This is a genomic window from Pseudomonas bijieensis, assembly GCF_013347965.1.
In the GTDB taxonomy this organism is placed as follows: domain Bacteria; phylum Pseudomonadota; class Gammaproteobacteria; order Pseudomonadales; family Pseudomonadaceae; genus Aquipseudomonas; species Aquipseudomonas bijieensis.
The window spans coordinates 2,241,387-2,472,072 of the sequence record NZ_CP048810.1; the positions used below are offsets into that span (position 1 = coordinate 2,241,387).

Below are 230,686 nucleotides of genomic sequence, written 5' to 3' on the forward strand. Positions count from 1 at the left end.
CTGGAGGTGGCCCGGCGCACCGCCCTGGACATGGCCGAAGCCCGCTCCGTGTTCCTCGCTAACATGAGCCACGAGATCCGCACACCGCTCAACGGCCTGCTGGGAATGATCGCCCTGTCCCTGGACGGCCCCCTGACGGCCGAACAACAGCAGCAGCTATCGATTGCCCATGACTCGGGCAAGGTATTGGTCGAACTGCTCAACGACATCCTCGACCTGTCGAAATTCGACGCCGGCCAACTGGAGCTCGAACGCATTCCGTTCGACCTCGGCTCCCTGGTGGAGGACACCGCCAACCTGCTTTCCCAGAACGCGGCCCCCAGTGTCGAACTGGCCTGCCTGATCGACCCGCAGTTCCCGGCGCAGGTATTGGGCGACCCGACCCGGGTGCGCCAGATCGTCAGCAACCTGCTGTCCAACGCACTGAAATTCACGCGCTTCGGCCGGGTCGACGTGAAGTTGAGCCATTACGAAGGCGGCGTGCGAATCGAGGTCTGCGACACGGGCATCGGCATCCCCCAGGAAGCCCAGGCAAGAATCCTGCAGCCGTTCACTCAGGCTGGCGCCGGGATTACCCGCCAATTCGGTGGCACCGGGCTGGGCCTGGCACTGACCTACAACCTCTGCGAAGCCATGCAGGGCCGGTTGACGATCAGTTCCGAAGCCGGCTTTGGCAGTCAGTTCTGTGCCGACCTGCCCCTGCCTTGCCATCTCCCTGCGCCGCCGGTCGAACCGTTGCACGGCAACGTCGTCGCCATCACCGCCAGCAGCAGCGGGCTGGCCGAGTTGCTGGGCATGCTGTTGCCGGGATGGGGACTGGATTATGTACAACGCTCCATCGACGACGGGTTGCTGGGGCTCACGCCCGACGTGCTGATTACCGACTGCCCGGAATGCCTGTTCAACCTGCGGCCCACCTTTGACGCACCGATCCTGCTGGTGACCGCCTATGGCAGTTTCATGCCCGGCGAAGAAGCCGCCGCCCTCGCGCCGCTGATCCAACAGGCCCGGCCACTGGCGCGCCATGCGCTGTACCAGATTCTGCGGCGTGCCATGCAGAGCGAGGCGACCATCATCAATGACGCACAGATCGAAGCCCTGGCGCCGTCCTTGCGTGGGCGGGTGCTGCTGGTGGAAGACAACCCGGTCAATCAACTGGTGGCCAAGGGGATGCTGGTGAAACTGGGCTGCGAAGTCACCGTCGCGGCCCACGGCGCCGAAGCCCTGGCTCAATTGGAACAGCGGGTTTTCGACCTGGTATTGATGGACTGCAACATGCCGGTGATGGATGGCTACGAAGCCAGCCGGCAAATCCGCCACAGCGGGCGCTGGTCGGACCTGCCGATTGTCGCCCTGACAGCCAATGCGATGCCCGAGGAACGCGAGCGCTGCCGTGCGGCTGGCATGAACGACTACCTGTCCAAGCCGTTCCGCCGCGAAGAACTGGCAGCGGTGCTGGACCAGTGGGTGCCCACTACGTCAGCGCTTTGATCTGGCCCAACAGGTGATCCAGGCCGTCTCGCAACGTCCCCAGGCGGTCCAGGTCGATACCGCTGTCGCACAACAACCGGGCCTTGAGCGGGCCAACCTGTTCACGCAGGGCTCGCCCGGCAGTCGACAGGCTCAAGTGCACCTCCCGCTCGTCCAGGGCCGAACGCTGGCGCTGGACCAGATCCAGCTGTTCCAGGCGCTTGAGCAGCGGCGTCAGCGTGCCGGAATCCAACAGCAAACGCTCCCCCAGGGCCTTGACCGTTGGTTGTTGCGGGGCGGTGTCCTGCCATTCCCACAACACCAGCATCGCCAGGTATTGCGGATAGGTCAGACCGAGTTGATCGAGCATGGGTTTGTAGCCACGGATCACCGCGCGCGAAGCGGCGTACAGCTTGAAGCACAACTGGCTGTCGAGCTTCAGCGAATCGACTGACAGGTCATTCATTTGAGCAGCGCTTCGATCTCACCGGTCAAATCCTCGGGCTTGGTGGTCGGGGCAAAACGCTTGACCACCTGACCGTCCTTGCCGATCAGGAACTTGGTGAAATTCCACTTGATGCCTTTGGACCCCAGCACGCCGGGCGCCCGCTGTTTAAGCTGGACGAACAGAGGATGAGCGTTGGCACCGTTGACTTCTATTTTCTTGAACAGCGGAAAACTCACGCCGAAGTTCAGTTCGCAGAACTCGGTGATCGCCCCCTCGTTGCCTGGCTCCTGCTTGCCGAACTGATTGCAGGGAAAGCCCAACACCACCAGGCCCTGGTCCTTGTAGGTCTGCCACAACGCCTCGAGGCCCTTGTATTGCGGAGTGAATCCGCACTGGCTGGCGGTGTTGACGACAAGCACAGCCTTGCCGGCGAAATCGGCGAGGGTCTTTTGCTCACCCTTGATGGTGGTACAGGGGATGCTCAGCAGGTTGTCGCTCATGGCAAGGCTCCGAAAATGTATGGGATAGGCGGCGAAGATAGCGAACGATTCAATTGTGTGCAATTTAATTGTCCGAAACCATGACTTCAGCCCTCCGGGCTTTTGTGGCGAGGGAGCTTGCTCCCGCTCGGCGGCGCAGCCGTCGTAAAACCGGCCGACGCGGTCTGCCAGGAGAATTATGCCAGGCCGTTTTGGGGCGGCTGTGCCGCCCAGCGGGAGCAAGCTCCCTCGCCACAGGAGGATTGTGGTGAACAGTCCCTACCGAGGCACGAGATCCAGGCACACCGAGTTGATGCAGTACCGCAGCCCCGTCGGCGGCGGACCGTCGGGGAAGACGTGGCCCAAGTGGGCATCACATTTGGCACAGACCACCTCGGTACGGATCATGCCGTGGCTGACGTCCCGCACCTCGACCACCGCGCTGCCTTCGATCGGCGCGTAGAAACTCGGCCAGCCGCAGCCAGAGTCAAATTTGGTCCGCGAATCGAACAACGGTTCATTGCAGCAGATGCAGTGGTACACACCGTCGGTCTTGGTGGCGTTGTACTTACCGGAGAACGGTCGTTCGGTGCCCTTCAACCGACAGACGTTGTACTGCTCCGGGTCGAGCATGGCGCGCCATTCTTCAAGGGTTTTCTGCAACTTTTCCATCGTCCTACCTCGGCAATTGAAAAAGCCCGATCCGATGCTTTTCCGCAGATCGGGCGGCACGTATGATTGCGCCTCGTCAGACGCCAGTCTGGCAGTCACGTCATGCGCATTCAAACGGATTGTGGCGCCTATTACCGCGTCAGGCCTGGGCACAGACGCAGGATCCCCAGTACGGTAGTTCATACGCCGCCTGGATCGTTCATTTTCGGGAACACATCGCCATGCAGGTCAGCAAATCGAACAAGCTCGCCAACGTCTGCTACGACATTCGCGGCCCGGTGCTCAAGCACGCCAAACGCCTGGAAGAGGAAGGCCATCGCATCCTCAAGCTGAACATCGGCAACCCGGCGCCCTTTGGTTTCGAAGCGCCCGATGAAATTCTCCAGGACGTCATCCGCAACCTGCCGACGGCCCAGGGCTACAGCGACTCCAAGGGCCTGTTCAGTGCCCGTAAGGCCGTGATGCAGTACTACCAGCAGAAGCAGGTCGAAGGGATCGGCATCGAGGACATCTACCTGGGCAACGGCGTGTCCGAGCTGATCGTGATGTCCATGCAGGCGCTGCTCAACAACGGCGACGAAGTGCTGGTGCCGGCGCCGGACTATCCGCTGTGGACCGCTGCCGTGAGCCTGTCCGGTGGCAACCCGGTGCATTACCTGTGCGACGAACAGGCCAACTGGTTCCCCGACCTGGCGGACATCAAGGCCAAGATCACGCCCAATACCAAGGCACTGGTGATCATCAACCCGAACAACCCAACCGGCGCCGTGTATTCCAGGGAAGTGCTGCTGGGCATGCTGGAACTGGCCCGCCAGCACAACCTGGTGGTGTTCTCCGACGAGATCTACGACAAGATCCTCTACGACGATGCCGTGCATGTCTGCACCGCGTCCCTGGCGCCAGACCTGCTGTGCCTGACTTTCAACGGCCTGTCCAAATCCTATCGGGTCGCCGGTTTCCGCTCCGGCTGGATCGCTATCTCCGGGCCCAAGCACCACGCCCAGAGCTACATCGAAGGCATCGACATGCTGGCCAACATGCGCCTGTGCGCCAACGTGCCGAGCCAGCATGCGATCCAGACGGCGCTGGGCGGCTACCAGAGCATCAACGACCTGGTCCTGCCCCAGGGCCGGCTGCTGGAACAGCGCAATCGCACCTGGGAATTGCTCAACGACATTCCTGGCGTCAGTTGCGTCAAGCCGATGGGCGCGCTGTATGCCTTCCCACGGATCGACCCGAAGGTCTGCCCGATCCACAACGATGAAAAATTCGTCCTCGACCTGCTGCTGTCCGAAAAGCTGCTGGTGGTCCAGGGAACGGCGTTCAACTGGCCGTGGCCGGACCACTTCCGCGTCGTGACCCTGCCGCGGGTCGATGACCTCGACCAGGCCATTGGCCGGATCGGCAACTTCCTCAAGTCCTACCGTCAATAAGCCAGGCAGCGTGCGGGGAGTCCTCGCCTCGCACGCTGTTTGATTCAGCAACATATCCGTTCTGCCGACTCCGCCAGGCCTTCTACACTAGGGACTGGAGAGCCAACGGGCACCCCGGCTCAATGTTCACGGGGTGCAGGCGCCGTATTTCTTTTCCCCAGTCACTTTCAGAAAAGTCTTTCAAACATTTAGGACAGCTGTAGGACACAGTTTGAAATAGTCGGTGAGTTGAATAGCCTGCGGCAGCACCTTATATACCCCGCATAACGCTACATCTTTAGCACGAGGAGATTTCCACAACCATGATGCGCATCCTGCTGTTCTTGGCCACTAACCTGGCGGTCGTGCTGATTGCCAGCATCACCCTGAGCCTCTTCGGCTTCAACGGGTTCATGGCGGCCAACGGGGTTGACCTCAACCTCAATCAGCTGCTGATTTTCTGTGCGGTGTTCGGTTTCGCCGGTTCCCTGTTCTCGCTGTTCATCTCCAAGTGGATGGCGAAGATGAGCACCAGCACCCAGATCATCAGCCAGCCGCGCACTCGCCACGAGCAATGGCTGCTGCAAACCGTCGAGCAGTTGTCCCGCGAAGCCGGCATCAAGATGCCGGAAGTCGGTATCTTCCCGGCCTACGAGGCCAACGCCTTCGCCACCGGCTGGAACAAGAACGACGCCCTGGTCGCCGTCAGCCAGGGTTTGCTCGAGCGGTTCTCGCCCGATGAAGTCAAGGCCGTGCTGGCCCACGAGATCGGCCACGTCGCCAACGGCGACATGGTGACTCTGGCGCTGATCCAGGGCGTGGTGAACACCTTCGTGATGTTCTTCGCCCGCATCATCGGCAACTTCGTCGACAAGGTGATCTTCAAGAACGAAGAGGGCCAAGGCATCGCCTACTACGTGGCGACCATCTTCGCCGAGTTGGTACTGGGCATCCTCGCCAGCGCCATCGTCATGTGGTTCTCGCGCAAGCGCGAGTTCCGCGCCGACGACGCCGGTGCACGCCTGGCTGGTACCAGCGCCATGATCGGTGCCCTGCAACGCCTGCGCGCCGAGCAAGGCTTGCCGGTGCACATGCCCGACACCCTGAATGCCTTTGGCATCAACGGTGGCATCAAGCAGGGCCTGGCGCGCATGTTCATGAGCCACCCGCCGCTGGAAGAGCGTATCGACGCACTGCGTCGTCGCGGCTGACTGAAGCCTCAAGAGAAAGCCCGCAGCGATGCGGGCTTTTTTTGTCTGCTGGTTTAGGCACGCCAGCACAAACACTCACTTCAACGACTGGAAATCCGATACACCCGCTCATCCAGCCGCTTCACTCCAGCCTGCAAGAACTTCCAGCTTTCCCCCAGCACATCCTGTTCCTGCAAGACCTCCAGCCGCCAGACATTTCCCAGCAGCCGCAGCACCTCATCATTTCCTACGGAGAAAGGTGGGCCAGGCATTTCATCCTGGTTGTAATCCAGGGTAATCAGCAATCCCACGCACGCGGGCATGATTTTCTGCAAATGAACCGCATACCGCTCTCGCATCGCCATTGGCAAGGCAATCAACGCAGCACGGTCGTACAACGCCGCGCAATCGGCCACATCTGCAGCACTCAAGGCAAAGAAATCACCACAGCGGATTTCGACACCCTCGGCACGGAAGACCTTGAACGCGCCCTCCTCACTTACGCTCGGCTCAAGCTGACGTTCAAGAAAAAAATCAGTGGCGGCTTTTTCCGACAATTCCACGCCCAACACCGAATACCCCTGATGGGCAAGCCACAGCAGATCCAGGCTTTTTCCGCACAACGGCACCAGCACCCGACTGCCCTGCGCCAGGCCCAGTTGCGGCCAGAAATGTTGCAGGTAGGGGTTCACTTCCGGCAGGTGAAAACCAATCTGGTTCGATGACCAGCGCTTGTGCCAAAACTCGGGCTCCATGATTCACTCCAAAAAACTCGATCAAAACGGGCTAAAACTTATATTAGATTTAGATCATTGACCTGACGGAAGATGATCACATCTTAACGCTCAGGAGCCCCTTCATGCTGCCCAGCCTGTTTATCTCCCATGGCTCACCCATGCTCGCTCTGGAACCCGGCGACAGCGGTCCGGCATTGGCTCGCCTGGCCGCTCAATTGCCCAAGCCCAAGGCCATCGTCATCGTATCCGCCCACTGGGAAAGCAATGAACTGTTGGTCAGTGCCAATCCGCAGCCGCGCACCTGGCACGACTTCGGCGGCTTTCCACCGGCGCTGTATGAGGTGCAGTACCCCGCGCCTGGTGATCCTCAACTGGCGACGCAAGTGGCAGACATGCTCAATGCCGCGCACCTGCCAGCACGCCTCGACCCTCAACGGTCCTCCGACCATGGCGTCTGGGTGCCATTGTCGTTGATGTACCCGGAGGGCGACATTCCGGTGGTGCAGGTTTCCCTGCCCAGCCGCCAAGGGCCGGCGTTGCAGACACAGGTCGGCCAAGCCCTGGCGGGCCTGCGCCAGCAAGACATCCTGTTGATCGGCTCCGGCAGCATCACCCATAACCTGCGCGACCTGGACTGGAACGCTGGCCCCGACAGCATCGAGCCTTGGGCCAAGGCCTTTCGTGATTGGATAGTCGAGCGACTGGCGGCCGACGACGAGGCCGCGCTGCACGATTACCGGCGTCAGGCGCCCAATGCCGTGCGCAGCCACCCCAGCGACGAGCATTTGTTGCCGCTGTATTTCGCCCGGGGTGCGGGTGGGAAGTTCAGCGTTGCCCACCAAGGCTTCACGATGGGGACGTTGGGGATGGATATCTATCGGTTTGACTGACAGATAGACCGGGTCGCTCCAATCGCGAGCAGGCTCGCTCCCACATTGGATTTTCGGCGTTCACAAAACCCCTGTGGGAGCGAGCCTGCTCGCGATTGGCGTCCACACCACTCTCCTGAAGGCACGCCAAACAACAGACAAAAAAATCCCCGAACCAGTCGGGGATTTTTCATGTTCGATCAATCAGCCCAAGAGCCGATCAATCTTCGCGATAGCGGCGCAGCTTGAGCTGCTTGCCGGCCACGCGGGTGTCTTTCAGCTTGGTCAGCAACTTCTCCAGACCATCTTCCGGCAGCTCGACCAGGCTGAAGCTGTCACGCACCTGGATGCGGCCGATGGCTTCGCGGGCCAGGCCGCCTTCGTTGAGGATGGCACCCAGCAGGTTCTTGGCCGCGATGCCGTCACGGGCACCCAGCGCGGTACGGCAGCGAGCACGACCTTCGGCCAGCGGGATCGGGGCACGACGCTCGCGATCACCACGGTCCGGACGATCACCGGTGCGCTCAGGACGATCGCCACGCGGGGCGCTGTTCGGCACCAGGGGACGTTCCTTCTCGATTGCAGCCAGGTTCAGCGCTTGGCCGTTGGTGGCCTTGCGCAGCAGTGCGGCGGCCAGTGCGCGCGGGGTGCAACCGATGTCGGCGGTCAGGCGATCGAGCAGATCACCGTGGGTCGATTCGGCGTCAGCCACCAGTGGCGACAGGCTGTTGGTCAGTTTCTTGATGCGGGCATCGAGAACAGCCTGAGCGTCCGGCAGGCGAACTTCAGCGACTTTCTGACCAGTCACACGCTCGATCACTTGCAGCATGCGGCGCTCGCGCGGGGTAACCAGCAGCAGCGCGCGGCCTTCGCGACCGGCACGGCCGGTACGACCGATACGGTGAACGTAGGATTCCGGGTCGTACGGCATGTCCACGTTGAACACGTGGGTGATGCGCGGAACGTCCAGGCCACGGGCCGCGACGTCGGTCGCGACCACGATGTCCAGGCGGCCATCCTTGAGGGAGTCGATCACGCGCTCACGCTGGTTCTGGGCAATGTCACCATTCAGCGCAGCGGCTTTGTAGCCTTTGGCTTCCAGGGCGCTGGCCAGGTCCAGGGTCGCTTGCTTGGTGCGCACGAACATGATCAGGGCGTCGAAGTCTTCCACTTCCAGCAAGCTGAGAACAGCGGAAGTCTTCTGGTCAGCGTGAACCAGCAGGTGAGCTTGTTCGATCGCGGTAACGGTCTGGGTCTTGGTCTGGATCTTCACGTGCTGCGGATCGCGCAGGTGGCGCTCGGCAATGGCACGGATCGATTGCGGCAGGGTGGCCGAGAACAATACGGTCTGACGGGTTGCTGGCAGGGCCTTGAAGATGACTTCCAGGTCGTCCATGAAACCCAGCTTGAGCATTTCGTCGGCTTCGTCCAGAACCAGGTGGTTCACGGTGGCCAGGACTTTTTCGTCACGACGCAGGTGATCGCACAGACGACCCGGAGTGGCGACAACGATCTGCGCACCATTACGGATGGCTTTCAGTTGTGGGCCCATCGGCGCACCGCCGTAGACGGCCACAACGGTAACGCCAGGCATCTGCTTGGAATAGGTTTCGAAAGCGGTTGCTACTTGCAGCGCCAACTCACGAGTTGGCGCCAGGATCAGGGCTTGCGGTTCGCGCTTTGCAGGATCGATGCGATGCAGGATCGGCAGGGCGAACGCAGCGGTTTTACCCGTACCGGTTTGCGCCTGGCCAATCATGTCGTGGCCGGCCATGATGATCGGGATCGATTGCTGCTGAATAGCCGAAGGTTCTTCGTAGCCGGTCGCAGTGACGGCGGCAAGAATGTTCGGGTTGAGATTAAAAGCGGCGAAGCCGCCGGTTTCCTGGGTCATGGGTCTGCCTCTAAGTGCATCCGCAAAGACCCATGCTCCAAAGCTGCGCGTGCCGTGTTGAGACTCAAGAGTCGCCCTGGCTGCTTTGTCGGCGGGGATTTGCGAAAACGAATGAATGGAAAAAGAACGTCGTGGAAGCATCCGTTGTGCGGACATGCAACCGAAGCTGACTTCGGGGAATTGCGCTACCTTGACGCGGCCCGGCTAAAGGCCGGCGCGCACTATACCGGAATTCGCCCGAAAAGGGAGCTTTTTTTATCGCCAGACCCCGTTATAGGGCTCTCTGCCACGGGCCCTGGGATTAACGGTACAACCGTTTGTTTTGCGAAGGCTCGGCGTTGCGGGGGTGGGGTGCTAAAACGGTTCATCTTTCCCCTGTGGGAGCAAAGCTCGCTCGCGATGAACACAACTCAGCACTTGCGGGAATTGCAGTGCCTGTATCGCGAGCAAGCTTTGCTCCCACAGGGTTTATCACACCTGGCATGTATCACGTTGCCGGACGGATGGCCTTGATCAACGACTGCAACGAATAACCCAGCCTCGGCGCCAGCCCTTCGGCCCTGGCGACCAGTCCTTGCATGTCCAGCTCCTGGTCCAGGTCCGCCGGCACGATCAGGATCACATTGCCCTCCTTCACCGGCAGTTCCCAGTAATGCCGGTGGTACAAACCGCGCAACAGCGCCGCACCCAATGGCTTGCCGTCATCGGTGGCCCACTGGTTGATCACCAGCCAGCCGCCCGGATTGAGGCGCTTCTGGCAGTTTTCCAGGAACCCCCAGGCCAGATGCCCGACGCCTGGGCCGACATCGGTATAGAGGTCGACGAAAATCAGATCCGCCGGCTCCGCCGTTTCAAGCAATTCCAAGGCATCGCCAACGCGGATGTACAGTCGCGGGTCGTCGTCCAACCCCAGGTATTCGATGGCCAGGCGCGGCACGTCGGGGCGCAGTTCGATGGCTTCGACATCTTCCAGCGGCAGGAACTTGAGGCAGGCCTGGGTCAGCGTACCGGCGCCCAACCCCAGGAACAGCGCGCTTTCCGGCTGCTCGTGACACAACGCACCGATGAGCATGGCGCGGGTGTAGTCGTATTCGAGCCAGCTCGGATCAGCCGTGAACACGCAGCTCTGCTCAATGGCATCGCCGAACTCAAGAAACCGGTAGTCGGCCACTTCGAAGACCCGGATCATGCCGAACTCGTCGTGCACTTCGGCGAGCAGATGCTCGACGCGCTCCTCTGTCATTTCATCTCCTGATGGTCGCCGGACGGACTGCGGCAACGCGCTGGACTGTACGCAAGTTGTACAAAGGGGCAATTGTCCGCGAAGCGACGCAAACAGGTCACGCACTAATTTGCTGATAACATGGCCGTCCGAGCGTAAATCACCTAGAGATCATGATGAGCCAACCCTGGAGCCCTGACAGCTGGCGCGCCCTGCCGATCCAGCAACAACCCCGCTACCCCGACGCCGCGCACCTGTTGCAGGTAGAGCAGACCTTGGCCAGTTATCCGCCACTGGTGTTTGCCGGTGAAGCCCGGGAGTTGCGCCGTCAGTTCGCCGAAGTGACCCAGGGCCGGGCGTTCCTGCTGCAAGGCGGTGATTGCGCCGAGAGCTTTGCCGAGTTCTCGGCGGCCAAGATCCGCGACACCTTCAAGGTGCTCTTGCAGATGGCAATCGTCATGACCTTTGCCGCCGGTTGCCCGGTGGTCAAGGTCGGCCGCATGGCCGGGCAGTTCGCCAAGCCACGTTCGGCCAACGACGAAACCATCGATGGCGTGACCCTGCCGGCCTACCGGGGCGACATCGTCAATGGCATCGGTTTCGACGAGAAAAGCCGCGTGCCGGACCCGGAGCGGTTGCTGCAGTCCTACCACCAGTCCACCGCCACCTTGAACCTGCTGCGCGCCTTCGCCCAGGGCGGGTTCGCCGACCTGCACCAGGTACACAAGTGGAACCTGGACTTCATCGCCAATTCGGCCCTGGCGGAAAAATACAGCCACCTGGCCGACCGCATCGACGAAACCCTGGCGTTCATGCGCGCCTGCGGCATGGACAGCTCGCCACAACTGCGCGAAACCAGTTTCTTCACTGCCCACGAAGCGTTGCTGCTCAATTACGAAGAAGCCTTCGTGCGCCGTGACAGCCTGACCAACGACTATTACGACTGCTCGGCCCACATGCTGTGGATCGGCGACCGCACCCGTCAACTGGACGGCGCCCATGTCGAATTCCTGCGCGGGGTGAACAACCCGATCGGGGTCAAGGTTGGCCCGAGCATGGACCCGGACGACCTGATCCGCCTGATCGACGTGCTCAACCCGGACAACGACCCCGGCCGACTGAACCTGATCGCCCGGATGGGCGCCAACAAGGTCGGCGAACACTTGCCACCCCTGTTGCGCGCCGTACAGCGTGAAGGCAAGCAGGTGCTGTGGAGCAGCGACCCGATGCACGGCAACACCATCAAGGCCAGCAGCGGCTACAAGACCCGGGACTTCGCGCAGATCCTCGGCGAGGTGAAGCAGTTCTTCCAGGCCCACGAAGCCGAGGGCACCTATGCTGGCGGGATTCACATCGAAATGACCGGGCAGAACGTCACCGAATGCATCGGCGGTGCACGGCCGATTACCGAGGATGGGCTGTCGGACCGCTACCACACCCATTGCGATCCGCGGATGAATGCCGACCAGTCGCTGGAGTTGGCGTTTTTGATTGCCGAGACGTTGAAGCAGGTTCGGCGGTGAGTCAGTAAGCTCTTCTTCGCCGGTTAAATTGTTATCGCGAGCAGGCTCGCTCCCACATTGGATCTGCTGTGAACATAAAAGCTGTGGTCACCCGAGATCCCTTGTGGGAGCGAGCCTGCTCGCGATAGCGTCGGGTCAGCCATCACTTGACTGAGCCAATGCCCGGGCCAACCGAACCCCACTCTCTCGCTGGCAATTAAGCTGAACCCGCTCCAACCCCAGCCACTGGGCCATGCGCCGCAGGTTCAGCGCCAGGGCCTGCATCCCCTCCTCGTCCAGCCCCGACGCATCTTCGTGCACGGCATGCACCGCCAGGCGCCCCAAAGCCCGCTCCGCTCGCAGATCGACCCGCGCCGCAATGCGCTCGTGATGCAGGAACGGCAGCACGTAGTAGCCGTACACCCGCTTGTGAGCAGGCGTGTAGATTTCCAACCGGTAGCGAAAGTCGAACAGCCGCTCGGTACGGCCTCGCTCCCAGACCAGCGAATCGAACGGCGACAACAAAGCACTGGCGGCTACCTTGCGCGGGATTTTCGCCCCGGGTCGGCACCAGCCCGGTTGTTTCCATCCCTGCACTTCGCAGCGCAGCAGGTCCCCGGCCTCCTCCAGCTCGGCCAGTCGCGCCCGGCTGTCGGCCGGGTCGAGGCGAAAGTAGTCGCGCAGGTCTTTCTCGGTCGCAATGCCCAAGGCCTCGGCAGCATGTACCAGCAAAGCGCGTTGTGCCTGGGCTTCGTCCGGCAACGGTTGTTGCAGGATCGATTCCGGTAGCACCCGTTCCGGCAAGTCGTAGAGCCTCTCGAAACCGCGTCGCCCCGCCACCGTGACTTCGCCTGCGGCGAACAACCATTCCAGCGCATGCTTCTCCGCACTCCAGTCCCACCACGGCCCGGCCTTGTCCTGGCGCGTGGACAAGCTGCCCGCACCAATGGCGCCCTGCTCCTGCACCGAAGCCAAAACGCGGCGAATAACATCCTGGCGCTCATGACCGAACCGCGCCAACTGCTGATAAATACCTTCGCCACGAGATGCACGACTCATGCGCCAGCGCATCAGCGGATACATCGACATCGGCAGCAACGACGCTTCATGCCCCCAGTATTCGAACAGCGTGCGACGTCGGCCCTGGCTCCAGGCTGCCTGGTCGAGCAAATCGCGATTGTAGTGACCGAGGCGGGAAAACAGCGGGAGGTAATGCGAGCGCACCAGCGCATTGACGGAGTCGATCTGCAGGACGCCGAGGCGTTCGATCAGGCGGTTGAGGCGCGAGGGTTGCACCGAAGCTGGCGGCGACCGCCCATCGAATCCTTGGGCGGCCAACGCCAGACGCCGGGCCTGTTTGAGGGTAAAGGACAGAGTCGCGGGCATGGAGATCTCCTTGTCTGCTCGCAACCTACCTCACCAATAAGGGGTTTGTGTAGGAAAGGATGGCTCATTTGTGCATTGGGTCATCCCAGAATGGTCGGACCACTTCCTGTTCCACGTCGGCCCGACTCACGCCGATGTCCTTGAGCGCCTCGTCGCTCATTCCGGCCAGCAGTTCGCGCTCGTGGTGCAATTCGTACCAGCGGCTAAACTTGTGCAGCAAGGCGCTGATGGAAAAGCTGTGGGAGAGTTTGTCTATCAGTAGATAACCTTTTTGACCTTTCATCGTGATGTCCTCCGTTGGGGATGGTTCAAGTCTCGCGCTAACGCTAAGATCAATCCAACGAATGTTTCTTATGCAATACATCTCGGAGATTGATCAATTGTCGAGTTACCCGAGCATCGATACGGAAGTGCTGCGTACCTTTGTCGCCATCGCCGACCAGGGCGGTTTCACCCGGGCCGGGGAATTGGTCAATCGCACCCAGTCTGCCGTCAGCATGCAGATGAAGCGGCTGGAAGAGGACGTGTTGCAACGGCGGTTGTTCGAGCGTGACGGGCGCCAGGTCAAGCTCACCGCCGAAGGCCAGGTGCTGCTGGGCTACGCCCGGCGGATCCTCAAGCTGCACAGCGAGGTGTTCAATACCCTGCGTGAACCGCACATGGTCGGCACGGTGCGCATCGGCACGCCGGACGATTACGTGATGCGCTTCCTGCCAGGCATCCTGCAACGCTTCGCCCAGTTCTACCCCTTGATCGAAATCGAAGTGCACTGCGAGTCGTCCAAGCAGTTGCTGCTGCGCCAGGACCTGGACCTGTCCATCGTCACCCGCAAACCGGGGGACGAAATCGGCCAGCTGCTACGCAAGGAGCGCTTTGTCTGGGCCGAAGCCGCCTGCTTCAACGTCCACGAACAAACACCGCTGCCGCTGGCGATGTTCAACAGTGACTGTTTCTGCCGGCAATGGGCCTGCAATGCGCTGGATGCCATGGGCCGCGATTATCGCGTGGCGTACAACAGCTCGAGCCTGTCGGCGCTCATGGCGGTGGTGGGCGCCGGCCTGGCAATCACGGCGCAACTGGAAAGCCTGCTGACCCCGGACATGCGCGTACTGGGCGAGGCCGAAGACCTGCCGGAACTGCCCGAGGCCAGCATCATGCTGATCCGCAACCTGCATAATCCATCGCCGATCACCGAGTGCCTGGCCGAGCACATCATTGAGGGCTTCAAACTTTAAAGGCGAGCAGCACCGCGCACAGCACCAGGAAACCGCAGAACAGCCCGCGCAACAGTCGCTCCGGCAAGGCGTGGGCGACTTTCACTCCCCAACTGATGCTCAGCAGGCCACCGACGGCCAGCGGCAGGCCGATGCTCCAATCCACCTCATGGTGAAACGCATAGGTGGCGAGGGTCACGCCGGTACTGGGCAAGGCCAGCGCCAGGGACAGCCCTTGGGCTACCACCTGGCTGGTGCCAAAAATGCTGGTCAGGATCGGGGTCGCGACAACGGCCCCGCCAACACCGAAAAGACCACCCATGGTGCCTGATGCGGCCCCCAGTACCCCGAGCCACGGCCAGCCATAACGCATCTGCCCCGAAGCCGGTGCGGTAGCGACGAACATCCGCGCCAGGTTGTAGAGTGTCAACGCGATCAGGAACGCTACGAAGCCGATCCGCATGCTGTCCGCATCGATCCCCACCGCCCAGATCGAGCCGAGCCAGGCAAAGCAGAAACCCATGGGAGCCAACGGCAGGACATGGCGCAACTCGATGCGATTGCGCTGGTGATAGCGCCACAACGCGAGCATCACGTTGGGGACTACCATGACCAATGCCGTACCTTGGGCCAATTGCTGGTCGAGACCGAACCAGACGCCTAGCACTGGAATGGCAATCAGGCCGCCACCAATCCCGAACAATCCCCCCAAGGTGCCCAATGCGGCACCAAACACCAAAAACAGCACAAATTCGAACAAGACGATTCCCCTTTCCTCAAGGCGCTTATCCTACGCAGTCGGCACCAGCGGGGAAACGTAACATCTGATCAGAACGTCAGAATTATCTGGCGCATTAAAGATTCGCCCGCTAGATTCATCACGATCATTGATTGAAGGTTTTTGCCATGAGCACCCTGCGCGATACCCCCGAAGCCTGCGAAGCCCTGTTGCTCGACAACCAGGTCTGTTTCGCCCTGCACTCCACGTCGCTACTGATGACCAAGGTCTATAAGCCGCTGCTACAAGCCCTGGGCCTGACGTATCCGCAATACCTGGCGATGATGGTGTTGTGGGAAAAGGATGGTTTGACCGTCGGTGAAATCAGCACGCGCCTGCTGACAGACCCCGGCTCGTTGACACCCCTGCTCAAGCGCCTGGAGGCCGAAGGCCTGCTGAGCCGCACCCGCAGCCGGGAAGACGAGCGCGTGGTGATTGTCGAACTCACCGAACAGGGCCGTGCCCTGCGGGGAAAAAGCCCTCGGCATCCCCCAATGCATCCTCGCCGCCAGCGGCCAGACCCTGGAGCAGTTGAAGAAACTGCAGCTTGATCTGCAGGCACTGCGCGGGCATTTGCAAGACAGTCTCTGACTTTCCCTGTAGAGCGAGGCTGACCCACCGCTATCGCGAGCAGGCTCGCTCCCACAGGTACTGAGTCAAACCCAAACGCTGTGAACACCACAAATCCAATGTGGGAGCGGGCTTGCTCGCGAAGACGGCGGCACATCCTGAATCATCTCTGACTGACCCACCGCTTTCGCGAGCAAGCCCGCTCCCACAGGAGAATCGTGGCGAGCCTGAATTGCGTTCAGCCTGGCGTCACTAAAAAAATTCAACCCTCTGAAACAGCTCTATCTCAAGGGTTACACGCCCTTTCAGCGTTTAAAACCGAACTCGTCTCGAAAATTTAACTTGCGCACTAAATATTAGCGCTATACATTCTCTTCACACCTACTTAGCGCGCAAACATTTAGCGCAAAAAAAAACCAACCCAGAAACGAGGCTCTCACCATGCAAACTCTCTACACCGCAATCGCAACCTCCACTGGCGGCCGTGATGGTCGTGCCATTTCCAGCGACAACGTTCTCGACGTGAAACTCGCCACGCCCAAGGAACTCGGCGGTGCCGGCGGTGCGGCGACCAACCCTGAGCAACTGTTCGCCGCCGGCTATTCGGCCTGCTTCATCGGCGCGCTGAAATTCGTGGCCAGCCAGAGCAAACGCAAGATCCCGGACGACGCCTCGATTACCGCCCATGTCGGCATCGGCCAGATTCCCGGCGGTTTCGGCCTCGACATCGATCTGCACATCAGCCTGCCAGGCCTGGACCAGGCCGACGCGCAAAGCCTGGTGGAGGCGGCTCACCAAGTCTGCCCGTACTCCAACGCCACCCGCGGCAACGTCGATGTGCGCCTGCACGTGACCGTCTGACCCGACCCTGGACCCGAACTTAAGGAGATGCACATGAACACGCTCAGCAAAGCCCTTACCGGCACCCTTCTCGCCCTCAGCGTCAGCAGCGCCTTCGCCGATGGCATCGTCGAACACAACACTCAGGCGTTTCTCGACGCGCTCAATGCCGGCACCGGCAAGCCCCTGGAGCAACTGTCACCCAAGGACGCCCGCGTCGTATTGGTTGGCGCCCAGGCCGGTGTGAAGCTGACACTGCCCAAGGCCGACGTCAGTGAGAAGACCATTCAGGTCGATGGTCAGCCGATCAGCCTGACCATTGTTCGTCCGGCCGGAGTCAAGGGTGAGTTGCCCGTGTTCATGTTCTTCCACGGCGGTGGCTGGGTCTTGGGCGACTTCCCGACCCACGAACGACTGGTTCGGGATCTGGTGGCCGGTTCGGGCGCTGTCGCGGTGTTCGTCAACTACACGCCTTCACCCGAGGCGCATTACCCGGTGGCGATCAACCAGGCCTACGCCGCGACGAAATGGGTGGCCGAACACGGCAAGCAAATCAACGTCGATGGCAAGCGCCTGGCCGTGGTGGGCAACAGCGTCGGCGGCAATATGGCAGCAGTCGTGGCACTGATGGCCAAGGACAAGGGCACGCCGGCGATCCGTTTCCAGGCATTGCTGTGGCCGGTGACCGATGCCAGCTTCGAGACGGCGTCCTACAACCAGTTCGCCGAAGGACACTTCCTCAGCAGAAACATGATGAAGTGGTTCTGGGACAACTACACCACCGATGCCGGGCAACGCAGCGAGATCTATGCCTCGCCGCTGCGCGCCAGCACCGCGCAACTCAAGGGCCTGCCGCCCGCGCTGGTACAGACCGCCGAGGCCGACGTCTTGCGCGATGAGGGTGAAGCTTATGCCCGCAAGCTGGACGCAGCCGGGGTGCCCGTCACTGCCGTACGCTACAACGGTATGATCCACGACTACGGTTTGCTCAACGTGGTGAGCCAGGTGCCAGCGGTGCGTTCGGCGATGTTGCAGGTGTCCGAAGAGCTCAAGCAGCACTTGAAGTAACTACGCGTCGAAACCTTTGTGGCGAGGGCTGTGGGAGCAAGGCTTGCCCGCGATGAAAGCGGCGCGGTGCCTCTGGAATCGAGGTGTCTGTATCGCGAGCAAGCTTTGCTCCCACACAAGCTCCCGCCGTCCCCCGGTCTAACAGAAGACAGCGCAAATAAAAAAGCCCGACTCAATGGTCGGGCTTTTTCATACACAAGGCTTCGCTTATTTAGCGCGGCCTTTGTAGGAACCGCCTTCGCGGGTATCGATCTCGATCATGTCGCCGATTTCGATGAAGTCAGCAACCGACAGCTCGGTACCGTTCTTCAGTTTGGCAGGCTTCATGACCTTGCCGGAAGTGTCGCCGCGAGCGGAACCTTCGGTGTAGTCAACCTGACGCACGATGGTGGTCGGCAGTTCTACGGAAACCAGGCGCTCTTCGAAGAACACGGCTTCGCAGACGTCGGTCATGCCTTCTTCGATGAACGGCAGAACGCTTTCGATGTCTTCGGCGTTCAGCTCGTACATGGTGTAGTCAGTGGTGTCCATGAACGTGTAAGTGTCGCCGCTGATGAAGGACAGGGTCGCTTCTTTGCGGTCGAGGATCACGTCGTCCAGTTTGTCGTCAGCGCTGTAGACGATCTCGGTCTTGTAACCGGTCAGCAGGTTCTTCAGCTTGGTCTTCATGATCGCGCTGTTACGACCCGACTTGGTGAACTCAGCTTTCTGAACCAGCCAAGGATCGTTTTCGAGACGGATCACGGTCCCGGGTTTCAGTTCTTTACCAGTTTTCATTGCGAATATCCGAATTTGGATGGGATTTACAAAAATCTAGGCCGCGTATCATATCCAATTTCCATAAAACTTCACCAGCGCTGCGGCAAGATCGGCTCGCGAGGCCTGTTCCAGACACCATGCCTGGGCATGTTCGGCCAGTTCCTGCTGCTGTTCACGGGTAGCTTTCCAGTGTTCGGCCATGTCCTGGCCGGCATTCCAGGCCCGCCAAAGACCGCTGATCGCTTTTTGCGCCGCTTGCGAAAGCCCCTGGGTGTAGAGCCTGAGAAACGCCTCGAGTTTTTCCAGGTGGACGTCTTCTTCCTGCTGGTAGATGTGCCAGAGCAGCGGCCGGCCAGCCCACTGGGCACGGACGAAAGAGTCTTCGCCACGCACGGCATTGAAATCGCAGCACCATAACAGTTGATCGTACTGATCCTGGCGGACGAACGGCAGCACCTGCACCGTCAACGCCCCGCGTCGATGCAACGCTCCGACCTTCAGGCCGTCGATCCCGAGCCAACGCTCGACATCGCCCAGTACCCGTCCTTCGGGAACCAGCACATGAAACGCCTGGGTATCGCTTGCCATTGCGTCAAACCAACTCGCCACCCCGGCGTTCTCGTAGGCAAACAGCGAGATCAGGCAAGTATCCGGCGCCCGTTCGACACCCAATTCCTGCAGGAAAATTCGTTGCGCCCCGGCATCCTGTTGAAATTGCCGACGACGCTCCAGAAGACCGGCCTCACGCAGCAGGCCACCGGTTCCCGCCTGGAAGCCTGGGAAAAAGAAATATTTCTGCACATGTTTATATTTGACCGACGGCAAGCCGTGGCAACCGATCACCCAGTCCTCGGCGCTCAAATAATCGAGGTTCATCCACAATGGCGTTGTCTGACGCTCGGCCATCGCATCCATGTAGGCACTCGGCAACTGGCAGGCGAATGCGGCAATCACCACATCGGCGGCTTCGGTGGGCACCCACTCCCCGGGCCAGTGACGCACTTGCACGCCCTGCTGCCATTGCTCGGACAGGGTGACGTCGATTTCTGGACACAACCGCTCGAAGGCACGCAGGTCATCGACCCACAGTCGCACCGCGCATCGATGCTCGGCCACCAACTGCCGAGCCAGGCGCCAAGTGACACCAATGTCGCCATAGTTATCGACGACGGTGCAAAAAATATCCCAGCGCACGGCCATTCCCGACTCCCTGTGACAAAGGCCCGATTGTCCCGAATAAAGCGATGATGCAGAAGAGCCGACGGCGATTAATCTTCATGCGACAATCACCACCTCCCATGCCCCTGCCAGGAAGCAGCCATGCCCGATCACTCGACCCCCTCGCGCCTTACGGCTTTGCAATTGACCCTCAGCATTGCCCTGGGCCTGTGGCTGGGGTTCCTCGCCATCGTATTGACGGGCTGGCTGCTGTCCAGATTCCTGTTCAACGAACAACTGGCCCCGGTGGCCGCCGCCGTCCATCAACTGGCGCAACCACCGGCAGTGCAGCCAGCCCCAGAGCCGCCCACGCCAATGTTCGAGCAGTATCAGCAGAACCTGCAAAGGAACGAGCAGCGCCAGGCCCTCGATCAGGCCCGCAACAACCCGCGCAACCTGTCCAACCCCAAGTGCCAGTTCTGGTTGCAACAGGACCAGAACGCGCCCAGCGAAAAAAGCCGCGCCAACGTTTTGCAGTTCTGTGAATAACCATGAACAAACAGACCGTCCACCAGTTGATTCTCGACAAGCTCAGGATTGATCTCGACATCGCCGAACGCGCCGCCCAGACCGCCTACGAAACCGCGACCCACGAAGAAAACATCGCCGAGAACAAGTACGACACCCTGGGCCTGGAAGCTTCTTACCTCGCCGCCGGGCAAGCCAGGCGCGTGGAAGAAATCCGCCAGGCCCTGGCCCTCTGCCAAAACCTGACGCTAAGGCCATACGACGATCAACGCGGCATTCAGGTTGGCACATTGATCGGGCTGGAGGATGAGGACGGCCGCCAGCAATGGCTGTTCCTGGGGCCGGATGCGGCGGGCTTGAAGGTCTCGCTGGTAGGCCAGCCAATCACGGTCATCACCCCTCGCTCACCGCTGGGCCGAGGCCTGCTGGGCAAGTTCGAAGGGGATGAAGTGGAGATCGTGGTAGCGGGCGCCCGGCAACAGTTCGCTGTCACCGAGGCGATCTAGGAGGGCTTTAGTGCACCGGTAGTTCGACGCCGTCGAACAGCTCTTCGAGCTCCTGCTTGTTGTGGCACTGGATGGCCTTGGCCATGACTTCCCGAGTCAGGTGCGGTGCGAATTTCTCGATGAAATCGCACATGAAACCCCGCAGGAAGGTGCCACGACGGAAGCCGATCTTGGTCACGCTGGATTCGAACAACTCGCTGGCATCCAGCACCACCAGATCACTGTCGAGCTTGGTATCGACGGCCATCTTCGCGACGATGCCCACGCCCAGGCCCAGGCGAACGTAAGTCTTGATCACGTCGGCGTCGGCGGCGGTGAACACCACTTTCGGCGTCAGGCCACGATGGCTGAAGGCTTCGTCGAGCTTGGAACGACCGGTGAAACCAAACACGTAGGTCACGATCGGGTATTCGGCCAGGGCTTCGAGGGTCAGCTTTGGCAGCTTGGTCAACGGATGTCCCTGGGGCACGACCACGCAGCGGTTCCAGCGATAGCACGGCATCATCACCAAGTCCCCGAACAACTCCAGGGCCTCGGTGGCAATGGCGAAATCCACCGTGCCGTCGGCCGCCATCTCGGCGATCTGCATCGGCGATCCCTGGTGCATGTGCAGCGCCACGTCGGGGTATTGCTTGATGAAATTGCTGATCACCGGTGGCAGCGCATAGCGGGCCTGGGTGTGAGTGGTGGCGATCGACAGGGTGCCTTTTTTCTCGTTGGAGAATTCCTGGGCGATCTGCTTGATGCTTTCGACCTTGCGCAAAATCTCGCCAGCCGTGGTGATGATGCGCTCGCCGGCCGGTGTCACGCGGGTCAGGTGTTTGCCGCTACGGGCGAAGACTTCGACGCCCAGTTCATCTTCCAACAGGCGGATCTGCTTGCTGATGCCGGGTTGCGACGTGTAGAGGCTTTGGGCAGTAGCGGAAACGTTGAGGTCGTGGTGCGCCACTTCCCAGATGTAGCGCAGTTGTTGAAGCTTCATATGTATCCCTCAAAGCAATTGGACGCCACGGGCATCAGCGACGGTATATAACTATATGAAAGGTTTCGACAATAAATCTAGAACTTTTTATAAAAAGCCATCATTTAGCCTCAAGCCTCTCCCTGGCGTCGGCGCTGTACCAGCGGTACCAGGTAGACCGGCACCCGGGATAGCTGCAATACCCGCGCAGCCGTCCTGCCCAAGGGGGTTTCACCGCTTGCCCCTTGGCAATGACTGCCTACGATCAGCAAATCGACAGAGAGTTTCGCAGCCTGCTCCAGAATGACCTGGGAAGGATCACCCTGGTACACCCTGACCGATTTGATCAGTTTCAAATCCTGCTGCCCTTCTCCCAACTCCTCGCGGAAACTGTCGAGCACTCGCTGTTCGATATTGGCCATCACCGTATTCAGACCCTGACGGTGAAATTCGTTCAGCGCCTGCTCGTCGAGATAGCTTTGCAACACCGACTCGGCGAACAGCCCCATCGGTTCTACCGCATGCACCACATACAACTCGGCTTCAAACGTCCGTGCCAGCGCCAAGGCATGCTGCATCACATAAGGGGCATAGAGACCCAGGTCTGTGGCGTACAGCATCGAACGAATCATGTGACCTCCTCGCGTGCCAAGATGGCGGAGATTGATTCAGCTTAGCAGCGCCTTGGGGACTGCGACGTGCGGCTTGACGTCCTAGACCTGAGGCACTCAGGGCTTAATTTCGTTACTGATACCGTGGGGCACGTGGCCGGTGGCGACGACCTCTCTGGCCAGTTCGCAGTGGCCGGTCTGGTCATCGAAAAACACATCGGCGGCGAAGGCTTCGAGGAAGGCCGATTTGGTCAGGCCGCCGAGAAACAATGACTCATCCAGACGAATATCCCATTCACGCAAGGTCCTGATGACCCGCTCGTGGGCCGGTGCAGAACGGGCCGTCACCAACGCCGTGCGGATTGGGCAGGCGTCTTCGGGAAACTCGCGCTGCAGTGCATTGAGCGCGGCCAGGAACCCCTTGAACGGCCCGCCTCGCAGCGGCTCGCGGGCAGCCTGTCGCTCGCGGGCCTGGAAGGCTTCCAGACCGGCGGCCTGATAGACGCGCTCCGATTCATCGGAAAACAGCACCGCATCGCCGTCGAAGGCGATGCGCAGTTCTTCGCTGGCGGCGCGGCTGGCACCGCCCGACAGAATGGTTGCTGCGGCAAACCCGGCGTCCAGGGCGCTGCGTACGTCTTCAGCGTGGGTGGACAAAAACAGATCGCAACCGAATGCCTTGAGATACGGGTAAGGGCTGCGCCCGCCAACGAAGGCCGCGCGTGAGATCGCCAGCCCATAATGATGAATCGAGTTGAACACGCGAAGGCCGGTGTCGGCACTGTTGCGCGAGACCAGGACCACCTCTACCCGGGCCCGGCCCAGGTGCTCGTTGAGGTTCAGCAGTTTTTGCACCAGAGCGAAGGCGTCCCCTGGCGCGAGGACTTCGTCTTCATGCTCGATCTGGTATTGCCGGTAGGCCTCGACACCACTCGACAGGTACACCTTATGGCTTTCGCTCAGGTCGAACAGCGCTCGCGACGAAATCGCCAGCACCAGTTTGTCGTCGATGTTACTTGCCATGCCGCTCCCCCTTACGCCCGTTCAACGGTTATACCGGTCCACGAACGCCAACGCCTGGTACAAGGCTTCGATTTTCGGCAGTCCACACCCGGCCGCTTTCGCCGCCGCCAGTGGCCGGCCGTAGATCGCGTCCAGTTCCAGCGCACGCTTGTGAGAATAATCGTGGTACATGCTCGGCCAGTAGTCGGGCATCTTCTCGGTCATCGTGAACAGATACTCGGCATAGCCCGGCGTGATGTGATGCCCGCAGGCTTGCGCACCGCGGACCACCTCTCCCATCAGTGCCTGGATCAATTCGCGGCTATGATCGTTGGCCATCAACGGTGTGGTACTGGCGCCCAACAGAACCGAAAGACCGTTATACGGTACATTCCACACCAGCTTTTGCCAGCGGGCCAACTGCAGGCACGGCATGGCCTGGGCGTCGATACCGGCGTTGCGAAACAACGTCGCCGCCTCTTCGACGATCACCATGCGTTGCGCCTGATCGGCGCAGGGACCACTGTGGTAACCGACGTTGACCGCGCCGAGCGCCTGGTGGGCGATGACGCCAGGGCCGACACGGTGCACGCAGATCAGGCACAGGCCGCCCAACAGGTGCAACGAATCGGGCAGCAAGGGTCGGAGGTCGTCTTCGACATCCAGGCCGTTCTGCAGCAACAGGACTTTTGCACCATCAGCGGCAGCCTGGGTAATGGCCGGGGCCAGTTCGGCATTGCTGGTGGTCTTGGCGCCTACCAGCAGCCAGTCGCAGGGCGGCATTTCGACGGCCGAGCGATAGGCCTGGGCTGGGTTGAGGCTCAGCGCGCCATGCACCGCGCTGTCGATCTGCAAACCGTTTTCGGCCACGGCACCGAACTCGCTGCGCAGTAAAAAGTGCACGTCATAACCGGCACGCGCCAGCATCACCCCATAGAATCCGCCGATCGCCCCGGTGCCGATCATCCCGATCCGCGGCTTAACGCCTGACTGCATCTTTGCAACTCCTCTGGTAAACGGCCCTGCACACTATCAGCGGGAGCGGCATGGCATGCAATCTCCATTACATCTGCTCACGATTCTGTTGCTGCCCCCTCTTCAAGGCTTTTCCCCAGCCTGTAGGGCATTAAACCGCCCCCAGCCCATTGTCGAGCCACCTCGGAACGCGATAAGGTTCGGCTCCCCGACGCGCTTAACATTCGCTGTGCACCGCCGCGCGGGGATCGCTGGCGGCCGGCACCCGTGACCTGACGAGTAACACGATGGCTGATTTACCGATCAATGACCTTAACGTCGCCTCCAACGAGACCCTCATCACGCCTGACCAGCTCAAGCGCGATATCCCCCTGAGCGACGCTGCCCTGCGCACCGTGACCAAGGGCCGGGAAGTCATTCGCAACATTCTCGACGGCACCGACCATCGCCTGTTCGTGGTCATCGGGCCCTGCTCGATCCATGACATCAAGGCCGCCCACGAATATGCCGAGCGCCTGAAGGTGCTGGCGGCGGAAGTCTCCGACACCTTGTACCTGGTGATGCGGGTGTATTTCGAAAAGCCGCGGACCACCGTCGGCTGGAAAGGCCTGATCAACGACCCGTACCTGGACGACTCCTTCAAGATCCAGGACGGCCTGCACATCGGTCGCCAACTGCTGCTGGACTTGGCGGAAATGGGCCTGCCCACGGCCACCGAAGCCCTGGATCCGATTTCGCCGCAATACTTGCAGGACCTGATCAGTTGGTCGGCCATCGGCGCACGCACCACCGAATCCCAGACTCACCGCGAAATGGCCTCCGGCCTGTCCTCGGCGGTAGGCTTCAAGAATGGTACCGACGGCGGCCTCACCGTAGCGATCAACGCCTTGCAGTCGGTTTCCAGCCCGCACCGTTTCCTGGGCATCAACCAGGAAGGTGGCGTGTCGATCGTCACCACCAAGGGCAACGCCTACGGTCACGTGGTGCTGCGCGGTGGCAACGGCAAGCCGAACTACGACTCGGTCAGCGTCGCGCTGTGTGAACAGGCGCTGAACAAAGCCAAGATCAAGCCGAATATCATGGTCGACTGCAGCCACGCCAACTCCAACAAGGACCCGGCGCTGCAACCGCTGGTGATGGAGAACGTGGCCAACCAGATCCTGGAAGGCAACCAGTCGATTATCGGCCTGATGGTCGAAAGCCACTTGAACTGGGGCTGCCAGGCGATTCCGAAAGACCTCGCCGACTTGCAGTACGGCGTATCCATCACCGATGCCTGCATCGACTGGAGCGCGACCGAGAACACCCTGCGCAGCATGCACGCCAAACTCAAGGACGTGCTGCCAAAGCGTCAACGCAGTTGATCGACCTGCTTCAACGCATAAAAAGCAACGCATAAAAAAACGCCGGGCTTCTCAGTCCGGCGTTTTTATTGGGAATCCGTTTTCTCAGAGCTTCGCCGCGTGCCGCTGGTGACGCTCCATGTAGCGCTCCACGTAGGAGCAGGACGGGATCACCGTGTAGCCCATTTCTTCGGCGTACTGCAGCGCTCTTTCGGTCAACGCCGCCGCGATGCCACGGCCGCGCAAGGCATTGGGCACGAAGGTGCGATAGATATCCAGGGTCTGCTTGCCCAGGTCCATGTAGGTCAGATAGGCACGATGACCGTCCACATTGGTCTCGAACTGATGACCAGCCTGGTCATGGTGGATGGTAACCGCCTCGCTCATCACTACTCCTCGCGGGTCTGAATGCTGACCCCTACCTTACCGATGTTTTTCCGGCGAAGGAACATCTACGCCACCCCGTGCCTTCCTGGTCACCGAGCGCCAAAACCGAACCGCTCAAACCCGAGCACGTCGTGAATAGTAGGCACCAATGACGCAAATGCTCAAGGCACGCCTGTCATCGAAGGGGTAAACCTCGTCGGGTTTATCGATTGAGCGCCATCGTCGCGCTGTAGTCGGTCACGGTGCAATAGCTGAACATCGCCAGTTGTTGAGTCTTGAGACGAGCGCGCGTAGTTAAAGTCACCGCCAATACCAATAAAGATGCCTGGGGCATTTGCACAAAAAATGTACAAAAGTGTAGGTGAATCAATAAACAACGACGTTAGCGAGGGCCGTAAGAGTTCTCCCCCACTGCGGAACTTTTTTTCGTCGACGCGCTCCAGCCAAGGGCTTGGAGCTGTATATTTTTTAAACAGCCCTAAGAAAAGTTGCTCGAAAAAGAATCACCGCCTACAATTTTTTTGCTTCTTGCGCTACGTCAGTTTACTTACTACAAGTAATGGGTAGTATGTACGCCGGCTAACTCCTCAGTCTGGGGAGACAGTCACTAATAGAAAGTCCTTGAAGGGGAAACCGATGAACAACGTTCTGAAATTCTCTGCTCTGGCCCTGGCCGCAGTTCTGGCTACCGGTTGCAGCAGCGCATCGAAAGAAACCGAAGCACGTCTGACTGCTACCGAAGACGCAGCAGCTCGCGCCCAGGCTCGTGCAGACGAAGCCTACCGTAAAGCTGATGAAGCTCTGGCTGCTGCTCAAAAAGCACAACAGACTGCTGACGAAGCTAACGAGCGTGCTCTGCGCATGCTGGAAAAAGCTAGCCGCAAGTAATAGTCCTTCGGGATTGTTACCGAGCCGACCCATTTTTTGGGTCGGCTTTTTAATGCCCGGTGTTTTCCCAGGCAATAAAAAACCCGCCGACATCGCGAAACGTCGGCGGGTTGTTTTGGAGCTTTTTACTGCTGCAAGTCGATCGGCGCACTCGTGACCATCGGTGCCGAAGTATTCGGAACAGCGATTTCCACCGGCAGACCATCTTCAGCCGCCACCACGTCCCGTACCACGTCCCAGTTCATGCGCAGGTTGCTGGTGATGTCTTCGCGCTTGAGCATCGCATTGATCACTGCGGTGTGCTTGTCCACCACCGATGGGTTGCCTTTGTCGTCCAACGGTGTGTGAGCTTCCAGGTACACCTTGCCGCCGCTCAAACCCAGCTTGTAGGGGTCGTTGATGATCCGTACCGACGTGCCCACCGGCACCATGCTGGCCATTTCCAGTACGTTGTTGTTGAACATCCGGAAGCAGCCGTGACTGGTACGCATGCCAATGCCGAACTTCTTGTTCGAACCATGGATCAGGTAGCCCGGGGTGCCCAGGGTGAATTTGAAGGGGCCCAGCGGGTTATCGGGACCAGCCGGCACTACATTGGGCAAGGGGTCGCCGTCGGCGGCGTGTTCGGCCTTGATCGATGCAGGCGGAGTCCAGGTCGGGTTCGGCGTCTTGGCGATGATGCTGGTGTGAGCGATCGGCGATCCCCAGCCCTCACGTCCAATCCCCAGCGGGAAGGTGTAGACCACGTTCCGCCCCTTGGGGAAATAGTAGAGACGGTACTCGGCCAGGTTGATCACGATGCCCTCGCGCGGGCCCGGCGGCAGGATGAAACGAGTCGGCAGCACGATCTCGGTGCCAGCACCCGGCAACCAGGGATCGACCCCCGGGTTGGCGGCGACCATCTCACTGTAGCCCAGGTCATAGGTAGTGCCCAGGTCGGCGAAGGTATCTTCGTACTTGGCCTTGATGACCTGTACCTGGCCAATGATGTCTTCACCCGGCGGTGGCAGTGGCAGCTCCAGGGCGGCAACGGGGCCCGCCATACACAGGGCGGCAAGAGACAGGCAGCGGGCGACGGCAGGCAAGCGCGGCAACATCCGGGAAATCCTTCGCAGATCGAACAGGAGGTATGAAAGCGGCGATTGTACACTGCCACCTGTTATTTCGGGGAGAGCGGTACAGAGGCGTCCGATGCGCAGCATGTCTGGAACTGAAATGAGACCTGTGGGAGCGATTACAACTCGAACCGCAGCTCCGGCCAGATCGGCGAAGTACCGCGCTTTTGCGACTCCAGGATCGCCCGGCACAGCGAGCACAGGCGATGGTCCTGGAAAATCTTGCGATCGACGCTCGACCAGCGCGGTTGGGCCGGCAGCAGGCTGCCACAGAGGGTCCGGTCGGCCGAACCACCGAGCTCCAGCTGCCGGGTCACCAGGTGCACCCGTACTTCCTGGCAGGCGAACAGATCCAGCTGCTCGTCAGGCTCGATCAGTTGGTAGGCAAACAGGGACCAGGCGGGACGCGGCATCGGGGGCTCCAAATCGGGGGCGCCACATTAGCCGAAAGCCCGCCTGTAGAAAAGCGTCAAAGCAGCGGTTTGAGCGTCGGCCAGACATTTTCCAGCAACTTGCCCTGGGCCGCGACGGACGGGTGCAATCCGTCGCCCTGCATCATTGTTGGAATGCCACCGACGTCCTTGAGGAAAAACGGCACCAACGGCACTTTTTTCTCCTCGGCCAGGGTGCTGTAGACCCGGGCAAAGGCATCGGTGTAGCGCCGCCCATAGTTAGGGGGCAGCTGCATGCCCAGCAAAAGCACCTTGGCACCACTCGCGCGGGCACTGTCGATCATCGCTGCAAGGTTTTGTTGCAATTGTGTTGGCGGCTGTCCGCGCAAGCCATCGTTGCCGCCCAGTTCCAGGATCACCACGTCCGGCTTATGGGCTGCAAGCAGCGCCGGCAGCCGCGCCTGGCCTCCCGCGCTGGTGTCGCCACTGATGGAAGCATTGACCACTTTATCGTCAAAACCCTCGGCCTTGAGCCGTTGTTCGAGCAACGACACCCACCCTTGCCGGGTATCCAGGCCGAAAGCCGCGCTGATACTATCGCCAACGATCAGGACTGTACCCGCCGCTGCGCTCTGGGCCATGCACATCAGGGCCAGGCCGGCACTCAAAAACCACACACGCATCGGATTCTCCATGGGCTCAAGCATTCTCACCGCGACGGACCTTAGCAAAGTGGTCTCCAGCGCGGAAGGTGAACTGACCATCCTGCACGAACTCAGCCTGGAACTGAACAAAGGCGACAGCCTGGCCATCGTCGGCGCGTCCGGTTCCGGCAAATCCACCCTCCTGGGCCTGCTGGCCGGCCTTGACCTGCCCAGCGGCGGCGAAGTGACCCTCGCCGGTCAGGCCCTCAGCGCACTGGATGAAGACCAGCGTGCACGGATCCGCGCCGAACATGTCGGTTTCGTCTTCCAGTCGTTCCAGCTGCTCGACAGCCTCAATGCCTTGGAAAACGTCATGCTGCCGCTGGAACTGGACGGCCGCAAGGATGCCCGCGAGCGCGCCACGCAACTGTTGCAGCGCGTTGGCCTGGGGCAGCGCCTGACCCACTCGCCGCGCCAGCTCTCCGGCGGCGAACAGCAACGCGTGGCGATTGCCCGCGCCTTTGCCGCCGAACCCGACGTGCTGTTTGCCGACGAACCCACCGGCAACCTCGACAGCCACACCGGCGAGCGTATCAGCGACCTGCTGTTCGAACTGAACAAGGAACGCGGCACGACCCTGGTACTGGTGACCCATGATGAACGCCTGGCCCACCGCTGCCGGCGCCTGATCCGACTTGAAGCCGGCCAGATGGTCGCCCCCCTGGAGCCTTGATGGCACGCTTGCCGCTGTTGCGCCTGTTCAGTCTCGCTATCCGTCAATTGCTTCGCGATGCCCGCGCCGGGGAATTGCGGGTATTGTTCTTCGCCCTGCTGGTGGCGGTGGCAGCCAGTACCGCCATCGGTTACTTCGGTGCCCGCCTCAACGGCGCGATGATGATGCGCGCCACCGAGTTCCTCGGTGCCGACCTGCTGCTCGAAGGCAGCTCCCCCGCCCGTCCGGAGCAGATCCGCAGCGGCACCGAGCTGGGGCTGGACCACGCTCGGGTGGTGGAGTTTTCCAGTGTCGTGGCCACCGACAATGGCATCCAGCTGTCCAGCGTCAAGGCGGCCGATGACAGCTACCCATTGCGCGGTGAGCTCAAGAGCGCGCCGGCGCCGTTCGCCCCGGAAGAAACCGGCGGACGGCCGAACCCTGGCGAGGCCTGGGTCGAAGCACGGCTGCTGACGGCACTGGACCTGAAGATCGGTGACAGCATCGACGTCGGCAACCAGACCCTGCGCCTGAGCCGCGTGCTGACTTATGAGCCGGATCGCGCCGGCAATTTCTACAGCCTCACCCCGCGGGTGCTGATCAACCTCAAGGACCTGGAGGCCACTGGCGTGGTCCAACCGGGCAGCCGTGTCAGCTATCGCGACCTGTGGCGGGGCCCGGCACCGGCGCTGCAAACCTACCGCGACCTGCTCAAGCCTGGCCTTGAAGCCAATCAGCGCCTGCAGGATGCCCGCGACGGCAACCGGCAGATCGGTGGCGCCCTGGGCAAGGCCGAACGCTACCTGAACATGGCCAGCCTGGTGGCGGTGCTGCTGTCCGGTGTCGCCGTCGCGCTCTCGGCCAACCGTTTTGCCACCCGACGTTTCGATGCCAGCGCGCTGCTGCGTTGCCTGGGCCTGTCACGCCGGGAAACCATGGTGCTGTTCAGCCTGCAATTGACCGTGCTGGGCCTGCTCGCCAGCCTCAGTGGCGCCCTGCTCGGCTGGATTGCCCAACTGGGCCTGTTCGCCCTGCTGCATGACCTGCTGCCCACCGCGGTGCCACCGGGCGGGCTGTTGCCGGCAATCGCCGGGATCGGTACTGGGTTGGTGGCGCTGGCGGGGTTCGCCCTGCCGCCACTGGCGGCGCTGGGCCGGGTACCGCCGTTGCGCGTGCTGCGCCGGGACATGCTGCCGATCCCCTCCAGCTCCTGGGTGATCTACGGTGCCGCCTTGGGTGCCCTGGGCCTGATCATGTGGCGCCTGAGCCTGGACCTGGTCCTCACCTTCGCCTTGCTGGGCGGTGGTGTCGTTGCCGCACTGGTACTCGGCGGCTTGTTGTTGCTGCTGCTTCAGAGCCTGCGGCGCCTGCTGGCCCGCGCCTCCCTGCCCTGGCGGTTGGGTCTGGGCCAATTGCTGCGCCATCCCTTGGCGGCGGCCGGCCAGGCCCTGGCGTTCGGCCTGATCCTGCTGTCCATGGCGTTGATCGCGCTGCTGCGCGGCGAGTTGCTGGACACCTGGCAAAACCAGCTGCCCAAAAACGCGCCGAACTATTTCGCCCTGAACATCCTGCCCAACGACAAGCAGGCCTTCACCGACAAGCTGCTGGAATTGTCCGCGCAATCGGCCCCGCTCTACCCCGTGGTGCCCGGGCGCCTGATCAGCATCAATGGCGAGCCGGCCACGGAGTTCGTCACCAAGGACTCTGCGGGTGACCGGGCGCTGCAACGCGACCTGAGCCTGACCTGGGCCGCGGACCTGCCGCAGGGCAACGTCGTCACCGCAGGGACCTGGTGGCCGCAGCAACCTCCAGACGATGTCCCAGGGGTTTCGGTGGAAGGCAAAGTGGCCGAGAACCTCAAGATCAAGTTGGGCGACCGCCTGGTCTTCAGCGTGGGCGGCGTCAATCGTGAAGCGAAGGTCACCAGCCTGCGGGAAATCAACTGGGACAACTTCCAGCCCAATTTCTTCATGATCTTCCAGCCCGGCACCTTGAAGGATCTGCCGGCCACTTATCTCACCAGCTTCTACCTGGCGCCGGGCCACGACCAACAGATCGTCGACCTGTCCCGAGCCTTTCCGGCGGTGACGATCCTGCAGGTCGAGGCCCTGCTCGAACAGCTGCGCAGCATCCTGGCCCAGGTGACCCTGGCGGTGGAGTATGTGTTGCTGTTTGTGCTGGCGGCGGGAATGGCAGTGCTGTTTTCCGGCCTGCAGGCGACCCTCGACGAACGGATTCGCCAAGGCGCGCTGTTGCGTGCACTGGGTGCCGAACGCCCCTTGCTGGTCAAGGCTCGGCGCATCGAGTTCGGCCTGCTGGGCGCGGTCAGTGGCCTGCTCGCGGCCCTGGGTTCGGAGCTGGTGAGCCTGGTGCTTTATCGGTACGCCTTCGACCTGCCCTGGCATCCACATCCATGGCTGTTGGTATTGCCACTGCTGGGAGCCTTGTTGATCGGCGCGGCCGGGGTGTTTGGCACCCGTCGAGCGCTCAACGCCAGCCCGCTGACAGTATTGCGCGAGGGTTGATAGACTCCCGACTTCGCTCCTACAAGAAGTTGCCATGAGCCGTTATCGCCCACCCCGCACCGCCGGCACCGCGCTGATCACCCCCGAAGGTGAAGCGCGGATGCGCGCCGAATTCCATGAGCTGTGGCATGTGCGCCGCCCCCAGGTGACCCAGGCGGTCAGCGAGGCGGCGGCCCAGGGTGATCGTTCGGAAAATGCCGAATACACCTACGGCAAGAAAATGCTGCGGGAAATCGACAGTCGCGTGCGCTTCCTCACCAAGCGCCTCGAGGCGCTCAAAGTGGTCAGTGAAAAACCCAGCGATCCGAACAAGGTGTACTTCGGCGCCTGGGTGACGGTGGAAGATGAGGATGGCAAGGAATCACGCTATCGCATCGTCGGCCCGGACGAGCTGGACCTGAAACAGAACCTGATCAGCATCGACTCACCGTTGGCACGGGCACTGATTGGCAAGGCCCTGGACGCCGAGGTCAGCGTCCAGACGCCTACGGGAGAGAAGAGGGTCTACATCGTGAACATCGCTTATCCATAGCCTTCAGGCCGGATATCTCAGCGGCGAGTGATCAAGCCCTGCCGCGCGATACGAGTCAGTTGTCGGATCATTTCAGGAGCGTCCGCCACGCTGGGGGACTGGATGACGGCGAGGTCAAAACTGTCATTGGCGAAGCGCGCCAGTGACTCGCCGTCTTCGACAAACTGGATCAGGAAAGCGGCGGGCCCATGGTTACGGCGCGGCCAACCGTCGAGATAGCGCAAGAGCGTTGGCTGGTGAGTACCGCCCAGGAGAATTTTCGGGTTGCGCTGCACAAGGTTCGCCGTGATCGGCGCAAGACGTACAAGGGGACTGGGTGCGTTCATCGTGTCGTGTCTCTGCCTCAAAAGTCTGCATGGCAGGTGAGAGGCAACACCGAACCAGCGCTTTAGCGGTATTTCGAAGCCTTGTCTCCGGCTTCTATCGGCAACTGGATGAGTCACCTGGCGCCCCGCAAGTAGCTGTTTAAATCGGCGCATGAGCGGCATCCTAGAGAAGCTGACCGGCCAGTGTCAAGAATCACCGCCCACAAAAAAGGCCCGTACAAGACGGGCCTCGAATTCAAATCGTGCAATCAATCCGCGATGGCACGATCGACCGACAGCTTCCCCGCGCCCTCGATCAGCACGGCAATACTGCCCGCCAGCAACGTCAGGGCAAACTCATAACCGTTGTTGGCCATGAACAAGCCGTTACCGATGTGCACGGAGAAAATCGCTACCAGCGACAGGAAGGCCAGGCCCAATGCCGCGGGACGCGCGAGCAAACCGATGATCAGCGCCAGCCCGGCGAAAAACTCGGTACCGCCGGCCAGTGTCGCCATCACGTAGCCCGGGGTCAGGCCGATGCTTTCCATCCACTGCGCCGTGCCCGCCAAGCCGTAGCCACCGAACAGGCCGAAGAGTTTCTGCGAGCCGTGGGCGGCGAAAACGATGCCGACAACGATGCGCAAGACCGTCAGGCCGTAGCCGGCGCGGGTAAACAAGACTTTGTTGATCAATGAGCTCATGCGGGTTCATCCCTAGATGTGTGGTTGTTGGTCGCCATATTAATCAAAAAAACTTGTACTAAAAGCGCAAAAAATGCGAGATACCAATCGAATTAATAGATCACTTTCGCAGGGCGACTTTTTGATCTCCAGGCTCCAGCGACTCTCGTTCACGATCGAATGCCAAATAGTACTTATTGACACTATTAACGTAGCTGACGGCGCCCATTCCCACCTGCTCCATGGCAATGCGCTCGACCTGGAAGAACCACTGGTTGGGATTCAGCCCCCGCCGCCGGGCCTCGGCTCGCATGCCTTGGACGCGCTCGGGCCCCATGTTGTAGGCAGCCAGGACGAAGGCCATGCGCTCGCGCTCGTTGAGCTTGGGGCTGGCAAAAAACTTTCGGCGGATGAGGGCCAGGTACTTGGCGCCTGCCAGCACATTGGCATCCAGGTTCTGGATGTTATCGACCCCGACTCGCTGGGCCGCCGCCGGGGTGATCTGCATCAGGCCGGTGGGGCCGCTGCCGCTGCGGGCATTGGGTTGCAGGGCTGATTCCTTGAAGGCCAGGGCCGCCAGGTTGAGCCAGTCCATGCCTTGGGTCTCGGCATGTTTTTGCAGCACCGGGCGCAGTTTTTCCAAGCGCTGGCGATCGGCCCGGGCCAACGGATAGTGGACCTGGTACAAACGACGGTAGATCCGCAGGAATGCCGCATCCTGGTTGGAAGGTACCTTGTAGGTCGCCAGGAATCGATCGATGCTCGCCCGTAGCATGGCGGCGTCACGGCGCACGAACCAATACTCGTCAGCCGGCTCGCCGATCAGTACCTGACGGTCCAGGCGCAGCTTGGGCAGGATCTTGCCCCAACGCTCGGCGATGGGTTGCTCGACGATGGTCAAATGGAAAATCCCGCCCTGGACCATTTCCAGGACATCCTCTACAGCCAGGGTGGGATCGACCCATTCGATCTTCACTGGCGGCAGCTTGAGCAGCGCCAGCTTCTGGTTGATCTGGCTCACCGCATCCCCTGCCGCACTGCCGTTGGGCAGCGCCAGGGTCTTGCCGGAGAGTTGCTCCACCCGCGTGTAGCGTTTCTCGCCCTTGATACCCACGAGCAGCAAAGGCACGTCGGTACGGATCGGATCGCTGGCGCTGACCGCATGACCGGCCTGGGGTTCGAGTAACTCCCCAGGCGCCACGAGGTCGCCCTCCCCGCGTTGCAAGGCGCCGAGCAGTTGGTCCTTGGCCTTGGGAATGATCTTGAGGGTGATTTGCTGGCCATCCCGGGCGTGGCCATTGAGGTACTGTTCGAAGGCACGCAGCCGATGATATTCGACGCCAATGGGTTGCCCCTGGACTTCACCGGAGCTGTTGCGACTCTGGTTGACCAGGACCTTCAACTCCCGACTGCTGCGGATCTGCGCCAGGTCGCGCACCGCACCCGGAGCCACCGCTTGCACCGGGCCGGGCAGCCGCGCTTCGGCCAGCATTGGCAACAACAGCGAACAACACAACAGTAGCAACACCAGGGGACGTGTCATCCACTCTCCGGAAGGAATACTGCGGACCGCCTCCGTGAAAAAACGAGGCTGAGTCGACAGAAACAGAGCGCCTGGGGCGCTGAAAAAGTGCGAAAGACTGGCACAGTGATGGCTTTTATACCAACCCGACGTGTCTCGCGGCCTTAACAGACAGCCTCAACTCTTTGTAGTTCTTGGCTTTTCTTATAAATCTACAGCTCTGATATGCTTTCCGGCCTTTGGGCCGAGGTAGCACCATGCAACTCATCGATATCGGCGTCAACCTGACCAACCCCAGTTTCGCCGACAAACATCAGGTGGTGCTTGAGCGCGCCTATGAATCCGGGGTCTGCCAACTGGTCTTGACCGGTACCAGCATCGAGGGCAGCGAGCAGGCCCTGGAACTGTGCGATCACCTCGACGACACTGGCGAGCGACTGTTTTCCACCGCCGGCATTCACCCCCATAGCGCCAGTGAGTGGACTGCCGACAGCGCCCGGCACCTCAAGGATCTGCTGATGCACAGCCGCGTGCGCGCGGTGGGTGAATGCGGGCTGGATTTCAACCGGGACTTCTCTCCCCGACCGCAACAGGAAAAGGTTCTGGAAGAACACCTCGCGTTGGCCGTCCAGCTGCAATTACCGGTTTTTCTGCACGAACGTGACGCCGACCAACGCTTGCTGGACATCCTCCGGGATTTTCGCGATCAGTTGCCGGCAGCGGTGGTGCACTGCTTTACCGGTGAAAAAAAGGCGCTGTTCAGTTATCTCGACCTGGACCTGCACATCGGCATCACCGGCTGGATCTGCGATGAACGCCGGGGTACGCACCTGCACCCGTTGGTGCGCGAGATACCCCGTGGCCGGCTGATGCTCGAAAGCGACGCGCCGTACCTGCTGCCCCGCACGCTGCGGCCAAAACCCAAGAACGGTCGCAACGAGCCGGCCTACCTGACAGAGGTCCTGCGCGAAGTGGCCTTGCACCGGGGCGAAACCCAGGAAGACCTGGCAGCCCACAGCACCGCGTGCGCCCGGGCGTTTTTCGGATTGCCCATCCTTTCCGAATGAACCCACATCCCCCTGTGGGAGCGGGCTTGCTCGCTCCCACAGGGAGTTTGGTTATCTGTTGGTCCCTATTAAAATCCCCGACACCTATATCGTCTGTTGACCCATATCAAAATCCCGTCACCTGAGTAGCGGCAGAATAATGGCACCTTGCCAATGCTGTTTCCGCTATCAGAGAAGACCTTCCATGGGTGCCTGGCTTAGCAATATCTCGTTGAAATACAAATTCTGGGCGGTCAATGCGGTCGCCTTTGTCACTACCCTGCTGCTGGTGCTCTACGCGGTGCACCTTGAACAGCAGGCGCGCAACCATGCGGCCCAGGCGAACGCCCAGGCCCAGGCCCACATGCTCGCTGCCTGGCCTGCCGGGCAGCCCCTGCCCAAGGCCGAAGGCCTCTTGGCATTGCAGCGCGACCAGGTGCCGGTGTTCAACGAACAACCGTTGCCTTCGCTGGCGCAGGCCGATGGCTGGGTAGACCTCGATGCCGGGTCGCTGCTTGATAACGATCCGCTGCTGGGCGCCCAAGTGATCCGTCGAGGGGACGGTCAACAGCTCGCCGTGCTGGCCCAGGGTGTAAGCCTGGGTCAAGTGTTCGGTGAACGCTTCAGCCAATACGCTGTGGCAGTGTTCGTGCTGATGCTGGCGATGCTGGGCGCATCACAACTGTTGATCCGCTTTTTGCTCAGCCAGCTCAACACGCTCAAAGACGTGATGCTGCACGTGGAGAAAACCGGTGACCTGTCCGCCCGCGTTCCCCTGGCGTGCAGGGACGAAGTGGGTCAGATGGCGGCCGCGTTCAACGCCATGCAGGCCGGTTATCAACGGGTGGTAGACACTGTTGCCAGCACCGCCCGGCAGTTGGACAGTGGTGCGGCGCGCCTGGCATCGAGCATGAACGATGTGCGCCACGGCATGCTGGGCCAGCAAAGCGAAACCGATCAGGCAGCCACGGCGATCAACGAAATGTCCGCCACGGTTTATCACATCGCCCAGCATGCCGGCGCCACCCGCGACCTGTCGAAAACCGCCGACACCCTGGCCGGCAACGGTCACGAAGTGGTTGGCCGGGTGCAACAGTCAATCACCGGGCTGTCTTCGGGTGTGCAGCAGACCGCCGAAATGATCCAGCGCCTGGCCGAAGACAGCCAGAAGATCAACGGCGTGGTCAGCGTGATCCACAGCATTGCCGAACAAACCAATCTGCTGGCCCTGAACGCGGCGATCGAAGCGGCGCGGGCCGGGGAAATGGGCCGAGGATTTGCCGTGGTGGCCGACGAGGTGCGCAACCTGGCCAAGCGGGTACAGACCTCCACGGATGAAATCACCACCATGGTTTCGGCCCTGCAAGCAGGGACCCGGGACGCGGTGGACTTCATGCAGGAGAGTTCGCTCAAGGCCGACGATTGCGTGCAACAGGCCCGCGAGGCCGGCGACGCCCTGGCACAGATCACCGCAGCGGTGGCGCAAATGCGTGAGAGCAACACTCAGATCGCTGTCGCGGCCGAGCAGCAAAGCCACGTCGCCGAGGAAATGAACCGGGCGGTGGTGAGCATTCGCGACGTGACCGAGAACACCGTACGCCAGACCGTGGATTCAGCCACCACCAGCGATGAATTGGCAACGTTGGCGGGCGAGTTGAGCAAGGCGATCGGGCAGTTGAAACTGTAGAGCGCTGGCTTGCCCGACTCCCTGCTGAGGGAATTCCCTCTGTGGGAGCAAGGCTTGCCCGCGATGGAGGCAGCTCGGTTCACCAAAGAACGTATCGCGTCCATCGCGGGCAAGCCTTGCTCCCACAGCCGTGCTCCCACAAACAAGTCCCCTCGCCACAACAGCAAAACTGTATGGCCATCTATCGCTTCGATAGCCAACCGCCATTCGCCGCCCCGCCCGCCCGGACCTATCCTTGGGTCATTCGGTTTCGTTCAAGGAATAGCATCATGGGCAAACGTCACCCCAATCTTCCGGCCTGGCAATGGCGCGCCTACCCTGACAATCATCGCCACCCCACCAACCTGGTGTTGCACCTGATTGCCGTGCCGCTGTTCATCGTCGCGTTTCTGCTGATTGTGTCGGGGGTGTTCAGCTTGAGCCTGGGCGATGTCGCCATCGGCATCATCGGCCTGCTCGCGGCACTCGGCTTGCAGCGTCACGGCCACAGCCTGGAGGCCCAAGCCAGCGAACCGTTCAGCGATCGCAAGGATGCCGTCTCGCGCCTGTTGGTGGAACAGTTCCTGACTTTCCCGCGGTTCTTCCTCAGCGGTGGCTGGTGGCGCGCCTGGCGGGATCGCCACCGTCACAACCACAAGCCTTAGCCGAAGCAAGCCATGCCCGCAGCGGCCTTACCCGAAGATGGTTACCGTCTGCCGGCTCATGGCGATCAAGCGACCATCGGCGCTCCAGAACTTCGCGGCGACATGGCCGTAACCGTCCTGGGCATGCTCGATCTCAGCCAGGTACTTGCACCAGTCCAGTGTCGTGAGTTCCAGCAGCGGCTGGACGAACTCGATGGTCCAGGTGAGCGTACTGCCCGGGGCCATTTGCGAAAGGTGAGGCAACAAGGCCGGCGGCCAGGCATCCACCAAGGCCAGGATATGGCTTTCGTTCAGTGGCTCCTCCTGCACATCGCCGCGCAAACGCACCCAGCCGCCCATGCTCCGGGACTTATTGCCGCTGAACGGCAAGCCTCCAACGCTCCAGCGCATCGCCAGATGCCGCATGAACTCCGGCGTAGCGCCCTTGACGTAGGGCAGTTCCTGGCATTGCTCCACACTTTTGAATTCCGGCGCGGGGTCGGCCTGCACCGCCACCACCGATGAGCGCGATGCGCCGAAACTGCCTTGCACCACGGTCACCACTTGGCCGTTCTGCACTGCGCGTCCGAGCACCTGGCTGACGGCCTTGCCTTCACGCAACACGTCGACTTCGAAGCTGACAGGCACATCGGGTTCGACCGGGCCGACAAAGGTAATCGCCAGCGAGCGCACCGGGCGATCCGCCGGCACCTTGGCACGCATCGCCTCATATTGCAGCGCCGCCACCAGCCCACCAAAACTGGCCCGCCCCTGGCCCCATTCAGGCGCGATGCTCACCGCACCGGGCTGCCGGCGCACGGCATCGATCAAATCGGAAAAGCGCATGACGACCTCGAAAACAGGGAAAAGGATGAAGGGATCTTAACCAGCCTGGGCTGGCGGCACAGGGCTCATTCCGGCCAAAGAGGCTGACAGAAAAGCCGAGGATCTTGAATTGCTCCCCTGTGGGAGCGAGCCTGCTCGCGATGACGGTGGGTCAACTTGCCTATCTATCGACTGATACACCGCTATCGCGGGCAGGCTCGCTCCCACAGGGGGTAAGTGCAAGGTTCAGGATTTTTCGAAGCAACTGGCAATCAACTTGTCGAGCACCTTGTCGGACTTGGCCTCGGCCTTTTCCATCGTGGCGTGCCAGGTAGGCACACAAGATTGCAGATCGGTTTCCTCCCTGGCCCGGACCAGCCATTGCCAGCAATCGTGCCAGTCGCCCAGCGCAGCCTGGGCTGACTTGAGCCGTGGCATGGCGGCTTCAGGCAGGCGGTCGAGTTCAGGGTAGGCTTCGAGGGCGTAGCGAACGCGCTTGATCAGCAGGCGCAACCGGTGACGGTCATGGGCTGGATCGCGCAGGGCTTCGCCGAGTTTCTTCCACTGTTTGTCCAGGCGCTTTTCGATGCGTTTGCGCAAGCCCTTCAGCAGGCCCTCACGCTGGGCGGCGCGAATGAAGCGCGGGAAGGCATCGAGGATCATCAGCAACTGCGCCAATTCAACACTCGCGGCCACGGCGGGATAGGCATCGGCCATTTGCACCTGGCGTCGCCGCGCCGCCTCGGCCTGGCCATGCTGCTCAAGGTAAGCGGCCAGGACTTCCCGGTCGCGCAAGGGCGTGGTCAGGGTGCCCACCGCCGAAGCAGCCGTTTCCAGTTGTTGGACGCCGGGCAACCCGCGCAACGGGCGAAGCAGGCTGCGCAAACGACGTACCGTGGTCCGCAGGTCATGCAGCGCTTCGCTGTCGGTATGGGCATTCAAGCGGGCCTGACAGGCCAACAGGCGGACTTCCAGGCCCAGTATCCGGGCCACCAGCCGATCGATCATGGACGTACTCCGTACGCAGCTTCAAGCGACAAGCCTCAAGCTGCAAGGGAGGATCGCGTCGCCCGCTCCTTCCTTGTAGCTCGCAGCTTAAAGCTTGTCGCTGTTCTTATCGTCCCGCGCGGGATTCGCGGATGTAGAAACGCGCTTTCTCGGCTTTTTTGGTACAGCCTTCGAATGCTTCGAATTGCTGCTGGGTCTTGGCGCCCGTCAGCAGGGACAGGGCCTTGGAGTAGCTGACGGTGCCGGCAAAACCTTCGGCCTTGGCCAGGTCCAGTTCACGCCAGGCGCTGTCGAGTTGGCTGCCACAGCTGTCACGGTAAGCGGTTTTGCCTGCGCAACCGGCCAGGGCCAGAACCATCAGGGATGCCACCAGGGGCAGGCAGATCCGGGCTTTCATCGATTACACCTCAAGTCAGGAAAACAGTCGTGCTGGTAAGACGGTCGCGCCTGGAAAAAGTGCCAAGGCCCGACCGTGTAAATTCAGTGTGGATGAGAATACGCAAATGCCACGCCGGCGTGTCAAAAAACGACGCTTGCGCCACAACGATTGAGCCAAGCTGTCGATAAGTGCATTGTTGAAACCTGTTCGACAAGAGGCCGGGTCATGACAAAACGTGTCGCATTGGTATTGGGCTCCGGTGGTGCCCGGGGCTATGCCCATATCGGGGTGATCGAAGAAATCGAACGACGTGGCTACGACATCGCCTGCGTCGCCGGGTGTTCCATGGGTGCTGTCGTGGGCGGGATCTATGCCGCGGGCAAGCTCAAGGATTATCGCAACTGGATCGAAAGCCTCGATTACCTGGACGTCCTGCGCCTGGTGGACGTCAGCTTCCGCCTCGGAGCGATTCGTGGCGAGAAGGTCTTCGGGCAGATTCGCAAGATCGTCGGTGAACTCAACATCGAAGATTTGCGCATCCCCTATACCGCCGTGGCCACCGACCTGACCAACCAACAGGAAATCTGGTTCCAGGAAGGTTGCCTGCATCAGGCAATGCGCGCTTCGGCGGCGATTCCCAGCCTGTTCACGCCCGTGATGCAAGGCAACCGCATGCTGGTGGATGGCGGCCTGCTCAACCCGTTGCCGATCGTGCCGGTGGTGTCGAGCCACTGCGACCTGATCATCGCGGTCAACCTCAACGCCACCAACCAGAAACAGTATCGATTACCGGTGATCCCACGCCCCGCCGCTTTCAGGCGCCGCTTCGACACCTTGGTCAGCTCCCTGGGTTCGCGCCTGCCGTTTCGCCGCCAGCAGGCCGAACAGTTGTTGCTGCTGGAACAGGAAGCCTTGAAGGCCGAAGCCGCCGACATCAACCCGTGGATCGACTCGGCCGAGCCCGAAGGCCAACAACCGGCTGCCGCGCCAGAAAACGAAGGCGCACCAAAATCCGCCACCGGCTCGTTCATCATCGACAACGTCGGCCCGGCCTCGTTGCTGGACTTGATCAACCAGAGCTTCGAAGTGATGCAGACCTCGCTGGCCCAGTACAAGATCGCCGGTTATCCGCCGGATGTGCTGATCAACGTGCCGAAGCGGGTGTGCCGGTTCTTCGAGTTCTACAAGGCGCCGGAGTTGATCGCATTGGGGCGGGAGATTGCCAGCGATACGCTGGATCGGTATGAGAGTGACCAGAACTGAATCTGTGGTGAGGGGATTTATCCCCGTTGGGCTGCGAAGCAGCCCTAAAACCTGAACCCGCGGTGTGTCAGGTCCAAATCATGTCTGAAGCTTTTTGGGGCCGCTTCGCAGCCCAACGGGGATAAATCCCCTCGCCACAAAAGCGCTTGGCTTAAACCTTGTGATTAAACACCACCCTCCCCCAACAACCGATACCCCACCCCCGCCTCGGTCGCAATGAACCGCGGCCGGGTCGGGTCGTCGGCCAGTTTCTGGCGCAGGTGACCGACCACGATCCGCAGGTAGTGACTGTCTTCGGTGTGGGTCGGGCCCCAGATGTCCTTGAGCAGTTGCTGCTGGGTGATGACCCGCCCCGGATGCCGCGCCAGTTGCGCCAGCACGGCGTACTCCTTGCGGGTCAGGGCCACTTCGGTGCCGTCCAGCAGCACCCGCCGATACGCCAGGTCCACCGTCAGCGGGCCGAACTTCAGCGCAGCTTCCTGTGGCTCGCCCGCCGGAGCCTGGCGCAACAAGGCACGGATGCGGGCAAGGAATTCCTGGATGCCGAACGGCTTGGTCACGTAATCGTTGGCGCCGTTGTCCAGTGCCTCGACCTTCTGTGCTTCGCTGGCCCGCACCGAGAGCACCAGTACCGGCACCGTCGACCATTGGCGAAACTCGCGCAACACCTGTTGGCCATCCATATCCGGCAGGCCCAGGTCGAGTACCAGCAGATCAGGCTTGTTCAACGCCGCTTGGGCAAGCCCTTCAGCGCCGGTACCGGCTTCCAGCACCTTGTAGCCTTGGGAGCTCAGGCTGATGCGCAGGAATTTGCGAATCTGCGGTTCGTCATCGATGACCAAAAGGGTCGCGGTCTGGCTCATGAGGCTCGTTCGTTGCAGTCAGGTGGAAAGGTAAGCAGGTCACAAGCTGCCGGTCACAAAAGAGTATCGCAACCCGGCTCAAGCTTCATCGTCCATGCCCGGTTGTGCCAGCAGGGGCAGGTGCAACGTGATGCAGGTGCCGCGCCCGTCGAGGCCATCGGCCACACTGATGCGCCCGCCATGGGCACCGACCATGCCCTGGCAGATCGCCAAGCCCAGCCCCGTGCCCTGCCCGCCTCGATCACCGCGCGCGGCGGTATAGAACATGTCGAAGATTTTCTCCCGTTCTTGTTCAGGGATCCCTGGCCCCTCGTCGGCCACGGCAAAAAACACTTCGCTGTCGGACGCCCCGGCGCTCAAAAGCAACCGCCCCTGGGTCGGCGAGAATCGCGCGGCGTTCTCCAGCACGTTCACCAGGGCCTGTTCGATCAACGCCGCATGGACATACAGCAGGGGCAATTCAGCGGGCACCTCGACACTGAGCGCCAGCGGCGCCAGCACCGCCCGAAGGCGGTTCAGCGCGCTGCCGACGATGTCGGCCGGGGCCACCCAGTCCCGCGCCAGCTTCAGCGCACCGTGGCCCAGGCGGGTCATGTCCAGGAGATTCTGGATGTAACGATCCAACCGCTCGGCTTCATCGCGGGTGCCTTCGAGCAGTTCGCGACGATCGGCCAGCGGGATGGCCTCCCCCAATGCCAGCAGGCTGTCGATGCTGCCGCGCATGGCCGTCAGCGGCGTGCGCAGATCGTGGGACACTGAAGCCAGCAAAGCACTGCGCAGTTGCTCGGTTTCACCGTGCAGACGCGCGGCTTCCAGATCCTGAGCCAACTGCGCCCGAGCCAACGCCTGGGCCAATGGTTGGCTGAGGGCCGTCAATAAACGCCGACGCTGGCCACTCAGCGGCTTGCCTTCTTTCGGGCAAACGCCCAACAAGGCCAGCGGCCCGCCCTCCGCCGACAACGGCCACCACCACCAACGCCCGGACGGCAGCGTTCCGGTGCCGGCACCGGCCGGTTGATCGTGCTGCCAGGACCAGTCCGCCGCCGCGCGCTCGGCCTCGGTGAACGTCAATGGCTCACCGCTCTCGAGTTTCCAGCCGCCCTGGCTGTCGCGGTTGAGCAGGCACAGTTGCAGGTCGTGCCAACCGTTGAGGTGCTGCGCGGCGGCGCTGATCACCGCCTGGCGGTCGGTGGCGGCGGTGAGTTTGCGCGACAGGTCGAGCAGTTCGCCGGTTTCCTGCTGGGTATCGCGCAGGGCCTGCAACTGGCGACGCTGGCGCGCGGCAAGGTTGCCGGTCAGGGCTGCCATAAGCAGGAAAAACACCAGCGTCAGCACGTCCTCTTCGCGCTGGATGGTGAAAGAAAAATTCGGCGGAATGAACAGGAAGTCATAAGCCAGGAACGACAGCGCTGCGCAGGCCAGCGCCGGGCCGAGGCTGCTGCGTACCGCCACCAGCAACACCGCCATCAGGAACACCAGGGAGATATTGGGCAATGCCAGCAGCCCCGAGATCCCCCAGGCCAATGCGCTGGCCGCCACAGTCGCCAGCAACGCCAGCACATAATCGAACCCGGTCTGGACAGCTGTTGAGTGCACGCGGGCGGGACGCGGTTGCTCATCGCTGTCCAACACGTTGATTTCCAGGCCCCGGGCATCGCGCAGCAGACGCGACGCGAGGCCGCCGCCAAACAGCCGTCGGCGCAGGCGTGGCCGAGACTGGCCTACCAGCACCAGCGTGGCGCGCCGTTCGCTGGCATGCTGGATCAGCGTCCTGGCCACTTCACCGGCCCGCAGCAGCACCACTTCACCACCGAGGCGTTCGGCCAGTTGCTGGGCATTCTGCAAGCGCTGGCGCGAGGCCTCGTCACGGGCGCTACCGTTGTCCACATGCACCAGGCTCCACGGCAGATGTCGACGCTGGGCGACGCGGCTGGCATGACGCACCAGCCGTTCAGCCTGCACGTCGCCGTCCACCCCCACCAGCAAGCGTCCGCGCACCGCCGGCGCCGCCTGCCCCAGTTGTCGGTAGCCCAGGGCCAGGTCGTTGTCGACCTGGGCGGCGGCGGTCTGCATGGCCAGCTCACGCAACGCGGTCAGGTTGGTCTGGGTGAAGAACGCATCGATTGCCGCCCGGGCCTGCTCCGGCACGTAGACCTTGCCATCACGCAGGCGCTCCAGCAGCTCGCGCGGTGGCAGGTCGATCAGCAGCAGCTCATCGGCTTCCTGCAGGACCCAATCCGGCAACGTCTCGCGCACCTGCACGCCGGTGATGCCACGCACTTGGTCGTTGAGGCTTTCCAGATGCTGGACATTGACCGTGGTATAGACATCGATGCCCGCCGCGAGCAGTTCCTGAATGTCCTGCCAGCGTTTGGCATGGCGACTGCCGGGCGCGTTGCTGTGGGCCAGTTCGTCCACCAGGACCAACGTCGGGCGGGCGGCGAGCAAACCGTCGAGGTCCATTTCCTCGAGCATCACGCCGCGATATTCCGAGCGCACCAAAGGCTGCTGCGCCAGGCCGCCGAGCAGCGCTTCGGTTTCACTTCGGCCGTGCGTCTCCACCACCCCGGCGATGACCTTCACGCCTTGACGCAATTGGCTGTGGGCCGCTTGCAACATGGCGTAGGTCTTGCCCACGCCTGGGGCCGCGCCCAGAAAGACCTTGAGCCGGCCACGGTCGTTGCGAGGCAGATTGGCTAACAGTGCGTCGGCGCGGCCGGAATCGCTCATGGCGTGGAAATCTCTTTCAAATATTGATCAAACACCCTGTGGGGAGCCGGACCGGTGGGAGCAAAGCTTGCTCGCGACCAAGGCGATACGGTTCAACTGATGAACGCGTTATCGTTCATCGCGAGCAAGCTTTGCTCCCACAGGCTTTGCTCTCACAGGCGCCACTCCCACAGGTTCTTACAGCTTTTCCAGGGCCAGGTTCAGCGCCAGCACATTCACTACCGGTGGCCCCACCAAGGGTTGCTCGATGTTGTCGTCGAGCAATTGCTGCAAGGTCGAGGACGGCAGGTTGCGTGCGGCGGCGACACGCGCCAGTTGATAGGCAATCGCCGCTGGAGGCAAGTGCGGATCCAGCCCGCTGGCGGAGGTGGTCAGCAATGCCAGCGGCACCGGGCCCTGAGCGGGCACCTGGAGTTTGCGGGCGTCATCGATCACCCGTGTGGCCAGGGCCGGATTGCTCGGGGAAAGATTGCTGGCGCCGCTGGCGACCGTGGCAAAGACACCGGCCGATGGCCGTGGATGAAACCAGGCATCGCCAGTGAAATCCTGGGCGATCAGCGTCGAGCCACGAACCTTGCCGGCGGCATCGACGATCAGGCTGCCGTTGGCCTGGACGGGAAAGGCGACTTGCGCCACGCCGGTGACCACCAATGGATACGCGACACCGGTGATCAGGGTCATCAGCAATAGCAGGCTCAAGGCCGGGCGAATCAGAGTGGACATTTCAAAATCCTCGAATTGAAGTAAATCCTGGGAATCGCCTTGTGGGAGCAAAGCTTGCTCGCGATGCAGACACTTCGATCCCAGGCAAGACCGCGTCATCGTTCATCGCGGGCAAGCCTTGCTCCCACAAATGGTGAACTCAAACCAGGTGCAACGCCGTCAGCAACATATCGATCGCCTTGATCCCCACGAACGGCACCACGATCCCGCCCAGGCCATAGATCAACAGATTGCGCCGCAACAACGCCGCCGCGCTTGCCGCTTGCACTCGCACGCCGCGCAGGGCCAGGGGGATCAGCACGACGATGATCAAGGCATTGAAGACAATGGCCGACACGATCGCGCTCTGCGGGCTGCTCAGGTGCATCACGTTCAACACGCCGAGCTGTGGATAAATCGAGGCGAACAGCGCCGGCAGGATCGCGAAGTACTTGGCGATGTCATTGGCGATGGAAAAGGTGGTCAGCGCCCCACGGGTCACCAGCAATTCCTTGCCGATCTGCACCACATCCAGCAGTTTGGTCGGGTCGCTGTCGAGATCGACCATGTTGGCCGCTTCCCGCGCGGCCTGGGTGCCGTCGTTCATCGCCATGCCGACATCGGCCTGGGCCAGGGCCGGGGCGTCGTTGGCACCATCGCCGCACATCGCCACCAGCCGACCGTCATTTTGCTCATGACGGATGCGCGCCAGTTTTTTCTCCGGCGTGGCTTCTGCCAGTACGTCGTCGACACCCGCCTCGGCGGCAATCGCCGCGGCGGTCAACGGGTTGTCACCGGTGACCATCACCGTGCGAATCCCCAGCTTGCGCAGCTCGGCGAAACGCTCGCGGATGCCGGGCTTGACCACGTCCTTGAGGTGAATGGCCCCCAGCAGCCTGCCGTCTACGCACACCAGCAACGGGGTACCGCCGCTCTGGGCGATCTTGTCGACCTCCCGCGCCAGGGCCGACGGCAACTCATTGCGGGCGTGGCCGATGAAATCCAGCAACGAGTCCACGGCGCCCTTGCGGTAGATGCGACCCTGATAGTCGACCCCGGACAAACGGGTTTCGGCACTGAACGGCACGGCCACCAACGCTTCGACGCCGGGCTCAGGCTGTGGATGCAAACCACGCAGGTATTCGACGATGGACTTGCCCTCGGCCGTGTCGTCAGCCAGCGAGGCGAACAACGCGCCTTCGGCCAGTTCCTTGGCACTCACACCGGGGGCGGCATAGACCGCCGTACAACGACGGTTGCCAAAGGTGATGGTGCCGGTCTTGTCCAGCATCAGCACATGCACATCCCCCGCCGCCTCGACCGCACGGCCGGATTTGGCGATTACGTTCAGGCGCACCAACCGGTCCATCCCGGCGATGCCGATGGCCGACAGCAGCCCGCCGATGGTAGTGGGAATCAAGGTGACCAGCAGCGCCACCAGAAACACCAGCGGCAGGCTGGCGTTGGCGAAATGGGCGAACGGTTGCAGCGTCACCACCACCAACAGGAAGATCAGCGTCAGGCCGATCAGCAGGATATCCAGCGCCACCTCGTTCGGGGTTTTCTGGCGCTTGGCGCCTTCGACCAAGGCGATCATGCGGTCCAGGGTGGACTCGCCGGGATTGCTGGTGATGCGCACCAGCAGCCAGTCGGAGACCAGCCGTGTATTACCGGTGACGGCCGAACGATCACCGCCAGACTCGCGGATGACCGGCGCCGATTCGCCAGTGATCGCCGCCTCGTTGACCGCGGCGATGCCTTCGATCACTTCGCCGTCGCCGGGGATCATGTCGCCGGCCTCGACGCGCACCACATCGCCCTTGCGCAGACGGGTGGCGGGAATCATTTCAAACCCACTGGCGGTCTGGCGACGTGCCTGGAGGCCTTCGCTGCCGGCCTTGAGACTGTCGGCCCGGGCTTTGCCGCGGCCTTCGGCCAACGCTTCGGCGAAGTTGGCAAACAGCACGGTGAACCATAGCCACAGGGCAATTTGCGCAGCAACGAACGTCGGCACGGCGCTGTCGGGGATGAAGCACAACACGGTGGTGAGGATCGCGGTCAGCTCCACCACCAGCATCACCGGCGCGCGGTGCAACTGACGTGGATCGAGCTTGACGAAGGCTTGTACCAACGCTGGCCGCCAAAGGGCCGACAGGTGGGTCTTCGGTTGTTCCGGCGCCTTGACAGCGACGGCTTTGCTCATCGGCATATTCATCATCAGGTCCTCAGAAGCCCATGCTCAGGTGTTCGGCAATCGGCCCCAGCGCCAGGGTCGGCAGGAAGGTCAAGCCACCCACCAGCACAATGGTCACGGTCAACAGGGTCACGAACAGCGGGCCGTGGGTTGGAAAGCTGTTCTGACCAATCGGCGCGGTCTTCTTCAAGGCCAGGCTGCCGGCCAACGCCAGCACCGGCAGGATGTAACCGAACCGACCAATCAACATGCCCAGGCCCAGCACCAGGTTGTGGAAGGGTGTGTTGGCGCCGAAACCACCGAATGCCGAACCGTTGTTCGCCCCCGCCGAGGTGTAGGCGTACAACAACTGGCTGAAACCGTGAGCACCCGGATTACTCACGGCAGCGGCCGGCCCGGGCAGGCTCGCGGCGACGGCACCCAGCACCAGCACACTCACGGGCATCACCAGCAGGGTTGCCACCAGCAGTTGCACCTCCCGGGCGCCGAGCTTCTTGCCCAGGTATTCAGGGGTGCGACCGATCATCAGGCCGGCCAGGAACACCGCGATCAGCACGTTCAGCAACATGCCGTAGAGCCCGGTGCCGACACCGCCAAAGATCACTTCGCCGACCATCATATTCACCAGTGACACCATGCCACTGAGCGGGTTGAGGCTGTCGTGCATGGCGTTGACCGAGCCATTGGACGCTGCCGTGGTGGTCACCGACCAGAGCACCGTGGCGGTGGTGCCGAAGCGCGTTTCCTTGCCTTCCAGCGGTGCGGTTTGCTCGACGGCCGCGTCATTCAGGGCCGGGTTGGGTTGGTATTCGGCCCACAGTGACGTGGCGCCGCCGATCAGGAACAGGGCAAGCATGCAAGCGATGATCGCCCGGCTCTGGCGCAGGTCCTTGACGTAATGGCCGAAGGTGAACACCAGCGCGACGGGAATCAGGATGATCGAGGCGAGTTCAAACAGATTGCTCCAGGCCGTCGGGTTCTCGAACGGGTGCGCCGAGTTGACGCCGAAGAAACCGCCGCCGTTGGTGCCCAACTGCTTGATCGCGATCTGGCTGGCGGCCGGGCCCAGTGGGATGACCTGGTCGGCGCCCTGCATCGTGACGCTGTGCACGTAGTGCGCAAAGGTCTGCGGTACGCCCTGCCAGACCAGGAACAACGCCAGCAGCAGGCACAGCGGCAGCAGCCCGTAGAGGGTGGCGCGGGTCATGTCGACCCAGAAGTTACCCAGCGTCGCGGCGGACTTGCGTCCGATTCCGCGACAAAGCGCCACGAGCACCGCCAGGCCGGTGGCGGCGCTGACAAAGTTCTGCACGGTCAGGCCGACCATCTGGCTCAGGTAGCTCAGGGACGCTTCACCGCTGTAGGACTGCCAGTTGGTGTTGGTCATGAAACTCACGGCCGTGTTGAAGGCCTGGGTCCATTCCATGCCGGGCAGTTGCTCGGTATTGAGGGGCAGATATCCTTGCAGCAGGAGAATCGCAAACAGCAATACAAAACCCGCCAGGTTGAACGCGAGCAAGGCCAGGGTGTATTTCTGCCAGCTCTGCTCAGCAGTGGGATCGACTCCCGCCAGGCGATAGCAACCGCGCTCCACCGGGCCGAGGATCGGTGAAAGCCAAGTGCGCTGGCCTTCCATCACCCAATAGTAAAAACGCCCCAGGAACGGTGCCGGAATCAGCACCAGGGCGAAAAAGGCGAGGATCAGCCCGTAGTCATAACCGTGCATAGCCGCTCCTAGTTCCGATCTGCGCGCAACAGCGCAACCAGCAGATAAATGAACAGCGCCACTGCCAGCAGCAGCGACACCCCGTCCAGAACATTCATGGGATTTCTCCGTGGTACGGCGTCGTGCCGTGTGTGGAGTGATTGTCGGCAGGGAGGCTGTAAAGGAACGAGATCGAGAGAGGGGGTTGGGGATAAAGAATCTGTAAAAAATGAACTTATGGCGTTGTTATGGCGGCGATCGGAAGGGCCTCTTCGCGAGCAAGCCCGCTCCCACGCTGGACTTGCGGTGAGCAGTCGATTTCATGCACACCACAAATCCAGTGTGAGAGCGGGCTTGCTCGCGAAGGCGGCATCATCAGCGCCAACGCCCTCAACTGGCGCACAACAGGGGCACATCAAGCAAGGAACATCCCCGATACGACACGATTTCACCCATTACGACCGCCCTCGCCACACTGGCACGCCCACTGCACTGCCCTCTTCCAGCGCTTTTGCTATGGATCGAGGGGAGCCACCGATGAACACACAACTCAAACCCACCCTGGGCACCCTGCATTTATGGGGCATTGCCGTCGGCCTGGTGATTTCCGGCGAATATTTCGGCTGGAGCTACGGCTGGGGCGTGGCCGGGACACTGGGGTTCCTGGTGACGTCCTTCATGGTGGCGGCCATGTACACCTGTTTCATCTTCAGCTTCACCGAACTGACCACCGCCATTCCCCATGCCGGCGGACCGTTTGCCTACAGCCGACGGGCCTTTGGTGAAAAAGGCGGGTTGATCGCCGGGCTGGCGACGCTGATCGAATTCGTCTTCGCCCCGCCGGCCATTGCCCTGGCCATCGGCGCCTACCTGAACGTGCAGTTCCCGGCCCTGGACCCGAAACACGCGGCGGTCGGAGCCTATATCGTGTTCATGGGCCTGAACATCCTCGGGGTCAAATTGGCCGCGACGTTCGAGTTGATTGTCTGCGTACTGGCGGTGGCCGAGCTGCTGGTGTTCATGGGCGTCGTGGCCCCGGCGTTCAGCTTCAGCAGCTTCGCCCTGAACGGCTGGGCCGGTTCCGATACGTTCGGCGCGCCGGCCATCGCCGGAATGTTCGCCGCGATCCCCTTCGCGATCTGGTTCTTCCTGGCCATCGAAGGCGCGGCCATGGCCGCCGAAGAAGCCAAGGACCCGAAACGCACGATTCCCAAGGCCTACATCAGCGGCATCCTGACCCTGGTGGTCCTGGCCATGGGCGTGATGTTCTTCGCTGGCGGCGTTGGCGACTGGCGCACCCTGTCGAACATCAACGATCCGCTGCCCCAAGCCATGAAAACCGTAGTCGGCGAAAGCTCCGGCTGGTTGCACATGCTGGTGTGGATCGGCCTGTTCGGCCTGGTGGCGAGTTTCCACGGCATTATTCTTGGCTATTCGCGGCAATTTTTCGCCCTGGCCCGCGCCGGCTACCTGCCCGCCTCCCTCGCCAAACTGTCCCGTTTCCAGACCCCACACCGGGCCATCATCGCCGGTGGGCTGATCGGCATCGCAGCGATCTACAGCGACGGCCTGATCAACCTCGGCGGCATGACCCTGACCGCGGCGATGATCACCATGGCCGTGTTCGGCGCCATCGTCATGTACATCATGAGCATGCTCAGCCTGTTCAAACTGCGTAAAACCGAACCCAACCTGGAACGCACTTTCCGCGCACCGGGTTATCCGCTTGTACCCGGCGTCGCCCTGGTATTGGCCGTGGTTTGCCTGGTGGCGATGGCCTGGTTCAACGCCTTGATCGGGCTGATCTTCCTCGGCTTCATGGTGGTGGGTTTCGTCTACTTCATCCTCACCGCACAACTGCGTGCAGACGCTCCCGCCGACGCGATGCTGACCGGGCTTTGAGGTGAACCCGGCCGAACGGGCGTAGTATTGAACCACTGCGAACAACCTTCGCTCATAAGTGGTAGGTGCGATGGATCGGCGAAATGTTCGTCCGTCCATCGCCCCCTCAAGGAGAGCCCTATGCCCTGGTATGCCTGGTTGATTCTGATTGTTGCAATCGGCTCGATCGTTGGTGGTCTGATGATGCTGCGCGACACCGCCACCAAGGTCGAACTGACGGATGAACAGCGCAAGCGTGTTGCCGAGCGCAACGCGGAAATGGATGCGAAGGAGGCCAAGGATCGTTGAGCTATTACCTGTCCCGGCTACATAGTGCTTTTGTGGCGAGGGAGCTTGCTCCCGCTGGGGCGCGAAGCGGCCCTAAACCTGCTGGCGCGGAGTGTCAGGCTAATCGGGTTTTAGCCGTTGGGGCTGCTACGCAGCCCAGCGGGAGCAAGCTCCCTCGCCACAAAAAGCCCGCGCCTTCGGCTTCACTTTTCCCAATCCGCCTTAGCGATATGCAAGCCATGCAACCCCTTGTACGTCGCCCGCTCAGGCTGGCTCCAGCCTTGCAGCAATGATTCCTCCAGCCGATAGATCTCCACTCCCAGCGGACGACAGACGCTGAGTGGATCCTGTGCATCCGGCCCCCCACATCGCCAACGACAGGTCACCACCCGGGCAGGTGGACAGGGCACACAACAGATCAATCTCGGCAAAGAATTCCAGGTAATCACCCTTCTGCGCCGGACAGGCCTTCATGAAGTACATGTCGTCATGATTGAGCCCCGTGCACTGGAAAATATTCAGTACGTCGTGCACATCGAACTCCGTCAGGCCGTGGGGCAGCACCGCGCGGGTCAGGTTCGAGTGGCAATGATGGTGGAAATCCTCCCCGGTGAGCATCCGGTTCACATACGGATCACAGCGCGTGCCCAGCAGATCGTGCAATCGTCCGCCATGCTCATCGATGCCGTAGCCGGCCAGACTGTCATCGGTGATGGTCACTAATGGCCGCAGGAATGGCAGGTTCGACCACAACCGATCATGGGTGCTGACATGGGCACCCTGAAGTTGGCGCGTACGCGCCGCCCACAGACGTTCCCGCGGGTCATGGGCGTTCCAGACGTTGAAGTCTCCCACCTGCGGGCCCACCGGTGTGGTGACGCGGAATACATGCCCGGCCGGTACGTGCCAGGCGCGGCCGGTACGGATCGGCACTTCGAACTGCTCAATCAGCGTGCGCTTGTCCTGCTGGGTGCGGATGCGGTCGTAGAAGGGTTTGTCCACGTGTAGGGCTGAGCCTTTGCTGACCTGGTAGGCGGCTGGGTAGTCTTTGTACATGGCGCGGATCCTTGATCAGTGGTGAGGGGTGGGCGTCAGCAACTGCAAAAGCAGTTGCTCGGAATCGTCGAGGTAAAGGCTCATGGCTTCGTGAGCCGCAAGCTTGTCGCCTTCGGCCAGCCAATCATGGATACGTCGATCACGGGCCAGCCACGGTGCCTGGAAACGCGCCTCATCAGGCGCAGAGCTAAATACCAGACGTAGTTGTGCGACCACATTGGTGAAAAACTCATCCAGCAGCGGGCTGCGCATCAATCCAACGATGTGCTGATGAAAGGCCAGGCCATGGGTACCGACCGAACGCCAGTCCTCACGCTCGCGAGCCAAATCCGCAGCCTCGAGGGCTTCGAGCATCCGGTCGGATTGATACTCACGCAATGGTTGGCTGCCCAGGATGGCTTGCAGTTCCAGGGTGCGACGGACCTTGAACAGATCTCGCACGTCATCGACACCTAACCTGCGGACCATCACTCCTTTGTTGCGCACGTAACGGGTCAACCCTTCCTGGCCCAGGCGGTGTAACGCTTCGCGGATGGTGTTGCGCGAGGCGTTGTAGGCCGAGACCAGGTTGTTCTCCACCAATGCCATGCCTGGCAGCAGGCGACCGTTGATGATGTCGGCGCGCAGCTCCAAGGTAATGTGGTCAGCGAGGGAGAGTGTGTTGATCATGAAAGGGAAACCTCAGATTGTTGAACAATCGATTGGCTGTAGATAATCATTATTTGTGCCAAAGGGAGACGCTCGCAGAATTCGTCCAGGATTTGCATCCACCAGAAAGCAAAAAGGCCAGTCAATTCGACCGGCCTCCTTCAATCACAAACTCAATTCACTTCCAGCTTGTCACGGTTCCTGTCGAGAATCGCCTTGCCGATTCCCTTGACCTCCAATAATTCTTCTACCGAAGAGAACGGCCCATTACTCTCCCGATACGCAACAATCGCTTCGGCCTTGCCCTTGCCTATCCCTGACAGCTCGCGCTGCAGAGTTGCAGCATCCGCCCCGTTCAAATCGACCTTGGTACTCTGCGTTTTGGCTGGCTGCTCCACGGCCTGGGGCGTAACGACCGACTCGGGTTTGACCGCAGGGGCAGCGATAGCAGCAATCGAGGCGCTGGTGAGGAAGGCAAAAACCAGAGAATAGAAATAGCCTGTACGCATAAATGACGCTCCATGACATCGTTAAGAGAGAAGCAGCTTTTCCGAAGCTGCTTCTCAAACTTAGGCGATGAAGTGTCGCTGTCAAAAATGTGTACGTTACAGCATATGTAACAATCAGGGTTCGAGGCGGCGTTGCTGGTAGATCCAGTCGACAATCTCGCCGTCCGGGGCGTAACCACTGACCGTGTCCCGAAGCAGCTGGCGGACCCTGGTGTAGTCATCGTGCTCAATGGCGGCCAGTAACTCGGCCAGCTTGATCTTAAGCGCATCCCAAGACAGATGGTCCTCGTTGGCACTCATGATCATTGGGTGCTGCGTGGCGACGACGTTGTCGCCAATCAGCAACTCCTCGTAAAGCTTCTCGCCTGGGCGCAGGCCGGTGAACTCGATTGAAATGTCTCCGTGGGGGTTCTTATCCGAACGGACACTCAAGCCAGACAGATGAATCATCTTTTCCGCCAGCTCGACAATCTTTACCGGTTCGCCCATATCCAGCACAAAAACGTCTCCGCCCAACCCCATAGAACCCGCCTGAATCACCAACTGAGCGGCCTCGGGGATGGTCATGAAGTAACGCGTGATTTTTGGATGCGTGACGGTCAACGGCCCGCCGGATTTGATCTGTTTGTGGAACAGTGGAATAACCGAACCGGATGAACCCAACACATTGCCGAACCGGACCATGGTGAAGCGGGTTTTATTGACCCTTGAGACGTTGGCCTTATCGCCAAATAACACGGGGGCCAGCTCGCGACTAAGGGCCTGCAAGGTCAGTTCTGCAAGCCGCTTGGTACTACCCATTACATTGGTCGGGCGCACCGCTTTATCCGTGGAGATCAGCACGAAGTTCGACACACCAGACTGCAACGCAGCCTGTGCCGTATTCAACGTACCGATCACATTGTTCAGGACGCCTTCGGCGATATTGTGCTCGACCATCGGCACATGTTTGTAGGCCGCGGCGTGATAGACCGTGTCGACATTCCAGGTCTTCATCACGTCCAGCAGTTTGTCCTGGTCTCGTACCGATCCAAGGATAGGCAGCAACCGAACCGACAACGACTCCCGATTAACTCGAGGTTCAAGTTCAGACAGAATGCTATAGAGATTGAATTCACTATGCTCATACAGCAGCAAGGTAGTCGGTTTCAGTGCCAGGATTTGTCGACAAAGCTCGGAGCCAATCGAACCACCGGCTCCAGTGACCAGAACCGACTGGCCAGTAATGCAATGCTCCAACAGATCAGGTTGCGCGGGAACCGGATCGCGCCCGAGAAGGTCCGCGATGTCCACTTCCTGGATGTCGTCGACCTTGACTCTGCCGCTGGCCAGGTCCATGAACCCGGGAACGCTGCGGACATGCAGCGGAAAGCCTTCAAGCAACGTCAATATCTCCCGACGGCGCCCACGTGAAGAGGAAGGCACCGCCAGCAGAATTTCCTGCGCACCGGTTGTATCGATCATTTTCTGGATATGCTTGGGCGCGTAGACGTGTAGCCCAGCGATCACGCGGTCCGCGATGCTGTTGTCATCATCAATGAATGCCACCGGCCGCATCACCCGCCCCATGCGTAGCGCAGCCACGAGCTGGTTACCTGCGGCCCCGGCACCATAAATAGCAACCTTGGGCAGTCCGTCATCCCGGTTGGTAAACGGTACATGCTGGGCTGCGGTAAACCAGTCCCCCAGGAAGTACTGCCGCATCATCAGGCGCAAGCCGCCAATCATGATCAGGCTCAACCACCAATAATTGAAAATAATGGAGCGTGGCACCACGGTTTTATGGTTGCTGTACCAATACACCAAAAGCGCCAACAACAAAGCTGAAAGACTGACCGCCTTGCAAATAGTAATCAGCGCATCGTTGCCAAAATAACGCATGACAGCGCGGTACATCCCAAAGCGAATGAAAATTGGAATAGCGATCAGCGGAGCGGATACGAAAAGCCACAGATGTGTTTCGATTGGGCTGGCTAACGCCTCGACACCCAGTCGAACGACAAATGCCAGCCACAAGGCGAACCAAACCAAAACCACATCGGTGGCTACTTGGATTGCTCGCTTGTGGCGTCTTGGCAGCCCCAACAGAGCCGATCTTATTTTATCCATAACCTCTTCACGCACCTTGGTCAGCTCCTAAAACAATGCATCCCTATACAGCACGCAATTATATTTCCGTCTCTTAGACAACCGATAAGGAAAAACCGCGAACCTTACCCTGAAATCAGGGCTTCTCCAGCTCACCAGCATGAAACCTGACGGCAAGCAGCACCAACGGAACATAAGCCACTATCAAAGCCAACACGCCATCCATGTGCCACAAAACGACACATGCCGCCAGAGGCAGAAGCCAGAACAGGTTAATCACCGCCACCGCCACGGTTACCGGCAAATGACGGCCATACTGACGCGAAGCGAATTGGTACGCATGACTGCGGTGGGCTTCATACACCTTATCGCCTCGTAACAAGCGTCGTATCAAGGTGACGGTTGCATCGACGATGAACACACCCAACAAAACTAGCCAGACCCAAAGCAGCTTGGGTGAAGTCCAAGCTGCCTGCAACGAAAACAGACCAAGGATGATGCCGAGGAATCCGCTTCCTGCGTCCCCCATAAAAATTCGTGCGGGAGGGAAATTCCAGTAAAGAAACCCTCCCACTGCCATTGCGAGTACCAGTGGCGCCGCAATCAAGCTATCAAAGCCCCCCAACCAGTAAAGCAGACAAGCCCCGAGGCAAGCGCAAATTGCCTCGACGCTGGCGATACCGTCGATACCGTCCATGAAGTTGTAGAGGTTGAGCATCCAGACCAGGTAGAAGACTGCCAGGGCGTGCCCAAACCAAGCTAATTCAAGTTCAAGACCAAACAAGCTGATTGCCGGCAGACCGCCCAACCAATACAACGCCCAAATCGACGCCGCGAAATGACCGAGCAACCGCCAGCGGGCAGCGATGTGACCATGATCGTCCAAGAATCCCAGCACAGCGATCCCAGAGCCCGCTCCAAGCATTGCCCACATGGCTGACCAAGGCAGAACGCCGGTAGTTGCTAGTATGGGCAAGGCCAACAGGAAGCTTAGGACGATCGCCACGCCGCCACCACGAGGGGTGGGGACTGTATGTGAGCTACGGGCGTTGGGGATGTCGATGATACTTCGGACGAGGGCATATCTACGCAATGCACCGGTCAAGAGGAGTGACAGCGCAGCCGCGAGAGGAATTATTAACCAAGGAGACATAGAATAAACAGTTTCCATTATAGAAAGAGGAAGCTTAACGAGCGCGAGAAAAATAATCTTTCCCAGCCCTGAATAACGCTTCGTCTGGAGCTATCGAGGGTGTCCATCCCAAAAGGCTACGGGCTTTATTCGAGTCAACCACAAGGGAGCCATAAAGCTGATCGTATGTCGTTTCACGCCCGATTAATCGAGCAACCTTACTAATCAACCCATCAGGCACAGGAAACAATCTCGCCTCATGCCCCATTCCCTTTGCGAGACAGCGAATAATTTGAGGAGTCGACACATCAACCCCATCAGACGCGAGAAAGGTTTGATTGGCAGCCGCCGGATGCTCAACGCATAGAGACACCAGATCAACCAGATTGTCCAAAGCAATAATGCTACGCCTATTTTCTACCCCCCGAAAAGGAAGTGGCAACCCACTGGCCACTAACTTCAACAAGGCCTGAAAATTTCCTGGCGCATGCCCGGCATAAATCAATGGTGGACGAATAACAACCAGCTCCATACCATTTTTTATCGAAATACTCTTTAGCCCGTTTTCTGCTTCCAATTTTGAAAGTGCATAATCGGCATGGGGCATTAATGGAGAGAGCTCATCCAAAGGCGTCCCTGTCGTATTCGCTCCATGAACGCCGATTGAACTGATAAAAACGAATCGCTTCACACCTGCGTCGTGGGCTTGTCGCGCCAAATTGAGACTCGCCTCAACGTTTACCTTCCTAAACTCCAACAAAGGATTTTCACATTTGTCATTTAATTTATGAGCTCGACCAGCAACATGCACAACGCAATCAACACCCTGTAAAACATCGGCCCACGCAGTATCACCCGAAAGATCACCGACACCGATCGTCTGGGAACCGTCCGAAGCAAGTTGCGGCAAACGGGATACCGCTACAACGGAATAGGTAGAGCCGAGAACCGCATGTAACCTGCTCCCGACAAAACCCGTACTACCTGTAAGTAGAATCCGTTTAGTTGGTCTCATTTTTTTAGATAGCTCGCCAATTTGAACGGAACCTTCATAGCAACCAGTAAAATATTGGTATAAATGCCATTTTCCCGGCAAGCCCTGACAATTTCGAGATTTTGGTGAATTCGCCACCAAAAACCCGTTGTACTTATTCCGCCGTCCCGCATCTTAACCATGACCGCATCGTGCCTTACCATTCTTACATTTTTTGGAAAAAACCGTGCCATCAGTTCGAAATCAGCGGAAACGCGATAGCCCAACTTATAATCACCGAACCGCTGAAAAAGCTCGCGCCGCGCATAAAAAGTCGGATGAGGAATCATAAAACCAAAACGAATTTTCCACGGAGAAAAACCTGCTGAAGAATATTTTCGGATAACAACCTCAGTCTGCTTACGCTGTACAAAAACGAGATCTGCGTAAGTAGCATCCGCGCCAGGGTTATTTTGCAAGTGCGTAACCAGATCTTGGATGACGTGATCCCCAGCAAAAAAGTCATCCGAGTTCAAGATACCAACATAATCACCTGTTGCGGCCCTGACACCCTTATTCATGGCATCATATATGCCCTTATCCGGCTCACTTATCACCTTGGCAATCCGACCATCATACTCGGATATTACATCCAGAGTTCCATCTTTCGAGGCGCCATCCACGATAATGTATTCGATATTTTTATATTGCTGCGCAAGAACAGACTCAATGGTATCTCTAATTGTGTCAACACCATTATAACAAACAGTAATTATCGAGATTTTCAACGCAACCTAACTCCGACCATATATATCTTCAAACCGGACAATATCATCCTCGCCCAAATAAGTACCTGATTGAACCTCAATCAACTCTAACGGTATCACGCCTGGGTTTTCCAACGCGTGGACCTGGCCCACAGGGATATAAGTAGACTGGTTTTCCGTTACGAGATAGCTCTTATCACCATTGGTTACACGTGCAGTGCCGCTCACAACTATCCAATGTTCTGCACGATGGTGGTGCATTTGTACCGATAGCTTCGCGCCGGGATTAACTGTAATGCGTTTAACTTGATAACGCGGGCCATTATCTATGCAGTCATAAACGCCCCATGGACGATAAACTTCACGATGATTTGCATATTCAGTGCGTTTACAATTTTTCAGTTGGTCGACTATTTTTTTTACGTCTTGGACGTCACCCTTATGCGCAACGAGCACCGCGTCCTTGGTTTCAACAATCACAAGATCATCAACGCCGATGGTTGCGACAAGTCGATGAGTGGCATGTACATAGCTACTACTTGTACGTTCAGTCAGCACATCGCCTTTGAGCACATTACCATCGGCATCCTTGTCAGCAGTGTCCCATAGCGCCGTCCACGACCCCACGTCACTCCATCCAGCATCAAGCGGTACCATTACCGCATCGGACGTACGTTCCATCACCGCGTAGTCAACTGAGTTCTCCGGGCAAGCCCCGAACGTCTGGGCGTCGACACGGGTGAAATGCATATCCTGCCGGGCACTTGCAAAAGAGGCACGGCAAGCATGGAGAATATTCGGCGCAAAACGCCCCAACTCCTCCAGATAACGGCTTGCTCGAAACATGAACATGCCGCTATTCCAAAAGTATTGGCCGCTGTCCAAGTATCTTTGGGCAGTAGCTGAGTCGGGCTTTTCCACGAACCGGCTGACAACGTAACCGCCAAGAGCCAGTTCCTTTCCCCTTTCCAGATAGCCAAAACCGGTTTCTGGATGAGTAGGCAACACCGCGAACGTCACCAATTTACCCGATTCAGCCAGTGTCAAAGCATGGCCAATACTGGCGTGGAACGCTTCAATATCTTGAATGAGATGATCGGCAGCAAGAACCAGCAGAATCGGATCATCTCCGCCAGCAGTCGCTTGCAATGCTGCGAGCGCAATAGCCGGTGCAGTATTGCGCCCTACCGGTTCAAGCAAAATCCGGGCTTCCTCCATGTCAAGCTGTCGCAATTGCTCTGCCGCAAGGAATCTCTGCTGTTCATTGCAGATCAGTATCGGCAGATGATGATCAAGCCCCTCCAGCCGCTTGATTGTCGACTGAAGCAGCGATTGCTCGGCATCAATCAACGGCAGAAATTGCTTGGGATTGAGCTGGCGAGACAATGGCCAGAGGCGAGACCCCGAGCCGCCAGCCATGATTACTGGAAGAAACATACAAAATCGTCCTTTGCAGCTATCGAGTTGCCATTAAATTCTTTTTATTCATAGGCTTATTTACATCAATAGCCTGATAAATCCAGTCTGCAGTGCATTAATCCCTGGCTTCCAACCGATGCTCTACAAACCAGCGATAAGCATCGCCCAGCCCGTCTTCCAGATCTATGGTGGCCTGCCAGCCCAGTGCACGGAGCCGCGAGACATCCATCAACTTGCGCGGGGAACCATCAGGTTTGCTTGCATCGAAAGATAGCTGCCCCTTGAAACCGGTGACCTTGGCGATGGTTTCTGCAAGCTCGCGAATCGTACAGTCTTTACCAGTCCCCACGTTGATATGCGACAACATTGGTTGGGTATTGGCCTGATAAGTAGCACCATCAAGCTGCATAACATGGACGCTGGCCGCTGCCATGTCATCGACATGCAGGAACTCACGCATCGGATTGCCGCTACCCCAGATGACCACTTCGGCCTGATCCGCCTGCACGGCCTCGTGGAAGCGGCGAAGCAATGCCGGAATCACGTGGCTGTTTTGTGGATGATAATTATCATGAGGTCCATAAAGATTGGTTGGCATGACACTGCGGTAGTCACGACCATATTGGCGATTATAGCTCTCACACAACTTGATCCCGGCAATCTTGGCGATCGCATAAGGCTCGTTGGTCGGTTCCAGAACTCCGGTCAGCAACGCGTCTTCCTTCATAGGTTGAATCGCATGCTTGGGGTAGATGCAGGAAGATCCAAGAAACAACAACCGTTGGACGTCCGACGCGTGAGCCGCTTGAATCACATTCGACTGAATCATCAAGTTGTCGTAAATGAAGTCCGCGGGGAACGTATTGTTAGCATGAATTCCTCCGACTTTGGCCGCCGCAAGATACACCTGATCAATTCGGTGCTCGGCGAAGTAGGCGCGTACCGCTCGCTGATCCAGCAAATCCAGTTCGTCCCGTCCGGCGCAAAGAACGGAGCGATAACCCAGGGCTTGAAGGCGGCGCACGATGGCCGAGCCGACCATACCTCGATGGCCCGCGACAAAAATGTTCTGGTTCAATTCACGGGACATCATCAGTTCTCCACAGCGACCGGAACATCATGACCGTGTTGCTTGAGCAAGGCATGGCGCTGAGCGACCTTGAGGTCTTCGCGGACCATTTCGGCACACATCTCCTGCACGGTGATTTCCGGCACCCAGCCCAGGTTCTTCTTGGCTTTGCTAGGATCCCCCAACAAGGTTTCAACCTCGGCGGGCCGGAAATAACGCGGATCAACACGTACTATTACGTCCCCGACATTCAACGCCAGTGCCAACTCGCCGTCAATGCGCTCGACCACAGCGCGCTCTTCTACACCCTCGCCCTCAAAGCGCAAGGTAATCCCCAGCTCAGCTGCGGACCAGCGCACGAACTCACGTACCGAATATTGCACACCGGTGGCGATCACGTAGTCTTCCGGTTGGTCCTGCTGCAGCATCATCCACTGCATGCGTACGTAATCCTTTGCATGCCCCCAATCGCGCAACGCATCCATATTGCCTAGAAACAGACACTGCTCCAGCCCTTGAGAAATGTTCGCCAAGGCCCGGGTAATCTTGCGCGTCACGAAAGTCTCGCCACGACGTGGGGACTCATGGTTGAACAAGATGCCATTGCAGGCATACATACCATAGGCTTCGCGGTAGTTCACTGTGATCCAGTAGGCGTAGAGTTTTGCCACGGCATACGGAGAACGCGGATAGAAAGGAGTCGTTTCCCGTTGCGGAGTTTCCTGCACCAGGCCATACAGTTCAGAAGTCGATGCTTGATAAAAACGGGTTTTTTTCTCCAACCCCAACAAACGAATCGCTTCAAGGATCCGCAAGGTGCCCATCGCATCGACATCAGCGGTGTATTCAGGAGACTCGAAACTCACGGCAACGTGAGACTGGGCCCCTAGGTTGTAGACTTCATCCGGCTGAACTTCCTTGATGATCCGGGTGAGGTTCGAGGAGTCGCTCAGGTCGCCATAATGAAGGACAAAATTACGGTTATCGACATGTGGATCCTGATAGATATGATCGACACGCTGAGTATTAAAGGAGGAAGCTCGACGTTTGATGCCGTGGACTTCGTAACCTTTCTCAAGTAACAGTTCAGCCAGATAGGACCCATCTTGCCCTGTAACCCCGGTAATTAAAGCTCTTTTCATGCTCCCATTCTCCCAGTCATTTTTAAGTTCTGGCAACGACAGACGAATCCGCCTCGCCATGCGAAGGAAGCAATATCACTTCTCTTCTAAAATTGGGTGTAAACCGCCTGAAATACCAATAGAAAACCAGCGGAAAAACCAAAAAATCCATTAAGTTAAACAAATAAAATATATCAAACGCAGCTCGAAACAGGTACAAAAAAAGCACAACCATCAACAAATACTGCTTGTCAAGAATTAATCTGACAAATGAAGCACCAACGATAAAGAGGAAGAAAAATATTGAAACACCGAAAAAAGAATGCAGTCGCAAGAAAGCACTATGAGGATTACCACCAAAGGCTTCGACCATCGGTACGCTTGTTAAATTTACTCCAGCAAAAAAACCAACCAGATCCAAATGTGCAAAATAATCTTGAGCAATATAATATCGATCACTTTCCAACCCCGCAGCCAAATTTGTACGAGACTGCACAAGATCATAAAAATACTCCCACCCCACAACCAAAACAACAAAACCCATAACAGCCATTACCGAAAACGCGAGAATACTTTTCCTCCATAAGACACATAACAAAAGCACAAAAGAAACAAAAACCCCATTACGACTATACAAAGGAATACTTATCAAGAACACCAAAACAAACAAGATCACCGATATAGACTTACCTGCATACTCTCGGGAAAAAATATACCCACTTGCAAGCGCCAACAATATTCCAGAATATACATTTCGACTCGACCCGACAAGCACCTTGTTAAACTCTGCCGCCCCATACCCCTTCACCAGAATCAGCCAGATCGTAACAGTCAAGAACATAAAGAAGGGAAGCTCAAAGAATACCCACGTCTTCCGAAACTCCACTGCATACCAGGCAATACCAAGTCCTGAAACGAAAACAAAGACCGTGAAGACACTTCTGTATTCTGACCAATCATAGTTAAACAACGAAAAAATAAACAAACAGAAAAACAAAAGCACTAGACCGAAAAAAGATAAGCCACTTCGTCCTCGAGAAACCGAAAGCATGACAGCGAATACAACGACTCCAACGGCCACTGCCCCCGTACGATAACTAATTTCTCCGTAATAAAAAGCCAACGCAGAAAGAACAATATAAATACACGCATAAAAAAATGCGCTACCTCGAAGGACAGCGGCCATTTAAATCTTCCTCACGAAATTAATGCCTGCCATCATTCCAACTCAGCCCACCCCAGAATTTCGGCCGATGGAGACAACTTACTTGCCGCCAATATTTCTACACCGTATTTTTTTAGCTCGTGCTTTAGCGCTTTTATTACCGCCACCACTCCGACACCGTTCTCGCCGATCGCGGTTTTATGCAACTCGAAGCCACCCTCATCTGGATTTATCGGTTGCGGCAACGCCCCATTATTGAAAATAATCTCAGAAGCGTCACGTCCATAAAAGTGCGGCCCCTGAAAATCCAGACCGTGAACGATAATCTTCTTAAAACCCATCATTTTGGCCAAAACAGCCAAACCAACGACACTGGATACTGCTTGGGGCAAGCCTTGGGTTTCCGCACACATCTGCGCCACTATGGGAGCAACGCCTTTGTTGCCAAAAATCCTGAAATGTCGATCCTTTATAAAGAATGCTTTATCCGAATACAGCGTACCGATAAGACCCATCGAATTTTTTAATTCAGATAAGTTCTTGAAAATAACTTTTGCATTCGCATAAACATTAAGTTTCTCCAAAGCAAAAAATGTTTGATAGGTATTCACAAAAAAACGCAAATCCTTAACTGACGCATTCTCAATGAAATGCAAGTCGGGATCATTACATTTCAAAAATGAAAAATTGAAACCTATAACAAACGATTTTGCACGATCGATAGTTTCATAGGAGTGATTCAGACTCCAACCTGACGCCAGGATATGACATTCAAGCGAAGAGTCGAACTTATTAGCAGAAGCAACAAACTCCTGCATCCCCAGCCGCTTCAGCTTGGAAGCTCGCACCTCTTGCAAAATGGATTCAAGCCAAAGTATTAGCCGTGCACACAAGAGCTGAAGTGGCAGCGGTAACTTTCCGAGAGCCACTCTGATATTTTTTTTACTTAACATAAAAATCTTTTATCTTGACAGGAGTATTCTTATCAATATCTCGAGTCGTCACGCTACCCACCACGGAGTCCATTAGCTTTGGATGCAAGCCAAATCCTGGCCTGACGCTCCTCACCGAATCAGCAGTGATGACGTCGCCTGCTTTCAAAGTTCTCACAAAATACAATGACCGCCGAAACTGCACGTTCCCTTGCTCACTAGATTTCCGGCCATAATCAACCCTTCCCAACGCAGCCCATGCAGTCTTACTGTCCCGACACAAAGCTACGAGTTCTGCAGGCTCAAGAGAGAAACTGTCATCAGGGCCACCACCACTCCGATCAAGAGTAAAGTGCTTTTCAATGATTGAAGCACCCAGTGCAACACTGGTTATTGCAGTAGTATTATCTAATGTGTGATCGGACAAACCAGTCACCAGCCCGTGACGCTGGATCATGTCAGGTATTGTACGCAGGTTATAGTCATGCGCCGGGGCAGGATAACCACTTACACAGTGCAATACTGCCAGCTCTTTACAACCTCCCTCACGAGCAGCCTCAATAGCTTCTGCTATCTCCTCGGCGTCAGCCATCCCAGTGGAAATAATCATGGGTTTACCGGTGCTGGCAACATATTTGATGAGTGGTAAGTCAATAGCCTCAAAAGATGCAATTTTATAGGCTGGAGCATTTAACCCTTCCAGCAGATCGACCGCCGTATTATCGAACGGAGAACTGAAGATTGTAATGTCTAATTTACGCGCATAATCAAAAAGCGGCGCGTGCCACTCCCAAGGCATATGAGCTTCTTGATAAAGCTCATAAAGTGTCCGCCCATCCCAAAGTCCACCGTTGATCTTGAAATCTGGAGAGTCGCAATCCAGCGTAATGGTATCGGCCGTGTAGGTTTGCAACTTGACCGCATCAGCACCAGTTTTTTTGGCTTCTTCGATAATTCTCTTTGCGGTTTCAAAGTTACCGTTATGGTTAGCAGACAACTCAGCTATTATATACGGCGGCTCATCAACACCGATCGTTCGACCTGCAATTGTAATAGTAGGATTTGTCATATTATTGATTCCTATTGCCTGACTGCCACTCATCGCTCAATAAACCGAAGCAGATGACCGCATGATAATTTTCGCCATCATAGTGCTGATCGCGCAGAACGCCTTCCTGCTGAAATCCCAAACCATGATGAAATTGAATTGACCGTTCATTGAATGCAAGTGCCTGACCACAAACCTTATGCAGATTGAGGTGATTAAAAGCATAATCCAGAGCAGCTTTCCCTAGCTGGCGGCCAGTACCCTTAACAGCGTCCGGTGCAATGTAGAATCCCCAGTCCGCCACTGCGGACGAGCTAAGTTCCGTTATATTCACAAAGCCTTGAGGTTTTTCGCCTACCTCAAAAACCAATAGGTGTTTTTTTGAATCCTGGGAGGCTCGCTCAAACCACGCGCGATGCTCTTCGATTGAGATTTCATGCTGGGTGTACATATAACGACGAATCTCTGGATGATTACGCCAAGCCCGGACGACATTCAGATCATTCGCTGTCATCTTACGTATCGCTAAACGCATTGCCTGCGAACTATCCATTCATATCACTCATTTGCTTGAGAACTTGCTGAACCCCCAAGCCGTCGCAGATTCTACGTGCGTTTTCGCTCAGCGCCGACAATGTACTTTCGTTCGCCAAGGCACGTATAGCTGCTGGCAATTGCACGGGAATATCCCGAACCTTTTCGATCAGTTCAACACATCCAGAACTTAACAGCGCCTCGGCACCTGACTTTTGATTATCCGCCAATACCACCATTATTGTGGGGACACCCAGACAGCATCGCTCCCAGGAGGTACCTCCTGCTGCACCGATAACGATGTCCGACGAGGCCATTCTCTCCCCCATGTCGGTAACATTTACCAGCACTTCGGTCGGCCATGGCATATTAGTCGCCGCGTCAGCTACTTCCGCCAAGTTAGGTGCATTGAGTCCCATCACAACGCTGATCCGGCAGCTCACTGGCAAAGGACACATTTTCAAGGCTTGCAACGTCAGTCCAGTAGCATTCGCCTGGTCAATTCCTCCCATCGTAACCAAAATATGTTGAAGGCTTGGAGAGGCTCGCCGTTCCAGACTTTGCTTGCGAAGTCTGGCAAATTCAGGTCGCAGGAGCGCATATTGCGGACCGACCATCAACCGGCAGCCGTTGGGCACCAATGCCGCATAGTCCAGCTCTGTGTGCCCCAGATTCTGGTCAAGCAATAAATCACAGATGTGCTTGCGATCAGCGAGATCGTCAATTACCAAAAGACGGAGGGCGAACGCTTGAAGCGCCGTTTCCCATTGCGTGTCCAAGGCGTAATGATCGACGACTAGCCAGTCAGGTTTCACATCCTCAAGGATCTTTCGGCAGACTTCCGCATCCTTTGATTGAGCGACACCTAACCAATGAGCATGAGCCGGCTCAACGCGTTGTAAAGCTGGCCTGCCTGAGGAGACGGCGCTGTCAACCGTGCTCAAACGATGAATATTGAACCCCTTGCTACAAATCAAATCCAGCAAGTGCCCTGGATGCTCACGGCAAATGAAGTGACATTTCGCCCCCCCATCCCGAAGAGCTTCGGCCAACGTCAGACAACGCATGACGTGTCCGCTACCTATTTGCAGCGAGGCGTCCACCCGAAAAGCTACGGTGGTCTTGTTCACCATGCCGTCCAACCACCGTCCACGACTACGTTGGTACCGTTTACAAAAGACGCTGCCGAGGAGGCAAGAAAGAGTATCGGCCCCATTATTTCTTTGGCTTGGCCAATACGCCCCATAGGAACCTTCTGTGCGAGTTTGGCAATAAACTCAGGAGCGGCCTGTTGTACTTGGATCGACGGAAATGGACCAGGCGAAATTGAATTGATACGAATACCTTCCTTGCCAAACTCACATGCCGCGTATTTGCTCCAGTGGATCATCGCGGCCTTGGCTGCACCGTAAAAAGGAGGATTGGTTCCGGCCGCAGAGTCATAGATTCGAGCATCCGGGCTGACCATGCCATACATCGACCCGACATTGATGACCGATGCCTCGCCCGAAGAGCGCACAGCTCGGCGCATCGCCGGCAGGGCGCATTTTAAAACGTTATGAGCGGCCACCAATGACACTTCATAAGCATCGAGATAATGCTCACCGCTGCTGGTTTCCACCGTTCCACCGCCCCCGGCGTAGGCATTATTGATCAATACATGCAGTTCACGCGGAGCAAACCCGTCCATAAAATCCCGCACCTGTATTTCGTCGCTCACATCGAATACAGCCAGCTCGGCGGAAAAGCCTTGGTTCGACAATTCCTCAACTAGCAAAGTAGCACGCTCAAAGGAACGGGAATTGACCAGTACATGCGCGCCTGCAGCAGCCACAGCATTGCTCATCGCAATGCCTAGGTACCCTGTAGCGCCAGTTATCAGTACGGTTTTGCCAGCCAATGAAAACAACTCGGTTCCGTTGTTCAATCTCACCCCCTCAACCAGCATGCAGGGTTCAATGCCTGCTCCGTCAACCGAGGACGGGAGGCTTGTAGAGCTGCTATTTGCCCGGGCTCTAACGAGGGTTTACAGAACAGCTTCAGGTTTTCCGAAAGCTGTTCGATATTTTCCATTCCTACTGCGACCCCATCGACCCAGGTCAATGCTCGCAAGTAGGCGAAACAGAGATCTACAATACTGGCGCGCCCTAAGGTCGAAACCTGATTACTCAACCATTCACGCACCGTCGCCGAATCATCCACATGAGCGGAACGCCAGCTCACCTCATTTTCATTAACCAACAGTCCTTGTAACAAGGCGCTGCGCACATGGATTATGAGCGAGCGGTCTTGTTTGGCCTCCTCAATAAGCGGTATCGAGTCGTCCCAACGCCAGTCCAGAAGGTTACATGGCAATTGGATATAACTGACCAGCGGTTCTGCCAACGCCCATTGCAGCTCTACTGGGTTCTGCACAGAAACACCCAGTGCAGCGATGACGCCTTGCTGTCGTAACTCAGAGAGTCTTTCCCAAGCAGCCCCTTGCCATTGAACAAGCTGGGCAGCACGGTGCAGCATGACTACATCTAGCGTTTTTGATTCCAAATGGTGGCATGATTCGAAAATACTGGCATCTATAGCCGCTCGCACCCACAAGGAGTCAGCATCTACTGGGCAATCAGCCAGAGGGCTGAGTTTGGTAATGACAGTTGCCCGTCCTTCCCATCCACCCTTGAAAGCTGCCCCAACAACAGCCTCACTAGTACCGTAGGCACGCGCAGTATCGATATACTTGACGCCGTTGATCACAGCGGTGCGAAGCATAATACAAGCAAGGGCAAGATCAGGACGACCGGTTTTATTACTGACTCCATAGTTCAGTCCCAATTGCACAGTGCCAAATACCAGCTTATCGGGCGCTTGAGCCACGACTGGCCCGTCCGGTGAGACTTCCAGCCTTCGCATTAACTCCTGGCAAGGTACGTTTACAGCATCTGTAACCGAGCTGAATACCCTTTGGACCACAAGATAATCGTCAAGATTGTCGACTGTGCAGCGCAACAATCCCAGCTCGCGAAATTTATAACGCTCAAAATAACAACGACCAAAGCGTCTGATGATTAAAGGCGTTACGTGCTCAGTATCAAAAGCGTCGACAGCATTGTCCAACGCCCAGCGTAGATGCTCGAGTCGGGTAACTTCAGCGCTGACCCCGTAGGGCAAACCGGACTCTATACCATTGCAACAAAGATATTCGTACTCGCCCTGAACGAAGGCTTCTTCGATTTCATCCAGCAAGTGACCATCTGGAAAAACATTGTCCGCAGTCAAACGAAAAACAATGGTGTTGTCAGGGTACGCGTCCAACGCTAGGACTATACGTTCCAGAGGGCTTTCCAGACTTCCCCGAAAGCAATTCAAACCATGCATATCGAGCACATCGGCGAGCGCATCGTCACTGGCCTGGCTAGAGGTAGCTACGATCACTTCTCGACCGGTGTTAGCCGCACGCTTCGCCGCCAATACCGCCAGCGGAATACCATTGATGGGTAATAGCACCTTGCCGGGAAGGCGAGACGAAGAAGTCCTCGCCTGCAGTACTGCAACGCTTGTCATAAAACAGCCTTTCGCAACGAGGCAATCACCTGATCCTGCTGCTCGTCACTCATCGTCTGGAACATCGGGATGCTAATGGCCTCGCGGTAGTACGCTTGCGCCGCCGGGAAGTCCTCAGGCTTGAAGCCCATCTGCGCATAGTAAGGCTGGGTATGAACCGGGATGTAATGCAGGTTCACGCCAATTCCTTGCTCACGCAGCGATTCAAACACCTGACGATGAGTCTTGCTGATTCTATCCAGCTGTAAACGAATCACATAAAGATGCAGACCCGAGTAGCTGTCAGCGTGTTGCCAAGGAACAGTGACGGGTAAAGTCGCCAACAGATCGTTGTAACGTGCAGCCAATTGATGGCGACGGCCGACGTATTCGTCCAGACGCTCCATCTGACTGACGCCCAAGGCTGCCTGCAGTTCGGTCATTCGGTAATTGAATCCCAAATCAATCTGCTGGTAGTACCAGGGACCATCCGATTCATGAGTCATCTGTTGCGCATCGCGGGTAATACCGTGGCTACGCAGCAGAGCCATTTTATTGGCCAGCGCTGCATTGTTGGTCAAAACCATGCCGCCTTCGGCAGTAGTAATGATTTTTACAGGGTGAAAACTGAATACAGTAATGTCGCTGTACTTTCCGTTTCCGATAAATTCGCCTTGGTATTTGCCACCAATGGCATGGGAGGCATCTTCGATTACTTTGAACCCATAGTGCTTGGCCAACCCGTGAATTGCTTTCATGTCGCAGGGCTGCCCGCAGAGATGAACCACCACGACAACTTTGGGCAGCGCATTCTCTCGCTCGGCCTGCTCCAGCTTGCGCTCCAACGCCAGTGGGCAGAGGTTGTAGGTGCGAGGATCGATATCAACGAAATCAACCTGCGCGCCGCAATAAAGACCGCAATTGGCAGAGGCCACGAAGGTTATAGGGCTCGTCCACAAACGATCACCAGGACCCAATCCCAGTGCAAGACAAGCGATATGCAACGCGGACGTCGCGCTGTTCACCGCCAGCGCATGGCTGGCTCCCACATGCTGGGCAACCTGCTGCTCGAAGCGGGGCACCATAGGCCCTTGGGTGAGGAAATCGGATTGCAACACCCCTATCACCGCATCGATATCAGCTTGGGTTATGTCCTGGCGACCGTAGGGGATCATGTATCAGATACTCCCGATCTTGGCTTCGTTGAGGGTGATCCAGTTTTTCAGATCCTCATCGCTCATCCACTCAGTGTTGTTATCACTGGCGTAAACGAAGCCTTCAGCGACCTTTTTGCCGTCTTTGATTCGTTTGGGGCAGGTCGCCCATTCGTTGATAACCGGCAGAATCTTAAAGTGCTCAGGGTACTCGTACGTGTAGTAGGAATCTTCGGCGCTGATCATCTGCTCATGCAGTTTTTCGCCAGGACGAATGCCAACGATCTTTTGGGTAGCTTCAGGTGCAACGACACGAGCGAGATCTGTCACCTTCATCGATGGGATCTTCTTCACATAGATCTCACCACCTTCCATGTCTTCGAAGGCATGCCAAACCAGCTCGACACCCTCCTCCAGGGAGATCATGAAACGGGTCATACGTTCATCGGTGATTGGTAATTCACCTTTGTCCTTGATCGACATGAAGAACGGGATCACCGATCCGCGCGACCCCATCACGTTGCCATAACGCACAACCGCCATGCGGGTTTCGTGACCACCGGCGTAGGAGTTACCGGCAACAAACAGCTTATCGGACGCCAACTTGGTGGCGCCGTACAGGTTTATCGGGCTGCTGGCCTTGTCGGTGGACAATGCGACAACGCGTTTGACGCCTTTGTCGATGCAGGCATCGATCAGATTCATCGCGCCATTGATGTTGGTCTTGATGCACTCGAAAGGGTTGTATTCTGCGGTTGGCACGATCTTGGTCGCCGCTGCGTGAACCACATAATCAACACCGTCCAGGGCGCGGTACAAGCGCTCCTTGTCGCGGACGTCGCCGATGAAGAATCGAACGCGGGAATCACCCTCGAATTTCTTCGCCATGTCCCATTGCTTCATTTCATCTCGGGAAAAGATGATGATCTTTTTCGGGTTGTATTTGGCCAGGGTCATTGGCACAAACGTGTTACCAAAAGAGCCGGTACCACCGGTGATGAGAATGGTTTTATTGGTGAACATTGACGCGTCCCTTGGTTGCTTCCTGCACGAAGTCAGGATTGAAATAAACGGTAAGGTGCTGGCGTGAGGCGATAGAAGCTCCACGACTTCCAGCACAAAACGACAAAGAAACTGGTACACAGCCCTAGCGGCACCGCAAGATGAGGCCAGATTTGCACAAAACTCCAGGTCGCCAGAACAAAAATGATCAGACTGGCCAGGTGGCTATGAATGATCGGTCGATCACGACCTTGGGCATATAACCCATAGTGGGGAATCATGCCCAGCGCGTAGAGCACCGTAGCCAAAAGTATCCAGACGAAAAGTCCCTGCTGCTCACTGTAAAGCGGCTTGCCTAGCCAAGCCAGCAATGGGCCTATCATAACCAGTGCGATTACCGAAAAAGCGCCGCAAAGACCAACGGTCTGCAGCAATAATCTGCGTATACCTTGATGAAAACCGACTGGATCGCGCTGCTGGTAGGCGCTGATCAGCCCTGGATAAATGAAGGCAAATACGCCCGAATCCAGAAATGACATCAACGCCATACTGACGCCCATGAACAAGACATAGGCACCGAGCACGTCCAATCCCGCCAAATCTTGGAACCAATAACGGTCCAGGGTGAAAACCCCCCGAATGGCCAAGGTCGCAATCAGCAATGCGGACGCTACCTTTAATCCCTTGACGATCCAGGACCAGTCAACACCTTGCCGCCAACCAGATAGCTCCATGCGCTTGACGCGATATATACCCAAAAAAAGCGCTGCCGCCGATCCCAGCGTCCAAGCTCCAAATACCATGTCCAGATTTCTCGTCTCGGGTTCAACAAACATCAATCCCGTGATCAGGACGGCCCAGACCCCCGACCGAAAAAACAGTATCAGACTCGCAAAGAGTTGATCAGAAATCGCGATCAGCAAGCGACCCAATTCCTGAGTCAGATGCTCAAGTATCAGTAAAACGAAGAACCAGCCAATAACCTTCATTGGAAGCAAGCCTTTGATAAAAACCAAGCTCAGCAACGGCAAAAAAATGACGTACAGCATCAGGGTCAAAGCCCCTTGCGCTTTGAGTAGCCCACCCCACTCGTGACGCTCGCGCTTGAGCAGCTCACGAGTGCTATAGGTATAAAAATCGAACCCGAGAAAATACAGCGAATAACCAACGGTCGCGGCCAACAAGCCATAGATTCCTAGCTCGGCCGGCTCTAGAAAACGGGCAAGAAAAAAAATCAGCAAAAATTTGCTGACAAGCGTCAAGCCACGAATTGCAACATTGGAAATCTGTAAAAAATTTCGAGCAGGCATTAGATTGGTCTATTCACGTTCGCACCTGATAGCAGTCGCATAAAAAGCACTTTTTATCCCTGTGTTTGACCCTTGGCACGCTGCCGTCCCAAGGATTACCGTCGTTTTCCTGAGAAAACGATCACTTAACTATATCGCCTCCCCCCATGACTGCTTATTAGGCTGCAATAACAGCCGCCAACGGTACGCTGGTTTGCTGTTGGCAACTGAGCATACTGACCAGCAAAATGACTCGTTCATCCCCCGTCATGGCCAGATACACAGCGCCTATCCCAGCGTGATCGCAGTGGAGGACACGGACGTTTCCACCCAGACAGAAGGGTGTTCCTACATCGGATTTTGATCTTTGTAGCAGTTGAAAAATCAGCTCATCGGCTGCGTGAAGCGGCCGCCACCAAACGCGATTATTCGAGCAGCGCCGCGGCGCGGACCGTACTTTTCCCCAATCATGGCCCCCATCTGAATGAACAGATAAACAGGAAACAACGACTCGGTGTTAGTCCGCAGTTGTCGACACACGATGCGCTCACGCCTGCATGTCGAACACACGCACTGGTAGCCTTGCCGGCCAAGGTTGTCTTACACATTCTCATCTTGACGAGGCTTGCACTGTAGGAGAGCCCCACGTTGGCCTGGATCATCAGGGACTTGGGTAGCGTGGTCTAGCTTGCATTTCCCTTCCTTTCTCATACCAGGTGATCAACCTGCTCCACAGTCCATTCTGGTTAAGCGACGGCAACCATCAGCATGTCACCCTGCTCGGTGTAATGACCTAGTTGGGCCTGGCCAGCAACCACTCAGGAGGCACAATCAGCCTGCGCGTATTATGCCTGCTCTCGAGCAAAATGGTTTTAAGGTTTCCCACGTACACGCTGGATGTCCGATCCAGGCAATGCTCATAGATAACCAGAACCGCTTTCGCCTGACAGTTTATCTTTTTTGCACAAGACATGACCACCGAGGCGGTCACACACCTAACACCAATACCGCCAAAAGACACTAAGCGAGCCAGTGCATGACTTAAAGATCAGTCGACCAGCAGCGCGTAGAGTTTTCCTTCCGCATCAAAAAGCCTGCTTCCATTGGATAACACCTAATACCGACAGCCTCAATAAAACCGAACAGACATTACTTATTCTTTACATACTCATGTCGGCAAAGTGGTATTCAATCGAGACTGGCTTAGCCACCTCGTTGCACTTCCACATTGCGAAGCAATACAAACCTGATCAATGCGGCAAACCCGCCCAATAGCAACCCCGCCAAGACCCCCAATACCAAGACCAAGCCTTTTTTAGGTTTTATCGGATTCTCGGGCACCTCAACACTACCGTCCTGCCGATACACCGCAATACTTTCAGCGTCGATGTTTAATTTATGATAAAAGCTGTACCTCATTTGCAATGAACGCAAATCGTTAATAAAAGCATCATCGGAAGATCTAGTCTCCAACGCATCAATCTCAGCCGCCAGCGCTTTACTTCCCCGCTGATAGTCCATTTTGTTTCCCGTTTCCACGGTGATATCCACTGCGGCGGTGGAGTTAATTGCTGGGGTAGTCAGGCCAATGGACTTAGCAACTTTCAACGCTTCGCGCAACTGCTGAATACGGTCCTCGCGTACGCGCTGTGCATTCTCGCGTAAACTGACAATTCGCTGCTCTAGGTTACGCGCCCTGACCGAGGCTTCGGCCGTGACGTTTTTGATTAATTCCGACTCAGCAGCCTCACTAGCACGCTGGATATAACTCTTTGCCCACTCCGTGGCTTGAGCAGGATCGGCACCTTGAACAGCAATCGAGAAACGATCAGGCGTATCTTTACCAGGCCCCTTTATTACCAACTCTCGGGAGAAGCGCTCGTACAAGCTCTCAAGCGTCCCCTTCCGCCTAGACTCATCAAGCGAAGGAAGGTAAACCTCATTAAAGAACTTCTGACGAAGTCTCTCCGCCTGAAGATTGCGAACAAAAACATCATAAACATGCCGGATAGAATAAATCTCCAGCTCCGTACTTTTCCCACGACCGTAATTTAACTCAGCAATATCATTCTGAGTAGGCGGCATGATAAAAAGCTTAGCCTCATAGACAGGCTTACTAAGAAACGCATAAAAACCTGCACCAACAGTGACCAAAAAAGTGACACCCAAAATCAGCCATTTTTGAGCCCAAAGCCCCCGAACCAGCTCAAACAGATCAATTTCATCTTCGCGACGCGCATCAATACGATCACTTTGCATAAATAGCCTCGCAGGGCATCACGCTCGCAGACACAACAGTCGTGTTGAAAATATCGGACACAACAGCAAACTGAGTTAGATTAAATACGAACAAAACGCACCCAAAGTCAGAAAAAATTGTAGACAGTGATCCTTACCAAGACTACTGGGCTCACACATCCATTTATTTCAACCGTCGACGCGCACTCACGAACCATGCGAGTAACGGCCCTAGCATCATACCAGCGAGTAGCGCCAGCAGCACAAAAACCGAAATCGGCAACTGTGGGGTCGACCAACCCAAGAAAAACAGGGCGACAGGCTGAGTATTCTCAAGCACGAAAAGAATAACGGCAGACGCCACGAGCAGCGCAGCTACGACAAGCGCCAAGCGTTTAAAGTTCCGCATGAAGCCACCTTTGCATGGTCTTCTGGTTAAAGCTCATCCCCCTCCTCCTCATTCACACGATCCCTAAGCTCCTTACCAGGTTTGAAATGAGGAACAAACTTTCCGTCAAGACTGACGGATTGACCGGTCTTCGGATTACGACCTACCCGCGGGGCTCGGTAATGCAGGGAAAAGCTGCCAAAACCACGGATTTCAATACGATCCCCCGTCGCCAGGCACTGGGACATTTGTTCAAGCATGGTCTTGATGGCCAGTTCCACATCCTTGGATGAGAGTAGCCCTTGATGGGTGACAATTCGTTCGATCAACTCCGACTTCGTCATATTTTTCCCTTCTTTTTCAAGCAGCTAGGAAAATCGCTTGAAAAGGTTTTAGCATGACCGGAGGGATTTGAACAGCCCAAGTATTGACATTCTTCTTTGCTCCCTTGTCGCCTCTTTCCATGCAGATAGGGAGATTTTCTCAAGCTATCGACAGATGACCAGCATCGTGCGAGTCAGATAGCCAGCGGGATTGAAACCAAAAGGGTACTGATCGTCATCCTTGGCATCGTCTGATCGGGTAATGACCTTGTAGCCAGCACCCTTGCACTCCCTTGCAGCCCTCTTATGGCACTTCTCCCAGCCAGAGCCCAATCCTGAACAGTCGACCTCGATACCGCTGACTCCACGCACTGCATGAGTCTTGGCGCTCGTAGAGCAACCCGCCAATACCAAGACACCCAACACCAAAAAGAGCCTGTTCATTCAGTTCCTTTAGACAGAGACCCGGATCGATCATTTATACAAATCAGAGCCTGGCCCTGATTGGATTAATGATCTGCTTCATAAAAGAGACACCTTGGTTGCAAGGTTGGTTTCGCAACGCCCCGAATGAACTCCACCATCGACAACGGCTTATAGGGAGCAGAGCGCTTGTAGATATTGCGCCCACAAAAAAGGGCGACCGAAGTCGCCCTTTTTCTATGGTCTGACAGAACTCAGTTCTGTTTTTCCATTTGTGCACGCAACAGGTCGCCCAGAGTGGTAGGACCAGCAGCAATGTCAGCAGCTGGCTTGTCGCGCAGGCTCTGGATTGCTTCTTTCTCTTCAGCATCGTCTTTCGACTTGATGGAGAGCTGGATTACGCGGCTCTTGCGGTCAACGCTGATGATCTTGGCTTCTACTTCTTCGCCTTCTTTCAGCACGTTGCGCGCGTCTTCAACGCGGTCACGGCTGATTTCGGAGGCTTTCAGAGTCGCTTCGATATCGTCGGCCAGGGTGATGATGGCGCCTTTGGCGTCAACTTCTTTCACGATGCCCTTAACGATTGCGCCTTTGTCGTTCTCTTGAACGTACTCGGAGAACGGATCGCTTTCCAGTTGCTTGATACCCAGGGAGATGCGCTCGCGCTCTGGGTCAACCGACAGGATAACGGTGTCCAGCTCGTCGCCCTTCTTGAAACGACGTACGGCTTCTTCGCCCACTTCGTTCCAGGAGATGTCGGACAGGTGAACCAGGCCGTCGATGCCGCCGTCCAGACCAATGAAGATACCGAAATCGGTGATCGACTTGATAGTGCCGGAGATTTTATCGCCCTTGTTGAACTGGCCAGAGAAGTCTTCCCATGGGTTGGACTTGCACTGCTTGATGCCGAGGGAGATACGACGACGCTCTTCGTCGATGTCCAGAACCATGACTTCCACTTCGTCGCCGACTTGTACGACTTTCGAAGGGTGGATGTTCTTGTTGGTCCAGTCCATTTCGGAAACGTGTACCAGGCCTTCAACGCCTTCTTCCAGCTCAGCGAAGCAGCCGTAGTCGGTCAGGTTGGTAACACGAGCGGTGACGCGGGTGCCTTCTGGGTAACGGGCTTTGATAGCAACCCATGGGTCTTCGCCCAGTTGCTTCAGGCCCAGGGAAACACGATTGCGCTCGCGATCGTACTTCAGAACCTTGACATCGATTTCGTCGCCAACGTTGACGATTTCCGAAGGATGCTTGATACGCTTCCAGGCCATGTCGGTGATGTGCAGCAGGCCATCGACGCCACCCAGATCGACGAATGCGCCGTAATCGGTGAGGTTCTTGACGATACCCTTGACCTGCTGGCCTTCCTGCAGCGATTCCAGCAGAGCTTCACGCTCGGCGGAGTTCTCGGCTTCCAGGACACTGCGACGGGAAACGACAACGTTGTTGCGCTTCTGGTCCAGCTTGATGACCTTGAATTCCAGCTCTTTGCCTTCCAGGTGCGTGGTGTCGCGCACTGGACGGACGTCAACCAGGGAACCTGGCAGGAACGCACGGATGCCGTTAACGTCGACAGTGAAGCCGCCTTTAACCTTACCGTTGATAACGCCCTTGACCACTTCCTCAGCTGCGAAGGCCGCTTCCAGAACGATCCAGCATTCAGCGCGCTTGGCTTTTTCACGGGACAGCTTGGTTTCACCGAAACCATCTTCAACCGAGTCCAGCGCAACGTGAACTTCATCACCAACATTGATGTTCAGTTCGCCAGCGTCGTTGTAGAACTGCTCAAGCGGGATGAGTGCTTCAGACTTCAGACCAGCGTGAACGGTTACCCAGCGAGCTTGGTAATCGATATCAACGATAACGCCGGTGATGATGGAGCCTGCCTGAAGGTTCAGGGTTTTCAAGCTTTCTTCAAAGAGTTCCGCAAAGCTTTCGCTCATTTTAATTCCTGTTGATTAGGGCGAAGAATACGCCCGCCTCCACACCCCAGACGGTGTGGGTTAGTTTCATATAAAAGAAGCACCGCAGGACTATGACTGGTCCCCTGCGGAGCTTCCTGGTCACCCGGCGATATCGCGAATGGCGATCTCGCTCATGATGCGTTGCAACACCTGATCGATGGACAACTCCGTGGAATCCAGCTGTATCGCATCGGCCGCCGGTTTGAGCGGGGCCACTGCGCGCTGGGTGTCACGCTCATCGCGTGCACGGATCTCATCTAGCAGACTCGACAGACTAACATCCTCGCCTTTGCCCTTCAACTGCAAATATCGGCGACGCGCCCGCTCCTCCGCACTGGCGGTGAGGAAAATCTTCAGCGGCGCGTCGGGAAATACCACAGTGCCCATGTCGCGACCATCGGCCACCAGCCCCGGAGGCTCCTGGAAGGCGCGCTGGCGTTGCAGCAAGGCTTCGCGAACCGCCGGCAGCGCGGCGACCTGGGAGGCCCCGGCGCCCACGCTTTCGGTACGGATGACGTCGCTGACTTCGTCACCCTCCAGAATGATGCGCTGGAGCTGACCGTCGGTCGCCGCGATGAATTGCACGTCCAGATGAGCCGCCAATGCCTTGAGCAACTCTTCATTGGTCAAGTCGACGCCATGGTTGGCGGCGGCGAATGCCAGCAGACGGTACAAGGCACCCGAATCGAGCAGGTTCCAGCCCAACTGCCTGGCCAGGATTCCGGCGACGGTGCCCTTGCCCGAACCGCTTGGGCCATCGATGGTGATGACCGGTGCCTTGATGTTCACGACTGTGCCTCTTGCGCTACTCGGATACCGACCTGTGCGCACAGCGCCAGGAAGTTCGGGAACGACGTCGCGACGTTGGCGCAATCATGGATGCGAATCGGCGCACTGGCGCGCAAAGACGCAACACTGAAGGCCATGGCGATACGGTGATCGCCGTGGCCATGGACTTCGCCGCCGCCGATCTGGCCGCCGTCGATGATGATGCCGTCCGGCGTTGGCTGGCACTTGACGCCCAGGGCGAGCAAGCCATCAGCCATCACCTGGATACGATCCGATTCCTTGACCCGCAGCTCTTCGGCGCCAGTCAACACAGTGCGCCCTTCTGCACAGGCGGCCGCCACGAACAGCACCGGGAATTCGTCGATAGCCAGTGGGACCAACGCCTCGGGAATCTCGATACCCTTGAGTTTAGCTGCTCGTACGTGCAAGTCCGCTACTGGCTCGCCGCCGACTTCACGCTGATTTTCCAGCGTGATGTCGGCACCCATCAGGCGCAGGATGTCGATCACGCCAGTACGGGTCGGATTGATGCCGACGTGTTCGAGCACCAGGTCGGAGCCTTCGGCAATCGAAGCGGCCACCAGGAAGAAGGCGGACGAGGAGATATCGCCCGGCACTTCGATGTGGGTCGCGGACAGCTTGCTGCCAGACTCGACGGACGCCGTGGCGCCATCGACAGTGACTGGATAGCCGAAGCCGCGCAGCATGCGCTCGGTGTGGTCGCGGGTCGGAGCCGGTTCGGTGACGGTGGTCTTGCCTTCGGCATAGAGGCCGGCCAGCAGCAGACAGGATTTCACCTGGGCACTGGCCATCGGCATGGTGTAGGTCAGGCCCTTGAGCTTGTGGCCACCGCGAATGGTCATCGGCGGACGACCGTCGGCGGCCGTCTCGATGACCGCGCCCATTTCCCGCAACGGGTTGGCGACGCGATTCATCGGGCGCTTGGACAGCGAGGCGTCGCCGGTCAGGGTGCTGTCGAAGTCCTGGGCGGCCAGCAGGCCGGACAACAGGCGCATCGAGGTCCCGGAGTTACCCAGGTAGATCGGCCCCGGGGCAGGCTTGAGGCCGTGCAGGCCGACACCATGGATGGTCACGCGGCCGTGGTGCGGGCCTTCGATGACCACGCCCATATCGCGAAACGCTTGCAACGTCGCCAGGGCATCTTCGCCCTCGAGGAAGCCTTCCACCTCGGTCACGCCTTCGGCCAGGGAGCCGAGCATGATCGAACGGTGGGAAATCGATTTATCGCCCGGTACACGAATACGCCCACTCAGGGAGCCACCAGGTTGTGCCAGGAAAATCAGATCATTGGAGTTCATAGCGTCCACATAGGCCCGACGGGCCAGGATTTTACTGAAATGCTCGCGGGCCACCCTGGCGCGCGTGAAAACGCCCAGCAATTGGTGCCCGTCCCCTGCATCGACCGCGTCGCGCAAGGCGTCGAGATCGCTGCGAAATGTATCGAGTGTGCGCAAGACAGCTTCGCGGTTGGCGAGGAAGATGTCGTGCCACATGACCGGGTCGCTTCCAGCGATTCTCGTGAAATCGCGGAAACCGCCGGCAGCGTAACGGAAGATCTCAAGATTTTCATTGCGTTTGGCCAACGAATCCACCAGGCCGAACGCCAACAGGTGCGGCAAATGGCTGGTAGCGGCCAACACTTCATCATGACGCTCGACCTGCATGTGCTCGACATCGGCGCCCAGTTCGCGCCACAAACGGTCAACCACCGCCAGCGCGGCTGGATCCGTCTGGTCCAGCGGCGTGAGGATCACTTTGTGACGACGAAACAGTTCGGCGTTGGAGGCTTCCACCCCGCTCTGCTCGGAACCGGCAATCGGATGACCGGGCACGAAACGCGCCGGCATTCCGCCGAAAGCCTCGGTAGCCGCGCGCACGACATTACCCTTGGCGCTGCCAACGTCGGTCAGAATCGCTTGCCCCAGGTTCATGGTCGCCAGACGCGCCAGCAGCTTTTCCATGGCCAGGATCGGCACCGCCAGCTGGATCACGTCCGCGCCCTGGCAAGCGATCGCCAGGTCATCCTCGCAGCGATCGACCACACCCAGCTCCACGGCCAGCTTGCGCGACTGCGGATCCAGGTCGACACCGACCACTTCGCGGCACAGGCCGCTTTCACGCAAGCCCTTGGCGAACGAACCGCCGATCAACCCCAGGCCAACCACCACCAGGCGACCGATCATAGGGGCAGCAGGTTGCAGCGAGGTGACATCAACCACGAACCAGGACCTTGCTCAACGCCTCGAGGAAACGGCTGTTTTCCGCAGGCAGACCAATGGTGATGCGCAAGTGGTTCGGCATGCCGTAATTGGCCACCGGACGCACGATCACGCCTTCGCGCAACAACCCCTGGTACACCGGCGCGGCGACACGCCCCAGGTCGACGCAGATGAAATTGCCTTTGGATGGAATCCAGCCCAAGCCCAGCTCACGCAACCCCGCTTCCAACTGCTGCATACCGGCCGCGTTCAGGCGACGACTTTCCGCCAGGTAATCCTCATCCTGCAATGCCGCACAAGCAGCGGCCAAGGCAAAACTGTTGACGTTGAATGGCTGGCGCACGCGGTTCAGCACATCGGCCACCACAGCAGTGGACAAGCCGTAGCCAACCCGTAGTGAAGCCAGGCCGTAGGCTTTGGAGAACGTGCGCGAAACCAGCAGGTTCGGGTAGGCCGCGAGGAAATCCAGGCCATCGGGCAAATCGCTGCCTTCGGCGTATTCGATGTAGGCCTCGTCCAGCACCACCAGCACGTGCGCGGGCACGTCTTGCAGGAAGTCGTCCAGGGCCTGGGCATCGAACCAGGTGCCGGTCGGATTGTTCGGGTTGGCAATGAAAACCACCCGGGTGTTGGCGTCGATGGCGGCCAGCATGGCCGGCAGATCGTGCCCCCAATCCTTGGCCGGAACCACATGGGCATCGGCGCCGACGGCCTGGGTGGCAATCGGATAGACCGCAAACGCATGTTCGCTGAACACAGCGTTGAGACCTGGCGCCAGGTATGCACGGGCGACCAGCTCAAGAATGTCGTTGGAGCCATTGCCCAGTGTCACCTGGTTCAGCTCGACGCCACAGCGCTCGGCCAGCAGGCTTTTCAATGCAAACCCATTGCCATCGGGGTAGCGGGTCAGCTCGGCCAATTCGTCGCGGATCGCCGCCAGCGCCTTGGGGCTCGCACCCAGCGGATTTTCGTTGCTCGCCAACTTGACGATGCTGGCCGGATCCAGGTCCAGCTCGCGAGCCAGTTCGTCCACGGGTTTGCCCGGAACGTAAGGCGAGAGTTGTTGCACGCCTGGCTGAGCCAGAGCGAGGAAGTTGCCACTCATTTGCTATCCGCCCTTAAAGAACTGCCTTGGGGTAGGAACCCAGCACCTTGAGTGCCACTGCTTCCTGACTGATTTTTTCCAGCACACCTTTTACCAGTGGATCACGGTGGTGGCCGACAAAATCGATGAAGAACACGTAGGTCCATTTACCGCTGCGCGACGGACGGGTCTCGATCCGCGTCAGGTCGATACCGTTGTCATGGAACGGCACCAGCAGTTCATGGAGCGCGCCGGGCTTGTTGCTCATGGACACGATGATCGAGGTCTTGTCGTCGCCGGTCGGCGGCACTTCCTGGCTGCCGATCATCAGGAACCGCGTGGAGTTGTCCGGGCGGTCCTCGATTTTCTCGGCCAGGCGGGTCAGCCCATAGAGGCCGGCCGCCATGTCGCCAGCGATCGCCGCCGAGTTCCACTCGCCCTTGACCCGCTTGGCCGCTTCGGCGTTGCTCGATACAGCCACGCGCTCGACGTTCGGGTAATGGGCGTCCAGCCACTTGCGGCACTGGGCCAACGACTGGGCGTGGGAATAGATCCGGCTGATGCTGTCAGTCTTGGTGTTCTCGCCGACCAACAGGTGGTGGTGGATACGCAGCTCGACTTCGCCGCAGATCACCATGTCATGCTCGAGGAAGCTGTCCAGCGTGTGGTTGACCGCGCCTTCGGTGGAGTTCTCCACCGGCACCACGCCGAAATTCACGGCCCCGGCCGCCACTTCACGGAAGACTTCGTCGATGGCCGCCATCGGCTTGCTGATCACGGCGTGGCCGAAGTGTTTCATGGCGGCAGCCTGGGTGAAGGTGCCTTCCGGGCCCAGGTAGGCGACCTTCAGTGGCTGCTCGAGGGCCAGGCACGAAGACATGATTTCGCGGAACAGACGCGCCATCTCTTCGTTGCCCAGCGGCCCCTTGTTGCGCTCCATGACACGCTTGAGCACCTGCGCTTCACGCTCGGGGCGATAGAACACTGGTACTTCGCCTTCGGCCAGGGAAGCCATCTTCACCCGGGCGACTTCCTGGGCGCAGCGCGCGCGCTCGCTGATCAGCTCCAGGACCTTTTCGTCCAGGGCATCGATGCGCAGGCGCAGCGCCTTGAGTTCTTGCTCAGACATCAGCCATGTTCCTTCTCGAACTCTGCCATGTAGGCGATCAGCGCATTGACGGCGTTGATGTCGACGGCGTTATAGATGGAAGCGCGCATGCCACCGACCGAACGATGGCCCTTGAGGTTCAGCAGGCCACGTTCGTCGGCACCGACCAGGAACGGCTTGTCCAGACGGTCATCGGCCAGGCGGAACGGCACGTTCATCCACGAACGATCGGTCTTGTTGATCGGGTTGCTGTAGAGGCCGCTGGCATCGATGAAGTCATATAGCGTGCGCTGCTTCACTTCGTTGAGCTTGCCGATGGCTTCGACACCGCCCTGCTCTTTCAGCCATTCGAACACCAGGCCGGACAGATACCAGGCCAGGGTCGGCGGCGTGTTGTACATCGAGCCGTTGTCGGCCGCGACCTTGTAGTTGAGCATGGTCGGGCACAGGGAACGGGCGCGACCCAGCAGGTCTTCGCGAATGATGCTGACCAGGATGCCGCTCGGGCCGATGTTCTTCTGCGCTCCGGCGTAGATCATGCCGAAACGGGAGATATCCACAGGACGCGAGAGAATGTCCGAGGACATATCGGCCACCAGGGGCACGTCGCCGGTTTCCGGGATCCAGTTGAACTCCAGGCCACCGATGGTTTCGTTCGGCGCGTAGTGAACGTAGGCCGCATCCTTGGACAGATTCCACTCGTTCTGGCCGGGAATGGCGAAATAGTCGTAGTGCTTGGCGGTGGCAGCCACGTTGACGTGACCGTAGCGCGAAGCCTCTTCGATGGCTTTCTGCGACCAGATACCAGTGTCGATGTAGTCGGCCTTGCCGCTTTCTGGCAGCAGGTTCAGCGGAACCTGGGCGAACTGCTGGCTCGCGCCGCCCTGCAGGAACAACACCTTGTAATTGGACGGGATGTTCAGCAGATCACGCAGGTCCTGCTCGGCCTTGGTGGCAATGGACACGAACTCATCGCTGCGATGGCTCATTTCCATGACGGACAGGCCCTTGCCATGCCAGTCGAGAAGTTCACCCTGGGCACGTTTCAGGACCGCTTCAGGCAACGCCGCCGGGCCGGCACAGAAGTTATAGGCTCTCTTGCTCACATCCAATCTCGCTCTGATCTGGTGGTTCACGCAATTAATACGGTATCAGGTGGTGCGCATTGTGGACCTAGGGCGGGAGAGCAAAGGTGTGGGAGCAAGGCTTGCCCGCGATAGCAGACTGTCATCCAACATTGATGTTGACTGGTCTACCGCCATCGCGGGCAAGCCTTGCTCCCACAAGCTTTGCTCCCACACAAGCCTTGCTCTCACAAAGCTGCAATTTGATACGAAATTTCAAACAGAACAAACAACAAGGGGGCGAATCTTCATCCGCCCCCTGCGTGTCCGCTTAGTCCTGCGGTTCTTCTTCGTCTGCGGCAGCGTCGAGCGATTGGTCGCCGGTCACATCGTCGACATCGGCACCCAGGGCACCGTCGAACACCGCGCCATCCTCGCCTTCCAGCTCCTCGCCCTCGACTTCCGACGGTTCCTGGACCCGCTCAAGCCCTACCAGCGTTTCGTCGCTGGCCAGCTTGATCAGCGTCACACCCTGGGTGTTACGACCCAGGCTCGACACTTCAGCGACTCGCGTACGCACCAAGGTGCCCTGGTCGGAGATCAACATGATCTCCTCGCCATCGAGCACCTGGACGGCGCCGACCAGGCGGCCGTTACGCTCGTTGCTGACCATGGCGATCACGCCCTGGCCGCCACGCTTGTACTCAGGGAATTCGCTGATGGCCGTGCGCTTGCCATAACCACGCGCCGAAGCGGTGAGGATCTGGCTGCCCTCTTCAGGGATCAGCATGGAAATCAGTTTCTGGCCTTCCGGCAGGCGCATGCCGCGTACACCGCGGGCGGTACGGCCCATGGCACGAACATCGGACTCCTTGAAGCGAGTCACCTTGCCACCGTCGGAAAACAGCATCACTTCACGCTCACCATCGGTGATGGCAGCGGAAATCAGCACGTCGCCTTCGTCCAGCTCCAGTGCGATCAGGCCGACACTGCGCTGGCGGCTGAAGGATTCCAGCGGGGTCTTCTTCACGGTGCCGTTGGCGGTAGCCATGAAGATGTAGTGACCCTCGGTGTACTCCTCCACCGGCAACATGGTGGTGATGTATTCACCATCGTCCAGCGGCAGCAGGTTGACCAGCGGACGGCCGCGGGCGGCACGGGACGCTTCCGGGATTTCGTAGGTCTTGAGCCAGTACACCTTGCCCTTGCTGGAGAACAGCAGCAGCGTGGTGTGACTGTTGGCGACCAGCAGGTGAGCGATGTAGTCCTCGTCCTTGACGCCTGTCGCCGACTTGCCTTTGCCACCGCGACGCTGGGCCTGGTAGGCAGCCAGCGGCTGGGTCTTGGCGTAGCCGCCATGGGAAATGGTCACCACGCGCTCTTCTTCCGGGATCATGTCACCCAGGGTCAGGTCCAGGCGCGCATCGAGGATCTCGGTGCGGCGCACGTCGCCGTATTCGGCGCGGATCACTTCCAGCTCTTCGCGGATCACTTCCATCAGGCGCGTGGCGCTATTGAGGATGCGGATCAGCTCGCCGATCTGGTTGAGGATTTCCTGGTACTCGGCCAGCAGCTTCTCATGCTCCAGGCCGGTCAGGCGGTGCAGGCGCAGTTCAAGGATGGCTTGCGCCTGTTCCGGGGACAGGAAGTACTTGCCATCGCGCAGGCCGTATTGCGGATCGAGGTTCTCCGGGCGGCACGAATCGGCGCCGGCGCGCTCGACCATTGCCACCACCGCGGAGGACTCCCAAGGAGTGCTGACCAGCGCTTCCTTGGCTTCCGACGGCGTTGGCGAAGCCTTGATCAAGGCGATCACCGGGTCGATGTTCGACAGGGCAACGGCCTGGCCTTCGAGAATGTGACCACGCTCGCGAGCCTTGCGCAGTTCGAACACCGTGCGACGGGTGACCACTTCGCGGCGGTGACGCACGAAGGCTTCCAGCAGGTCCTTGAGGTTCAGGATCCGCGGACGGCCGTCGATCAGCGCGACGATGTTGATACCGAACACGCTTTGCAGCTGGGTCTGGGCGTAGAGGTTGTTGAGGATCACCTCAGGCACTTCGCCACGACGCAGCTCGATCACGACGCGCATGCCGTCCTTGTCGGATTCGTCACGCAGCTCGGTGATGCCTTCGAGCTTCTTCTCTTTCACCAGCTCGGCGATCTTCTCGATCAGGCGAGCCTTGTTCAGTTGGTACGGCAGCTCGGTGATGACGATCTGCTGGCGACCGCCAACCTTGTCGATGTCTTCGACGGTCGAACGGGCACGCATGTAAATGCGGCCACGACCGGTGCGGTAGGCCTCGATGATGCCGGCACGACCATTGATGATCGCGGCGGTCGGGAAGTCCGGGCCCGGGATGTACTGCATCAGCTCATCGACGGTCAGCTCGGGATTGTCGATGAGGGCCAGGCAACCGTCGATGACTTCACCGAGGTTGTGCGGCGGGATGTTGGTCGCCATGCCCACGGCGATACCGCTGGAGCCGTTGACCAGCAGGTTCGGGATACGGGTCGGCATGACCGCCGGGATCATTTCGGTGCCGTCGTAGTTCGGCACCCAGTCCACGGTTTCCTTGTGCAGGTCGGCCAGCAGTTCGTGGGCCAGCTTGGTCATGCGCACTTCGGTGTATCGCATGGCCGCGGCGTTGTCGCCGTCCACGGAACCGAAGTTGCCCTGGCCGTCTACCAGCAGGTAGCGCAAGGAGAATGGCTGCGCCATACGAACGATGGTGTCGTACACGGCAGTGTCGCCGTGGGGGTGATACTTACCGATCACGTCGCCGACGACACGGGCGGATTTCTTGTACGGCTTGTTGAAGTCGTTGCCCAGTTCGCTCATCGCGAACAGCACGCGCCGGTGCACGGGCTTCAAGCCATCGCGCGCATCCGGCAGCGCCCGCCCGACGATTACGCTCATTGCGTAGTCGAGGTAGGACTGTTTCAGCTCGTCTTCGATATTGACCGGGAGGATTTCTTTGGCCAGTTCGCCCATGAGAAGCCTGATTCCTTTTTCTGGTGAAACCTCGTCACATCCAGATGGGACGAACGAAGCTCGCCGCTGCAGAACAAGTGCCGTGCAGCGACTTACGACAAATCAACGAGTTATGCCATGGATCTGCGCAGTAAAGGCCACCTCGCGAGGCAGCCCTGGAAACCGCCGGATGTTATCACAAGAGCCGCCACGCACCTATCCCCCAGATGCGCATGGTGCGTAGTTAGTTGACCGGTGACAGGCTGATATGGGACCAGAGGGGCTCAGAAGCGCTGCGGATGAAGAATTGAAGGGCAAATGCAAGGCATTTGTTGACTTTCTGGACTCTATCGCGGGCAGGCTCGCCTCCCACAGGGAGTTTTGGTGTGCCCAGAATTCAGGACATAACACCGATCCAATGTGGGAGCGAGCCTGCTCGCGATAGCGCTATGCCTGACGACAAGCGGCTCAGTGCAACCGCTTGCGGCACATCAGCTGCGCCAGCTTCGCGGAATCCGGGCGCTCGATGATGCCCTTTTCCGTGACGATGACATCAATCAGGTCCGCCGGGGTGACATCGAATACCGGATTGAAGGCATCCACATCCGCGCCGAGCCACTTGCCACCGATTTCCAACAGTTCGCGCCCGTCACACTCCTCGATCGGGATGTCATCCCCGCTGGCCAGGCTCATGTCGATGGTCGAGCTCGGCGCCACCACCATGAAGCGTACGCCATGGTGCATGGCGCAGACCGCCAGTTGATAAGTGCCGATCTTGTTCGCTACGTCACCATTGGCGGCGATGCAATCGGCACCGACGATCACCCAGGTCACACCCTTGGTCTTCATGATGTGGGCAGCAGCGGAATCGGCGTTGAGGGTCACCGGGACGCCCTCACGAGCCATCTCCCATGCCGTCAGGCGCGAGCCCTGCAGCCATGGACGGGTTTCGTCGGCATAGACCCGCTCGACCATGCCTTCGATATACGCACCACGGATGACCCCCAAGGCCGTGCCGAAGCCGCCGGTCGCCAGGGCGCCGGTGTTGGAATGGGTCAGGATGGCCTGGGCATTGCCCTGGTGCTTGCGGATCAGGTCGACACCGAGCTGGGCCATGGTCAGGTTGGCTTCACGGTCACTCTCGTGGATCGCGATGGCTTCGGCCTCAAGCACAGCCAGCGGCTCGGCGTGCTCTTTCAAGCGCCCCAGCCGATCGCGCATCCGGTCCAGCGCCCAGAAGAGGTTCGCCGCCGTCGGCCGGGCCTCGGCCAGCAAGGCAAAATCAGCCTCCAGCGCCGCTTGCCAGTCATCCCCCTCAGCCATCCTGGCCCGCGCTGCCAGCACGACGCCATAGGCCGCACTGATGCCGATGACCGGTGCGCCGCGCACCACCCTCGAGCCAATGGCCTCGGCCACATCGGCGGCACGGGTGCAAGCGATCCAGTTTTCCTCGAACGGCAAGCTACGCTGATCCAGCAGGTACAGGACGCCATCGCGCCAATCGATGGCTTTCACCTTCTCCGCAGCCAATAGTCGATCGCGCATCCTTCACCCCGCACTCATGAACAAAAGCCGCCGATTATAGCGATCCCTCCGCGAAGACGCTCGGGTATACTTCGCCATCCTTTATACCCCATGGAACCGTTCCACGATGCCCAAGCCTGCCGTTGCGCTCGACTTATTATTGCTGCCGACCTGGTTGGTGCCTGTCGAACCCGCCGGTGTGGTGCTCAAGGACCATGGCCTGGGCATTCGCGACGGTTGCATCGTGTTCATCGGCCCCCGAGCCGAAGCCCTGAAGTGCGACGCCGCACAGGTCCGCGAGCTGCCCGGCATGCTGCTCAGCCCCGGCCTGATCAATGCCCACGGCCACGCGGCCATGACCCTGTTTCGCGGCCTGGCCGATGACTTGCCCTTGATGACCTGGCTCGAACAGCACATCTGGCCGGCTGAAGCCAAATGGGTCGATGAAGATTTCGTCCGCGATGGCACCGACCTGGCAATCGCCGAGCAGATCAAGGGCGGCATCACTTGCTTCTCCGACATGTATTTCTACCCCAAGGTCGCCAGCGAGTGCGTCCACGACAGTGGCATTCGTGCGCAAATCGCCATTCCGATCCTCGACTTTCCGATCCCCGGTGCCGCCAGTGCCGACGAAGCCATTCGTCAGGGCATCGAATTGTTTGGCGACCTCAAGCACCATCCGCGGATCAAAGTCGCATTCGGCCCGCACGCGCCCTACACGGTGGGCGACGAGAACCTGGAGAAAATCCGCGTGATCGCCGAGGAGCTGGACGCGGCCATTCATATGCATGTCCACGAAACCGCCTTCGAAGTACAGCAGGCTGTGGATAACACCGCTGAGCGGCCGATGGCGCGCCTGGGACGACTGGGTCTGCTGGGGCCACGCTTCCAGGCCGTGCACATGACTCAGATCAGCGACGAAGACCAGGCCTTGCTGGTAGAAAGCAATTGCAGCGTGATTCATTGCCCCGAATCGAACCTGAAGCTGGCCAGCGGCTTCTGCCCGGTGGAGCGCCTGTGGCAGGCCGGCGTCAATGTCGCCCTCGGTACCGACGGCGCGGCGAGCAACAACGACCTGGATCTGCTCGGCGAAACCCGCACCGCCGCCCTGCTGGCCAAGGCCGTCGCCGGCTCGGCCACCGCCCTGGATGCCCATCGGGCACTGCGCATGGCCACGCTCAATGGCGCCCGGGCGCTGGGCATCGAGGCGACAGTCGGCTCGCTGGAAGTGGGCAAGGCCGCCGACCTGGTGGCCTTCGATCTGTCGGGACTGGCCCAGCAGCCGATCTACGACCCGGTGTCGCAGTTGATCTATGCCACCGGTCGCGATTGCGTCAAACACCTGTGGGTGGGCGGCAAGCCGTTACTGGAGGATGGCCGGCTGACTCGCATGGACGAATCAAGCCTGATCGCCACGGCCCAGGCCTGGGGTCGCCGCATCAGCGGTCACAACGAATAACCACGCCCCTTGAGCCACGGCTCGGGGCACTGATTTTCCAAGCTTTTCGAGGATCTGCACATGAGCAACGTCGACCACGCCGAAATCGCCAAATTCGAAGCCCTGGCCCATCGCTGGTGGGACCGTGAAAGCGAATTCAAACCGCTGCATGACATCAACCCGCTGCGGGTCAACTGGATTGACGAACGGGTCAACCTGGCCGGCAAGAAGGTCCTCGACGTCGGTTGCGGCGGCGGCATCCTCAGCGAGGCCATGGCCCAGCGCGGGGCGACGGTAATGGGCATCGACATGGGCGAAGCGCCGCTGGCGGTTGCGCAACTGCACCAGCTGGAATCCGGCGTCAACGTGGAATACCGGCAGATCACCGCCGAAGCCCTGGCCGAAGAAATGCCCGGTCAATTCGACGTGGTCACCTGCCTGGAAATGCTCGAACACGTGCCAGACCCGTCCTCGGTCATCCGCGCTTGCTTTAGCATGGTCAAGCCCGGCGGCCAGGTGTTCTTCTCCACGATCAACCGCAACCCGAAAGCCTACTTGTTCGCCATCATCGGCGCCGAATACATCATGAAGCTGCTGCCACGCGGCACCCACGACTTCAAGAAATTCATCCGCCCTTCCGAGCTGGGCGCCTGGAGCCGCATGGCCGGGCTGACCGTCAAGGACATCATTGGCCTGACCTACAACCCGCTGACCAAGCACTACAAGCTGGCCGCCGATGTTGACGTCAACTACATGATCCAGACCCTGCGCGAGGAGTAAGTCGATGCGTCTCAAAGCGGTTCTTTTCGACATGGACGGCACGCTGCTCGACACCGCGCCGGATTTCATCGCCATCTGCCAGGCCATGCGCGCCGACCGTGGCTTGCCACCGATGAACACGCAGCACATTCGCGACGAGATTTCCGGCGGCGCCCGGGCGATGGTCGCGGTGACCTTTTCCATGGACCCGGAATCACCAGGGTTCGAGGACCTGCGCCAGGAATTCCTCGACCGCTACCTCAAGGGTTGCGCGGTCCACAGCCACCTGTTCGACGGCATGGCCCAGGTGCTGGCCGATATCGAAGCGGCCAACCTGATCTGGGGCGTGGTCACCAACAAACCGGTGCGTTTCGCCGAACCGATCATGCAGCAACTGGGCCTGGCCGAGCGTTCGAAAGTGCTGATCTGCCCTGACCACGTGAAAAACAGCAAGCCGGACCCGGAACCGCTGACCCTGGCGTGCAAGCTGCTCGACCTGGACCCGGCCAGCGTGTTGTTCGTGGGCGATGACCTGCGGGACATCGAGTCCGGCCGCAGCGCCGGCACCAAGACCTGCGCGGTGACCTACGGCTACATCCACCCGGACGACAACCCCCGGCACTGGGGTGCGGATGTGGTGATCGATCACCCGTTGGCGCTGCGCGAGGTGCTGGATAACGCGTTGTGCAGTTGCTGATCTGACTGTTCTTGTGGTGACGGGATTTTTGTGGGAGCAAGGCTTGCCCGCGATGAAGGCGATGCGGTCTTTCAGAAATCGCGACGCCTGTTCGCGAGCAAGCCCTGCTCCCACAGCCTGCTCCCACATAGCGGGGAAAATCCCCTCGCCACACAGCGTCTGCCAACAGATTGACTTGTTGAGGTTTTTTTATGTTTGATTATTCCGCCCGCCCCGACCTGCTCAATGGCCGGGTGATTCTGGTTACCGGCGCCGGTCGCGGGATCGGGGCCGCTGCGGCGAAAGCCTACGCAGCCCACGGTGCCACTGTGCTGTTGCTGGGCAAGACCGAAGCCAACCTGACCCAGGTCTACGATGAGATCGAGGCGGCCGGTCATCCGCAGCCAGCGGTGATCCCGTTCAACCTCGAAACGGCGTTGCCTCATCAGTACGATGAACTGGCGGCGATGATCGAAACCGAGTTCGGTCATCTGGACGGCCTGCTGCACAACGCCTCGATCATCGGCCCGCGCACACCGCTGGAACAGTTGTCCGGCGAGAACTTCATGCGCGTGATGCATGTGAACGTCAACGCCATGTTCATGCTCACCAGCACCTTGCTGCCCCTGCTCAAGCTGTCCAAGGACGCCTCCGTGGTATTCACTTCCAGCAGCGTCGGGCGCAAGGGCCGGGCGTACTGGGGCGCCTATGGCGTGTCCAAGTTCGCCACCGAAGGGCTGATGCAGACCCTGGCCGACGAAGTCGATACCGTCGCCGCAGTGCGCGCCAACAGCATCAACCCCGGCGCTACCCGCACCAGCATGCGTGCCCAGGCCTATCCAGGGGAAAATCCGCTCAACAATCCGACGCCTGAAGAGATCATGCCGGTCTATCTGTACCTCATGGGCCCGGACAGTACCGGTATCAACGGCCAAGCCTTCAACGCGCAATAACTGCCTTTCTCCGCGTCGCGACGATTTACCGTCGCGACGCGGGCTCCTTCAATCGCCTGCCAGGCGAAACGCCAAGCCCACGCCGCCCAAATGCTGACGCGGCGCTCGCCCATGATCATCAATTCATTGATTTCTATCGGTTTTTATTCTAATGAACTGAATGGCACGACTTTCGCTCTAAATATCCTCAAACACGCCATGTTCGGCGGGGAACGGACGTTGAGACGAGTCTTACGCCTGACAGGGAAAGCGGTCTAAACTCAAATCAGATGTCCTACGGGACTGAAGGATCAGTACGACACGCTACCTTAAGCGGCATCACCCAGCCCGGCAGGACAGATTTAGCTTAGGGGCTAACGCCAAATGAAAACGCCCACCCAGATCAACGCGATAGACTTCGACAGCGCCAAGTTGCAGCGCCTGGGCTTCGGCCAGCCGTCGCCGCTCGTGCCACGCTCGGTCAGCCTTTCGCAATTGCGCAAGCAACTGGGCCAACAATTGCAGACCAGCCTGGAACCACAACGCATCCTGGGCCTGTTTTTCCGGGAAGTTCAGCGATTGGTGCCCCTGGATGCATTGGCCTATCAACACAAGCCCAGCGATCTGCGTCTCGAACTCGGACAGCGGGGCCATCACACCCTCAGCTACAACCTCAGCCATGAAGGCGAACACTTGGGCGAGTTGGTATTCCGGCGCAACCAACGCTTCTCTGAGGCGGAACAGGCCGACTTGGAATCGGTGCTCTCGACATTGCTGTATCCATTGCGCAACGCGCTGCTTTATCGAGCCGCCACTCAAAGCGCGCTGCGCGATCCGCTGACCGGCACCGGTAACCGCATCGCCATGGACCAGACCCTGGTTCGTGAAATCGACATGGCTAGGCGGCATCTACAACCCTTGTCGCTGCTGATGCTCGACATCGATCATTTCAAGCGTATCAACGACAGCCATGGGCATGGCGTCGGCGACGAAGTGCTCAAGGCCGTGGCCGAATCGATCAAGAGCCAACTGCGCAATGTGGACATGGTGTTCAGGTTCGGCGGTGAAGAATTTCTGATTCTGCTGGCCAATACCAGCCGCGACGCTGCGGCCATGGTGGGGGAACGGCTACGTTATGCCGCCCAGGCCCAGGATTATTTCGCCGCTGGCACACGGATCGAACTGACGGTGAGCCTGGGTTGCGCGACGTTGCTACCGGGGGAGTCCTCGGAAAGCCTGCTACGCAGGGCCGACAGCGCGCTGTACGTCGCCAAACGCGAAGGACGCAATCGGCTGGCGATGGCAGGCTGAAAATAACTGTGGGAGCGAGCTTGCTCGCGATAGTGGTCTAGCCGTCAACCTCCCCGTCGACTGCCAGGCCTCTTCGCGAGCAGGCTCGCTCCCACATGGGTGCAGCTATCTGTAGCGGTAGAAATCAGCTCCCGGCCAGCGCCAGGCGCTCACGGGTGGAAGAAGATTTGCCCACGGACTCCGACTGCTCCAGTTGCATGCAACGCTCCAGGAACAGGTACATGTAGTCGTAGCTCTTGCACACAGCCTGTCGCAGCTCCGTTTGCAGGGCCTTGCTCGGATTCATCCCCGCCAGCGTACAGATGATTTCCAGGGCCTCCCAAGGATGGGCGTCATCGTACTGGGCATGCATCTTCAGCCATTTCATGGCCCGCTTGCGATCTTCCTCGGCGAAAGCCGCCGCATAGACGCCGGTGGAACACACCAGCGCCGACCACTCTCCCGTCGCCCCCTCAATGGCATAGTTGGTCGCGGCGATGGCCACGATCAGCGAATCCGAGGAGCTGGTGTGCCAGCACCAGTGGCTCAAGGCATGAAGCTCGGGTGGCACATGCTGGGCTTGCAGGTCTTCCAGGCTCACGCCATGGGCGGCGCTCCAGTTCACCCAGTAGTCGGCATGGTTGAGTTCGACACGAATGTTACGCATCAGCCAGCGACGCGCCATGTCCTCGCCGGGATGGCGGGCGAAGCGGGTCTTGGTGAGGTTCTGTGCCATGTATAAAGCGAACTGTTCGACGACCGGCCAACCACCAATGAGGTAGTGGCGCATGGTCTTGGCGCTGAGCTTGTTGTCGCGCATGCGCTGATACAGTTCGTGTTCGACAACCCGGCGCTTGCTCTCGCTGCAATCGGTAATGAGCTGCTGTGCCCATTTCGGATAGCTCGTGGGGTCCATGAGCGGGCCTGTTCGGTTGAATGTGTCGATCACTGTCGGGCTCCTTTTGATTGTGATTTTCCGGATCAACAAGAGGTTCAGCGGAACGTGCCGGGGGCCTTGAATAACAACGGCTGGGGCCGGGCCGGCCGACATTGCAACGTGTCGCAGGTAAACAATTGCGGGCGTTCGATCACATACCCCTGAGCGTAGTCCACCCCAATCTCCAGCAATGCCTGCTCGATCTGGGCGGTTTCAACAAACTCGGCAATCGTGCGCTTACCCATGACGTGACCGATGTGATTGATCACCTCGACCATTGCACGGTTAATCGGGTCGTCCAGCATATCCTTTACGAAACTCCCATCGATCTTCAGGAAGTCTACAGGTAAATGTTTCAGGTAAGCGAATGAAGACATTCCGGCGCAAAAGTCATCCAGCGAGAAGTAACAGCCCAAGCTCTTGAGTTCATTGATAAAGCGGATCGCACTACCCAAATTCGAAATAGCGCTGGTTTCTGTAATTTCAAAACAAATCATTTCTGGCGGAATCGAGTAGGCCGCAAACTGTTTACGCAGGAAATCGAGAAACGCCTGATCTCCGATAGTAGTGCCTGACAGATTGATCGCACACATCGCCATGGGTCCCTGTCGCGAATCATTCAGGCATTGGCGGATGATCTTGAAGACATTTTCCACCACCCAACGGTCCAGGGACGTCATCAGGCCATAGCGTTCCGCTGCGGGAATGAAGCTGTCCGGCAGGATCATCCGCCCGGCTTCATCGTGCAGGCGCAGCAGGATTTCAATGTGCCCACCACCATGATCGCCCGGCCCCAGCGCGGCGATTTCCTGGGCATAGAGGCAGAAGCGATTTTCCTCCAGGGCCATATGCAAGCGCTGGACCCAGGCCATCTCGCCAAAACGCAGGGACAGCTCCGAGTCGTCGGCGTGATAGACCTGGACCCGGTTACGCCCCTTTTCCTTGGCCATATAGCAGGCCATGTCGGCAGCCCGCAGGGACGCCTCCAGGGTGGTCGGCGTCTGGGCGATATGCACCAGGCCGATGCTCACAGTGGTCACGAACGGCCGCCCCTTCCAGACAAAGTGCAGGTTCTGCACGGTCTGGCGCAGCCCTTCGGCGATCTTTTCCGCCGCTTCCGGCGAACAGTTCTCCAGCAAGATCCCGAACTCATCCCCGCCCAACCGGGCCAGGGTGTCGTTTTCCCGCAGCCCTGATTGCAGCAAGGCGCAGATATGACGCAACAATTCGTCGCCCGCGGCATGGCCGCAGGTGTCGTTGACCAGCTTGAACTGGTCCAGGTCGAGAAACATCAAGGCATGGCGCCCGACCTGGCGGGTAAGGTTGTGCAAGGCCTGCTCGAGGCGATACTCGAACTCCCGGCGGTTCGCCAGGCCAGTCAGGGCGTCATGGGTGGCCTGCCACGACAGGTTGGCGATGTATTGACGCTCCTGGGTCATGTCATGCAGCACCAGCACGGCGCCGCTGACCTTGCCCGCATGACGGATCGGCGCGCCCACCAAGGTGACCGACACGGTGCTGCCGTCCAGGCGCTGGATCAGTTTCGAATGCTCGCTGGCGCCGCTGAGCCGGCCGCTGAGGATGTGCTCGATCAGGGTCAGCCCCTCGGTCTGGGCATTGTCATCGAGCAAATTGAACAGCGCGGCCAGGGGCAGGCCCGTCGCGTGTTCGGTTTTCCAATGGGTCATCGCCTCGGCAGCGGGGTTCATATAGGCGATGGCACCCTCGACGTCGGTGGTGATGACCCCGTCGCCAATGGATTGCAGGGTGATCTGCGCCCGTTCTTTCTCCATCTGCAGCGCATTGGCGAACACTTGTCGCTGGGCCAGCAGTTTATGGGTACGCAACAACGCCAGGACGATCAACCCCAGGGCGGTGGCGAAATTGGTCACCAGCAAGAGCCGCAGGATGAAACGCGAACCCTCGCCCAATGCATCGCTGAAGGCCTTGGCGGCCGGGGTGACGGAGTCATTGATCGCAAAAATCTGGGCCTTCCAGCCCCGGATATCCAGCTCCGACGCCAGGCCTGCGCTAATGCTACCGTGCATCTGCCGGGCGACGTTGTCCAGCTCGATCAGGTAGCCGTCGCCCACCGTCCAGAGATCGATGGCTTCTTCCAGGTAGCTGAAGTGACGAAAATTCAGATAAAGCCAGATCAGGCTGGACACATCGTCCGGATGATTGCCGCCCTTGAGGATGCCCGCCCTTGCCGCTTTCAGGTCCGGTGGTTCGCGGTCCAGCGCCACTCGCAACTCATGGCCGCCCTCAGGGACGGCGATGGCTTGCTGGTATTTGCGAAAAATTGTCTCGTCACGGCTGTCGGCGTAGAGATTGAGGTAATAGATGGCGTCTTTCTGGCCCTTGGACCAGAGGCTCTCCCCCGCCACGTAGCCGCGAACGGCGGACAGCACGTAAAGACTGACGCCGCCAAGCAATGCCTGAAATAGCACAACGGCGATAAAGGGCCAGACGATGCCCAGCAGCCGAGGTGTTCCGAGAGTCTGCTTTTGCTTCATGAGGTCCCTTGCACAGGTATTGCCGGACGAACACCCGCCAGAATTCCGCTCCTGACTCAATAGCCTAGGCTAGTTTTCAACCCTTCGAATGAATGGATGAACAGATCGACAGGCTTTGCGTGGAATTGGGAAAAATCGGCGTGTTTGCCTGCTTTTTTTCCGATACTAAGCGCAGAAAAGCTGCGCAAACTCAAGGCTGCTGTATCTGTTGCAAGTGACCGTAGAGTCGGGCGTAGAGACCGCCCTCGGCAATCAACTGCAAATGGTCGCCGTCTTCGGCGATTTGCCCACCGTCGAACACCAATACCCGATCGGCCTGCTTCACCGCCGAGAGCCGGTGGGCGATGATCAGTGTGGTGCGTGCACTCAAAAAGCGCGCCAGTGCCTGGTGGAGGTTGTACTCGGTGGCAGCGTCCAGTGCCGAGGTGGCTTCGTCGAGAATCACCACCCGGGGGTTGGCCAGTACCATGCGGGCGATGGCCAGCCGTTGACGCTGCCCGCCCGACAACCGCACCCCGGAACGCCCTACTACACTCTCCAGGCCCAGGGGCAGCGCCCGTACAGTGGCATCGAGCTGGGCGATTTCCAGTGCCCGCCAGCAGTCGTCGTCACTGCACTCACGCCCCATGGAGAGGTTCGCACGCACCGTGTCGTTGAACAGCGCCGGATGTTGCAACACCACTGCAACATTCTCCCGAATAGTCTCCAGGCCGATCTCCTGCTGCGTGGCGCCACCAAAACGAATGCTGCCCGATTGCGGCGTGTACAACCCCAGCAACAACTGCACCAGGGTGCTCTTGCCGCCGCCGCTGGCACCGACAATAGCGACTTTCTCGCCAGGCGAGATGGACAGGTTCAACTGGTCGAGCACCAGTTCTTCACCGTAACCGAAACTCAACCCCTGGATATCGATGCCTACGGTGTCACGCCCCTTGAACGGATCGACGACACCCGTGTACTGAGGCTCGTCGGCCCGGGCCAGCAGTTCATTGATCCGGTTCAAGGCACCGCCAGCGGCATAAAAGGCGTATTGCAGATTGAGCAACTGCTCGACCGGACCGATCATGAACCAGAGATAGCTGAATACCGCCAGCATCTGGCCGATGGACAGGTCGGAAAAAACTACGGTGAGCATGGCCGCCGCGCGAAAAATATCGATGCCGAACTGGAACAGCAAACCACTGGCGCGGTTCGAGGCGTCGGTTTTCCACTGCGAACTCACGGCGTAATCACGGACTTCCTTGGCACGCATCCCCAAGCGGCCAAGGAAATAACCCTGGCGGTTACCGGCGCGCACTTCCTGGATGGCATCCAGGGTTTCGGTCAAGGCCTGGGTGAAGCGCGAGGTGCTGTCGTTCTCCAGTTTCTTGAGGTGCTTGACTCGCTTGCCCAACTGCACCGTGGCGTAGATCACCAGCGGGTTGAACAGCAGGATCAACAGCGCCAGTTCCCAGTGCATCCATACCAGGATCCCGGCCGTGCCCACCAGGGTCAGCATCGCCACCAGGAAACGGCTGAGGGTTTCACCGATGAATTTGTCGAGGGTGTCCAGGTCGGTGACCAGATGGGCTGCCACGGTACCGCTGCCCAGGCTTTCGTACTCGCCCAGGGAGATTCGCTTGAGACGCTCGATCAGCCGGATGCGAATGCGATAGACGATGTCCTTGGCCAACCTGGCGAACAGGCGCGCCTGCACCACGTTGAACAGCAATGCGCCACAGCGCAGGGCCAGGGTCACCAGCAACATCAGCCCGATATAACCGGCAGCGCGCTGCCAACCCATGGGCAATGCATGGTTCATGACTTTCAAGGCGGCATCGCCATGACCCAGCAGCACTTCGTCGACCAGCAATGGCAACAGCAACGGGATCGGCACGCTGCACAGCGTCGCCAGCACAGCCACGCCGTTGGCGATCCACAGGGCTTTTTTATGCTTGAGGGCCAGGCGACGGATTTCCGTCCAGCTCAACCGGTCGATACGCGGCGAGGCCGATGTATCCTGCGGCCGCTCAGGCACAGGCCGCGCGCTCGAGCCAACGGCCCAGCAAAGGCGACAGTTGGCTCAGGGGCTGATAACCGTTGGTCAGCAAGGCCAACTGGCCGTCACGCTCGGCCAACAACGTGGGGAACCCGGCAATGCCCAAGTCCTGCACCCAGGTGAAATCCGCAGCGGTGGCGGCATGTTGGTCGGCGCGGTCGAAAGCCGCGGCGAATTCGATGCGTGGCAGCCCGGCCTGTTCGGCCAGCTCCACCAGGACGCTGGCGTGGGTGACATCACGGCCTTGCACATAAAAGGCTTCCTGGATCAGCTTCAACAGCTTCCAGGCCAGGTCCGGGGCCAGGCTGCGGGCCGTCACCAGTGCCCGACAGGCAGGCTCTGTGTCGTAGACGAAACCGTCCGGCAACGCACCTTCAAGCTTGAAGGGTTGGCCGGTGGCCTGGGTGACGGCCTGCCAGTGTTCAAGAATGTAGCGGCGGGTGGTCGGCTCCAGCGCCGAACCGCTGCCGGTGCGCAAGCCGCCCACCACCAGGTGCAACTCCACCCCCGCGGCATGCGCCTGCCCCACCAATGCCTCGGCCACCGGCGCAAAGCCCCAGCACCAGGAACACATCGGGTCCATCACATAGAGCAAGCGTGACGCCATGGTTCAGGCCTCGGAAGATGTCTGCTTATAGTTGTAGCCGATCGGGTGCGGCATGTTGCGAGCCTTGGCCAATTCGATCTGCTTCTGCCGGTCGATGGCGCTGCGCCGGGTTTTCTCGCTCAGCTTATCCCAGCAATGTGGGCAACTGATGCCAGGTACATAGTGCTCCGAGGCGCGGTCTTCGACGCTGACCGGAGTACGACAAGCGTGACATTGATCGTAGTCGCCTTCGCTGAGGTCGTGGCGAACGGTGACGCGGTTGTCGAACACGAAGCAGTCGCCGCGCCACTTGGTTTCTTCCTGAGGCACCTCTTCGAGGTATTTCAGGATGCCGCCCTTGAGGTGATAGACCTCGTCGAACCCCTGGCCAAGCATGTAGCTGGAGGCTTTTTCACAACGAATGCCGCCGGTGCAGAACATCGCGACTTTCTTGTGCCGGGCCGGGTCGAAGTTGGCTTTGATGTACTCGGGGAATTCGCGGAAGCTGGTGGTCTTGGGATCGACGGCGCCTTCGAAGGTGCCGATGGCCACTTCGTAATCGTTGCGGGTATCGATCAGCAGCACTTCCGGATCGCTGATCAGTGCGTTCCAGTCCTGCGGTTCGACATAGGTGCCGACCTGCTTGTTCGGATCCACGCCTTCAACGCCCAGGGTGACGATTTCTTTCTTTAGCTTGACCTTGGTGCGGTAGAACGGCTGCTCGTCGCAGTACGACTCTTTATGGTCGATGTCGATCATGCGCGGATCGTTCTTGAGCCATGCCAGCAGGCCATCGATGCCTTCACGAGTACCGGAAACCGTGCCGTTGATGCCTTCTTCGGCGATCAGCAACGTGCCTTTGATGCCGTTGTCGAGCATGGCCTTGAGCAGGGGCTCACGCAGCTCGACGTAATCTTCCAGGGTGACGAACTTATACAGTGCCGCCACGACAATGGGTTGTGCCATGGGTGTTTCTCCAGGTGGCTACCCTCGTAAAGGGTGAACCGGATGCGAAAAAAAACGCGCCGGGTGAGCGGCGCGTTGCGGATTCTAACAAAAACGATGTGGCTTTAGGAGCGAAGTGCCCTGAAGCGAAGCGCTTATCGTGGCGAGGGAGCTTGCTCCCGCTCGACGGCGAAGCCGTCGCTCAGGGGGCCGCTTCGCAGCCCAGCGGGAGCAAGCTCCCTCGCCACAAAAACTTGTTCACCCAAAAGCAGGTTGCCCGCTCAGTGCTTGCTACCACCGGCACAGGTCGGCGAAGCCGGGGCGGCGTCGATCTGCGCCCATTCTTCAGGGGTGTAGGTGTGCAGCGCCAACGCATGGAATTCGCCCATCAGTTCGCCCAGCGTGCCGTAGACCTTCTGGTGACGCTTGACGCGATTGAGCCCTTCGAACTGCTGGCTGACCACCACGGCCTTGAAGTGGGTCTGCAGGCCACGGCTGTGCATGTGGCTTTCATCCAGCACTTGCAAGTGCTCAGGCTGCAAGAGCCCGAGTGTCGATTCGATGCGTTGTTGCATGCTCATACCGGGCTCCGCTTACGGCTTTTTCTTGGCAGGGGCAGCGGCTTTTGGCTCGAGCTCGGCCGTCATGTCGGCCAGCAGCTTGTTCACCACCGGCACCGCGCTTTCCAGCTTGGCCTGGGTCAGTTGGGCCGATTGCTGGGTCAACTGCGGCATTTTTTCCAGGACTTTCTTGCCCAATGGCGATTGGTAGAAGGCTACCAGGTCCTTGAGCTCCGACTCGCTGAAGTTGCTGGTGTAGAGCTTGACCATGTCCGGCTTGAGCTTGTTCCAGCCGATAGCCTGGTCCAGCGCGGCATTGGCCTTGGCCTGGTAGGTTTCCAGGGTGGCTTTTTTCGACTCAGGGGCCTTGGTCTGTTCAAAGCGCTGGGCAAACATCTGCTGCACTTGCATGTACACCGGAGTGCCCAGTTTGTCAGCGTGCGCCAGGGTCAGGAACGCTTCGGCGCTGGCGTTGTGGCTGGCGGTATCGGCGAAAACAGGGCCGCTGGCACACACCAGAGCAACTGCGGTACAGATGGCACGAAGACGGGTCATCGAGTTTCCTTTCATTACAGGCGAGGTAAAACCCCAAGGGCGACCATTCTGCGCCTAAAAAACGCCGGGCCTCAACCCCGATGCTTGTCGGGTCCGATTGACGGGCCGAATCCGCCACGCCTAGATTGAGGGAAGATTGAGGGAACCGGTACCGCCCATCTGGGCCTAAACTGCGCATTCAGCCTTTAAGGAGTTTGACCCGATGAGCCGTATCGAAACCGACAGCCTGGGCCAGGTTGAAGTCCCGGACGACGCCTACTGGGGCGCCCAGACACAGCGTTCCATGATTAATTTCGCCATTGGCAACGAACGCATGCCGCTGTCGGTGCTGCACGCCTTGGCACTGATCAAGAAAGCCGCCGCGCGGGTCAATGACCGCAACGGCGACCTGCCCGCCGACATCGCCCGCCTGATCGAACAGGCCGCCGACGAAGTGCTGGCCGGCCAGCATGACGACCAGTTCCCGCTGGTGGTCTGGCAGACCGGCAGCGGCACCCAGAGCAACATGAACGTCAACGAGGTAATCGCCGGGCGTGCCAACGAACTGGCCGGCAACCCCCGCGGCGGCAAGAGCCCGGTGCACCCCAACGACCACGTCAACCGCTCCCAGAGTTCCAACGACTGCTTCCCCACCGCCATGCACATCGCCGCCGCCCAGGCCGTCCACCAGCAATTGCTCCCGGCCATCAGCGAGCTGTCCGGTGGCCTGGCGGAACTGGCGGCGCGCCATATGAAGCTGGTCAAGACCGGCCGTACCCACATGATGGATGCCACGCCGATCACCTTTGGCCAGGAACTGTCGGCGTTCATTGCCCAACTCGATTACGCCGAACGGGCGATCCGCGCGGCGTTACCGGCGGTCTGCGAACTGGCCCAGGGCGGCACGGCGGTCGGCACCGGGCTCAACTCACCCCATGGTTTCGGTGAAGCGATCGCCGCTGAACTGGCGGCGCTGTCAGGCCTGCCATTTGTCACCGCACCGAACAAGTTTGCCGCGCTGGCCGGCCATGAACCTCTGACGTCCCTGTCCGGCGCACTGAAAACCCTCGCCGTGACCCTGATGAAAATCGCCAACGACCTGCGCCTGCTAGGCTCAGGACCACGGGCCGGGTTCGCCGAAGTGAAGTTGCCGGCCAACGAACCGGGCAGTTCGATCATGCCCGGCAAGGTCAACCCGACCCAGTGCGAAGCCTTGTCGATGCTGGCCTGCCAGGTCATGGGCAACGACGTGACTATCGGCTTTGCCGCCAGCCAGGGTCATTTACAGTTGAACGTGTTCAAACCGGTGATCATCCACAACCTGCTGCAATCGATTCGCCTGCTGGCCGATGGTTGCAGCAACTTCCAGCAGCATTGCATCGCCGGACTGGAGCCGGACGCTGAGCAGATGGCCGCGCACCTGGAGCGTGGTTTGATGCTGGTGACCGCGCTGAACCCGCACATCGGCTACGACAAGTCAGCGGAAATCGCCAAGAAAGCCTACGGCGAAGGGCTGACCCTGCGTGAGGCCGCGTTGCAGCTCGGGTACCTGACCGATGAAGAGTTCGATGCCTGGGTGAGGCCGGAGAATATGCTGGAGGCGGGTAGCCAGGGCTAACGCCGGACCCCATGTGGGAGCGAGCCTGCTCGCGATAGCGATGTATGAGTCGACTCTTCATCGACTGTCAGGCCGCATCGCGAGCAGGCTCGCTCCCACAGCGGTTCATGTCAGACATGCCACCTTCTATCGCTCTACAGCCAAACGCTCGCGCCGTGCCTTGAGCCCGGCGATGAGCGACGGCCCCAGCGCCACCAGCGCCGACCCCAGCACCACCAGCACCGCCCCGCCATAGCCCAACAGATTGATCTGCTCGGCATGGACATAGTCGGGCCACCACCAGGCCGCCATCGCCACTGCGGCAAAGGTCACCAACGGCGTGATCGCCAGGGTCGCACTGACCCGTGACGCTTCCCAATGGGCCAGGGCTTCGGCAAACGCGCCATAGGCAATCAGAGTGTTGAGGCAGCAGGCGAGCAACAACCAGCCTTGCAACGGGCTTAATTGCAGCGCCTCCAACGGATGTACCCAGGGTGTGAGCAGCAACGCGCAGAACAGGTAGATCACCATCATCACCTGCAACGAATTCCACACCGTCAACAGTTGCTTCTGGCCCAAGGCATAGAACGTCCAGACCGTCGACGCCAGCAACACCATCAGGACCCCGGCGGTGTAGTCGCTCAGGGACGTCAGCAACTCGCCCAGGCGCTGGTTGAAAAACAACGTGAAGCCAATCAACAGCACCAGCAGGCCGATGCCCTGCCCCACGCTGAAACGCTCCTTGAACACGAACAGACTGGCGACCAGCAACATGATCGGCCCCATCTGCACCACCAGTTGTGCGGTGCCAGGGCTCAAGCGGTTCAGGCCCATCAGGTACAACACGTAGTTGCCCACTAGCCCGAGCACCGCCATCGCCACCAGCCAGCCACCGCGAGGGCCCAGGACCTTGCGACTGGGCAGACGCCGGGTGGCCGCCAAATAGATGAACAACAACCCGCCGGACACCAGCAAGCGAAACCAGGTCACGGTGACCGGGTCCATCACTTGCAACACTTGCTTGAGCTTGATCGGCAGGATGCCCCACAGCAAGGCGGTCAACAGGGCGAGGAACAGGCCATAGACCCAGCGACCGGACGATATGTGCATGCAACCCTCGAAGCTCAAGACATGAACGGCCATTCTAGGCGTCTATCGCTGCACGACACAGGGACAGTTAGGCGTCGGGCGCTCATGGGATTGTATGGGTCGCAGCCGTCGATCGGCTGGACAGGCGAGAATCAGGGACTGCACATATGCTCATTTGAAACTGACCTCGCTGCACCCTGGAGACCCGACATGCTTGGCAAACGCGCCCTGGATCCCGCCCCTACGACCATTTTTTCGCAGCGACCGGATCTGCCGGGTCAATGGCGAGTTCTATTTCAATACCCGCGAAGGCACCCAGGAAGGGCCATTCGCCAGTCGCGAGGATGCCTTGCGGGAGGTGGAAGCGTATGTGCAGCGAATGCTGCAACTGACCCAGGTTGCCAGCTAAACACTCCCACGGCTGGCGCAACATTTTTGTGGCGAGGGAGCTTGCTCCCGCTGGGTCGCGAAGCGGCCCCCCTGCCGATTAATAAACCGCACCGATCGGCGCCTGCTTCGCAGTCGAGCGGGAGCAAGCTCCCCTCGCCACAAAAGCGCTTGCGGTTATCTCACCACCTCGAACAACCCAGTAGCCCCCATCCCGCCGCCCACGCACATGGTCACGATGCCGTAGCGCAGGTTGCGTCGTTGCAGCTCACGCACCAGATGCCCCACTTGCCGCGAGCCGGTCATGCCGAACGGATGGCCGATGGAGATCGAGCCGCCATTGACGTTGTACTTTTCCGGATCGATTTCCAGCCGGTTGCGGCTGTACAGGCACTGGGAGGCAAACGCCTCGTTGAGTTCCCACAGGTCGATATCGGCAATCTGCAAGCCCTTGGCCTTGAGCAGCTTGGGCACTGAAAACACCGGGCCGATGCCCATCTCGTCCGGCTCGCAACCGGCCACGGTGAAACCACGGAAAAACGCCTTGGGCTTGAGCCCCAGCGCCAAGGCTTTTTCCAGGCTCATCACCAAGGTCATTGAGGCCCCGTCGGACAACTGCGACGAGTTGCCCGCCGTCACCGATCCGTCTTCGGCAAACACCGGTTTCAGGCCGGCCAGGCTCTCGTAGGTGGTGTCCGGGCGGTTGCAATCATCGCGATCGACCACGCCATCGAGAATCTGCACCGCGCCGGTCTGCTTGTCCTCGACCCGGTATTTGACCGCCATCGGGATAATTTCGTCATCGAACAACCCGGCCGCCTGGGCCTTGGCGGTGCGCATCTGGCTCTGCAAGGCGTAGCGGTCCTGCTCTTCGCGGCTGACCTGGTAACGGCGGGCGACGATCTCGGCCGTCTGGCCCATGGGGAAATAGATCCCGGGCACCTGCTCCTTGAGCAGCGGGTTGATCAGGTTGTCGGTGTTGACGCTTTTCATCGTCAGGCTGATGGACTCCACGCCGCCGGCCACGATGATGTCGCTGCAACCGGAAGCGATCTGGTTGGCCGCGATGGCGATGGCTTGCAGGCCCGAGGAACAGAAACGGTTGAGGGTCATGCCGGCGGTGCCGATGCCCAATTGCGAGAGCACCGCCACGTTGCGCCCAATGTTGTAACCCTGGGCGCCTTCATTGGACCCGGCTCCGACGATGCAGTCCTCGACACTGGCCGGGTTGATGTCATTGCGCGCCAGCAGGGCGTTGACGCAGTGAGCCGCCATGTCGTCCGGACGGGTCATGTTGAACTTGCCGCGAAAGGACTTGGCCAGGCCGGTCCGTACGCTGTCGACGATCACCACTTCACGCATGGCTGTACCTCATTGTTGTAGTCGGTTGAGAGTGAATCGAGCATAGATCCACTGCATAACCGACCGCGACAATCATTCACCTCGCGTATGCGTGCTCATCGTCCTAGCGCTTCTTCTTGCGAGCCTGTCGTGCGCTGCGCTCGAAAGCCGCCTCCAGCGCCTGATTGAGGGTGCGCAACACCTTGACCCGCGCCCAGCGCTTGTCGTTGGCTTCCACCAATGTCCAAGGGGAAATCTCAGTGCTGGTGCGGTCTACCATGTCGCACACCGCGGCGCGGTAGGCGTCCCACTTGTCGCGGTTGCGCCAGTCATCCTCGGTGATCTTGAAACGCTTGAACGGGATGTCCTCACGCTCCTGGAAACGCTCCAACTGCGTTTCCTTGTCGATGGCCAGCCAGAACTTGACCACCACCACGCCGGCATCGGCGAGCTGCTCCTCGAAGTCGTTGATTTCACCGTAGGCCCGCAGCCAGTCGGCCTGGCTGCAAAACCCCTCGACCCGCTCCACCAGCACCCGGCCGTACCAGGAGCGGTCGAACATGGTGAACTTGCCGCGCGCGGGAATATGCCGCCAGAATCGCCACATGTAAGGGTGGGCGCGCTCTTCTTCCGTGGGTGCGGCAATCGGCACGATGCTGTATTGGCGCGGGTCCAGGGCCGCCGTGACCCGTCGGATCGCGCCGCCCTTGCCCGCCGCGTCATTGCCTTCGAACACCGCCACCAGGGCATGCTGGCGCATGCGTTTGTCCCGCAGCAGGCCAGCGAAGCGCGCCTGCTCGGTGATCAGCTGTTCTTCGTAGTCGGCCTTGTCCAGGCGCCGGGTCATGTCCAGGCTGTCGAGCAAGGTGATCTGGCCATCCAACTCCGGCAGCGGCGCCACACTGACCTTTTGCGGCTTGACCTTCGACCGGTCCAGGGCCTGGCGCAAGCCGTCGAGCAGGATCCGTCCGACGGTGAGGCTGCGATAACAACTGTCCATGCCTTCGATCACATGCCACGGTGCGTAATCGCGACTGGTGCGGCGCAGCACCCGCTCACCATACTTGACGAACTTGTCGTAGGTCTGGGACTGCTGCCAGTCCAGCGGGCTGATGCGCCAGCTGTGCAGCGGATCATCCTTGAGCCCCTTGAGCCGGGCCTTCATCTGTTTCTTGGACAGGTGGAACCAGAACTTGAAGATCAGCGCGCCTTCGTCACAGAGCATTTTTTCCAGGCGCTCGGCACCGGCGATCGCCTGGTCGAGCCGCGGGTCCTTGAACTCGCCATGGACCCGGCCCTGCAGCATCTGGCTGTACCAGTTGCCGAAGAAAATCCCCATGCGCCCCTTCGCCGGCAGCATCCGCCAATAACGCCAGGCCGGTGGCCGCGCCAGTTCCTCGTCGGTCTGCTGGTCGAAGGTGCGCACTTCGATCAGCCGCGGGTCCATCCACTCGTTGAGCAACTTCACCGTCTCGCCCTTGCCCGCGCCTTCGATGCCGTTGATCAGCACGATGACCGGAAACCGGCCCTGCTGCTGCAACTCGAACTGCGCCTCCAGCAGCGCCTCACGCAGGGCCGGTACCTCGGCCTCAAAGGTGTCTTTATCAATGGCATGACCGATTTCAGCGGATTCAAACATGGGCAGCTCCTTCCGGGGATGGGCCAAGACTAGCGGATTGGATGCGGCCCTGTGCAGCAGATTCCATCCAGATGCGCGCTCTATTGCGATGGGTCAAGCAAGCCCATACCGATCGGCTAGAATGGCCGCTCAGTTTTGACCGAGCCTGCCATGACGCCCATCCAGCAACACGCCCAACTCGACTGGGATGACCAGGGGCGCCCGCGCTCGCGGGTGTTCGATGATGTGTATTTTTCCGACCAGTCGGGCCTGGACGAAACCCGTTATGTGTTCCTCGAGCAGAACAATCTGACCGAGCGTTTCGCGGCCCTGGCCGATGACGGGCGGCTGGTGATCGGCGAAACCGGATTTGGCACCGGCTTGAATTTCCTCTGCGCCTGGCAGTTGTTCGAGCAGTGCGCACCGACCGGGGCGCGGCTGCATTTCGTCAGCGTCGAAAAATATCCCCTGAGCCCCCGGGACCTGCGCCGGGCACTGGAACTGTGGCCGCAACTCAAGCATCAGGCGGAGCAATTGCTTGAGCAGTACGTCGCGGTCCACCAGGGCTTCCAGCGGCTGACTTTGGCGGGTGGACGAGTGACACTGACCTTGTTGATCGGCGATGCCCTGGAGCAGTTGCCGCAACTGGACGGGCAGATCGACGCCTGGTTCCTGGATGGCTTCGCCCCGGCGAAGAACCCCGAGATGTGGACCGCCGAGCTGTTCGCCGAACTGGCCCGGCTGGCCGCACCCGACGCCACCCTCAGCACCTTCACCAGCACCGGTTGGGTCCGTCGATCGCTGAACGCGGCGGGCTTCAAGATGAAGCGCACGCCAGGCATCGGCCATAAATGGGAAATCCTTCGTGGCGTGTTTCTTGGCTGGCCGGAGCAGACACCCGCACCAGCCCCGGCAAAACCCTGGTACGCCCGCCCGACCACTCTGATCGGCGAGCGCCGGGCACTGGTGATCGGCGGCGGCCTGGCCGGTTGCGCCAGCGCGGCCAGCCTCGCTGCCCGCGGCTGGCAGGTGACGCTGCTGGAGCGTCATGCCGGGTTGGCCGAGGAAGCCTCCGGCAACCCCCAGGGCGTGCTGTACCTCAAGCTGTCGGCCCACGGCACCGCTTTATCGCAGATGATCCTCAGCTGCTTCGGCTACACCCGGCGCGTGCTCGAACAACTGCAACGCGGCGTTGACTGGGACGCCTGCGGCGTCTTGCAATTGGCCTTCAACGGCAAGGAAGCCGAGCGTCAGGCGCAACTGGCCGACGCGTTCCCAAGGGATTTGCTGCACACCCTGGATCAGTCAGAGGCGCAGGTTCGGTCCGGCATCGACCTGGCCTGTGGTGGCTTGTTTTATCCCGAGGGCGGTTGGGTGCATCCGCCGGCGTTGTGTCGCTGGCAAGCCTCGCAGCCAGGGATTGATGTGCAACCCCATCATGAAGTGCTGCAACTGCGCCGAATCGACGGCCAATGGCAGGCATGGGACGGCGAACGCTGCCTGGCCAGTGCGCCGGTGGCGATCCTCGCCAGCGCGGCCGAGATCAAGCGTTTCGAACCGGCCGCCGAGTTGCCGCTCAAGCGCATTCGCGGGCAAATCACCCGCCTGCCGCAAACCAGCCGCAGCCAGAGCCTGGCGACCGTGGTTTGCGCCGAAGGCTATGTGGCCCCGCCACGGCTGGGCGAACACACCCTGGGCGCCAGTTTCGACTTCAACAGCGACGACCTGACCCCCACCGCCGCCGAGCACGCCGGCAACCTGCGGATGCTCGAAGAAATTTCCCAAGACCTGGTGGAGCGCCTGAACGCCGCCACCCTGGACCCGCAACACCTCGAAGGCCGCGCGGCGTTCCGTTGCACCAGCCCGGATTACCTGCCGATCGTCGGACCGTTGGCCGACCGCCAGGCCTTTACCGAGGCTTATGTAGCGCTGGGCAAGGACGCCCGCCAGGTGCCGGATACCCCCTGTCCGTGGCTCGATGGCCTGTACATCAACAGCGGTCACGGTTCCCGCGGCCTGATCACCGCGCCCCTATCGGGCGAACTGATCGCCGCCTGGCTGGACAACGAACCGCTGCCACTGCCCCGCATCGTGGCCGAGGCCTGCCATCCGAACCGGTTTGCGTTGCGGGCATTGATTCGGGGCAAGGCCTAGCGCCGATTTTGCTCCCACCACAAATCCTGTGGGAGCGAGCCTGCTCGCGATGGCGGTGGCTCAGATGGTACCTGGGTTGACTGACACACCGCGATCGCGAGCAGGCTCGCTCCCACATATCCTTGAGTTATACGGCAGACCAAGCGGCCCCCACCCTTCGCCTTATAACGCATCGATCTAAAACTCACAGCAATCCCCCCGGTCAGTTTCAGGGTACCCGCCATGTCGGCGCGTGCTGCTTGACCCCTCCCCAACGGAAAAACCGGTAAGGACTTATGTGCGGATTAGCTGGAGAGTTACGTTTCGATCAACAACCTGCGGACCTTGCGGCCGTAGAGCGAATCACCCATCACCTGGCCCCACGCGGCCCCGACGCCTGGGGCTTTCATAGCCAGGGGCCGATTGCCCTGGGCCATCGGCGCCTGAAAATCATGGATCTGTCGGACGGCTCGGCCCAGCCGATGATCGACAATCAACTGGGCCTGTCCCTGGCTTTCAACGGCGCGATCTACAATTACCCCGAACTGCGCACTGAACTCGAAGGCCTGGGCTACACCTTCTATTCCGGTGGCGACACCGAAGTGCTGCTCAAGGGCTACCACGCCTGGGGCGAGGCGCTGCTGCCCAAGCTCAACGGCATGTTCGCCTTCGCCATCTGGGAGCGCGATACCAAGCGGCTGTTCATCGCCCGCGACCGCCTCGGCGTCAAGCCGCTGTACCTGTCGCGCACCGGCCAGCGGCTGCGTTTCGCCTCGGCGTTGCCGGCGCTGCTCAAGGGCGGTGATATCAACCCCGTACTCGACCCGGTGGCGCTCAACCATTACCTGAATTTCCACGCGGTGGTCCCGGCGCCTCGCACCTTGCTGGCCGGCATTGAAAAACTGCCGCCCGCCACCTGGATGCGGATCGAAGCCGACGGCAGCACCGAGCAGAAAACCTGGTGGACCCTGCCCTACGGTCCCCGGGCCGACGAACAGCACCTGAACCTGGAAGACTGGATCGACCGCGTGCTCGACAGCACCCGTGAAGCGGTCGCCATTCGCCAGCGCGCCGCCGTGGATGTCGGCGTGCTGCTTTCCGGCGGGGTGGATTCGAGCATGCTGGTGGGTCTGTTGCGCGAAGTTGGTGTTGAAGACCTGTCCACGTTCTCCATTGGTTTCCAGGATGCCGGCGGCGAGCGCGGTGACGAGTTCCAATATTCGGACCTGATTGCCAAGCACTACGGCACCCGTCATCACCAACTGCGCATCGACGAGAAAGAGATCATCGAGCAACTGCCGGCAGCATTCCGTGCCATGAGCGAGCCGATGGTCAGCCACGACTGCATCGCCTTCTACCTGCTCTCACGGGAAGTGGCCAAGCATTGCAAAGTGGTGCAAAGCGGCCAGGGCGCCGACGAGCTGTTCGCCGGTTACCACTGGTACCCGCAGGTCGATGGCGCCAGCGATCCGTACGCGGCCTATCGCGCCGCCTTCTTCGATCGCAGCTACGAAGAATATGCCGCCACGGTGCAACCCAAATGGCTGACGGCCAACGATGCCGCCGGTGATTTCGTCAAGGAGCATTTCGCCCAGCCGGGCGCCAATGCGGCGGTGGACAAGGCCCTGCGCCTGGACAGCACGGTGATGCTGGTGGACGACCCGGTCAAACGCGTCGACAACATGACCATGGCCTGGGGCCTGGAAGCGCGCACGCCCTTCCTGGATTACCGCTTGGTAGAACTCTCGGCCCGGGTCCCGGCGAAATTCAAGCTGCCCGATGGCGGTAAGCAGGTGCTCAAGGAAGCCGCCAGGCGGGTGATCCCTAGCGAGGTGATCGACCGCAAGAAGGGGTATTTCCCGGTGCCTGGCCTCAAGCACCTGGAAGGCAACACGCTGGCCTGGGTCCGCGAACTGCTGCTCGATCCGAGCCAGGATCGCGGCCTGTTCAACCCGGCCATGCTCGACCGCCTGCTGACCGACCCCAACGGCCAGCTCACGCCGTTGCGCGGGTCGCGGCTGTGGCAGTTGGCGGCGCTGAACCTGTGGCTCAGCGAGCAAGGAATCTGATCGATGAAACCTTACGCAACCGTTCACAACCAACGCCTCTTGCGTGGCCAGGCACCGTCCTACGAACGCCTGCAGGCGCGCCTGGCCGAAGATGGCAGCGAATTGGGCGCCGACCCGATCGCGGTGCATTGCGGCTGGGGCCGACTGCTGATCGGCCACACCTTCCCGGACCCGGCGAGCCTGGCCCGGGAACTGCTCAACGAACAACCCGGCGAACGCGACATTGCCTTGTACGTCGCCGCGCCCCAGCAGGTGCTGGGGCTGGAACCGGCGCAACTGTTCCTCGACCCATCCGACACTTTGCGCCTGTGGTTCAGCGACTATCGCCAGGCCACGCGGGTGTTTCGCGGGTTCCGCATCCGTCGGGCCCAGGGCGAGACCGATTGGCAGGCCATCAACCAGCTCTACCAGGCCCGGGGCATGCTGCCCATCGACCCGCAGCGACTGACCCCACGTCATGAAGGCGGCCCGGTCTATTGGTTGGCCGAAGACGATGACACCGGTGCGGTGATCGGCAGCGTCATGGGCCTGAATCATCAGAAGGCCTTCAACGACCCGGAAAACGGCAGCAGCCTCTGGTGCCTGGCCGTCGATCCGCAATGTCAGCGGCCCGGTGTTGGCGAAGTGCTGGTGCGCCACCTCGTCGAGCATTTCATGAGCCGTGGCTTGAGTTACCTCGACCTGTCGGTGTTGCATGACAATCGCCAGGCGAAAAACCTCTACGCCAAACTCGGCTTTCGCAACCTCTCGACCTTCGCCATCAAACGCAAGAACGGTATCAACCAGCCGTTGTTCCTCGGGCCAGGTCCCGAAGCGCAGTTCAATCCTTATGCGCGAATCATTGTCGAAGAAGCTCACCGGCGTGGCATCGAAGTGCAGGTAGACGATGCCGAGGCCGGCTTGTTCACCCTGGTTCACGGCAGCCGTCGGGTGCGCTGCCGCGAGTCCCTGAGCGACCTGACCAGCGCCATCAGCATGACTCTTTGCCAGAACAAAAGCCTGACCCACAAGGTACTGAAGAATGCCGGCCTGAACCTGCCGGCCCAGCAGTTGGCGGGCAATGCCGATGACAACCTGGCGTTTCTCGACGAGCACGAACGGGTGGTGGTCAAGCCGCTGGACGGTGAACAAGGCCAAGGCGTGGCAGTGGACCTGCGCACCATCGAGGAGGTGCAAAGCGCCATCGAAGCGGCTCGGCGGTTCGACAGCCGGGTGCTGCTGGAAAGCTTCCACGAAGGATTGGACCTGCGGATCCTGGTAATCGGTTTTGAAGTGGTGGCGGCAGCGATCCGGCGCCCGGCGGAGGTGATCGGCGATGGCCGGCACACCATCGGCGCGTTGATCGAAGCCCAGAGTCGCCGACGGCAAGCGGCCACGGGCGGCGAAAGCAAAATCCCGATGGATGCCGAAACCTTGCGCACGCTCAGCGCGGCGGGGTTCGACTATGACAGCGTGTTGCCCGCCGGGGAGCATCTGTTCGTACGACGCACGGCGAACCTTCATACCGGAGGCGTGCTGGAGGATGTCACCAGCATCCTGCATCCGACCCTTGTCGATGCGGCGGTGCGCGCCGCGCGGGCGCTGGACATCCCCATGGTCGGCCTCGACCTGCTGGTGCCGGCGGCCGATCAACCCGAGTACGTATTCATCGAAGCCAACGAACGCGCAGGCCTGGCCAACCACGAACCACAACCCACCGCCGAGCGTTTTGTGGATTTGCTGTTTCCCCATAGCCAGGCGGTGGCCTAGCCCTTCTTCCGTGGCGAGGGAGCTTGCTCCCGCTGGGCTGCGAAGCGGCCCTTCTCCGCGGCCCTCCGGGTTTTTGCATCGACCTGGAGCTCAAAAGGGACCGCTCCGCGGTCCAGCGGGAGCAAGCTCCCTCGCCACAGGTTCCCTACTTCAATTTAATGTTCCGTGAGGAGTTTCCATGATCAGCAAAATTCCCGAACCGGATCTCGAATACCTGCAAAAGGTCCTGCTGGAGATGCTCGCCATTCCCAGCCCCACCGGATTCACCGACACCATCGTGCGCTATGTCGCCGAACGACTCGAAGAGCTGGGTATCGCTTTTGAAATGACCCGCCGCGGCACGATCCGCGCCACGCTCAAGGGCCGCAAGAGCAGCCCCGACCGAGCAGTATCGGCCCACTTGGACACCATTGGCGCTGCCGTGCGGGCCATCAAGGACAACGGCCGCCTGACCCTGGCCCCGGTGGGTTGCTGGTCCAGTCGGTTTGCCGAAGGCAGCCGGGTCAGCCTGTTTACCGACACCGGCGTGATTCGGGGCAGCGTGCTGCCGTTGATGGCTTCCGGGCACGCATTCAACACCGCCGTGGATGAAATGCCCATCAGTTGGGACCACATCGAGCTGCGCCTGGACGCCTATTGCGCCACCCGCGCCGATTGCGAAAGCCTGGGGGTGGGCATCGGCGATTACGTGGCCTTCGATCCCTTGCCGGAATTCACCGAAAGCGGTCATATCAGCGCCCGGCACCTGGACGACAAGGCCGGGGTCGCGGCGCTGCTGGCGGCGCTCAAGGCGATTGTCGACAGCGGCGAAGAACTGCTGATCGATTGTCACCCCCTGTTCACCATCACCGAGGAAACCGGCAGCGGTGCGGCGGCTGCACTGCCCTGGGATGTGAGCGAATTCGTCGGCATCGACATCGCGCCCGTCGCACCTGGCCAGCATTCGAGCGAACATGCGGTCAGCGTGGCGATGCAAGACTCCGGGGGCCCTTACGACTATCACCTGTCGCGACACTTGTTGAAACTGGCCAAGGAAAACGAGGTACCCGCACGCCGCGACCTGTTCCGCTACTACTTCAGCGACGCCCATTCGGCCATCACCGCCGGCCATGACATCCGCACCGCCCTGCTCGCCTTCGGCTGCGACGCCACCCATGGCTACGAACGTACCCACATCGACAGCCTGGCCGCCCTCAGCCGCCTGCTCGGCGCCTACATCCTCAGCCCGCCGGTATTCGCCAGCGACGCGCAACCGGCCCAGGGCTCGCTGGACCGCTTCAGCCACCAGATCGAGCACGATGCACAGATGGAAAGCGATACCCGGGTACCGTCGGTGGATAGCCTGGTGGGGCAGCGTTCCGATAACTGACCCAGCATTTTCACGGCCTGGAATATCGCCATCGCGAGCAGGCTCGCTCCCACATTGAGTTTTCAGTGCGACTCAAAAACCCTGGGGGGAGCTTGCTCCGGGCGGCGTTCCGACGATGAGGCCGGGACAAACAACCGTAAAACCCAGGCTAGCCGCAAAAGCCCATTGGCCGTAGCATCGCCTCATTGTCTAGCCGAGGTACCCCATGCTCATCCCCCACGACCAACTCGAAGTCGACACGCTCACTCGCCTGATCGAAGATTTCGTGACCCGCGACGGCACCGACAATGGTGACGACACGCCCCTGGAAACACGGGTTCTACGAGTCAGACAAGCCCTGACCAAAGGCCAGGCGTTGATCGTCTTCGACCCCGAAAGTGAACAGTGCCAACTGATGCTCAAGCACGACGTGCCCAAGCACCTATTCGACTGAACAGGCCTTGCGAGTGGCTTGGGCCTTTCTCTTCTGGATCTTGTCGTAGATTTCGGAACGATGGACATCGACGTGCCGTGGCGCTTCCACGCCAAAACGCACGGTGCCACCGCTGACCGACAGCACACGGACGGAAATATCGTCACCGATGGAAATCAACTCACCTACAGCGCGGCTTAGTACAAGCATGGTTCTTGTCCTTAAGAATGTCTGGACCCTGACCATGCCCGGCCTGTTTCCTGTTCTCAAGACACCCGCGAGAATTCAGTAAGGCCCTACAAGCAAAGCTCCTGTGACTGACGGAAACTTCCTGCAAAACCCTGTCGGATCGCAGGTGGTTTCAGGGCGCCGAGAGTCGTGGGCCGAATAGAATCACACTCGCCCCCAACACGCAGAGCGCCACGCCAATCCAGTCGGAACCCAATGGCCGCACCCGCTCCACCATGGCCAGCCAGCCGATCGAGGCAATGATATAGATACCGCCATAGGCGGCGTAGGCGCGCCCGGCGTACGTCGCTTCGATGCGGGTCAGTAACAGGGCGAATAACGTGAGGCTGAGCAATGCCGGGACGATCCACCAGGCGCTCTTGCCCTGGCGCAGCCACAACCAGAAGGCGTAGCAGCCCGCGATCTCAAACAGCGCGGCGAGAAAAAACCACAGGTAATTGAGCATGCAGATGTCCATCAGGAAGGCCGAATGGCGCCATCCTGAGGACATCGGGCAGCCAGGTCAATTCAGGTTTTGCCGGGCCTTGGCGCGCATCTTGTCGGCCATGACGGTCATTTCGTCGTACAGCAATTGTGGGTTCTTCTGCTTGAGGGCCCACGCCATGCGCCCCTGTTCATGAGGCAGGATCATGAACTGGCCCTGGGCGACTTGCTGGTAGATGTAGTCGGCAATATCCGCGGCGCTGATCGGTGAGCTTTCCAGCAACTTGCCAACCTGGGCCTTCATGGCCGGGGTCGGGCCGCGGAAGGAGTCCAGCAGATTGGTCTGGAAGAACGACGGGCACACCACGTGTACGCCAATTTCCTGCTGCGCCAGTTCCACCAACAGGCTTTCCGACAATGCCACTACTCCAGCCTTGGCCACGTTGTAGTTGCTCATGGCAGGCCCCTGCATCAGGGCCGCCATGGAGGCGATGTTGATGATCTTGCCGCGGCTTTTCTCCAGCAGCGGCAAGAACGCCTTGCAGCCCTTGACCACGCCCATCAGGTTGATTGCGATCTGCCAGTCCCAATCCTCCAGGGAAAGCTCACTGAAGAACCCGCCCGAGGCAACGCCGGCATTGTTGACGATGATATCGATGCCACCGAGCTTCTCTTCGCAAGCCTGGGCGAACGCAGTCAATTGGCTGTAGTCGCGCACATCGCAACGCTGGGTGAAGCCGTCGCCACCGGCGGCGCGCACCAGCTTGAGGGTTTCCACAAGGCCTGGCTCGCTGACATCCGACAAGGCCAGACGCCAGCCTTCGCGGGCCCAGCGCAGCGCGATTTCGCGACCCAGGCCGGAGCCGGCACCAGTGATCATCATGCGATTTTGCATAGCAAACAGCCTTGTTCCGGGAGAGATAGGCCGAGTGTAGCGAAGGAGTTCTGCGGACCCACGCTCCATCAGATTGCTGAATGGCGAGGGCAAACCGTAATGGGTTTTGATCGAGGAGCGCCCTTTGTGGGTATTGGGCTGCACAATTGCACTTTCATACGACCACAAAAAACTTTGAATTTTTTACAGGACGTTACGGTCGGACTTATTAAGCCGCCCGGATTTAACGCATGCGCGCTGGCAGTTGAAAGTTGTATCACCCCAGAACTGACCAATAAGGAAATCTACAATGGGCACAATTCTTATCATCATCCTGATCCTCCTGCTGATCGGTGGTCTTCCGGTCTTCCCGCACTCCAGAAGTTGGGGTTACGGTCCGTCCGGTATCATTGGTGTAGTGTTGGTGGTGCTGTTGGTCCTGCTATTACTGGGCAAGATATAAACCACCAAGTAAGTGCAAAAAAAAGAGGCCTCTAGAGGCCTCTTTTTATGCTCGCTGTTTTATCAATCCGGCTTGCCGTCAACGACGCCAGCGGTGTTATCCAACAGGCTTTTGGTCGCCGTTTGCAGGAACGATTCGAGCTTGAGTTTCATCTGCGCGGTATCCGCTGCATCCGGGATGATTTCCGCATGCGGGTTGGCGCCCAGCTCATAGCGATACATCTTCGGCGCCATTTCCTTCTCCTTCGGCAGTACCAGGATCTGGTCATCGCGGATGATCGCCGTGGTCTGTTCGCTGCCCGACGGCTTGATCACACCAAAACCAGGGTCGCCTTGCGGCAGGTTCAGCAGGTCGCGGCCCCAGCACTGGTTGCGCACTTGCCCGCCGATGCGGCCCATGATGGTCGGCACGATGTCGACTTGAGTGCCCACGGTATGGTTACGCTGGCCGAATTTTTCCTGGATGCCCGGGCCGATCAGCAGCATCGGCACGTTGAAACGGCCCAGGTCCATTTCGGTGATCTGGCGTTCGTTGCCAAAACCATGATCGCCGACCACCACGAACAGGGTTTCCTTGAAGTACGGCTCCTTGCGGGCCTTCTCGAAGAACTGGCCCAGTGCCCAGTCGGCGTAGCGCATGGCGGTCAGGTGTTCGTTCAGGCTGCCGCGGTCGGTGACCCGCTCCACGGGCAACGGTGTCGGCAGAGCATACGGCGTGTGGTTGGACAGGGTTTGCAGCAAGGCATAGAACGGCTTGCCGTTTTCCCGCGCCTTGAGCTCGATCAGGCCACGGTCGAACATGTCCTGGTCGGACACGCCCCAGGTCGGATCGGAGAACACCGGGTTCACGAAGTCGTTACGCCCGATGAAGTTGGTCATGCCCTGGCTGCTGAAGAACCCCGACTGGTTGTCCCAGGCGAAATCGCCGTTGTAGACATACACGTCGTCGTAGTCACGGGCGCTGAGCAGTTGCGGCAGGCCCGACAGCTTGTGGCTGCCCTCCGGCGTCTGCATCAGGTATTCGAAACCCGGCAGGTTCGGGAAGCACGCCATGGTAGCGAACATGCCTTGGTGGGTGTGGGTGCCGTTGGAGAAGAAACGGTCGAACAACAGGCCTTCCTTGGACAGCTTGTCCAGGTAAGGCGTGATGTTGCCCGGCGCGCCCAGGGCGCCCACCGAGTGACCGGCCATGCTTTCCATGAGGATCACAACCACGTTCTTGATCGGCAGGGTCTTGTCCGCTGGCGGCGTGTAGTCGCGGCGCACGGCGGCGGTCTCGGTGTCCACGAGTTTATCGTCAGGCATCACCAGCATGTCCCGCACGGTCTGCTGTGCCAGCGGTTGTTCAAGGGTGGCTTTCCAGATGTTGTCGCGGTCTTCGGACATCCGGCTCTTGGCCGCCGCCACCAGCGACAACGTACCGTTGAGGCCCAACTGGTTGGCGAAGTTCGAATCGGTGGTGTAGACGTCACCCCAACGCAGCGGCGGGCCTTGGCGCAGGGTGCCGCGTGCAGCGGCCACGGCCACCAGCAGGCAAACCATGAACACCGCGACACGCCCATACCACGGAGCGATCTGCCGGGTACCGATGGTGCCGCCACTGAACGGCCCACGGGGCCGAGTGGCGCGGTCAGCGCCCTTGAAAGCAAGGCTCAGGATGAGGGTGCCGCCGACCCAGGCCAGCAGGTAGCGCACCACCGGGAAACCGTACCAGAGCATGCTCATCACGGTTTTCGGGTCTTCCTTTACATACTGGAAGACCAGGCCGTTGAGGCGCTGGTGGAATTCACGGTAGAAATCCATCTCCATCAAGCCCAGGAACAGCGCGATGCTGGAGGTGACGGTCAGCCAGAAACGAAAGAACCCACGGGCCGCCATGGCCCTGGCGCTGAACAACGCCAGCAGCAACGGGATGCAGAGGTAGACCACCAGGCGCAGGTCGAAACGCAGGCCGTTGACGAACGCTTCAACGAAGGTCGAGGCCGGGGTGTCGAGGATCATCTCGCGGTTATAGACCAGCAGCGCCACGCGCAGCAGGCTGAACATGACCATCATCACCAGGGCGCAAAGCAACGTATAGGCCAGGTGCGATTTGACGGTCGGTTGCAGCAGGCGATGCGTATTGCGCTGCTGACTCAGGGCGTCCGGGATTGCCATGTCGTTTAAGGACCCTATTGGAGTTGGAGTGACAAAAGAAACAACGGCGCGCCCTCTGTTGACCAAAGCCTGGCCTCGGGGCTTGCGCGAGAGCGCAAATGTTGCACGAACGGCTATGGCATTGCCATTAAATAACCGGCGGCGATATAAGCGCGGGGGATTGTCCGCAAGATTTTGTGAAAATTTCGTTCAAAGAATATCCGGAAACACAAAAAAGCCCGGCCGATTGATGAAGTTGAGCCGAACGCTATTGTGGCAAAAGGATTTATCTGTGGGAGCAAAGCTTGCTCGCGAAACAGGCGCCTCGATTTCTGAAAGACCGCATTGCCTTTATCGCGAGCAAGCTTTGCTCCCACAGATGCCCTCTGGCTCCAGGGGCCCGTGCTTAGTGGAATTGCCGCCCCAAGCCCGCCGGCACACCTTCGATGGTGGTGTCTTCCCATGGGCCATTGGGGCTGACTGAACGGCTCCAACCGTTGTTCCAGCGGTAATAGGTACGCTGGCGATAGAACGTGTTCGTCTGGTTGTCCAGCACATAGACCCCAAGCTTGGCGTCCCAGTGGCTGTTACCACCCGGCGGCGGGGCGAAACTGGCGGAGGTACGTGGCACCGGCTTGGCCGGTTTGTTCGGGGTGACAGGCTTGCCCGGCGGTGTGGACGGGACCGGCTTGGTGGTCGGGGTCGACGGAGGGATCGGTGGCAGCGGCGCCGAGGGCTCCGACGGACGCTGGACCGCACAAGCGCTCAGGCCCATGACGAGCGTGAGCAGGGTGATACGAGCGATGGCGGTCATGGTGCGAATTCCTGTTATTTGTCCGGGCTGTCGATGGTCAGTTGTTGCTGCGCCGTGGTGCTGCTCGCCAGGGGCTGGCTGCGACCGATCCACTCACCGGCGGTCGGCTGGCCGGCCCGGGAGATGCGCGCCACCAGTTGGACTTCGGGGAAGTTCGACAGTTTCAACTGCGGCATCATTGCGTCCGCGTCACCCAGCTCCACCGTGATCGGCAGATCGGCGACGGTCATGCGCTTGGCCGCCAGCGGCGCCGGCGGGCCGCTGACGGCGCGGGCGAAGATGAACACGCTGTCGCCCGGCTGCACCTTGGCCTTGAGTGCCGGCGCCAGGTCGACACGCACCTTGAGCAGTGCCGCAGCCTTGGTCACAGGAGCCTGGACGACCTTGCCGCCGCTGGCTTGCAGCTTCTCGGTGGCCCGGGTAATACCGCCCTGCAGCGCCTCACGGGACTTGTCACCCTCCGGCAGTTCCACCAGCAGGCGCCCCCAGTAATCGATCGCATCCTGATAGCGCTCGCCTTCGAACGCGGCGATGCCCAGCAGGCCAAGACTGGTGACCTCCTTGGGATCGAGTTTCAGCGCTTCATCGGTCAGGGTCTGGACCTTGTCCGACCATTTCTTGCCATCGGCGAAATACTGCGCCTGGGCCCACTGCCCGAGCAGCTCGGGCTGGCGGCCGGCCACCGCCACGGTGCGCTCGAAGATCTTCGCCGCGTCTGCGGGTCGATCCTGGGCCATGTAGGTACGGCCGAGGAAATACAAGCCCTCGGCGGAGTCCGGCTGCGCCGCCACCGCCCGTTCCAGGCGCTGAGTCATTTCCTCCATCGACTGCGGCGCCTGGGCGAATTCACGGGTCAGCTCGACCTTGTCGCTGGCACCGAAGTGCAGGTACAGCGCCAGGCCCAACAGCGGCACCAGCACGGCGGCGAGCAACGGCAATGGCTTGCCCAATCGGGACTCCCGTGGCGCATCGGCGCCCTCGGTGTCGGCGAGCAGCTCGCGGGCGGCTTCGGCGCGACCAGTGTCCAGTTGCGCGGCGTTGAGCACGCCCTCCTCTTGCTCGGCCTGCAACTCGGCAATGCGTTCCTGGTACAGCGCCACGTTGAGCGCGGTACGGTCCTCCTCTCGTTGAGCGCGACGACCACGCAGCACAGGGATCAACAGAAAACTCAGGGCAACCAGAAGAAGCAGACCTGCGGCGAGCCAGAAATCAATCATGCTTGGTTTTATCCAACAGTTGGTCGAGGCGCTGGCGCTCTTCGACAGAAAGCGTGTCCGGGGCGGCCGTGCGCTGGACCCGGCGCCGACGCACGATCACCGCGATGACCACGAAACCACCCAGCAGCAGCCCGGCGGGGCCGAACCAGAGCAGCGCGGTCTTGGAGGACAGGGCGGGGTTGTAGCGCACGAACTCACCGTAGCGATCGACCATGAAGTCGATGATCTGCTGGTTGTCCTTGCCCTCGCCGAGCATGCGGAAGATTTCCTTGCGCAGGTCGGCGGCAATCGGTGCATTGGAGTCGGCGATGTCCTGGTTCTGGCACTTGGGGCAGCGCAGTTCCTTGGTCAGTTCGCGAAACCGTTCGCGCTCGCCGTCGTTGGCGAATTCGTAGGTGTCGATGGCGGCATGGGCCACACCGACCAGGCTCAAGCCGAGGACGGCAGCCGCTAACCAGCGCTTCATGGCTTGGCCTCGTCCACCAGGGCTTGATACTTGGCAGCCAGTTTCTCGCGCCAGACCTGTTCGTCGATCACGCCGACGAACTTGTCGCGGATGACACCCTTGGCATCGATGAGGAAAGTTTCCGGTGCGCCGTAGACCCCCAGGTTCAGGCCCAGGGAGCCGTCTTCGTCACGAATGTCCAGTTGATATGGATTGTGGAACTCGGCCAGCCACTTCAAGGCGTCGGCATTGACGTCCTTGTAATTGACGCCGTAGATCACCACGCCGTTCTGGGCCAGCTTGTTCAACACCGGGTGCTCGACCCGGCAGGAAATGCACCAAGTGCCCCATACGTTGACCAGCGCCGGTTTGCCCAGCAGGTCGGCGCGGGTCAGGGTCTTGTCGCCTTGCACCGATGGCAGGGAAAACTCCGGGAACGGCTTGCCGATCATCGCCGAGGGCAACTCGGTCGGATTCAGGTACAGCCCTCGGTACAAAAACACCGCCATCAGCAGGAACAGCGCCAGCGGCACCAACATCAACCAACGTTTCATGCAGTGGCTCCCGTCACGCCCAGGGCTTCACGCACCCGGGTTTTCACCTTGACTCGATATCGACGATCCAGCGCCGCCAGCACCCCACCCAGGCCGGTGAGCAAGCCACCGAACCAGATCCAGCGCACGAACGGCTTGACGTGGACTCGGACTGCCCACGCGCCGTCGCCCAGGGACTCGCCCAGCGCCACGTAGAGATCGCGGGTGAAACCGGCATCGATCCCGGCTTCGGTCATGACCGAGTTCTGCACGGTATAGAGGCGCTTTTCCGGATGCAGCACGGTAATTTCCTCGCCGTTGCGAAGAACCCGCACAGTGCCTTTGTCGGACGTGAAATTCGGCCCCTCGAAGTGTTTGGCGCCCTCGAAAACGAACTGATAGCCGGCCAGGTCCATGGACTCTCCCGGCGCCAGGCGCAGGTCACGCTCGGCGCTGTTCTGGCTGGACAGCACCACGCCCAGGGCGCAGACGGCGATGCCCAGGTGGGCGACCTGCATGCCCCAGTAACTGCGGGTCAGGGTCGGCAGGCCCTTGATCAGGCCTTTGTGACGAGTCTTGTCGAAGATATCCCGTACGCCCGCCAGCAACACCCAGGCCGCCAGCACGAACGTCGCCAGCACCGCCCAATTGAAGTCGCCATAGGCCACGCCGGCCACCACGGCCAGGGCGGCCGTGCCCAGCAGTACCGGGGTCAACATGCCCAGCAGCCACTTGAGCGGGGTGTCTTTCCAGCGCACCAGCACACCGATAGCCATGACCACCATCAGGATTGCCATCAGCGGGATAAACAGCGCATTGAAGTACGGCGGCCCGACCGACAGCTTGGCGCCGGACAACGCATCGAGTACCAGCGGGTACAACGTCCCCAGCAGAATCATCGACGCGGCCACCACCAGCACCAGGTTGTTGCCCAGCAGCAGGGTTTCCCGGGACCAGAGGTTGAAGCCGACCTGGCTCTTGACCACCGGTGCACGCAGGGCGAACAACGTCAGGGAACCGCCGACCACGAACAACAGGAACATCAGGATGAACACGCCACGTTCAGGGTCCGAGGCGAAGGCATGCACCGACGTGAGCACGCCGGAACGCACCAGGAACGTCCCCAGCAGGCTCAGCGAGAACGCCGCGATGGCCAGCAGCACGGTCCAGCTCTTGAACACACCGCGTTTTTCCGTGACGGCCAGGGAGTGGATCAGTGCCGTGCCCACCAACCAGGGCATGAACGAGGCGTTTTCCACCGGGTCCCAGAACCACCAGCCGCCCCAGCCGAGTTCGTAGTAGGCCCACCACGATCCCAAGGTGATGCCAATGCCGAGGAAAGCCCAGGCGACGATGGTCCACGGACGCGACCAGCGTGCCCACGCGGCATCGAGGCGACCGCCAAGCAATGCGGCGATGGCGAAGGCGAAGGCCACGGAAAAACCGACGTAGCCCATGTAGAGCATCGGCGGGTGAACGATCAGGCCGATGTCTTGCAGCAATGGGTTGAGGTCGCGACCATCCATCGGCATCTGCGGCAGGATGCGCTTGAACGGGTTGGACGTGACGATCAGGAATAGCAGGAAACCGGTGCTGATCATGCCCATCACCGCCAGCACCCGGGCCAGCATCACCTGGGGCAACTGCCGGGAGAACACCGAGACGGCGAAGGTCCAGCCAGCGAGGATCAACGCCCAAAGCAACAGCGAGCCTTCGTGGGCGCCCCACACGGCACTGAACTTGTAGTACCAGGGCAAAGCACTGTTGGAGTTGCTGGCGACGTACTCCACGGAAAAGTCGTCGGCCATGAACGCATAGGTCAGGCAACCGAAGGCGAACAGCATAAAGACGAACTGGCCCCACGCCGCCGGCTGGGCCAGGCTCATCCACAATCGGTCACCACGCCAGGCCCCCAGCAACGGCACCACGGCTTGCACCAGGGCAAAGCACAGGGCCAGGATCATAGCCAGGTGGCCCAGCTCGGGAATAAAGATGCCGGTAGTCATCGATCAACCCTCCTTCACGGGAGCGGGCGCCGACTGGCCGCTGTCTTTCAAGGCCTTGGTCACTTCCGGCGGCATGTATTTTTCGTCGTGCTTGGCCAGCACTTCGTCGGCCACCACCACGCCGTCGGCGTTGAGCTTGCCCAGGGCGACGATGCCCTGCCCTTCGCGGAACAGGTCCGGGAGGATGCCGCGATAGCTGATGGTCACGGTCTTGTTGAAGTCGGTGACATTGAATTTCACGTCCAGCGAATCCCCGGAGCGCACCAGCGAGCCTTTTTCCACCATGCCGCCGGCGCGGATGCGGGTGTCCTTGGGCGCTTCGCCGTTGGCGATCTGGGTCGGGGTGTAGAACAGGTTGATATTCTGCTGCAAGGCACTCAGGGCCAGGGCGACCGCGGCACCGACACCCACCAGGATCGCAAGAATGATGACAAGACGTTTTTTGCGCAGCGGATTCACTGACCGTTCTCCCGGCGCAGACGACGCGCCTCTTGTTGCAGATACCGCTTGCGGGCCAGGATCGGCACCGCCACGTTGAGGCCCAGCACCACCAGGCAGATGCCATAGGCTGACCAGACATACAGGCCATGATGGCCCATGGCGAGGAAATCGCCGAATGAAGCGAAACTCATCGAGCGACCTCCAGGCTGTTCTGTACTTCGGCCTTCACCCAACTGGTCCGGGACTCACGCTTGAGCACTTCCAGGCGCATGCGCAGCAGCAGCACCGCGCCGAAGAAACAGTAGAAACCCAGCACGGTCAGCAACAGCGGCAGCCACATTTCGACGGGCATCGCCGGTTTTTCGGTGAGGGTGAAGGTCGCGCCCTGGTGCAGGGTGTTCCACCACTCCACCGAGTACTTGATGATCGGGATGTTGATCACGCCGACAATCGCCAGCACCGCACAGGCCTTGGCGGCACTGTCACGATTGCTGATGGCGTTGCCCAGCGCAATAAGACCGAAGTACAGGAACAGCAGGATCAGCATCGACGTCAGTCGCGCATCCCAGACCCACCACGAACCCCAGGTCGGCTTGCCCCAGATCGCACCGGTGATCAGCGCCACCGCGGTCATCCAGGCACCGATGGGCGCGGCGCATTGCAGGGCCACGTCGGCCAGCTTCATCTTCCACACCAGCCCGACCACACCGCACACCGCCAGCATCACGTAGACGGACTGGGCCAGCATCGCCGTGGGCACGTGGATGTAGATGATGCGGAAGCTGTTGCCTTGCTGGTAGTCCGGCGGTGCGAAGGCCAGGCCCCAGACCACGCCAGAACCAATCAGCAACAGTGCCGCGATGCTCAACCATGGGAGCAGTTTGCCGCTGATGCCGTAGAACCACTTGGGTGAGCCGAGCTTATGAAACCAGGTCCAGTTCATTACTGTTTCCATCACGGTTGCGGCTCGCCATCACGAACCGCCGGGGCGGCCTTTACTTCCAAAGAAGTGGTCAGTTTCTGACCAGGCCTCGTTATTATTCGCCGACGCTGATCTTCAGGCCAGCGGCTATTGCAAAGGGTGTCAAGGTTATCGCCAGGGCGGTCAGGCTCCCAAGCCACAGCAGATAACCGATCGCGGGCATGCCTTGCAATGCCGCCTGCAAGGCACCACTGCCCAGGATCAGGACCGGGATATACAACGGCAGGATCAGCAACGCCAGCAACAGGCCGCCGCGCTTCAACCCCACCGTCAACGCCGCGCCCACCGCACCAAGCAGGCTCAGCACCGGAGTGCCCAGCAGCAACGACACCAGCAACACCGGCATGCACGCGCCGGGCAGCCCCAGCATCATCGCCAGCAGCGGCGAGAGCAGCACCAGTGCCAGTCCGGAAAAAACCCAGTGTGCCAGTACCTTGGCCAAAACCAGAAGGGCCAGGGGGTGCGACGAAAGGACCCACTGTTCCAGTGAACCGTCTTCGAAATCACTGCGGAAAAGCCCGTCCAGCGAGAGCAGGACCGATAAAAGCGCGGCGACCCAGACCAGTCCCGGAGACAAGGTTTGCAACAATTGAGTCTCTGGACCGACCGCCAACGGGAACAGTGCGATGACGATCGCGAAGAACACCAGTGGATTGGCCAATTCGGCCGGACGACGGAACAGCAGGCGCGCCTCGCGGGCAAGCAACAGGCCAAACACACTCATACGGCCCAGTTCCCCAGATCAATGTTGCGATAACCGGCTGGCATTCGCGCCAGCGTGTGGTGGGTGGTCAAGAGCACCATGCCGCCGTTTTCACAGTGCCGGGCCAGGTGTTCCTCGAGCTGGGCGACGCCCTGCTTGTCCAGGGCGGTGAACGGTTCGTCGAGAATCCACAACGGCGGGCTGTCCAGGTACAACCGGGCCAGGGCCACTCGGCGCTGCTGACCGGCGGACAAGGTGTGGCTCGGCACGTCTTCGAAACCGCGCAGCCCTACAGCCGCCAACGCCTGCCAGATCGCCTCGCGCCCGACCGGCGTATGCAACGCGCACAGCCAACTGAGGTTTTCTTCGGGGGTCAGCAAATCCTTGATACCGGCGGCATGGCCGATCCAGAGCAGGTTACGGGCCAGTTCGCTGCGCTGGCTGTGCAAGGGCTGGCCATTGAGCAACACCTGACCTGCGGTGGGCTGCATCAGGCCGGCCAGCAGGCGCAGCAGGCTGGTCTTGCCGCTGCCGTTGGGACCACTGATCTGCACCATATCGCCACGCGAGAGTCTCAATTCGAGATTTTCGAAAAGCAGTCGCAAGTCTCGCTCACAGGCGAGGCCAACGGTTTGCAGGAGAGGACTGGTCAAGGGATCGCGGGCCTTATACGGTTCAAGTCGGCGGTGCAGCGGCCGTTAAAGAGGTGCAGCATAGATGCTTTGACGACCTGTTCCACAGAGCTGCGTCAAACAATTGCAAGGTTTTCGCCACTCCCTGAAAGACGGGCGGCATTATACATGTCATGCCCTACTCTAAAGAGGGCTTATTTTCCCAGGTAAGACCGCAAATGACAGGCGACATGAACATCCTGCCGCTGCCCCAGCCCACCGCGACGACGCGTACGCCAGTGGTCAGTGGCGAGCTGCTCAAACTGCTGGTGCCGACCGAAGGCCTGATCAGCTCGGGCCAGACCGCCCAGGCCGAAGTGCTCTCGCTCAAGCAGGCCGACCAGACTTTCCAGTTGCTGCTCAAGGTCACCCTGGAGAGCGGCCGCCAGACCACCGTGCAGGCCACCAGCAGCCAGCCACTGCCCCAGGGCACCAGCCTGGCCGTGACCCAGCCGTCCGCCAGCAACCTGGCGATCGCCGTGCAACAGGCCGTGGCCTCCAGCGTCGCCACCTTGACCCGCATCGACACGGCGCAAATGCCGGTCGGCACGTTGCTGCAAGGCAAGGTACTGACCAGCCAGGCGCTGCCGTCATTGCCCGGGCAGCCGGCGGTCTATCGATCATTGGTGAGCCTGCTCAACACCGCCCAGGCTGGCAGCACCCTGGACATCGACAGCCCGCAACCGCTGCGCATCGGCACGCTCTTGAGCGCTCAGGTGCAAGATGCCCAGACGCTGAAATTCGTTCCTCTGAGCAACCGCCACGAGCAATTGGCGGTGAGCCAGCAACTGGTCACCCAAGTGAGCCGCCAGGGTTCGCTGGACAGCCTGATCACCGCCCTGCAAAACCTGCCGGTCACTGACGACACCGGCACCGAGCTGCGCGCCGCGGTGACTCGTTTGCTGGCTGGCCTGCCGGATGTCCAGCAACTGAGCACGCCCAAAGGCCTGGCCCAGGCCATGGTCGCCAGCGGGGTGTTCCTGGAAAGCAAATTGCTCGCCGGGCAACCACCGAGCCTGGCGCCGGACATGAAAGGCGACCTGCTGAAACTGATCGCCCAACTGACACCGGCCCTGCCCGCCTCCACCAACCTCGGCGCCATCATTGCCGCCAACACGCTGGCCCAGGTCCTGCCCAGTTTCGTGCGCAGCGCCCTGGGGATGCTCGGCCAGGTCAGCGCCAAACCGCAACCCACCAGCTTTCCACTGCCCTCGCGCCTGTTGAAAGAGCAGGACGAAGGCGGCGACCTGGAACACCTGCTACGCCTGGCCGCAGCTGCTGTGTCACGCCTGCAAAGCCATCAGTTGTCGAGCCTGGAACAGACCGGCCTGACCGACGACGGTCGGCTGATGAGCACCTGGCAATTGGAAATCCCGATGCGCAACCTGCAGGACATCGTGCCGTTGCAGGTCAAGTTCCAGCGCGAGGAAACCCCGCCCCGGGAGCAACCACAGGATCGCCGGGAAGAACGCGAGCCGAAACAGCAGCTCTGGCGGGTGGAATTGGCGTTCGACATGGAACCGCTCGGCCCGTTGCAGGTTCAGGCACAGTTGCTCAGCGGCAGCCTGTCCAGCCAGTTGTGGGCAGAGCGGCCGTACACCGCAAGCCTGATCGAAAGCAACCTGACCGCATTACGCGAGCGCCTGGTAACCTGCGGCCTGAACGTCGGCGAACTGGACTGCCACCTCGGCACCCCGCCCCAAGGCCCCAAGACTCGCCTGGAACAACGCTGGGTGGACGAAACCGCATGACAACCCACACCGAACCCCGCCAGGCCATCGCCCTCAAGTACGATGGCCATCACGCCCCGACCCTCACCGCCAAGGGCGACGAAGCCCTGGCCGAGGAAATCCTGCGCATCGCCCGCGAAAGCGAAGTACCGATCTATGAAAACGCCGAGTTGGTGAAGTTGTTGGCGCGGATGGAACTGGGGGACAGCATTCCAGAAGAGCTGTACCGCACGATTGCCGAGATCATCGCGTTTGCCTGGAACCTCAAGGGCAAGTTTCCCCAGGGCTATGACCCGAATGCGCCGAGTGTCGAGAAGGATGTGACCGAGCGTGGCGATGATTACTGATCACAGCCACCAGGGCGGTGTGCTGGCTGGAACGATCAGTGTGTGAGCACTAGAAAAACCTGTGGGAGCGAGCTCGCTCGCGATGAGGTCCTGCCAGCCAACATTGATATTGACTGACACACCGCTATCGCGAGCAGGCTCGCTCCCACATCTATGGTTATCCCCTTTTCTGCAATACTGTTTTTGATGCGTGGTTGGCTTGCTTTCATCTATCCGGCGTCTGAGTGGGGTTGTGGCCCCGCGCCTCGATGAGAATCGATGCCCGACGATCCTAATTAATTGGACGGCCTTTCAGCCGTGTGGGAGCTCAGGGTTGTCGTCAGGCCGGTTGGCCGTTCACGTCATCAGTTATCCAGCATCGCAAAACCAGGTGGGTGGTGCTCGGATGACAGCAGGGTCAGGTGTTCATCGCAGCTGGCCCTGCATCGAATTCAGTGTGGTGTGCCGCAATCGCCCAAGCGATCCTCGCCATCTTATTGGCCAGCGCGCAGACCACATGGTTGGAGTGATGGTGGGCCAACAGCTGCCGGACCCAGTCCGCCAGCCAGCCTCTTTGGCGCTCCAGCTGCATTAAGTAGACTCGGGCACACTGGATGAGCAGACGCCTCTGATTCCGATCACCGCGCTTGCTGATGCCCAGCAGTACCGTCTTGTCGCCCGTGGAATGCTGTTTGGGCACCAGCCCGATTGAGGCCGCATAGTTTCGCCCGCACTTGAACTGTTTACCATCGCCCAACTCAGCAGCCAGGGCGCTGGAGGTGATCGGCCCGACACAGGGCATAGTCATCAAACGAGCCGCCAGATCATCTTCAGCGGCCTGGCTCTCCACGTCCTTGTCCAGTGTCTTGACCTGCTCATCCAGGTGGTTGAAGTGCTCATGCAGCTTCATCAGAATTTTTTTGAAGCGTTCAGAAAGTGAACTCGCCTCCAGCCACGCCGGAAGCTCTTTGATGGATTTGAAGCCTGGGGCCAGGCTGATGCCCACCTCTAGAAGGGCGGCATGAATCCGATTGGCGGTCGCGGTGCGGTCTTTGATGAACGAATCGCGGGTCGAGTTGAGCATGGCTAGCGCCTGCTGAGCTTGGTTTTTTGGCGGCACAAAGCGCATCGTTGGGCGAGTCGCTGCCTCGCAGATCGCCTCGGCATCAGCGAAGTCGTTCTTGTTGCTCTTCACGTAAGGACGCACGAGATGAGGAGCAATGAGCTTGGGCGTATGTCCCAGCTTCGCGACCTCCTGCGCCATGAAGTGGGCTCCGCCACAAGCTTCCATCACGACGGTGCAAGGTTCGAGATTCGCCAGGTGTTGAGCGAGCGTCACTCGAGTAAATTTTTTGCGATAAAGCTCATGACCACGATCATCTTGAGCATGCAGGTGAAAGGAGTGTTTTCCCAAATCGATGGCGGCAATAGCTACTTTGTTCATGGCAACAGTCTCCGATGAGCCCCCTGCGAAAGCTTAGTGGGCGATCGCAGGGGGCGGTGGGGGTAGCCATTTCATTAGTTGGATCGAGGTAAAGCGATCAGCCGCCCCGGTGCAGCTTGCTCATCAACTCCGCCTCGGCCTGGGTCAGGCCGCAGGCTTGGGTCAGTTCATCGACGCTGGCGCCCATGCCCACCAGGCGGGCGGCCTGGGCGAAGGACAGGCTGGAGGGGTCGCGCTGTTCCAGCTGGGCAAGTTTATCCGGCAACGGCGCGACCACGGCACGCAGCTCATGGAGCGCTTCGCCCATGCGCACGGTGCCGTTCTGGTAATCATCGACGCGCTTGGCCAGGTCCTTGATGCGCTGGTCGCGCAGCGCATCGCCCTGGGCCTGTTGAGCGGCGATCTGCCGCTGGCCGCGTATGTACGCCAGGAACATCGCCAGCGTGCCTGCCCAGAAAAGGAACAGGACAATGACTGCTACCTCAAGAATCAATCAGATACTCTCCAGTTCCGACCACTCTTCTTCGCTCATCATCTTGTCCAGCTCAACCAGGATCAGCAACTCGTTGTTCTTGTTGCACACGCCCTGGATGAACTTGGCCGACTCTTCGTTACCCACGTTCGGCGCAGTCTCTATTTCCGACTGGCGCAGGTAAACCACTTCGGCGACGCTGTCGACCATGATGCCAACCACTTGCTTGTCGGCTTCGATGATGACGATCCGGGTGTTGTCGCTGATCTCGGCATTCATCAGGCCGAAGCGCTGGCGAGTATCGATCACCGTGACCACATTGCCACGCAGGTTGATGATCCCCAGCACGTAGCTCGGTGCACCCGGTACCGGGGCGATCTCGGTATAGCGCAGCACTTCCTGAACGCGCATCACGTTGATGCCGTAGGTTTCGTTATCGAGCTTGAAGGTCACCCATTGCAGAATCGGATCTTCAGAACCCTTTTGAGACGACGCCTTATCATTCATACCCTGACCCCTCGAAAAACCGCCTGTGGCGGCGTGTATTCTGTCCGGCGACGCTGCGCGCCACCGGTTGTCTTATTTCGGTTTCCGGACCGGCTTGCTGCCGCCCAGGTGTTTTGCCCCGCCGCTGGCGATCAGTTCCGCCAGTTCGGAAACGTCCAGCAAGGCGCACATGTGTTCGATCACCGTACCGGCCAGCCATGGCCGTTGCCCTCGATGGCTGCGCCACTTGATCTCGTTCGGGTCCAGGCGCAGCGAACGGCTGACCTGATGCACCGCCAACCCCCACTCGTACCCCTGCACCGAAATCACGTATTGCAGGCCCTGGCGAAAGTCATCGCGATAACGGTCCGGCATGACCCAGCGCGCGGTATCCAGCACCTTCAGGTTGCCGGCCTGGCTCGGCAGGATCCCGAGGAACCATTCCGGCTGGCCGAACAACGGCGTCAATTCCTGCCCGGCCAGGGAATAAATCGATCCCAGGCATACCAGCGGTACCGCCAGGGTCAACCCGGCCACATCGAACAACAAACACTCGAACGGCTCGGCAGCCCAGGCCGGACGGTCGTCGCCCGGCACCGGTGGCGGCGGATTGCTCGGCGGCAAGTGGACTTCCACTACCGGCGTCACCAGGCCCTGCAACAGCGGGGCAACGGTGGAGACCGGCGCCAGGATCGGCGCAGGCGCATCCATTACCGCCACCTGAGGCTTGATAAACGGTGCCTCGACCGCTGCCGCCATTACTGATTTCTGTGCGTCACGGGCCTGCTCTTCGAGCACGGCCGCTTGAAATTCGTCCAGCACACCCTTGGCTTCGACGTGCTCGGGCAACGCCTCGATCACGCTTGGCTGCGGTGGCAATTCTTCGGTCGCTTCCTGCAACAGCCCATCCAGATAGGATTGCAGGGCCATTTGCGGACGCGAGGTTGTCTTAATCGGGCGGCTCATGGGAACAGTGCGCCACTTGAAGAGGTTATCGGCATGAATGCGGTAGGACTTGAGCGTTCGCAAGCGAACACAGTGCCAGTGGAAAGCCTCGTCACGTTAAGCCACCTGCTGCGGAACAAGCTGCTGGGCCAGCAGGTGCTTGAGCAGCGCCCGGTAGGCCAACACGCCACGGCTCTTGCCATCGAACTGCGAAGGGGTCACTCCGGCACGACTGGCGTCGCGCAGGCGGGTATCGACGGGGATATAGCCTTGCCAGATGTCATCCGGGTACATGTCCCGCAACACACGCAGGGTACCCAGGGACGCCTGGGTGCGACGATCGAACAAGGTCGGCACGATGTTGAAAGCCAGCGTCTGCTTGCGCGAGCGGTTGACCATCGCCAGGGTATTGACCATGCGCTCCAGGCCTTTGACCGCCAAGTGCTCGGTCTGTACCGGGATCACCAGTTGCTGGCTGGCAGCCAAGGCATTGACCATCAGCAAACCCAGCAACGGCGGGCTGTCGATAATCGCGTAATCGAAATCCTGCCACAGCTGCGCCAGACTCTTGGCGATCACCAGGCCCAGGCCGCTCTGCCCGGGCGACTGTCGCTCCAGGGTGGCCAAGGCGGTGCTCGAGGGCAACAGGGAAATTCGCTCGTCGCTGGTGGACAACAGCAACTGCCCCGGCAGGCCCTCGGGCACAACGCCCTTGTGCAGGAACAGGTCGTAGTTGCTGTGCTCCAGGCTGTCGGGATCGTAGCCGAAATAGCTGGTCATCGAGCCATGGGGGTCCAGGTCGACGATGACCACGCGCTTGCCCGCCTCGGCCAGCAACCCGGCTAAAGCGATGGAAGATGTGGTCTTGCCCACACCACCTTTTTGATTGGCGACTGCCCAGACTCTCATTCGGATCGTTCCTCCCGGCCGAAACAGGCTCGACCGAGAAATAGCTCGGTTATAAAGCGGGTGACGGAGAATTGACGGCACTCTGTCTTCCCGGCGGCTTGACCGGAGCCGGTGCAGTTTGTGTGCCAGCCCGCTTCAATGCCGCATCCGGGGTTGCATTGGCCGTACCGGTACCGGTCAGGCTACGACGCACATCGAGGTTACGCGACACCACCAGCACCACCCGCCGGTTGCGCGCACGCCCCTCGGCAGTGGCGTTGTTGGCGACCGGCTGGAACTCGCCGTAGCCCACCGATGCCAGGCGCCCAGGGTTCACACCCTGCATCGCCAGCATGCGCACGATGCTCGCCGAACGGGCCGAGGACAGTTCCCAGTTGGTCGGGTACTGCGCAGTACGGATCGGCTGGTCGTCGGTAAAGCCTTCGACATGGATCGGATTGTCAAAGGGCCTCAGGATCGCCGCCACCTTGTCGATGATGTTGAAGGCCATGTCGCTGGGCATCGCGTCGCCGCTGCCGAACAACAGGCTGGAATTGAGCTCGATCTCGACCCACAACTCGTTGCCGCGTACGGTCATCTGGTTGGAGCTGATCAAGTCACCGAACGCGGCGCTGATGTCGTCGGCGATGCTTTTCAACGGGTCGCTGCCACCGGCGATACCGGCATCGACCTGTTCGCTGTCCTTGATCAAAGGTTTGGCCGGGGTGCTGCTCTTGGGCCGCTCGTCGCCGATAGGGATGGGCTTGAGGGCGCGGTCGGAGTCGGTAAAAACGCCGATCAACGCCTCGGAAATGACTTTGTACTTGCCTTCGTTGACCGACGAAATCGAATACATGACCACGAAAAAGGCGAACAGCAACGTAATGAAATCGGCATAGGAAACCAGCCAGCGTTCATGGTTGACGTGTTCTTCACGATGCCTGCGACGTGCCATGGTCCATGCTCCCCATCAGTCCATGAAGCCTTGCAGCTTCAATTCAATGGAACGTGGGTTTTCACCTTCGGCGATCGACAGGATCCCTTCCAGCAGCATTTCGCGATAGCGCGACTGGCGTAACGCGATGGACTTGAGCTTGGCCGCGATGGGCAACAGCACCAGGTTGGCACTCGCCACACCGTAGATCGTGGCGACGAACGCCACGGCAATGCCGCTGCCCAGCTGCGACGGATCGGCCAGGTTGCCCATTACATGGATCAGCCCCATCACCGCACCGATAATACCAATGGTCGGCGCGTAGCCGCCCATGCTCTCGAATACCTTGGCCGCCTCGATATCGCGGCTTTCCTGGGTGTAGAAGTCCACTTCCAGGATGCTGCGGATGGCTTCCGGCTCGGCACCGTCCACCAGCAATTGCAGGCCTTTGCGCGAATAGCTGTCGGGTTCGGCATCGGCCACCCCTTCCAGCCCCAGCAAGCCTTCCTTGCGAGCGGTCAGGCTCCAGTTCACTACCCGGTCGATACCGCCGGCCAGGTCGACCCGCGGCGGGAACAGGATCCAGATAAGCACTTGCATGGCGCGCTTGAAAGCACTCATGGGCGACTGCAACAACGCAGCGCCAATGGTGCCACCGAGCACGATCAATGCCGCCGGGCCGTTGGCCAGCGCCCCCAGGTGACCGCCTTCCAGATAATTGCCGCCAATGATGGCGACGAACGCCATGATGATGCCGATCAGGCTAAGCACATCCATTACAGGCAGGCCTCGACCAGGTGTCTACCGATGTCGTCCAACCCGTACACTGCGTCGGCAAGATCAGCTTTTACGATGGCCATCGGCATGCCGTAGATCACGCAGCTGGCTTCGTCCTGGGCCCAGATCGCACTGCCGCCCTGCTTGAGCAGGCGCGCACCTTCACGACCGTCGGCGCCCATGCCGGTGAGCACCACCGCCAGAACTTTGTCACCGTAGGACTTGGCCGCGGAACCGAAGGTAATGTCCACGCAAGGCTTGTAGTTCAGGCGCTCGTCGCCCGGCAGGATTTTCACCGCGCCACGGCCGTCGATCATCATCTGCTTGCCACCTGGCGCCAACAACGCCAGGCCGGGACGCAGGATGTCGCCATCCTCGGCTTCCTTGACGCTGATGTTGCACAGCTTGTCCAGGCGTTCGGCAAAAGCCTTGGTGAACGCCGCCGGCATGTGCTGGATCAACACGATGGGGGCCGGGAAATTGGCCGGCAACTGGGTCAGGACCCGTTGCAGCGCCACCGGACCACCCGTGGACGTGCCGATGGCGACCAGCTTGTAGGCTTTACGCTTGGGGGCCGGCGACGACGCAGTGGCGGCGGGCGCCGGACGGGCAGGAGTCGGTGCCGGAGCGCTGCGTACCGGGGCTGGATTGAAGCTGCCCGACGACGTCGGCGCCGGGCTTGGCGCCACGACAGGGGCTGGCGCGGGTACGCTGTAGGCACTGACACGCCGGTTGCTGCGGGAAATACTGTGGACCTTTTCGCACAGCAACTGCCGGACCTTGTCGGGGTTGCGCGAAATGTCTTCGAAATTTTTCGGCAGGAAATCCACCGCCCCGGCATCCAGCGCATCGAGGGTTACCCGGGCGCCTTCATGAGTCAGGGACGAGAACATCAATACCGGAGTCGGGCAGCGCTGCATGATATGCCGCACGGCCGTGATGCCATCCATCATCGGCATCTCGTAGTCCATGGTAATCACGTCCGGCTTGAGTGCCAGGGCCTGATCGATCGCCTCTTTGCCGTTGGTCGCGGTACCGACGACCTGAATGCTCGTGTCCGCCGAAAGAATTTCCGAGACGCGGCGGCGGAAAAACCCCGAATCGTCCACCACCAGGACTTTAACTACCATAAACACTCCGTTAGACGAGGCGCGGCCCTGGGCCCCGCCCCTCCAGAATCAAATACGCCGTGCGGCGTAACGCTTGAGCATGCTTGGCACATCGAGAATCAACGCGATGCGGCCGTCGCCGGTGATGGTGGCGCCGGACATGCCCGGGGTGCCCTGGAGCATCTTGCCCAACGGCTTGATGACCACTTCTTCCTGGCCCACCAACTGGTCGACGACGAAGCCGATCCGCTGGGTGCCCACCGAAAGGATCACCACATGGCCTTCGCCCTGCTCCACATGGGCCGCGGAGCTGACCAGCCAGCGCTTGAGGTAGAACAGTGGCAGTGCCTTGTCCCGTACGATCACCACTTCCTGGCCGTCCACCACGTTGGTGCGCGACAGGTCGAGGTGGAAGATCTCGTTGACGTTGACCAGCGGGAAGGCAAACGCCTGGTTGCCCAGCATCACCATCAGGGTTGGCATGATCGCCAGGGTCAACGGAACCTTGATGACAATCTTCGAGCCCTGACCCTTGGTCGAGTAGATATTGATCGAACCGTTGAGCTGGGAAATCTTGGTTTTCACCACGTCCATGCCCACGCCACGGCCCGACACGTCGGAAATCTCGGTCTTGGTCGAGAAGCCCGGGGCAAAGATCAGGTTGTAGCACTCAGTGTCGCTCAGGCGGTCGGCGGCATCCTTGTCCATCACACCGCGTTTCACCGCGATGGAACGCAATACGTTCGGGTCCATGCCTTTGCCATCGTCGGAGATCGACAGCAGGATGTGGTCGCCCTCCTGCTCGGCAGCCAGGATCACCCTGCCGCTGCGGACCTTGCCTGAAGCTTCGCGCTCTTCCGGCGACTCGATACCGTGGTCGACCGCGTTGCGCACCAAGTGGACCAACGGGTCGGCCAGGGCCTCGACAAGGTTCTTGTCGAGATCGGTCTCTTCACCCACCAGTTCCAGGTTGATTTCTTTCTTGAGCTGGCGAGCCAAGTCACGAACCAGGCGCGGGAAGCGCCCGAAGACTTTCTTGATCGGCTGCATGCGGGTCTTCATGACCGCGGTCTGCAGGTCCGCCGTGACCACGTCGAGGTTCGACACGGCCTTGGACATGGCTTCGTCCTGGCTGTTGAGGCCCAGGCGCACCAGACGGTTACGCACCAGCACCAGCTCGCCGACCATGTTCATGATCTCGTCCAGGCGTGCGGTATCGACCCGAACGGTGGTTTCGGCTTCGCTGGCCGGTTTTTCCGCTGGCGCAGCCGCTGGAGCGCGGGCGGGTGCCGGGGCAGCAGCGGCGGGCTTGGCGGGCTCGGCCTTGGGTTCCGGTGCCTTGGCCGCGGGTTTGGGCACAGCCTTGGCCGCGGGTGCTGCCGCAGTGGCGGCGGCAGGCGCGGCAGAAGCGGTACCGACTTCGCTGAACTTGCCCTTGCCATGCAGCTCATCGAGCAGTGATTCGAATTCGTGGTCGCTGATCAGGTCGCTACCCGCGGCAGCGGCAGCAGGCTTGGCCGGTGTCGGCGCCGAAGCGATGGCCGAATCCAGTGCGTCCACGGCAAAGGTGCCCTTGCCATGCAACTGATCGAGCAATGCTTCGAATTCATCGTCGGTGATGTCCGAGCTGTCGCCCGCGGCTTTCGGGGCGGCCGGGGCCGCCGACGGGACGACGGCATCAGGTGCGAACTGGCCCTTGCCATGGAGCTGGTCGAGCAGCGACTCGAACTCGGCATCGGTGATTTCATCGCTGGCAGCTCCATCGGCGGCCGGCGCAGCGGGTGCAACCGGAGCGGCCGGCGCCTCGGCCTGGGCCTTGACGGTGTTGAGGGAGTCCAGCAGTTGTTCGAATTCGTTATCGGTGATGTCGCCCGATTCCTCGGCGACCGGTTCTTCGACCACTGCCTCGGCAACCGGCGCCGCTTCGTCAGCCGATTGCGGCTCGGCCAGGCGCGACAGCGCGGCGAGCAGCTCGGGGGTGGCAGGGGTAATCGGCGAGCGCTCACGCACTTCGCTGAACATACTGTTGACCGCATCCAGCGCTTCAAGCACCACGTCCATCAGTTCCGAATCAACGCGACGCTCACCCTTGCGCAGGATGTCGAACACGTTCTCGGCAATGTGACAGCACTCCACCAGCTCGTTGAGCTGGAGGAAGCCGGCGCCTCCTTTTACAGTGTGGAAACCGCGAAAAATTGCATTGAGCAGATCCGCATCATCAGGTCGGCTTTCCAGCTCGACCAGCTGTTCGGACAGTTGCTCTAGAATCTCGCCGGCCTCAACCAGGAAATCCTGAAGGATCTCTTCATCGGCGCCGAAGCTCATTAATGGCTGCTCCTAAAACAGGGCTAAAACTCAGAATCCAAGGCTGGACAGCAAATCGTCCACATCGTCCTGACCGGACATAACGTCTTCTCTTTTATCGGCATGAATTTGCGGACCTTCACCCTGAGAGAGATGTTTTTGTGGATCTTTTTCAGCAAGCATCGCTTCACGGTCGTGTTCGATACCTGCAAAGCGGTCGACCTGGCTGGCCATCAACACCAGTTTGAGCAGGTTGCTTTCCACTTCGGTGACCAGTTGGGTCACACGCTTGATCACTTGGCCGGTCAGGTCCTGATAGTCCTGGGCCAGCAGAATGTCGTTGAGGTTGCTTGCTACGGCGCGGTTCTCGGTGCTGCTGCGCGTCAGGAAACCGTCGACCCGACGGGCCAGTTCCCGAAACTCTTCAGCGCCGACTTCTCGACGCATGAACCGACCCCAGTCGGTGCTCAAGGCCTGGGCTTCTTCGCTCAGGCCATTGACCAGCGGCGTTGCGCTTTCCACCAGGTCCATGGTGCGGTTGGCCGCGGCCTCGGTCAGCTTGACCACATACCCCAGACGCTCGGTGGCGTCGGTGATCTGCGAGACTTCCTCGGCCTGCGGCATATGCGGGTCGATCTGGAAATTGACAATCGCGCTGTGCAGTTCACGCGTGAGCTTGCCCACTTCCTGATACAGACCGCGGTCACGGGTCTGGTTGAGCTCATGGATCATTTGAACCGCATCGCCAAAGCGACCTTTTTCAAGGCTGTCGACCAGTTCGCGGGCATGTTTTTTCAGGGTCGATTCGAAATCGCCCATTGAAGATTCGTTGTCCATAGCTCCCCCGTGGCGCCGTTAACCGATGCGTTCGAAGATTTTTTCGATCTTCTCTTTCAACGCCTGGGCCGTGAAGGGTTTGACCACATAGCCGTTGACACCGGCCTGGGCCGCTTCGATGATCTGCTCGCGCTTGGCTTCGGCAGTGACCATCAGCACCGGAAGATGCTTGAGTTTTTCGTCGGCACGCACCTGACGCAGCAGGTCGATACCGGTCATGCCCGGCATGTTCCAGTCGGTGACCAGAAAATCGAAGTTGCCACTGTGCAACATCGGGAGCGCAGTGGTCCCGTCATCTGCCTCGGCCGTGTTGGTGAACCCAAGGTCACGCAACAGGTTTTTTATGATCCGCCGCATCGTTGAGAAGTCATCAACGATGAGGATTTTCATGTTCTTGTCCAATTCGACCTCCAAGCAGTCTTAAACGCGCCCAGCACCTGGACGCGCCATTTCAATCAATCCGGCACAACACTCGACAACGGTCTGGAGCACAACGGATGGAGACTGGCGCAGTACTTGCCAGGCCAGCCTCGTTCGCAGTGTCCCCACACTGCCTGTCAACGCGCTCGCCACTCCCCCAAACGCCCCCGCAAACGGGCCGCGCACTGGCTGTGTAACTGGCTGACCCGCGATTCGCTGACCCCCAGGACCTCACCGATTTCCTTGAGGTTCAGCTCTTCGTCGTAGTACAGCGCCAAGACCAGTCGCTCACGCTCCGGCAAATTGGCAATCGCATCCGCCAGCGCGCTCTGGAAACGTTCATCTTCCAGGTCACGCGATGGCTCCATGTGAGCACTCGCGCCATCCTCGTGCAGTCCCTCGTGTTCACCACCGTCCTGCAACAGGTCGTCGAAACTGAACAGGCGGCTGCCCAAGGTATCGTTCAAAATCCCGTAATAATCATCGAGACTCAACTGGAGTTCGGCCGCAACCTCGTGATCTTTAGCGTCACGCCCGGTTTTAGCTTCAATTGCCCGAATTGCATCGCTGACCATGCGGGTATTGCGGTGCACCGAGCGTGGCGCCCAATCGCCCTTGCGGACTTCATCGAGCATGGCCCCGCGAATGCGAATACCGGCATACGTCTCGAAACTGGCGCCCTTGCTCGCGTCGTATTTGTTCGACACTTCGAGCAGGCCGATCATGCCCGCCTGGATCAAGTCTTCGACCTGGACACTGGCCGGCAACCGCGCCAGCAAGTGGTAGGCGATACGCTTGACCAGTGGCGCGTAACGCTCGATCAATTCGTACTGGGCGTCCCGTGCCGATTTTTTGTAGAGATGGTTGTAACCGCTGGCTGTCATAGCACGGGCCCTGCTGTTTGTTGCACAAGACGCTCGACGAAAAATTCCAGATGCCCGCGCGGGTTGGCCGGCAACGGCCAGGTATCGACCTTCTGGGCGATCGCCTTGAACGCCAGCGCGCATTTGGAACGTGGAAAGGCTTCATAAACGGCACGTTGCTTCTGGACGGCCTTGCGTACGCTTTCGTCGTAGGGCACGGCGCCGACGTATTGTAGGGCGACGTCCAGGAAGCGATCCGTGACCTTTGTCAACTTGGCGAACAGGTTGCGGCCCTCCTGCGGGCTCTGGGCCATGTTGGCCAGGACGCGGAAGCGATTCATGCCATAGTCGCGGTTCAGCAGCTTGATCAAGGCATAGGCGTCGGTGATGGACGTCGGTTCGTCGCAGACCACCAGCAACACTTCCTGGGCCGCGCGTACGAAACTGACGACCGAGTCGCCGATACCGGCCGCGGTGTCGATCACCAGCACATCGAGGTTGTCGCCGATGTCGCTGAAAGCCTGGATCAGGCCGGCGTGCTGGGCCGGGGTCAGGTGAACCATGCTCTGGGTGCCGGAGGCAGCCGGCACGATGCGAATCCCGCCTGGCCCCTGCAACAGCACGTCGCGCAATTCGCAACGGCCTTCGATCACGTCCGCCAGGGTGCGTTTGGGTGTAAGCCCCAAGAGCACGTCGACGTTCGCCAGGCCCAGGTCGGCGTCCAGCAGCATGACCCGTCGGCCAAGCTCTGCCAGAGCCAGGGACAAGTTCACTGACACGTTAGTCTTCCCGACGCCACCTTTGCCGCCGGTCACCGCGATCACCTGTACGGGATGCATGCTGCCCATGTTCGTTCTTTACCTTGTCTTACTTAGACGGAGGCCACATTACTGGCTGCGCGTTCGCATACGGAACAATGCATGGCAGACCATCGATGTAGGTACAAAAAATATTCATGATTACCTCAGCCAACCTGCTTGGTCGGGCTGTGGTAGATATCAGCGAACATATCAGCCATGGCTTCTTCGCTGGGTTCTTCCTGCATTTGCACACTCACGGCACGGCTGACCAGTTGATGACGGCGCGGCAGATGCAAATCATCCGGGATCCGCGGCCCGTCGGTCAGGTAGGCCACCGGTAGTTCATGACCGATCGCCAGGCTCAACACCTCGCCCAGGCTTGCCGTTTCGTCCAGCTTAGTCAGGATGCAGCCGGCCAGCCCGCAGCGTTTGTAGCTGTGGTATGCGGCGGTTAGAACCTGTTTCTGGCTGGTGGTTGCCAACACGAGATAATTTTTTGACTTGATGCCGCGTCCGGCCAGGCTTTCGAGCTGCATGCGCAGGGCCGGATCGCTGGCTTGCAGGCCGGCGGTATCGATCAGTACGACGCGCTTGCGCAGCAACGGTTCCAATGCCTGGGCCAGGGACTGGCCCGGATCCACATGGGTCACCGACACGTTGAGGATCCGTCCCAGGGTCTTGAGTTGCTCCTGGGCACCGATGCGGAAACTGTCCATGCTCACCAGGGCGATGCTCTGGGCGCCGTACTTGAGTACGTAGCGGGCGGCGAGCTTGGCCAGGGTGGTGGTCTTGCCCATGCCGGCAGGACCGACCATGGCAATCACCCCGCCCTCTTCCAGCGGCTCGACTTCCGGCGTGGCAATCATCCGCGCCAGGTGCGCCAGCAACATGCGCCAGGCCTGGCGAGGTTCTTCGATACCATTGATCAATGCCAGCAGGTCCCGGGACAACGGACCGGACAGGCCGATGCGTTGCAGGCGACGCCACAGGTTGGCCTGGGCCGGACGGCTGCCTTGCAACTGGTTCCAGGCCAGGGAGCCGAGCTGGACTTCCATCAGCTCGCGCAGGCTGTTGAGCTCGAAGCGCATCGAGTCCAGGGCGCGCGGATCGACCCCACGGGCAGGCGCGGCGGGTGCCGGCTCTGGACGACGCGGTTCGGCCTGGGCCTGCTCGATCAGCGGCTCGGCAGCGGTCAACGGCAAGCCGGCGGTCAGTGGCTGACCGGCGAACAATTGACGATTGGTGCCCGCGGCACCCTCGCCTTCGCTGCTACGCAGGCTCAGTTCGGCCTGGGCGCTGGCGATGCGCGATTGGGTCTTGCGCAGCTCATCTTCGAGTTCCATGTTCGGAACCCGCGGGGCCAGCGCAGACAGTTTGTAATCCAGGGCCGCCGTCAGCTCGACACCGCCGGCGATACGACGGTTGCCAATGATGGCTGCTTCAGCGCCCAGCTCGTCACGAACCAGTTTCATGGCCTGACGCATGTCGGCGGCGAAAAAACGCTTCACTTGCATAAACCACTACCTCAGCCGTTGGGCCCTACTGTCGCAACGATGGTCACTTGCTTGTTGTCCGGTATTTCCTGGTACGCCAGCACATGCAGCCCCGGGACCGCGAGGCGCCCGAATCGCGAGAGCATCGCGCGAATCGGACCGGCCACCAGCAGGATCACCGGCTGGCCTTGCATCTCTTGCCGCTGGGCTGCTTCGATCAGCGAACGCTGCAGCTTCTCGGCCATACTTGGCTCCAGCAGGACACCCTCTTCCGAGCCTTGCCCTGCCTTCTGCAGACTATTGAGCAATATCTGTTCCAACCTTGGTTCCAGAGTGATCACAGGCAGCTCGGACTCAGTGCCTACAATGCTTTGGACGATTGCGCGGGACACGCCGACCCGAACAGCTGCCACCAAGGCGGCGGTATCTTGACTCTTGGAAGCGTTGTTGGCGATAGCTTCGGCAATACTGCGTATGTCGCGCACAGGCACTTGTTCGGCCAACAGCGCCTGCAGCACCTTGAGCAACTGCGACAACGAAACCACACCCGGCACCAGCTCTTCGGCCAGCTTCGGCGAGCCTTTTGCCAGTACTTGCAGGAGCTGCTGGACTTCTTCGTGGCCGATCAGCTCGCTGGAGTGCTTGTACAGAATCTGATTCAAGTGGGTCGCCACCACCGTACTGGCGTCTACGACGGTATAGCCGAGAGACTGGGCCTGGGCCCGCTGGCTGATTTCGATCCACACCGCTTCCAGGCCGAAAGCCGGATCCTTGGCGGTGATGCCGTTGAGGCTGCCGTAGACCTGTCCGGGGTTGATCGCCAGTTCGCGGTCGGGGTAGATCTCGGCTTCGGCCAGGATCACCCCCATCAAGGTCAGGCGATAAGCGCTCGGCGCCAGGTCGAGGTTGTCGCGGATATGCACGGTGGGCATCAGGAAGCCCAGGTCCTGGGAGAGCTTCTTGCGCACCCCCTTGATCCGCGCCAGCAATTGCCCCCCCTGGTTGCGATCGACCAAAGGAATCAGGCGATAGCCGACTTCCAGGCCGATCATGTCGATCGGGGTCACGTCATCCCAGCCCAGTTCCTTGGTTTCCATGGCGCGAGCCGGCGACGGCAGCAGTTCCTGCTGGCGCTTGACCTCTTGCAGGGCCTGGACTTTCTGCACGTTCTGCTTCTTCCAGAACAGGTAGGCGCCACCGGCCGCCAGGGCAGCCATGGTCAGAAAGGAAAAGTGCGGCATGCCAGGCACCAGGCCCATCACCGCCATCAGGCCGGCAGCAACGGCCAGGGCCTTGGGCGAGGCGAACATTTGCCGGCCGATCTGCTTGCCCATGTCTTCGGAGCCCGAAGCACGGGTCACCATGATCGCGGCCGCTGTGGATAACAACAGTGATGGCAATTGCGCCACCAAACCGTCACCGATGGTCAACAAGGCGTAAACCCTGCCAGCGTCGCCGAAGGTCATGTCGTGCTGGAAGATACCGACGGCCATGCCGCCGATCAGGTTGATGAACAGAATCAGCAGGCCGGCGATGGCGTCACCGCGCACGAACTTGCTGGCACCGTCCATGGAACCGTAGAACTCGGCTTCCTGGGCCACTTCCAGGCGACGCAGCTTGGCCTGGCTCTGGTCGATCAGGCCGGCGTTGAGATCGGCGTCGATCGCCATCTGCTTGCCCGGCATCGCATCGAGGGTGAAACGCGCGCTCACCTCGGAAATCCGCCCGGCGCCCTTGGTCACCACGACGAAGTTGATGATCATCAAGATGGCGAAGACCACGATACCGACCACGTAGTTACCGCCGATCACCACCTCACCGAAGGCCTGGATCACCTTACCGGCGGCAGCGTGCCCGTCCTGGCCGTGGAGCATGACCACCCGGGTGGACGCCACGTTCAGCGCCAGGCGCAACAGCGTGGCCACCAGCAGGATGGTCGGGAATACGGCGAAATCCAGCGGCCGCAGGGCGTATACGCACACCAGCAGCACGACAATCGACAGGGCGATGTTGAACGTGAAAAACACGTCCAGCAGGAACGGTGGTACCGGCAGCATCATCATGGCGAGCATGACCAGCAGCAACAGCGGCACGCCCAGATTACCCCGGCTGAGGTCTACGACATTGCTGCGCGCGGTGCTGAGTAACTGAGAGCGATCCACCAATATTCCCCGTTCCTGTGAAGCAAACTTTTGACGCCCTGGACGGGCGCAGACGGGGTATTGCAAGAAGCCTTCCAACTTGCAGTCAAGATTCGCAACGGCGTGCATTCATTCGGCGCGATGCACCCGGTGAATCACTGCGCTGTAAGTATTTGCGCCGGTGTGATTGGGCCAAAATTCAATTTCCAGCCCCTGACGTAACGCGCGCCCCGGAACATTTGCACACCATCGACTTCAACCTGGTCTTGATTGGCGTACATGAACACCACCATCGAAGAAGGCGCCTTGACGTCGGCCAAGGGCTCTTCAGGCGCGTTGATCTGGTGGCCCTCCATCACATTGAGCGCCCATTGAAACTGGATGATCGGAAGATCCGCGATCGTGATGATCTGCTTGGGATCCTCCCACCGAAAATCCGTGCGCGCGGCAAGCCTCAATTTCCCATCAAGGATCTGGAAAATCGGCTTGTGATAACGCCGCTCCAGCCCCCCACTCGACCATCCATCGAAATAACTATCAGGGTGGGTGAAGATACGGAACAGCGCCTCGTTATTACCGATCTTGCCGGCCTGACCAGCGAAGTAATCGTAGGAAATGTGATAAGCCAGGCCCTCCAATTCAGGCCGAATGGCATTGACCTCACCCTCCAGGTAATTGGGCACATACTTGTTCGCCGCGTCCCTGAAGCGCGCAAACTCGAGCATCAGGTCAAACGTGAACGCACAAGCGATGGCTCGTTCACCGGCATTGGCCTCGACCGCCCCTGACACGAAGTTCAGTTCCATGCCGCCGAGTTTTTTGTATTCGCGCATTGTCATGGCACACCCCTGGATTGAGTAGTCATCCAGAAGCATTACATTGCCATGGGAAGCGGCTGTCTACTGTCAGGACTGACAGGTACCGGGGATACCTGACGCCTATCGCAGGCCGTAGTACAGACCTTCCAAGCCGATCCAGGCACTCAATCGACGCCAATGTTTCTCTGCGCCAGCGTGACTCAGGAATCGCGCCGCAAATCCGGCGGAATCGGCAAGTCCTTGAGCGGCTCTGGACGCTTGCCTTTACCCGCGCGGTGCTGGCGGATCTGGTAGACATACGCCAGCACCTGGGCCACAGCCAGGTACAAGCCTCCAGGGATTTCCTGGTCGAGTTCGGTGGAGTAGTAGATCGACCGCGCCAACGCCGGGGATTCGAGCAGCATCACCTCGTTAGCCACGGCGATTTCACGAATCTTCAGCGCCAGGAAATCACTGCCCTTGGCCAGCAACACGGGGGCGTTGCCTTTTTCGGGGTCGTACTTGAGGGCGACGGCGTAGTGGGTCGGGTTGGTGATGACCACATCGGCATCGGGAATTGCCGCCATCATCCGCCGCTGGGAGACCTCGCGCTGCAACTGCCGGATCCGCTGCTTGACCTCCGGCTTGCCTTCCGAGTCCTTGTGCTCGTCGCGCACTTCCTGCTTGGTCATCATCAGCTTCTGCTTGCTCTGATACAGCTGGATCGGCACGTCGATGGCGGCGATCAGGATCAGGCCGCAAGCCATCCACAACGTGCTCCAGCCCACCAACTGCACGCTGTGGATAATCGCCTGCTCCAGCGGTTCGTGAGCAATGCGCAGCAGATCGTCGATATCGGCCTGCAACACTGTCAGCGCGACAAACAAGACCAGCAGGAACTTCCCGAAAGCCTTGAGCAACTCCATCAGCGCCGAGGTAGAAAACATGCGCTTGAGGCCTGCGGCCGGGTTCATTCGACTGAATTTGGGGGCCAGGCTACCGGCGGCGAACAACCAGCCGCCCAGTGAAATCGGGCCAATCACGGCGGCCAGCAGCAAACAGATCAGCACCGGCTGCACCGCCAGGATCGCGATCTTGCCCGAGTGCAGCAGATGCTGGGACATGGCGCCCGGGGAGAGCAGCACCTCACGGGGCAGGGAGAAATTCAGGCGCATGATTTCCAGCAGGTCCAGGGCCAACCCACCGCCATAGACCAGTAACCCGCCCGCCCCGGCCAGCATCACCGCCAGCGTGTTAAGTTCCTTGGACCGGGCAGTCTCACCCTTTTCCCGGGATTCGCGCAGGCGCTTTTCCGTGGGGTCTTCTGTCTTGTCCTGACCACTCTCGCTCTCGGCCATGGTTCAGCGTGCCTGCGCCATGTCGCGTAAAAGCTGCAAGGCCTGGGTGGCCAGCGGCTGATACTGGTTGAGGATATCCCCCAGGCTGACCCAGAAAATCACCATGCCCAGCACGAGGGTCAGCGGAAAGCCGATGGAGAAAATATTCAATTGCGGTGCCGCCCGGGTCATCACGCCAAAGGCGATGTTGACCACCAGCAACGCGGTGATCGCCGGCAATACCAGCACCATCGCCGCGCCCAGGACCCAGCCGAGCTTGCCGGCGATTTCCCAGAAATGATTGATCAGGAACGCATTGCCCACCGGCATGGTGGTAAAGCTCTCGGTCAAGACCTCGAAGACCACCAGATGCCCATTCATGGCGAGGAACAACAGGGTCACCAGCATCGTCAGGAACTGACCGATCACTGCCGTCGTCACGCCATTGGTGGGGTCGACCATGGACGCGAAGGCCATGCCCATCTGGATCGAAATGATTTGCCCAGCCACCACGAAGGCCTGGAAGAACAGCTGTAGCGAGAAGCCCATCAAGGCGCCGATGAGAATTTGCTCGGCCACCAGCATCAGTGCACTGAGGTCCAGGGCATGGACCGGCGGCATCGGCGGGAGCCCGGGCGCGATGACAACCGTGATCGCCAGGGCGAAATACAGGCGCACGCGCCGGGGCACAAGGGTCGTGCCGAAGACCGGCATGCTCATCAGCACCGCGGTGACGCGAAACAGCGGCAGGATGAACGATGCCACCCAGGAACTGATCTGAGTGTCCGTCAGCTCGAGCATCGACATGCGGTCAGCCGATCAACTGCGGAATACTGCCGTACAACTGCAGGATGTATTCCATGAAGGTTTGTACCATCCAGGGGCCGGCGACGATCAGCGTCACCAGCATCACCAACAGGCGTGGCAGGAAGCTCAAGGTCTGTTCGTTGATCTGGGTCGCGGCCTGGAACATCGCCACCAGCAACCCGACCAGGAGGCTGGGGATCACCAGGATGGCAACCATCATGGTCGTCAACCAGAGCGCTTCACGGAACAGGTCTACCGCTACTTCAGGCGTCATATCGTCCTACCCGCACAAAAGGCCTAAACACCGCCGAAACTGCCCGCCAGGGTACCGATGATCAACGCCCAGCCATCCACCAGCACAAACAGCATGATCTTGAACGGCAGGGAAATGATCAGCGGCGAGAGCATCATCATGCCCATGGCCATCAGTACGCTGGCGACCACCAGGTCGATGATCAGGAACGGGATGAAAATCATGAAGCCGATCTGGAAAGCGGTCTTGAGCTCGGAGGTCACGAACGCCGGCACCAGGATGGTCAATGGCGCCTGATCGGCACTGGGGATATCGGTGCGCTTGGACAGGCGCATGAACAGCTCCAGGTCGCTGCTGCGAGTCTGGGCCAGCATGAAATCCTTGATCGGCACTTCAGCCTTGGCCACGGCATCCTGAGCAGTGATTTTTTCCGCCAGGTAGGGTTGCAGCGCATCCTGGTTCACCCGGTCGAACACCGGCGCCATGATGAACATGGTCAGGAACAGCGCCATGCCAGTGAGGATCTGGTTCGAGGGGGTCTGTTGCAGGCCCAGGGCCTGGCGCAGGATCGAAAAGACAATGATGATCCGGGTGAAACTGGTCATCAGCATGACGAACGCCGGGATGAAACTCAGCGCGGTCATGATCAGCAGGATCTGCAGGCTGACCGAGTATTCCTGGGCCCCTTCGGCGTTGGTTCCGAGGGTGATCGCCGGAATCGACAGTGGATCGGCGGCAAACGCCAACGGTGCGGCCAGCATCAGGGCCAATGCCAACAGAATGCGCAACGGCATTACTTTTTATCCTTCTGGTCTTTACCCAACAGTTCCATGAGGCGCTGGGCAAACTCGGGACTTGCCTGCTCGGCGGAGGGCACCTGCACCGGCTCCTTGAGGACATGCAAGGCGGTAATGGTGCCCGGGCTCAGGCCTAGGAGAATCTGCTCGTTGCCGACCTGCACCAGCACCAGCCGGTCCCGCGGACCGAGCGCGCGGGAGCCGATGATGTCGATGACCTGGCCTTTGCCGGCTGGCCCGGCCTGCTGCACCCGACGCAGCATCCAGGCGAGGAAGAAGATCAAGCCCAGCACCAGCAGCAAACCCAGCACCAGCTGTGCCAGTTGCCCGGCCACGCCACTGCCGGCAGCCGGCGCAGCGGCGGCCGTGGCAACCGGTTCGGCCGCCAGCACGCTCAATGGCAGCATCGCGGCGGCTGCGAAGAAACCTTTCACTCAGCGCAGCTTCTTGATGCGTTCGCTCGGACTGATCACGTCCGTCAGGCGAATGCCGAACTTCTCGTTGACCACCACCACTTCGCCATGGGCGATCAAGGTACCGTTGACCAGCACGTCGAGTGGTTCGCCGGCCAGGCGGTCCAGCTCGATCACCGAGCCCTGGTTGAGCTGCAGCAGGTTGCGGATGTTGATGTCGGTGCTGCCCACTTCCATGGAAATCGACACCGGGATATCGAGGATCACATCCAGGTTCGGGCCATCGAGCGTTACCGGCTCATGACTCTTCGGCACGCTGCCAAATTCTTCCATCTGCAGGCGGCTGGACGCATGAGCGCCACTGTCGGCCGCCAGCAAGGCGTCGATGTCGGCTTGCCCGGCATCACCGGTTTCTTCCAGGGCTGCGGCCCATTCGTCGGCAAGCGCCTGGTCATCCTGGGTATTCATATCGTCAGCCATCATTTGTCCTCGGCGGGCAAAAATCAGTTAAAAACGTAAAATCCGTTACAAACTCAAGGGGTTCGACCCCGCTCAGCGGCGTTCGATCGGCTCGATCACCTGCAACGCCAGGTTGCCTTTGTGAGAGCCCATCTTGACCTTGAAGGCCGGTACGCCATTGGCGCGCATGATCATGTCTTCCGGCATCTCGACGGGGATGATGTCACCCGGCTGCATGTGCAGGATGTCCCGCAGGCGCAGTTGGCGCCGGGCAACCGTCGCGCCGATCGGCACGTCGACATCCAGCACATCCTGGCGCAGCGCATTGATCCAGCGCTCGTCCTGGTCGTCGAGGTCCGACTGGAAACCGGCATCGAGCATTTCTCGCACCGGCTCGATCATCGAGTACGGCATGGTCACGTGCAGGTCGCCGCCACCGCCATCGAGCTCGATGTGGAAGGTCGAGACCACGATGGCCTCGCTCGGGCCGACGATGTTGGCCATGGCCGGGTTCACTTCCGAGTTGATGTACTCGAAGTTCACTTCCATGATCGCTTGCCAGGCTTCCTTCAAGTCGACGAAAGCCTGCTCCAGCACCATGCGCACGACCCGCAGCTCGGTCGGGGTGAATTCACGCCCCTCGATCTTGGCGTGACGACCGTCGCCGCCGAAGAAGTTGTCCACCAGCTTGAACACCAGCTTGGCGTCAAGAATGAACAATGCGGTGCCGCGCAACGGCTTGATCTTCACCAGGTTGAGGCTGGTAGGCACGTACAGCGAGTGCACGTACTCACCGAACTTCATCACCTGCACGCCACCGACGGCCACGTCGGCCGAGCGGCGCAGCATGTTGAACATGCTGATGCGGGTATAGCGGGCGAAACGCTCGTTGATCATTTCCAGGGTCGGCATGCGTCCGCGAACGATGCGATCCTGGCTGGTCAGGTCGTAGCTTTTGACGCTGCCCGGTTCAGCAGCGTTTTCGGTCTGCACCAGGCCATCGTCGACACCATGTAGCAGCGCGTCGATTTCGTCCTGGGACAACAGGTCCTGCACGGCCATGTCGTGTTCCTACTGCAATACGAAGTTAGTGAAAAGCAGCTGTTCGATCACCACTTTGCCGAGCTCTTTCTGAGCCACTTCCTGCACACTGGCCGTGGCTTTCTGACGCAGCATTTCCTGACCGACCGGGGTGGCCAGGGTGTCGAAATTCTGTCCGGAAAACAGCATCACCAGGTTATTGCGGATCAGCGGCATGTGCACCCGCAGCGCTTCCAGGTCAGCCTGGTTGCGACCCAGCAGGGTGATGCTGACCTGCATGTAGCGTTGACGACCGTTCTGGGTGTAGTTGGCCACGAAGGCTGGCGCCATCGGCTCGAAAATCGCCGGTTGCTTGCCCACTGGTGCGGCTTCGACCGCCACCGCCGGCTTGCTTTGGGCGCTGTGCATGAAATACCAGGTCGCCCCCACCGAAACGCCGATCGCCAGGAGCAAACCCACCACGATCATGATGATCAGCTTGAGTTTGCCTTTGGTTGCAGGGTCTTTTTACAGCTGCTGCTTCACTCTTCGCCATGCCAATAATCCGTCACTAATCGGGGTTTTCACTGTTGCACGGCAAGGCTGGAGCAAGTGTTATGCCAGAAGTGTCGGCGCTTAAGATGACGGGCAGACGCGATCTTCAATCCCCATAAAAACAAAGTGGGAGCGAGCCTGCTCGCGATAGCAGTGGATCAGCCCACGCAAGGGTGACTGACAATCCGCTATCGCGAGCAGGCTCGCTCCCACAGGGGCGAGCATCGTTGGGTCAGGCGTAGTAATCGACCGCGCTGGTGCCGATGACACTGGTCGTGCTGACGGCCGCTTCAGCAATGCTGGCCGTGCCAGCGTCGTCCGCCGAATCCACCCGCCCACCGGACGACGTGGTGCGCCCCGCCTGGGCTTGCTGCTGGGCCTGCTGCCCCCTGGTTCTGCGAGCCACGGGACTGGTCCGATACACTGACGTCGACCTGGCCCATGCCCTGCTGGGCAAAACTGTCCCGCAGGCGATGCAACTGACCTTCGAGGGCTTCGCGAACGCCGGAGTGGGCGCTCATGAACGTGACCTGGGTCTGCTGGTCCGGAACCATGTTCACCCGGATATCCAGGCGCCCGAGCTCGGCGGGTTGCAACTGGATATCGGCCGCCTTGAGATTGACGCTGGACAGGTACATCACCCGGTTGACCACCTCTTCGGTCCAACCGTTCTGATTCATTGCGATAGGCTGGTTGACCGGCACCGCATTGGCGGTTTTAGGCGTAGCGGCCTGGGTCAGTGCGGCCAAGCGGTTGGCGAAATCGTCCACGCGAGTGTCACTGGAAGCGGCGCCCAGGTCCTTGAGGCCTTCGCTGATCAAGCCACCGAATGCCTTGTCGCCACCCTGGCTGCCGGGCCCGGTACTGTTCTGGTCGGCTTGCACAGTAAGCATGCTCGCCATACCGGCGGCAAAGGTTTGTGCCGAAGTCGGCTCACCATCGAGCGACGCCGGGGCCGCGCTCTTGGGTTGGGCCTGGCTGGTGGCGGAAACATGGCCGCCCTGCTCCATCGCCAAGCGCAAGGCTGGCAACGCGTCGAGTGGGTCTGCTTCAGGATCGAAGGCGGGATCATCCACCGGGACCGCCGCCTGGGTCACCTGGACCGGTGCGGCCAAGGGGGCAACCGGCGCCGCTACTGCCGTACCCAGCTGGGTGTCAGTCGTGACCGCCACAGGTGCAGGTTCCGCCGTGGCTGTCGCCACCGGCACCGCCATGTCCGGCAGCAGTCCTGGATCAAGGCTCGGATCGATAGGCGCAGCATCGGCAACTGGCGTTTGCGCAGGGTCGGCGTTGTCGTCACTGGCGGCGTTATCGTCGGCGCTGGCCGGTTTTTCCGTGGGCAAGGGTTTGCCGCTATCGGCAACCGTCGGCTCCGGGGCGGCAGGGGTCTGGTTGCCAGTGTCTTTTTTGACGGTGTTGTCGGCAGCCTTGTCGCGTACCGATTTCACCGATGGCTCAGGGGCCGCAGCCGATTTGGCAGGCGCCTGCTTGGCGAAGACTTGAGCGAAGCTGGAGGCTCTATCCCCGAGTTCCGGGGCCGCTGCCGGTGAATTGACGGCGACCTGGGGCTTGGCCTGGACAGAGGCCTGAAGCAGTGTGTTGGGGGTAACAGGCATAAAAGGGTCTCCGCTGCACTGGAATCATAGGTACAGTCGAGACTAGGCAATGCAAGGCACGGGCCAACGTCTGCCCGACCGTCGAATCTCAGCAGTGAAAGCCTTCACGCTCTTCCCTGCAAAGCTTGCGGACATGAGCAAATTCATTGTCGATTTCGTTGACCAGCTTTTCGATACCGCCCAATGACGGTTGCTTGGCACGCTGTTCCAGCTCGCCGCACAGCTCGGCCAGGCGGATGGCGCCCATGTTGCTGCTGCTGCCCTTGAAGCTGTGGGCCGTGGCGCTCAGTTTTTCAGCATCCCGTGCTTCATGCAGCACCCGCAGGCGAGCCTCGGAGTCGTTGAGAAACGTATCCAGCAACTCCAGATACCCCTCCTCCATGACTTCCTTCAACGTGCTGAGCACGTCGCGGTCCAGATGAATCTCGTTCACTTGTTCGCTCCCTGATCAAGAATGGCCCCGATTATGCCAGAGCCTCCCAGAAAAACTCCACGCGCGCACTACGACCATCGTCTGACCAACTGGCCTGGTGGCTCAACTGGCGTACCAGGCTCACGCCGCGCCCCGACAACCGATCACTGTCCACGGGCCGCGCCAGCACCCTGGCGACATCAAAACCCTCGCCACTGTCTTCGACTTCGATGGCCAGGCGACCACCCTCGCCATCTGGCGAGACATGCAAGTGCACCCGAACGTAACCGTCGCTCAGTTCATCCAGGCGCGTATTGCGCTCCCGGTAGTAGCGGGCAAAACCCGCCGCGTCACGCTTGAGGCTCGAGTCGAGCCCCAGCACCCCATGATCCAGGGCATTGGAGTAGAGCTCCGACATGACGCTGTAAAGGGCGCCACTCTGCGCCCTGAGTCCATGGACCTCGAGCAACAACTGCAACAGGTAAGGCATCGGGTTGAAGCGCTTGAGTGTCTGCGCCCGGAACTCGAAGCTCACCGACCAATCCAGCGGGCTGGACTGGCCGCTATCGGAATAGACCGGCGGCGGCGGATTGAGTTGCGTCGGTGCGACCAGCCGTACCTCGACCATACTGAAGTCGTCCCGAGCCTCGCCGCGAAAGTCCCGCAGGGCCTGCTGGATATCTTCGAAAAGAAGATCGGGCTCACGGTTGGCTGCAAACACCTGCTGCAACCCCTCCACGCCAAACGGCCGATCATGGTCGTCACTGGTTTCGATTACGCCGTCAGACAACAGGAACACCCGGTCCCCCAACGACATGGCGTGCACTTCGGTGCGATCATCGAATAGCTGGGGCGAGAGCACACCCAACGGCAGGTGCCGTGCCGGCAATGGCGTGCGCACGCCGCTGAGGCTGTCATGCAGGTAACCCTCGGGCATGCCGCCATTCCAGACTTCCACCGTGCACCGCTGGAAACTCAGGCATAGCAACGTCGCGCAACAGAACATGTCCACTGGCAGGATGCGTTTAAGCTTGGCATTCATCTCCCGCAGGATCTGCGCCAGGCCGTAGCCCTTGGCGGTCATCCCGTAGAACACTTCCGCCAGCGGCATCGCACCGACCGCCGCCGGCAAACCGTGCCCGGTGAAATCCCCCAGCAGGACGTGCATGTCGCCGGCCGGGTTGAACGCCGCCAGCAGCAGGTCACCGTTGAACAAGGCATAAGGCGATTGCAAGTAGCGGATGTTCGGCGCGCTCAGGCAGCCGGAGTGGGCGATCTTGTCGAATACAGCCTTGGCGACCCGTTGTTCGTTGAGCAGGTAGTCATGGTGCCTGGCGATCTGGTCGCGCTGCTCCACCACCGTGGCCTGCAACCGACGCAAGCGGTCCATGGCCTTGATCTTGGCCGCCAGGATCACTTGGTTGTAGGGTTTGGCCAGGAAATCGTCACCGCCCGCTTCCAGGCAACGGGCCAGGGCTTCGCTCTCGGTCAACGAGGTGAGGAAAATGATCGGGACCAACTGGTCCCCGGCCAACTGCTTGATTTTCTGCGCGGCTTCAAAGCCGTCCATCACTGGCATCATCGCATCCATCAGCACCAGGTGCGGACGTTGCTCCAGATAGACATCGACCGCTTCGGCGCCATCGGCCGCAGTGAGCACATGATGCCCCTGGCGGCGGACAATGGTCGACAACAGCAGTCGATCAGCGGCACTGTCTTCGGCAATCAGGACCGTCAGCGGCTCCGACGACGATTGCATGGCCGTCAACTGATGTCGAACAGCTTGTCGAAATTGGAGATCGCGAGGATTTTCTTGACGTCATTGCTGCTGTTGACGACACGGATATCCGACTGGTCGCCACCGGCATGATCGCGCAACAACAAAAGCATGCCCAAGGCGGAACTGTCGAGATAAGTGGCTTCTTTCAAATCCACCACGATGGAGTCAGGTTTCTGATTGAGCCGTTCATAGGACTCACGAAACTCCTGATGCCGTCCGAAATCGAATCGACCTTTGATCGAGATCGTCAGCTTGTGCCCATCGGGAGATACTTCGGTAACGACTGACATGATCGGCTTCCTTGTCATGGACATACGTGTACAAGGTGTAGCATCTGGTAAAGGTCTGAGCAAGGTTTTGTCAGAATCTGCCGACAAAATCCCGGTTTCGCATCAATAGGGATTCTGCCGCGGCAGGCGCTGGGACAACTCATCGAGCAGTTTCTGTTCGCGCTTGTCTTCCAGTTGCCGTGCCTCATCGATATAGCGCTGCACCAACTTGCGCAACCCTTCGACCCGGGCAAACGCCTCTTGCCAGCTCTGGCGAGCCTTCTCCAGGTTGTTCTGGTGCCAGACCAGGCTCTGGCGCTGCTGGTCGATAGCGGTACCCAACTGCGCAAGAAAGCCTTGGTAGCCCAACAACCACTGCCCGGAAACCCCGTGGGCACCACGGGCGATCCACTGTTCCTGATATTCGAGTCGAAAGTTTTCGAGGTCTGCCAGCTTGCTTTCGGCGACTTTGACCTGGCCCTGGAAATACGCCAGTCGCTGGACGGCGGTCTTCTCGGCCTTTTCCGCCATGTCCACCACGGGCGCCAGGCGGGCCGCACGACTCGTGGCCATGGTCGGTTAAGTGCCTGAGATCGGGGCGAAAAGAGTCTGCAAGTGCGCCTCACTGGCGCCCATGCCGATGTTGTCGTTCAGGCTCTGGCGCAGGTAGACGGCCATCGACGGGTGCAGGTTGATCGCGGTGTCGGTCTCGCGGTCGCCGCCAGGCACATAGGCGCCGACGCTGATCAAGTCACGGCTTTGCTGGTAGCGCGACCAATACTGCTTGAACTGCTGGGCCCGCTTCATGTGTTCGGCACTGATGACCGACGGCATGACCCGGCTGATGGAAGCCTCGATATCGATGGCCGGGTAATGCCCTTCTTCGGCCAGGCGCCTGGACAGCACGATGTGGCCGTCGAGTACGCCCCGGGCCGAGTCAGCGATAGGGTCTTGCTGGTCATCGCCTTCGGACAGCACGGTATAGAACGCGGTGATCGAACCACCGCCCTTTTCCGCATTGCCGGCACGTTCCACCAGTTTCGGCAGCTTGGCGAATACCGAAGGCGGATAGCCCTTGGTGGCTGGCGGTTCGCCGATGGCCAGGGCGATTTCCCGCTGGGCCTGAGCGAAACGGGTCAGCGAATCCATCAGCAACAGGACGTTCTTGCCCTTGTCACGGAAATACTCGGCGATACGTGTGCAATACATGGCCGCTCGCAAGCGCATCAACGGCGCATCATCCGCTGGCGAAGCCACCACCACCGAACGCTTGAGCCCTTCCTCGCCAAGGATGTGCTCGATGAACTCCTTCACCTCACGACCCCGTTCGCCGATCAGCCCCACCACGATGATGTCGGCTTCGGTGAAACGGGTCATCATGCCCAGCAGCACGCTCTTGCCCACCCCGGTACCGGCGAACAGGCCCAGGCGCTGGCCGCGTCCGACCGTCAATAAGCCGTTGATGCAGCGGATACCCACGTCCAGCGGTACGCTGATGGGGTCGCGCTTGAGCGGGTTGATCGTCGGGCCGTCCATCGGCACCCAGTCTTCAGCCTTCATACCGCCCTTGCCGTCCAAGGCCCGCCCGGCTCCGTCCAGCACGCGCCCGAGCATGCTCATGCCCATGGGCAGGCGACCGTTGTCGGCCAAGGGCACCACGCGCGCGCCGGGGGCGATGCCGGCGACACTGCCCACCGGCATCAAGAAAACCTTGCTGCCAGAGAAGCCCATGACTTCGGCTTCGACTTGCACCGGGTGATAACTGTCGTCGTTGATCACCATGCAGCGGCTGCCCATGGCGGCACGCAGGCCTTCGGCTTCGAGGGTCAGGCCGACCATGCGCAGCAGACGCCCTTCCAGGATCGGTTGACCGGCCAGTTCGCTGGCCTCGGCGTAGCTGCCCAGGCGCTTGCCGAAGCTGGTTCGCTCAAGGCGCATCGCGGCTGTCCGGTGCAGAAGCGTCAAATTCAGGTACATCCAACCCGGCATCGGTCGGCGCGGCATCCGCACTGACCGGAGGTTCGTCCGGCAACTCCAGGCTCAGGTCGGCAGCGGCCGGGTGCAAGGCCTGTTCGTGCAACTGGTCGAACAATTTGGCCATGATCTGGCTGATGCGAGTTTCAACGGTTGCGTCGATGCGGCTGTGTTCGGTTTCCACCCGGCAACCGCCCGGCAGCAGCGCCGCGTCCTCGACGATGCGCCAGGTTTCTTCATGGCGTTCGCGCAGGGCCTTGACCAGTTCGAAGTCCTGGGGATTGATGTACAACCGCACGTTACCCACGCCCAACGGCAACAACTTGAGCGCTTCACGCATGACATGTTCGATCTGGCTCGAATCGATAGCCAGTTCGCGCTGGATCACTTGTTTGGCGATGTGTTGCACCAGCCCCACCAGGGATTTCTCGATCTGGGTGTCCTGCTCGGCGATGGGGTCGAACAGGTTGAGCATCAGCGATTCCAGCGCGCGAAGCTTGGCCGTCAGCGCCACGTCGGCTTCCTGGCGGACCTTGAGCGTGGTGCTGTGGAAGCCTTCCTTTTCGCCCACGGCAAAGCCTTCGTTGTAGGCTTCCTGGCGAATGCTCTCGACTTCCTCGAGGGTCAGTGGCTGGACTTCCTCCAGCGGCACTTCCTCCATTTCCGGCAGCTCTTCCTCCGGCTCAGGCTCAGGCTCGGGCACGTGGGGATCGAAGCTGGGCAGCGACCAGACGTCGAAACCACCGACGTCCCGGGCGCGGATCAGGTCGCTGGGTGCTTCATCACTCTTGGCAGACATAACGACCTTAGATCATCTCTTCGCCGCCCTTGCCACCGAGAACGATCTCCCCGGCTTCGGCCATGCGGCGGGCGATGGTGAGGATTTCCTTCTGTGCGGTTTCCACGTCGCTGACGCGCACCGGGCCCTTGGCCTCGAGATCGTCGCGCAACAGTTCGGCCGCCCGTTTGGACATGTTCTTGAAGATCTTTTCCTTGACGCCTTCGTCCGAGCCCTTGAGGGCCAGTACCAGCACGTCGGACGACACTTCGCGCAACAGGGCCTGGATGCCACGATCGTCGACATCGGACAGGTTGTTGAACACGAACATGAGGTCTTCGATCTGACCGGACAGGTCTTCGTCGAACTCGCGGATCGAGTCCATCAACTGACCTTCGATCGAACTGTCGAGGAAGTTCATGATGTCCGCCGCACGCTTGATACCACCCAAGGTGGTGCGCGAGGCATTGGAGTTGCCCGAGAACTGCTTCTCGAGAATCTGGTTCAATTCTTTCAGGGCCGCCGGCTGCACGGTGTTGAGCGAAGACACCCGCAGGATGATGTCCAGGCGCACCTTGTGGTCGAAGTTGCCCAGGACTTCACCGGCCTGGTCCGGGTCGAGGTAAGCCACCACGATCGCCTGGATCTGCGGGTGCTCGTAACGGATCACGTCGGCAACCGCCCGCGGTTCCATCCACTTGAGGCTGTCCAGGCCGCTGGTATTGCCACCCAGCAGGATCCGGTCGATGAGGCCGTTGGCCTTGTCCTCGCCCAGTGCCTGGGTGAGCATCTTGCGCACGTAGTCGTCGGAACCGACGCCGAGGCTGGTCTGATCGCCGACGATGTCGACGAACTCGCTCATCACCTGCTCGACCTGCTCGCGGTGCACGTTGCCCATCTGGGCCATTGCCACGCCCACGCGCTGGACCTCCTTGGGCCCCATGTGGCGCAGCACTTGGGCAGCATCGGTAGAACCCAGGGACAGCAGCAGGATCGCGGCTTTGTCGACCCGGGACAATTTGGCAACAGCGGCTCGATTATCACTCATCTGCGTTAATCCACTCTTTCACGACCTGGGCCACACGACCCGGGTCTTCTGCCACCAGACTCTTGATGGCGTTCAACTGAGCGTCATAGCCTTCGCTCGGGCTTGGCAGCAGGATGCTCTGCGGCCCGCCGAGGCTGACGCGATCGTTGGCCAATTCGCCATCCAGGCCGCCCATGCCTCCCAGCTCGACATCACCAAAACCTGCCAATTGCTTGTTCTTGCCGCCACCGGTGATGTTGTTGAGCACCGGACGCAGCACGCCAAACACCAGTACCAGGATGAACAGCACACCCAATACTTGCTTGACCACATCCCAGAACCAGGGTTGCGAATAAAACGGAATATCGGCGACCACTTCACCGCGCTCGAGGGAGAACGGTACGTTGATCACGCTGACGCTGTCGCCGCGGCTGGCGTCAAAACCGACGGCGTCCTGCACCAGGCGAGTGAAACGCGCCAATTCGTCGGCGCTCCACGGCGCACGACTGGTTTCGCCATTGGCCGGGTTGACCTTGACCTGATCGTCCACCACCACGGCGACCGACAGGCGATTCAAACGACCCTGTTGTTGCTTGGTGTGACTGATGGAACGGTCGAGCTCGAAGTTCTTGGTCGACTGCTGACGCTTGTCGGCCGGGTACGGCGCCAACATCGGCTGACCGGTGGCCGGGTCCATGATCTGCTGGCCATTGGCATCGATCAGCGGCTGGCCTGGCTGCACCATGCCAGCGGCCGCGGTGGCGCCCCCGGTGGTCTGCGGCGCGCTGGCCGGCGACGGCGGCTGGTTGCTCAGGGCTCCCGGTACGCCTTGCGGGCCATTGCTGGCGGTGCGTTGTTCATTGACCGACTGCTCGCTGCGCAACGCCGGCTGGTCCGGGTTGAACTGCTCGGAAGTCGACTCGACGGCACTGAAGTCGACATCGGCCGACACTTCGGCCTTATAGCGATCATTGCCCAGGATCGGTTGCAGGATGTTGTGCACCCGCTGGGTCAGCATGCCTTCCATGCGACGGCTGTAATCGAATTGCTTGCCGGCCATGGTCAGTTCGGAGTTCTCCGCCTGATCGGACAGCAGGTTGCCTTTCTGGTCGACCACGGTGATCTGCGACTTGCTCAGCTCAGGTACGCTGGTCGCCACCAGATTGACGATGGCAACGACCTGGCCTGGCTCCAGGGAGCGGCCCGAATACAGCTCGACCAGTACCGAAGCGCTGGGCTTGCGCTCATCGCGCACGAACACCGAGCTTTTCGGAATCGCCAGGTGCACGCGGGCACCCTTGACATTGTTCAGGCTGGAAATGGTCCGCGCCAGCTCACCTTCCAGGCCGCGACGATAACGGGTCGCTTCCATGAATTGGCTGGTGCCCAGGCCCTGGTCCTTGTCGAGGATCTCAAAACCGATGTTGCCATCGGTAGGCGTCACGCCGGCCGCGGCGAGCTTTAGGCGCGCACGGGCGACGTCATCGGCCTTGACCAGCAAGGCGCCGGAATTAGGTTCGACGGTATAAGGAATGTCGGCGGAAGCCAGGGTTTCCATGACTTGCTTGGCGTCCATGCCCGCCAAGCTGCCGTACAGCGGACGGTAGTCCGGCTGCTGGGACCACAGTACCACGGCAAAACCAATCGCCACGCTGGCAGCCAGGCCGACCAACAGGCCTACCTGACGCAGCATGGTCATCTCGGAGAGATTTTCCAGGAAGGACAGACCGAACAGCGGCGGTTTGCCGTCTACCGGAGTGGCCTTGGCTGGAACGTTATCAACGGCTGCTTCTGCCATGACTCAATAATTTCCTTAGACCGGCATCTGCATGATGTCTTGGTAGGCTTGAACCAGTTTGTTGCGAACCTGGGTCAACGCCTGAAACGAGACACTGGCTTTCTGCGAGGAGATCATTACATCCGTCAGGTCGACGCCACTTTTGCCAATCTCGAAAGCACTGGCCAACTGATTCGATGCCTGCTGGGTATCGTTCACTTTATTGACGGCCTGACCGAGCAAGTCGGAAAAGCTGCTGCCACCCACCTGGGGGACCGCGACCGATTTAGGCTGGGCCATGGCGTCCATCTGCATGGCCCGCATGTCCAACATCAACCGATTAAATTCAATACCTTGGCTCATGGTCTACTCTCTCTGGCGGCCCGCATTTTTTTGACACTTACTCAGCGGGTATTCAGGTATTAGCAACAAGGGTGCCAGCTCCATGGCCGCAAAAAACAAATGCGTGTGGGAGCGGGCTTGCTCGCGAAAGCGGTGGTTCAGTCAATGCAACGGTGACTGGTAAATCGCTTTCGCGAGCAAGCCCGCTCCCACAAGGGGTATTCGGTGCACATCACTCAACTGGCGAACAGATAGGCCTCGACATCCATTCCGGCGTCACGCATCTGCGCCAACTTGTAGCGCAGGGTGCGCGGGCTGATGCCCAGGCGTTCGGCCGCCTCCTTGCGACGACCGCGCTCGGCGCGCAGGGTGTCGATGATCATCTGGAACTCGCGACGACGCAGGTCATCGCCCAAGGCGCCGGCCGACTCACCCTCGACTTCCAGCGGGGGCGCGAAGGCCGCTGTTGGTACCGGCGACAATGCAGGCAATGGTGCACAAGCGACCGGACCGGCCAGGCAGAAGTCCTCCGGCTGGATCAAGCCGCCCTGCTGCAGGATCAAGGCCCGCTGAATGGCGTTATCGAGCTCTCGGACATTGCCCGGCCATGGGTAGGCAACCAGGCAGGCCTGAGCCTCGGCCGAAAGCCGGGCCGCCGCATGCTTCATTTTATTGACGTGCTTGTTCAGCAGACGCTCGGCCAGCGGCAGGATATCGGCGGTGCGCTCGCGCAGCGGACGCCAAGCCAGCGGGAAGACCGACAGACGGTAATAGAGGTCTTCACGGAAACGTCCCGCCGCCACTTCGCCGGCCAGGTCGCGGTTGGTGGTTGCCACCACGCGAATATCCAGGCTGATGGGTTTGCGCGCACCGACCCGCTCCACTTCCCGCTCCTGCAATACGCGCAACAGCTTGGCCTGCAGGCCCAACGGCATTTCGGAAATCTCATCGAGCAGAATCGTGCCGCCGTCAGCCTGCTCGAACTTGCCAGCCTGGGCCGCAATGGCCCCCGTGAACGAGCCCTTTTCGTGGCCGAACAGCGTCGCCTCGAGCATGTTGTCAGGGATTGCCGCGCAATTGATGGCAATGAACGGTTCGTTGGCGCGCCGGGACTGTTGATGAATGTAGCGCGCCAGCACTTCCTTGCCCGTACCGGACTCGCCGGAAATCAACACAGTTGAATCGCTGCGGGCCACCCGCGCGGCCAACTCCAGCAATTGCGCACTGGCCGGTTCGATGGCCACCGGACCTTCACCCTCGACCGCGAGACTACCCAAGGCATGGCGCGCGACCAGATCCAGCAGTGCTTTGGGCTCGAACGGCTTGACCAGGTAATCCGCGGCACCTTGACGCATGGCATCCACCGCTCGCTCGACGGCGCCGTGGGCGGTCATCAGCAAGACCGGCAGTTGCGGCTGACGGGCGCGCAACAGGCCGAGCAATTGATGGCCATCCATGCCCGGCATGTTGACGTCACTGACCACCAGGCCGAACGCTTCGCGGCCCACGGCAAGCAGCGCCTCTTCCGCCGAACCGACGGCGGCGTAGTCGTGGCCAGCCAAGACCAGCGTATCGGCCAGCGCCTCACGCAGCGCCCGGTCATCCTCAACCAGCAACACCTTGATCGCCATTGCTTTCACTCCACCCCTGGCGCATTGGAAAACAACGGCAAGCACACCGTCGCACAAGTGCCACGCCCCAGCCGCGAGCGCAGTTGCAATTCTCCCTGATGGGCACGGGCCACAGCCTTGACCACGGTCAGGCCCAAGCCGGTGCCGGTGGTCTTGGTGGTAAAGAATGGCTCACCCAGGCGTGCCAGCACGACCGGCTCGATACCACTGCCGCTGTCGCTGACACACAGGCGCAAGATGTTGTCGCGGGTATACAAGTGCACTTTCAGCCGGACGTAGCCGCCGCTGGCCTGGATCGCGTTTTCGATGAGATTCAACACCGCGCCCACCAACGTGTCGCGGTTACACAACACTTCGCCGACATGGCTGTCGCACTGCCAGCGAATCGGCAGATCCTGCACATGAGTCAACGCCGCGGCCTGCAACGATTGCAGCAAGGCCTTGGGGGTGACACGGTCGGTCAACGGCAGCTCGCCGCGAGCGAAGACCAGCATGTCGCGCACCTGGTGCTCCAGCTCATGCAGGCGCTCTTTCAAGCGTCCGGCAAAGCGTTGCTGGGTTTCCATCGGCAATTGCTGTTCAGTCAGGTGACTGGCATAGAGCAGCGCGGCGGAAAGCGGCGTACGAATCTGGTGGGCCAACGAGGCCACCATCCGCCCCAGGGAAGACAGACGCTCATGGCGAGCCAACTGGTCTTGCAGGTGACGGGTTTCAGTCAAGTCATTGAGCAGCACCAACTGCCCAGGCTCGGCATCCAGCGAGCGCGTCGAGATGGACAGGCGCCGACCGTCCTTGAGGGACACTTCATGGCCGTCGTCTTCACGGGGAGCAAAGCAACGGGCGATGACATGCCGCCACAGCTCCCCCTCCAACGGCAGGCCGAGCAATTCGCAAGCCGCCGGGTTGGCTTCGCGCACACGGCCGTGGGCATCGATGACGATCACGCCACCGGGCAACAGGTCGAGGAGATTTTGCAGGCGATTGGCCAAGCGTTCCTTTTCCGCCAGCTCCTGCATGCGCTGGGCGCTGACCACGGCCAATTCACCCTTGAGCTCGGTGACCCGGGCTTCGAGCAGGCTGTAGGAATCAGTCAGTTGGCTGGACATCTGGTTGAACAGCGAAAATGCCTGCTCAAGTCCAAGCCGGCTTGCCTGCTCGGCGGACGGCCTGTGTTCCAGCTCGGGGACAGGAGACATCTGGGCGGCTTGGGTCATCGGGCTCTCTCGCTTGGCTGACCGTCAGTTAAACGGAACGTTGCGAGGGCTATAGCAATACCCGTGCCGAAAAAAAACCGCCTGAAAATCAGGCGGTTGGAAAACAGGCGTCAATCATCCGCCTGTTCATCTCCTTCGCGACGGCTCATGCCGTACTTGCGCATCTTCTCCACCAGGGTGGTACGACGGATGCGCAGGCGTTCTGCGGCGCGGGCCACGATACCGTTGGCATCGTCCAGCGCCTGCTGGATCAACCCTTGCTCCAGGCCTCCCAGGTAATCCTTGAGATCCAGGCCTTCGGGCGGCAGCAAGGCATTGGCAGTGAAATCCGGCGTGTGGCCGTTGATTGCCACCCGCTCCTCCAGATCGCTGCGCAGGCTATCGACCATTTGCTCGTCTTCGTCGTCGACGTAGCGGAATTTCTTCGGTAGCTCGTTCACGCCGATCACCCCGTACGGGTGCATGATCGCCATGCGCTCCACCAGGTTGGCCAGCTCACGGACGTTGCCCGGCCAGCCATGGCGGCACAGGGACATGATCGCCGCCGAATTGAAGCGGATCGAACCGCGCTTTTCGTGCTCCATGCGCGAGATCAGCTCGTTCATCAGCAACGGAATGTCTTCGACCCGCTCACGCAGCGGCGCCATTTCGATCGGGAAAACATTGAGGCGGTAATAGAGATCTTCGCGGAAACTGCCGACCTCGATCATGCTCTCGAGATTCTTGTGCGTGGCGGCAATGATTCGTACATCGACGCTCTGGGTCTTGTTGCTGCCCACGCGTTCGAAGGTGCGCTCCTGCAGCACTCGCAGCAGCTTGACCTGCATCGGCAACGGCATGTCGCCGATTTCGTCGAGAAACAGCGTGCCGCCGTTGGCCAGTTCGAAACGCCCGGCGCGGCTGGTGATCGCGCCGGTGAAGGCACCCTTCTCATGACCAAACAGCTCGCTCTCCAGCAACTCGGCCGGGATCGCGCCGCAGTTGACCGGCACGAACGGCGCTTCGCGGCGCTTGGAGTGGTAATGCAGGTTGCGCGCGACCACTTCCTTGCCGGTGCCCGACTCGCCCAGGATCAGCACGCTGGCGTCGGTATCGGCGACCTGCTGCATCATCTGGCGCACATGCTGGATCGCCCGGCTGGTGCCGACAAGGCTGCGGAACAGGTTGGGTTCGCGATGCCGGCCGCGCTCGCGAGCCTGATCGTACATCTCGCGATAAACCTGCGCGCGATGCAGCGAATCGAGAAGCTTGCTGTAGCTGGGCGGCATTTCGAGCGTGGAAAGTACCCGTCGGCGCTGGTCTTCAGGCAAGTCAAGGGAAGAATTTTCGCCCATTAACAAAACCGGAAGGAACTCATCCCAGGTTGAGAGTGTCTTTAGCAAGCCCAAAAGCGTTGCGGGAGCATTCACGGTCCCGATAAGGACACAAATGACTTCACGACTGGACGACAAAGAGCCGACGGCCTGCTGCCAGTCATGGCTTCCGCAGGGTAAATTTTCTTCGCCAAGAAAATTTAAGATCACCGCCAAGTCGCGGCGGCGGACGCTATCGTCATCGATCAGGAGAATTTTGGTTTCACGCCACATGCAATAGCAACTTCCCTAGTCAACCCAATGCCCGAAATTAGGGGGCAAGCTAGACGCTTGCAGACTTGTCATGCCTGTAGACGCCTTAAATCTGTAAACAGCTACTAGTTAAGTCAAAAAACCGTGCACAGTCAAATTTATGGCGCAACGGGCTCGGATTAACTGAGCATTAACCGAACAGATGGTAAACCTTTGCCGCGTTCTGTGCTTGATGGATCTGTTGCATCTCGTCGACGATCGCCTGACGCTCCCCCGTCGCCGCCTCCAGCAATTGCCGATATACCCCCAGCAACTCCTCAAGATTTGTCCGCAAGGCTGCCTCATCCACCTGAGGCTCGCCCAGGACGTCTTCCATGCAGGAACGGCAAGCCAGGTCCAACTGACCGATGGCTTCCCAGTTACGCTCGGCCAGGGCATCAACCAGGGCGTCACGGGTTTGTTCGATTCGCTGCAGGACAAGACTCATGAGAGCACTCCTTAGAATTGCGGACCAGGCGCGGCAATGGCATCCCAGCCTTCCTTGACCGTGCGAAGCAGATCGGTGACTTCGTCGAGGATCTTCGGATCGGCCTTGACGTTGGCTTCGGCCAGACGTTTCATCATGTAAGCGTAAAGAGCATCCAACTCAGTGACCGACTCGGCCTGGTTTTCCAGGTCCAGGCCTTCACGCAAACCACCGACGATGCCGATGGCCTTGCTGATCAGAATGCCTCTGTTTGCAATATCCTTGCGCTCCATCGCGCCCTTGGCCTGGGCAATACGATCCAGCCCGCCTTCCATGAGCATCTGCACCAGACGATGGGGACTTGCTTCGGAGGTTTGCGCCTGGGCGCCAATCTTCTGGTATTGGCGAAGGGCTAACATCGGATTCATGTTCTACCTCATCAAAAAACTTCGGTTCGTATAAACAGCGTATCGACGCTGCGTCAAAAAACTTTAGGTCGAAAAGCCGAAAGCCCGGAACGTTGTCAAAACGTTGCCGGGCTTTTTTCGCATCAGTCAGAATCAGCTGTTTTTCTGCTGCGCTGTCAACGCTTCGAACATGGAAGTGATGTTGCTGGCAGTGGCCTTCAACTTGCCGACCAGGGTATCCATGTCGTTGTATTTCTTGGTCAGCACGTCGGTGAGTGTCTGGACCCGGCGATCCAGGGCCGCCTGATCGTTCGTCAGACGGGTCTGGGTCTTGTTCAGCGCCGTGGTCCGCTGATCCAGGATACCGCCGGTCTGGGAGTAGGGTTCGATAGCATTGCCCATACGCTCCAGCAGACCATTGGTACCGGTGAACAGCGTCTGGACTTCACCGCTGAGCTTCTTGTCGTTCATCGCCGTGGTGAACTTGGTGGTATTGAAATCCAAGGCACCGGTCTTCTGGTTGGTGGTGATACCCAGTTGCGCCAATACGGTGAGCTTGTCGCCAGAGCCTGTCTCCGAAAGCGGACCGCGAATCGACGCCAGCAGCGAACGAGGCAACGCGTCACCGGTCAACTTTGCCGGCACGGTCGGGTTACCGTCAGCATCGAGCGAAGGCTTGGTCAGCGCGGTGATACTGGTGGCAATGGCGTTATAGGCGTCGACGAATTTCTGGATGGACGCTTTCAGACCATCATTGTTCGGCGCGACAGTAATGGTTGAAGTAGCACTCGCTCCCCCGCTAAGCAAATTCAACGTCAGTCCGGAAATAGCCGTGCTTACGGTATTGCTTTTACTGGTCAGCGCCATGCCGTCGATGGAGAACGCGGCATCCTGCGCCACAGCACCGATCGCGCCCGCCGACGTCGCTGTCAGCGCGGTGCCGCCAGCACCCACGACGTTCGTCCCATCTATCTCAAGTCCGGCTATGCCGCTGACCGAGATGTCGGATCCGGCCCCCGTAGTCGTCGAACCTAACACCAGGCGCGAACCAAAGGAGTCGGTCACGATGTTGGCACTGAAACCCGCCGCCTTAAGGGACACGTCGGCGTTGATCGAGTCACGAACCGATTGCAGGGTCGCGCCTGCCCCCACGTTGAGGTTGTAGTCGACGCCGTTCTGCTTGATGGTCAGCGTTCCGGTCGGGATGGCACTGCTGGCACCACCGGCAAAGGCCGCTGTGGTGACCTTGGAAGCCGTTGCAATTTTATCGACCTTGATCGAATAGGTACCGCCCACTGCAGAGTTGCTGGCGGTGGCCGTAAGGACACTGGGGGAGGAGGATGTCGCAGCAAAACCCGCAAATTGCGGGTTGGTTGTACTACCCAAGTCCTTCATGGCGGTGTTGAAAGCTGCCAATAGCGACTTCAAGGATCCGATCCCGGAGATGCTGTTGGTAGTCGTCGTCGTCGCTCGGGTGATCTGACCTTGCTTGGCAGCCTTGTCGGAGTCGACCAGGGCCTTGACGATCGCGGTTGTATCAAGGCCAGAGCCTAGACCCAAGCCAGGTAGAATTGGACTTGCCATGTGGGACTCCCTTCAGTGTGTCGCCGGCCTTTTGACCTTTACAACGCCCAAAAGAACATAACAACAAAATTCGTGCCGGTTTTCAGGCTTCAGCGCTGAACAACAAGCTGTTTGCATCATTCAAACTGTTGGCCAGCTTCAGAACTTCTTCGTTCGGGATCTGGCGAATCACTTCACCGGAACCGCTGGCAATCACTTTGACCACTACTTTGCCTGAAGGCTCATCAATAGAGAACTCCAGGTTGCGCTTGACCGACTGAACGAACTTCTCGATTTCCTGAACGGCCTTCTTGAGTTTGTCCTGCTCGGCGGCAGCGTCTTTAGGCGCTTGCTTGACCGGGGTTACGTTAGCAACCTCGGCTTGAGGCTTCTCCACGGGCTTGTCGACCACTGTGGGTACCGGCTTCGCCGCTGGATAAGACAAGTTCAGCTTCACGCTCATATCCATGTCCATCACCTCTTGAACGGAAAAAGCGAGAGAGCACGCAAGCGCACTCCCCCGCTAAAACTCATCCGGCTATTACTGAAGCAGCTTCAGCACAGCGGATGGCAGTTGGTTGGCCTGGGCCAGAACCGAAGTAGACGCTTGCTGCAGAGTCTGCTGCTTGGTCAGTTGTGCAGTTTCAGCAGCAAAGTCGGTATCTTGTACGCGACCCAGTGCAGCACTGGCGTTTTCGTTGATGTTCTGCAGGTTGGAGATGGTGCTGGCGAAACGGTTTTGTGCAGCACCGAGGTCAGCACGGGAGCTGTTGATGGTTGCCAGTGCCGAGTCGATCGCAGTGATGGCAGCCGAGAAGTTGGTTTCAGCAATGGCGCTGGTGGAGCCAGCGATGGTGATTGCCGAACCTACACCCATGGTGTCAGCATCGAAGCTGGCGCTCAGGGTCAGCGTGATCTGGTTGGAGGCACCAGAGTTGGAGCCGACCTGGAAGGTCATGGTGCTGGCGGTACCGTCAAGCAGGTTCTTGCCGTTCAAGTTGGTGCTGTTGGCAATACGGGTCAGCTCGGCGCTCATCTGCGAGAACTCTTTGTTCAGAGCGTCACGATCGGTTGAGCTGTTGCTGTCGTTGCGAGACTGAACAGCCAGTTCACGCATACGTTGCAGGATGTTGGTTTGTTCCTGCATCGCGCCTTCAGCGGTCTGCGCCATCGAAATACCATCGTTGGCGTTCTTGATCGCCATGGTCTGACCGCGGATTTGCGAGGTCATGCGGGTAGCGATCTGCAGGCCGGCAGCGTCGTCTTTGGCGCTGTTGATTTTCAGGCCGGAAGACAGACGGGTCATCGAAGTGGACAGAGCATCGGAAGCCTTGTTCAGGTTCTTCTGAACGTTCAACGATGTGACGTTAGTGTTTACTGTTAAAGCCATGACGAATTCCTCGTTGGTTGGGTACTGCGGCTTCCGGCCCTGGCAACCGCCGGGTGTGGCCTAGAGAACCTTCGTAATAGTTATCGTCGGGTTGGGAACTTGCTTGAGGGCTTTTTTCCAAAAATTTGCTAGCAGACTGCCACCCCTTGTGAAACAAGGGCTTAGCCACTGAAAAAAGCCCGAAAAGTGACGTCAAGAAACCGCTCGACAAAATTGCGGACAAAAAAATAGCGCTGCAGGTCAAACCCGAAGCGCTATACAGGAGGTGTTTTCAATCAGTCGCGATAAAGAATGGCGGAGCCCCACGACAGGCCGACACCGAAACCGCTGATCGCCACGCGCTTCCAGTCGGCATCCAGGACGTGTTTTTCCAGCAGCAGTGGAATGCTCGACGACACGGTATTCCCGGTCTCGACCATGTCCTTGATGAACTTCTCCGGCTCGCCTTCGAAACGACGCGCCACGGCATCGACAATCGCCGCGCTGCCCTGGTGAATACAGAACGCATCAATGTCGCTGGCCAGCAGTGACGATTCGCTCAGCAGCTCGTGCAAATGAGCCGGCACTTTCAGTAAGGCGAAATTGAACACCTGGCGACCATTCATGAAGAACACGCCGTCGCTGACCTTCAGGTGCGGCGCGCCGGAACCATCGGTACCGAACTTGGCCTTGCCCAGTTGCCAAGTGGCGTCCTCGGCCATCCAGGTAGCGGTGGCAGCGTCGCCAAACAACATCGTGGTATTGCGATCTTCAGGGTCAACGATTTTCGAATAGGGATCGGCCGTCACCAGCAGGCCGTTCTTCAAGCCCGTCGCTTCCATGAAACCCTTCAAGGCATAAATGCCATATACGTAGCCCGAGCAGCCCAGGGAGATATCAAACGCCGCGACATGAGTCGGCAGGCCCAGCTTGTCCTGCACGATCGCGGCGGTATGAGGCAAGCCCTCTTCGTCACCGTTTTGCGTCACCACAATCAGCGCATCGATGGACTCACGCTTGAGGTCCGGATTATTGGCGAACAAGGCGTTCACCGCTTCGACACACAAGTCCGAAGTTTCCTGCTCGGCACTTTTGCGTGGCAGGAAGGCTGAACCGATCTTTCCAAGGATGAACTCTTCATCCTTCTCGAATTTGGCACCCTGAGCGTAGTTATCCACACCAGCGGTCGGCACGTAACTCGCTATGCTTTTTATGCCAATCATCATGGCTTCCCGATCATAAATAGCTACTGAATATGTACCCCAGCAACGCGGAGGGGGTGCTTCAACGATTGAACCTCGGACCTGCATACGACGCTCGATGAGCTGAACGCCTATTCGATCCGGGAGACACAATACAATGAAGATGCACTTTATGACCTATGCGTCACGCCGTTTTGTTCATCAAGTGATTTATCAAGCTGCATGGGCTCGTATCACAGCGGGAGGAGAACCCGAGTATTTCAGGGATTTTCGCGGATCCATCGGGCCATGCAATCGATGGATTGATCCAGCGATGTCCAATCATCCAGCCCCAACGCTCGGGCCTTTTCAATATCAGGCACATAATAGGAGCGCGCCTGGGCGGCATCGTCGACACCCAGTATCCTCACCGATTTGCCCGGCGCGATGCGGTCAACGACTTTATAGGCCAGCTCCGCTATCGTGAGTCCTTTGTCCGACCCAACGTTGTAAGCATTTGCCGCAGCCCCCCGCGCCAACAAAGTCAACAACCAACCCGCCAAGTCAGCCCCATGAAGATAGCTTCGCACTGCCCGGCCACTTGACTGAAGCAACAACTCGTCCTTCCACAACGCATCCCTGACGAAGTTACCGATTGCAAAATGCGCGTCAAGCGCGATTCCCGGCCCGGAAAAAGCAAAACAACGCGCCAGGATGACGTCCAGTCCGTAGCGCTGACCGTAAATGACCGCCAGGGTCTCCTGAGCACGCTTGGCCTCGGCATAGGCGCTGCTGACCAGATGGCTGGCGCAGGACGACGGGTTGTCTTCCGAAACCGGCCGACCAAATTCGAGAGGCCCGTATTGCGCTCCCGTTCCGGTAAATAGAACGCGCCGTACCCCCGTCCGTAGAGCCAGATCGAGTACATGACGGGCCCCATTCAGGATTGTGTCAAAGATTCGCAAGGGATCAGCTTGAGCCCCCGCCAGAGTGTCGGTAGCCGCGTGCAGTACAAGGTCGAAATGACGCGCCTGTATGAAATCCAGAGGCGACTGGACATCATGCTGCAACCAGGTGATCCAGCCCGGATCGCTGTACTCGGGGTATTCAGACAAAAACGCCCGAGGCGATCGCGAAATCGCCGTCACGTCGATACACGCTCCCCCAAGATTCAGATGGGCAATCGTGGCAAGTATCCATTTGCCAAAAAAACCCGTGCAACCTGTGAGCAGGATCCGTTGGCCCGCCAGCAGATCCCGCGGCTGCAGATGACAAACGATTCGCTGGATATCGGCAGCGACGACAGAGGATCCCAGGCTCACTTTCATCCTCAATGAACCAACCAGCTGTCACGCCACACGGCAAGCGCTGCGCCATCAAGCATCCAGTCCTGGCGGACGCGGGCCTGCAACACATCCCCGAGCGCTGCTGCAGCGTCGAGATCCTGTATATGGGCACGGATGGCGCCCACCCAAGCCTCGAAACGGTTTTCGACCCTCTTGGCAGGCAAGTCACCGCGATAAGCCTCGATATCGGAGCAAATAACCGGCACACCGCACGCTCCGAACTCAAGCAGGCGGATATTTCCCTTGCATCGATTGAACAAGTTGTCCTCGAGCGGAGCCAGGGCCAGATCGAGGTCCAACGAAGCCAGTTTCGCTGGGTATTCATCGATAGCCACCGCGTCATGATATTCACGAATAAACGAACGCAGATGCACCGGGCAGGCCCCCTAGAATCACCCAGTCGACTTCACTGGCAAGCTCCTTGATGACATTAGAGAGCATTTCCAGCTCACCAGTGCTGTGTAATGTCCCGACCCAGCCCACCCTCGGCTTGCCAGCACGACGACGCCCCCCTTGCAGTTCCTTCCAATCAAGGGGATCGAGCCGCGTCTTTACAATTTTGATGTCGGCATTGAAGCCATCGAATACCTGGGCCATGAAATCAGTGGAGACCACCAGTCGGTCCATATACGAAAGCCCTTGGCGCAAGGCACCGAGTACATCCGGTGGCAGTTGTCGATAGTGAGGACTCTTGGCCGACAGATTGGGCAGGTAGAGATCCAGGTCAAAAACCTTGAAGGACTGGGTAAAAAGCCTTCACCTGGCGCATGGTTTCCAGTTGCTCGGCACGCACGTATTGTTGGAACACCACCACGTCCGGGTTGTAGCGCTCCACATCAACCACTGACAGCGCCTGGTTGGCCAGAGCCCCCTCCAGAGCACCTGTATCACGCATGGCATTGAATGGTTGGACGATTCGATGCCGGACGCTGTCAGGCTCGCCCGCCGGGTGCGCCAGAACGGAGGGAATCGAGGCAAACGTCGACAAAGGCTGCCAGGACAGCGACGACTCCCCAACGCGGAACGTGCGTTCGTTCTCCAGGGAAAAATTTGGATTGTAGGCACGATCCCGGGCCAGCGCTGGCAACCAGCGCTGGTAGAGGCGGTCCAACTGAGCCGGTGTCACCTCAACCGCTCCAGACTCACCGACAAGCATTTGTACACGAGGCGTCCATACGTTCAGATAACCGGCTCGCTGAAGTTTCAGGCAAAGATCGACATCCGCCCAAGGAACCAGCTCCTCATCGAAACCACCCACCTCGGCAAACAGCGCCTGACGCACCATCAAGCACTGACCACTGAGCGCCGAATAATTCTGGTCGACCTGCAGACGCTGCATGTAGCCATCCGAGTCGCCTGGCATCCGGGCGAAAGGGCTCGAAACCGTCCCACCCACCCCTAGCACCAGGCCGGCATGGCGAATAGTGCCGTCTCCGGCAATCAACTTGGCGCCAACGCACCCCACTTCAGGGCGCATGGCATGGTTAAGTAACTGCTCCAGCCAGCCATTGGCAATGACTCCGATACTGGCATCCAAAAACAACAGGAACTCACCGCGCGCGTCACTCACCGCCTGGTTTCGAATGACTTCAGGTGAAAAGGCCGCAGGGAATCGCAGCACCCGTAAATGGCCAATACCCAGTTGTTCGATACCCGACAACCAGCTACACATGGTCGCGTCTTCATTGCCGCGATCCAATAGCAGCAGCTCGTAGTTACCGTAGCCGGTGTTCTCCAGCAAGCTGTCCACGCAACGCTGTAGATGCGCCAGTTGTCCGTCCGCCACAATCAGGATACTGACCGCAGGCGCGGTCGAGTGTCCATAATCCACTTCGTAGCGTCCGGGCAATCGAGAGCCAACCTGCGACGCTTCGAAACCGCGCGCACGCAGATGGCGCTCGATGACTTGCCGCTCCTGAACATTATCCTCAAGCAGCAAAACGTCACCGACGATCAGCGGCTCGCTCATGTGCCCCAACCCCTCGAACCCGGATGCCTCAATCATCCGAAGGATGAATTCGAGTTCAAAAGCATCGGGAAACGCTGTCGTGAAGCCACCCATTTTCAGCCAGACATCGCGGCGCAACAGCCAATGTCGCGCCATGCTGGCCGGGAAACTGAGCAGCAGATCGAGGTTGATATCCGGACGCAACGCCAAACTCAGGCTGCCGTCTTCAAAACGCATAACTTCATCAGCATAGATCGCCCGGCAATCAGGCGTAGCCGTCATCTCCAGTGCTGCGCTCAGCAGACCGCTGGCGGTAAACGTTTCACCGGCATGGACAATGACGAATACATCGCATACCTGTTCACCAATGACCCGATTCAAGGTTTCGACCGCCTCAAGCGGGTCGAACTTGAAAACCCGCTTGTTGTCGCAAGCAATATCGGCAGTGGTCAATACGACGGGCTGGAATGTCGCAGGCAAGCCATTGTGTTGGGCAAGGCTTTCAAGGGTTTCGTTCAGCCGCAGGAGCGCACCGTCCGGATCCAGGATAAAAATGCCGAAAACAGGTGTCTGGGAGTGCCCCAGATGCTGGTCGACCAACCTGCGTTGCACCACATTTGGCTGGCGAGCCGCGAGCCAATGGGCGTCGTGGCACTTGATGGGACGGGCAGCATAGGCCAACGCGGCGGTCTGTGTTACCTCGATGAAGTAATCGAGCGAGGTCCAGAAGTTTTCCTGATGCTTCAACAGGCTTTGACGCAGAAGCGGTGCCGTCTGGCGAGCCGTCTCGATGGCCTGCGGTGTATTGCCCCACGCTACGCCATAACTATTGTTTTCATGATTGGACAACGGCCGGGGGGCGTATTGACTGGGAATCACCACCGCAACGCAACCGCATAAGGCGGCTTCAGCAGCCAGGCCCGAAGGCTCCGAGCAATAGAAGAATTCGCACTGCTGGAAAACTGCCGCCAGTTCCTCCCAGGAGCCCGGACTTCCCGGGGTGATTTCGATCGAGTCCGCCGCCAGCAGTGCCGGGTCGATGAGGGCCTTGCCCTGTCGGCCCTGGTAATAACAGACTTTCCCCGGGATGCGTTGCGTGGGATCCACCGGCGGGCAGAAAATGCTGACATCGACGGCGGGCATGTACAGCACGCGGTCTTGCGTCATGCCCGGTTGCAACAACTCTCGGGTATAGGAAAACAGGATGTCGTCTTTTTCGAACGGACTGATCGCCCGAAGAAAACCGGGTTGATTGAGTAGGTAGCGCACAACCACATTGGCGCCCATTGGGTTGCCGTCCACCACCTCGGGATAGATGACGATCGGCTCCACCTTTTGCGCCTTGTGCAATGCCGTCACGTCGTTGGTCAGGCGCGGCGTCATCAGTCGCGGGTTCAGGACCGCGGACGAAATATAGGCTTCATAACCCGAACGAACCAATGCATCGCACAGCATGTGCAGAACACGAATACCCGCTGAGTTGCGCCGGTAATCCGGCGACATGATGTAGTAGGGACTCGGCCTCTCGGCAAACAATGAACGATGCATCTAAGCGCTCCTGACTTCCTGGTACCACATCAAAACCAATGCAATTGTCCGGTCGCCTATCAGCAACGACACCTTCGACAATCTAATCCTGTCCAGCCTGAACATTTGCCGTGACGTCGGCAGGACCGATACGTCACTTCGCAGCGGTCATCAGAGCTGTCTGATGGAGTTGTCGTAGTGCTCGAATACCACTTCTCCGGAGTGGTTGTAATCGGCAAACGACATGTCTTTTTTAGGCACACGCCATTCGCCATACACGAAGTCGAGATAGCCGAAAGCATCATTGGGCGCTTTCAACGACACGCCGAATAATTGGAGGTCGTCGAAGCCTTCGAAATGCGCTTGCGGGCAAAACCATTCAGGCATGGCGCCAATCACTACCGCCGATCCATCACGCCGCACACGACGGGCAATGTCCGTCTCGAACGGGATGATCTGGTCGCCCCCTTCGGCGTTCTCGCAAGTAATCCTGATGGCAAAATCAAACCCATGGGTGGCGATCAGTTCAACATTCCACACCACGCCGTCGCGTTGCGGCAGGCGGTGCTTATTGCTACGTACCAGCGCAACAAGGGCCTCGAATTGAGCATCGTTTACCGAGAAGTCAATGTCGTCATCCCAAGGAATGAAATCACCTTCACGTAGCGCCCCCAACAACGTACCGAAGTCGAGGTAGAGGTCGATCCCGGCAGCGTCCGTCAGCGCGCCCAGCGTCACGACCAGCTCGCGGGCAACTGCCTTGGTTTGTGGGTGGGAGAACGGGTGCACATCGCGCATGCCCTTCATCTCACGCTTACCCGGAATGACGGTAGGTATGTCTCCCAAGCCCAGCGTTTCAAGCTGAGCCAGGATGCTTTGCGACCAGACGCTGGTGATGACGATCACTTCACACCCACTGGCGACGATCTGATCGGCAGCGATAACCGGATAACCAAAGAATGCCTGCCCCTGCTTTTGTGGGTCGTTATCCACGATCGCGAGAATGTCCAGGTCGCGGTTTTGTTCGATAAACAGCCCCCCGCTCTTGCCTGCGCCGAACAGCACGAGTTTTTTGCCTTGCAGATCCTGCATGATGCCTTCCCCGGACGCGCCCATGCGCATCAACGATTCTAATTTTTCGATGCGACGCAGCGGCCGACCTTGGCGTCTTCGTCACGAAATTTCGCCAGACCACGGCCCTCGATCTGGTAGGTCACGCGAAAGCCGGCACGCTCGATGTTAGCCAGCATGTCCTGATGGTTCACATATCGCCGGTAGTGGTCGGTTCCGAAGGTTTTGTCCTGGTCGGCATCATCGATCGTGCGGTATTCGAAAAACACCTGGCTCTCTGGCGGCAATAGCACGCTGAGCAAGTCCAGGAATGCATTGGCTTCGTTTTCATCGATTGCATGCAGGAAAAACCGCGCATAGACAGCCACCTTGCGCTTGTTGACCAGGAACCCCTTGATCTCGTCCTTGGCCGCACCAGCGAGGCATTGCACATAGCGAGTGTGTTCATGGGCACTTCGGGAGCGACACAATTCGATCGCTTCTACGGAAGCATCGAGTCCTAGGAGATCGAACCCACAGGTCGCGAAGAACTCACTGTCGCGGCCATTGCCACAACCGAATTCAATCACACCGTCTATATCGGTCAACTCGTTGACGGCGAAGGCCGCGAATTGCGACGGATAAGCCGGCGCACCTTTTTTTCGGCTGCTGTAGAACGAATCCCAGTAGCTCGATGTTTCTGCTTGGCTCATGGTGTGACCTCAAGGCTGTTCACGGCGTACAACACGGTGTCGAAGCTGCTATGGGCATGGCAGCGCAGGTAGTAGCGGTATGGCAGGCCATAACCTTGCAACTGCTCGAAGATGCTCCATAGATGCTCTGCCCGGTGATAGACGCTGATGGCCAGGTTCGGCCTGTATTGACTCAGCATGTTCCTGGCACCTTCCAACGCCGCAGGCTCTTCACCTTCGATGTCCATTTTGATCAGGTTCGGGGCGAAGCCTGGCAAGGCATCATCCAGGCGCACGCATGTCACCGTGTCCCCTCCCGACTCGACGAGATGACCGCCTGCGCCCAGCGCGCCATCGAATCCTATTCGCCGGTTGCCGTCGGAAACGCCACAAGGGAAATTCACCGCGTGTAGATCACTCAGGGTGGGGACAAGTACGGCATAGTTCTCGAGGTTGGGTTCAAATGTGGCTACGGCTTCGAACGCCAGTCCTGCAGCGCGCATCTCCTGAACGGTGTCTCCCGTATAGGCACCGCAGTCGACAAAACGCAGCGGCTGCGGCCAAGTAGGCAGGTCTTCAGGAAAATACTGTCGGGGCGAAGGAGCGGGCAACCGCGAATAATCACCCGAAATCCGAAAATCAACGATGCGATCCAGCAGCTCCCGACTGATTTCATCGGCAAGGTTCTCGCGCAAATGGGCGATCCGATCAGCATTGGCCTCGTAGTAACGCGGGTCCACCAACCAGTAACGAAATGGCTGCCCTTCGGGAAAATGACGAACGAATTCGACAAGGCTGACAACATAGCCATAACCCAATTGCTGCAACTGGGTCACGACTTCGCCGACATCCACATAATTGTTGAACAGCCCAATGACCACGCAAGCAGTTGCCGGATCATGGCGGGTCGCCCAGTCTTGGGCACTGGCGACAGAAATGCCATCTACCTGGTTCAGGGACGTATCACGGTCCAAAAAGGCGCTGACCCTGATGTCTTGATCCGCCAGGTAAGCCTGGACCCGCTGGCCGGCTAACCGTGCACCGTAGACCAGCACATGATCGAAGCGCTGGCCCTCAAACATTCTGGTCTCCCGAGGCCACCCGTATCAATACGGCGTGACCATTGAGGTTGTGCACAAAACGGAAGTCCCGGTTGTCCACCATGAACTCGTTGACCAGTCGGGTCACACCTTCGCAACCATAAAAACCATAATCGTCAAACACCACCACGGCGCCTATCGCCAAGCGTGGCAACGCCCAATGCAAGACACTGCGGGCCGACTCGTAAACATCCACGTCGATGTGCAACAGCGCCAGTCGCTGGCCGACGTGCTCTGCATTATGCTCGGGGAACATGCCCTGGAGTATGTGCACGCTGTCGACTACGCCACAGCGCTCAGCCAACGCCTGGACTCGCTGGATATCGGTGTCGCTGTGCTCACCGCCGCTGTAGCCGGTATCCAGATGGCTGGCTTTCACCACACCAGTGAACGTATCGGCCAAAAACACTGTGCGTCCAGATCGTTGACTTGCCAGTGCCAACAAGCAGCCTGAACCACCGCGCCAGACCCCCACTTCCAGAAAGTCGCCTTCCAGGTCATCCAGTTGCCGAGCCAGGGACCAGAGTTCGAACAGCCGGTATTTATCCACCAGCGTGTTGCGCTCGACCAGGCCCAGGGCCTGCTCGAATGATGGGTCCTGGCACCACGGCGCATAGCTCGAATACGGCAACAACCGCTCATGACGAATTTCAGGTGACTTGGCATGCGCCCAGGAAACCGTACCGCGCAGATAGCGGTAGCTGAGACCGGTCAATTTTTTCTTCAGCCAGGCCATTTCAGTTGCGCTCCGAAATCGCCATCTGCGCATTGAATTCGTCGCGTGGCAGGAATGGGTAAAGGTCTTCCAGCGCACCGGTTTCCGGCTTGCCCTGTTCGTTGATACGGGTCATCACGCGCGGCACCCGCGCCTCTTCGACCTGGACCAGTACCTCGCAGATCACCGGACCACTGCGCGCGAGTACGTCACTCAGCGCGGCGTCCAGCCCCTCGTGGGCGTCGATGCGTGCATAGCCCACGCCATAGGCGGCGGACAATTGCTGCAGGTCGGGCAGTTTCAGGCCGCTGGTGTCATCGGCGCCGACCAGGAGTTTGAAGTGCATGTTCTGCGACGTACGGATGGAGGCGTAGCCCTGGTTGTTGATCACGAAACACTTGATCGGCAGGTTCTGCGCGGCCAGCGTTGCCAGTTCCTGAATATTGAGCTGCACGCCGCCATCGCCCTCCACACAGATCGTCTGCTTGCGACCCGAGGCAAGACACGCACCGATAGCCGACGGCACGCCAAAGCCCATCGAGCCGGTGCCGCGGTTGTGGAAGCAGCGCTGATCCTTCTTCAAGCGCAGATTGAGCAGGAACAGTTCCGAGGCGAAACCGGAACTGCCCGGGGCGATCACATCGCCTTCGCTCAGCAGGTCCGACAGGCGATCGGTGAAGTGATACATGCTCACGCCTTCGTTGTCGTCGGCGTGCTCAGGTTGCAGCAAGGGATACCGCTCGCGCCAGGCCGCGATCTGCGAGCGCCAGGCGGAATAATCCGGCAGTGCGGCGGCCTTGATGCCCGCCACGAGCCCTTCGATGAACGGCTTGACGTCAGCCACGACTTTGACTTCAACCGGCATCTGCAGCTTGGCGATTTCCGCCGGGTCGATATCGACCACGACCTTCTTGGCATAGGGTGCGAAATGCGCGTGGTTATAGGCAGTGAGCGCCATGTCCAGGCGCGAGCCCAACACAATCAACAGGTCGCAATTCTGCAGGGTGAAGTTCGCCCAGCGCGGCGCGATCGAGCCAGGACGACCGCCGAAGAGTGGATGATCATCCTCGATCAAGTCCATGGACAGCCACGTCGGCATGACGGGGACGCCCGCACTCTCGATCAATGCATTGAAAGCCTCGACAGCACCGGCCATGCGAATACCGCTACCGGCAATGATGCCCGGACGTTTGGCGGTCTTGAGCAACTCAAGCGTACGGCTCACCGACTCGCTGACATCGATGGCTGCGGCAACCGGCGGCAATTTGGCACGGCGTAATTGATCAGGATCGATCTGGACCGCTTGTACATCCAGCGGTACGTCGAGCCAGACCGGACCACGACGGCCAGTCAGCGCAGCATGTTCGAGCTCATCGAACACTTCAGCGACCGCCAGTGGGTCGGTCAAGGTCACCGCGCCCTTGGTAATCGAGGAAACGATGGAGACGATGTCGGCCTCCTGCACGCCCAACATGCGCAAACCGGTGCCGGCCTTCAAGTCGGCGGTCTTGACTTGGCCGGAGATAAAAAATACCGGCGTGGAGTCGAGCCAGGCACCCAGGGTCGCCGTGACCGCGTTGGTGGTGCCCGGACCGCATGTGGTCATGCAGGCGCTCGGCCCCCCGGTCAGCTTGCCCGCCGCTTCGGCTGCGATGCCGGCCGCCTGTTCATGCAGGCAGAGGATCGGCTCCAGGTCGGGATGACGTCCCAGGGCATCGTTCAAATGCATGGCGCCGCCACCTGGCAGGAAATACACCTGTTTGATGCCCAGTCCCGCCAGTCGATTCATGATGTAGTCAGCTACACGCATTTTGGTACTCATCGTTCAAAACCTCAGTTCGCCGAGCGCTCGGCTCAATTCAATTTGTTCAGGAATTCAAGCGCCGACCAGAATCCGGCACCGTGATCCTTGTGGCCTTGCCACACTTCGGGAATGAAACTCACCTGTGGATAATCCTTGAGCTGCGCCCAAGTGGCCGGCCAGTCCACGTCTCCGGTGCCCATCAGGACACCTTCGCCGTTACTGCCCTTGGCATCCGCCACATGCAGGTGCGCCGAATGCGGCAGCAACAGGGCCAGCGCCGCCTGGAAGTCCAGGCCGAAATGGAAACAGGCCATTTGCAAATGCGAGAGATCCAGGCACAGGCGCATGTTCATGGCCTTTGCCTGCTCGGCCAGCTCCTGCGGCATCATGAAAATGTTCTGGTGGCGTTGCCCGCCGAAGTGCCACGGGAACGGCGCCATGTTCTGCGGGATCAGTTCGGTACGGCCAAAATCGATCTGGGCGCAGGACTCGCGAAAGCGTCGATACAGCTCGGCCCGATGACTGACCGGGAAGGGTTCGTCAGCCGAGAAGCCGCCGACGTTCGCTACGATCAACAACGAATCGGCGTTGGGGAAAAACTCGGCGATCTGCAAAGTCGCATCCACCACCCGTTGCAGGTTGGCAATGGAGCGCTGGCGGTATTCCAGGTCATCGGCCACCAGATCCAGCAGTTCGCTGTTTTCGAACAGCTCGGGCGCATGGACCACCAGGCGCGAGCATTCCACGGTCCGCAGGTATGCGTGTGGCTCCACACCGAGGTCGCGGTAGGACAGATGGAATTCGAACAGGTCGGGCTTGATCCACTGGTCGTATTGCAGGAAGTCGTGATAACGAACCGGCACGCCCCAGAGAATCGGCATGGCGTATTCGCGACGGATCACTTGCTGGGCGACCAGATCGCTGTCGAACAGGAAATCGCCCTGGGCAACGGCCCGTCCGGCTTGCTTGCCCAGCAGGTCGGCCAGTCGATACGGCGGCAGACCCTGGCCCGGACTGGCGACGCGCAGCATGTCCTGGGTGAACGTTTCGCCAGGCTCGATGGCGCGGGCGGCGATCACGCTTTTGCCGAGGTTTTCGCGGTTGAGCAATTCGCCCTGGCTGGCGTGGCGTCCCGGACCGGCCCACGGCAACGCTTTCTCGACCTGACGGATGCCTTCGACCAGTTGGCGGAACTCTTCCGGTTCCAGGCTGGCGAGGTGGTCCGGGCCTTCCATGCCGCGATCAAGGGTGATGTGGCGCTCGATTAGCTTGGCGCCCAGCGCCACGGCGGCGATGCTGATGGCAGTGCCACGTTCATGACCGGAGTAACCGATCAGGCCGTGCAGCTCACGAAGGCGTGCCAGGTAACCGAGCTGGATATCGGTTTCCGGTGCCGGGTAGGTGCTGTTGCAATGCAGCAATGCGAACGGTACGCCCAAGCCGTTCAACTGCTCGATGGCGCGCTCGATCTCATGCTCCAGGGACATGCCGGTCGACAGGATCAACGGCTTGCCCAGAGACGCGGCCTTGGCGATCAGATAAGGGTTGCAGAGATCGGCGGAGGCGATTTTCAGCGCTGGCACGTCGAAACCGGCCAGCACGTCCACACTCGGCTCGTCCCAAGGGGTGCAGATATAACTGATGCCCTTTTGCGCGCAATAGTCGCGAATCAGCCGATGTTCATCCACGCTCAGTTCGACTTTATCCAACAAGTCTTGAATGTATTCCACACCCAAGTCTTCAGCGCGCGAGCCATCGGCCTTGCGCCGGTACAGGGCTTCGCGGTTGCGCAGCTGGAACTTCACGCAGTCGGCGCCCGCGTCGATGGAGGCGTCCACCAGTTGCCGGGCCAGCTCCACCGAGCCGTTATGGTTGTTGCCCACTTCCGCGATGACAAAAGTGTGGTCCTCACCAATGGTGATCCCATCGATGCTGAATATCTGCTTGCTCATTGAATTTTGGTCCGCCAGGAAGTGACACCGCTGGATTCAAAACGGAAATCGGTGGTTCGGCAACCAAGCGCTCTGACCTTTTCGGTCACGGCTTGACGGTGCTGGGGTTGTACGAAAAACAGGAAGAAACCACCGCCACCGGCGCCCAGCAACTTGCCACCCAGGGCGCCCGCGTTAAGGGCGCACTCATAGATCTGGTCGAGCACACCGTCGCTCACGGCTTGGGAAAACTGTTTCTTGAGCATCCAGCCGTCGTGCAGGCAGCGCCCGAAATCGTGCAGCTCGCCCCGGATCAAGTGGTGGTGCATACGCCGGCACAGCGACACGCTTTCCGTCAGCAACAGGCTTTGCTCGCCCTTGCTGCTCATTTCTTCGCGCTGCTGAACGTGGAGCTTGCCGGAATCATGGGAGATGCGGGTATCGCAGAGCACCAGGCATTCTTCCAGCTCGTTGCAGATGGAGTCTTCAAGGCGGATCGGGTGCACCAGGTTGCGGCCTTCCTTGAACTCGATCAGGTTGAAACCACCGAACGCCGAAGCGTACTGGTCCTGCCAGCCACCGGCGATGCCAAAGCACAGGCGCTCGGCCTGGAACGCCAGCTCCGCGACCTCATAGGTACTCCAGCGATCGCGGCGCAGTTCATTGAACGCGGCAATGACCGCCGTGGCGACCGCCGACGAGCCACCCAGACCAGAGCCCACCGGAAAATCGGAACGCATGTACAAATCCAGCCCGTAGTTGGGTTGGATGACCGAAACGATGGTCGCCAGCAGCCCCTTGTCGGCATGATCCATGAGGTCATCCAAGGACTCATAGGACTCGCGGGTGCCCAGGTCTTCGGAGAAAATCCGGATAACATTGTCGGTACGCGGGATCAACGTCGCATGGGAATACAGCCCGACGGTGCAACTGAGTACAGCGGCCGGGTTTTCCACGAAGTAATAGGTCAGGTCCGAACCACCGCCACTGAAGCTCATGCGCACCGGCGCCCTCGCCCGGGCCAGCACCGGCACTTCCTGGTTGGCCGCCAGCCGTGCGGGCGTGACGACATCCACCAGGCAGCCGGATCCGTCTACGACCGGAATAGCGTTGTAACTCAGGTCGAAGATCTTGAGCATTTCCTCGCGCGACGCACCCACTTTTACCGAACGGTAAGCGGTGTTCATGCACTCGGTGACCGGCACGTTCGTCGCCCCGCCTTGGAGCAGGTAACGACGTAAGTCGCCGTTGGTCAACACGCCTTCCAGGCGCCACTGCTCGTTGACCACGAAAACGATTTGCAAATCGCCCGTCTCGATGCACTCGACGGCATCGAGAATGGTCTGGTTCAGGTAGACCGTTTGTGTTCTGGCCAATTGATTCATGAGTTGACGGCCTCCTTGAACCCCGACTTGAATGCGTTCAAGGCGTCAGGCGTTCCAATATCGATAAAGGGCCCGGTGTAGGCGCAGACCTTGAGAGACTGACGGCGGATAAGCATCGGCAGGATGTCCTGCTCCATCGAGCAGACCTGGACGGTCCATGCCTGCAGGGAGTCGGCGGCGAAGGCATAGACGCCTGCATTGATCCGGCCTGGTCCGCTTAGCCCCTTTTCGTTGAGCGCCAGCAATCGCAGATCCTCGGCGCAATCCAGGCTGCCGTAGCGGGAACGATCCTCCACCTGCACCCCCACCAACACGTCGCCGGTGGCGGCCATGGCCAACCGATAGGCCTGGCGGTCGAGCCAGGTATCGGCGTTGAGTACCAGGAAGCGACCTTCGGGTGGCATTTGATGCAAGGCGTGCAGGATCGCGCCACCGGTGCCCATGGGTTGTTTTTCCACCACCATCCGCAGGTCAAGCCCGGTTTCGGCCATCAGCGACGGCAGCAGCTCGGCCAATTGATCGGCCCGATAATGTGCGCACAAAACCGCCTGCGTGATGCCCGCCTGCTTGAGCTCAGCCAGCACCAACGCCAGGAATGGCCGGCCGTGAATATCCACGACGGCTTTTTGCGAGCCCTGAAGCACGGCACTCAGGCGAGTACCGAAACCTCCACAGAGGACATAGGCGCGCATCAGCGATCCAGCCCGAAAAAGTGTTCCAGGCAACGTGCCACGTGGGCCAGGTGCTCTTCACCCAGACCCGGCCAGACGCCGATCCAGAAGGTGTCATTCATGATCTTGTCGGTGACCGTCAACTCGCCACTGATGCGGAAATTGCGGCCCAGCATGTAGGGTTGACGCACCAGGTTGCCGGCGAACAGCAAGCGCGTGCCAACGTTCTGGCTATCCAGGTAACGCAACAGCTCGACACGCTGGATGCCGCAGCCATCGCGCAGGGTCACGGGGAAACCGAACCACGACGGATCGCTGTCCGCAGTCGCCTCGGGCAGGATGAGGAAATCGGCGCAATTGGCCAGGCGCTCGCTGAGCCAGCGGAAGTTGCGCTTGCGCGCAACCGTGAAATCTTCCACACGGTCCATCTGCGCCAGGGCACAGGCAGCCTGCATGTCGGTAATCTTCAGGTTATAGCCCAGGTGCGAATAGGTGTACTTGTGGTCGTAACCCTCCGGCAGTTCGCCCATCTGCTTGCAAAAGCGCTGCTTGCAAGTGTTGTCCTGGCCAGGCTCGCAGTAGCAATCGCGGCCCCAGTCACGGAAGGACTCCATGATGCGCTTGAGCAACGGACTGTCAGTGAACACCGCCCCGCCCTCGCCCATGGTGATGTGGTGCGCCGGGTAAAAGCTCAGGGTGCCGATGTCGCCGAATGTGCCGACCATTTGGCCCTTGTAGGTCGAGCCCAGGGCATCGCAGCAGTCTTCGATCAACCACAGCTTGTATTTGTCGCACAGCGCCCGCACGACACCCAGGTCATAGGGGTTGCCCAGGGTGTGCGCCAACATGATGGCCTTGGTTTTCGGCCCGATAGCCGCTTCGATCTTGGCCGGGTCGATGTTGTAGGTGCCCATCTGGACGTCGACGAACACCGGGACGGCGCCGAACTGCAGGATCGGATTGACGGTGGTTGGGAAGCCGGCGGCAACACCGATCACTTCATCGCCGGGCTTGATCGCGCGATCGCCCAGGCGTGGAGAAGTCAAGGCAGAAAATGCCAGCAGGTTGGCTGAAGACCCCGAATTGGTGGTCAGCACACAGCGCCGTCCCAAGTACTTGCCCAGGCGTTTTTCAAAGGCCTCGTTGAACCGCCCAGTGGTCAACCAACCGTCCAGCACCGCCTCGGTCATCGATTGCAACTCAGCGGCACCGATTACCTTGCCAGCTGGCGGCACGCTGCTCTGGCCGGCAACGAATACCTGCGGAGCAAGCGCCGACTGCGCGTAGCGCCCCACCAGCTCGACAATTTGTTGGCGCAACTGCGTAGTACTTTCACTCATGGGTATCGCCTTGGTAATCCGCGATCTGGTTGCGGGTAAAGGTGTGCATGTCCTGACCGTTCTGCCAGGCCAGGTGCCAGGCCAGCGTGCGTTCAAGGCTGGTCGCCAGCGACCAGCGCGGCCTCCAGCCAAGCTCTTCGCGTGCCTTGTTGGAATCGAGTGCCAATAAACCAGCCTCATGGGGTTGCGCTTGGGGATCCACCGACCAGCGCACCGGCACTGGCCATTGCTCGGCGAGCAGGCCGACGATGATTTCCACCGAAGCGACGTTGTCGCTCTCAGGGCCGAAGTTCCAGGCGCCGACGTGACGTTCGCCCTCTTCCACCAGCGCCCGGGCCAGCATCAGGTAGCCCATCAACGGCTCGAGCGCGTGTTGCCATGGACGGGTCGCCTGGGGATAACGCAGGACCACTTCTTCGTTGTGTTGCCAGGCGCGGAAAATATCCGGCACAAGGCGCTCCGGCGACCAGTCGCCGCCACCAATAACATTGCCCGCCCGAGCCGTCGCCAGCGCCACGCCAGACTCGTTCAGGAACGAGTTGCGGTAAGAAGCGCAGAGCAACTCGACACAGGCCTTGCTGTTGCTATAGGGATCGAACCCGCCCAGAGCGTCATACTCGCGATAAGGCAAGACCCACTCGCGGTTCTCGTAGCACTTATCGGTCGTCACCACCACCACTGCCCGCACGCCAGGGCAATGACGAACGGCTTCAAGCAGATTGACGGTCCCCATGACGTTGGTGGCATAGGTCTGGGCAGGGTTGCGGTAGGCCTCGCGAACCAACGCCTGCGCGGCCAGATGCAGGACCACGTCCGGCTGGAATGCCTGGAGCGCCGAGGACAACGCCGCACCGTCGCAAATGTCCGCCAGATCCCCCGGAACCAGGCCCTCCAGCCCAGCGACAGACCAGAAGGCTGGCGTGGTGTCGGCCGGCAAGGCAAAGCCACGGACCTCGGCACCCAACTGACGCAACCACAACGTCAGCCAACCGCCCTTGAAGCCCGTGTGGCCAGTCAGGAAAACTTTTTTACCCGCCCAGAATGCGTTCACGACCAGAGTTTCCATTCGGCTTGGCCGCTGCTCCAGCGCTCTTCGAGCAATACACGGTCACGTAGCGTGTCCATCGGTTGCCAGAAGCCATGGTGCAAGTGGCTCATCAATTGACCTTGCCGGGCCAGGTTGCGCATCGGCTCGTATTCCCAGGTCGTCGTGTCATCTTCGATGCCATCGAGCGCCGCGGGCTCCAGCACGAAAAAGCCACCGTTGATCCAGCCGCCATCGCCTTGGGGTTTTTCCTGAAACCCCCTGACGCAAGCGCCTTCGAGTTCCATCGCGCCAAAGCGGCCCGGTGGCTGGACGCTCGTGACCGTCGCCAGCTTGCCGTGCTGTTGATGGAATGCCACCAGCTCACGGATGTTGACGTTGGACACGCCATCGCCATAGGTCAGGCAGAACGTCTCGTCGCCCAGGTAGTTGCGCACGCGCTTGAGTCGTCCACCGGTGCCGGTGACTTCACCCGTGTCCACCAGGGTCACACGCCATGGCTCGGCCTTGCCCTGATGGATATGCATGCTGTTTTCAGCCAGGTCGAACGTGACATCCGACATGTGCAGGAAGTAGTTGGCGAAATACTCTTTGATGACGTAGCCCTTGTAGCCAAGGCAGACCACGAAGTCGTTGATGCCATAGTGAGAGTAGATTTTCATGATGTGCCAGATGATGGGCTTGCCACCAATTTCAATCATCGGCTTGGGCTTGAGATGCGACTCCTCACTGATGCGAGTGCCCAATCCTCCAGCCAGAATTACTGCCTTCATATATCTCTCTCAAAAGGTGAACCGCATCAGCGTCAAAGACGCTCGGACTACTCACAAGAGACGCCAATTATTCGGCGTCCTCGCCGGTAATACAGGCGCTGATACCTAGAAAGCAATTATGGTGCCACTGGCTGGAAGCCCGTATTTACTGGGCCTTGAAGAAAAAACGGCGCTCGCTCCGGAGAGAGAAAGCGCCGTTTTTTTGGGCTTCGTTTCGCTAGGATTTCAGAATTGGCTGAGGTGTACAGGGAGGGTAACAAGTGCGGATGTTGCGTCCGCAGGGGGAATAAGTGGGGGAGCAAGCTTGCTCGCGATGACGGCAACATAGTCACCCTTTTCATGAGCTGAAGCACCACCATCGCGAGCGGACTTGCTCACGATGGCGGTGCTTCAGCGATAAGCCTGGCCGCTACACGCCTGCTCGGCCAATGAGCTTCGACCACGGCACCGGCACCATCGGCCCAAGGGTAAAGCCCGGACCGGTCGTCGCCAGGTTGGCGTTGTAGTTTGGATCATGGGACAGCGCGTCCTGCCATTTTCCGACCAAGTCCTGCCGGGCTTTGTCCGAAGATGACAGGATGCCCGGATTGACGACCTGAACGTACGGCGTCCACACCGTGAGATAACCGGCCTGTGCGATTCGCAGGCACAGGTCCACGTCACCCAACCCCTCGGCGAACAAGGTATCATCCACGCCATCGGCCGCCTGAAACAGCTGCGTGGAGACCATCAGGCAAGCAAAGGACACCGCTGAGCAATCCTGCTCGGCCACCAGGCGATTCATGTAGCCCCGCGCATCCGCCGCCTCACCGACGAATGCCGAGCCCACCACACCGTTGAACCCAAGCAACAGGCCCGCCTGGGTCGTGTGTCCCTGACGGTCGATCAACCTGGCACCGACCACGCCGACTTCCGGACGCTGGGCCTGGTTGAGCAGGAGTTCGATCCAGTTGACGTTCACCACTTCGCTGTCCACCGCCAAGGTGAGCAGATACTCACCCTTGGCCTGTTGGCTGGCCTGGTTGATCAGGACCGCCGTGGCAAGCCCCGGCTCGACATCGATGAAGCGCACACGACTGGCCTGATGGCCCTGGCTGCGGAGCCAGTCCTTCAATGCTGCACCGTGGACCGGATGTTCGGCCACCAGCAGTTCGAAACGCTGGTAGCGGGTACGTTGCAGCACGTTGATGATGCATCGCTGCAGGGTGACCAGGTCGCCGTCGCCATGCAGGATAATCGACACCAACGGACGCTCGATAAAGCGGTAGTCGATCTTGTAGACACCCGGTACCGCCGAACTGACGTCAGCCTTGTAGCCCCGTGCCGCGAGATGACGAAGCAGGGCCTTGCGCTCGTCGGCGTTGTCGCTGTCCGACTGTGCCTGGCAAATCAGCAGCGGTTCGTCCAGATGCGCCAGGCCGCCCATGCCACCCTGCTCGATCAACCGCAGGAGCAATTCGAACTCCAAGGCGTCCTTGAAATCGCGCGAATACCCCCCGGCCTGCACCAGCACCTCTCGCCGCACCAACCAGTGCCGCGCCATCAACGCAGGTACGCTCAACAACAAATCGAGATTGAAGCCGGGACGGAACACATCGCTCAGGGTTTCATCGGGTTGGCGCTGGAATTCATCCATGGCCACCGCCCGGCATTGCGGTGCGTCAAGCAGTTCCAGGCTGGCATGCAACAGACCGGATGGCGTCAGCTCATCTCCCGCCTCGGCCAGGACCACCCAGTCGCAATCGCTCTGGCTGATGACCTGGTTGATCCGATCCACATAGTTGCTTTCATTGACCTTGACGAAATGCAGGGTGTTCTGAAGGGTAGTTTCGGCCGGCAGGTCACCGGTTGTGAACACAATGATCTTGAATGCCCTGCAAGCCCCGTTGATCACACTGTCGAAGGTGGTCTGCAGGCGGGTGAAATCCGCCTCCAGGTCCAGCAATAGGAGGCCGAACGTCGGTCCGCCCTGATGGCGAGCCAGGTAGCGGGTGATCTCCTTGACTTGGTCCGCGCTCGGCTCACGCCCATCCAGCCAGCGTAGCAACTGGCCGGACCGCATGGTTTCGAAAAGACTGGCATGATCTTGCAACATGACGTCCTGGAGACGCTGCGCCCATTCCTTCAACTTCAGGCTCACTGCTTCGGCACCGCCTTCTTCGAGGATGGCGGCCAACTGTTGCACCACATCGAGGTTGAAAGCGTTGAGCTCGAAAGCCTTGAGCAAGCGTTCGTTAAGCGGTTCGGCGCCGGTGTTGCGCTGTGGTCGCATCAGTTCTTTTTGCTTGAGCAGCACCGCTTCCAACTCTTGCAGTTGCACGCGCCCGGCAGGCATCGCATGCATCAGGAACTCGAGCCTGGACAGGCATTCGAAAAACGGCTGGTTATAAAACGGCAACTCGACAAACTGCGTCGGCTCGAAACGGCAGACTGGTCCTTCCAACTGCGAAAGCCAGCCCGACTCGAACAGCTTGGCCCGAGCGAAAGCGGCGCGCTGACTCAAATAATCGCCAATGCCCACCAGGCTCTCGACGGCCTGCGATGACTCGTCCTGGTCCATCTCGAAAATCGAACCCAGCATCGCCACAAGGCGCTCACGGATCGCCGCTGTGGTCGCATCGCGATAGCTCAGCACGGCCGCCAGTTGGCCTGCTTCAAGTGTCGAAGGGATTTGCAACGCGTGTACCGCGTAAGGAATCGGCAGGATACGCACCTTTGCTGCTGCCATCAGCGCACAACCATGACCAAGCTCTTGCCAGGCCAGGTCGAAATCCGCAGGTAATACGGCGTACCAGCGCCGCACGATCTCGGTCCGAATGACCGCATTGATCAACGACGGACAGTGGCTGGCATACGTCGCCAAGCGTTCCAGGGCACAAGACTCGGCAAAATCCTCGACGCCCTTGCGGTCACGGCGGTAATAATCGACACGAGCGGCGTGAGCCTCGAAGGTCAGCGCGTAACCTTGACAGGCCGAATAATCGCTGTGGGCAGCCAGGAACTCCAACGACTGATCAAGCGCTTCGGGCAGCAGGAAGGCATCAACATCGACCATGGCCAGGTACGGCGTCGCAACGAGCTCCAACCCCTGACGCAGCTTGCCGGCAAAGTGACCAATGTCAGGCCGATGCACATAACGCACGCCAGACAATGTTGCCACACTGTCAGCATCCGGTTCGGCAGACGAATCGAGGACGAGCACAGCGCAAGGATAAGCCGCGTAGTAGCGCAACGCTCTGCGCAAGGCTTCAGGTTGCTCATGGGCCATAAGCACCAAGGTGAAACGCTCGTTCAACGGAGCGGATGAATCATTGGCAGTACTGCGTTGCATATGAATTCCTATAACGAGCGAGTCGCCTGATCGGCGGCATCATGTTCATGGCGTCCCGGTTCGAAATCCGGTCGTCGTTCTGTCGGTCAGACTAGGCCGCGCACGGATACTGTCAATCAATCCGGCAGCCAGCCATCTGCCCAGTAGCGCAGGTTATCGCCGCGCAGCATGAAATCGCGCAGCACCATCTCACGTAGCTGATCACCCATTCGATAACTGGCCTGCGGGTCTGACAGATGCATGCGAATCGCCTCCAGCCACTCCTGCGTACTGTTGGTCTTCACCTGGGTACAGGGTAGATGACCGCGATAGGCTTCGGTTTCGGTACAAATGACCGGATAGCCGCAAGCACCGTATTCCAACAACCTGAGGTTGCTTTTGCAGTCATTGAAAATATGCTGCTCCAGCGGTGCCAAAGCCAGGTCCAGGTTCAGACTCGCCAGCTTGGCCGGGTACGAAGAGAGCGCGACGCCGCCATGGTATTCGTGCACATAGGGCCTGAGCGAATCCGGGCACATACCGAAAAAAACCCATTCGACTTCGTCGGCCAGCTCGCGTACCACCTCGGCGATGACTTCCAGATCGCCCCGGTGGCTGGTGCCGCCGCCCCAACCGACCCGAGGCTTGATCGAGGTGCGACGCCGGCTGGAGATGCGGTTCCACAGGTGCGGCGCCAGCATGTTCGGCACCACGCGAATATCGTGATGCAGGTTCGACAGCGCGTCAGCCAGAGGAAACGTCGAAACCACGACCCGATCGCACAGGGCGATACCACGTTCCAACAGATCCTGAACGTTGTCAGGCATGTTGCGGGTGTGATCGTTCTTTACCGGGATCCGCGCCACATAATCATCGAGCTCATAGATGCGCAGGGCATTCGAATAGGTTTTCACCTGGACGAGATCATTGAACTTGCTGGCGTTGTAGCGCCCCTGAAACACAATCACATCCGGCGCTTCGCGCTCGATTTCGATGATCGACGGCATTTCATAGGAGACCCGTCCGACGATTCGTCCGGCATTATGCAACTCGATCAGTGGCTGGCTGATTCGATAATGACCGATGGCTGAACTATTCAGGGCCAAGCCCAGGATCGACGGCAGCGGCTGGCTGCACAACGGGTTCCAACCGGTGCGCTGCCCCGGCGCCAGGCTGAAGCTGTTACCGGTCAAGCTAAGGTTGCGGTTGTAGGCCGGGTCATTGGCTATCTTGGGTAACCAGCGCTGATAAAACGACTCTTGCTCCTGCTCCACACGCTGCTTCCAGGACGCCTCGCGGGCAAACCCGGCGGAAGGCTTCAGGATCACGTTCGCATAGGGGGTCGTCACCACCAGATAACCTTGCTTGCCAATTTCCAGGCACAGTTCAAGGACATTGATGCCTGGCGTGTCGATGGCAGGCGACAAGCCTCCCACGCTATCGAACACGGCCCTGCGCACCAGCAGGCAGTGACCGCTCACCGCGCTCCAGTTCTGTACCACCTGCAGACGCTGCATGTAGCCGCCGGCAGTCGGTTGTTCATTGGCAAACGGCCGACCGGCCAGGCCATCGAGGCCGAGCACCAGACCGGTGTCGATCACCTGGCCCTGCAAGTTCAGGGTTCGCGGGCCAACGATGGCCACTTCAGGGCGCTGGGCATGATTCAATAATTCGTCCAACCAGGCCGCGTCGTGAATCACACAAAATGGACTGAGCAACAGCAAGTAATCACCGCGAGCCTGCCGGGCCGCGCAATTCCTCACCCGCGCTTCGTTGCTCTGCTCGTCAGCGGCCACTATTCGCAACTTGTCGCTGCCCAACTCGGCCATGGCCGCCAGCCAGTTGCGCATTTCATCGGTTTCGCTGCCATTGTCGACGATGATGACTTCGTAATGCCCATAGTCGGTGGTGGTCAACAAACTGTTGATGCAGCTTTCCAGCGCCGCCAGTTGATCCTTGACGCTGATGATGATCGAGACCAGCGGACGCTCGGGATGCAGGTATTCGATCCGCGGGATCAACGGCAACGGTCCAGGATGCAACTGATGCTCCACACCAATGCGCTGCAAGTGGGTCGTCAGCAGACGAGGCCCCTGCTCGATCACCTGCGGTAGCGAAAGCCATTGGGCGAAAGCCTGGGTCGACTCCACCTGGATCTCCGCCAAGTGCTCGATGGTCTGCGGGCCATCGGTTTCCACCAGGCGCCAGATCAGATCATGGGGCGCCAGTTCGCCCAGGTCCGCATCAAAGCCACCCAGTTCCAGCACGCGCTGGCGCGAGAAGGCCAGAGTCCGGCCCACATAAGGGTAGGCGCGCATCAGGTCAAGATTGAAATCAGGCTTGAAGATCGGTTCCAGCGATTTGCCGTCTTCCAGCGCACCTTCGTCGCTGTAGACACAGGCGATGCCAGGCATCGCATTGATTCGTTCGGCCAACACCAACAGCGCCGAGGTTCTCAAACGATCACCGGCACGCAGCAGATAGAACCAATGGGCGCCGTCCAGGCGTGGCAACAACTCATTGAGCGCACGAACCCAGTCGGGTTGCAGCGCCAAACGCATCACATTGCCTTCGATCGCACCCCGGCCATTGGAAAACAGTACCACCGGTTCGCTGGTGTAAATCTGCGAGGCAATGCTATCCAGCGTCAATGCCACCGCCTCGGCGTCCCCATCGAAGTCGAACACCACCGGCACAATGCCTGGGCGTTGTGCCCAGAATTCGACTTGTCGCAGGACCACCCGTTGGCGCGACTTTTCGAACTGTCGATACTCCAACCACTGCCGGTAGACTTCGTCGTAACTCTCGGCGTCGGTGCCGACCTGATACGCGACAATGGCTTGCCGGCTGGCCATCAACGAATACAGGTTCAACTCTTCCCACTCGTGGGGCTGGTTCGGCTTGACCTGATCCAGGTTCAGATAACGCACCCAACCCGACGCGGGTGCCGGCTCGCCACTGCGTTGGGCCAACATCTGGGCCAACCAGGTCCACTCGACAATCGAGGCATCGACGATGTCGGGACGGTGAGACAACCTTTGCGGGTACAACCGTTCAAAGCTGCCAAGGCTGCACAGCTCCACCAGGTTGCCGCGCCTTAACAAGCAAATGAACAATGCAAGATCAAGCAGCGCGACAAATCCTTGGCCGACCTGGGCCAAGGCGGGCAGCAACGACACAATGTCCGCCCGACGCATCAGGGCACCGCTGAAACCACCAAAGATATTTCTCGGCGTATCCTCGACGGACGCCAACAGGTCTTCGCCCTTGTATAACCCTTCAAACAAGGCGATGCCGACGTTTTCCAGGCGAATCGGCAGCACATAACCGTCAGCATCGATAAAGTGACGCTTGCTGATGACCAATTGAACGTCGTCATGCGCTGCGAGGACCTGTGCCTGTTGCCGCACGCAGGGCTGGAGCAACTTATCGTCATCGCACAGGAACTTGATGAACTCACCGTCGGCCTCTTCCAGGCAGCGCAACATGTTCTGTTGGAAACCCAGCCGCTGCGGGTTACGCAGGTAGCGCACGGTCACATTCGAGTGATCACGCGATGAGTCGACGATCTGGCGAATGTCGTTACCGGGGCAGTCATCGCACACGATGACTTCCAAGTTTTCGTAATTCTGGTCCATGGCACTCTTGAGTGCCTCGCGGAAAAAGCGAGGGTTGAACGCGGGGATGACGATGCTGACAAGAGGAGTTGGTTTCACGCGAAAGACTCTCGGCTGGCCGGTGCCGCCTCCCACGAGAGCCGACCTCCTGAGCCGTAAAAAACAGAGGCTGGGGGTTATCTCATTTCGACATAACCCCCAAGCGCATCAGATCTTGTTGAACAGGCCTAATTGACCAATTTTACTGAACGCAAGTTGCGACGCTTGAAGCATAGTCTGCTGCAAGGTCAGGCGCGTCATCACTTCGGCCGGATCGGAATCACGAATCGCCGACTGGGTCTGCGAGTTGGCCAGGACAAAGCTCTGGTTGGTATCGCTCTGGGTGTCGAGCGACTGGCCGCGCCCGCCGACCGAACTCAACGCACTGGTCAACTGGTCGGTGCCGCTGGCCAGGTTACCAATGCCCGAGGCCAACGCCGCGTTCAATTTCTGCCCGGCGATCGCATTGCCATCGACTGGCTGGCTCAACGCGTTCCGCAACTGGTTGATGGTGTCCAAGATGTTCTGGGTTTCGTGGGTGTTGACCGAAATACTGAACTGATCGTTAGCCGCTGGAGCGCCATTGAGGGTGAAACTGACCCCTGATGCGGTCGCAACGTTGCCCGCCAGTGTGCCGCTTGAGACCGACTTGCTGTCAGCGGTCAGTGGCGCGGCGTACAGGTCGAAATCCGTAGCGCTGGTGAACTTGAGCACCGCCGACCCCGTCGGGAAACTGGCATGGTAGGCCGCCGGATCAGTGATTTGACTGCCGGTGATCTGGGTCGCGGTGGCGTTGCCCGGGCTACGGGCCGGCGTGAACGAATCGGGCTTGGCCGCCAGGGTAAAGGTATGGCCGGGCAACACCGCGCCCGCGGCGTCACCGGTTTTCAGGTTCACGTTCAAGGTCAGGTCGACGCCGCGAAAGACCACGCTCTGCCCTGCCTGGGAGCTGGGGTCGATGACTCCGCCCTTGCTGGCTTCGGCGGTCACGTCGTTGCCACCAGAATCGGTGATTCTCAACTGGGTGCCGCTAACGAATTCCACCGTGTATGGCTCGCCACTGCGGAACTGGCTGTTGTAGGTCACGCTGGACGAGACTTGGCCGTTGGTCAGCACCACGCGACCATCATCCACCGCCGGTGCGGTCATGGTGACCTGGGTGCGACTGGTGTTGACCGCTTGCTGGAACACTTCCCAGCCGGTGCTGTTGGTGGCCATCGACATGGTGTCGCCGATCGGCAGGTCAAGGGTGACTTGGTCGCCGTTGTAGCTGTAGCTACCGTCGTCGTTGCGGGTGAACGGTACGACATCGCCTTTGGAGCCGGCAAAGATGTACTTGCCGTTTTCATCCTTGGTGTTCATCAGGCTCAGCAATTGGTCTTCGATCGACCCCAGTTCCGAAGCGACCGCTTTACGGTCGGCGTCGGTGTAAGCGGCGTTACCGGCGCTCACAGCCAATTCCTTGGCGCGCTGCAGCACGTTGCCAATGCTGGTCATGACCGCTTCGGTCGTGCCCAGGGTCGCCTTGATGGTGGTGACGTTGGCTTCATATTGGGACAGCATCGAAGCCTGGTTGCCCAGTTGCAGCAGGCGCGAAGCCCCCACCGGATCATCAGCGGCGGTGTTCACCCGCACCAGGCTGCTGGCCTCTTCGCTGGTCTTGACCACCTTGGCGAAGTTCTTCTGGTAGTTCGCAGCCGTGCTTTCGTAAAACTGAGAAGTAGAAATGCGCATGGGCTACGGCTCCTTAAAGACTGTTGATCAATGTGCTGAAGATTTGCTGCGCCGCCTTGATGATCTGCGAGGACGCGGTGTAGTACTGCTGGAACTTGACCAGGTTGCCGGTTTCTTCATCCAGGTCCACGCCCGACAGCGAGTCGCGAGCGGTCTTGGCGTTGTCCAGGATCGCGCCAGTGGCAGCGCTGTCGAGCTTGCCTTGGGCGGCCTTGGCGCCGACGCCTTCCACCAGCTTGCCGTAGGCATCGTTCAGGGAAATACCCTCGCTGCTGGAACCGGTGTCGACGGTCTTGGCGGTCTGCAAGCCGGCCAGGACCGTGCCGTTCCGGTTGTCCAGGCTGCCCGGCTGGCTGAGGCTGATATTGATTCCCGCACCCTGGGACGGCGCGCCGGCGATGGACATGTCGAACGCGACGGTACGCTGCACCGGCGGTACGGAGGAATCCATGATCGGGTTGCCGCTGGCATCCTTGAGCGGAACGCTCAGGCTCAGGGTGTTGCTCTGGCCAGGCTTGATCGTGCCGCTGCTGATCGTACCGCCCTGGGCATCGAGCAACTGATAAGCCTGGCTGGTGCCATCGGCGGACGTCGCGCCGAACACCACCTTGACCGGCATGGAGTTCTTGATGCCGTTCTGGATGATGGTCGTGGTGGCGGCATCGTAGATGTCCAGCTTGGTGGTCATGCTCGGCTGGCCGCTGGCCGGGATGGTCAGCGTACCGCTGCCGCCAGGCACGATGGCAGCGCCCAGCGGCGCGGCAATCGCCAGCCGCTTGGAGTCGGTCATCTCGGTCTTGATGTTGGCCGCAGCGTTTCGGGTCGGGGTGAGCCTGAACGAGTCGCCGGCGGCTGCGGTGCCGTTGGCAAACGTCATCGAAAAACCGTCGATCACCGGTGGCGGCGTGGTGGCGGTGTTGAACGCGCCCATCGAGGTGCCGTCGGGCAGGCGCTGGACGGTGTAGTCCGTGCCGCTGGTGAACGTCACCTTGTAGTCGTTGGTGGTCAACTTGCCGGAGTCTTCGATGGCGATGTTGAAGTTGCCGGAGCCAGCGCTGTTGTTCAACGAGGCGACGCTGCGCTGGCTGATCTGCGCGGCGCTGTTGATGTTGCTGAACAGGTTGGAGCCGAAGGCCCCGTTCATGTCGATGCCCGAGGCCTGGATGCTGTTCATCTGGTCGGCGACCACCAGGGCCACGCGGCCCAGCTCGTTCATGGCCGGGTCGAGCACGGTACTGCGGTAGCGCATCAGGCCACCGATCTCGCCACCGGTAAGCACCTGGGTGAGGTCCATGGAGCTGGAACCACTGTTGAGCTGGATGCCCATGCGTCCCGGATCGTTCTTGTCCGGCACCGCTTCCAGGGTATTGACGATATTGCCCATCACCAACGGTTGGCCGGAGCCCAGGTAGATGTCCAGGCTGCTGCCGTTCTCGACGACCTGGGTGCCGGTAAAAGTCGAGAGCTGGCGAATGGTTTCGCTGCGGGCATCGAGCAGATCGTTGGGGGCGCCACCGGCGTTGGAGACTTCAGAGATTTTCTTGTTCAACTGCGCAACAGTGGCCGCCAGGTTATTGACCTGGTCGACCATGTTCGACAGGTTGCCATTGATGTTCTGGCTCTGCTCCGTCAACTGGTTGGCAACCGAATTGAAACGGTTGCTCAGGGCTTGGGCATCGCTGAGCAGCAACTGACGGGAGGCATCGTCACCGGGCTTGGCGTTGACGTTCTGCACCGAGGCGAAAAACTTGGTCAGCGCGCCGTTGAGACCGGTACCGCTGTCGGACAACAGGGAGTCGAGCGGGGTGATCTGCCCCTGATAGGCCGCCGCGTCACTGTTGAGCGACGTAGTGGTTTTCAGTTGCGCTTCAAGGAAGGAGTTATACACCCGACGCACATCGGCCAAGGTCGTGCCGGAACCGATGAACACGTTGCCGTACTGGTTCGACGCCTTGGTGGTCTGCACGGTCTGCTGGCGTGAATAACCAGCGGTATCGACGTTGGCGATGTTGTTACCCGTGGTCACCAACGCAGTCTGGCTTGCTGACAGACCCGACATCCCTATATTGAGCAAACTCATGGTTCAGACCTTATAAAGTCGTGGTGGCGCCTGCGGAAGCGTAGTTTTGATAACTCGTCATCTGCCGGGCTATGTTCGAAATCTTGCTGGCGTAGTGCGGATCAGTGGCGTAACCGGCTTTCTGCAACTCGCGTACAAACTGTTCCGGGTTATCGGCCGACTTCAACACATCTTGATAGCGACTGTTGCTTTGCAGCAGGTTGACCAAGTCGTGGAAACTGTCGCGATACGAGGCATAGGAACGGAACTCGGCCGTCTCCTTAACCATCGCGCCATTGCGGAATTCGCTGGTGATCGCCCGCGCCGAATCGCCCTTCCAATTGGCGCTGGCCTTGATGCCGAACAGGTTGTGGCTGCTGCTGCCATCGGGCTGGCGCATGACCGATTTGCCCCAACCGGTTTCCAAGGCAGCCTGGGCCACCAGGTAACGCGGGTCGACACCGATGCGGTCGGCGGCTTCCTTGGCCATTGGCAGCATGGCGTTGACGAATTCATCGGCATCGCGGAAGGCCTTGCGCGCCGGGGCCAGCGGTGGCTGGGCCACGGCACGACCATAGACCTGCATGTCGCCTTTGGGCTCGGCAGCCTTGAGCGCGGCCAGCCAGTCGCCATTGGCCAGTTCGCCGGTGGCCGGCTTGACGGCGGCGATGGTGCGATCCGGCAGCAGGTTCTGTGCGGGCACATCGGTATTGGCCGACGCCGAAGGCACCAGGCCGGCGAGCAGACGGTCAGCCAGTTTCGGCGGCAAGGCGAGGCGGCGCTGGTTGAGCAATTCCATGTCGTTGCGGTGGACACCCTCGGCCCCTTGCGGCGCACTCACGGCCCGCGACGCCCACAATGGACGTTGGCCGCTGGTACGCGACAATGGACCGTCAGTAGGCAGGGTCCCGGCAGCCACCGGTGTCGGCACCGGTGCCTTGGCGACCTTGTCCAGCGCCTCTTGTTGCTTGGCAGCCGACAACGTGGCCGCCTCACCGGGCGCCAGCGGTTTGTTCTTGGACATCTGGCGCAGCAGCACATCGGCCAGGCCGATACCGCCGCCCTCGCGGGACATGGAAACGGCCAATTGCTGGTCGTACATTTCCTGGTATTGCTTGGCCTCGGGCGTATTCATGGGGTTGTCCTTGCCCAAGGCCTCGGTGGCCGAACGCATGGACTTGAGCATTTCGCCGAGAAACAGCGACTCGAATTCCTGCGCCACTTTACGCAGGTTGCCGTCGCTGTTCTTGTCGCCAACCTTGAGCTGGTTCAAGCGGTTCAGGTCCGAGTAGGAACCCGAATCCCCGCTGATCAAAGCGCCCTTGCGCATATCCATGGCTCGCCCCTCAAATCACGATCAGGTCGGCTTGCAACGCGCCGGCCTGCTTCAAGACTTCGAGGATCGCCATCAAGTCGCCCGGCGCCGCGCCGACCTGGTTCACCGCCCGGACGATTTCATCCAGGGTGGTGCCCGGGCCGAACTTGAACATCGGCTTGGCTTCCTGTTCGGCATTGACCCGCGAACGCGGGACCACGGCGGTCTGGCCGTTGGACAGCGGCCCCGGCTGGCTGACGATCGGGTCTTCGGTGATGGTCACCGTCAGGCTGCCGTGGGTCACGGCGGCCGGAGATACCTTGACGTTCTGGCCGATCACGATGGTGCCGGTGCGCGAATTGATGATGACTTTCGCCACCGCCTGGCCCGGATCGACCTCAAGGTTTTCCAGGATCGACAGGTAGTCGACTCGCTGGCTCGGATCCAGCGGCGCAGTGACGCGGATCGAGCCACCGTCAATGGCCTGGGCCACGCCCGGGCCAAGCATGTCGTTGATCTTGTCGACGATGCGCTTGGCGGTGGTGAAGTCGGAACGGTTGAGGTTCAGCGTCAGGCTGTTGCCCTGGTTGAAACCGCTCGGCACCGAACGCTCTACCATCGCACCACCAGGGATTCGACCCGCCGACGGAACGTTGACGGTGATCTTCGAACCATCGCGCCCCTCGGCATCGAAACCACCCACCACCAGGTTGCCCTGGGCGATGGCGTAGACGTTGCCGTCGATACCCTTGAGTGGCGTCAGCAGCAAGGTGCCGCCGCGCAGGCTCTTGGAGTTACCGATGGACGAGACGGTGATATCCACCTGCTGGCCAGGCTTGGCGAACGCCGGCAGATCGGCACTGATCGACACCGCCGCGACGTTCTTCAGCTGTACGTTGCCGGAACCGGCCGGCACCTTGATGCCGAACTGCGACAACATGTTGTTGAAGGTCTGCAGGGTGAACGGGGTCTGGGTGGTCTGGTCGCCGGTGCCGTTCAGGCCCACGACCAGGCCGTAGCCGATCAACTGGTTGGAACGCACGCCGGAAATGCTGGCGATGTCCTTCAAGCGCTCGGCCTGAGCGGTAAAGGCCGCCGACATCAGCAGGGCTCCGATCAACAGCTGCTTAAGATTCAACTGGGCCACCTAGAAAGGGAACTTCGGGCTAAGGAAGAAACGGTCGAACCAACCCGGCTGACTCGCATCGGCAAAGGCACCGGTACCTGAGTAAGTGATACGGGCATCGGCTACGCGGGTCGAGGAAACGGTGTTGTCGGTGGCGATATCATCGGCGCGAACCATGCCGGCGATGCGCACTAGCTCGTCACCGGTGTTGAGGGTCAGCCACTTCTCGCCGCGCACGACGATGATGCCGTTGGGCAGCACATCGGCAACGGTCACGGTGATCGAACCGGTCAGGCTGTTGCTCTGGCCGGACTTGCTATCGCCCTTGGTGGCCCGATCAGAGTTGTACCCGGCGTTGAGGCTCAGGTCATTGCTCCCGATCGGGTTGTTGGTGGTCAGGCTGGAGCCGAACAGCGAGGTCAGGCCGACGCTGGTCTCGCTGGTCTTGTCGATCTGCGAGTTGGCGTTCTTGCTGGCCTGGGTCCGCTCGTTCAGGGTGATGGTGATAATGTCACCGACCCGGAAGGCCTTGCGGTCGCTGTACAGGTTCTGTTCGAAACCGGCCTGGTAGATCGAGCCATTGTTGGCCGCAGCCGGCAACGGCGTACGCGGCAACACCGGGGCGTAATACGGGTCATTGGGCCTGGGTGTCGGTGCGACACAGCCCGCGAGTGCGGTGATCCCACTCAGTGCCAGAACAGATGCGAAGCGTTTCATGACCCTACCTCTTGGTGTTGCAGGCGACCCTGGGGTCGCCCTGTCTACGTAATGACGGACGTTGCGACGCGATTACAGGTTCTGCGTAACGAACGAGAGCATCTGGTCGGCGGTGGAAATCACCTTGGAGTTCATCTCGTAGGCACGCTGGGTGGTGATCATGTTGACCATCTCCTCGACGGTGCTCACGTTGGATGTTTCCAGGGTGTTCTGCAGCGTGGTGCCGAAACCGTTCAGGCCCGGGGTGCCGACTTGCGGCGCGCCACTTGCGGCGGTTTCCAGGAACAGGTTGTTGCCCACCGCTTGCAGGCCGGCCGGGTTGATGAAGTCGGCGGTCTGCAGGTTGCCGATCACCTGGGCGGCCGGGTTGCCCGCCACGGTGATGGATACGGTGCCGTCACGGCCCACGGTAAAGGTCTGGGCATCGTTCGGGATGATGATGGCCGGCTCCAGGGCGAAACCGCTGGCGTTGACGATCTGGCCATTGGAGTCGAGGTGGAACGTACCGTCACGGGTGTAGGACGTGGTGCCGTCCGGCTGCAGGATCTGGAAGAAACCGCGACCGTCGATGGCCATGTCCAGCGGCTGCTCGGTGGTTTGCAGGCTGCCGGCGTTGAAGTTTTTCTGGGTGCCGACGATGCGTACACCGGTACCCACTTGCAGGCCCGACGGCAATTCGCTGTCCTGGGTCGACTGGGCACCAGGCTGGCGTTTTACCTGATACAGCAGGTCCTGGAACTCGGCGCGATCACGTTTGAAACCCGTGGTCGAGACGTTCGCCAGGTTGTTGGAAATGGTCGTCAGGTTGGTGTCCTGGGCGGACAGACCTGTTTTGGCAACCCATAGAGCCGGAAGCATTCGATTCTCCTCGTACGCCTGTTTTTCGGCGCGACGCTTTAATTAATGGTTAGATCTGCAAGACCCGAGCCATGGCCTCGTCGCCTTCTTTGGCGGTGTTCATCATCTTGACGTGAAGCTCAAACTGCTTGGCCAGGGCCAGCACCGAGGTCATTTCATCCACGGCATTGACGTTGCTCGCCTCCTGGAAACCCGACACCAACTGCACGTTGGCATCGATGGGCGCCGGCTGGCCGTCCTTGGTACGGATCGAACCGTCCAGGCCCTTGGTCATGTTCTTGAGATCCGGGTTGACCAGCTTGATGCGGTCCACTTCAGCCATCACCCGCGGGCCTTCGCCCATGGCACGGATGCTGATGGTGCCGTCCTGGCCGATTTCGATTTTCTGCTCGGGCGGCACGGCGATCGGACCGCCGTTGCCCATCACTGGCATGCCGTTGCCGGCCCGCAGCACGCCCAGGGCGTCGACGTTGAGGCTTCCTGTGCGCACGTAGCTTTCGCCGCCGTCAGGGTTCTGCACGGCCATCCAGCCTGGGCCGCTGACCGCGACGTCGAGGTCACGACCGGTTTCCACCAGCGCCCCCGGGGTGAAGTCCGTGGCAGGCCGTTCGGACAGGGCAAAGGCCCGCGCCGGAAAGCTGTCGCCAAACACCGGCATCGAGCGAGCCTGCTCCAGGTCTTTCTGAAAACCATTGGTGGAGATGTTCGCCAGGTTGTTGGCATGGGCCCGTTGCGCCAGTGCGTTCTGGCTGGCGCCGGTCATTGCCACATAAAGGTACTTGTCCACTGTCGTTCCTCTGCATGCCGGACGTTTGCCGCCCACTGCTGTGTTGCACAGCCTTAAGCAATTTGCAGACCAACTTTTTTCTGGCGCCTCGCGCCCCGGCAAACAAGGGGTTCAGGGTTGTGGAAGGGATTTTTGAAATGTGTCGAAGACGAAAAACCGGCGGTGTTGTGCCGGTTGGAGGCAATGCTTGTCCTTGGGTAATGGCCACTGCCGTCATCGCGAGCAGGCTCGCTCCCACATTGGACCTCCAGTGCTCCTGAGATTTGTGAGCAATCAGTAACCTTGTGGGAGCGAGCCTGCTCGCGATGAGGCCCGCATGGGCACCGAGAGCAAGCAGCTATGACTCGCTTTTACCGACCTCATACTCCCGCAACTTATTGGCGATGGTGGTGTGGGAAACCCCCAGCCGCTTGCCCAATTGCCGACTGCTGGGATGTTCGGAGTAAAGACGTTCCAGCACCGCTTTCTCAAAACGCCCAACGATCTCGTCCAATCCGCCCTCGAGGGAAAAATCGCCAAGGGGTTGGCGCACACCATAGTCCGGCAGGCGAATATGCTCGGCTTTCACCGTCCCGCCGTCGCACAGGGAAACGGCCTGGAACAACACGTTTTCCAACTGCCGGACGTTGCCCGGCCAGTGGTAGTGACTCAGACGCTCCATCGCCGCCGGCGCCAGCCTGGGCAGCGCACAGCCGATCTGGCGGCTGGCCTGGTCGAGGAAATGCTCCACCAGCGGCGCAAGGCCATCGAGGCATTCGCGCAGCGGCGGGATGTGCAAGGAAAGGACGTTCAAGCGGTGGTACAAGTCCTGACGGAATTCTCCCCGGGCACAGAGTTCGGACAAGTCCACCTGGGTAGCGCAGATCACCCGGACGTCCAGGTACACCTCTTCATCGCTGCCTACGCGACGGAAGCAACCGTCCTGCAGAAAGCGCAGCAGTTTCACTTGCAGGCGCGGGCTCATCTCCCCGACGCCATCGAGGAACAACGTTCCCCCGGCAGTCAGTTCCAGCAGGCCAAGCTTGCCTTCGGCCCGGGCACCTTCGAAAGCACCGGGGCCGTAGCCGAACAGTTCGGTCTCGGCCATGGACTCCGGCAACCCGGCACAGTTGAGCGCCATCAATGGCGATTGCCCGCGCGGACTGGCCAGGTGACAGGCGCGTGCCAGCAATTCCTTACCGGTGCCGGTTTCGCCTTCTATCAACAGCGGCGCGTCCAGCGGTGCCATACGCCGGGCCTCACGCACTACCGCCGCCATCACCTTGGAACTCTGGAAAATACTGTCGAAGCCACGCAGCTCCTGTTTGCGCACGTTATAGATTCGCTCGCCGACCCGGTCGGCCCGGTGCAACGTCAGTACCGCGCCGGCCATGGCCTCGCTGTCGTCGTGCTCCGATTGCAACGGGGCGATGTCGGCCAGGAACACATCGCCCTTGACCTTGACCCGCAGCCCGTTGATCCGCGACTGGTTGGCGCGCACCAGTTCAGGCAAATCGAAATCCTCGGCGTAGCGGGACAGTGGAATCCCGGGCACCTCATCCACCCGCACCCCGAGCAACTGCGCCGCCGCCCGGTTGGCCGCGACGATGGAACCGCCCATGTCGATGGACAGCACCGGAAACTCCAAGGCACCGAGCAGGGCATTGAGCTCCATGTGCCGACGCTCGCTAGGCATTAATCCTACGCGCTTGACGCCAAATACCCCGGCGATGCCTTCGAATTTCGGACGTAGCGCCTGGAACTGAATGTTGATCAGGTTCGGGCAATGCAGGTAGATCGCGTTGCCATGCTCACCCCCGACCTCGCCCCGGGCAACGTTGATGCCGTACTCCACCAGCAGGTTGAGGATGTCTCGCAGGATGCCGATGCGGTTTTGGCAATGGACTTTGATGCGCATGAAAAGGCCCGATATCGATGTGTATGCAAGCATGGGGAGGAGGTTGCTGCGCAGCCAGCGCAAGCAAGCTTCCTCGCCACAAGGTTTTCTGCATGGCAGCGCAAATAAACGTCAAGATTATGTGACAGCTGTAGGCCATTTCCCAGCTGAAAATCTCGACAACACTGGAGTACCGCCCAATACGTAACGAAAACTTTACGAATTCATGCCTTTATCGCAATCCATCCCTTCGTCTGCCTGCTGCACACATCCCTGCTTCGAGTTATCTCTAATGCATCGCTGGACATAAAAACAAACAGCCTTCCCCCCTGAGGGAAATCAGCAGGAGAGCAGCATGAAGCAGACGCAGTACGTGGCCCGCGAGCCCGATGCGCAAGGTTTTATCCACTACCCCGCCGAAGAACATGCGGTGTGGAACACGCTGATCACCCGCCAGCTGAAAGTCATCGAAGGCCGCGCGTGCCAGGAATACCTGGACGGCATCGACAAGCTTGGCCTGCCCCACGACCGTATCCCGCAACTGGGCGAAATCAACAAGGTGCTGGGCGAGACCACGGGTTGGCAAGTCGCCCGGGTGCCGGCCTTGATCCCCTTCCAGACCTTCTTCGAACTGCTCGCCAGCAAGCAGTTTCCGGTAGCGACCTTTATTCGTACCCGCGAAGAACTGGACTACCTGCAAGAACCTGACATTTTCCACGAGATTTTCGGCCACTGTCCGCTGTTGACCAACCCCTGGTTTGCCGAATTCACCCACACCTACGGCAAACTCGGCCTACAGGCCTCCAAGGAAGAACGCGTCTATCTGGCGCGCCTGTATTGGATGACCATCGAGTTCGGCCTGGTGGAGACCCCGCAGGGCCGGCGTATCTATGGTGGCGGCATCCTGTCTTCGCCCAAGGAAACCGTTTACTGCCTGTCGGACGAGCCTGAACACCAGCCTTTTGATCCGTTGGAAGCGATGCGCACGCCGTATCGCATCGACATCCTGCAACCGGTGTATTTCGTGCTGCCCGAGCTCAAGCGCCTGTTCGACCTGGCCCACGAAGACATCATGGGCATGGTCAAGCGCGGTCGGGAACTGGGCTTGCACGCCCCGAAATTCCCACCCAAGGCAGCGTGAACCGCGTCTTTTAATCTCAATTGAGTCTGTTGCACAACGCGGCTTTGCTTTAGCGTGGGTGCATCGACGTTTTTCAAATATTCGATCCAGGAACACACCATGAACACTCTGAACCAAGCCCATTGCGAAGCCTGCCGCGCCGATGCCCCGCAAGTCAGCGACGAAGAACTGCCGGCGCTGATCAAGCAGATCCCCGACTGGAACATCGAAGTGCGCGACGGCGTGATGCAGCTGGAAAAAGTTTTCCTGTTCAAAAACTTCAAGCACGCCCTGGCCTTCACCAACGCCGTCGGTGAAATCTCGGAGGCCGAAGGCCACCACCCAGGCCTGCTCACCGAATGGGGCAAAGTCACCGTGACCTGGTGGAGCCACTCCATCAAGGGTCTGCACCGCAACGACTTCATCATGGCCGCCCGCACCGATGACGTGGCCAAGACCGCCGAGGGCCGCAAGTAATGCATTTCGATGCCATCGGCCGAGTACCCGGCGACCCGATCCTCGGCCTGATGGAGGCCTACGGCGCGGACAGCAATCCGAGCAAGTTCGACCTGGGCGTGGGTGTCTACAAGGACGCCCAGGGCCTGACGCCGATTCTTCAATCCGTGAAGCAGGCCGAACAATGGCTGGTGGATCGCCAGACCACCAAGACCTACATCGGCGGCCATGGCGACCCCGCGTTCGGCCAGTTGATCAATGAACTGGTGCTGGGCACCGACTCGCCGCTGATCAGCGCAAAGCGCGCTGGCGTCACCCAGACACCGGGCGGCACTGGTGCCCTGCGCCTGAGTGCCGACTTCATCGCCCAATGCCTGCCTGGCCGTGGCGTCTGGCTGAGCAATCCGACCTGGCCGATCCACGAAACCATCTTCGCCGCGGCTGGCGTCAAGGCCAGTCATTACCCTTATGTGGGCGCCGACAACCGCTTGGATTTCGAGGCGATGCTGGCGACCCTGAACCAGGCGCCCAAAGGCGATGTGGTGCTGCTGCATGCCTGCTGCCACAACCCCACCGGCTTTGACCTGTCCCATGAGCAATGGCGCCAGGTGTTGGAAGTGGTACGCAGCCGCGACCTGCTGCCGCTGATCGATTTCGCTTACCAGGGCTTCGGCGATGGGCTGGAGCAGGACGCCTGGTCAGTTCGGCTGTTTGCCGATGCGCTGCCGGAAGTGCTGGTCACCAGTTCCTGTTCGAAGAATTTCGGCCTGTACCGCGACCGCACCGGTGCGTTGATCGTCTGCGCCCGGGACGGTGAAAAACTGCTGGACGTGCGCAGCCAACTGGCCAACATCGCCCGTAACCTGTGGTCGACGCCGCCGGACCATGGAGCGGCTGTGGTGGCGACCATCCTCGGCAATCCGGAACTCAAAAGCCTGTGGGCCGATGAAGTCCAGGCCATGCGCCTGCGCATCGCGCAATTGCGCAGCGGCTTGCTGGAGGCCCTCGAACCCCATGGCCTGCGCGAGCGCTTCGCCCATATCGGCGTGCAACGCGGGATGTTCTCCTACACCGGCCTGACGCCGGAACAGGTCAAGCACCTGCGCGAACGCCACAGCGTCTATATGGTTGGCACCGGCCGGGCCAACGTCGCCGGCATCGACGCCACGCGCCTGGACCTGCTGGCCGAGGCGATTGCGGACGCGTGCAGATAACAATCTTAAATAGCCGAACACATCCCTGTGTGGTGCAGGGATAGCTGTGGCGAGGGGGGATTTATCCCCGCTGGGCTGCGAAGCAGCCCCTAAACCCGCCACCTCGGAGTGTCAGGCTGCCTCTTTCCAGGCATCTTGGGGCTGCTGCGCAGCCCAACGGGGATAAATCCCCTCGCCACAGAAATCCCCTCGCCACAGATAAGTCCTCTTCACTGCAGAAGCTGCGCCAGACGTCAGACCTGCGGGCCCGTCCACTCGCGGACAAACTGCCCGACATCTTCCTGCGGCGCCGTACGCGCTTCTTTCTGCGGCGTGCCGAGGTAGAGGAAGCCAATGACCTCTTCCCCGTCTTCAAGGCCAAGCCCCCCTGGCCACATGCGGCGAGTACGCCAGCTCACCGGTACGCCACACGCCACCAATCCCTTGGGCATAAGCCGCCAGCAGGATGCCATGGGCCGCACAGCCGGCTGCCAGCAATTGCTCGGATTTAGGGATCTTGAAATGGTCCTGCAGACGGGCAATCACCACCACGACCAGAGGCGCGCGCAATGGGCCATTGAGAGCCTTTTCCACGATCGCGTCCGGTACCAGCGGGTCACTGAACCGCGCCGCTTCGGCCAGCAGCTCGCCCATGCGATGCCGCGCCTGCCCTTCGACCGTCAGAAAACGCCATGGGCGCAACTGGCCATGATCCGGCGCCCGCATGGCCGCGGCGAACATGAGTTCGCGCTGTTCGGACGTGGGGGCCGGGTCTACCAGGCGCGGGACGGAAACACGGTTGAGCAAAGCGTCGAGAGCCTGCATCGGCCACCTCCTGAAAGAATGTCCGGCTATTCTAGTGGCTGTTTGGCGAGTTCGTTAGTTCAAATTCCGTTGCCACGCGCCCGCGCCCCGCAAGCGCCGCCGGGTGCCGGTTTACATGACGCTTGCCACAGGTAGAATGGCGCCCTTCCCTTTCAGCCTGAGCGGACTTCATGGCGTTGCCGACCCTGCGGATCATTGGTTTCATCATCGGCATCTTCCTGATCACCCTGGCGATCTTCATGGTCGTGCCCATGGCCACCCTGGTGGTCTTCGAGCGCACCCACGAGCTGCCGTCGTTCCTGTGGTCGAGCATGATCACCTTCCTCGCCGGCCTGGCCCTGGTGCTTCCCGGGCGCCCGGAACACATCCACCTGCGCCCGCGCGACATGTACCTGCTGACCGTCAGCAGTTGGCTGGTGGTGTGTATCTTCGCCGCGCTGCCGTTCCTGCTGACCCAACACATCAGCTATACCGACTCGTTTTTCGAAAGCATGTCCGGCATTACCGCCACCGGCGCCACAGTCCTCAGTGGCCTGGACAACATGTCCCCGGGCATCCTGATGTGGCGCTCGCTGCTGCACTGGCTCGGCGGTATCGGCTTCATCGGCATGGCGGTGGCGATCCTGCCCCTGCTGCGTATCGGTGGCATGCGGCTGTTCCAGACCGAATCGTCGGATCGTTCGGAAAAAGTCATGCCCCGTTCCCACATGGTGGCACGGCTGATCGTGGCGTCCTACGTGGGCATCACCATTCTCGGCACCCTGGCGCTCTGGTGGGCCGGGATGAGCCTGTTCGACGCCATCAACCATTCGATGTCGGCGATCTCCACCGGCGGTTTCTCCACTTCGGACCTGTCCCTGGCCAAATGGACCCAGCCAGCCGTGCATTGGGTCGCCATCGTCATCATGATTCTTGGCAGCCTGCCGTTTGCCCTGTACGTCTCGACGCTGCGGGGCAATCGCCGGGCGCTGATCAAGGACCAGCAGGTGCAGGGGCTTATCGGCGTGCTGCTGGTGACCTGGCTGGTGCTCGGCACCTGGTATTGGGCAACCACCGACCTGCATTGGCTGGATGCCCTGCGGCACGTGGCGCTGAACGTGACGTCCATCATCACCACCACCGGCTTCGCCCTGGGCGACTACAGCCTGTGGGGAAACTTTTCGCTGATGCTGTTCTTTTATCTGGGATTCGTCGGCGGTTGTTCAGGCTCGACGGCCGGCGGGATCAAGATCTTCCGCTTCCAGGTCGCCTACATCCTGCTGCGGGCCAACCTTAATCAACTGATCCACCCTCGTGCAGTGATCAAGCAGAAATACAACGGTCATCGCCTCGACGAAGAAATCGTCCGCTCGATCCTCACGTTCTCGTTCTTCTTCGCCATCACCATCTGCGTGATCGCCCTGCTGCTGTCGCTGCTGGGCGTGGAATGGATGACGGCGCTGACCGGCGCGGCCAGTACCGTGTCGGGCGTCGGCCCGGGGCTGGGGGAAACCATCGGGCCGGCGGGCAATTTCGCACCGCTGCCGGACGCAGCCAAGTGGATTCTGTCGGGGGGCATGTTGCTGGGCCGTCTGGAGATCATCACAGTGTTCGTGCTGTGTATCCCGGCGTTCTGGCGTCACTGACCGGTGCAGGCTGGCTCGCCAGGCGTGCCCGGTATTCACCAGGCGTGGTGTCGAACCAACGGCGAAAGGCCCGGAAAAAATTGCTCGGGTCAGCAAACCCCAGCAGGTAGGCGATTTCCAGCAACGTCATGCCCGGCTGCGCCAGGTACTGCTCGGCCAGTTCGCGCCGGGTGTCTTCGAGCAGGTTCTGGAAACTCGTGCCCTCCTCTTGCAGGCGCCGCTGCAAGGTGCGCTGCGACAGGTGCAGCGTCTGCGCCACCACGTCACGCTTGGGCTCACCCTGGGGCAACAACCGGCACAACACCTGTCGCGCCTTGTGGGTCACGCGGCTTTCCGAAAAGCGCGCGAGGTACTCACCGGCAAACCGGTCGTGAAGCTGCGCCATGGCTTCGTTGGCCGTCGGCAGTGGCGCCTCCATGTCGGTCGGTTCAAAAATCAGCGCATCATAAGGCGCGCCGAACACCAGCGGCGCGGGGAAGGCTCGGTGATAAGGCCCCAGGTCCAACGGCTCGGCCCCCTGAAACAGCACCTTCACCGGGTGCAGGGTACGCCCGGTCAACCAACTGCACAGGGCCAGCGCACAGGCCAGGGAGGCTTCGGCACTTTGGCGAGTGGGGGGCAGATGGTCGCCATGCACCGTCAGGATCAGCCCGTAGCCTTCTTCCAAGCGACGAAAACTCAAGTCGGCGCTTTCGGCAATGATCCGCTGGTAACGCACCAGCCGCTGGAAGCCCTCTGCCAGGGTGCGACTGGACATCAAGGCATAGCCAACCACATGGAACGAGGCCGGACGCACCACTTTGCCCATGTTCAAGCCAATGGCCGGGTTACCCGACAACTCGACCGCCCGTTGCCAGAGCCGCGTCATCGAGTCCTGGGGGAAACGGGCATCCGGATCGTCCAGGGCCTCGAAGTCCAGCCCCAACTGCTTGAACAGCGCCCGGCAATCGACGCCGTCCATTTCCAATGCCTTGACGATCCCCATCGCCCAGCTTGAAGAAGTCGTTCGTTCGCTCATGACGTTTTTACTTGCATGACGAGCCGCAGGGTACGGCTGGATTGGCGAAGGATAGCAGTGTCTTTCATTACAAAAACAAGGGGTATTTGTAACACAGGACACTAGAGTGGCGCCCATTGTCACTAGCCGCTGTCCATGATCGCTCTAGACTTCAATAAACAACAATGACCACAGAGCTCGCAGTCGTGGAAAACGCCAGACGATTCAATACGTTCACTGAGTTCTACCCGTATTACCTCAGCGAACACAGCAACAGCACCTGCCGACGCCTGCACTTCGTCGGTACTTCCCTGCTCTTTGTGATTCTCGCCGTAGCGCTCGTCGCGGGCACCTGGTGGTGGTTGATCGCCCTGCCCGTCGCTGGCTACGGCTTTGCCTGGGTCGGGCATTTTTTCTTCGAAAAGAACCGGCCTGCCACGTTCCAGCATCCGTTCTACAGCCTGCTTGGCGATTTCGTCATGTACCGCGACATGCTGCTGGGCAAGGTGGCGTTCTAAGCGTTGAATGCCCATGAGCCAAAGGACCCTCGATGAATACGCATGCACGCTTTACCCACATGCAGGACGGCACCCAGGAAGACTGGGCGATCATCGCAGCCGATTTCAGCGCCTACGCGCGACAGTTGCCGGGCCGGATCCTGGCCCACTTGAAATTGCTGGACGGCGACTTCGGCGGGTTCCCGATGGATCGCCTGACCCATTCCCTGCAAACCGCCACCCGTGCCTACCGCGACGGGCGCGACGAGGAATACGTGGTCTGCGCCCTGCTTCACGACATCGGTGACACCCTGGGCTCATACAACCACCCGGATATCGCGGCGGCGATCCTCAAGCCATTCGTCAGCGCCGAGAACCTATGGATGGTGGAGAAACACGGGATTTTCCAGGGCTATTACTTCTTCCATCACCTGGGCATGGACCGTCACCTGCGCGAGCAGTTTTGCGAACATCCGCAGTACCAGGCGACGATCGACTTTTGTGCGAAATATGACGCGGCGGCGTTCGATCCGAAGTACGACACACTGCCGTTGAGTTTCTTCGAGCCGATGCTGGAAAGGGTGTTTGCCGCGCCGAAGCAATCGATCTACAAGGCGGCGATGGCTGACGACACACCAGCCTGACAGATCCAACAAACCCGTGGCGAGGGAGCTTGCTCCCGCTGGGCTGCGCAGCAGCCCCCAAAAACAGGGCCGCTGCGCGCCCCAGCGGGAGCAAGCTCCCTCGCCACAGGGGTTATATGTTTGCTTGAGACGGTGTCAGGCCGGCCTAGGCAGGTTCGGTCACTTTCAACTCAGCTTTGACCAACGCCTCCCGCGCCTGGGCCTCCGCCAACCGATACAACTCGATCGACCCATCCCAGTGCTCGATCAACGCCGTGCACGACTCGACCCAATCACCGCAATTGAGGTACTCCACCTCGCCCACCCTGCGCATCTCGGCATGGTGGATATGCCCACAGACCACACCGTGCAGTTCGCGCTTCACGCATTCATGGGCGATAGCTTCTTCGAAATCGCTGATGAAGCTGACAGCGGTCTTGACCTTATGCTTGAGGTACGCCGACAACGACCAGTAACCGTAGCCGTAACGGGCCCGCCAATGGTTGAGCCAGCGGTTCAGCGTGAGGGTGAACTCGTAGGCCGAATCGCCGAGGAACGCCAGCCAACGGTGGTAGCGGGTGATGACATCGAACTGATCGCCATGGATCACCAACAGGTGCCGACCATCGGCGGTGACGTGCACCGCTTCGTCCACCAACTGGATATTGCCCAGGATCAGCTTCGAATAGCGCCGCAGGAACTCGTCATGATTGCCGGTGACGTAGATCACTTCGGTGCCGCGCTTGCTCATGGTCAGCAAGCGGCGAATGACGTTGGTGTGGGCCTGGGGCCAATACATGCCACCGCGCAGTTTCCAGCCATCGATGATGTCTCCTACCAGGTAGATCTTGTCGGCGTGGTAACCCTTGAGGAACTGCGACAAGTGCTCGGCCTGGCAATCCCGGGTGCCCAGGTGCACATCGGAAATCCACAGGGTGCGAACACGCTGTTTGCGGCTGGGTCTGGCGAGCTCGGCGCTGGTCATTGGGCAACCCTCTGATCGTTTTTGCCACTGTGCACGCCAGCGGTTAATGGCCCATGACAAACACAAGTCCATTGCATGACAGCGCCGGGCGTTGCGCCCTCGGTGTATGCTGGCGGCCTGACACGGGAGACCGCGATGAGACCGATCCTCACGCTACGCCACTACAGCCACGACTTGATCGTCCACAGCCATGACCATGCCCAATTGGTGTTCGGGTTGTCTGGCGCACTGGATTTCGAGGTCGAAGGCCAGGGCAGCCAGGTGGTGCAACAAAGCTTCGTGGTGATACCGGCCGGTGCGCATCACGCCTGTGGCAGCCCCCATGGCAGTCGTTGCCTGGTGCTGGATGTGCCCAGTGATGATTGGGTCGGGCAATGCCTGGGGGATCACGCAGACGCCAGCCGCCGCTTGCTCGACGACACCGCGCGCCTGCCCCTGGATGCGGGGCAAAGCCAGTTGGTCACCTGGTTGGCCGGCAGCCCGGTGGACGACCCGGTGATCGCCCAGCAAGGCGCGGTGCTGCTGCTGGCGAGTCTCAATGGTGCTCGCCAGGAAACCCTCGGTGGCCGGCGCCTGCCTTATGCCGCACTCAACGCCCATATCGACCGGTACGCGGCCTATCCGCTGCAAGTGGCGGACCTGGCGCAGGTCGCCGGTCTCTCCAGCGCCCGCCTGCATGCGCGCTTCGTCGCCGAGTGCGGGCAAACCCCGATGGATTACATCCGCAGCCGCCGCTTGCACAAGGCCGTGGCGTTGTTGCGTGATTCGCAATTGCCCATCGGCGAGATCGGCCAACGGGTCGGCTACAGCTCCCAGAGTGCCTTCGCCGCAGCGGTACTGCGCGAATTCGGCGTCTCGCCGGGCAAGCTGCGGCGTCAGCGCTAGATTCGCGCTAAAAATCGCTAGGATCGCGACAGACAGAAGCGCTCGGCAACAGGTTCAATACCCTGACGCTCAACCGTTGGACAAGGATTGAAATGACGCCCCGTACTGCCCTCGGCGCCCTGCATATTGGCGCACTCATGTTTGGCCTGACCGGTGTATTCGGCAAACTCGCCGCAGCTTCGCCGGCGGTCATCGTGTTCGGTCGCGCCGTCTTCGCCGTACTCGCCCTGACGATATTTGCCCGGTTTGCCAGCAGCAGCCGCTGGCAAAAACTGCGGGCACAAGATGGCCGGCGGTTGCTGCTCGGGGGGCTGTTGCTGGCCGGGCACTGGGTGAGTTTCTTCATTGCCGTGAAGGTTGCCGGCGTGGCGATCGCCACGTTGGGGTTCGCCAGTTTCCCGGCCTTCACGGTATTGCTCGAGGGGCTGATTTTCCGCGAGCGGATTCGCGCCAATGAAATCTGGCTGGTGGTGCTGGTGAGCATTGGCCTGGTGTTGGTCACGCCGAACTTCGACCTGGCCAGCGGCGCCACCACCGGTTTGCTGTGGGCCGTGGCCTCGGGGTTGCTGTTTTCCCTGTTGTCATTGACCAACCGCGCCGGCTCGGCGCACGTACCGCCCGTACAGGCCGCGCTGTGCCAAAACGTGGTGGTCGGGTTGTGCCTGTTGCCCATGGCCGCGCCACAATTGAGCGACGTGCGCCCCATCGACTGGTTGTGGATCGGCTTGCTCGGCGTGTTCTGCACTGGCCTGGCCCACAGCCTGTTCGTCGCCAGCCTGGCGGTGATCAAGGCCCGCACAGCGGCGGTAGTCTTCGCCATGGAGCCGGTCTACGGCATCGCCATGGCCTGGTGGCTGTTCGATGAAAACCCGACACTGCGCATGCTGCTGGGCGGCGTGGTGATCATCGCGGCCATCGTGATCTCAAGCCAACTGGGCGGTTCGAAGAAACCGGGTGTTGGCGCTCAAGCCGCGTCTCACTGAACCCGATCGTTGTGGCCCAGGTCCCGCGCCGGGTCGATTTGGTCGCGGACCCGCTGCTTGAGGACCTTGGCTTCGGGAAAACCGCCATCGGCCTTGCGCTCCCAGATCTGCGTGCCGTCGCAACTGATGTGGAACACACCACCAGTGCCCGGCACCAGGGACACTTTGCCCAAGTCATCGGCGAAGGTGCTGAGCAGTTCCTGGGCCAGCCAGGCGGCGCGCAACAGCCATTGGCACTGGGTGCAATACGTGATGACGACTTCCGGTTTGTGTTCGGTCATTGCGGGTGAACTCCTGGGTTCGAAGGCGTCGTTATAATACCTGCCTTTGATCGCCCGCCCCCGAGATTGACGATGCGCCGCCTGCTGCCCCTCCTGCTTCTGCTGCTGTTGCCCTTTTTCGTCCAGGCCGTCGAAACGCCACGCCCGAAAATCGGCCTGGTGCTGTCCGGTGGCGCGGCGCGGGGACTGGCCCACATCGGTGTGCTCAAGGCCCTGGAAGAGCAAGGCATCAAGATCGATGCCATTGCCGGTACCAGCATGGGCGCGGTGATCGGCGGGTTGTATGCCTCGGGCTACAAGATCGACGAACTGGAAAAACTCGCCCTGGGCATCGACTGGCAACAGGCGTTGTCCGACGCCCCACCGCGCAAGGACGTGCCCTTCCGGCGCAAACAGGATGACCGCGACTTCCTGGTCAAACAGAAACTGAGCTTTCGCGACGACGGCAGCCTTGGCCTGCCCTTGGGGGTCATCCAGGGCCAGAATCTGGCCTTGCTGCTCGAAAGCCTGCTGGCCCACGCCAGCGACACCCGGGACTTCGACAAACTGCCGATCCCTTTCCGTGCAGTTGCCACCGACATCGCCAGCGGCGAAAAAGTGGTGTTCCGCAAAGGCCACCTGCCCAAGGTCATCCGCGCCAGCATGTCCATCCCGGCGGTGTTCGCCCCGGTGGAACTGGACGGCCGGCTGCTGGTGGACGGCGGCATGACCGACAACATCCCGCTGGATGTGGCCCGGGAAATGGGCGTGGACGTGGCCATCGTGGTCGATATCGGTACGCCCCTGCGCAACCGCAAGCAACTGGTCACGGTGGTCGACGTGTTGAACCAGTCGACCACCTTGATGACCCGGCGCAACTCTGAAGAGCAACTGGCAACCCTGAAAAAAGACGACGTCCTGATCCAGCCGGCCCTGGCAAGCTTCGGCTCCACTGACTTCGGCCGGGCCCGGGAGATGATCGACGCCGGCTACCGCGCCACCCGGATACTCGAGGCGCGCCTGGCCCCTCTACGCCCTTCCGAAGCGCCCGACGCCGAACTCATGGCCGCACGCACCCCAAGCGAACGCACGCCGGTCATCACCGCCATTCGTGTGGAGAACGATTCGAAAGTCGGCGATGACGTGATCCGCTATTACATTCGCCAGCAGATTGGCGAGCCGCTGGACCTGGGGCGCCTGCAGACCGACATGGGCACGCTCTACGGCCTGGATTATTTCGAACAGGTGCAATACCGCGTGGTCCGCAAGGGCCCGGACCACACACTGGTCATCAGCGCCCGGGGCCGACGCACCGGCACCGACTACCTGCGGCTGGGGCTGAGCCTGTCGGACGACATGCGCGGCGACAGCGCGTTCAACCTGGGGGCCAGCTATCGGGTCAACGGTATCAACCGCCTGGGCGCCGAATGGCTGACCCGGGCGCAGATCGGCGACAGGCAGGAGTTGTACAGCGAGTTCTACCAGCCGTTGGATGTCGGCTCGCGCTACTTCATCGCCCCTTATGGGCAGTTTGAATCGCGAAACGTGGAATCCATCCTGGACAACGATCCGGTGGCCCAGTATCGCGTCGAACGCTATGGCTTCGGCCTGAACGTCGGCCGACAGATCGGCAACAGCGGCGAAATCCGCCTGGGTGTCGGCCAGGCCTGGGGCAAGGCGGATGTGCGCATTGGCGATCACGACCAGCCCAGCGAAAACTTCAATGAAGGCTTCTATGACCTCAAGTACTCCTTCGACTCCTTCGACAACGTGTACTTCCCCCATGAAGGGGAGGACATCGGCCTGACCTGGCGCCAATACGAACCGGGGCTGGGTTCCGACCAGCGTTACCGCCAGTGGGAATTCAAACTGGACAAGGCCCTGAGCAGCGGCCCGGACACCTTCATCCTGGGCGGGCGCTACGGCCGGACAATGGACACCGCGGAGGTCGTGACATCCAGCTTTGTACTCGGCGGCGCACGGCAACTGTCGGGCTTTCGCGAAGACGGGGTCTCCGGGCAGAACATCAGCCTGATGCGCGCCGTGTATTACCGCCGGCTCACACCGCGGGCCTACCTGCCGCTGGACTTGCCGCTGTACATCGGCGGCTCATTGGAACGCGGCAGGGCCTGGAACAACGACAACGAATTCGACAGCGGCTACATCAACGCCGCCAGTATTTTCCTGGGGTTCGATACACCGCTGGGGCCCCTGAATTTCAGCTATGGCTTTAACGACGATGATGAACAGGCGGTTTATCTGAACCTGGGGCAGACGTTCTGATAGCGATGCGGTATTGGATTATCCGCCGCCGATCCATTGTGGGAGCGAGCCTGCTCGAGATAGCGTCGGCACATTCAATATCGAACAAGCTGCCCCACCGCAATCGCGAGCAGGCTTGCTCCCACACGGGCTCGCTGGGGTTCACCAATCCGAAGTTCAGCGAATCCCGGCCAATAGCACTCGCGCAGTCTGCTTCAAAGGTTCGTCCCCCTCTTCGAGCAGTTCTTCAAGCAGGGAGACGGCGGTCTTCAGGTCCCCATCATCGATGCAATTCTGCGCCTGCTCCAGCTTGAGCGAGTGTTCCGGAGCCTGGGGTTCGAGGGGCATGGCGTCCAGGGAAACAGGTTCAAGGGTCAGCGGCTCAAGCTCCAGCGACTGCTCCTCATCGGCAAAACCGTCGAGAAAGGCATCGTCCAATGACTCGGTTTCCAGCGGCGCTTCCCATTGCAAGTCCGGTTCGTCGAAGCCTGAAAGCGACAAAACATCGGCGGCAAGGGGAGAATCAGCGTCTTTTCTGACAGTGTTGTCCTGGGCATCAGCCAGGTCCCAACTGGTTTCCATGGACAGTGCATCCAGGTCCAACTCGAATTCGTCACTGGGCACCGGCTCACGTTCGGGAGCAGATGCAGGAACCGGTACCTGAGGTTGCGCCGATGCCACTGTCGGTGCAGCGATCGCGGCAACCTTGGGGTAACGCCCACGGATTTCCGCCAACATCCCGGCATCGATACCCTGTGCCAGTAGATGATGTTCCTGGGCCTGGAAACCGATGACATCGCCCTGCTTGCCCAGTACCTCCAGCAACTTGAGACCCAGGTCGGTGCGTTCCGGCTCCGCCAGCAACGCGGCACGCAACAGCCCCGCGGCTTCGGCGAAACGACCGTAGGTCAGGTAAATCCCGACGCCCTCCAGCACATCACCCAAGGGCGCATCCCCATTATTGAACGATGCCGCGGGCTCGGACGGCTCCGTATCGGGAATTGATGCAAAGGTTTCGTCGCCCTCCTCCAGCATCGGCCCGGGACGCCCGCTTATCGGCTCCAACTCGGCCTGCTGCTGCCGGCGCCGAACCACCAGCAACAGCGCCAGCAACCCCAACAGGCCCACCAACCCCGCCACCCATGACCAATTGATGCCCTCTGGCTCGACAACCGGCTCTGTAGCGGGCTGTGCGTCCGGTGCCGGTTCCGATGCAGGGAGCTGCGGCTGCGGTTGCGCCGCTGCAACGGGGGCTGGCGCCACTTCGGCCAACCGGGTCTGCAATTCGCTGATCTGCTTGCGCTGGCCAGCGATTTCCTCATCCTGGGCCTGGAGCCGGGTCTGCAGTTCCTCGATGGTTTTCTGTTGCTGCTGGTTTTGCAGCACGCTGGCGGCCAGTTGTTCATCGGACGCAACGGATGCCTGGCCGGCGCTGGTTGCAGCAGACGTCGGCAGCACGGCTGAGTCAGGCAATAACAAGCGCTGGCCGATGGAAAGCCGGTCGCTGCCGGGGTTCAAGGCCTGGATGCCCTGCATCAGTTCATTGACCGACGCATTGCTACCGGCATCATGCAGGCGCTTGGCGATGATCCAGGGGTTGTCTCCCGGCACCACCGTGTAGCGCTTGCCCTGTAGCGCCGGGGGCGGCTTGATCGCCGGCATCGCGGGCTGCGGGGCCTCGGCAGGTTCGTCGCGGGCCGGCACGATACCCGGTGTGCCCGGCGGGTCGATCAGTACGGTGTATTCGCGCAACAGGCGCCCGTTGGGCTGATTGAGCTGCACCAGGAAATTGAGAAACGGTTCCTCCACCGGTTTGCTGGAAGTCACCCGAATGAAGCTGCGCTCCCCGCGCAATACCGGGGTGAAGCGCAAGTTATTGAGAAAGAACACCCGCTCCACACCCGCACGACTGAAATCGTCCGGGCTCGCCAGGCTGGCCGACAGATCGCCCTCGCCGATCCCAGCCACATCGACCAAGGCGATATCGGCGCGCAACGGCTGGTTCAGGGCAGAATGGAGCGTGATCTCGCCAAGCCCCAGCGCTGACGCCAAGGCCGAATACCCCAGGGCACCCACGACGACCGACACGTTGACCCAACTGCGCAACGTGGACTGCAAACTTTCAAGCATGGGCATCCCTTTCGATTACCAGAACCAACCTCGGCGTAAACGCCCCCAATAGGAACGCTTACTACTGGTTATAGTTCGCTAACCGGCGAATCTCAAAAGTCTGACGCCAGGGATCTGCCTCAGGATTTTTCCAGGTTGGCCAGGATCGTACCGTGGACCCGCATGCACACGCGCATGTCCGCCTCGTCGACACCCTCGAACAACTCACGACGCAATTGCGTGGCGATGGTTTCGATTTGTTCGATCAACGGTAGGGCCGGTGCGCACAGCACGATTTTCTTGGCCCGGCGATCCTCGGCCACGGCCTGGCGCTGCACCAGCCCCTGGGTTTCCAGGCTGTCGAGCAACCGGGCCAGGGTCGGCCCCTCGACGGCGACACTCTGGGCCAGTTCACGTTGGGTCGGTGCCTGTTCGAAACGGGCCAGGTGCAGCAGCACCAGCCAACGCGCCTGGGACAAGCCCAACCCGGCCAGGCGACGGTCCAGTTCGGCACGCCAGCCGCGAGACATTTGCGCCAACTGCATGCCAAAACGGTGTTGATCGGTTAACGGCATAAAAAACTCATCAGATCTGAAATAGAGAAAAACTAATTATTAGTCAGCTAAGCATGAGCTTTGGATTCAAGCAAGGTTCGCCTTGCACTGAATCGTTAAAGGAACGCAACTGACTGATCAGACTTCAAATTCCGACTGCAACGCAGCCCTGACGCAGTACAGCACGCCTTCGGGAACTCGTCCGACAAACAATGCAGCGACTTCAGACACTGGCGGTAACTCGCCTTCGCCATCCAGGAACGCGTCCTGTACCTCTCCCATCAGCTCTTCGGGCAGATCCAGTGCCTGTTCCAGGGATAACTGCTGTTTGCCGATGGCCTCGGCCAGCATCGTGTAGACGTTCTTTTCCGAGCACTGCAATTGCCCGGCGATCTGCAACGGCGTCATGCCGGCGCGAGCCAGGGTGATGAGTTCGTGGCGTACATCGGCCACCGCTTTCGGTGCTTCGGCCTCGCCGCCCAGTACCTGGAGGAAGGCCTCGCCATAGCGTTCCAGTTTGCGCGCGCCGACGCCACTGACCCGGGCCATTTCCGCCAGGGAGGTGGGCTGGCTGCGGAGCATTTCCAGCAGCGTCGAGTCGGGGAAGATGACGTACGGCGGCACGCCGTGTTCTTCGGCCAGCTTGCGACGCAAGGCGCGCAAGGCTTCCCATTGATCGCGCTCTTCGCCGCGCACCAGTTGGCTGGCCTGGCTCTTGCTGCTCTTGATCGCCGTTGCCGGCTTGAGGTCGCGGCGCAGTTCGAGGGTGACCTCACCCTTGAGCAAAGGCCGGCAGGTTTCAGACAAACGCAGGCCGCCGTAGCCTTCCAGGTCGATGTCGGCCAGGCCGCGGGCCACGAGTTGTCGGAACAATGAACGCCATTCACTCTCGGTGCGGGCCTTGCCCACCCCGAATACCGAAAGGTGCTGATGACCGAAGTTGCGGATCTTCTCGTTGTCCTTGCCCAGCAACACGTCCACCAGATGCCCCACGCCATAGCGCTGGCCAGTGCGGAAAATCGCCGACAGGGCCTGGCGGGCCGGCTCGGTGGCGTCCCAGGTTTCCACGCCATCGACGCAGTTGTCGCAATGACCGCACGGCTGAGGCATGTCTTCATCGAAATAGGCCAGCAGGGTCTGGCGACGGCAGCGGGTTTCTTCGCACAGCGAGAGCATGGCGTCGAGCTTGTGCTGTTCCAGGCGCTTGTGGCGCTCATCGCCTTCGGAGTTCTGCAGCATCTGCTTGAGCATCACCACGTCTTGCAGGCCGTAGGCCATCCAGGCGTCGGCCGGCAAGCCATCACGGCCGGCCCGCCCGGTTTCCTGGTAATACGCCTCGAGGGACTTGGGCAGGTCCAGGTGCGCGACAAAGCGCACGTTGGGCTTGTCGATACCCATGCCGAACGCGATGGTGGCCACCATGATCAGGCCTTCCTCGTTGAGGAAGCGCTTCTGGTGATAGGCCCGCAGGTCGTTGGGCAGGCCCGCGTGATATGGCAACGCCGGGAACCCCTGCTCACACAGAAACGCTGCCACTTCATCGACTTTTTTGCGCGACAGGCAATAGACAATGCCTGCATCGCTACGGCGCTCGGCGAGGAACGCCAGCAACTGCTTGCGCGGCTGCTCCTTGGGCACGATGCGGTAGAAAATATTGGGACGGTCGAAGCTCGACAGGAACCGCTCGGCATCCTGCAAGTGCAGGCGCTCGACGATTTCTTCGCGGGTGCGCTTGTCGGCGGTGGCGGTCAGGGCGATGCGCGGCACGTCGGGGAACAGTTCCGCCAGTTGCCCCAGTTGCAGGTATTCACGGCGGAAATCATGGCCCCACTGGGACACGCAGTGGGCTTCGTCGATGGCGAACAGGGCGATCTCCAGGCTCTGCAGGAACGCCAGCATGCGCGGCTGCACCAGGCGTTCCGGGGCCAGGTACAACATCTTCACTTCGCCGCGCTTGATGCGCGTCGCCAGGTCCCGCTGTTGCTCGGCGCTGAGGGTGGAGTTCAGCGAAGCGGCGGCGACACCCAGCTCCTCGAGGGTCGCGACCTGGTCGTCCATCAGCGCGATCAGCGGCGAAACCACCACCGCCAGGCCGTTGCGCAGCAGCGCCGGCACCTGGAAGCACAAGGACTTGCCGCCGCCGGTGGGCATCAGCACCAGGGCATCGCCACCGCTGGCCACGCGCTCAATAATGGCACCCTGGCGGCCACGGAAACTGTCGTAGCCGAAGATGTCCTTGAGGACGCGTTGAGCCTGTTCGAGCATAGAAACTCCAAAAATCACCGAAACATCCCTGCAAGGCTGGTTCAGAATCGCAAAAGCTGCACCGGCGAATCGTAAGTGCGCGTTTCAGACCGGCGGACGCCGCAGGGCATCACAAAACGCGGCAGTATACCCGAGGCCTTCGTTGCGAAGGGCGTCGCTGACAAGAGGCTCTTTGGACTTTGAAGATAAGGAAGCCGAACACTGCATGTGTGGCGAGGGGATTTATCCCCGCCGGGCTGCGCAGCAGCTCTCTCGGCTTACCAGGTGGATCGCAAACTCAGGTGGCCATTTTGGGTCTGCTGCGCAGCCCAACGGGGACAAATCCCCTCGCCACAGGGACCGAGTTCAGCCCTTCTTTTTCGGTACGCCCCCCAACCCTGCCCTCATGGGCAAGGCAAATACACCACGCGGCTGGCCTGGGCGCTCAAGAAGGCCTAGAATTCCCGCATTGTTTATTCCCCAAGGTAGCCCGTAATGTCCTTCGCTGAGCAACTGACCCGCCTGCAAGTCTTCCTCGATGCCGATGAGCTGCACGATGAAGCGCTGGACTACGTGGCCGCTCATGGCTACCTGACCGCCCTGTCCATCTGCTCCGAACAGGTGCCGGACCGTGAGTGGATCGACGCCCTGTTCGCCGAAGAGCCGCATTACGCCAGCGAAGCCCAGCGCGCCGAAATCGAATCCACGCTGGTCGGCCTCAAGGCCCACATCGCCCGCCAACTGGCCTCCGACGAAGAATTCGAACTGCCCTGCGAACTGGACCTGGGCGATGACCCGGACGATTCGGAACTGCGTGGCTGGTGCATCGGTTTCATGGAAGGCGTGTTCCTGCGCGAAGCCGCCTGGTTCGAAACCGCCGAAGAGGAAGTCAGCGAAATGCTGCTGCCGATCATGGTCGGTTCCGGCCTGTTCGACGAACAACCGGAGTTCTCCGACATCGCCGCCGATGCGAACCTGATGGACGACATGATCGTCCAGATCCCCGAAGCCCTCACCGCCCTGTACCTGCTGTGCAACGCACCGGACGAAAAACCGGCGATCCTCAAGCCTCGTCACCACTGAGTAACCGGGTGTCCGCGCCCATCGGCAACCGCCCGTTGATCCTGCGTTACGCTCTACTGGCCATCGGCTGGTTGAGCGTGGTGCTGGGGGTCATCGGCATCTTCGTCCCCGTACTGCCCACCACCCCTTTCCTGCTGCTGGCCGCAGCGTGCTTCGCCCGCAGCTCGCCGCGCTTCTACCAATGGCTGGTGGAACATCCCCGCCTCGGCCCGTGGATCCGCGACTACCTCAGCGGCAACGGCATCCCGCTCAAGGGCAAGGTCTACGCCATTGGGCTGATGTGGGTGAGCATCCTCTTTTCCTGCTACCTGGTGCCCTTGCCGTGGGCGCGAGGGTTCATGCTTACCAGTGCGGTGCTGGTGACGGTTTATATCCTCAAGCAGAAAACCCTGCGTAGGCCTTGAATGGGGCACGAACTTGGCCTCCCTCGCCACAAATGCAAACCCCGCCCTGTCCAATTTGGACATGGCGGGGTTTGTTGTTTCAGCTCACCTCACACCGTATCCACCTTCAACGAGTGATCATTCAACATCCCGTTGATGATGGTCGCCGTATCCGCGCCCGCGATCATCCCGTCCACGCCCGGCGTGACGCCGTAGTGGCTGGCCAGGTTGACGCCGGCCAGGTCGATGGTCTGGTTCGGCGTGGCGCCAGCGGTGGCGCTGACGTCGATGCTGGTCACGAGCGACGCACCACTACCGGTGACGGTGAAGTGCAGGTAATCGTCCAGTGACGCCGCACTGCCGTTTTCCCCCTGCAACAGTTGGGATAAGTCGAGTTTATCGAGGCCGGGCGTGAAGTCGGTGATCACGTCATGGCCGCTGTTACCCGCTTGCCACTGGAAGGTATCGGCACCGCTGCCGCCGGTGAGGGTGTTGTTGCCCAGGCCGCCGATCAGCAAGTCATCGCCGCCACCGCCATTGAGCACGTCATGGCCTAATCCGCCGTTGATGCGGTTGCTGGCACCGTCACCGGTGAGGGTATCGTTGAAGTTCGAACCGACCAGGTTTTCGATACCGGTCAGCGTGTCGGTGCCGGCGCCCAAGGTGTTCTGCGCCGCCAGCAGGCCCAGGTTGACGGTGACCCCGGCGGTCGCGTGGGCATAGCTCGCGGTGTCGTTGCCCGTACCGCCGTCGAGCAGGTCGTTGCCCGTGCCGCTGTAGAGCAAGTCATTGCCCGCCCCGCCATGCAGGGCGTTGTTGCCCGAACCTGCGCTGAGTATGTCGTTGCCGTCGCCAGCATTGAGGGTGTTGTCACCGCCGCCGGCCATCAGCACATCGTCCCCGGCGGTGCCCGTCAGGGTATGGCCGGCCTGGTAACTGATGCCTACCGACGCGCTATCACTGCCGCCATGATTGTCACTGGCGGTGTAGCTGCCGTGGTAATCCGACGTGCTGTCCTGGGCACCGGCGTAGTTGACGGTCAGGGTCAGTTGATAGTTTTCCGCAGCGTTGGCGTTTCCACCGCCCGCATTGGGGATGTTGGTGACGTGGATCTGGTAGTTGCCATCCGCTGCCGCGGTGAAAGAAGCGCCGTCACTGATCGCGATGAAAGGCCCGCCGTTGAGTGAATACTCCATGGCAATGCGACCGGCCGCCAGGTTGTGGTCCAGGGTGAGGGTTTCACCCTGCTTGAGGCTGATGTTGAGCCGGTCCTCATCGTTGGCATTGTTATTGGACACCATCCCCAGTGCACCGCTGACCACCAGCGCCGCCGTCATGCTCGCGGTATTGGCGACAAAGGCGCTGCGGCTGAGGTTGATTGACTGCACGTTGTTACCGGTGAAACTGACCGTGCCGGTGCTGCCGGTAAAGTCCGAGCCCTTGGCGGCCCAGCCGGTATTGAAGCTGGTGGGTGACGCGGTGAGCGGATCGCCGTTGGCGTCGCTGTCGTTACCCAGCAGCAGCTCACCCGGGATCACAATGTTGCCCGACAGCACGTTGGTGATGATGTTGTCGTCGACAGCGATCGGTGGGCTGTTGGGCACGACATTAATCACCAGGTTGGAGCTCGCCAGGTCACCGTCATTGTCGCTGACGGTGTAGCCGATGTGTTCGGTGATCAAGGTGCTGGTGGCCGTCTGAGAGGTGTAGCTGAACGCACCGGTATCCAGGTTGACCACCAGGGTACCGTCATGGTCGGTGGCAATGCTCAGTGTATTGGTGACGGTATTGAAAGAGCCGTGGTTGGCCCCGCCACTGGCGCTCAGCGCACCCTGGCCACCGTTGGCCGCCGGGTCGTAGCTGTACGTGGTGCCGTCGACCACCAGGCTTTTGACAAACCCGCCATCGGCGCCGAACGAGCCCCCCTCGTCCAGCAGGTTGCCAGTGACCGGCGCACCTTGCACGGTGTCGGAAAGCACCGAGTTGAGCTGGTTCAGGTCGGTGACCACCACCGCGTTGGTGTTGGTGTGGGCGCTGCCGTCGTAGGCCAGCGGGTCGAGGTGGGCGTTGCTGACGCCACTGCCCAGGCCAATGGCGTAGTTCTTGATGCCGTTGGCGTCGAGGAAGGCTTTCCAGGCGGCCTCGTCTGCCGAGCCGATTTCACCCAAGGTCGGCTTGCCGTCGGAGAAGAAATAGCCGACGTTCTGTGCGCCGGTCAGTTGGCCTGGATTTTCGAACGCAGTCTTGGCCATCGCCACGGCAGCATCATAATTGGTGTCACCGTGCGCGCTCAGCGCCGAGATCAGCGTCTTGGCAGTTGCCACATCCACCCACAGGGTGCTCTGGTCGGTGGCGCTGCCGCTGAAGGTCACGAGCTGGACTTTCACATCGCCCATGTCGTCGTATTTGTCGAGCAAGGCGCTGATCGCCTGTTTCGCCAGGTCCATCCGCGAGAGCCCCGGCACGCCGGAGGCATCTTTCATGCTGCCAGAGACGTCGAGCACGATCAGCAGGTTGGTATCGATCTCCACCGCCGTGACCGAACGCTCGGACGCAACGGCCTTTGGCACGTCATCGACGATGCTGACCACCAGGTTACCGATGGTGCTGTTGCCCAAGGCGTCCGTGGCCTGATAGGTGAAGCTTTCGCTCAAGGCATTCGGACCATCGTTGGCGTGAGGCGTGGTGCTGGCCGGCGAGGTCAGGGTGTAGGTGTACGACCCATCAGGATGGAGCAGCAACTGGCCGTAGGCGCCCGTGGCGTTGCCCACCAGGGTAAAGGTGACGGCGCCCGTGGCACCGCTGACCGACCCGACCAAGCTGCCACTGGCGGTTTCCCCGGTGGCGCTCGGGTCACTGCCGGTGACGGTGCCGGGGGCCAGGTCCTGGCCATCCTGGGTCAGGTCCAGGGCTTTTTCATAGACGGTAATCTCGTGATCGGTTTCCGCAACGAGGCAGCTGTTGTGCACGTCAATGGTGATGGTCGTGGTGCTTTCATCGCCATCGGCGTCGCGCACGGTATAGGTGAAGACATCGGTCGCACCTGGCGCGCCAACCGCGTCGGGGTTGCTGTGGTAGACGGCGTTGCCGTTGGCGTCCAGGGTCAGGTAGCCGTAGGTGCCATTGATCTGGCTGTTCAGGCCACCGATGGCCGGGTTCGAGGTGTCGTTGCCGGCGCGCACACCAATGACTGCACCGCCGTCGGCACCGAGTACGTCGTTGTCCAGCACATTGCCGCTGACCGTGCCGCCCTCCACCACCGAGGCAACATCGGCATGGGCGTTGGGCACGTCGTCGACGATGTCGATGACGATGGTGCTGGTGACCGTATTGCCCAACGAGTCCGTCGCCTGATAGGTGAAGCTTTCGCTCAACACGTTCGGGCCATCGTTGGCGTGAGGCGTGGTGGCGGCTGGCGCCGTCAGGGTGTAGGTGTAGGAACCGTCGGGCTGAAGCGACAGTTGACCGTAGGCTCCGGTGGCGTTGCCCACCAGCGCGAAGGTCACTGCGCCCACGGCGCCGCTGACCGAGCCGACAAGGCTGCCGCTGGCGGTCTCGCTGGTGGCGCTCGGGGCGCTGCCGGTGACGGTGCCGGGGGCCAGGTCCTGGCCGTCCTGGTTCAGGTCGAGGGCTTTTTCGTAGACGCTGATTTCCTGGTCCGATGTGGCGACGAGGCAGCTTTCGTGAACATCGATGGTGATGGTGGTGGTGCTTTCATCGCCGTCGGCGTCACGCACGGTGTAGGTGAAGACATCGGTCGCGCCCGGAGCACTGACGGTATTCGGGTTGCTGTGGTAGACCGCGTTGCCGTTGGCGTCCAGGGTCAGGTAGCCGTAGGTGCCGTTGATTTGAGTGTTCAAGCCGCCAATCGCCGGGTTCGAGGTGTCGTTGCCGGCGCGCACACCAATCACCATGCCGCCGTCCGCGCCAAGTACGTCGTTGTCCAGCACATTGCCGCTGACCGTGCCGCCTTCCAGCACCGAGGCAACATCGGCATGGGCGCTGGGCACGTCGTCGACGATGTCGATGACGATGGTGCTGGTGACCGTATTGCCCAACGAGTCCGTCGCCTG

Annotated in this window: 207 protein-coding genes and 5 pseudogenes (2 of these 212 only partly in view); 49 read left to right on the plus strand and 163 right to left on the minus strand. The window is 60.0% G+C overall.

Annotated features, from left to right (window positions below; translation table 11 throughout):
• On the plus strand, nt 1–1,491 hold the 3' portion of the coding sequence (locus GN234_RS09610; protein WP_176688357.1) for a hybrid sensor histidine kinase/response regulator. 831 nt of this gene lie to the left of the window's left edge; the window shows 1,491 of its 2,322 coding nt (coding positions 832–2,322); its start codon lies beyond the left edge, outside the window; it ends in the stop codon at nt 1,489–1,491.
• Here GN234_RS09610 and GN234_RS09615 read toward each other — a convergent pair.
• The 3 genes from GN234_RS09615 to msrB all read right to left on the minus strand — a co-directional run bounded on the left by GN234_RS09615 (nt 1,475) and on the right by msrB (nt 3,069).
• Nucleotides 1,475–1,936 carry a MarR family winged helix-turn-helix transcriptional regulator gene (locus GN234_RS09615; RefSeq protein WP_116831788.1) on the minus strand — a complete coding sequence of 154 codons (462 nt, stop codon included), beginning with the start codon at nt 1,934–1,936 and terminating at the stop codon, nt 1,475–1,477. The genes GN234_RS09610 and GN234_RS09615 overlap by 17 nt on opposite strands.
• Nucleotides 1,933–2,418 carry a glutathione peroxidase gene (locus GN234_RS09620; RefSeq protein ID WP_109751456.1) on the minus strand — a complete coding sequence of 162 codons (486 nt, stop codon included), beginning with the start codon at nt 2,416–2,418 and terminating at the stop codon, nt 1,933–1,935. The genes GN234_RS09615 and GN234_RS09620 overlap by 4 nt, the downstream gene beginning before the upstream one ends.
• 258 nt (nt 2,419–2,676) lie before the next feature.
• Nucleotides 2,677–3,069 (minus strand): peptide-methionine (R)-S-oxide reductase MsrB, encoded by a 393-nt coding sequence (msrB, locus tag GN234_RS09625; protein ID WP_109751455.1) that lies wholly within the window; start codon nt 3,067–3,069, stop codon nt 2,677–2,679.
• Between the two features lie 221 nt (nt 3,070–3,290).
• Between msrB and GN234_RS09630 the strand changes: the two genes are divergently transcribed.
• Both GN234_RS09630 and htpX read left to right on the plus strand, forming a co-directional pair.
• Entirely contained in the window at nt 3,291–4,502 is a 1,212-nt protein-coding gene (locus GN234_RS09630) for a pyridoxal phosphate-dependent aminotransferase (RefSeq protein ID WP_018603142.1), read from the plus strand.
• A 302-nt stretch (nt 4,503–4,804) separates the two neighbouring features.
• On the plus strand, nt 4,805–5,692 hold the full coding sequence (gene htpX, locus GN234_RS09635; RefSeq protein WP_003199411.1) for a protease HtpX: 888 nt from the start codon (nt 4,805–4,807) through the stop codon (nt 5,690–5,692).
• 80 nt (nt 5,693–5,772) lie between these two features.
• Here htpX and GN234_RS09640 read toward each other — a convergent pair whose 3' ends face one another.
• Entirely contained in the window at nt 5,773–6,426 is a 654-nt protein-coding gene (locus tag GN234_RS09640; RefSeq protein ID WP_176688358.1) for a thiopurine S-methyltransferase, read from the minus strand.
• Between the two features lie 104 nt (nt 6,427–6,530).
• On the opposite strand from GN234_RS09640, the gene GN234_RS09645 reads away from it, so the two are divergent.
• The gene (locus GN234_RS09645; protein WP_176688359.1) at nt 6,531–7,298 is read left to right on the plus strand and encodes a DODA-type extradiol aromatic ring-opening family dioxygenase; all 768 of its coding nucleotides are present in this window, start codon (nt 6,531–6,533) and stop codon (nt 7,296–7,298) included.
• Nucleotides 7,299–7,497: 199 nt separating this feature from the next.
• On the opposite strand, the gene GN234_RS09650 is transcribed toward GN234_RS09645, so the two are convergent.
• A complete protein-coding gene (locus GN234_RS09650) occupies nt 7,498–9,171 on the minus strand; it encodes a DEAD/DEAH box helicase (protein WP_109751451.1) in 1,674 nt (557 codons plus the stop codon).
• Nucleotides 9,172–9,658: 487 nt separating this feature from the next.
• A complete protein-coding gene (locus tag GN234_RS09655) occupies nt 9,659–10,414 on the minus strand; it encodes a spermidine synthase (protein WP_025212625.1) in 756 nt (251 codons plus the stop codon).
• A 155-nt stretch (nt 10,415–10,569) separates the two neighbouring features.
• Between GN234_RS09655 and GN234_RS09660 the strand changes: the two genes are divergently transcribed.
• Entirely contained in the window at nt 10,570–11,916 is a 1,347-nt protein-coding gene (locus GN234_RS09660; protein WP_109751450.1) for a class II 3-deoxy-7-phosphoheptulonate synthase, read from the plus strand.
• 135 nt (nt 11,917–12,051) lie between these two features.
• Here the strand turns inward: GN234_RS09660 and GN234_RS09665 are convergent, their stop codons facing one another.
• Both GN234_RS09665 and GN234_RS09670 read right to left on the minus strand, forming a co-directional pair.
• Complete coding sequence (locus tag GN234_RS09665; protein ID WP_176688360.1) at nt 12,052–13,281, minus strand: winged helix-turn-helix domain-containing protein; 1,230 nt, start codon at nt 13,279–13,281, stop codon at nt 12,052–12,054.
• A 64-nt stretch (nt 13,282–13,345) separates the two neighbouring features.
• Entirely contained in the window at nt 13,346–13,564 is a 219-nt protein-coding gene (locus GN234_RS09670) for a DUF1127 domain-containing protein (protein ID WP_116831785.1), read from the minus strand.
• A 97-nt stretch (nt 13,565–13,661) separates the two neighbouring features.
• Here GN234_RS09670 and GN234_RS09675 point away from each other — a divergent pair, with 97 nt between their 5' ends.
• Nucleotides 13,662–14,516, plus strand: coding sequence for a LysR substrate-binding domain-containing protein (locus GN234_RS09675; RefSeq protein ID WP_018603125.1), 855 nt, complete (start codon nt 13,662–13,664; stop codon nt 14,514–14,516).
• On the opposite strand, the gene GN234_RS09680 is transcribed toward GN234_RS09675, so the two are convergent.
• Entirely contained in the window at nt 14,506–15,255 is a 750-nt protein-coding gene (locus GN234_RS09680) for a sulfite exporter TauE/SafE family protein (RefSeq protein ID WP_176688361.1), read from the minus strand. The two genes, GN234_RS09675 and GN234_RS09680, sit on opposite strands and share 11 nt — an antisense overlap.
• A 146-nt stretch (nt 15,256–15,401) precedes the next feature.
• Here GN234_RS09680 and GN234_RS09685 point away from each other — a divergent pair.
• The 3 genes and pseudogenes from GN234_RS09685 (at nt 15,402) to GN234_RS09695 (ending at nt 17,751) form a co-directional block, all read left to right on the plus strand.
• Nucleotides 15,402–15,864: pseudogene (locus GN234_RS09685) on the plus strand (MarR family winged helix-turn-helix transcriptional regulator).
• Between the two features lie 420 nt (nt 15,865–16,284).
• The gene (locus GN234_RS09690) at nt 16,285–16,704 is read left to right on the plus strand and encodes an organic hydroperoxide resistance protein (RefSeq protein ID WP_109751446.1); all 420 of its coding nucleotides are present in this window, start codon (nt 16,285–16,287) and stop codon (nt 16,702–16,704) included.
• Between the two features lie 33 nt (nt 16,705–16,737).
• Entirely contained in the window at nt 16,738–17,751 is a 1,014-nt protein-coding gene (locus tag GN234_RS09695) for an alpha/beta hydrolase (RefSeq protein ID WP_176688362.1), read from the plus strand.
• A gap of 207 nt (nt 17,752–17,958) precedes the next feature.
• Here GN234_RS09695 and GN234_RS09700 read toward each other — a convergent pair whose 3' ends face one another.
• Both GN234_RS09700 and earP read right to left on the minus strand, forming a co-directional pair.
• Complete coding sequence (locus GN234_RS09700; protein WP_003199385.1) at nt 17,959–18,528, minus strand: elongation factor P; 570 nt, start codon at nt 18,526–18,528, stop codon at nt 17,959–17,961.
• Nucleotides 18,529–18,576: 48 nt separating this feature from the next.
• On the minus strand, nt 18,577–19,710 hold the full coding sequence (gene earP / locus GN234_RS09705; RefSeq protein ID WP_109751444.1) for an elongation factor P maturation arginine rhamnosyltransferase EarP: 1,134 nt from the start codon (nt 19,708–19,710) through the stop codon (nt 18,577–18,579).
• A gap of 120 nt (nt 19,711–19,830) precedes the next feature.
• On the opposite strand from earP, the gene GN234_RS09710 reads away from it, so the two are divergent.
• Together GN234_RS09710 and GN234_RS09715 are read left to right on the plus strand one after the other, a co-directional pair.
• A complete protein-coding gene (locus tag GN234_RS09710) occupies nt 19,831–20,217 on the plus strand; it encodes a hypothetical protein (protein ID WP_109751443.1) in 387 nt (128 codons plus the stop codon).
• A 2-nt stretch (nt 20,218–20,219) separates the two neighbouring features.
• Nucleotides 20,220–20,702, plus strand: coding sequence for a GreA/GreB family elongation factor (locus GN234_RS09715; protein ID WP_109751442.1), 483 nt, complete (start codon nt 20,220–20,222; stop codon nt 20,700–20,702).
• A gap of 7 nt (nt 20,703–20,709) precedes the next feature.
• Here GN234_RS09715 and cysB read toward each other — a convergent pair whose 3' ends face one another.
• The 4 genes from cysB to GN234_RS09735 all read right to left on the minus strand — a co-directional run bounded on the left by cysB (nt 20,710) and on the right by GN234_RS09735 (nt 24,272).
• Entirely contained in the window at nt 20,710–21,684 is a 975-nt protein-coding gene (gene cysB / locus GN234_RS09720) for an HTH-type transcriptional regulator CysB (protein ID WP_003199376.1), read from the minus strand.
• Between the two features lie 110 nt (nt 21,685–21,794).
• Nucleotides 21,795–22,295 (minus strand): universal stress protein, encoded by a 501-nt coding sequence (locus tag GN234_RS09725; protein WP_014337270.1) that lies wholly within the window; start codon nt 22,293–22,295, stop codon nt 21,795–21,797.
• Nucleotides 22,296–22,391: 96 nt separating this feature from the next.
• Nucleotides 22,392–23,297, minus strand: a complete 906-nt coding sequence (locus tag GN234_RS09730; RefSeq protein ID WP_109751441.1) for a 5'-nucleotidase — start codon at nt 23,295–23,297, stop codon at nt 22,392–22,394.
• A gap of 21 nt (nt 23,298–23,318) precedes the next feature.
• Nucleotides 23,319–24,272 carry a putative 2-dehydropantoate 2-reductase gene (locus tag GN234_RS09735; RefSeq protein WP_176688363.1) on the minus strand — a complete coding sequence of 318 codons (954 nt, stop codon included), beginning with the start codon at nt 24,270–24,272 and terminating at the stop codon, nt 23,319–23,321.
• 266 nt (nt 24,273–24,538) lie between these two features.
• Here GN234_RS09735 and GN234_RS09740 point away from each other — a divergent pair, with 266 nt between their 5' ends.
• The gene (locus tag GN234_RS09740; RefSeq protein WP_003183777.1) at nt 24,539–25,615 is read left to right on the plus strand and encodes a 3-deoxy-7-phosphoheptulonate synthase; all 1,077 of its coding nucleotides are present in this window, start codon (nt 24,539–24,541) and stop codon (nt 25,613–25,615) included.
• Between the two features lie 84 nt (nt 25,616–25,699).
• Here GN234_RS09740 and GN234_RS09745 read toward each other — a convergent pair whose 3' ends face one another.
• On the minus strand, nt 25,700–25,981 hold the full coding sequence (locus tag GN234_RS09745; protein ID WP_053120470.1) for a GNAT family N-acetyltransferase: 282 nt from the start codon (nt 25,979–25,981) through the stop codon (nt 25,700–25,702).
• 636 nt (nt 25,982–26,617) lie between these two features.
• On the opposite strand from GN234_RS09745, the gene oprI reads away from it, so the two are divergent.
• Nucleotides 26,618–26,869 carry an outer membrane lipoprotei OprI gene (oprI, locus tag GN234_RS09750; protein WP_011335311.1) on the plus strand — a complete coding sequence of 84 codons (252 nt, stop codon included), beginning with the start codon at nt 26,618–26,620 and terminating at the stop codon, nt 26,867–26,869.
• Nucleotides 26,870–26,994: 125 nt separating this feature from the next.
• Here the strand turns inward: oprI and GN234_RS09755 are convergent, their stop codons facing one another.
• The 3 genes from GN234_RS09755 to GN234_RS09765 all read right to left on the minus strand — a co-directional run bounded on the left by GN234_RS09755 (nt 26,995) and on the right by GN234_RS09765 (nt 29,059).
• The gene (locus tag GN234_RS09755) at nt 26,995–27,966 is read right to left on the minus strand and encodes a L,D-transpeptidase family protein (RefSeq protein WP_109751439.1); all 972 of its coding nucleotides are present in this window, start codon (nt 27,964–27,966) and stop codon (nt 26,995–26,997) included.
• A 137-nt stretch (nt 27,967–28,103) separates the two neighbouring features.
• Nucleotides 28,104–28,397: a hypothetical protein gene (locus GN234_RS09760; RefSeq protein WP_003199347.1), complete on the minus strand. Its 294-nt coding sequence runs from the start codon at nt 28,395–28,397 to the stop codon at nt 28,104–28,106.
• 56 nt (nt 28,398–28,453) lie between these two features.
• A complete protein-coding gene (locus tag GN234_RS09765) occupies nt 28,454–29,059 on the minus strand; it encodes an arylesterase (RefSeq protein ID WP_109751438.1) in 606 nt (201 codons plus the stop codon).
• Between the two features lie 10 nt (nt 29,060–29,069).
• On the opposite strand from GN234_RS09765, the gene GN234_RS09770 reads away from it, so the two are divergent.
• The 3 genes from GN234_RS09770 to greB are packed head-to-tail and all read left to right on the plus strand — an operon-like array spanning nt 29,070 to nt 32,789.
• Nucleotides 29,070–29,753, plus strand: coding sequence for an ABC transporter ATP-binding protein (locus tag GN234_RS09770; protein WP_109751437.1), 684 nt, complete (start codon nt 29,070–29,072; stop codon nt 29,751–29,753).
• Complete coding sequence (locus GN234_RS09775; protein WP_109751436.1) at nt 29,753–32,257, plus strand: ABC transporter permease; 2,505 nt, start codon at nt 29,753–29,755, stop codon at nt 32,255–32,257. The genes GN234_RS09770 and GN234_RS09775 overlap by 1 nt, the downstream gene beginning before the upstream one ends.
• Nucleotides 32,258–32,291: 34 nt before the next feature.
• Nucleotides 32,292–32,789 (plus strand): transcription elongation factor GreB, encoded by a 498-nt coding sequence (gene greB / locus GN234_RS09780; RefSeq protein WP_109751435.1) that lies wholly within the window; start codon nt 32,292–32,294, stop codon nt 32,787–32,789.
• Between the two features lie 17 nt (nt 32,790–32,806).
• On the opposite strand, the gene GN234_RS09785 is transcribed toward greB, so the two are convergent.
• The 3 genes from GN234_RS09785 to GN234_RS09795 form a co-directional block, all read right to left on the minus strand.
• Entirely contained in the window at nt 32,807–33,115 is a 309-nt protein-coding gene (locus GN234_RS09785) for a class I SAM-dependent methyltransferase (RefSeq protein WP_116834197.1), read from the minus strand.
• A 248-nt stretch (nt 33,116–33,363) separates the two neighbouring features.
• Nucleotides 33,364–33,798: a DoxX family protein gene (locus GN234_RS09790; RefSeq protein ID WP_109751434.1), complete on the minus strand. Its 435-nt coding sequence runs from the start codon at nt 33,796–33,798 to the stop codon at nt 33,364–33,366.
• A 100-nt stretch (nt 33,799–33,898) separates the two neighbouring features.
• Nucleotides 33,899–35,320 carry an MltF family protein gene (locus GN234_RS09795; protein ID WP_176688364.1) on the minus strand — a complete coding sequence of 474 codons (1,422 nt, stop codon included), beginning with the start codon at nt 35,318–35,320 and terminating at the stop codon, nt 33,899–33,901.
• Nucleotides 35,321–35,556: 236 nt separating this feature from the next.
• On the opposite strand from GN234_RS09795, the gene GN234_RS09800 reads away from it, so the two are divergent.
• The 3 genes from GN234_RS09800 to GN234_RS09810 all read left to right on the plus strand — a co-directional run bounded on the left by GN234_RS09800 (nt 35,557) and on the right by GN234_RS09810 (nt 38,676).
• Nucleotides 35,557–36,366: a TatD family hydrolase gene (locus GN234_RS09800; RefSeq protein ID WP_176688365.1), complete on the plus strand. Its 810-nt coding sequence runs from the start codon at nt 35,557–35,559 to the stop codon at nt 36,364–36,366.
• A gap of 184 nt (nt 36,367–36,550) precedes the next feature.
• Nucleotides 36,551–38,032, plus strand: a complete 1,482-nt coding sequence (locus GN234_RS09805; RefSeq protein ID WP_176688366.1) for a methyl-accepting chemotaxis protein — start codon at nt 36,551–36,553, stop codon at nt 38,030–38,032.
• Nucleotides 38,033–38,301: 269 nt separating this feature from the next.
• Complete coding sequence (locus tag GN234_RS09810; protein ID WP_116831775.1) at nt 38,302–38,676, plus strand: terminase; 375 nt, start codon at nt 38,302–38,304, stop codon at nt 38,674–38,676.
• A gap of 27 nt (nt 38,677–38,703) precedes the next feature.
• On the opposite strand, the gene GN234_RS09815 is transcribed toward GN234_RS09810, so the two are convergent.
• The 3 genes from GN234_RS09815 to GN234_RS09825 all read right to left on the minus strand — a co-directional run bounded on the left by GN234_RS09815 (nt 38,704) and on the right by GN234_RS09825 (nt 40,885).
• On the minus strand, nt 38,704–39,501 hold the full coding sequence (locus GN234_RS09815; protein ID WP_109751428.1) for an acyl-CoA thioesterase: 798 nt from the start codon (nt 39,499–39,501) through the stop codon (nt 38,704–38,706).
• A 225-nt stretch (nt 39,502–39,726) separates the two neighbouring features.
• A complete protein-coding gene (locus GN234_RS09820) occupies nt 39,727–40,488 on the minus strand; it encodes a CHAD domain-containing protein (RefSeq protein WP_176688367.1) in 762 nt (253 codons plus the stop codon).
• Between the two features lie 106 nt (nt 40,489–40,594).
• Nucleotides 40,595–40,885 carry a hypothetical protein gene (locus GN234_RS09825; RefSeq protein ID WP_039588883.1) on the minus strand — a complete coding sequence of 97 codons (291 nt, stop codon included), beginning with the start codon at nt 40,883–40,885 and terminating at the stop codon, nt 40,595–40,597.
• Nucleotides 40,886–41,092: 207 nt separating this feature from the next.
• Between GN234_RS09825 and GN234_RS09830 the strand changes: the two genes are divergently transcribed.
• The gene (locus GN234_RS09830; protein WP_176688368.1) at nt 41,093–42,130 is read left to right on the plus strand and encodes a patatin-like phospholipase family protein; all 1,038 of its coding nucleotides are present in this window, start codon (nt 41,093–41,095) and stop codon (nt 42,128–42,130) included.
• Between the two features lie 164 nt (nt 42,131–42,294).
• On the opposite strand, the gene GN234_RS09835 is transcribed toward GN234_RS09830, so the two are convergent.
• The 6 genes from GN234_RS09835 to kdpF all read right to left on the minus strand — a co-directional run bounded on the left by GN234_RS09835 (nt 42,295) and on the right by kdpF (nt 50,443).
• Complete coding sequence (locus tag GN234_RS09835; RefSeq protein WP_109751425.1) at nt 42,295–42,993, minus strand: response regulator; 699 nt, start codon at nt 42,991–42,993, stop codon at nt 42,295–42,297.
• A gap of 78 nt (nt 42,994–43,071) precedes the next feature.
• Nucleotides 43,072–45,723: a sensor histidine kinase gene (locus GN234_RS09840; protein ID WP_176688369.1), complete on the minus strand. Its 2,652-nt coding sequence runs from the start codon at nt 45,721–45,723 to the stop codon at nt 43,072–43,074.
• Between the two features lie 177 nt (nt 45,724–45,900).
• On the minus strand, nt 45,901–46,446 hold the full coding sequence (kdpC, locus tag GN234_RS09845; RefSeq protein ID WP_176688370.1) for a potassium-transporting ATPase subunit KdpC: 546 nt from the start codon (nt 46,444–46,446) through the stop codon (nt 45,901–45,903).
• Nucleotides 46,447–46,585: 139 nt separating this feature from the next.
• Nucleotides 46,586–48,640, minus strand: coding sequence for a potassium-transporting ATPase subunit KdpB (kdpB, locus tag GN234_RS09850; RefSeq protein ID WP_176688371.1), 2,055 nt, complete (start codon nt 48,638–48,640; stop codon nt 46,586–46,588).
• 10 nt (nt 48,641–48,650) lie between these two features.
• Nucleotides 48,651–50,345, minus strand: coding sequence for a potassium-transporting ATPase subunit KdpA (gene kdpA, locus GN234_RS09855; RefSeq protein WP_176688372.1), 1,695 nt, complete (start codon nt 50,343–50,345; stop codon nt 48,651–48,653).
• An 8-nt stretch (nt 50,346–50,353) separates the two neighbouring features.
• On the minus strand, nt 50,354–50,443 hold the full coding sequence (gene kdpF / locus GN234_RS09860; protein ID WP_033033323.1) for a K(+)-transporting ATPase subunit F: 90 nt from the start codon (nt 50,441–50,443) through the stop codon (nt 50,354–50,356).
• 418 nt (nt 50,444–50,861) lie between these two features.
• Between kdpF and eat the strand changes: the two genes are divergently transcribed.
• Complete coding sequence (gene eat, locus GN234_RS09865) at nt 50,862–52,226, plus strand: ethanolamine permease (protein WP_109751420.1); 1,365 nt, start codon at nt 50,862–50,864, stop codon at nt 52,224–52,226.
• A gap of 120 nt (nt 52,227–52,346) precedes the next feature.
• The gene (locus tag GN234_RS09870) at nt 52,347–52,514 is read left to right on the plus strand and encodes a DUF2897 family protein (RefSeq protein ID WP_109751419.1); all 168 of its coding nucleotides are present in this window, start codon (nt 52,347–52,349) and stop codon (nt 52,512–52,514) included.
• A gap of 182 nt (nt 52,515–52,696) precedes the next feature.
• On the opposite strand, the pseudogene GN234_RS09875 reads toward GN234_RS09870, so the two are convergent.
• The 32 genes and pseudogenes from GN234_RS09875 to mtnA form a co-directional block, all read right to left on the minus strand.
• Nucleotides 52,697–53,549, minus strand: a pseudogene (locus tag GN234_RS09875) (urea carboxylase-associated family protein).
• Between the two features lie 15 nt (nt 53,550–53,564).
• Nucleotides 53,565–54,218: a GntR family transcriptional regulator gene (locus GN234_RS09880; protein ID WP_176688373.1), complete on the minus strand. Its 654-nt coding sequence runs from the start codon at nt 54,216–54,218 to the stop codon at nt 53,565–53,567.
• 152 nt (nt 54,219–54,370) lie between these two features.
• A complete protein-coding gene (locus GN234_RS09885) occupies nt 54,371–54,706 on the minus strand; it encodes a ComEA family DNA-binding protein (protein WP_176688374.1) in 336 nt (111 codons plus the stop codon).
• Nucleotides 54,707–54,820: 114 nt separating this feature from the next.
• The gene (locus GN234_RS09890; RefSeq protein ID WP_176689578.1) at nt 54,821–56,815 is read right to left on the minus strand and encodes a polysaccharide biosynthesis protein; all 1,995 of its coding nucleotides are present in this window, start codon (nt 56,813–56,815) and stop codon (nt 54,821–54,823) included.
• Nucleotides 56,816–56,930: 115 nt separating this feature from the next.
• The gene (locus GN234_RS09895; protein WP_176688375.1) at nt 56,931–57,947 is read right to left on the minus strand and encodes an MraY family glycosyltransferase; all 1,017 of its coding nucleotides are present in this window, start codon (nt 57,945–57,947) and stop codon (nt 56,931–56,933) included.
• Between the two features lie 34 nt (nt 57,948–57,981).
• On the minus strand, nt 57,982–58,941 hold the full coding sequence (locus GN234_RS09900; RefSeq protein ID WP_176688376.1) for an NAD-dependent epimerase/dehydratase family protein: 960 nt from the start codon (nt 58,939–58,941) through the stop codon (nt 57,982–57,984).
• Nucleotides 58,938–59,687, minus strand: coding sequence for a glycosyltransferase family 2 protein (locus GN234_RS09905; RefSeq protein WP_176688377.1), 750 nt, complete (start codon nt 59,685–59,687; stop codon nt 58,938–58,940). Before GN234_RS09905 ends, GN234_RS09900 begins: the two co-directional genes overlap by 4 nt.
• A gap of 6 nt (nt 59,688–59,693) precedes the next feature.
• Nucleotides 59,694–61,103: a mannose-1-phosphate guanylyltransferase/mannose-6-phosphate isomerase gene (locus GN234_RS09910; protein ID WP_176688378.1), complete on the minus strand. Its 1,410-nt coding sequence runs from the start codon at nt 61,101–61,103 to the stop codon at nt 59,694–59,696.
• 97 nt (nt 61,104–61,200) lie between these two features.
• A complete protein-coding gene (gene fcl / locus GN234_RS09915; RefSeq protein WP_176688379.1) occupies nt 61,201–62,175 on the minus strand; it encodes a GDP-L-fucose synthase in 975 nt (324 codons plus the stop codon).
• A gap of 2 nt (nt 62,176–62,177) precedes the next feature.
• Nucleotides 62,178–63,296, minus strand: a complete 1,119-nt coding sequence (gmd, locus tag GN234_RS09920) for a GDP-mannose 4,6-dehydratase (RefSeq protein WP_176688380.1) — start codon at nt 63,294–63,296, stop codon at nt 62,178–62,180.
• Between the two features lie 22 nt (nt 63,297–63,318).
• The gene (locus tag GN234_RS09925; protein WP_176688381.1) at nt 63,319–64,461 is read right to left on the minus strand and encodes a hypothetical protein; all 1,143 of its coding nucleotides are present in this window, start codon (nt 64,459–64,461) and stop codon (nt 63,319–63,321) included.
• 32 nt (nt 64,462–64,493) lie between these two features.
• Entirely contained in the window at nt 64,494–65,393 is a 900-nt protein-coding gene (locus tag GN234_RS09930) for a hypothetical protein (protein WP_176688382.1), read from the minus strand.
• Nucleotides 65,383–66,441 carry a pseudaminic acid synthase gene (gene pseI / locus GN234_RS09935; protein ID WP_176688383.1) on the minus strand — a complete coding sequence of 353 codons (1,059 nt, stop codon included), beginning with the start codon at nt 66,439–66,441 and terminating at the stop codon, nt 65,383–65,385. Before pseI ends, GN234_RS09930 begins: the two co-directional genes overlap by 11 nt.
• Nucleotide 66,442: 1 nt before the next feature.
• On the minus strand, nt 66,443–66,973 hold the full coding sequence (gene pseH, locus GN234_RS09940) for a UDP-4-amino-4,6-dideoxy-N-acetyl-beta-L-altrosamine N-acetyltransferase (protein WP_176688384.1): 531 nt from the start codon (nt 66,971–66,973) through the stop codon (nt 66,443–66,445).
• Nucleotides 66,966–68,087, minus strand: coding sequence for a UDP-2,4-diacetamido-2,4,6-trideoxy-beta-L-altropyranose hydrolase (pseG, locus tag GN234_RS09945; protein WP_176688385.1), 1,122 nt, complete (start codon nt 68,085–68,087; stop codon nt 66,966–66,968). Before pseG ends, pseH begins: the two co-directional genes overlap by 8 nt.
• A complete protein-coding gene (locus GN234_RS09950; RefSeq protein WP_218950899.1) occupies nt 68,081–68,881 on the minus strand; it encodes an SDR family NAD(P)-dependent oxidoreductase in 801 nt (266 codons plus the stop codon). The genes pseG and GN234_RS09950 overlap by 7 nt, the downstream gene beginning before the upstream one ends.
• 2 nt (nt 68,882–68,883) lie before the next feature.
• Nucleotides 68,884–70,509, minus strand: coding sequence for an aldo/keto reductase (locus tag GN234_RS09955; protein WP_176688387.1), 1,626 nt, complete (start codon nt 70,507–70,509; stop codon nt 68,884–68,886).
• Nucleotides 70,506–71,663: a UDP-4-amino-4,6-dideoxy-N-acetyl-beta-L-altrosamine transaminase gene (gene pseC / locus GN234_RS09960; protein WP_176688388.1), complete on the minus strand. Its 1,158-nt coding sequence runs from the start codon at nt 71,661–71,663 to the stop codon at nt 70,506–70,508. The genes GN234_RS09955 and pseC overlap by 4 nt, the downstream gene beginning before the upstream one ends.
• A 3-nt stretch (nt 71,664–71,666) precedes the next feature.
• Entirely contained in the window at nt 71,667–72,665 is a 999-nt protein-coding gene (gene pseB, locus GN234_RS09965) for a UDP-N-acetylglucosamine 4,6-dehydratase (inverting) (protein WP_176688389.1), read from the minus strand.
• A 32-nt stretch (nt 72,666–72,697) separates the two neighbouring features.
• Nucleotides 72,698–73,954, minus strand: a complete 1,257-nt coding sequence (locus GN234_RS09970) for a lipopolysaccharide biosynthesis protein (RefSeq protein WP_176688390.1) — start codon at nt 73,952–73,954, stop codon at nt 72,698–72,700.
• A gap of 1,182 nt (nt 73,955–75,136) precedes the next feature.
• Nucleotides 75,137–76,192, minus strand: coding sequence for an LPS O-antigen chain length determinant protein WzzB (locus GN234_RS09975; RefSeq protein WP_176688391.1), 1,056 nt, complete (start codon nt 76,190–76,192; stop codon nt 75,137–75,139).
• Nucleotides 76,193–76,355: 163 nt separating this feature from the next.
• Nucleotides 76,356–76,580, minus strand: coding sequence for a lipopolysaccharide assembly protein LapA domain-containing protein (locus GN234_RS09980; RefSeq protein ID WP_176688392.1), 225 nt, complete (start codon nt 76,578–76,580; stop codon nt 76,356–76,358).
• 26 nt (nt 76,581–76,606) lie between these two features.
• On the minus strand, nt 76,607–76,903 hold the full coding sequence (gene ihfB, locus GN234_RS09985; protein WP_003199243.1) for an integration host factor subunit beta: 297 nt from the start codon (nt 76,901–76,903) through the stop codon (nt 76,607–76,609).
• 144 nt (nt 76,904–77,047) lie between these two features.
• Entirely contained in the window at nt 77,048–77,326 is a 279-nt protein-coding gene (locus GN234_RS09990; RefSeq protein WP_163854819.1) for a hypothetical protein, read from the minus strand.
• Between the two features lie 233 nt (nt 77,327–77,559).
• Nucleotides 77,560–79,251 carry a 30S ribosomal protein S1 gene (gene rpsA / locus GN234_RS09995; RefSeq protein ID WP_053120388.1) on the minus strand — a complete coding sequence of 564 codons (1,692 nt, stop codon included), beginning with the start codon at nt 79,249–79,251 and terminating at the stop codon, nt 77,560–77,562.
• Nucleotides 79,252–79,371: 120 nt separating this feature from the next.
• Nucleotides 79,372–80,061 carry a (d)CMP kinase gene (gene cmk, locus GN234_RS10000; RefSeq protein WP_014337227.1) on the minus strand — a complete coding sequence of 230 codons (690 nt, stop codon included), beginning with the start codon at nt 80,059–80,061 and terminating at the stop codon, nt 79,372–79,374.
• Complete coding sequence (locus GN234_RS10005; protein WP_233459547.1) at nt 80,058–82,265, minus strand: bifunctional prephenate dehydrogenase/3-phosphoshikimate 1-carboxyvinyltransferase; 2,208 nt, start codon at nt 82,263–82,265, stop codon at nt 80,058–80,060. Before GN234_RS10005 ends, cmk begins: the two co-directional genes overlap by 4 nt.
• Nucleotides 82,266–82,293: 28 nt before the next feature.
• A complete protein-coding gene (gene hisC, locus GN234_RS10010; protein ID WP_116831762.1) occupies nt 82,294–83,406 on the minus strand; it encodes a histidinol-phosphate transaminase in 1,113 nt (370 codons plus the stop codon).
• A gap of 13 nt (nt 83,407–83,419) precedes the next feature.
• Nucleotides 83,420–84,514, minus strand: a complete 1,095-nt coding sequence (gene pheA / locus GN234_RS10015) for a prephenate dehydratase (protein WP_003199233.1) — start codon at nt 84,512–84,514, stop codon at nt 83,420–83,422.
• Nucleotides 84,514–85,599, minus strand: coding sequence for a 3-phosphoserine/phosphohydroxythreonine transaminase (gene serC / locus GN234_RS10020; RefSeq protein ID WP_176688393.1), 1,086 nt, complete (start codon nt 85,597–85,599; stop codon nt 84,514–84,516). The genes pheA and serC overlap by 1 nt, the downstream gene beginning before the upstream one ends.
• A 289-nt stretch (nt 85,600–85,888) precedes the next feature.
• The gene (gene gyrA / locus GN234_RS10025) at nt 85,889–88,552 is read right to left on the minus strand and encodes a DNA gyrase subunit A (protein ID WP_109751396.1); all 2,664 of its coding nucleotides are present in this window, start codon (nt 88,550–88,552) and stop codon (nt 85,889–85,891) included.
• A gap of 447 nt (nt 88,553–88,999) precedes the next feature.
• Complete coding sequence (mtnA, locus tag GN234_RS10030; protein WP_176688394.1) at nt 89,000–90,076, minus strand: S-methyl-5-thioribose-1-phosphate isomerase; 1,077 nt, start codon at nt 90,074–90,076, stop codon at nt 89,000–89,002.
• 106 nt (nt 90,077–90,182) lie between these two features.
• Here mtnA and GN234_RS10035 point away from each other — a divergent pair, with 106 nt between their 5' ends.
• The 5 genes from GN234_RS10035 to GN234_RS10055 all read left to right on the plus strand — a co-directional run bounded on the left by GN234_RS10035 (nt 90,183) and on the right by GN234_RS10055 (nt 95,171).
• Complete coding sequence (locus GN234_RS10035; protein ID WP_109751394.1) at nt 90,183–91,514, plus strand: TRZ/ATZ family hydrolase; 1,332 nt, start codon at nt 90,183–90,185, stop codon at nt 91,512–91,514.
• 60 nt (nt 91,515–91,574) lie between these two features.
• On the plus strand, nt 91,575–92,273 hold the full coding sequence (gene ubiG, locus GN234_RS10040) for a bifunctional 2-polyprenyl-6-hydroxyphenol methylase/3-demethylubiquinol 3-O-methyltransferase UbiG (RefSeq protein ID WP_116831759.1): 699 nt from the start codon (nt 91,575–91,577) through the stop codon (nt 92,271–92,273).
• 4 nt (nt 92,274–92,277) lie between these two features.
• Nucleotides 92,278–92,949, plus strand: a complete 672-nt coding sequence (gene mupP, locus GN234_RS10045) for an N-acetylmuramic acid 6-phosphate phosphatase MupP (protein ID WP_109751392.1) — start codon at nt 92,278–92,280, stop codon at nt 92,947–92,949.
• Between the two features lie 191 nt (nt 92,950–93,140).
• On the plus strand, nt 93,141–93,881 hold the full coding sequence (locus GN234_RS10050; protein ID WP_109751391.1) for a YciK family oxidoreductase: 741 nt from the start codon (nt 93,141–93,143) through the stop codon (nt 93,879–93,881).
• Nucleotides 93,882–94,244: 363 nt separating this feature from the next.
• Nucleotides 94,245–95,171, plus strand: a complete 927-nt coding sequence (locus tag GN234_RS10055; protein ID WP_109751390.1) for a GGDEF domain-containing protein — start codon at nt 94,245–94,247, stop codon at nt 95,169–95,171.
• 124 nt (nt 95,172–95,295) lie between these two features.
• Here the strand turns inward: GN234_RS10055 and GN234_RS10060 are convergent, their stop codons facing one another.
• The 7 genes from GN234_RS10060 to GN234_RS10090 form a co-directional block, all read right to left on the minus strand.
• Nucleotides 95,296–96,066, minus strand: a complete 771-nt coding sequence (locus GN234_RS10060) for a TenA family transcriptional regulator (RefSeq protein ID WP_269154684.1) — start codon at nt 96,064–96,066, stop codon at nt 95,296–95,298.
• A 77-nt stretch (nt 96,067–96,143) separates the two neighbouring features.
• Complete coding sequence (locus GN234_RS10065; protein ID WP_109751388.1) at nt 96,144–98,603, minus strand: EAL domain-containing protein; 2,460 nt, start codon at nt 98,601–98,603, stop codon at nt 96,144–96,146.
• Nucleotides 98,604–98,793: 190 nt separating this feature from the next.
• Complete coding sequence (locus GN234_RS10070) at nt 98,794–100,620, minus strand: ABC transporter ATP-binding protein (protein ID WP_176688395.1); 1,827 nt, start codon at nt 100,618–100,620, stop codon at nt 98,794–98,796.
• The gene (locus GN234_RS10075) at nt 100,613–101,215 is read right to left on the minus strand and encodes a DsbA family protein (RefSeq protein ID WP_176689579.1); all 603 of its coding nucleotides are present in this window, start codon (nt 101,213–101,215) and stop codon (nt 100,613–100,615) included. Before GN234_RS10075 ends, GN234_RS10070 begins: the two co-directional genes overlap by 8 nt.
• A gap of 36 nt (nt 101,216–101,251) precedes the next feature.
• Nucleotides 101,252–102,193 carry an oxygen-dependent tRNA uridine(34) hydroxylase TrhO gene (trhO, locus tag GN234_RS10080; protein WP_109751385.1) on the minus strand — a complete coding sequence of 314 codons (942 nt, stop codon included), beginning with the start codon at nt 102,191–102,193 and terminating at the stop codon, nt 101,252–101,254.
• Nucleotides 102,194–102,453: 260 nt separating this feature from the next.
• Entirely contained in the window at nt 102,454–102,753 is a 300-nt protein-coding gene (locus tag GN234_RS10085) for a BolA family protein (protein WP_014337210.1), read from the minus strand.
• 12 nt (nt 102,754–102,765) lie between these two features.
• A complete protein-coding gene (locus GN234_RS10090) occupies nt 102,766–103,287 on the minus strand; it encodes a DUF2059 domain-containing protein (protein ID WP_042732949.1) in 522 nt (173 codons plus the stop codon).
• A gap of 202 nt (nt 103,288–103,489) precedes the next feature.
• Here GN234_RS10090 and GN234_RS10095 point away from each other — a divergent pair, with 202 nt between their 5' ends.
• Complete coding sequence (locus tag GN234_RS10095) at nt 103,490–104,884, plus strand: class II fumarate hydratase (RefSeq protein WP_109751384.1); 1,395 nt, start codon at nt 103,490–103,492, stop codon at nt 104,882–104,884.
• Nucleotides 104,885–105,010: 126 nt separating this feature from the next.
• Here GN234_RS10095 and GN234_RS10100 read toward each other — a convergent pair whose 3' ends face one another.
• Nucleotides 105,011–105,973: a DMT family transporter gene (locus GN234_RS10100; RefSeq protein WP_176688396.1), complete on the minus strand. Its 963-nt coding sequence runs from the start codon at nt 105,971–105,973 to the stop codon at nt 105,011–105,013.
• A gap of 189 nt (nt 105,974–106,162) precedes the next feature.
• Between GN234_RS10100 and GN234_RS10105 the strand changes: the two are divergent.
• Nucleotides 106,163–106,361: pseudogene (locus tag GN234_RS10105) on the plus strand (DUF6316 family protein).
• 155 nt (nt 106,362–106,516) lie between these two features.
• Here the strand turns inward: GN234_RS10105 and GN234_RS10110 are convergent.
• Together GN234_RS10110 and pap are read right to left on the minus strand one after the other, a co-directional pair.
• Nucleotides 106,517–107,701: a thiolase family protein gene (locus tag GN234_RS10110; protein ID WP_176688397.1), complete on the minus strand. Its 1,185-nt coding sequence runs from the start codon at nt 107,699–107,701 to the stop codon at nt 106,517–106,519.
• Nucleotides 107,702–107,804: 103 nt separating this feature from the next.
• A complete protein-coding gene (gene pap / locus GN234_RS10115) occupies nt 107,805–109,319 on the minus strand; it encodes a polyphosphate:AMP phosphotransferase (protein WP_109751381.1) in 1,515 nt (504 codons plus the stop codon).
• Between the two features lie 150 nt (nt 109,320–109,469).
• Here pap and mnmC point away from each other — a divergent pair, with 150 nt between their 5' ends.
• The 5 genes from mnmC to GN234_RS10140 all read left to right on the plus strand — a co-directional run bounded on the left by mnmC (nt 109,470) and on the right by GN234_RS10140 (nt 117,051).
• Complete coding sequence (gene mnmC, locus GN234_RS10120) at nt 109,470–111,452, plus strand: bifunctional tRNA (5-methylaminomethyl-2-thiouridine)(34)-methyltransferase MnmD/FAD-dependent 5-carboxymethylaminomethyl-2-thiouridine(34) oxidoreductase MnmC (RefSeq protein WP_176688398.1); 1,983 nt, start codon at nt 109,470–109,472, stop codon at nt 111,450–111,452.
• A gap of 275 nt (nt 111,453–111,727) precedes the next feature.
• Nucleotides 111,728–113,500, plus strand: a complete 1,773-nt coding sequence (locus GN234_RS10125; RefSeq protein ID WP_176688399.1) for an N-acetylglutaminylglutamine amidotransferase — start codon at nt 111,728–111,730, stop codon at nt 113,498–113,500.
• Between the two features lie 3 nt (nt 113,501–113,503).
• Complete coding sequence (gene ngg, locus GN234_RS10130; protein WP_109751378.1) at nt 113,504–115,249, plus strand: N-acetylglutaminylglutamine synthetase; 1,746 nt, start codon at nt 113,504–113,506, stop codon at nt 115,247–115,249.
• A gap of 178 nt (nt 115,250–115,427) precedes the next feature.
• Nucleotides 115,428–116,618 carry an osmoprotectant NAGGN system M42 family peptidase gene (locus GN234_RS10135; protein WP_109751377.1) on the plus strand — a complete coding sequence of 397 codons (1,191 nt, stop codon included), beginning with the start codon at nt 115,428–115,430 and terminating at the stop codon, nt 116,616–116,618.
• A gap of 205 nt (nt 116,619–116,823) precedes the next feature.
• Nucleotides 116,824–117,051 carry a YheU family protein gene (locus tag GN234_RS10140; protein ID WP_003199186.1) on the plus strand — a complete coding sequence of 76 codons (228 nt, stop codon included), beginning with the start codon at nt 116,824–116,826 and terminating at the stop codon, nt 117,049–117,051.
• Here the strand turns inward: GN234_RS10140 and csrA are convergent.
• The 3 genes from csrA to GN234_RS10155 form a co-directional block, all read right to left on the minus strand.
• The gene (csrA, locus tag GN234_RS10145) at nt 117,040–117,240 is read right to left on the minus strand and encodes a carbon storage regulator CsrA (protein WP_057448496.1); all 201 of its coding nucleotides are present in this window, start codon (nt 117,238–117,240) and stop codon (nt 117,040–117,042) included. The two genes, GN234_RS10140 and csrA, sit on opposite strands and share 12 nt — an antisense overlap.
• Before the next feature lie 151 nt (nt 117,241–117,391).
• Nucleotides 117,392–117,724 carry a YnfA family protein gene (locus GN234_RS10150; protein WP_109751831.1) on the minus strand — a complete coding sequence of 111 codons (333 nt, stop codon included), beginning with the start codon at nt 117,722–117,724 and terminating at the stop codon, nt 117,392–117,394.
• Between the two features lie 57 nt (nt 117,725–117,781).
• Nucleotides 117,782–118,597: an SDR family oxidoreductase gene (locus GN234_RS10155; RefSeq protein WP_109751376.1), complete on the minus strand. Its 816-nt coding sequence runs from the start codon at nt 118,595–118,597 to the stop codon at nt 117,782–117,784.
• A gap of 289 nt (nt 118,598–118,886) precedes the next feature.
• On the opposite strand from GN234_RS10155, the gene GN234_RS10160 reads away from it, so the two are divergent.
• Nucleotides 118,887–119,039: a DUF3309 family protein gene (locus GN234_RS10160; RefSeq protein WP_003183939.1), complete on the plus strand. Its 153-nt coding sequence runs from the start codon at nt 118,887–118,889 to the stop codon at nt 119,037–119,039.
• A gap of 62 nt (nt 119,040–119,101) precedes the next feature.
• Here GN234_RS10160 and GN234_RS10165 read toward each other — a convergent pair whose 3' ends face one another.
• From GN234_RS10165 to ccmA, 11 genes are all read right to left on the minus strand, one after another.
• Nucleotides 119,102–121,195 carry an LTA synthase family protein gene (locus GN234_RS10165; protein ID WP_109751375.1) on the minus strand — a complete coding sequence of 698 codons (2,094 nt, stop codon included), beginning with the start codon at nt 121,193–121,195 and terminating at the stop codon, nt 119,102–119,104.
• Nucleotides 121,196–121,580: 385 nt separating this feature from the next.
• Entirely contained in the window at nt 121,581–121,988 is a 408-nt protein-coding gene (locus tag GN234_RS10170; RefSeq protein ID WP_176688400.1) for a hypothetical protein, read from the minus strand.
• A 14-nt stretch (nt 121,989–122,002) separates the two neighbouring features.
• Nucleotides 122,003–123,205 carry a c-type cytochrome biogenesis protein CcmI gene (gene ccmI / locus GN234_RS10175; protein ID WP_116831753.1) on the minus strand — a complete coding sequence of 401 codons (1,203 nt, stop codon included), beginning with the start codon at nt 123,203–123,205 and terminating at the stop codon, nt 122,003–122,005.
• A complete protein-coding gene (locus GN234_RS10180; RefSeq protein ID WP_176688401.1) occupies nt 123,198–123,671 on the minus strand; it encodes a cytochrome c-type biogenesis protein in 474 nt (157 codons plus the stop codon). The genes ccmI and GN234_RS10180 overlap by 8 nt, the downstream gene beginning before the upstream one ends.
• On the minus strand, nt 123,668–124,204 hold the full coding sequence (locus GN234_RS10185) for a DsbE family thiol:disulfide interchange protein (RefSeq protein ID WP_109751371.1): 537 nt from the start codon (nt 124,202–124,204) through the stop codon (nt 123,668–123,670). Before GN234_RS10185 ends, GN234_RS10180 begins: the two co-directional genes overlap by 4 nt.
• Entirely contained in the window at nt 124,201–126,189 is a 1,989-nt protein-coding gene (locus tag GN234_RS10190; protein WP_109751370.1) for a heme lyase CcmF/NrfE family subunit, read from the minus strand. The genes GN234_RS10185 and GN234_RS10190 overlap by 4 nt, the downstream gene beginning before the upstream one ends.
• A gap of 3 nt (nt 126,190–126,192) precedes the next feature.
• Nucleotides 126,193–126,648: a cytochrome c maturation protein CcmE gene (gene ccmE, locus GN234_RS10195; RefSeq protein ID WP_163854850.1), complete on the minus strand. Its 456-nt coding sequence runs from the start codon at nt 126,646–126,648 to the stop codon at nt 126,193–126,195.
• Nucleotides 126,645–126,821 (minus strand): heme exporter protein CcmD, encoded by a 177-nt coding sequence (gene ccmD, locus GN234_RS10200; RefSeq protein WP_109751368.1) that lies wholly within the window; start codon nt 126,819–126,821, stop codon nt 126,645–126,647. The genes ccmE and ccmD overlap by 4 nt, the downstream gene beginning before the upstream one ends.
• On the minus strand, nt 126,818–127,573 hold the full coding sequence (locus GN234_RS10205; RefSeq protein WP_176688402.1) for a heme ABC transporter permease: 756 nt from the start codon (nt 127,571–127,573) through the stop codon (nt 126,818–126,820). Before GN234_RS10205 ends, ccmD begins: the two co-directional genes overlap by 4 nt.
• A 94-nt stretch (nt 127,574–127,667) precedes the next feature.
• Nucleotides 127,668–128,336, minus strand: coding sequence for a heme exporter protein CcmB (gene ccmB / locus GN234_RS10210; RefSeq protein ID WP_109751366.1), 669 nt, complete (start codon nt 128,334–128,336; stop codon nt 127,668–127,670).
• Complete coding sequence (gene ccmA, locus GN234_RS10215) at nt 128,333–128,968, minus strand: cytochrome c biogenesis heme-transporting ATPase CcmA (RefSeq protein WP_109751365.1); 636 nt, start codon at nt 128,966–128,968, stop codon at nt 128,333–128,335. Before ccmA ends, ccmB begins: the two co-directional genes overlap by 4 nt.
• A gap of 197 nt (nt 128,969–129,165) precedes the next feature.
• On the opposite strand from ccmA, the gene fliK reads away from it, so the two are divergent.
• Together fliK and GN234_RS10225 are read left to right on the plus strand one after the other, a co-directional pair.
• Nucleotides 129,166–130,737: a flagellar hook-length control protein FliK gene (fliK, locus tag GN234_RS10220; protein WP_109751364.1), complete on the plus strand. Its 1,572-nt coding sequence runs from the start codon at nt 129,166–129,168 to the stop codon at nt 130,735–130,737.
• The gene (locus GN234_RS10225; protein WP_109751363.1) at nt 130,734–131,063 is read left to right on the plus strand and encodes an EscU/YscU/HrcU family type III secretion system export apparatus switch protein; all 330 of its coding nucleotides are present in this window, start codon (nt 130,734–130,736) and stop codon (nt 131,061–131,063) included. Before fliK ends, GN234_RS10225 begins: the two co-directional genes overlap by 4 nt.
• 397 nt (nt 131,064–131,460) lie before the next feature.
• Here GN234_RS10225 and GN234_RS10230 read toward each other — a convergent pair whose 3' ends face one another.
• The 68 genes and pseudogenes from GN234_RS10230 to GN234_RS10565 all read right to left on the minus strand — a co-directional run bounded on the left by GN234_RS10230 (nt 131,461) and on the right by GN234_RS10565 (nt 207,550).
• The gene (locus GN234_RS10230; protein ID WP_176688403.1) at nt 131,461–132,486 is read right to left on the minus strand and encodes an IS110 family RNA-guided transposase; all 1,026 of its coding nucleotides are present in this window, start codon (nt 132,484–132,486) and stop codon (nt 131,461–131,463) included.
• Between the two features lie 97 nt (nt 132,487–132,583).
• Nucleotides 132,584–132,979 carry a DUF2802 domain-containing protein gene (locus GN234_RS10235; RefSeq protein ID WP_060738629.1) on the minus strand — a complete coding sequence of 132 codons (396 nt, stop codon included), beginning with the start codon at nt 132,977–132,979 and terminating at the stop codon, nt 132,584–132,586.
• Entirely contained in the window at nt 132,980–133,465 is a 486-nt protein-coding gene (locus GN234_RS10240) for a chemotaxis protein CheW (protein ID WP_003199144.1), read from the minus strand.
• Between the two features lie 72 nt (nt 133,466–133,537).
• Nucleotides 133,538–134,410, minus strand: a complete 873-nt coding sequence (locus GN234_RS10245) for a CheW domain-containing protein (protein ID WP_109751362.1) — start codon at nt 134,408–134,410, stop codon at nt 133,538–133,540.
• A gap of 96 nt (nt 134,411–134,506) precedes the next feature.
• Nucleotides 134,507–135,298 carry a ParA family protein gene (locus GN234_RS10250; protein ID WP_018606550.1) on the minus strand — a complete coding sequence of 264 codons (792 nt, stop codon included), beginning with the start codon at nt 135,296–135,298 and terminating at the stop codon, nt 134,507–134,509.
• Between the two features lie 49 nt (nt 135,299–135,347).
• Complete coding sequence (gene motD, locus GN234_RS10255; protein ID WP_109751361.1) at nt 135,348–136,232, minus strand: flagellar motor protein MotD; 885 nt, start codon at nt 136,230–136,232, stop codon at nt 135,348–135,350.
• 15 nt (nt 136,233–136,247) lie between these two features.
• On the minus strand, nt 136,248–136,988 hold the full coding sequence (locus tag GN234_RS10260) for a flagellar motor protein (RefSeq protein WP_003199135.1): 741 nt from the start codon (nt 136,986–136,988) through the stop codon (nt 136,248–136,250).
• Entirely contained in the window at nt 136,988–138,118 is a 1,131-nt protein-coding gene (locus GN234_RS10265) for a protein-glutamate methylesterase/protein-glutamine glutaminase (RefSeq protein WP_176688404.1), read from the minus strand. Before GN234_RS10265 ends, GN234_RS10260 begins: the two co-directional genes overlap by 1 nt.
• A 48-nt stretch (nt 138,119–138,166) precedes the next feature.
• Nucleotides 138,167–140,422, minus strand: a complete 2,256-nt coding sequence (locus tag GN234_RS10270; RefSeq protein ID WP_109751359.1) for a chemotaxis protein CheA — start codon at nt 140,420–140,422, stop codon at nt 138,167–138,169.
• Between the two features lie 30 nt (nt 140,423–140,452).
• The gene (locus GN234_RS10275) at nt 140,453–141,238 is read right to left on the minus strand and encodes a protein phosphatase CheZ (protein ID WP_060738635.1); all 786 of its coding nucleotides are present in this window, start codon (nt 141,236–141,238) and stop codon (nt 140,453–140,455) included.
• Nucleotides 141,239–141,256: 18 nt separating this feature from the next.
• Nucleotides 141,257–141,628 carry a chemotaxis response regulator CheY gene (locus tag GN234_RS10280; protein WP_003199125.1) on the minus strand — a complete coding sequence of 124 codons (372 nt, stop codon included), beginning with the start codon at nt 141,626–141,628 and terminating at the stop codon, nt 141,257–141,259.
• A 167-nt stretch (nt 141,629–141,795) separates the two neighbouring features.
• The gene (gene fliA, locus GN234_RS10285; protein WP_109751358.1) at nt 141,796–142,542 is read right to left on the minus strand and encodes an RNA polymerase sigma factor FliA; all 747 of its coding nucleotides are present in this window, start codon (nt 142,540–142,542) and stop codon (nt 141,796–141,798) included.
• A complete protein-coding gene (gene fleN, locus GN234_RS10290; RefSeq protein WP_003184001.1) occupies nt 142,539–143,369 on the minus strand; it encodes a flagellar synthesis regulator FleN in 831 nt (276 codons plus the stop codon). Before fleN ends, fliA begins: the two co-directional genes overlap by 4 nt.
• Before the next feature lie 116 nt (nt 143,370–143,485).
• Nucleotides 143,486–144,835, minus strand: coding sequence for a flagellar biosynthesis protein FlhF (flhF, locus tag GN234_RS10295; protein WP_095973956.1), 1,350 nt, complete (start codon nt 144,833–144,835; stop codon nt 143,486–143,488).
• An 11-nt stretch (nt 144,836–144,846) separates the two neighbouring features.
• Nucleotides 144,847–146,976, minus strand: coding sequence for a flagellar biosynthesis protein FlhA (gene flhA / locus GN234_RS10300; RefSeq protein ID WP_109751830.1), 2,130 nt, complete (start codon nt 146,974–146,976; stop codon nt 144,847–144,849).
• A gap of 134 nt (nt 146,977–147,110) precedes the next feature.
• Complete coding sequence (locus GN234_RS10305; protein ID WP_163854857.1) at nt 147,111–147,794, minus strand: hypothetical protein; 684 nt, start codon at nt 147,792–147,794, stop codon at nt 147,111–147,113.
• 179 nt (nt 147,795–147,973) lie between these two features.
• Entirely contained in the window at nt 147,974–149,110 is a 1,137-nt protein-coding gene (gene flhB, locus GN234_RS10310; protein ID WP_176688405.1) for a flagellar biosynthesis protein FlhB, read from the minus strand.
• 3 nt (nt 149,111–149,113) lie between these two features.
• Nucleotides 149,114–149,896 (minus strand): flagellar biosynthetic protein FliR, encoded by a 783-nt coding sequence (gene fliR / locus GN234_RS10315; protein ID WP_109751355.1) that lies wholly within the window; start codon nt 149,894–149,896, stop codon nt 149,114–149,116.
• A 4-nt stretch (nt 149,897–149,900) separates the two neighbouring features.
• Nucleotides 149,901–150,170 (minus strand): flagellar biosynthesis protein FliQ, encoded by a 270-nt coding sequence (gene fliQ, locus GN234_RS10320; protein ID WP_038858957.1) that lies wholly within the window; start codon nt 150,168–150,170, stop codon nt 149,901–149,903.
• 23 nt (nt 150,171–150,193) lie between these two features.
• A complete protein-coding gene (fliP, locus tag GN234_RS10325) occupies nt 150,194–150,943 on the minus strand; it encodes a flagellar type III secretion system pore protein FliP (protein WP_053120292.1) in 750 nt (249 codons plus the stop codon).
• The gene (gene fliO, locus GN234_RS10330; protein ID WP_116831749.1) at nt 150,943–151,380 is read right to left on the minus strand and encodes a flagellar biosynthetic protein FliO; all 438 of its coding nucleotides are present in this window, start codon (nt 151,378–151,380) and stop codon (nt 150,943–150,945) included. The genes fliP and fliO overlap by 1 nt, the downstream gene beginning before the upstream one ends.
• Complete coding sequence (gene fliN / locus GN234_RS10335; protein WP_109751353.1) at nt 151,381–151,839, minus strand: flagellar motor switch protein FliN; 459 nt, start codon at nt 151,837–151,839, stop codon at nt 151,381–151,383.
• 72 nt (nt 151,840–151,911) lie between these two features.
• The gene (gene fliM, locus GN234_RS10340) at nt 151,912–152,880 is read right to left on the minus strand and encodes a flagellar motor switch protein FliM (RefSeq protein ID WP_003184019.1); all 969 of its coding nucleotides are present in this window, start codon (nt 152,878–152,880) and stop codon (nt 151,912–151,914) included.
• A gap of 9 nt (nt 152,881–152,889) precedes the next feature.
• Nucleotides 152,890–153,336 carry a flagellar basal body-associated protein FliL gene (gene fliL, locus GN234_RS10345; RefSeq protein WP_411828787.1) on the minus strand — a complete coding sequence of 149 codons (447 nt, stop codon included), beginning with the start codon at nt 153,334–153,336 and terminating at the stop codon, nt 152,890–152,892.
• Nucleotides 153,337–153,625: 289 nt separating this feature from the next.
• Nucleotides 153,626–155,009: pseudogene (locus GN234_RS10350) on the minus strand (flagellar hook-length control protein FliK).
• A gap of 88 nt (nt 155,010–155,097) precedes the next feature.
• The gene (locus tag GN234_RS10355) at nt 155,098–155,442 is read right to left on the minus strand and encodes an Hpt domain-containing protein (RefSeq protein WP_109751351.1); all 345 of its coding nucleotides are present in this window, start codon (nt 155,440–155,442) and stop codon (nt 155,098–155,100) included.
• Nucleotides 155,443–155,473: 31 nt separating this feature from the next.
• Nucleotides 155,474–157,180: an ATP-binding SpoIIE family protein phosphatase gene (locus tag GN234_RS10360; protein WP_116831747.1), complete on the minus strand. Its 1,707-nt coding sequence runs from the start codon at nt 157,178–157,180 to the stop codon at nt 155,474–155,476.
• A 5-nt stretch (nt 157,181–157,185) separates the two neighbouring features.
• Nucleotides 157,186–157,491 (minus strand): STAS domain-containing protein, encoded by a 306-nt coding sequence (locus GN234_RS10365; RefSeq protein WP_014337164.1) that lies wholly within the window; start codon nt 157,489–157,491, stop codon nt 157,186–157,188.
• Nucleotides 157,492–157,593: 102 nt separating this feature from the next.
• Nucleotides 157,594–158,043: a flagellar export protein FliJ gene (fliJ, locus tag GN234_RS10370; protein WP_003199091.1), complete on the minus strand. Its 450-nt coding sequence runs from the start codon at nt 158,041–158,043 to the stop codon at nt 157,594–157,596.
• Nucleotides 158,044–158,049: 6 nt separating this feature from the next.
• Nucleotides 158,050–159,408 (minus strand): flagellar protein export ATPase FliI, encoded by a 1,359-nt coding sequence (gene fliI, locus GN234_RS10375; protein ID WP_109751349.1) that lies wholly within the window; start codon nt 159,406–159,408, stop codon nt 158,050–158,052.
• A complete protein-coding gene (fliH, locus tag GN234_RS10380; protein ID WP_176688406.1) occupies nt 159,398–160,243 on the minus strand; it encodes a flagellar assembly protein FliH in 846 nt (281 codons plus the stop codon). Before fliH ends, fliI begins: the two co-directional genes overlap by 11 nt.
• A gap of 7 nt (nt 160,244–160,250) precedes the next feature.
• Nucleotides 160,251–161,270 (minus strand): flagellar motor switch protein FliG, encoded by a 1,020-nt coding sequence (fliG, locus tag GN234_RS10385; protein WP_003199086.1) that lies wholly within the window; start codon nt 161,268–161,270, stop codon nt 160,251–160,253.
• Nucleotides 161,263–163,047 carry a flagellar basal-body MS-ring/collar protein FliF gene (gene fliF / locus GN234_RS10390; RefSeq protein WP_109751347.1) on the minus strand — a complete coding sequence of 595 codons (1,785 nt, stop codon included), beginning with the start codon at nt 163,045–163,047 and terminating at the stop codon, nt 161,263–161,265. The genes fliG and fliF overlap by 8 nt, the downstream gene beginning before the upstream one ends.
• Nucleotides 163,048–163,062: 15 nt before the next feature.
• Complete coding sequence (gene fliE, locus GN234_RS10395) at nt 163,063–163,389, minus strand: flagellar hook-basal body complex protein FliE (protein WP_109751346.1); 327 nt, start codon at nt 163,387–163,389, stop codon at nt 163,063–163,065.
• A gap of 215 nt (nt 163,390–163,604) precedes the next feature.
• Entirely contained in the window at nt 163,605–164,999 is a 1,395-nt protein-coding gene (fleR, locus tag GN234_RS10400) for a sigma-54-dependent response regulator transcription factor FleR (protein WP_176688407.1), read from the minus strand.
• Nucleotides 165,000–165,004: 5 nt separating this feature from the next.
• Entirely contained in the window at nt 165,005–166,213 is a 1,209-nt protein-coding gene (locus tag GN234_RS10405; RefSeq protein WP_176688408.1) for a sensor histidine kinase, read from the minus strand.
• Nucleotides 166,214–166,323: 110 nt separating this feature from the next.
• Entirely contained in the window at nt 166,324–167,799 is a 1,476-nt protein-coding gene (locus GN234_RS10410) for a sigma-54 dependent transcriptional regulator (protein ID WP_003199076.1), read from the minus strand.
• A 169-nt stretch (nt 167,800–167,968) separates the two neighbouring features.
• Nucleotides 167,969–168,265, minus strand: a complete 297-nt coding sequence (locus GN234_RS10415; protein ID WP_109751343.1) for a flagellar protein FliT — start codon at nt 168,263–168,265, stop codon at nt 167,969–167,971.
• Between the two features lie 11 nt (nt 168,266–168,276).
• Nucleotides 168,277–168,672, minus strand: a complete 396-nt coding sequence (gene fliS / locus GN234_RS10420; protein ID WP_176688409.1) for a flagellar export chaperone FliS — start codon at nt 168,670–168,672, stop codon at nt 168,277–168,279.
• Between the two features lie 132 nt (nt 168,673–168,804).
• Nucleotides 168,805–170,235, minus strand: a complete 1,431-nt coding sequence (fliD, locus tag GN234_RS10425; protein WP_176688410.1) for a flagellar filament capping protein FliD — start codon at nt 170,233–170,235, stop codon at nt 168,805–168,807.
• Between the two features lie 82 nt (nt 170,236–170,317).
• Entirely contained in the window at nt 170,318–170,683 is a 366-nt protein-coding gene (locus GN234_RS10430; protein WP_176688411.1) for a flagellar protein FlaG, read from the minus strand.
• Nucleotides 170,684–170,755: 72 nt separating this feature from the next.
• Nucleotides 170,756–171,604 carry a flagellin domain-containing protein gene (locus GN234_RS10435; RefSeq protein ID WP_176688412.1) on the minus strand — a complete coding sequence of 283 codons (849 nt, stop codon included), beginning with the start codon at nt 171,602–171,604 and terminating at the stop codon, nt 170,756–170,758.
• A 275-nt stretch (nt 171,605–171,879) separates the two neighbouring features.
• The gene (locus GN234_RS10440) at nt 171,880–172,806 is read right to left on the minus strand and encodes a ketoacyl-ACP synthase III (protein ID WP_176688413.1); all 927 of its coding nucleotides are present in this window, start codon (nt 172,804–172,806) and stop codon (nt 171,880–171,882) included.
• Between the two features lie 239 nt (nt 172,807–173,045).
• A complete protein-coding gene (locus tag GN234_RS10445) occupies nt 173,046–174,092 on the minus strand; it encodes an NAD-dependent epimerase/dehydratase family protein (RefSeq protein WP_176688414.1) in 1,047 nt (348 codons plus the stop codon).
• Between the two features lie 2 nt (nt 174,093–174,094).
• Nucleotides 174,095–174,484 (minus strand): hypothetical protein, encoded by a 390-nt coding sequence (locus GN234_RS10450; RefSeq protein WP_176688415.1) that lies wholly within the window; start codon nt 174,482–174,484, stop codon nt 174,095–174,097.
• Nucleotides 174,459–174,737, minus strand: a complete 279-nt coding sequence (locus GN234_RS10455; protein ID WP_176688416.1) for a hypothetical protein — start codon at nt 174,735–174,737, stop codon at nt 174,459–174,461. The genes GN234_RS10450 and GN234_RS10455 overlap by 26 nt, the downstream gene beginning before the upstream one ends.
• Before the next feature lie 97 nt (nt 174,738–174,834).
• Nucleotides 174,835–177,606 carry a glycosyltransferase gene (locus GN234_RS10460; protein ID WP_176688417.1) on the minus strand — a complete coding sequence of 924 codons (2,772 nt, stop codon included), beginning with the start codon at nt 177,604–177,606 and terminating at the stop codon, nt 174,835–174,837.
• A gap of 150 nt (nt 177,607–177,756) precedes the next feature.
• A complete protein-coding gene (locus GN234_RS10465; protein WP_176688418.1) occupies nt 177,757–178,677 on the minus strand; it encodes a nucleoside-diphosphate sugar epimerase/dehydratase in 921 nt (306 codons plus the stop codon).
• A gap of 38 nt (nt 178,678–178,715) precedes the next feature.
• Nucleotides 178,716–179,348 carry a class I SAM-dependent methyltransferase gene (locus tag GN234_RS10470; protein ID WP_176688419.1) on the minus strand — a complete coding sequence of 211 codons (633 nt, stop codon included), beginning with the start codon at nt 179,346–179,348 and terminating at the stop codon, nt 178,716–178,718.
• A complete protein-coding gene (locus GN234_RS10475) occupies nt 179,345–180,409 on the minus strand; it encodes an FkbM family methyltransferase (protein WP_176688420.1) in 1,065 nt (354 codons plus the stop codon). The genes GN234_RS10470 and GN234_RS10475 overlap by 4 nt, the downstream gene beginning before the upstream one ends.
• Complete coding sequence (locus tag GN234_RS10480) at nt 180,402–181,163, minus strand: TylF/MycF/NovP-related O-methyltransferase (protein WP_176688421.1); 762 nt, start codon at nt 181,161–181,163, stop codon at nt 180,402–180,404. Before GN234_RS10480 ends, GN234_RS10475 begins: the two co-directional genes overlap by 8 nt.
• Before the next feature lies 1 nt (nt 181,164).
• Nucleotides 181,165–182,964: a thiamine pyrophosphate-binding protein gene (locus tag GN234_RS10485; RefSeq protein WP_233459542.1), complete on the minus strand. Its 1,800-nt coding sequence runs from the start codon at nt 182,962–182,964 to the stop codon at nt 181,165–181,167.
• 32 nt (nt 182,965–182,996) lie between these two features.
• On the minus strand, nt 182,997–184,898 hold the full coding sequence (locus GN234_RS10490; RefSeq protein WP_176688422.1) for an N-acetylneuraminate synthase family protein: 1,902 nt from the start codon (nt 184,896–184,898) through the stop codon (nt 182,997–182,999).
• Complete coding sequence (locus GN234_RS10495) at nt 184,895–186,262, minus strand: GHMP family kinase ATP-binding protein (protein ID WP_176688423.1); 1,368 nt, start codon at nt 186,260–186,262, stop codon at nt 184,895–184,897. The genes GN234_RS10490 and GN234_RS10495 overlap by 4 nt, the downstream gene beginning before the upstream one ends.
• On the minus strand, nt 186,259–186,954 hold the full coding sequence (locus tag GN234_RS10500; protein ID WP_176688424.1) for a sugar phosphate nucleotidyltransferase: 696 nt from the start codon (nt 186,952–186,954) through the stop codon (nt 186,259–186,261). Before GN234_RS10500 ends, GN234_RS10495 begins: the two co-directional genes overlap by 4 nt.
• The gene (gene rfbH, locus GN234_RS10505) at nt 186,954–188,273 is read right to left on the minus strand and encodes a lipopolysaccharide biosynthesis protein RfbH (RefSeq protein ID WP_176688425.1); all 1,320 of its coding nucleotides are present in this window, start codon (nt 188,271–188,273) and stop codon (nt 186,954–186,956) included. Before rfbH ends, GN234_RS10500 begins: the two co-directional genes overlap by 1 nt.
• Entirely contained in the window at nt 188,266–189,339 is a 1,074-nt protein-coding gene (gene rfbG, locus GN234_RS10510) for a CDP-glucose 4,6-dehydratase (protein WP_176688426.1), read from the minus strand. The genes rfbH and rfbG overlap by 8 nt, the downstream gene beginning before the upstream one ends.
• Entirely contained in the window at nt 189,321–190,091 is a 771-nt protein-coding gene (rfbF, locus tag GN234_RS10515; RefSeq protein ID WP_176688427.1) for a glucose-1-phosphate cytidylyltransferase, read from the minus strand. The genes rfbG and rfbF overlap by 19 nt, the downstream gene beginning before the upstream one ends.
• Nucleotides 190,092–190,500: 409 nt before the next feature.
• Nucleotides 190,501–193,422, minus strand: coding sequence for a TIGR00180 family glycosyltransferase (locus GN234_RS10520; protein ID WP_176688428.1), 2,922 nt, complete (start codon nt 193,420–193,422; stop codon nt 190,501–190,503).
• A gap of 116 nt (nt 193,423–193,538) precedes the next feature.
• Nucleotides 193,539–197,117, minus strand: a complete 3,579-nt coding sequence (locus GN234_RS10525) for a glycosyltransferase (RefSeq protein ID WP_176688429.1) — start codon at nt 197,115–197,117, stop codon at nt 193,539–193,541.
• Nucleotides 197,118–197,225: 108 nt separating this feature from the next.
• Complete coding sequence (locus tag GN234_RS10530; protein WP_176688430.1) at nt 197,226–198,791, minus strand: flagellar hook-associated protein 3; 1,566 nt, start codon at nt 198,789–198,791, stop codon at nt 197,226–197,228.
• Between the two features lie 13 nt (nt 198,792–198,804).
• Nucleotides 198,805–200,871: a flagellar hook-associated protein FlgK gene (gene flgK, locus GN234_RS10535; protein ID WP_176688431.1), complete on the minus strand. Its 2,067-nt coding sequence runs from the start codon at nt 200,869–200,871 to the stop codon at nt 198,805–198,807.
• 10 nt (nt 200,872–200,881) lie between these two features.
• A complete protein-coding gene (gene flgJ / locus GN234_RS10540; protein WP_109751335.1) occupies nt 200,882–202,186 on the minus strand; it encodes a flagellar assembly peptidoglycan hydrolase FlgJ in 1,305 nt (434 codons plus the stop codon).
• Between the two features lie 10 nt (nt 202,187–202,196).
• Nucleotides 202,197–203,267 (minus strand): flagellar basal body P-ring protein FlgI, encoded by a 1,071-nt coding sequence (locus tag GN234_RS10545; RefSeq protein WP_176689581.1) that lies wholly within the window; start codon nt 203,265–203,267, stop codon nt 202,197–202,199.
• A 45-nt stretch (nt 203,268–203,312) separates the two neighbouring features.
• Nucleotides 203,313–204,008 carry a flagellar basal body L-ring protein FlgH gene (gene flgH / locus GN234_RS10550; RefSeq protein WP_109751334.1) on the minus strand — a complete coding sequence of 232 codons (696 nt, stop codon included), beginning with the start codon at nt 204,006–204,008 and terminating at the stop codon, nt 203,313–203,315.
• Nucleotides 204,009–204,080: 72 nt separating this feature from the next.
• Nucleotides 204,081–204,866, minus strand: coding sequence for a flagellar basal-body rod protein FlgG (gene flgG / locus GN234_RS10555; protein ID WP_053146447.1), 786 nt, complete (start codon nt 204,864–204,866; stop codon nt 204,081–204,083).
• A 49-nt stretch (nt 204,867–204,915) separates the two neighbouring features.
• Nucleotides 204,916–205,653, minus strand: coding sequence for a flagellar basal body rod protein FlgF (locus GN234_RS10560; RefSeq protein ID WP_060738660.1), 738 nt, complete (start codon nt 205,651–205,653; stop codon nt 204,916–204,918).
• Nucleotides 205,654–205,990: 337 nt separating this feature from the next.
• Nucleotides 205,991–207,550, minus strand: a complete 1,560-nt coding sequence (locus GN234_RS10565) for a sigma-54-dependent transcriptional regulator (protein ID WP_176688432.1) — start codon at nt 207,548–207,550, stop codon at nt 205,991–205,993.
• Here GN234_RS10565 and GN234_RS10570 point away from each other — a divergent pair.
• The 4 genes from GN234_RS10570 (at nt 207,549) to GN234_RS10585 (ending at nt 210,319) form a co-directional block, all read left to right on the plus strand.
• The gene (locus GN234_RS10570; RefSeq protein ID WP_146206829.1) at nt 207,549–207,737 is read left to right on the plus strand and encodes a hypothetical protein; all 189 of its coding nucleotides are present in this window, start codon (nt 207,549–207,551) and stop codon (nt 207,735–207,737) included. The genes GN234_RS10565 and GN234_RS10570 overlap by 2 nt on opposite strands.
• 147 nt (nt 207,738–207,884) lie before the next feature.
• Nucleotides 207,885–208,670, plus strand: coding sequence for a phenylalanine 4-monooxygenase (gene phhA / locus GN234_RS10575; protein WP_053154874.1), 786 nt, complete (start codon nt 207,885–207,887; stop codon nt 208,668–208,670).
• Between the two features lie 99 nt (nt 208,671–208,769).
• Nucleotides 208,770–209,126 carry a 4a-hydroxytetrahydrobiopterin dehydratase gene (locus tag GN234_RS10580; protein ID WP_109751326.1) on the plus strand — a complete coding sequence of 119 codons (357 nt, stop codon included), beginning with the start codon at nt 208,770–208,772 and terminating at the stop codon, nt 209,124–209,126.
• On the plus strand, nt 209,126–210,319 hold the full coding sequence (locus GN234_RS10585; RefSeq protein WP_176688433.1) for an amino acid aminotransferase: 1,194 nt from the start codon (nt 209,126–209,128) through the stop codon (nt 210,317–210,319). The genes GN234_RS10580 and GN234_RS10585 overlap by 1 nt, the downstream gene beginning before the upstream one ends.
• A 233-nt stretch (nt 210,320–210,552) precedes the next feature.
• Here the strand turns inward: GN234_RS10585 and GN234_RS10590 are convergent.
• Nucleotides 210,553–211,123 (minus strand): annotated as a pseudogene (locus GN234_RS10590) (NAD(P)H nitroreductase).
• 170 nt (nt 211,124–211,293) lie between these two features.
• On the opposite strand from GN234_RS10590, the gene GN234_RS10595 reads away from it, so the two are divergent.
• Nucleotides 211,294–212,748, plus strand: coding sequence for a TrkH family potassium uptake protein (locus tag GN234_RS10595; protein WP_176688434.1), 1,455 nt, complete (start codon nt 211,294–211,296; stop codon nt 212,746–212,748).
• On the opposite strand, the gene GN234_RS10600 is transcribed toward GN234_RS10595, so the two are convergent.
• Nucleotides 212,705–213,766 (minus strand): AraC family transcriptional regulator, encoded by a 1,062-nt coding sequence (locus GN234_RS10600; RefSeq protein WP_163854879.1) that lies wholly within the window; start codon nt 213,764–213,766, stop codon nt 212,705–212,707. The genes GN234_RS10595 and GN234_RS10600 overlap by 44 nt on opposite strands.
• 185 nt (nt 213,767–213,951) lie before the next feature.
• Here GN234_RS10600 and GN234_RS10605 point away from each other — a divergent pair, with 185 nt between their 5' ends.
• Nucleotides 213,952–214,263, plus strand: a complete 312-nt coding sequence (locus GN234_RS10605) for a DUF962 domain-containing protein (RefSeq protein WP_109751825.1) — start codon at nt 213,952–213,954, stop codon at nt 214,261–214,263.
• Between the two features lie 32 nt (nt 214,264–214,295).
• On the plus strand, nt 214,296–214,886 hold the full coding sequence (locus GN234_RS10610; protein WP_176688435.1) for an HD domain-containing protein: 591 nt from the start codon (nt 214,296–214,298) through the stop codon (nt 214,884–214,886).
• Between the two features lie 145 nt (nt 214,887–215,031).
• On the opposite strand, the gene GN234_RS10615 is transcribed toward GN234_RS10610, so the two are convergent.
• A complete protein-coding gene (locus GN234_RS10615) occupies nt 215,032–215,850 on the minus strand; it encodes a UDP-2,3-diacylglucosamine diphosphatase (RefSeq protein WP_176688436.1) in 819 nt (272 codons plus the stop codon).
• Nucleotides 215,851–215,985: 135 nt separating this feature from the next.
• Here GN234_RS10615 and GN234_RS10620 point away from each other — a divergent pair, with 135 nt between their 5' ends.
• On the plus strand, nt 215,986–216,735 hold the full coding sequence (locus GN234_RS10620) for a helix-turn-helix transcriptional regulator (RefSeq protein WP_109751318.1): 750 nt from the start codon (nt 215,986–215,988) through the stop codon (nt 216,733–216,735).
• Between the two features lie 92 nt (nt 216,736–216,827).
• Nucleotides 216,828–217,718, plus strand: coding sequence for a DMT family transporter (locus GN234_RS10625; protein ID WP_109751317.1), 891 nt, complete (start codon nt 216,828–216,830; stop codon nt 217,716–217,718).
• Here GN234_RS10625 and GN234_RS10630 read toward each other — a convergent pair.
• Nucleotides 217,712–217,999 carry an Rdx family protein gene (locus GN234_RS10630; RefSeq protein ID WP_109751316.1) on the minus strand — a complete coding sequence of 96 codons (288 nt, stop codon included), beginning with the start codon at nt 217,997–217,999 and terminating at the stop codon, nt 217,712–217,714. The genes GN234_RS10625 and GN234_RS10630 overlap by 7 nt on opposite strands.
• A gap of 72 nt (nt 218,000–218,071) precedes the next feature.
• Here GN234_RS10630 and GN234_RS10635 point away from each other — a divergent pair, with 72 nt between their 5' ends.
• Nucleotides 218,072–220,261: a patatin-like phospholipase family protein gene (locus GN234_RS10635; protein WP_176688437.1), complete on the plus strand. Its 2,190-nt coding sequence runs from the start codon at nt 218,072–218,074 to the stop codon at nt 220,259–220,261.
• A 156-nt stretch (nt 220,262–220,417) separates the two neighbouring features.
• Here the strand turns inward: GN234_RS10635 and GN234_RS10640 are convergent, their stop codons facing one another.
• The 3 genes from GN234_RS10640 to recQ form a co-directional block, all read right to left on the minus strand.
• Nucleotides 220,418–222,370, minus strand: coding sequence for a FimV/HubP family polar landmark protein (locus tag GN234_RS10640; RefSeq protein ID WP_176688438.1), 1,953 nt, complete (start codon nt 222,368–222,370; stop codon nt 220,418–220,420).
• 119 nt (nt 222,371–222,489) lie between these two features.
• Nucleotides 222,490–222,924 (minus strand): MarR family transcriptional regulator, encoded by a 435-nt coding sequence (locus tag GN234_RS10645; RefSeq protein WP_003199001.1) that lies wholly within the window; start codon nt 222,922–222,924, stop codon nt 222,490–222,492.
• A gap of 117 nt (nt 222,925–223,041) precedes the next feature.
• Entirely contained in the window at nt 223,042–225,168 is a 2,127-nt protein-coding gene (gene recQ / locus GN234_RS10650) for a DNA helicase RecQ (RefSeq protein WP_109751313.1), read from the minus strand.
• Between the two features lie 474 nt (nt 225,169–225,642).
• Between recQ and GN234_RS10655 the strand changes: the two genes are divergently transcribed.
• Together GN234_RS10655 and GN234_RS10660 are read left to right on the plus strand one after the other, a co-directional pair.
• On the plus strand, nt 225,643–226,230 hold the full coding sequence (locus GN234_RS10655) for a UPF0149 family protein (RefSeq protein WP_109751312.1): 588 nt from the start codon (nt 225,643–225,645) through the stop codon (nt 226,228–226,230).
• 8 nt (nt 226,231–226,238) lie between these two features.
• Nucleotides 226,239–226,634 (plus strand): YbaN family protein, encoded by a 396-nt coding sequence (locus tag GN234_RS10660; RefSeq protein WP_116831733.1) that lies wholly within the window; start codon nt 226,239–226,241, stop codon nt 226,632–226,634.
• Nucleotides 226,635–226,723: 89 nt separating this feature from the next.
• On the opposite strand, the gene GN234_RS10665 is transcribed toward GN234_RS10660, so the two are convergent.
• Nucleotides 226,724–230,686: the 3' portion of a retention module-containing protein gene (locus GN234_RS10665; RefSeq protein ID WP_176688439.1), read on the minus strand. Its footprint extends 3,867 nt past the window's final position; 3,963 of the gene's 7,830 nt are visible here — the last part of the coding sequence; its start codon lies beyond the right edge, outside the window — the gene reads right to left on this strand; it ends in the stop codon at nt 226,724–226,726.

What these genes read in the sequence shown, in the direction of transcription:
- GN234_RS09615 (WP_116831788.1), bottom strand. Translation starts at nt 1,936, where the DNA reads ATGAATGACCTGTCAGTCGATTCGCTGAAGCTCGACAGCCAGTTGTGC.
- GN234_RS09620 (WP_109751456.1), bottom strand. Translation starts at nt 2,418, where the DNA reads ATGAGCGACAACCTGCTGAGCATCCCCTGTACCACCATCAAGGGTGAG.
- msrB (WP_109751455.1), bottom strand. Translation starts at nt 3,069, where the DNA reads ATGGAAAAGTTGCAGAAAACCCTTGAAGAATGGCGCGCCATGCTCGAC.
- GN234_RS09630 (WP_018603142.1), top strand. Translation starts at nt 3,291, where the DNA reads ATGCAGGTCAGCAAATCGAACAAGCTCGCCAACGTCTGCTACGACATT.
- htpX (WP_003199411.1), top strand. Translation starts at nt 4,805, where the DNA reads ATGATGCGCATCCTGCTGTTCTTGGCCACTAACCTGGCGGTCGTGCTG.
- GN234_RS09640 (WP_176688358.1), bottom strand. Translation starts at nt 6,426, where the DNA reads ATGGAGCCCGAGTTTTGGCACAAGCGCTGGTCATCGAACCAGATTGGT.
- GN234_RS09645 (WP_176688359.1), top strand. Translation starts at nt 6,531, where the DNA reads ATGCTGCCCAGCCTGTTTATCTCCCATGGCTCACCCATGCTCGCTCTG.
- GN234_RS09650 (WP_109751451.1), bottom strand. Translation starts at nt 9,171, where the DNA reads ATGACCCAGGAAACCGGCGGCTTCGCCGCTTTTAATCTCAACCCGAAC.
- GN234_RS09655 (WP_025212625.1), bottom strand. Translation starts at nt 10,414, where the DNA reads ATGACAGAGGAGCGCGTCGAGCATCTGCTCGCCGAAGTGCACGACGAG.
- GN234_RS09660 (WP_109751450.1), top strand. Translation starts at nt 10,570, where the DNA reads ATGAGCCAACCCTGGAGCCCTGACAGCTGGCGCGCCCTGCCGATCCAG.
- GN234_RS09665 (WP_176688360.1), bottom strand. Translation starts at nt 13,281, where the DNA reads ATGCCCGCGACTCTGTCCTTTACCCTCAAACAGGCCCGGCGTCTGGCG.
- GN234_RS09670 (WP_116831785.1), bottom strand. Translation starts at nt 13,564, where the DNA reads ATGAAAGGTCAAAAAGGTTATCTACTGATAGACAAACTCTCCCACAGC.
- GN234_RS09690 (WP_109751446.1), top strand. Translation starts at nt 16,285, where the DNA reads ATGCAAACTCTCTACACCGCAATCGCAACCTCCACTGGCGGCCGTGAT.
- GN234_RS09695 (WP_176688362.1), top strand. Translation starts at nt 16,738, where the DNA reads ATGAACACGCTCAGCAAAGCCCTTACCGGCACCCTTCTCGCCCTCAGC.
- GN234_RS09700 (WP_003199385.1), bottom strand. Translation starts at nt 18,528, where the DNA reads ATGAAAACTGGTAAAGAACTGAAACCCGGGACCGTGATCCGTCTCGAA.
- earP (WP_109751444.1), bottom strand. Translation starts at nt 19,710, where the DNA reads ATGGCCGTGCGCTGGGATATTTTTTGCACCGTCGTCGATAACTATGGC.
- GN234_RS09710 (WP_109751443.1), top strand. Translation starts at nt 19,831, where the DNA reads ATGCCCGATCACTCGACCCCCTCGCGCCTTACGGCTTTGCAATTGACC.
- GN234_RS09715 (WP_109751442.1), top strand. Translation starts at nt 20,220, where the DNA reads ATGAACAAACAGACCGTCCACCAGTTGATTCTCGACAAGCTCAGGATT.
- cysB (WP_003199376.1), bottom strand. Translation starts at nt 21,684, where the DNA reads ATGAAGCTTCAACAACTGCGCTACATCTGGGAAGTGGCGCACCACGAC.
- GN234_RS09725 (WP_014337270.1), bottom strand. Translation starts at nt 22,295, where the DNA reads ATGATTCGTTCGATGCTGTACGCCACAGACCTGGGTCTCTATGCCCCT.
- GN234_RS09730 (WP_109751441.1), bottom strand. Translation starts at nt 23,297, where the DNA reads ATGGCAAGTAACATCGACGACAAACTGGTGCTGGCGATTTCGTCGCGA.
- GN234_RS09735 (WP_176688363.1), bottom strand. Translation starts at nt 24,272, where the DNA reads ATGCAGTCAGGCGTTAAGCCGCGGATCGGGATGATCGGCACCGGGGCG.
- GN234_RS09740 (WP_003183777.1), top strand. Translation starts at nt 24,539, where the DNA reads ATGGCTGATTTACCGATCAATGACCTTAACGTCGCCTCCAACGAGACC.
- GN234_RS09745 (WP_053120470.1), bottom strand. Translation starts at nt 25,981, where the DNA reads ATGAGCGAGGCGGTTACCATCCACCATGACCAGGCTGGTCATCAGTTC.
- oprI (WP_011335311.1), top strand. Translation starts at nt 26,618, where the DNA reads ATGAACAACGTTCTGAAATTCTCTGCTCTGGCCCTGGCCGCAGTTCTG.
- GN234_RS09755 (WP_109751439.1), bottom strand. Translation starts at nt 27,966, where the DNA reads ATGTTGCCGCGCTTGCCTGCCGTCGCCCGCTGCCTGTCTCTTGCCGCC.
- GN234_RS09760 (WP_003199347.1), bottom strand. Translation starts at nt 28,397, where the DNA reads ATGCCGCGTCCCGCCTGGTCCCTGTTTGCCTACCAACTGATCGAGCCT.
- GN234_RS09765 (WP_109751438.1), bottom strand. Translation starts at nt 29,059, where the DNA reads ATGCGTGTGTGGTTTTTGAGTGCCGGCCTGGCCCTGATGTGCATGGCC.
- GN234_RS09770 (WP_109751437.1), top strand. Translation starts at nt 29,070, where the DNA reads ATGGGCTCAAGCATTCTCACCGCGACGGACCTTAGCAAAGTGGTCTCC.
- GN234_RS09775 (WP_109751436.1), top strand. Translation starts at nt 29,753, where the DNA reads ATGGCACGCTTGCCGCTGTTGCGCCTGTTCAGTCTCGCTATCCGTCAA.
- greB (WP_109751435.1), top strand. Translation starts at nt 32,292, where the DNA reads ATGAGCCGTTATCGCCCACCCCGCACCGCCGGCACCGCGCTGATCACC.
- GN234_RS09785 (WP_116834197.1), bottom strand. Translation starts at nt 33,115, where the DNA reads ATGAACGCACCCAGTCCCCTTGTACGTCTTGCGCCGATCACGGCGAAC.
- GN234_RS09790 (WP_109751434.1), bottom strand. Translation starts at nt 33,798, where the DNA reads ATGAGCTCATTGATCAACAAAGTCTTGTTTACCCGCGCCGGCTACGGC.
- GN234_RS09795 (WP_176688364.1), bottom strand. Translation starts at nt 35,320, where the DNA reads ATGACACGTCCCCTGGTGTTGCTACTGTTGTGTTGTTCGCTGTTGTTG.
- GN234_RS09800 (WP_176688365.1), top strand. Translation starts at nt 35,557, where the DNA reads ATGCAACTCATCGATATCGGCGTCAACCTGACCAACCCCAGTTTCGCC.
- GN234_RS09805 (WP_176688366.1), top strand. Translation starts at nt 36,551, where the DNA reads ATGGGTGCCTGGCTTAGCAATATCTCGTTGAAATACAAATTCTGGGCG.
- GN234_RS09810 (WP_116831775.1), top strand. Translation starts at nt 38,302, where the DNA reads ATGGGCAAACGTCACCCCAATCTTCCGGCCTGGCAATGGCGCGCCTAC.
- GN234_RS09815 (WP_109751428.1), bottom strand. Translation starts at nt 39,501, where the DNA reads ATGCGCTTTTCCGATTTGATCGATGCCGTGCGCCGGCAGCCCGGTGCG.
- GN234_RS09820 (WP_176688367.1), bottom strand. Translation starts at nt 40,488, where the DNA reads ATGATCGATCGGCTGGTGGCCCGGATACTGGGCCTGGAAGTCCGCCTG.
- GN234_RS09825 (WP_039588883.1), bottom strand. Translation starts at nt 40,885, where the DNA reads ATGAAAGCCCGGATCTGCCTGCCCCTGGTGGCATCCCTGATGGTTCTG.
- GN234_RS09830 (WP_176688368.1), top strand. Translation starts at nt 41,093, where the DNA reads ATGACAAAACGTGTCGCATTGGTATTGGGCTCCGGTGGTGCCCGGGGC.
- GN234_RS09835 (WP_109751425.1), bottom strand. Translation starts at nt 42,993, where the DNA reads ATGAGCCAGACCGCGACCCTTTTGGTCATCGATGACGAACCGCAGATT.
- GN234_RS09840 (WP_176688369.1), bottom strand. Translation starts at nt 45,723, where the DNA reads ATGAGCGATTCCGGCCGCGCCGACGCACTGTTAGCCAATCTGCCTCGC.
- kdpC (WP_176688370.1), bottom strand. Translation starts at nt 46,446, where the DNA reads ATGTCCACTCTGATTCGCCCGGCCTTGAGCCTGCTATTGCTGATGACC.
- kdpB (WP_176688371.1), bottom strand. Translation starts at nt 48,640, where the DNA reads ATGAATATGCCGATGAGCAAAGCCGTCGCTGTCAAGGCGCCGGAACAA.
- kdpA (WP_176688372.1), bottom strand. Translation starts at nt 50,345, where the DNA reads ATGCACGGTTATGACTACGGGCTGATCCTCGCCTTTTTCGCCCTGGTG.
- kdpF (WP_033033323.1), bottom strand. Translation starts at nt 50,443, where the DNA reads ATGAATGTTCTGGACGGGGTGTCGCTGCTGCTGGCAGTGGCGCTGTTC.
- eat (WP_109751420.1), top strand. Translation starts at nt 50,862, where the DNA reads ATGAACACACAACTCAAACCCACCCTGGGCACCCTGCATTTATGGGGC.
- GN234_RS09870 (WP_109751419.1), top strand. Translation starts at nt 52,347, where the DNA reads ATGCCCTGGTATGCCTGGTTGATTCTGATTGTTGCAATCGGCTCGATC.
- GN234_RS09880 (WP_176688373.1), bottom strand. Translation starts at nt 54,218, where the DNA reads ATGATCAACACACTCTCCCTCGCTGACCACATTACCTTGGAGCTGCGC.
- GN234_RS09885 (WP_176688374.1), bottom strand. Translation starts at nt 54,706, where the DNA reads ATGCGTACAGGCTATTTCTATTCTCTGGTTTTTGCCTTCCTCACCAGC.
- GN234_RS09890 (WP_176689578.1), bottom strand. Translation starts at nt 56,815, where the DNA reads ATGGATAAAATAAGATCGGCTCTGTTGGGGCTGCCAAGACGCCACAAG.
- GN234_RS09895 (WP_176688375.1), bottom strand. Translation starts at nt 57,947, where the DNA reads ATGTCTCCTTGGTTAATAATTCCTCTCGCGGCTGCGCTGTCACTCCTC.
- GN234_RS09900 (WP_176688376.1), bottom strand. Translation starts at nt 58,941, where the DNA reads ATGAGACCAACTAAACGGATTCTACTTACAGGTAGTACGGGTTTTGTC.
- GN234_RS09910 (WP_176688378.1), bottom strand. Translation starts at nt 61,103, where the DNA reads ATGTTTCTTCCAGTAATCATGGCTGGCGGCTCGGGGTCTCGCCTCTGG.
- fcl (WP_176688379.1), bottom strand. Translation starts at nt 62,175, where the DNA reads ATGTCCCGTGAATTGAACCAGAACATTTTTGTCGCGGGCCATCGAGGT.
- gmd (WP_176688380.1), bottom strand. Translation starts at nt 63,296, where the DNA reads ATGAAAAGAGCTTTAATTACCGGGGTTACAGGGCAAGATGGGTCCTAT.
- GN234_RS09925 (WP_176688381.1), bottom strand. Translation starts at nt 64,461, where the DNA reads ATGGCCGCTGTCCTTCGAGGTAGCGCATTTTTTTATGCGTGTATTTAT.
- GN234_RS09930 (WP_176688382.1), bottom strand. Translation starts at nt 65,393, where the DNA reads ATGTTAAGTAAAAAAAATATCAGAGTGGCTCTCGGAAAGTTACCGCTG.
- pseI (WP_176688383.1), bottom strand. Translation starts at nt 66,441, where the DNA reads ATGACAAATCCTACTATTACAATTGCAGGTCGAACGATCGGTGTTGAT.
- pseH (WP_176688384.1), bottom strand. Translation starts at nt 66,973, where the DNA reads ATGGATAGTTCGCAGGCAATGCGTTTAGCGATACGTAAGATGACAGCG.
- pseG (WP_176688385.1), bottom strand. Translation starts at nt 68,087, where the DNA reads ATGGTGAACAAGACCACCGTAGCTTTTCGGGTGGACGCCTCGCTGCAA.
- GN234_RS09955 (WP_176688387.1), bottom strand. Translation starts at nt 70,509, where the DNA reads ATGACAAGCGTTGCAGTACTGCAGGCGAGGACTTCTTCGTCTCGCCTT.
- pseC (WP_176688388.1), bottom strand. Translation starts at nt 71,663, where the DNA reads ATGATCCCCTACGGTCGCCAGGACATAACCCAAGCTGATATCGATGCG.
- pseB (WP_176688389.1), bottom strand. Translation starts at nt 72,665, where the DNA reads ATGTTCACCAATAAAACCATTCTCATCACCGGTGGTACCGGCTCTTTT.
- GN234_RS09970 (WP_176688390.1), bottom strand. Translation starts at nt 73,954, where the DNA reads ATGCCTGCTCGAAATTTTTTACAGATTTCCAATGTTGCAATTCGTGGC.
- GN234_RS09975 (WP_176688391.1), bottom strand. Translation starts at nt 76,192, where the DNA reads ATGCAAAGTGATCGTATTGATGCGCGTCGCGAAGATGAAATTGATCTG.
- GN234_RS09980 (WP_176688392.1), bottom strand. Translation starts at nt 76,580, where the DNA reads ATGCGGAACTTTAAACGCTTGGCGCTTGTCGTAGCTGCGCTGCTCGTG.
- ihfB (WP_003199243.1), bottom strand. Translation starts at nt 76,903, where the DNA reads ATGACGAAGTCGGAGTTGATCGAACGAATTGTCACCCATCAAGGGCTA.
- GN234_RS09990 (WP_163854819.1), bottom strand. Translation starts at nt 77,326, where the DNA reads ATGAACAGGCTCTTTTTGGTGTTGGGTGTCTTGGTATTGGCGGGTTGC.
- rpsA (WP_053120388.1), bottom strand. Translation starts at nt 79,251, where the DNA reads ATGAGCGAAAGCTTTGCGGAACTCTTTGAAGAAAGCTTGAAAACCCTG.
- GN234_RS10005 (WP_233459547.1), bottom strand. Translation starts at nt 82,265, where the DNA reads ATGATCGGTCGCCTGGTGGTGGTTGGCCTGGGGTTGATCGGCGGTTCG.
- hisC (WP_116831762.1), bottom strand. Translation starts at nt 83,406, where the DNA reads ATGAGTGGCAACTTCCTCGCTCTGGCTCAGCCAGGCGTGCAACAACTC.
- pheA (WP_003199233.1), bottom strand. Translation starts at nt 84,514, where the DNA reads ATGTCTGAGCAAGAACTCAAGGCGCTGCGCCTGCGCATCGATGCCCTG.
- gyrA (WP_109751396.1), bottom strand. Translation starts at nt 88,552, where the DNA reads ATGGGCGAACTGGCCAAAGAAATCCTCCCGGTCAATATCGAAGACGAG.
- mtnA (WP_176688394.1), bottom strand. Translation starts at nt 90,076, where the DNA reads ATGCGCGATCGACTATTGGCTGCGGAGAAGGTGAAAGCCATCGATTGG.
- GN234_RS10035 (WP_109751394.1), top strand. Translation starts at nt 90,183, where the DNA reads ATGCCCAAGCCTGCCGTTGCGCTCGACTTATTATTGCTGCCGACCTGG.
- ubiG (WP_116831759.1), top strand. Translation starts at nt 91,575, where the DNA reads ATGAGCAACGTCGACCACGCCGAAATCGCCAAATTCGAAGCCCTGGCC.
- mupP (WP_109751392.1), top strand. Translation starts at nt 92,278, where the DNA reads ATGCGTCTCAAAGCGGTTCTTTTCGACATGGACGGCACGCTGCTCGAC.
- GN234_RS10050 (WP_109751391.1), top strand. Translation starts at nt 93,141, where the DNA reads ATGTTTGATTATTCCGCCCGCCCCGACCTGCTCAATGGCCGGGTGATT.
- GN234_RS10055 (WP_109751390.1), top strand. Translation starts at nt 94,245, where the DNA reads ATGAAAACGCCCACCCAGATCAACGCGATAGACTTCGACAGCGCCAAG.
- GN234_RS10060 (WP_269154684.1), bottom strand. Translation starts at nt 96,066, where the DNA reads ATGGACCCCACGAGCTATCCGAAATGGGCACAGCAGCTCATTACCGAT.
- GN234_RS10065 (WP_109751388.1), bottom strand. Translation starts at nt 98,603, where the DNA reads ATGAAGCAAAAGCAGACTCTCGGAACACCTCGGCTGCTGGGCATCGTC.
- GN234_RS10075 (WP_176689579.1), bottom strand. Translation starts at nt 101,215, where the DNA reads ATGTGTTCCTGGTGCTGGGGCTTTGCGCCGGTGGCCGAGGCATTGGTG.
- trhO (WP_109751385.1), bottom strand. Translation starts at nt 102,193, where the DNA reads ATGGCACAACCCATTGTCGTGGCGGCACTGTATAAGTTCGTCACCCTG.
- GN234_RS10085 (WP_014337210.1), bottom strand. Translation starts at nt 102,753, where the DNA reads ATGAGCATGCAACAACGCATCGAATCGACACTCGGGCTCTTGCAGCCT.
- GN234_RS10090 (WP_042732949.1), bottom strand. Translation starts at nt 103,287, where the DNA reads ATGACCCGTCTTCGTGCCATCTGTACCGCAGTTGCTCTGGTGTGTGCC.
- GN234_RS10095 (WP_109751384.1), top strand. Translation starts at nt 103,490, where the DNA reads ATGAGCCGTATCGAAACCGACAGCCTGGGCCAGGTTGAAGTCCCGGAC.
- GN234_RS10100 (WP_176688396.1), bottom strand. Translation starts at nt 105,973, where the DNA reads ATGCACATATCGTCCGGTCGCTGGGTCTATGGCCTGTTCCTCGCCCTG.
- GN234_RS10110 (WP_176688397.1), bottom strand. Translation starts at nt 107,701, where the DNA reads ATGCGTGAAGTGGTGATCGTCGACAGCGTACGGACCGGCCTGGCCAAG.
- pap (WP_109751381.1), bottom strand. Translation starts at nt 109,319, where the DNA reads ATGTTTGAATCCGCTGAAATCGGTCATGCCATTGATAAAGACACCTTT.
- mnmC (WP_176688398.1), top strand. Translation starts at nt 109,470, where the DNA reads ATGACGCCCATCCAGCAACACGCCCAACTCGACTGGGATGACCAGGGG.
- GN234_RS10125 (WP_176688399.1), top strand. Translation starts at nt 111,728, where the DNA reads ATGTGCGGATTAGCTGGAGAGTTACGTTTCGATCAACAACCTGCGGAC.
- ngg (WP_109751378.1), top strand. Translation starts at nt 113,504, where the DNA reads ATGAAACCTTACGCAACCGTTCACAACCAACGCCTCTTGCGTGGCCAG.
- GN234_RS10135 (WP_109751377.1), top strand. Translation starts at nt 115,428, where the DNA reads ATGATCAGCAAAATTCCCGAACCGGATCTCGAATACCTGCAAAAGGTC.
- GN234_RS10140 (WP_003199186.1), top strand. Translation starts at nt 116,824, where the DNA reads ATGCTCATCCCCCACGACCAACTCGAAGTCGACACGCTCACTCGCCTG.
- csrA (WP_057448496.1), bottom strand. Translation starts at nt 117,240, where the DNA reads ATGCTTGTACTAAGCCGCGCTGTAGGTGAGTTGATTTCCATCGGTGAC.
- GN234_RS10150 (WP_109751831.1), bottom strand. Translation starts at nt 117,724, where the DNA reads ATGCTCAATTACCTGTGGTTTTTTCTCGCCGCGCTGTTTGAGATCGCG.
- GN234_RS10155 (WP_109751376.1), bottom strand. Translation starts at nt 118,597, where the DNA reads ATGCAAAATCGCATGATGATCACTGGTGCCGGCTCCGGCCTGGGTCGC.
- GN234_RS10160 (WP_003183939.1), top strand. Translation starts at nt 118,887, where the DNA reads ATGGGCACAATTCTTATCATCATCCTGATCCTCCTGCTGATCGGTGGT.
- GN234_RS10165 (WP_109751375.1), bottom strand. Translation starts at nt 121,195, where the DNA reads ATGGCAATCCCGGACGCCCTGAGTCAGCAGCGCAATACGCATCGCCTG.
- GN234_RS10170 (WP_176688400.1), bottom strand. Translation starts at nt 121,988, where the DNA reads ATGACCGCCATCGCTCGTATCACCCTGCTCACGCTCGTCATGGGCCTG.
- ccmI (WP_116831753.1), bottom strand. Translation starts at nt 123,205, where the DNA reads ATGATTGATTTCTGGCTCGCCGCAGGTCTGCTTCTTCTGGTTGCCCTG.
- GN234_RS10180 (WP_176688401.1), bottom strand. Translation starts at nt 123,671, where the DNA reads ATGAAGCGCTGGTTAGCGGCTGCCGTCCTCGGCTTGAGCCTGGTCGGT.
- GN234_RS10185 (WP_109751371.1), bottom strand. Translation starts at nt 124,204, where the DNA reads ATGAAACGTTGGTTGATGTTGGTGCCGCTGGCGCTGTTCCTGCTGATG.
- GN234_RS10190 (WP_109751370.1), bottom strand. Translation starts at nt 126,189, where the DNA reads ATGACTACCGGCATCTTTATTCCCGAGCTGGGCCACCTGGCTATGATC.
- ccmD (WP_109751368.1), bottom strand. Translation starts at nt 126,821, where the DNA reads ATGAGTTTCGCTTCATTCGGCGATTTCCTCGCCATGGGCCATCATGGC.
- GN234_RS10205 (WP_176688402.1), bottom strand. Translation starts at nt 127,573, where the DNA reads ATGAACTGGACCTGGTTTCATAAGCTCGGCTCACCCAAGTGGTTCTAC.
- ccmB (WP_109751366.1), bottom strand. Translation starts at nt 128,336, where the DNA reads ATGAGTGTGTTTGGCCTGTTGCTTGCCCGCGAGGCGCGCCTGCTGTTC.
- fliK (WP_109751364.1), top strand. Translation starts at nt 129,166, where the DNA reads ATGACAGGCGACATGAACATCCTGCCGCTGCCCCAGCCCACCGCGACG.
- GN234_RS10225 (WP_109751363.1), top strand. Translation starts at nt 130,734, where the DNA reads ATGACAACCCACACCGAACCCCGCCAGGCCATCGCCCTCAAGTACGAT.
- GN234_RS10230 (WP_176688403.1), bottom strand. Translation starts at nt 132,486, where the DNA reads ATGAACAAAGTAGCTATTGCCGCCATCGATTTGGGAAAACACTCCTTT.
- GN234_RS10240 (WP_003199144.1), bottom strand. Translation starts at nt 133,465, where the DNA reads ATGAATGATAAGGCGTCGTCTCAAAAGGGTTCTGAAGATCCGATTCTG.
- GN234_RS10245 (WP_109751362.1), bottom strand. Translation starts at nt 134,410, where the DNA reads ATGAGCCGCCCGATTAAGACAACCTCGCGTCCGCAAATGGCCCTGCAA.
- GN234_RS10250 (WP_018606550.1), bottom strand. Translation starts at nt 135,298, where the DNA reads ATGAGAGTCTGGGCAGTCGCCAATCAAAAAGGTGGTGTGGGCAAGACC.
- motD (WP_109751361.1), bottom strand. Translation starts at nt 136,232, where the DNA reads ATGGCACGTCGCAGGCATCGTGAAGAACACGTCAACCATGAACGCTGG.
- GN234_RS10260 (WP_003199135.1), bottom strand. Translation starts at nt 136,988, where the DNA reads ATGGATGTGCTTAGCCTGATCGGCATCATCATGGCGTTCGTCGCCATC.
- GN234_RS10265 (WP_176688404.1), bottom strand. Translation starts at nt 138,118, where the DNA reads ATGGTAGTTAAAGTCCTGGTGGTGGACGATTCGGGGTTTTTCCGCCGC.
- GN234_RS10270 (WP_109751359.1), bottom strand. Translation starts at nt 140,422, where the DNA reads ATGAGCTTCGGCGCCGATGAAGAGATCCTTCAGGATTTCCTGGTTGAG.
- GN234_RS10275 (WP_060738635.1), bottom strand. Translation starts at nt 141,238, where the DNA reads ATGGACAACGAATCTTCAATGGGCGATTTCGAATCGACCCTGAAAAAA.
- GN234_RS10280 (WP_003199125.1), bottom strand. Translation starts at nt 141,628, where the DNA reads ATGAAAATCCTCATCGTTGATGACTTCTCAACGATGCGGCGGATCATA.
- fliA (WP_109751358.1), bottom strand. Translation starts at nt 142,542, where the DNA reads ATGACAGCCAGCGGTTACAACCATCTCTACAAAAAATCGGCACGGGAC.
- fleN (WP_003184001.1), bottom strand. Translation starts at nt 143,369, where the DNA reads ATGGGCAGCATGCATCCCGTACAGGTGATCGCGGTGACCGGCGGCAAA.
- flhF (WP_095973956.1), bottom strand. Translation starts at nt 144,835, where the DNA reads ATGCAAGTGAAGCGTTTTTTCGCCGCCGACATGCGTCAGGCCATGAAA.
- GN234_RS10305 (WP_163854857.1), bottom strand. Translation starts at nt 147,794, where the DNA reads ATGACAATGCGCGAATACAAAAAACTCGGCGGCATGGAACTGAACTTC.
- flhB (WP_176688405.1), bottom strand. Translation starts at nt 149,110, where the DNA reads ATGGCCGAGAGCGAGAGTGGTCAGGACAAGACAGAAGACCCCACGGAA.
- fliR (WP_109751355.1), bottom strand. Translation starts at nt 149,896, where the DNA reads ATGTCGATGCTCGAGCTGACGGACACTCAGATCAGTTCCTGGGTGGCA.
- fliQ (WP_038858957.1), bottom strand. Translation starts at nt 150,170, where the DNA reads ATGACGCCTGAAGTAGCGGTAGACCTGTTCCGTGAAGCGCTCTGGTTG.
- fliP (WP_053120292.1), bottom strand. Translation starts at nt 150,943, where the DNA reads ATGCCGTTGCGCATTCTGTTGGCATTGGCCCTGATGCTGGCCGCACCG.
- fliN (WP_109751353.1), bottom strand. Translation starts at nt 151,839, where the DNA reads ATGGCTGACGATATGAATACCCAGGATGACCAGGCGCTTGCCGACGAA.
- fliM (WP_003184019.1), bottom strand. Translation starts at nt 152,880, where the DNA reads ATGGCCGTGCAGGACCTGTTGTCCCAGGACGAAATCGACGCGCTGCTA.
- GN234_RS10360 (WP_116831747.1), bottom strand. Translation starts at nt 157,180, where the DNA reads ATGCAATCGTCGTCGGAGCCGCTGACGGTCCTGATTGCCGAAGACAGT.
- GN234_RS10365 (WP_014337164.1), bottom strand. Translation starts at nt 157,491, where the DNA reads ATGTCAGTCGTTACCGAAGTATCTCCCGATGGGCACAAGCTGACGATC.
- fliJ (WP_003199091.1), bottom strand. Translation starts at nt 158,043, where the DNA reads ATGGCCACGAGTCGTGCGGCCCGCCTGGCGCCCGTGGTGGACATGGCG.
- fliI (WP_109751349.1), bottom strand. Translation starts at nt 159,408, where the DNA reads ATGCGCCTTGAGCGAACCAGCTTCGGCAAGCGCCTGGGCAGCTACGCC.
- fliH (WP_176688406.1), bottom strand. Translation starts at nt 160,243, where the DNA reads ATGTCTGCCAAGAGTGATGAAGCACCCAGCGACCTGATCCGCGCCCGG.
- fliG (WP_003199086.1), bottom strand. Translation starts at nt 161,270, where the DNA reads ATGAGTGATAATCGAGCCGCTGTTGCCAAATTGTCCCGGGTCGACAAA.
- fliF (WP_109751347.1), bottom strand. Translation starts at nt 163,047, where the DNA reads ATGGCAGAAGCAGCCGTTGATAACGTTCCAGCCAAGGCCACTCCGGTA.
- fliE (WP_109751346.1), bottom strand. Translation starts at nt 163,389, where the DNA reads ATGAGCCAAGGTATTGAATTTAATCGGTTGATGTTGGACATGCGGGCC.
- fleR (WP_176688407.1), bottom strand. Translation starts at nt 164,999, where the DNA reads ATGGCGATCAAGGTGTTGCTGGTTGAGGATGACCGGGCGCTGCGTGAG.
- GN234_RS10405 (WP_176688408.1), bottom strand. Translation starts at nt 166,213, where the DNA reads ATGACCCAAGCCGCCCAGATGTCTCCTGTCCCCGAGCTGGAACACAGG.
- GN234_RS10410 (WP_003199076.1), bottom strand. Translation starts at nt 167,799, where the DNA reads ATGTGGCGTGAAACCAAAATTCTCCTGATCGATGACGATAGCGTCCGC.
- GN234_RS10415 (WP_109751343.1), bottom strand. Translation starts at nt 168,265, where the DNA reads ATGAGTCTTGTCCTGCAGCGAATCGAACAAACCCGTGACGCCCTGGTT.
- fliS (WP_176688409.1), bottom strand. Translation starts at nt 168,672, where the DNA reads ATGAATCCGATGTTAGCCCTTCGCCAATACCAGAAGATTGGCGCCCAG.
- fliD (WP_176688410.1), bottom strand. Translation starts at nt 170,235, where the DNA reads ATGGCAAGTCCAATTCTACCTGGCTTGGGTCTAGGCTCTGGCCTTGAT.
- GN234_RS10430 (WP_176688411.1), bottom strand. Translation starts at nt 170,683, where the DNA reads ATGGATATGAGCGTGAAGCTGAACTTGTCTTATCCAGCGGCGAAGCCG.
- GN234_RS10435 (WP_176688412.1), bottom strand. Translation starts at nt 171,604, where the DNA reads ATGGCTTTAACAGTAAACACTAACGTCACATCGTTGAACGTTCAGAAG.
- GN234_RS10440 (WP_176688413.1), bottom strand. Translation starts at nt 172,806, where the DNA reads ATGATTGGCATAAAAAGCATAGCGAGTTACGTGCCGACCGCTGGTGTG.
- GN234_RS10445 (WP_176688414.1), bottom strand. Translation starts at nt 174,092, where the DNA reads ATGAAAGTGAGCCTGGGATCCTCTGTCGTCGCTGCCGATATCCAGCGA.
- GN234_RS10455 (WP_176688416.1), bottom strand. Translation starts at nt 174,737, where the DNA reads ATGGACCGACTGGTGGTCTCCACTGATTTCATGGCCCAGGTATTCGAT.
- GN234_RS10460 (WP_176688417.1), bottom strand. Translation starts at nt 177,606, where the DNA reads ATGCATCGTTCATTGTTTGCCGAGAGGCCGAGTCCCTACTACATCATG.
- GN234_RS10465 (WP_176688418.1), bottom strand. Translation starts at nt 178,677, where the DNA reads ATGCAGGATCTGCAAGGCAAAAAACTCGTGCTGTTCGGCGCAGGCAAG.
- GN234_RS10470 (WP_176688419.1), bottom strand. Translation starts at nt 179,348, where the DNA reads ATGAGCCAAGCAGAAACATCGAGCTACTGGGATTCGTTCTACAGCAGC.
- GN234_RS10475 (WP_176688420.1), bottom strand. Translation starts at nt 180,409, where the DNA reads ATGTTTGAGGGCCAGCGCTTCGATCATGTGCTGGTCTACGGTGCACGG.
- GN234_RS10480 (WP_176688421.1), bottom strand. Translation starts at nt 181,163, where the DNA reads ATGGCCTGGCTGAAGAAAAAATTGACCGGTCTCAGCTACCGCTATCTG.
- GN234_RS10485 (WP_233459542.1), bottom strand. Translation starts at nt 182,964, where the DNA reads ATGAGTACCAAAATGCGTGTAGCTGACTACATCATGAATCGACTGGCG.
- GN234_RS10490 (WP_176688422.1), bottom strand. Translation starts at nt 184,898, where the DNA reads ATGAGCAAGCAGATATTCAGCATCGATGGGATCACCATTGGTGAGGAC.
- GN234_RS10495 (WP_176688423.1), bottom strand. Translation starts at nt 186,262, where the DNA reads ATGAATCAATTGGCCAGAACACAAACGGTCTACCTGAACCAGACCATT.
- GN234_RS10500 (WP_176688424.1), bottom strand. Translation starts at nt 186,954, where the DNA reads ATGCGCGCCTATGTCCTCTGTGGAGGTTTCGGTACTCGCCTGAGTGCC.
- rfbH (WP_176688425.1), bottom strand. Translation starts at nt 188,273, where the DNA reads ATGAGTGAAAGTACTACGCAGTTGCGCCAACAAATTGTCGAGCTGGTG.
- rfbG (WP_176688426.1), bottom strand. Translation starts at nt 189,339, where the DNA reads ATGGAAACTCTGGTCGTGAACGCATTCTGGGCGGGTAAAAAAGTTTTC.
- rfbF (WP_176688427.1), bottom strand. Translation starts at nt 190,091, where the DNA reads ATGAAGGCAGTAATTCTGGCTGGAGGATTGGGCACTCGCATCAGTGAG.
- GN234_RS10520 (WP_176688428.1), bottom strand. Translation starts at nt 193,422, where the DNA reads ATGCAACGCAGTACTGCCAATGATTCATCCGCTCCGTTGAACGAGCGT.
- GN234_RS10530 (WP_176688430.1), bottom strand. Translation starts at nt 198,791, where the DNA reads ATGCGCATTTCTACTTCTCAGTTTTACGAAAGCACGGCTGCGAACTAC.
- flgK (WP_176688431.1), bottom strand. Translation starts at nt 200,871, where the DNA reads ATGAGTTTGCTCAATATAGGGATGTCGGGTCTGTCAGCAAGCCAGACT.
- flgJ (WP_109751335.1), bottom strand. Translation starts at nt 202,186, where the DNA reads ATGGATATGCGCAAGGGCGCTTTGATCAGCGGGGATTCGGGTTCCTAC.
- GN234_RS10545 (WP_176689581.1), bottom strand. Translation starts at nt 203,267, where the DNA reads ATGTCGGCGGCCTTTACCGCTCAGGCCGAGCGCTTGAAGGACATCGCC.
- flgH (WP_109751334.1), bottom strand. Translation starts at nt 204,008, where the DNA reads ATGAAACGCTTCGCATCTGTTCTGGCACTGAGTGGGATCACCGCACTC.
- flgG (WP_053146447.1), bottom strand. Translation starts at nt 204,866, where the DNA reads ATGCTTCCGGCTCTATGGGTTGCCAAAACAGGTCTGTCCGCCCAGGAC.
- GN234_RS10570 (WP_146206829.1), top strand. Translation starts at nt 207,549, where the DNA reads ATGAAAAGGCCCGATATCGATGTGTATGCAAGCATGGGGAGGAGGTTG.
- GN234_RS10565 (WP_176688432.1), bottom strand. Translation starts at nt 207,550, where the DNA reads ATGCGCATCAAAGTCCATTGCCAAAACCGCATCGGCATCCTGCGAGAC.
- phhA (WP_053154874.1), top strand. Translation starts at nt 207,885, where the DNA reads ATGAAGCAGACGCAGTACGTGGCCCGCGAGCCCGATGCGCAAGGTTTT.
- GN234_RS10580 (WP_109751326.1), top strand. Translation starts at nt 208,770, where the DNA reads ATGAACACTCTGAACCAAGCCCATTGCGAAGCCTGCCGCGCCGATGCC.
- GN234_RS10585 (WP_176688433.1), top strand. Translation starts at nt 209,126, where the DNA reads ATGCATTTCGATGCCATCGGCCGAGTACCCGGCGACCCGATCCTCGGC.
- GN234_RS10595 (WP_176688434.1), top strand. Translation starts at nt 211,294, where the DNA reads ATGGCGTTGCCGACCCTGCGGATCATTGGTTTCATCATCGGCATCTTC.
- GN234_RS10600 (WP_163854879.1), bottom strand. Translation starts at nt 213,766, where the DNA reads ATGAGCGAACGAACGACTTCTTCAAGCTGGGCGATGGGGATCGTCAAG.
- GN234_RS10610 (WP_176688435.1), top strand. Translation starts at nt 214,296, where the DNA reads ATGAATACGCATGCACGCTTTACCCACATGCAGGACGGCACCCAGGAA.
- GN234_RS10615 (WP_176688436.1), bottom strand. Translation starts at nt 215,850, where the DNA reads ATGACCAGCGCCGAGCTCGCCAGACCCAGCCGCAAACAGCGTGTTCGC.
- GN234_RS10620 (WP_109751318.1), top strand. Translation starts at nt 215,986, where the DNA reads ATGAGACCGATCCTCACGCTACGCCACTACAGCCACGACTTGATCGTC.
- GN234_RS10625 (WP_109751317.1), top strand. Translation starts at nt 216,828, where the DNA reads ATGACGCCCCGTACTGCCCTCGGCGCCCTGCATATTGGCGCACTCATG.
- GN234_RS10630 (WP_109751316.1), bottom strand. Translation starts at nt 217,999, where the DNA reads ATGACCGAACACAAACCGGAAGTCGTCATCACGTATTGCACCCAGTGC.
- GN234_RS10635 (WP_176688437.1), top strand. Translation starts at nt 218,072, where the DNA reads ATGCGCCGCCTGCTGCCCCTCCTGCTTCTGCTGCTGTTGCCCTTTTTC.
- GN234_RS10640 (WP_176688438.1), bottom strand. Translation starts at nt 222,370, where the DNA reads ATGCTTGAAAGTTTGCAGTCCACGTTGCGCAGTTGGGTCAACGTGTCG.
- GN234_RS10645 (WP_003199001.1), bottom strand. Translation starts at nt 222,924, where the DNA reads ATGCCGTTAACCGATCAACACCGTTTTGGCATGCAGTTGGCGCAAATG.
- recQ (WP_109751313.1), bottom strand. Translation starts at nt 225,168, where the DNA reads ATGCTCGAACAGGCTCAACGCGTCCTCAAGGACATCTTCGGCTACGAC.
- GN234_RS10655 (WP_109751312.1), top strand. Translation starts at nt 225,643, where the DNA reads ATGTCCTTCGCTGAGCAACTGACCCGCCTGCAAGTCTTCCTCGATGCC.